This window comes from Metabacillus herbersteinensis (assembly GCF_042433335.1).
GTDB lineage: Bacteria > Bacillota > Bacilli > Bacillales > Bacillaceae > Metabacillus > Metabacillus herbersteinensis.
The window spans coordinates 1-174,381 of sequence record NZ_JBHLVO010000007.1 but is presented as its reverse complement, the minus strand read 5'-3'; the positions used below and the strand labels follow the sequence as shown (position 1 = coordinate 174,381).

Annotated in this window: 157 protein-coding genes, 1 tRNA gene, 1 rRNA gene, 3 pseudogenes, 3 riboswitches and 1 other annotated feature; of the genes and pseudogenes, 117 read left to right on the top strand and 45 right to left on the bottom strand. The window is 36.4% G+C overall.

Annotation, left to right across the window (positions count from 1 at the left end):
- Positions 1–126: 126 nt before the first annotated feature.
- Complete coding sequence (locus ACFFIX_RS11335; RefSeq protein ID WP_378933936.1) at positions 127–687, bottom strand: DUF2777 family protein; 561 nt, start codon at positions 685–687, stop codon at positions 127–129.
- A 307-nt stretch (positions 688–994) separates the two neighbouring features.
- On the opposite strand from ACFFIX_RS11335, the pseudogene asnB reads away from it, so the two are divergent.
- Positions 995–2,844 (top strand): annotated as a pseudogene (gene asnB / locus ACFFIX_RS11330) (asparagine synthase (glutamine-hydrolyzing)).
- Positions 2,845–3,018: 174 nt separating this feature from the next.
- Here asnB and ACFFIX_RS11325 read toward each other — a convergent pair.
- Positions 3,019–4,377 (bottom strand): MATE family efflux transporter, encoded by a 1,359-nt coding sequence (locus ACFFIX_RS11325; protein ID WP_378933934.1) that lies wholly within the window; start codon positions 4,375–4,377, stop codon positions 3,019–3,021.
- 144 nt (positions 4,378–4,521) lie between these two features.
- Here ACFFIX_RS11325 and ACFFIX_RS11320 point away from each other — a divergent pair, with 144 nt between their 5' ends.
- Positions 4,522–5,391 carry an AraC family transcriptional regulator gene (locus ACFFIX_RS11320; protein WP_378933932.1) on the top strand — a complete coding sequence of 290 codons (870 nt, stop codon included), beginning with the start codon at positions 4,522–4,524 and terminating at the stop codon, positions 5,389–5,391.
- Positions 5,392–5,411: 20 nt separating this feature from the next.
- Here the strand turns inward: ACFFIX_RS11320 and ACFFIX_RS11315 are convergent, their stop codons facing one another.
- A complete protein-coding gene (locus ACFFIX_RS11315) occupies positions 5,412–7,181 on the bottom strand; it encodes an alpha-glycosidase (protein ID WP_378933930.1) in 1,770 nt (589 codons plus the stop codon).
- Between the two features lie 299 nt (positions 7,182–7,480).
- On the opposite strand from ACFFIX_RS11315, the gene ACFFIX_RS11310 reads away from it, so the two are divergent.
- From ACFFIX_RS11310 to ACFFIX_RS11290, 5 genes are all read left to right on the top strand, one after another.
- On the top strand, positions 7,481–8,764 hold the full coding sequence (locus ACFFIX_RS11310) for an extracellular solute-binding protein (RefSeq protein WP_378933928.1): 1,284 nt from the start codon (positions 7,481–7,483) through the stop codon (positions 8,762–8,764).
- Positions 8,765–9,011: 247 nt separating this feature from the next.
- Positions 9,012–10,295 carry a carbohydrate ABC transporter permease gene (locus ACFFIX_RS11305; RefSeq protein WP_378933926.1) on the top strand — a complete coding sequence of 428 codons (1,284 nt, stop codon included), beginning with the start codon at positions 9,012–9,014 and terminating at the stop codon, positions 10,293–10,295.
- 1 nt (position 10,296) lies between these two features.
- Positions 10,297–11,139, top strand: a complete 843-nt coding sequence (locus ACFFIX_RS11300) for a sugar ABC transporter permease (RefSeq protein ID WP_378933924.1) — start codon at positions 10,297–10,299, stop codon at positions 11,137–11,139.
- A gap of 43 nt (positions 11,140–11,182) precedes the next feature.
- Positions 11,183–12,724 (top strand): alpha-amylase family glycosyl hydrolase, encoded by a 1,542-nt coding sequence (locus ACFFIX_RS11295; RefSeq protein ID WP_378933922.1) that lies wholly within the window; start codon positions 11,183–11,185, stop codon positions 12,722–12,724.
- 203 nt (positions 12,725–12,927) lie between these two features.
- Positions 12,928–13,968 carry a LacI family DNA-binding transcriptional regulator gene (locus tag ACFFIX_RS11290; protein WP_378933920.1) on the top strand — a complete coding sequence of 347 codons (1,041 nt, stop codon included), beginning with the start codon at positions 12,928–12,930 and terminating at the stop codon, positions 13,966–13,968.
- Between the two features lie 305 nt (positions 13,969–14,273).
- On the opposite strand, the gene ACFFIX_RS11285 is transcribed toward ACFFIX_RS11290, so the two are convergent.
- From ACFFIX_RS11285 to ACFFIX_RS11275, 3 genes are all read right to left on the bottom strand, one after another.
- Entirely contained in the window at positions 14,274–15,140 is an 867-nt protein-coding gene (locus ACFFIX_RS11285) for an SDR family oxidoreductase (RefSeq protein ID WP_378933918.1), read from the bottom strand.
- A gap of 223 nt (positions 15,141–15,363) precedes the next feature.
- Positions 15,364–18,789 (bottom strand): methionine synthase, encoded by a 3,426-nt coding sequence (metH, locus tag ACFFIX_RS11280; protein ID WP_378933916.1) that lies wholly within the window; start codon positions 18,787–18,789, stop codon positions 15,364–15,366.
- The gene (locus ACFFIX_RS11275) at positions 18,782–20,632 is read right to left on the bottom strand and encodes a bifunctional homocysteine S-methyltransferase/methylenetetrahydrofolate reductase (protein WP_378933914.1); all 1,851 of its coding nucleotides are present in this window, start codon (positions 20,630–20,632) and stop codon (positions 18,782–18,784) included. The genes metH and ACFFIX_RS11275 overlap by 8 nt, the downstream gene beginning before the upstream one ends.
- Before the next feature lie 103 nt (positions 20,633–20,735).
- Positions 20,736–20,875, bottom strand: a riboswitch (SAM riboswitch).
- A gap of 223 nt (positions 20,876–21,098) precedes the next feature.
- Between ACFFIX_RS11275 and ACFFIX_RS11270 the strand changes: the two genes are divergently transcribed.
- The gene (locus ACFFIX_RS11270) at positions 21,099–22,406 is read left to right on the top strand and encodes a uracil/xanthine transporter (RefSeq protein WP_378933912.1); all 1,308 of its coding nucleotides are present in this window, start codon (positions 21,099–21,101) and stop codon (positions 22,404–22,406) included.
- Between the two features lie 47 nt (positions 22,407–22,453).
- Here the strand turns inward: ACFFIX_RS11270 and ACFFIX_RS11265 are convergent.
- Positions 22,454–22,949, bottom strand: a pseudogene (locus ACFFIX_RS11265) (YajQ family cyclic di-GMP-binding protein).
- A gap of 95 nt (positions 22,950–23,044) precedes the next feature.
- On the opposite strand from ACFFIX_RS11265, the gene ACFFIX_RS11260 reads away from it, so the two are divergent.
- Positions 23,045–23,914: a CvfB family protein gene (locus tag ACFFIX_RS11260; RefSeq protein ID WP_378933909.1), complete on the top strand. Its 870-nt coding sequence runs from the start codon at positions 23,045–23,047 to the stop codon at positions 23,912–23,914.
- Between the two features lie 488 nt (positions 23,915–24,402).
- Here ACFFIX_RS11260 and ACFFIX_RS11255 read toward each other — a convergent pair whose 3' ends face one another.
- Together ACFFIX_RS11255 and ACFFIX_RS11250 are read right to left on the bottom strand one after the other, a co-directional pair.
- A complete protein-coding gene (locus ACFFIX_RS11255; protein WP_378933907.1) occupies positions 24,403–24,534 on the bottom strand; it encodes a DUF3941 domain-containing protein in 132 nt (43 codons plus the stop codon).
- 62 nt (positions 24,535–24,596) lie between these two features.
- A complete protein-coding gene (locus ACFFIX_RS11250) occupies positions 24,597–25,454 on the bottom strand; it encodes a DegV family protein (RefSeq protein WP_378933905.1) in 858 nt (285 codons plus the stop codon).
- A 191-nt stretch (positions 25,455–25,645) separates the two neighbouring features.
- Between ACFFIX_RS11250 and ACFFIX_RS11245 the strand changes: the two genes are divergently transcribed.
- Together ACFFIX_RS11245 and ACFFIX_RS11240 are read left to right on the top strand one after the other, a co-directional pair.
- Complete coding sequence (locus tag ACFFIX_RS11245; RefSeq protein ID WP_378933903.1) at positions 25,646–26,488, top strand: YitT family protein; 843 nt, start codon at positions 25,646–25,648, stop codon at positions 26,486–26,488.
- 12 nt (positions 26,489–26,500) lie between these two features.
- A complete protein-coding gene (locus ACFFIX_RS11240) occupies positions 26,501–27,247 on the top strand; it encodes a BsuPI-related putative proteinase inhibitor (RefSeq protein ID WP_378933901.1) in 747 nt (248 codons plus the stop codon).
- A 169-nt stretch (positions 27,248–27,416) separates the two neighbouring features.
- On the opposite strand, the gene ACFFIX_RS11235 is transcribed toward ACFFIX_RS11240, so the two are convergent.
- From ACFFIX_RS11235 to ACFFIX_RS11225, 3 genes are all read right to left on the bottom strand, one after another.
- A complete protein-coding gene (locus ACFFIX_RS11235; RefSeq protein WP_378933899.1) occupies positions 27,417–27,611 on the bottom strand; it encodes a DUF3813 domain-containing protein in 195 nt (64 codons plus the stop codon).
- On the bottom strand, positions 27,612–27,764 hold the full coding sequence (locus tag ACFFIX_RS11230; RefSeq protein WP_378933897.1) for a hypothetical protein: 153 nt from the start codon (positions 27,762–27,764) through the stop codon (positions 27,612–27,614).
- Positions 27,765–27,916: 152 nt separating this feature from the next.
- Positions 27,917–28,729 carry a Cof-type HAD-IIB family hydrolase gene (locus ACFFIX_RS11225; RefSeq protein WP_378933895.1) on the bottom strand — a complete coding sequence of 271 codons (813 nt, stop codon included), beginning with the start codon at positions 28,727–28,729 and terminating at the stop codon, positions 27,917–27,919.
- Between the two features lie 141 nt (positions 28,730–28,870).
- Here ACFFIX_RS11225 and ACFFIX_RS11220 point away from each other — a divergent pair, with 141 nt between their 5' ends.
- The 10 genes from ACFFIX_RS11220 (at position 28,871) to ACFFIX_RS11175 (ending at position 39,912) form a co-directional block, all read left to right on the top strand.
- Positions 28,871–29,632 carry an alpha/beta fold hydrolase gene (locus tag ACFFIX_RS11220; protein ID WP_378933893.1) on the top strand — a complete coding sequence of 254 codons (762 nt, stop codon included), beginning with the start codon at positions 28,871–28,873 and terminating at the stop codon, positions 29,630–29,632.
- 93 nt (positions 29,633–29,725) lie between these two features.
- Positions 29,726–30,034, top strand: a complete 309-nt coding sequence (locus tag ACFFIX_RS11215; RefSeq protein WP_378933891.1) for a metal-sulfur cluster assembly factor — start codon at positions 29,726–29,728, stop codon at positions 30,032–30,034.
- 164 nt (positions 30,035–30,198) lie between these two features.
- Positions 30,199–31,236: an N-acetyl-gamma-glutamyl-phosphate reductase gene (argC, locus tag ACFFIX_RS11210; RefSeq protein WP_378933889.1), complete on the top strand. Its 1,038-nt coding sequence runs from the start codon at positions 30,199–30,201 to the stop codon at positions 31,234–31,236.
- Positions 31,237–31,259: 23 nt separating this feature from the next.
- Positions 31,260–32,492 (top strand): bifunctional ornithine acetyltransferase/N-acetylglutamate synthase, encoded by a 1,233-nt coding sequence (gene argJ / locus ACFFIX_RS11205; protein WP_378933887.1) that lies wholly within the window; start codon positions 31,260–31,262, stop codon positions 32,490–32,492.
- Positions 32,493–32,502: 10 nt separating this feature from the next.
- A complete protein-coding gene (argB, locus tag ACFFIX_RS11200) occupies positions 32,503–33,285 on the top strand; it encodes an acetylglutamate kinase (RefSeq protein ID WP_378933885.1) in 783 nt (260 codons plus the stop codon).
- Complete coding sequence (gene argD, locus ACFFIX_RS11195; RefSeq protein ID WP_378933883.1) at positions 33,282–34,454, top strand: acetylornithine transaminase; 1,173 nt, start codon at positions 33,282–33,284, stop codon at positions 34,452–34,454. Before argB ends, argD begins: the two co-directional genes overlap by 4 nt.
- Before the next feature lie 67 nt (positions 34,455–34,521).
- Positions 34,522–35,586, top strand: a complete 1,065-nt coding sequence (locus tag ACFFIX_RS11190) for a carbamoyl phosphate synthase small subunit (protein ID WP_378933881.1) — start codon at positions 34,522–34,524, stop codon at positions 35,584–35,586.
- On the top strand, positions 35,579–38,644 hold the full coding sequence (gene carB / locus ACFFIX_RS11185) for a carbamoyl-phosphate synthase (glutamine-hydrolyzing) large subunit (protein ID WP_378933879.1): 3,066 nt from the start codon (positions 35,579–35,581) through the stop codon (positions 38,642–38,644). The genes ACFFIX_RS11190 and carB overlap by 8 nt, the downstream gene beginning before the upstream one ends.
- Positions 38,641–39,588: an ornithine carbamoyltransferase gene (gene argF / locus ACFFIX_RS11180; RefSeq protein WP_378933877.1), complete on the top strand. Its 948-nt coding sequence runs from the start codon at positions 38,641–38,643 to the stop codon at positions 39,586–39,588. The genes carB and argF overlap by 4 nt, the downstream gene beginning before the upstream one ends.
- Before the next feature lie 144 nt (positions 39,589–39,732).
- Positions 39,733–39,912 (top strand): YjzC family protein, encoded by a 180-nt coding sequence (locus ACFFIX_RS11175; protein WP_378933875.1) that lies wholly within the window; start codon positions 39,733–39,735, stop codon positions 39,910–39,912.
- 130 nt (positions 39,913–40,042) lie between these two features.
- On the opposite strand, the gene ACFFIX_RS11170 is transcribed toward ACFFIX_RS11175, so the two are convergent.
- A complete protein-coding gene (locus tag ACFFIX_RS11170) occupies positions 40,043–40,228 on the bottom strand; it encodes a YjzD family protein (RefSeq protein WP_378933873.1) in 186 nt (61 codons plus the stop codon).
- Positions 40,229–40,425: 197 nt separating this feature from the next.
- On the opposite strand from ACFFIX_RS11170, the gene ACFFIX_RS11165 reads away from it, so the two are divergent.
- From ACFFIX_RS11165 to ACFFIX_RS11150, 4 genes are all read left to right on the top strand, one after another.
- Complete coding sequence (locus ACFFIX_RS11165; protein WP_378933945.1) at positions 40,426–41,166, top strand: lipase family protein; 741 nt, start codon at positions 40,426–40,428, stop codon at positions 41,164–41,166.
- A gap of 171 nt (positions 41,167–41,337) precedes the next feature.
- On the top strand, positions 41,338–42,153 hold the full coding sequence (locus ACFFIX_RS11160) for an NAD-dependent epimerase/dehydratase family protein (RefSeq protein WP_378933871.1): 816 nt from the start codon (positions 41,338–41,340) through the stop codon (positions 42,151–42,153).
- A 200-nt stretch (positions 42,154–42,353) separates the two neighbouring features.
- Positions 42,354–43,304, top strand: a complete 951-nt coding sequence (locus ACFFIX_RS11155) for a BMP family ABC transporter substrate-binding protein (RefSeq protein WP_378933870.1) — start codon at positions 42,354–42,356, stop codon at positions 43,302–43,304.
- Positions 43,305–43,319: 15 nt separating this feature from the next.
- Positions 43,320–43,505, top strand: coding sequence for a ComZ family protein (locus ACFFIX_RS11150; RefSeq protein WP_378933868.1), 186 nt, complete (start codon positions 43,320–43,322; stop codon positions 43,503–43,505).
- Positions 43,506–43,794: 289 nt separating this feature from the next.
- Here the strand turns inward: ACFFIX_RS11150 and rsgA are convergent, their stop codons facing one another.
- Together rsgA and ACFFIX_RS11140 are read right to left on the bottom strand one after the other, a co-directional pair.
- Positions 43,795–44,802 (bottom strand): ribosome small subunit-dependent GTPase A, encoded by a 1,008-nt coding sequence (rsgA, locus tag ACFFIX_RS11145; protein WP_378933866.1) that lies wholly within the window; start codon positions 44,800–44,802, stop codon positions 43,795–43,797.
- Positions 44,803–45,050: 248 nt separating this feature from the next.
- A complete protein-coding gene (locus tag ACFFIX_RS11140; RefSeq protein ID WP_378933864.1) occupies positions 45,051–45,296 on the bottom strand; it encodes a hypothetical protein in 246 nt (81 codons plus the stop codon).
- Between the two features lie 182 nt (positions 45,297–45,478).
- Between ACFFIX_RS11140 and ACFFIX_RS11135 the strand changes: the two genes are divergently transcribed.
- From ACFFIX_RS11135 to ACFFIX_RS11095, 9 genes are all read left to right on the top strand, one after another.
- Positions 45,479–46,411: a beta-ketoacyl-ACP synthase III gene (locus ACFFIX_RS11135; RefSeq protein WP_378933862.1), complete on the top strand. Its 933-nt coding sequence runs from the start codon at positions 45,479–45,481 to the stop codon at positions 46,409–46,411.
- Between the two features lie 84 nt (positions 46,412–46,495).
- Positions 46,496–47,734: a beta-ketoacyl-ACP synthase II gene (gene fabF / locus ACFFIX_RS11130; RefSeq protein ID WP_378933860.1), complete on the top strand. Its 1,239-nt coding sequence runs from the start codon at positions 46,496–46,498 to the stop codon at positions 47,732–47,734.
- Between the two features lie 242 nt (positions 47,735–47,976).
- Positions 47,977–48,624 carry a DUF2268 domain-containing putative Zn-dependent protease gene (locus tag ACFFIX_RS11125; RefSeq protein ID WP_378933858.1) on the top strand — a complete coding sequence of 216 codons (648 nt, stop codon included), beginning with the start codon at positions 47,977–47,979 and terminating at the stop codon, positions 48,622–48,624.
- A 148-nt stretch (positions 48,625–48,772) separates the two neighbouring features.
- Positions 48,773–49,795 carry an ABC transporter ATP-binding protein gene (locus ACFFIX_RS11120; RefSeq protein ID WP_378933856.1) on the top strand — a complete coding sequence of 341 codons (1,023 nt, stop codon included), beginning with the start codon at positions 48,773–48,775 and terminating at the stop codon, positions 49,793–49,795.
- 5 nt (positions 49,796–49,800) lie between these two features.
- On the top strand, positions 49,801–50,796 hold the full coding sequence (locus tag ACFFIX_RS11115) for an ABC transporter ATP-binding protein (protein ID WP_378933854.1): 996 nt from the start codon (positions 49,801–49,803) through the stop codon (positions 50,794–50,796).
- 57 nt (positions 50,797–50,853) lie between these two features.
- A complete protein-coding gene (gene opp4A, locus ACFFIX_RS11110; RefSeq protein ID WP_378933852.1) occupies positions 50,854–52,587 on the top strand; it encodes an oligopeptide ABC transporter substrate-binding protein in 1,734 nt (577 codons plus the stop codon).
- A 43-nt stretch (positions 52,588–52,630) separates the two neighbouring features.
- A complete protein-coding gene (opp4B, locus tag ACFFIX_RS11105; protein ID WP_378933850.1) occupies positions 52,631–53,596 on the top strand; it encodes an oligopeptide ABC transporter permease in 966 nt (321 codons plus the stop codon).
- Positions 53,597–53,614: 18 nt separating this feature from the next.
- On the top strand, positions 53,615–54,520 hold the full coding sequence (gene opp4C, locus ACFFIX_RS11100) for an oligopeptide ABC transporter permease (protein WP_378933848.1): 906 nt from the start codon (positions 53,615–53,617) through the stop codon (positions 54,518–54,520).
- Between the two features lie 182 nt (positions 54,521–54,702).
- A complete protein-coding gene (locus ACFFIX_RS11095; RefSeq protein WP_378933847.1) occupies positions 54,703–55,455 on the top strand; it encodes a YjbA family protein in 753 nt (250 codons plus the stop codon).
- A 143-nt stretch (positions 55,456–55,598) separates the two neighbouring features.
- Here the strand turns inward: ACFFIX_RS11095 and ACFFIX_RS11090 are convergent, their stop codons facing one another.
- The 3 genes from ACFFIX_RS11090 to ACFFIX_RS11080 form a co-directional block, all read right to left on the bottom strand.
- Positions 55,599–55,889, bottom strand: coding sequence for a hypothetical protein (locus ACFFIX_RS11090; RefSeq protein WP_378933845.1), 291 nt, complete (start codon positions 55,887–55,889; stop codon positions 55,599–55,601).
- A gap of 148 nt (positions 55,890–56,037) precedes the next feature.
- The gene (gene trpS, locus ACFFIX_RS11085; protein WP_378933843.1) at positions 56,038–57,027 is read right to left on the bottom strand and encodes a tryptophan--tRNA ligase; all 990 of its coding nucleotides are present in this window, start codon (positions 57,025–57,027) and stop codon (positions 56,038–56,040) included.
- Positions 57,028–57,248: 221 nt separating this feature from the next.
- Positions 57,249–57,458: a binding site (T-box leader), on the bottom strand.
- A 47-nt stretch (positions 57,459–57,505) separates the two neighbouring features.
- The gene (locus ACFFIX_RS11080; protein ID WP_378933841.1) at positions 57,506–57,865 is read right to left on the bottom strand and encodes a DUF3899 domain-containing protein; all 360 of its coding nucleotides are present in this window, start codon (positions 57,863–57,865) and stop codon (positions 57,506–57,508) included.
- A 405-nt stretch (positions 57,866–58,270) separates the two neighbouring features.
- Between ACFFIX_RS11080 and ACFFIX_RS11075 the strand changes: the two genes are divergently transcribed.
- The 6 genes from ACFFIX_RS11075 to ACFFIX_RS11050 all read left to right on the top strand — a co-directional run bounded on the left by ACFFIX_RS11075 (position 58,271) and on the right by ACFFIX_RS11050 (position 65,508).
- Complete coding sequence (locus ACFFIX_RS11075) at positions 58,271–59,974, top strand: peptide ABC transporter substrate-binding protein (protein ID WP_378933839.1); 1,704 nt, start codon at positions 58,271–58,273, stop codon at positions 59,972–59,974.
- 142 nt (positions 59,975–60,116) lie between these two features.
- The gene (opp3b, locus tag ACFFIX_RS11070; protein ID WP_378933837.1) at positions 60,117–61,046 is read left to right on the top strand and encodes an oligopeptide ABC transporter permease; all 930 of its coding nucleotides are present in this window, start codon (positions 60,117–60,119) and stop codon (positions 61,044–61,046) included.
- The gene (gene opp3C, locus ACFFIX_RS11065) at positions 61,046–62,080 is read left to right on the top strand and encodes an oligopeptide ABC transporter permease (protein WP_378933835.1); all 1,035 of its coding nucleotides are present in this window, start codon (positions 61,046–61,048) and stop codon (positions 62,078–62,080) included. The genes opp3b and opp3C overlap by 1 nt, the downstream gene beginning before the upstream one ends.
- Positions 62,081–62,100: 20 nt before the next feature.
- Positions 62,101–63,144, top strand: coding sequence for an ABC transporter ATP-binding protein (locus ACFFIX_RS11060; protein WP_378933833.1), 1,044 nt, complete (start codon positions 62,101–62,103; stop codon positions 63,142–63,144).
- Positions 63,145–64,089 (top strand): oligopeptide ABC transporter ATP-binding protein OppF, encoded by a 945-nt coding sequence (locus tag ACFFIX_RS11055; protein ID WP_378933832.1) that lies wholly within the window; start codon positions 63,145–63,147, stop codon positions 64,087–64,089.
- 207 nt (positions 64,090–64,296) lie between these two features.
- On the top strand, positions 64,297–65,508 hold the full coding sequence (locus ACFFIX_RS11050; RefSeq protein ID WP_378933831.1) for a putative glycoside hydrolase: 1,212 nt from the start codon (positions 64,297–64,299) through the stop codon (positions 65,506–65,508).
- A 54-nt stretch (positions 65,509–65,562) separates the two neighbouring features.
- Here the strand turns inward: ACFFIX_RS11050 and ACFFIX_RS11045 are convergent, their stop codons facing one another.
- A complete protein-coding gene (locus ACFFIX_RS11045; protein ID WP_378933830.1) occupies positions 65,563–65,742 on the bottom strand; it encodes a hypothetical protein in 180 nt (59 codons plus the stop codon).
- 127 nt (positions 65,743–65,869) lie between these two features.
- Here ACFFIX_RS11045 and ACFFIX_RS11040 point away from each other — a divergent pair, with 127 nt between their 5' ends.
- Together ACFFIX_RS11040 and spxA are read left to right on the top strand one after the other, a co-directional pair.
- Positions 65,870–66,448: a GNAT family N-acetyltransferase gene (locus tag ACFFIX_RS11040; protein ID WP_378933829.1), complete on the top strand. Its 579-nt coding sequence runs from the start codon at positions 65,870–65,872 to the stop codon at positions 66,446–66,448.
- A 305-nt stretch (positions 66,449–66,753) separates the two neighbouring features.
- Positions 66,754–67,149 carry a transcriptional regulator SpxA gene (gene spxA / locus ACFFIX_RS11035; protein WP_378933828.1) on the top strand — a complete coding sequence of 132 codons (396 nt, stop codon included), beginning with the start codon at positions 66,754–66,756 and terminating at the stop codon, positions 67,147–67,149.
- Between the two features lie 125 nt (positions 67,150–67,274).
- Here the strand turns inward: spxA and ACFFIX_RS11030 are convergent, their stop codons facing one another.
- Positions 67,275–67,952, bottom strand: coding sequence for a TerC family protein (locus tag ACFFIX_RS11030; RefSeq protein ID WP_378933826.1), 678 nt, complete (start codon positions 67,950–67,952; stop codon positions 67,275–67,277).
- A gap of 448 nt (positions 67,953–68,400) precedes the next feature.
- Here ACFFIX_RS11030 and mecA point away from each other — a divergent pair, with 448 nt between their 5' ends.
- The 5 genes from mecA (at position 68,401) to pepF (ending at position 74,566) form a co-directional block, all read left to right on the top strand.
- Complete coding sequence (gene mecA, locus ACFFIX_RS11025) at positions 68,401–69,066, top strand: adaptor protein MecA (RefSeq protein WP_378933824.1); 666 nt, start codon at positions 68,401–68,403, stop codon at positions 69,064–69,066.
- Between the two features lie 426 nt (positions 69,067–69,492).
- Complete coding sequence (gene cls / locus ACFFIX_RS11020; protein WP_378933943.1) at positions 69,493–71,004, top strand: cardiolipin synthase; 1,512 nt, start codon at positions 69,493–69,495, stop codon at positions 71,002–71,004.
- A 128-nt stretch (positions 71,005–71,132) separates the two neighbouring features.
- Entirely contained in the window at positions 71,133–72,329 is a 1,197-nt protein-coding gene (locus ACFFIX_RS11015) for a competence protein CoiA (protein ID WP_378933822.1), read from the top strand.
- A 13-nt stretch (positions 72,330–72,342) separates the two neighbouring features.
- Positions 72,343–72,573, top strand: a complete 231-nt coding sequence (locus tag ACFFIX_RS11010) for a hypothetical protein (protein ID WP_378933820.1) — start codon at positions 72,343–72,345, stop codon at positions 72,571–72,573.
- 163 nt (positions 72,574–72,736) lie between these two features.
- Positions 72,737–74,566: an oligoendopeptidase F gene (pepF, locus tag ACFFIX_RS11005; RefSeq protein ID WP_378933818.1), complete on the top strand. Its 1,830-nt coding sequence runs from the start codon at positions 72,737–72,739 to the stop codon at positions 74,564–74,566.
- Positions 74,567–74,755: 189 nt separating this feature from the next.
- Here pepF and ACFFIX_RS11000 read toward each other — a convergent pair whose 3' ends face one another.
- Positions 74,756–74,929, bottom strand: coding sequence for a hypothetical protein (locus ACFFIX_RS11000; RefSeq protein WP_378933816.1), 174 nt, complete (start codon positions 74,927–74,929; stop codon positions 74,756–74,758).
- A 436-nt stretch (positions 74,930–75,365) separates the two neighbouring features.
- Between ACFFIX_RS11000 and ACFFIX_RS10995 the strand changes: the two genes are divergently transcribed.
- Entirely contained in the window at positions 75,366–75,923 is a 558-nt protein-coding gene (locus ACFFIX_RS10995) for a chromate transporter (protein ID WP_378933814.1), read from the top strand.
- Entirely contained in the window at positions 75,920–76,450 is a 531-nt protein-coding gene (locus ACFFIX_RS10990) for a chromate transporter (RefSeq protein ID WP_378933812.1), read from the top strand. Before ACFFIX_RS10995 ends, ACFFIX_RS10990 begins: the two co-directional genes overlap by 4 nt.
- A 70-nt stretch (positions 76,451–76,520) precedes the next feature.
- Here the strand turns inward: ACFFIX_RS10990 and ACFFIX_RS10985 are convergent, their stop codons facing one another.
- The 4 genes from ACFFIX_RS10985 to ACFFIX_RS10970 form a co-directional block, all read right to left on the bottom strand.
- Positions 76,521–77,405: a ClpXP adapter SpxH family protein gene (locus ACFFIX_RS10985; protein WP_378933810.1), complete on the bottom strand. Its 885-nt coding sequence runs from the start codon at positions 77,403–77,405 to the stop codon at positions 76,521–76,523.
- Positions 77,405–77,815, bottom strand: coding sequence for a globin domain-containing protein (locus ACFFIX_RS10980; protein WP_378933808.1), 411 nt, complete (start codon positions 77,813–77,815; stop codon positions 77,405–77,407). The genes ACFFIX_RS10985 and ACFFIX_RS10980 overlap by 1 nt, the downstream gene beginning before the upstream one ends.
- Before the next feature lie 282 nt (positions 77,816–78,097).
- Complete coding sequence (locus tag ACFFIX_RS10975; protein ID WP_378933806.1) at positions 78,098–78,727, bottom strand: lytic transglycosylase domain-containing protein; 630 nt, start codon at positions 78,725–78,727, stop codon at positions 78,098–78,100.
- 11 nt (positions 78,728–78,738) lie between these two features.
- Positions 78,739–79,326, bottom strand: coding sequence for a CYTH domain-containing protein (locus ACFFIX_RS10970; RefSeq protein WP_378933804.1), 588 nt, complete (start codon positions 79,324–79,326; stop codon positions 78,739–78,741).
- A 143-nt stretch (positions 79,327–79,469) separates the two neighbouring features.
- Here ACFFIX_RS10970 and ACFFIX_RS10965 point away from each other — a divergent pair, with 143 nt between their 5' ends.
- From ACFFIX_RS10965 to ACFFIX_RS10950, 4 genes are all read left to right on the top strand, one after another.
- Complete coding sequence (locus ACFFIX_RS10965; RefSeq protein WP_378933802.1) at positions 79,470–79,850, top strand: UPF0738 family protein; 381 nt, start codon at positions 79,470–79,472, stop codon at positions 79,848–79,850.
- A gap of 115 nt (positions 79,851–79,965) precedes the next feature.
- The gene (gene yjbM / locus ACFFIX_RS10960; RefSeq protein ID WP_378933800.1) at positions 79,966–80,607 is read left to right on the top strand and encodes a GTP diphosphokinase; all 642 of its coding nucleotides are present in this window, start codon (positions 79,966–79,968) and stop codon (positions 80,605–80,607) included.
- 107 nt (positions 80,608–80,714) lie between these two features.
- The gene (locus ACFFIX_RS10955; RefSeq protein ID WP_378933798.1) at positions 80,715–81,518 is read left to right on the top strand and encodes an NAD kinase; all 804 of its coding nucleotides are present in this window, start codon (positions 80,715–80,717) and stop codon (positions 81,516–81,518) included.
- 23 nt (positions 81,519–81,541) lie between these two features.
- A complete protein-coding gene (locus ACFFIX_RS10950) occupies positions 81,542–82,429 on the top strand; it encodes an RluA family pseudouridine synthase (protein ID WP_378933796.1) in 888 nt (295 codons plus the stop codon).
- Between the two features lie 203 nt (positions 82,430–82,632).
- On the opposite strand, the gene prpE is transcribed toward ACFFIX_RS10950, so the two are convergent.
- The 3 genes from prpE to ACFFIX_RS10935 all read right to left on the bottom strand — a co-directional run bounded on the left by prpE (position 82,633) and on the right by ACFFIX_RS10935 (position 85,042).
- On the bottom strand, positions 82,633–83,382 hold the full coding sequence (gene prpE / locus ACFFIX_RS10945) for a bis(5'-nucleosyl)-tetraphosphatase PrpE (RefSeq protein WP_378933941.1): 750 nt from the start codon (positions 83,380–83,382) through the stop codon (positions 82,633–82,635).
- A gap of 220 nt (positions 83,383–83,602) precedes the next feature.
- On the bottom strand, positions 83,603–83,743 hold the full coding sequence (locus ACFFIX_RS10940; protein WP_378933794.1) for a hypothetical protein: 141 nt from the start codon (positions 83,741–83,743) through the stop codon (positions 83,603–83,605).
- Between the two features lie 129 nt (positions 83,744–83,872).
- Positions 83,873–85,042 (bottom strand): FtsW/RodA/SpoVE family cell cycle protein, encoded by a 1,170-nt coding sequence (locus ACFFIX_RS10935; protein WP_378933792.1) that lies wholly within the window; start codon positions 85,040–85,042, stop codon positions 83,873–83,875.
- Between the two features lie 448 nt (positions 85,043–85,490).
- Between ACFFIX_RS10935 and mgtE the strand changes: the two genes are divergently transcribed.
- The 9 genes from mgtE to fabI all read left to right on the top strand — a co-directional run bounded on the left by mgtE (position 85,491) and on the right by fabI (position 94,301).
- The gene (mgtE, locus tag ACFFIX_RS10930; RefSeq protein ID WP_378933790.1) at positions 85,491–86,858 is read left to right on the top strand and encodes a magnesium transporter; all 1,368 of its coding nucleotides are present in this window, start codon (positions 85,491–85,493) and stop codon (positions 86,856–86,858) included.
- 21 nt (positions 86,859–86,879) lie between these two features.
- Positions 86,880–88,724: a monovalent cation:proton antiporter family protein gene (locus tag ACFFIX_RS10925; protein WP_378933788.1), complete on the top strand. Its 1,845-nt coding sequence runs from the start codon at positions 86,880–86,882 to the stop codon at positions 88,722–88,724.
- 93 nt (positions 88,725–88,817) lie between these two features.
- A riboswitch (TPP riboswitch) is annotated at positions 88,818–88,931 on the top strand.
- A gap of 88 nt (positions 88,932–89,019) precedes the next feature.
- Positions 89,020–89,706, top strand: coding sequence for a thiaminase II (tenA, locus tag ACFFIX_RS10920; protein ID WP_378933786.1), 687 nt, complete (start codon positions 89,020–89,022; stop codon positions 89,704–89,706).
- The gene (locus ACFFIX_RS10915) at positions 89,703–90,329 is read left to right on the top strand and encodes a thiamine phosphate synthase (RefSeq protein WP_378933783.1); all 627 of its coding nucleotides are present in this window, start codon (positions 89,703–89,705) and stop codon (positions 90,327–90,329) included. Before tenA ends, ACFFIX_RS10915 begins: the two co-directional genes overlap by 4 nt.
- Positions 90,313–91,428, top strand: a complete 1,116-nt coding sequence (thiO, locus tag ACFFIX_RS10910; RefSeq protein ID WP_378933781.1) for a glycine oxidase ThiO — start codon at positions 90,313–90,315, stop codon at positions 91,426–91,428. The genes ACFFIX_RS10915 and thiO overlap by 17 nt, the downstream gene beginning before the upstream one ends.
- On the top strand, positions 91,425–91,628 hold the full coding sequence (gene thiS / locus ACFFIX_RS10905; RefSeq protein WP_378933779.1) for a sulfur carrier protein ThiS: 204 nt from the start codon (positions 91,425–91,427) through the stop codon (positions 91,626–91,628). The genes thiO and thiS overlap by 4 nt, the downstream gene beginning before the upstream one ends.
- A complete protein-coding gene (locus tag ACFFIX_RS10900) occupies positions 91,628–92,401 on the top strand; it encodes a thiazole synthase (protein ID WP_378933777.1) in 774 nt (257 codons plus the stop codon). The genes thiS and ACFFIX_RS10900 overlap by 1 nt, the downstream gene beginning before the upstream one ends.
- Positions 92,401–93,417, top strand: a complete 1,017-nt coding sequence (locus ACFFIX_RS10895) for a thiazole biosynthesis adenylyltransferase ThiF (protein WP_378933775.1) — start codon at positions 92,401–92,403, stop codon at positions 93,415–93,417. The genes ACFFIX_RS10900 and ACFFIX_RS10895 overlap by 1 nt, the downstream gene beginning before the upstream one ends.
- Positions 93,418–93,527: 110 nt before the next feature.
- Positions 93,528–94,301: an enoyl-ACP reductase FabI gene (gene fabI / locus ACFFIX_RS10890; RefSeq protein ID WP_378933773.1), complete on the top strand. Its 774-nt coding sequence runs from the start codon at positions 93,528–93,530 to the stop codon at positions 94,299–94,301.
- Positions 94,302–94,424: 123 nt separating this feature from the next.
- On the opposite strand, the gene ACFFIX_RS10885 is transcribed toward fabI, so the two are convergent.
- On the bottom strand, positions 94,425–94,706 hold the full coding sequence (locus ACFFIX_RS10885) for an EAL domain-containing protein (RefSeq protein WP_378933771.1): 282 nt from the start codon (positions 94,704–94,706) through the stop codon (positions 94,425–94,427).
- A gap of 226 nt (positions 94,707–94,932) precedes the next feature.
- Between ACFFIX_RS10885 and ACFFIX_RS10880 the strand changes: the two genes are divergently transcribed.
- From ACFFIX_RS10880 to ACFFIX_RS10800, 17 genes are all read left to right on the top strand, one after another.
- The gene (locus ACFFIX_RS10880) at positions 94,933–95,484 is read left to right on the top strand and encodes a CotO family spore coat protein (protein ID WP_378933769.1); all 552 of its coding nucleotides are present in this window, start codon (positions 94,933–94,935) and stop codon (positions 95,482–95,484) included.
- Positions 95,485–96,216: 732 nt separating this feature from the next.
- Positions 96,217–96,954: a sugar phosphate nucleotidyltransferase gene (locus ACFFIX_RS10875; RefSeq protein WP_378933767.1), complete on the top strand. Its 738-nt coding sequence runs from the start codon at positions 96,217–96,219 to the stop codon at positions 96,952–96,954.
- Positions 96,947–97,933: a dTDP-glucose 4,6-dehydratase gene (gene rfbB, locus ACFFIX_RS10870; protein WP_378933765.1), complete on the top strand. Its 987-nt coding sequence runs from the start codon at positions 96,947–96,949 to the stop codon at positions 97,931–97,933. The genes ACFFIX_RS10875 and rfbB overlap by 8 nt, the downstream gene beginning before the upstream one ends.
- Positions 97,930–98,778, top strand: a complete 849-nt coding sequence (gene rfbD, locus ACFFIX_RS10865; RefSeq protein WP_378933763.1) for a dTDP-4-dehydrorhamnose reductase — start codon at positions 97,930–97,932, stop codon at positions 98,776–98,778. Before rfbB ends, rfbD begins: the two co-directional genes overlap by 4 nt.
- A 77-nt stretch (positions 98,779–98,855) precedes the next feature.
- Positions 98,856–100,055, top strand: coding sequence for a methionine adenosyltransferase (gene metK / locus ACFFIX_RS10860; protein ID WP_378933761.1), 1,200 nt, complete (start codon positions 98,856–98,858; stop codon positions 100,053–100,055).
- Positions 100,056–100,267: 212 nt separating this feature from the next.
- The gene (locus ACFFIX_RS10855) at positions 100,268–100,780 is read left to right on the top strand and encodes an adenine phosphoribosyltransferase (protein WP_378933759.1); all 513 of its coding nucleotides are present in this window, start codon (positions 100,268–100,270) and stop codon (positions 100,778–100,780) included.
- 470 nt (positions 100,781–101,250) lie between these two features.
- On the top strand, positions 101,251–102,219 hold the full coding sequence (locus ACFFIX_RS10850) for a dTDP-glucose 4,6-dehydratase (RefSeq protein ID WP_378933756.1): 969 nt from the start codon (positions 101,251–101,253) through the stop codon (positions 102,217–102,219).
- Positions 102,212–103,408, top strand: a complete 1,197-nt coding sequence (gene pseC / locus ACFFIX_RS10845) for a UDP-4-amino-4,6-dideoxy-N-acetyl-beta-L-altrosamine transaminase (protein WP_378933753.1) — start codon at positions 102,212–102,214, stop codon at positions 103,406–103,408. Before ACFFIX_RS10850 ends, pseC begins: the two co-directional genes overlap by 8 nt.
- Positions 103,409–103,877: 469 nt before the next feature.
- Positions 103,878–105,197 carry a UDP-glucose dehydrogenase family protein gene (locus ACFFIX_RS10840; protein WP_378933751.1) on the top strand — a complete coding sequence of 440 codons (1,320 nt, stop codon included), beginning with the start codon at positions 103,878–103,880 and terminating at the stop codon, positions 105,195–105,197.
- Positions 105,198–105,222: 25 nt separating this feature from the next.
- A complete protein-coding gene (locus ACFFIX_RS10835; RefSeq protein ID WP_378933748.1) occupies positions 105,223–106,011 on the top strand; it encodes a putative capsular polysaccharide synthesis family protein in 789 nt (262 codons plus the stop codon).
- A 47-nt stretch (positions 106,012–106,058) separates the two neighbouring features.
- Positions 106,059–106,895, top strand: coding sequence for a class I SAM-dependent methyltransferase (locus ACFFIX_RS10830; RefSeq protein WP_378933744.1), 837 nt, complete (start codon positions 106,059–106,061; stop codon positions 106,893–106,895).
- Between the two features lie 28 nt (positions 106,896–106,923).
- Entirely contained in the window at positions 106,924–108,411 is a 1,488-nt protein-coding gene (locus ACFFIX_RS10825; protein WP_378933741.1) for a class I SAM-dependent methyltransferase, read from the top strand.
- A gap of 223 nt (positions 108,412–108,634) precedes the next feature.
- Positions 108,635–110,107 (top strand): hypothetical protein, encoded by a 1,473-nt coding sequence (locus tag ACFFIX_RS10820; protein WP_378933739.1) that lies wholly within the window; start codon positions 108,635–108,637, stop codon positions 110,105–110,107.
- 524 nt (positions 110,108–110,631) lie between these two features.
- The gene (locus tag ACFFIX_RS10815; protein ID WP_378933736.1) at positions 110,632–111,207 is read left to right on the top strand and encodes a methyltransferase domain-containing protein; all 576 of its coding nucleotides are present in this window, start codon (positions 110,632–110,634) and stop codon (positions 111,205–111,207) included.
- A gap of 470 nt (positions 111,208–111,677) precedes the next feature.
- The gene (locus tag ACFFIX_RS10810; RefSeq protein WP_378933733.1) at positions 111,678–113,054 is read left to right on the top strand and encodes a sugar phosphate nucleotidyltransferase; all 1,377 of its coding nucleotides are present in this window, start codon (positions 111,678–111,680) and stop codon (positions 113,052–113,054) included.
- 20 nt (positions 113,055–113,074) lie between these two features.
- Positions 113,075–114,067: an NAD-dependent epimerase/dehydratase family protein gene (locus ACFFIX_RS10805; RefSeq protein ID WP_378933730.1), complete on the top strand. Its 993-nt coding sequence runs from the start codon at positions 113,075–113,077 to the stop codon at positions 114,065–114,067.
- Between the two features lie 3 nt (positions 114,068–114,070).
- Positions 114,071–115,186, top strand: coding sequence for a glycosyltransferase (locus ACFFIX_RS10800; RefSeq protein ID WP_378933727.1), 1,116 nt, complete (start codon positions 114,071–114,073; stop codon positions 115,184–115,186).
- A gap of 1,080 nt (positions 115,187–116,266) precedes the next feature.
- On the opposite strand, the gene ACFFIX_RS10795 is transcribed toward ACFFIX_RS10800, so the two are convergent.
- The gene (locus ACFFIX_RS10795) at positions 116,267–117,532 is read right to left on the bottom strand and encodes an FkbM family methyltransferase (protein WP_378933724.1); all 1,266 of its coding nucleotides are present in this window, start codon (positions 117,530–117,532) and stop codon (positions 116,267–116,269) included.
- Between the two features lie 367 nt (positions 117,533–117,899).
- Between ACFFIX_RS10795 and ACFFIX_RS10790 the strand changes: the two genes are divergently transcribed.
- The 7 genes from ACFFIX_RS10790 to ACFFIX_RS10760 all read left to right on the top strand — a co-directional run bounded on the left by ACFFIX_RS10790 (position 117,900) and on the right by ACFFIX_RS10760 (position 125,016).
- Positions 117,900–119,087, top strand: coding sequence for a glycosyltransferase family 2 protein (locus tag ACFFIX_RS10790; RefSeq protein WP_378933721.1), 1,188 nt, complete (start codon positions 117,900–117,902; stop codon positions 119,085–119,087).
- Between the two features lie 39 nt (positions 119,088–119,126).
- Entirely contained in the window at positions 119,127–119,786 is a 660-nt protein-coding gene (locus tag ACFFIX_RS10785) for an HAD family hydrolase (protein WP_378933718.1), read from the top strand.
- A 66-nt stretch (positions 119,787–119,852) separates the two neighbouring features.
- Positions 119,853–120,803 carry an ATP-grasp domain-containing protein gene (locus ACFFIX_RS10780; protein WP_378933715.1) on the top strand — a complete coding sequence of 317 codons (951 nt, stop codon included), beginning with the start codon at positions 119,853–119,855 and terminating at the stop codon, positions 120,801–120,803.
- Between the two features lie 18 nt (positions 120,804–120,821).
- Positions 120,822–121,547, top strand: a complete 726-nt coding sequence (locus ACFFIX_RS10775; RefSeq protein WP_378933939.1) for a cytidylyltransferase domain-containing protein — start codon at positions 120,822–120,824, stop codon at positions 121,545–121,547.
- Positions 121,548–121,622: 75 nt separating this feature from the next.
- Positions 121,623–122,684: a UDP-2,4-diacetamido-2,4,6-trideoxy-beta-L-altropyranose hydrolase gene (pseG, locus tag ACFFIX_RS10770; RefSeq protein ID WP_378933713.1), complete on the top strand. Its 1,062-nt coding sequence runs from the start codon at positions 121,623–121,625 to the stop codon at positions 122,682–122,684.
- Between the two features lie 12 nt (positions 122,685–122,696).
- Positions 122,697–123,746 carry a pseudaminic acid synthase gene (pseI, locus tag ACFFIX_RS10765; RefSeq protein ID WP_378933710.1) on the top strand — a complete coding sequence of 350 codons (1,050 nt, stop codon included), beginning with the start codon at positions 122,697–122,699 and terminating at the stop codon, positions 123,744–123,746.
- Positions 123,747–124,014: 268 nt separating this feature from the next.
- Complete coding sequence (locus ACFFIX_RS10760; protein WP_378933707.1) at positions 124,015–125,016, top strand: polysaccharide biosynthesis protein; 1,002 nt, start codon at positions 124,015–124,017, stop codon at positions 125,014–125,016.
- 324 nt (positions 125,017–125,340) lie between these two features.
- Here the strand turns inward: ACFFIX_RS10760 and ACFFIX_RS10755 are convergent, their stop codons facing one another.
- Positions 125,341–127,242 (bottom strand): LamG-like jellyroll fold domain-containing protein, encoded by a 1,902-nt coding sequence (locus ACFFIX_RS10755; RefSeq protein WP_378933704.1) that lies wholly within the window; start codon positions 127,240–127,242, stop codon positions 125,341–125,343.
- Positions 127,243–127,763: 521 nt separating this feature from the next.
- On the opposite strand from ACFFIX_RS10755, the pseudogene ACFFIX_RS10750 reads away from it, so the two are divergent.
- Positions 127,764–128,583, top strand: a pseudogene (locus ACFFIX_RS10750) (TylF/MycF family methyltransferase).
- 193 nt (positions 128,584–128,776) lie between these two features.
- On the opposite strand, the gene ACFFIX_RS10745 reads toward ACFFIX_RS10750, so the two are convergent.
- The gene (locus tag ACFFIX_RS10745; protein ID WP_378933701.1) at positions 128,777–129,490 is read right to left on the bottom strand and encodes a class I SAM-dependent methyltransferase; all 714 of its coding nucleotides are present in this window, start codon (positions 129,488–129,490) and stop codon (positions 128,777–128,779) included.
- A gap of 306 nt (positions 129,491–129,796) precedes the next feature.
- Here ACFFIX_RS10745 and ACFFIX_RS10740 point away from each other — a divergent pair, with 306 nt between their 5' ends.
- From ACFFIX_RS10740 to ACFFIX_RS10725, 4 genes are all read left to right on the top strand, one after another.
- Positions 129,797–130,252, top strand: a complete 456-nt coding sequence (locus ACFFIX_RS10740) for a dTDP-4-dehydrorhamnose 3,5-epimerase family protein (RefSeq protein WP_378933698.1) — start codon at positions 129,797–129,799, stop codon at positions 130,250–130,252.
- A 26-nt stretch (positions 130,253–130,278) separates the two neighbouring features.
- Complete coding sequence (locus tag ACFFIX_RS10735) at positions 130,279–131,694, top strand: glycosyltransferase family 2 protein (RefSeq protein WP_378933695.1); 1,416 nt, start codon at positions 130,279–130,281, stop codon at positions 131,692–131,694.
- Between the two features lie 45 nt (positions 131,695–131,739).
- Complete coding sequence (locus ACFFIX_RS10730; RefSeq protein ID WP_378933692.1) at positions 131,740–135,201, top strand: glycosyltransferase; 3,462 nt, start codon at positions 131,740–131,742, stop codon at positions 135,199–135,201.
- Positions 135,202–136,026: 825 nt separating this feature from the next.
- Entirely contained in the window at positions 136,027–137,292 is a 1,266-nt protein-coding gene (locus ACFFIX_RS10725) for a glycosyltransferase (RefSeq protein WP_378933690.1), read from the top strand.
- 136 nt (positions 137,293–137,428) lie between these two features.
- On the opposite strand, the gene ACFFIX_RS10720 is transcribed toward ACFFIX_RS10725, so the two are convergent.
- Positions 137,429–138,415 carry a CgeB family protein gene (locus tag ACFFIX_RS10720; RefSeq protein ID WP_378933687.1) on the bottom strand — a complete coding sequence of 329 codons (987 nt, stop codon included), beginning with the start codon at positions 138,413–138,415 and terminating at the stop codon, positions 137,429–137,431.
- A 676-nt stretch (positions 138,416–139,091) separates the two neighbouring features.
- On the opposite strand from ACFFIX_RS10720, the gene ACFFIX_RS10715 reads away from it, so the two are divergent.
- Positions 139,092–139,244, top strand: coding sequence for a hypothetical protein (locus ACFFIX_RS10715; RefSeq protein WP_378933684.1), 153 nt, complete (start codon positions 139,092–139,094; stop codon positions 139,242–139,244).
- 141 nt (positions 139,245–139,385) lie between these two features.
- Here ACFFIX_RS10715 and ACFFIX_RS10710 read toward each other — a convergent pair whose 3' ends face one another.
- Complete coding sequence (locus ACFFIX_RS10710) at positions 139,386–139,670, bottom strand: hypothetical protein (protein WP_378933683.1); 285 nt, start codon at positions 139,668–139,670, stop codon at positions 139,386–139,388.
- A gap of 1,073 nt (positions 139,671–140,743) precedes the next feature.
- On the opposite strand from ACFFIX_RS10710, the gene ACFFIX_RS10705 reads away from it, so the two are divergent.
- The gene (locus ACFFIX_RS10705) at positions 140,744–141,028 is read left to right on the top strand and encodes a hypothetical protein (RefSeq protein WP_378933681.1); all 285 of its coding nucleotides are present in this window, start codon (positions 140,744–140,746) and stop codon (positions 141,026–141,028) included.
- A 744-nt stretch (positions 141,029–141,772) separates the two neighbouring features.
- On the opposite strand, the gene ACFFIX_RS10700 is transcribed toward ACFFIX_RS10705, so the two are convergent.
- The 3 genes from ACFFIX_RS10700 to ACFFIX_RS10690 form a co-directional block, all read right to left on the bottom strand.
- Positions 141,773–142,219: a CotY/CotZ family spore coat protein gene (locus ACFFIX_RS10700; protein ID WP_378933678.1), complete on the bottom strand. Its 447-nt coding sequence runs from the start codon at positions 142,217–142,219 to the stop codon at positions 141,773–141,775.
- A gap of 136 nt (positions 142,220–142,355) precedes the next feature.
- Positions 142,356–142,841, bottom strand: a complete 486-nt coding sequence (locus ACFFIX_RS10695) for a CotY/CotZ family spore coat protein (RefSeq protein ID WP_378933675.1) — start codon at positions 142,839–142,841, stop codon at positions 142,356–142,358.
- Between the two features lie 436 nt (positions 142,842–143,277).
- Positions 143,278–143,769, bottom strand: a complete 492-nt coding sequence (locus tag ACFFIX_RS10690; protein ID WP_378933672.1) for a CotY/CotZ family spore coat protein — start codon at positions 143,767–143,769, stop codon at positions 143,278–143,280.
- 245 nt (positions 143,770–144,014) lie between these two features.
- Between ACFFIX_RS10690 and ACFFIX_RS10685 the strand changes: the two genes are divergently transcribed.
- The gene (locus ACFFIX_RS10685) at positions 144,015–144,365 is read left to right on the top strand and encodes a DUF1360 domain-containing protein (RefSeq protein WP_378933669.1); all 351 of its coding nucleotides are present in this window, start codon (positions 144,015–144,017) and stop codon (positions 144,363–144,365) included.
- Positions 144,366–144,497: 132 nt separating this feature from the next.
- Entirely contained in the window at positions 144,498–144,626 is a 129-nt protein-coding gene (locus tag ACFFIX_RS10680; RefSeq protein WP_378933666.1) for a hypothetical protein, read from the top strand.
- 312 nt (positions 144,627–144,938) lie between these two features.
- Here ACFFIX_RS10680 and ACFFIX_RS10675 read toward each other — a convergent pair whose 3' ends face one another.
- Positions 144,939–145,499 carry a protein kinase family protein gene (locus tag ACFFIX_RS10675; RefSeq protein WP_378933663.1) on the bottom strand — a complete coding sequence of 187 codons (561 nt, stop codon included), beginning with the start codon at positions 145,497–145,499 and terminating at the stop codon, positions 144,939–144,941.
- Between the two features lie 443 nt (positions 145,500–145,942).
- Here ACFFIX_RS10675 and ACFFIX_RS10670 point away from each other — a divergent pair, with 443 nt between their 5' ends.
- On the top strand, positions 145,943–147,286 hold the full coding sequence (locus ACFFIX_RS10670) for an N-acetylmuramoyl-L-alanine amidase (RefSeq protein ID WP_378933660.1): 1,344 nt from the start codon (positions 145,943–145,945) through the stop codon (positions 147,284–147,286).
- 110 nt (positions 147,287–147,396) lie between these two features.
- Here ACFFIX_RS10670 and ACFFIX_RS10665 read toward each other — a convergent pair whose 3' ends face one another.
- On the bottom strand, positions 147,397–147,945 hold the full coding sequence (locus ACFFIX_RS10665) for a DUF3231 family protein (protein ID WP_378933657.1): 549 nt from the start codon (positions 147,943–147,945) through the stop codon (positions 147,397–147,399).
- 342 nt (positions 147,946–148,287) lie between these two features.
- On the opposite strand from ACFFIX_RS10665, the gene ACFFIX_RS10660 reads away from it, so the two are divergent.
- From ACFFIX_RS10660 to spoVIF, 4 genes are all read left to right on the top strand, one after another.
- Positions 148,288–148,980 (top strand): DUF421 domain-containing protein, encoded by a 693-nt coding sequence (locus ACFFIX_RS10660; RefSeq protein ID WP_378933655.1) that lies wholly within the window; start codon positions 148,288–148,290, stop codon positions 148,978–148,980.
- A gap of 48 nt (positions 148,981–149,028) precedes the next feature.
- A complete protein-coding gene (yjzK, locus tag ACFFIX_RS10655; RefSeq protein ID WP_378933652.1) occupies positions 149,029–149,238 on the top strand; it encodes a protein YjzK in 210 nt (69 codons plus the stop codon).
- A gap of 151 nt (positions 149,239–149,389) precedes the next feature.
- Complete coding sequence (locus ACFFIX_RS10650; protein ID WP_378933648.1) at positions 149,390–149,512, top strand: YjcZ family sporulation protein; 123 nt, start codon at positions 149,390–149,392, stop codon at positions 149,510–149,512.
- Positions 149,513–149,652: 140 nt separating this feature from the next.
- On the top strand, positions 149,653–149,907 hold the full coding sequence (gene spoVIF / locus ACFFIX_RS10645) for a sporulation-specific transcription regulator SpoVIF (protein ID WP_378933645.1): 255 nt from the start codon (positions 149,653–149,655) through the stop codon (positions 149,905–149,907).
- Between the two features lie 30 nt (positions 149,908–149,937).
- Here spoVIF and ACFFIX_RS10640 read toward each other — a convergent pair whose 3' ends face one another.
- Positions 149,938–152,211, bottom strand: a complete 2,274-nt coding sequence (locus tag ACFFIX_RS10640; RefSeq protein ID WP_378933642.1) for an ATP-dependent helicase — start codon at positions 152,209–152,211, stop codon at positions 149,938–149,940.
- 273 nt (positions 152,212–152,484) lie between these two features.
- Here ACFFIX_RS10640 and ACFFIX_RS10635 point away from each other — a divergent pair, with 273 nt between their 5' ends.
- Entirely contained in the window at positions 152,485–152,742 is a 258-nt protein-coding gene (locus ACFFIX_RS10635; protein ID WP_378933639.1) for a hypothetical protein, read from the top strand.
- A gap of 165 nt (positions 152,743–152,907) precedes the next feature.
- Here ACFFIX_RS10635 and ACFFIX_RS10630 read toward each other — a convergent pair whose 3' ends face one another.
- From ACFFIX_RS10630 to ACFFIX_RS10615, 4 genes are all read right to left on the bottom strand, one after another.
- Positions 152,908–153,582, bottom strand: a complete 675-nt coding sequence (locus ACFFIX_RS10630; protein ID WP_378933636.1) for a DUF421 domain-containing protein — start codon at positions 153,580–153,582, stop codon at positions 152,908–152,910.
- Between the two features lie 128 nt (positions 153,583–153,710).
- Complete coding sequence (locus ACFFIX_RS10625) at positions 153,711–154,139, bottom strand: GNAT family N-acetyltransferase (RefSeq protein WP_378933633.1); 429 nt, start codon at positions 154,137–154,139, stop codon at positions 153,711–153,713.
- Positions 154,140–154,658 (bottom strand): YjcG family protein, encoded by a 519-nt coding sequence (locus tag ACFFIX_RS10620; protein ID WP_378933631.1) that lies wholly within the window; start codon positions 154,656–154,658, stop codon positions 154,140–154,142.
- A 190-nt stretch (positions 154,659–154,848) separates the two neighbouring features.
- The gene (locus ACFFIX_RS10615; RefSeq protein ID WP_378933628.1) at positions 154,849–155,574 is read right to left on the bottom strand and encodes an alpha/beta hydrolase; all 726 of its coding nucleotides are present in this window, start codon (positions 155,572–155,574) and stop codon (positions 154,849–154,851) included.
- A gap of 196 nt (positions 155,575–155,770) precedes the next feature.
- On the opposite strand from ACFFIX_RS10615, the gene ACFFIX_RS10610 reads away from it, so the two are divergent.
- The 15 genes from ACFFIX_RS10610 to ACFFIX_RS10540 all read left to right on the top strand — a co-directional run bounded on the left by ACFFIX_RS10610 (position 155,771) and on the right by ACFFIX_RS10540 (position 172,293).
- Positions 155,771–156,049 (top strand): YbyB family protein, encoded by a 279-nt coding sequence (locus ACFFIX_RS10610; protein WP_378933625.1) that lies wholly within the window; start codon positions 155,771–155,773, stop codon positions 156,047–156,049.
- A 474-nt stretch (positions 156,050–156,523) separates the two neighbouring features.
- Complete coding sequence (locus ACFFIX_RS10605; protein ID WP_378933622.1) at positions 156,524–157,309, top strand: ABC transporter ATP-binding protein; 786 nt, start codon at positions 156,524–156,526, stop codon at positions 157,307–157,309.
- Positions 157,293–158,048, top strand: coding sequence for an ABC transporter permease (locus ACFFIX_RS10600; protein WP_378933620.1), 756 nt, complete (start codon positions 157,293–157,295; stop codon positions 158,046–158,048). Before ACFFIX_RS10605 ends, ACFFIX_RS10600 begins: the two co-directional genes overlap by 17 nt.
- Positions 158,049–158,066: 18 nt before the next feature.
- Positions 158,067–159,065, top strand: a complete 999-nt coding sequence (locus tag ACFFIX_RS10595) for an ABC transporter substrate-binding protein (protein WP_378933617.1) — start codon at positions 158,067–158,069, stop codon at positions 159,063–159,065.
- 12 nt (positions 159,066–159,077) lie between these two features.
- Positions 159,078–159,650 carry an SCO family protein gene (locus ACFFIX_RS10590; protein ID WP_378933615.1) on the top strand — a complete coding sequence of 191 codons (573 nt, stop codon included), beginning with the start codon at positions 159,078–159,080 and terminating at the stop codon, positions 159,648–159,650.
- A gap of 77 nt (positions 159,651–159,727) precedes the next feature.
- Positions 159,728–159,871, top strand: a riboswitch (SAM riboswitch).
- Positions 159,872–160,215: 344 nt separating this feature from the next.
- The gene (locus ACFFIX_RS10585; protein ID WP_378933613.1) at positions 160,216–161,340 is read left to right on the top strand and encodes a methionine biosynthesis PLP-dependent protein; all 1,125 of its coding nucleotides are present in this window, start codon (positions 160,216–160,218) and stop codon (positions 161,338–161,340) included.
- Positions 161,327–162,517 (top strand): cystathionine beta-lyase, encoded by a 1,191-nt coding sequence (metC, locus tag ACFFIX_RS10580; protein WP_378933611.1) that lies wholly within the window; start codon positions 161,327–161,329, stop codon positions 162,515–162,517. Before ACFFIX_RS10585 ends, metC begins: the two co-directional genes overlap by 14 nt.
- Before the next feature lie 213 nt (positions 162,518–162,730).
- Entirely contained in the window at positions 162,731–163,729 is a 999-nt protein-coding gene (locus ACFFIX_RS10575; RefSeq protein WP_378933608.1) for a TAXI family TRAP transporter solute-binding subunit, read from the top strand.
- Between the two features lie 265 nt (positions 163,730–163,994).
- Positions 163,995–164,507 carry a DUF1850 domain-containing protein gene (locus ACFFIX_RS10570; RefSeq protein WP_378933605.1) on the top strand — a complete coding sequence of 171 codons (513 nt, stop codon included), beginning with the start codon at positions 163,995–163,997 and terminating at the stop codon, positions 164,505–164,507.
- Positions 164,500–166,476, top strand: coding sequence for a TRAP transporter permease (locus tag ACFFIX_RS10565; RefSeq protein ID WP_378933602.1), 1,977 nt, complete (start codon positions 164,500–164,502; stop codon positions 166,474–166,476). Before ACFFIX_RS10570 ends, ACFFIX_RS10565 begins: the two co-directional genes overlap by 8 nt.
- Before the next feature lie 211 nt (positions 166,477–166,687).
- A tRNA-Val gene (locus tag ACFFIX_RS10560) sits at positions 166,688–166,759 on the top strand.
- Between the two features lie 362 nt (positions 166,760–167,121).
- A complete protein-coding gene (locus ACFFIX_RS10555) occupies positions 167,122–167,325 on the top strand; it encodes a hypothetical protein (protein WP_378933600.1) in 204 nt (67 codons plus the stop codon).
- Positions 167,326–167,400: 75 nt separating this feature from the next.
- Complete coding sequence (locus ACFFIX_RS10550; protein ID WP_378933938.1) at positions 167,401–167,952, top strand: tyrosine-type recombinase/integrase; 552 nt, start codon at positions 167,401–167,403, stop codon at positions 167,950–167,952.
- Between the two features lie 697 nt (positions 167,953–168,649).
- Positions 168,650–169,405, top strand: coding sequence for a hypothetical protein (locus ACFFIX_RS10545; RefSeq protein ID WP_378933598.1), 756 nt, complete (start codon positions 168,650–168,652; stop codon positions 169,403–169,405).
- Between the two features lie 617 nt (positions 169,406–170,022).
- The gene (locus tag ACFFIX_RS10540) at positions 170,023–172,293 is read left to right on the top strand and encodes a CHAT domain-containing protein (RefSeq protein WP_378933595.1); all 2,271 of its coding nucleotides are present in this window, start codon (positions 170,023–170,025) and stop codon (positions 172,291–172,293) included.
- Positions 172,294–173,103: 810 nt separating this feature from the next.
- On the opposite strand, the gene ACFFIX_RS10535 is transcribed toward ACFFIX_RS10540, so the two are convergent.
- Complete coding sequence (locus ACFFIX_RS10535) at positions 173,104–173,805, bottom strand: MgtC/SapB family protein (protein WP_378933592.1); 702 nt, start codon at positions 173,803–173,805, stop codon at positions 173,104–173,106.
- 498 nt (positions 173,806–174,303) lie between these two features.
- Here ACFFIX_RS10535 and ACFFIX_RS10530 point away from each other — a divergent pair.
- Positions 174,304–174,381: ribosomal RNA gene (locus tag ACFFIX_RS10530) — 16S ribosomal RNA — on the top strand; the annotation flags it as partial.

Sequence of the window (174,381 nt, the reverse complement as noted above, 5' to 3'; positions counted from 1 at the left end):
ACTGGAAGAGACTAGGATTAAAATCTCTACTAAAAGTAATTTCATAAACTTTCGAACCGCCGTATACCGAACGGTACGTACGGTGGTGTGAGAGGTCAGCGCGGTAACGCGCCTCCTACTCGATTATTAATACATTCCACAAATCAACATTCTCTTTCCTAAACTTGTAGTGATTTCTAGTCTGTCGCTACTATGGATGCCGCGCCCAAAGTGGTGTTGGACGGCACAGAGGGAATCTTCGTTGTCGAATTGATAAAAGGAAACCCCCTTTTTATTAACACTGTTATCAAGGAAGATCAATGCATTATAGGAATAGATACAGTCAAATGGTGAAAAGGATAGTGCGTTTAACTGGGTAATAAAGCGGATAAAGGTTTCGTCCTGGAGCTCTTTTAGCATCTCATCTAAAGCAAATGGTAGTCTTCTTTTGACTCTTACCATGTCACCTGCATGGAGTTCAAGCAATCCATTTTCTGTTTCTAGTATCCCGAATCCCTGCCATTTACCTCGTTTCCAGTGCTTCTGAATATACACTTCTATATACCGTTCTTGCATTTCATCTAATAAGTGAACCTCGTCATTTAAATCATCATATAGTACATATTGATCATCATCCAAGGCGACACTTCCGCTTAAATACGAACGCTCCTGCTTTTTTAGAACATCTATTTTTTGATGTGGACTCAAGATCTTCAACCTCCGTTAATGAAACGATTTCTGTGCTGTTAATGTACGTTTTAGCCAAAAGAAGAGAAGTTTATGCAAAAACAACGTGACTCGGACAAATCAACAATTCATATGTATAGCATAGGATAGGTAATCTCAGAGGGAGAAATGGTCGATAGTAAAAAAAGCAACGTCAATCGCCATGACTGCACTAGCACGTCCTGTGCGTCGGAGCTGGACTTGCGAAACGCAGACTTAGTATCAAAATTTTTACTTTCTTATATTTGTACAAAGACTTCTTTTAAAGAAATAGGGAGAGGTGTTAACAATGTGTGGAATTACAGGGTGGGTTGATTTTAAAAAAAACCTGCAAAATGATCAGGATACGATGACAAAGATGGTCGAAACGCTAGCCAAAAGAGGACCGGATGATACAAACATTTGGGGCGAAGATCATGTTTTATTTGGACACAAACGACTGATTGTTGTTGATCCACTATGTGGGATACAACCGATGACAAGGGTAAAAGGAGAGTCTACTTACACGATTTGCTACAATGGGGAGCTTTATAACACGGAAGATTTGCGAAAGGAATTACTTAAAAGTGGTTATTCGTTTCAAGGGCATTCAGACACAGAAGTACTACTCAGCTCCTACATGGAGTGGGGAGAAGAATGCTTAGAGTATCTGAATGGTATTTTTGCATTTGCCATTTGGGATTCTGCGAAGACTAAGTTGTTTATGGCGAGAGACCGATTAGGGGTAAAACCACTGTTTTTTAAAGAACAAAATGGCTCACTCTTGTTTGGATCAGAGATTAAAGCAATTTTAGCACACCCATCTGTTTCAGCCGTTTTAGATTCAACTGGTTTAGCAGAGGTTTTTGGGTTAGGACCGTCAAGAACACCAGGAGTAGGCGTCTTTAAAGGAGTAGAAGAGCTGCGACCTGCACACGCATTACTTTTTTCAAAAGATGGTTTAAAAAAATGGCGTTATTGGAATGTTGAAAGCAAGCAACATGAAGATTCATTTGAAGATACAGTTGCAAATGTGCGCGACCTGTTCAAGGATTCTGTTATTCGACAACTCGTATCAGATGTTCCTGTTTGCACATTTTTATCTGGTGGAGTTGATTCGAGTGCAATTACAGCGATTGCCTCCGAACATTTCAACTCTATAGGAAAAGGTCCACTTCATACGTTCTCAGTAGATTATGAGGACAATGAAAAGTTTTTCAAAGCGAATGAATTTCAACCGAACTCAGATGGCCCTTGGATAAAAAAATGAGCGATACCTTTGAAACGATTCATCATCGCTGTGTGATTTCTCAACAAGATTTAGTCGATCATTTAATAGAAGCTGTCACTGTACGAGATTTGCCTGGAATGGCTGACGTGGATTCTTCGTTGCTGTGGTTTTGTAGGGAAGTCAAGCAAGATTTTGTTGTGGGTCTTTCCGGTGAATGTGCCGATGAAATCTTCGGTGGGTATCCATGGTTTCATCGTCCAGATGATCTTGCAAGTGATGCTTTCCCGTGGATGCGTTCTACTAGCGAACGAATGAATTTATTGAAGCCTGAGTGGCAGGGGAAATTAAATCTGCAAGAGTATGTAAAAGAACGTTATCAAGAAACATTAAGAGAAACTCCATTGCTTGAAGGAGAAACTGAAACAGAAAAGAAAAGACGTCAGTTATTTTATTTAAATCAAGTTTGGTTTATGTCAACCTTGCTTGATCGGAAAGACCGTATGAGTATGGGTGCAAGCTTAGAAGTTAGGGTTCCATTTGCAGATCACCGTTTAGTTGAGTATGTATGGAATATTCCTTGGGAGATGAAAATACACGGAAATAGAGAAAAAGGGATTCTTCGCAAGGCGTTGGAAGGAGTTTTACCTGAAGAAGTTTTGTACCGTAAGAAAAGTCCATATCCTAAAACCCATAATCCAGAGTATACAAGACTCGTAAAAAACTGGCTTCAATCACTGGTAGATCAAAAGGATTCAATTCTACACGTTTTCTTAAATAAAGAATCTCTAAAAGCGATTATTGATTCAGGAGGAGATGCTTTTCAAGTTCCATGGTTTGGCCAGCTGATGACAGGTCCACAGCTTCTAGCTCACCTTGCACAAATTCATATCTGGTTTGAGAACTATTCAATTAATATTGAAGAGCATTAACAGTTGGTCAATTCGACCAACTGTTTTTTTCTATTTAATTCCGTTACTAGCATACTAAAATAGTTGGGCGCACGAACCGGAGTTGGGCGGTTCGCTCGAAAAGTACGCCACCCCACCATCGCGCCCTGCTCCCACAAACAAAAAAACTCCACACAAAGTGAAGTTTTCATCGTCTCAAGAAGCGGCCTTTTCGCCAATAAACCCTTTCGTCATCCAAACTCTCGACTTCCAGCGCATCAGCATCAAGATGCCTCTAACCCATTCATCGACAATAAACGCAATCCAAATTCCTGCTAAACCAAATTCGAAGTGAACACCTAACACATAAGCAACCGGAATACTTATTGCAGCCATTGAGAGGATCCCCATATAAGTAGGAAACTTCACATCACCAGCTGCACGCAACGCACTGATAATAACAAGATTAAACGCACGACCTGGCTCCAAGATAATTGTAAGCAAGAGGAGAGTGCCGCCGACTTTAATAATCTCTTGATTATTGGTGAAAACGCCAAACAGTGAGTCAGAAAAAGTACTAAATAGAATGGCCATAGAGGTTGAGATAGTCATTGCAAGGTAGAAGCTTTTGAGACAACGCCTGTAAGCTCCTTCATAATCCCTCGCACCAATCATTCGACCAACTATTATTTGCGTCCCCTGGCTAAGAGCTATCGCAAATAAGAAAATAAGCATCATCAAGTTTTGTGCATAAACTTTGGTTGTTAACGCCTCAGCTCCGAGAATTGTTATGAAATAAGTAATGACCATTTGTGAGGTATTGTAAGCAAGATGCTCTCCAGCTGATGGTACACCAATTTTAAGTAAATTTTTAATATGATGTACGGGCAACTCGAAGACAGTTTTAAAATTGACACTAAACGAAACTCGCTTCATTAGTAAATATGTGATCACAAGCAGTCCGATAAATCTTGAGACAATAGTTGAGATTGCAACCCCTTCAACACCAAGAATCGGAATACCAAACGGTCCAAAAATAAATAAATAGTTTCCAACGATATTCAAGATATTCATAGCAATTGTGACGTACATTGTATCTTTTGTGTATCCATAGCTTCTAAGAACTGCTCCAATCGTCATGATGATTGCTTGAATAAAAGCAAATCCACCAACAAACTGTAAGTAAACAGCTGCGTCAGGTATAAGCTCTTGTGGCAGATCCATTATTCTTAAAAGCTGATCTGAAAAAATCACCACAACTACACTAATTAAAATACTAAAAATCAAATTAGCAACAAGTGAAACAGCCGCAACTTCGGATGCACTTTTATGTTGATTTGCTCCAAGCTGTTGGGCGATTAAAATCGTTGTACCTGTTGCGACAAATCCAAACATGACGATTAAAATATTGAGTATTTGATTGGAAACTCCAACAGCAGCAACAGAATTATCCGAATACTGACTAAGCATTAATGTATCTGCATTACCCATTAACATATGGAGAAAGAGTTCAATAAAAATAGGCCATGTGAGAGCAAATAATGTCAATTTTCGATCTCTTTTATCAAGCGACATTTTTCCAGCTCCTTTACAATGATGATACTCGTTAAATGATATACGGGAGGTTTTAACCTAACTAATTGTAACGACATTCGCTTATAATAAAAAGAGATGATACCGATACTTTTTGGAAAAATACGACCTGAAAGGAGGGGGAAGATGTCCTACATTGAATTTGAAATTGCGCCATTTCCAACCTTTATCAAAGCAGGACAGGGGGTTTTTGTGAAGGGAACAAAACATTTAAAACGTGTGTTTACAGTGTTTGATTTGCTATATGTAAAATCTGGAGAGCTTTTTATCACAGAAAATAACGAACCGTTCACAATAAAATCCGGTCAATATTTTATCTTGGTACCTGGGGTAGAACATTTCGGTCACAAGGGATGTTTTGAGAACACAGAGGTGTATTGGCTTCACTTTCTCTTGGAACAGGAGTATAGCATTGTTGAAAACGGGATGGGAAATTGGTCAGAGATTCAGCGTTCAGAGGGGGACTTCGTTCGTCCTGCAAAGTTTCTTTTTCGTATCCCCAATTACGGAAGTATCCAAAATGTTAACTTTGTTGAAAAGTTGCTCGAAAATGTCGTGAGCCTGAATCACCAAACACCGGATTTTCCGTTAAGACAGCAAATTTATTTTGAGGAATTTCTCCTTCAATTACAAAAGGAAGCATTGAATATCCCAACAGCAGCTGAAAAGGTTGTCGAGGAAACGTTGAAATATATACAAGAGAATTATAAAGAAGACATAAAAATGGAGAATCTTGCTAAGGTTTTGCACTTTCATCCAGATTACATCACGCGCTGTATGCAAAAAACACTGGGGATGACACCTAATCAATATTTGAATTATTACCGTATATCACAAGCAAAAAGACTACTTTCTTCAACTGAAAACAAAATGGCTGCAATTTCAAAAGAAGTTGGAATCCTAGACTCCACATACTTCTCAAAGCTTTTTAAAAAAATAGAGGGCCTAAGCCCTCTAGAATATCGTAATATTGTCAATCGTAGAAAGGGTGAGTGAAGCCTGAAGCCACTTTCACACTATGCTTTATTAACTAGTAAAAAAGCAAATCCATAGGCTTCTAGTGATACCGATAGATTGTTCGAATGTGCTGCAAATTCTTTCTCCGTCCATAAATCTACAACCTTTTGATCTTTTAACTCAAAAGGTAGAGAGAGGTCTTGTTTTTGATCTGAATTGTTCATGACAGCAATCAGCAGCCCTGCGCTGTTTTCTTTTGTATAGATAATATGATTTGTTTCATTGTTTGCTTCTATAAATGAAAACTTACCAAGACTTCCGAAAACAGGAACACTTTTTCTTAAAGAAATCAGCTTTTTCGTATGTTCTAGCATGTCGAGATCTTGTTCTTCTTTTTCCCAAACCATACACTTACGACAGCCTGGATCTTGTTCACCAGTCATACTAATTTCATCGCCATAATAAATACAAGGTGAACCGAGAAAGCTCAATTGAAAGGCAGTAAGCAGTTTGATTTTCTTCTTATTAAATCCGGCAGTATTTAAGATTCGCTTTGTATCATGACTGCCTAGCAAATTAAAGGCCACTTCATTGACATTTCTCGGATACATATGAAGGACATTCTCAATAATACCCCTGAATTGCTCAGCTGGTACTGTATTTTGTGCAAAGTAGTTGAGTGCACCATTTGTAAAAGGATAGTTCATGACAGCATCGAATTGATCGCCTTGTAACCAAGGCATGCTGTCATGCCAAATCTCCCCTAAGATATATACATCAGGGTTGATGGTTTTAATTGCGTGTCTAAAGTCGCGCCAAAATTGGTGATCAATTTCATTGGCAACGTCTAAACGCCAGCCATCAATATTAAATTCCTCTACCCAATACTTTCCGACCTTAAGAAGATAGTCTTTAACATCAGGATTTTCTGTATTAAGCTTAGGCATGCTTGCTACGAAAGCAAATGCATCATAATTTGGTCTTGGTTCTGTTTTTAGTGGGAATTCGTTAATATAAAACCAATTTTTATAAATTGAATTTTCTCCATTTTTAAGGACATCCTGGAATGGCTCGAAGAAATAGCCGCTATGATTAAAGACTGCGTCGAGCATGATTTTGATTCCATGTTCATGACACGTATCAACTAATTTTTTGAATGTTTCTTTATCTCCGAATTGAGGGTCAATTTCCATGTAATCGATTGTGTCGTATTTATGGTTCGAGTGTGCTTTGAAAATCGGTGTAAGATAGATTCCTGAGATACCGAGATTAACTAAGTAATCGATGTTTTGGATGATTCCCTGGAAATCACCACCGAAAAAGTTAGTAATGGAAGGCTCAGCACTTCCCCATTTTAATGCTCCTTTAGGATCAATGGAAGAGTCTCCATTTCCAAAACGTTCAGGGAAAATTTGATACCAAACTGTGTCCTTTACCCACGCAGGTGCTTTAAAGACATCGATCGCATTTAAAAAGGGAAAGCAGAAGTAGTATGCAACATCATCAAATGGCGCTTCATTGTAAAAACCTTTTTCAGTGTAAACCAAAGTTTCACTAGCACTCTCTAGCTGAAATCCATAGCGTAATCTTCTATAAGGTGGTTGGATGGCAACAAACCAGTAATCAAAAAGGTCATCACTTCCACTTTTCTCCATCGGTAGTTTAACAGCTTGCCATTGTGAATTTTCCCATTCATAGGGATCTCCATGAATTAGCTGTACAAAATCAACATCAGATTTTTTTGTTCTTAATTGAATATGTAATGTTTTTTCATCATAAGCATAGGCGTATTGATTTTTAGGACGATGGTATACGGCTTCTTTTAACACAGGGAGCACTCCTTTTATTAATAGTACGCAATCGATTGCGCTAAGAATTATTTAGTAGTTAAAGCGTATGTGAAGGCGTTGTTATTGTCAATTATAGTAGGTTAAAGTTTTAAAAAAAAGATAAGAAATAATGCTTGTCAAAATAAGAATAGGCGATATAATGAGAATAGGTTGTGCAATCGTTTTCACAAAAATGTACAGTATCAAAATGTAAGCGTTCAATTTTTTTTGGATGTTTGTGCAAACGTTTGTGCAAAACAATTTAAAAATAGTAGATTAAGAAATTAGGAGGGGTCATTGTGAAGAAATTCTTTTCAATTTTTATGATTATGCTACTACTTGTAGGTGTGTTGGCTGCTTGCGGTCCTGCTGAAGAAGAAGAAACAGAGGGTACTGGAGACGAAGGAACAGCAACTACTGAGGAATCTGAAAAACCAGAAAAATTAGTTGTCTGGGAAGATGATAAAAAAGGGATTGCATTAGAACCAGCAATTGAATCATTCGAGAAAGAACATGGAATTGAAATCGAATTTAAAGAAGTTGAAATGGCTACAAAAATGCGTGATCAACTTCGTCTAGATGGTCCTGCAGGAACTGGTCCTGATGTTTTAACATTACCACATGACCAAATCGGTCAAATTGTAACTGAAGGGTTAATCGCAGAACTTAAAGTAGACCAATCAGTTCTTGACACATTCACTGAAACGTCTGTACTAGCTCAAATGTACGACGGTAAATTATATGGTCTACCAAAAGCAACTGAAACACCAATTTTCCTTTACAACAAAGATTTAATGAAAAATGCTCCAGCTACAATGGATGAAGTTCATACATTTGCTAAAGATTTTACGAAAGACGGTAACTTTGGATTTTTAGCATTATGGGATAACTACTATTTCGCACATGGCGTAATTGGTGGTATGGGTGGTTATGTATTTAAAGAAAACAATGGTGCATTAGATCCTAAAGACGTTGGATTAGCGAACGAAGGTGCTATTAAAGGCGCTGAGTATATTCAATCATGGTACAAAGAGGGATTATTCCCTAAAGGAATCATCGGTGAAAACGGTGGATCTGCTATGGACGGTTTATTCAACGAAGGTAAAGTTGCTTCTACAATGAACGGACCTTGGGCAGTTCAAGCAATAAAAGATGCGGGCATCAACCTTGGTGCTGCACCAATGCCTACTTTACCAAACGGTGAGCCTGTAAAAACATTCATGGGTGTTAAAGGATGGCACGTGTCTGCATTCTCTAAAAACCAAGAATGGGCACAGAAGTTTGTTGAGCACATTACAAATGCAGAAAATGCAAAAATTCGTTTTGAGTTAACAAATGAAATTCCACCAGTAAATTCTTTAATTGAAGATCCAGTTATTAAAGAAAACGAAGTAGCATCTGCTGTTGCTGAGCAGTCTAAAAATGCAGTACCAATGCCAAACATTCCTGAAATGGGAGAAGTATGGCAACCAATGGCTGATAACCTACAAACACTTGTTACAAATAAAGCTGAACCAAAAGCAGCTTTAGAAAGTGCTGTTAAGTCCATTAACCAAAACATTGAAACAAACCATAAGAAATAATCAGTAACAATTTGGCGGGCGGTACCTCATTAACTGAGGTACTGCTATCTCTTTATTTGAAATGAAATTATCTAACATACCTTAAAAAGGTTGGTACACTGCTAATCTGTTGGTGAGATCTACCCATCATCAGAGATTTTATGAAGAAGTAAATGCAGTGAACCGCCAATACTTTACTACTTCATAAAAACTTTGCTCAGGAAGTAACCTCACAGATGAGCCTATAGAAAGGGGAACACGATACAACATGGAAGAACCAATAAATCGTTCTAATCACCGAAAAGTGGCTTCAGCACTTTCTATTATTCCAGGTTTAGGACAGCTCTATAATCGTCAATTTTTGAAGGGAGGTATTTTATTAGTATTAGCTGCATCCTTTTTGTATGTTTTTTGGGACTTGATTGATATAGGATTGTGGGGAATTGCTACATTAGGAACTAAGACACCACGTGATCACTCTATTTTTCTCTTAGTTTACGGAATTTTAGCCGTTATAATATTAATTTTCGGAATTGCATTTTATCTATTTAATATACGAGATGCCTATAAAAACGGACAAAAACGTGATTTAGGATTGTCGTTAAGTTCTGTTCGTGAGCAGTATAAAAACTTAATTGATAATGGCTTCCCTTATTTAATGATCTCACCAGGATTTCTATTACTCGTTTTCGTTGTGATTTTTCCAATTATATTCGTAGTGTTACTGGCATTTACAAATTATGATTTATATCATTCTCCGCCAGCAAAATTAGTTGACTGGGTTGGATTCCAAAACTTCCTTGATATTTTTGAAATTGATATATGGCGTGAAACGTTCTTTGCTGTTCTAGCATGGACACTAGTTTGGACATTTGGTTCAACGACTCTCCAAGTAGCATTAGGTATTTTCCTTGCAATTCTTGTTAATCAAAAGGACTTAAAAGGTAAAGCAATTATTCGTACCGTGTTTATTTTACCTTGGGCAATTCCTGCTTTTGTGTCGATCTTGGTCTTCGCAGGGATGTTTAATGAATCATTCGGAGCGATCAATAACGATATACTAGCAGCCTTTGGAATCGATCCCATACCTTGGATGACTGAGCCAATGTGGAGTCGTCTTGCGTTGATTCTGATTCAAGCATGGTTAGGGTTTCCCTTCATTTTTGCGATGACGACTGGTGTTCTTCAATCAATTCCTGATGAATTGTATGAAGCGGCGACCGTTGATGGTGCGTCCATGTGGGATAAATTCAAAAATATTACATTGCCTTTAGTTTTATTTGCAACCGCACCGATTATCATCACACAATATACATTTAACTTTAATAACTTCAACGTGATCTACTTATTTAACGGTGGTGGACCAGCGATTGCTGGACAGAATGCAGGTGGAACAGATATCTTGATCTCGTGGATCTACAGCTTAACTATGACATCTGCACAATATTCTAAAGCAGCCGCCATCACGTTGTTGCTTTCAATTATCGTAATTTCTGTTGCACTTTGGCAGTTCAAGAGAACGAAGTCATTCCAAGAAGAGGATATGATGTAATATGAATATAAAACAACAAAAATTCGTCCGTTTAACACTATCGTATCTTTTTATTTTGATCATGTTTGCAGTTATTCTTTACCCAGTACTCTGGATTGTTGGATCTTCCTTTAATCCAGGGCAAAGTCTTTCAGGTTCAAGTATCATTCCTCAAAATGCAACACTTAAGCATTATCAATATCTATTTGATCTTGAACAAAGTGATTATTTGCACTGGTATTGGAATTCTTTAAAGGTTAGTTTATCAACGATGCTTCTCACAGTAATACTTGTGAGTTTCACTGCCTATTCGTTTTCACGTTACCGCTTTGTAGGCAGGAAAAATGGGTTATTGACATTCTTAATTCTCCAAATGATTCCGAACTTTGCAGCGTTAATTGCAATCTTCGTTTTAGCGTTACTAACTGGCTTGTTAGATTCACACTTAGGATTAATTCTTGTCTATGTTGGTGGACAAATTCCAATGAACACGTGGCTAATGAAAGGGTACTTGGATACAATCCCTAAAGAACTAGATGAGTCAGCTAAAATTGACGGAGCTGGTCATATAAGGATTTTCGTTCAAATTGTCATGCCACTTGCAAAGCCAATCATCGCAGTAGTTGCATTGTTTTCATTCATTGCACCGTTTGCAGACTTTATTATCGCGAGTATTCTATTACGTTCAGAGGAAAATTACACGCTTGCAGTTGGACTATATGATATGGTTGCCAAACAGTTTGGAGCAGAATTTACTACGTTCGCTGCCGGTTCTGTATTAATTGCCATTCCAATTGCGATTTTATTCTTATCTTTCCAACGTTACTTTGTTTCTGGTTTGACGGCAGGCGGTACAAAAGGATAACCTAAAAGGCGGAGAACAAAATAATCTATTAGGAGGGACGGAGATGTGTAAACGAGTTGTAAAACTGTTACTAATCCCGTTTCTTCTTTTTTACGCCTTCCCTGTAAGCGCTGTTGAAAAAGAAGAAAGAACGTGGCAAGATGAAATGATTTACTTTTTGATGGTTGACCGTTTTCATAATGGAAATCCGAGCAATGATTTCGAAGATGTCAATACCAAGGATCCAAAGGCCTACCATGGTGGGGACCTTAAAGGTGTCATGGACAAGCTCGATTACATTGATGAAATGGGTTTTACTGCTATTTGGCTAACCCCGATTTTCGATAATGAAGAAGGCGGTTACCATGGCTATTGGATTAATGATTTTAAAAAGGTCGATGAACACTTTGGAACAATGGAAGAGTTTCAAAAGTTAGTTGATGAAGCACACAAGCGAGATATCAAGGTAATCTTAGATTTTGTCGTCAACCACACTGGCTATCAGCATCCATGGTTGAATGATCCTGAAAAAAAAGATTGGTTTCATGAACAAGTAGATATCGCAAATTGGGAAAATCAACAGGAAATTGAGAATGGTTGGTTATTTGGCCTCCCTGATCTAAATCAAGATAATCCAGAAACTAGAGAATACTTGTTGGATGTTGCAAAATGGTGGATTGAAGAAACCGATATTGATGGCTATCGTCTGGACACAGTACGTCACGTACCAAAAGACTTCTGGGAGGAATTTTCAAAGGAAGTTAAGTCGGTAAAAGAAGACTTTTTCTTAATTGGAGAAGTTTGGAACAATGATCCCGGGTATGTAGCTTCGTACGGTGAAGCAGGTATTGATTCTTTTGTTGATTATCCTTTTTACGAAGAAGCATCAGAAATTTTTTCTGAGCCAAATCGAGAGCTAGGCCCATTGCATGATGTGTGGAAGCGTAATCTAGATTACTATGAAAATCCATACTTACTTGGAACGTTTATTGATAATCATGATAATGTCAGATTCACAAGAAAAGCCGTTCAGAAAGATCAGCATCCTGGACCGAGAACAAAGATGGCCTTGTCGTATATGTATACCGCCCCGGGAATTCCAATTGTCTATTATGGGACAGAAATTGCCCTTGATGGTGGAGAAGATCCAGATAATCGCAGACTTATGAATTTTCAGACAGATGATGAGCTCGTGAAGCATATTGGAAAACTAGCTGAAATCCGTAAAACCCTTCCTGCTTTAACAAGGGGAGATTACGAGCTTTTGTATGACGAAAAGGGAATGAGTGTTTACAAGCGAACCTATAAGGATGAATCTGTCCTCGTTGCTTTGAATAACACAACTGAATCTCAAAATGTAAGTATCCCAGCTGAAGATTTAGCAGAAAATAAAGAACTCCGTGGACTTCTAATAGGTGATGTCTCAAAAGAGTCGGGCGGAGAATACGAGATCATTTTAGATCGAGAAATGACTGAAGTATACGAAATTAAAGAGAAAAGCGGATTGAACTACGGTTTTATTAGTATTTTTGTTTTGGTGCCTTTATTTTTTGGCTTATTTATATATTTTGCTAATAAAAAGGGAAAACGATTAAAAAACGAATGAGTATAGGAGTTAGTTCTGTTAAGTATTTGACAGAACTCACTTTTTGTCAAAGGTGAATTCGTTTACATTAGTATTTATGGAAATTAGTTAAAAAGTGGATTAAGGTTTTTTGTCCTAATCATAGTAAAATGTGTATACTAAGTAAACCTTTGTAGACGTGAGTTTTAGAAACGGCAATGTCAGTGGAGAGAGGAGTGAACACGATGGCAACAATTAAAGATGTGGCAAAGTTAGCGAACGTAGCACCTTCAACAGTGTCACGTGTAATTGCAAACAATCCGCGAATTAGTGATAAAACGAAAGTACGTGTTCGTGAAGCGATGGGTGAGCTCGGTTATCATCCGAATTTTATTGCGAGAAGCTTAGCAAATAAATCAACAGAGGCAATAGGCCTTGTAATTCCAAGTTCTGCAGATAAGGCGTTTCAAAATCCCTTTTTCCCTGAGATTATTCGTGGAATTAGCAAAGGCGTACACCAAAAACATTACTCTCTTCAAATGTCGACTGGTGAAACAGAGGATGAAATTTTTGAAGGTGTTATGCAAATGGTCGAGGGGAAGCGAGTGGATGGCATTATTCTTCTCTATTCCCGCGTTGATGATAAGTTAACTGGCTATTTAAAACGAAAGAAATTTCCATTTGTTATTGTTGGAAAGCCATTTAAAGACATTGAAGAAATTACCCATGTGGATAACGATAATTATCGGGCAGCAAAGGAAGTAACAGAGCATCTTATTTACTTGGGGCATGAGCAGATTGCGTTTGTCGGAGGTAACCTCAATTTTGTTGTAACAATTGATCGACTACTAGGATATGAAAAAGCAATTCGAAATGCAAATCTTGTCTATCGAGATGAATATATTGTTCACGAAGAGTTTCTTAAAGAGGGTGGGCAGGAAGCAGTTAAAGAACTGTTTTCATTAAAGGAACCTCCAACAGCACTTGTGGTCGCGGATGATTTAATGGCATTAGGGGTTCTAAATATGCTTGATACAATGGGTATTAATGTACCGAACGATGTATCTGTTGTTTCTTTTAACAATGTCATGTTGTCAGAAGTCTCAAGACCTCCTTTAACAACCGTTGACATAAACATTTTTCAACTCGGCTATGAAGCGGCTAAGAACATGATTCAGATAATTGAGGAACCATTAGAACCAATGAAAAGAATTATTGTTCCTTATCGAATTGTTGAAAGACAATCGTGTATTGAGTATGTGAAGGAACATTTACAGAGTGTGTAAGATGCAAAATGAATGCCACAGCTGAAATTGCTGTGGCATTTTTTTTCTATTTATGAAATTATAAAATTCTTGTACTGTGGATAACGTTTCTGCATCCAGCTCCAGCGCCTAGCCCTGACGCACAGGACGTGCTAATGCAGTTACAGCGACAGGACGTCGCGATTGTAACTGCCTCGAGGTCATAAGTCAATTATAAATTGAAGGCAAAGAACACCTTCTATTTATAATCGCCTTATGCTTGTCGGGGCTGTTCAAGGCGCTTGCGCTTTTGTTCCTGGAATAGTTGTTCATCAGTGTTACTAAATTTACCCGTTTACTATCTTCCCGCCATTCACATGAATCATCTGTCCGGTTATATAGGAAGAATCATCACTGGCTAAAAAAACATAGCTTGGTGCTAGTTCTTCGGGTTGTCCAGGTCGCTTCATTGGTGTATCTGCACCAAATTTTGCGACTTGATCACTAGGGAAAGTTGATGGAATAAGTGGTGTCCAAATTGGACCTGGTGCAACACCGTTTACACGGATACCCTTTCCAACGAGTGATTGTGATAAAGATCTTGTGAACGTAGTTATCGCGCCTTTTGTTGCTGAATAGTCAAGAAGTTGATCATGCCCAGCATAGGCTGTGATTGAGGAAGTGTTAATGATTGAGCTGCCTTGTTTTAAATGTGGCAACGCAGCTTTTGTTAAGTAAAAGAACGAGAAGATATTTGTTCTAAACGTTCGTTCCAGCTGCTCACTTGTAATATCCTCTATCCCTTTTTGAGGGTGCTGTTCTGCGGCATTGTTGACAAGGATATCTAATTTTCCGAATCGATTGACGGTGTCAGAAACAATCTTTTGACAAAACCCTTCGTCACCGATATCTCCTGGGATTAATAAGCATTGTCGACCTTCTTTTTCGATGTATTTTTGCGTTTTATTAGCGTCTTCGTGTTCATCAAGGTAGGAAATAACAACATCTGCGCCCTCTTTTGCAAAAAACACTGCGACTGCTCGTCCAATTCCACTGTCACCGCCTGTAATAATGGCGACTTTATCCTGTAATTTTCCACTACCTTTATAAGTAGAGTCTGTAAAATCGGGCTTCGGGTTCATTTCATCCTCATGACCTGGCTGTACATTTTGATGTTGTGCTGGCATCGTTTGTTTCTGTTGATCTTGACTCATTTTTTAAACCCTCCTCATTTTATTGACCATAGTAGTATGCAAAAATAGGTTGATAAGTATGTCTAGTTTGAATGTTCCCCGATTTAGCTAATCAAAACCACTGAATTCAGTAAATAGGACTATTTGATTAATAAAGATCGGCTAAATTACATCTCTTCTGCGTCTGGTTGATAATGTGCTCTCCTCGTCAAAACTCAAAGAAAAAAAGCTGAAACATGAAGTTTCAGCTGATTACATTAAAATATTTTGCATCTGGATGAGAAACGACGATCGCAGAAACTGATGCTTCAGGTTCCATCATGAAGCCCTCTGTTAGCTGAATTCCGATATCTTCAGGTTTCAACAAACGGAACAGTTTTTCTTGATCATCAAGATTCGGACAGGCAGGGTAGCCGAATGAATAGCGTTGACCTTGATATTTAGCTGAGAAACGATGATCCATTGTAAAGTCAGGAGCATCTGGAAAGCCCCAGCGATCACGCACTAATTGATGTGTTCGCTCGGCAAGTCCTTCTGCAAGTTCCAATGCAAGTGCTTGAACGGCGTGACTTTTTAAGTAATCGCCTCTTTCTTTATAGTGCATCGCTAGGTCGCGTACTTGACTACCAGCTGTAACGGTGAACATTGCCACATAATCATGTTTAGTGGGCTGTTTAGGTCGAACATAATCAGAGATACAACGGAATGGCAGCTTCGATTGTCTTGGAAACTCAAATGTTTCAATGATTTTGCTTGTATCGTTAGGGTCCAATATATACAGCTTTTCGTTTTCACTATAAGAAGGGAAAAATTGATAGGCTGCTGCAGGCTGGAACCAGTTGTTTTTTTGTCCTTCTTTAAGTAGTTCTTGGATTAGTTCCATGAGCTCGACGGCTTTTGGATCTTTATTTTTAATTAATTCCTTCACTTTTCCCTTTAAGCCCAAATGATGCCCGATCAACATTTGCATATTGATGTATGGGATGATTTGAGGGAGGTCAATATTTTTAATTAAGTGACGGATTGTATCAACTGGTTGAAAAATAGGTGCTTTAGTTAACTGGGCGCGCTTTTCTAAAAGTTGAACTACTCCTTGATCTTGTTTTCGGAATGATGGGTGGTCGTCAACCAGAACAGGTTCCCTTTTCACAAACTGTTCTGGTGAAGTTCGCAACTGGTTTGCTAGAGCGAGACCGTCCATAGCATCTTTTGCGTACACGACAGGTCCATCATAGTTAGGTGAAATTTTATTATTTGTAAATTTTCGAGAGAGAGCTGCTCCGCCGACTAAAATTGGCACGGAAACCCCTGCATCGTGTAAATCCTTTGCCGTGATGACCATTTGTTGAGCAGATTTAACAAGCAAGCCTGATAAGCCAATGATATCTGGTTTTTCTTTACGTACGGCTTCGATAAGAGTTTGAGGTGTGACTTTGATTCCAAGATCGACAACTTTATAGCCGTTGTTACTTAGGATAATATCAACTAAGTTTTTACCGATATCGTGTACATCACCCTTAACGGTTGCTAGAAGAATTTTACCTTTGCCGCTGTCATCTTTCTTTTCCATAAATTGTTCTAAATACGAGACAGAGGTTTTCATGACTTCGGCACTTTGCAAGACTTCAGCAACAATTAATTGATTGGTGTTGAACAACACGCCGACTTCTGCCATCCCTTTCATAAGTGGACCATTGATAATTGAAAGGGGATCAGGGTAAGCCTCCATCGCCTTTTCTAAGTCAGGAATCAGACCTTCTTTTGTACCTTCGACAATGTACAAAGCGAGACGTTCTTCAAGTGGTAGTGTCTGACCTGGCTTTTTCACTTCTTTTTTCTTACCTCGATAAGCGTTTGTAAACGTTGCGAGTGTCGTATTATCTGTTCTAAAAAGGAGATCCTCAGCCATTTGGATTTCTTCTTTGGGAATCGATGCAAAGCGTTCGAGTTTTTCCGTATTTACGATGGCGTAATCTAAACCAGCTTGTGTACAGTGGTATAGATAAACAGCATTTAAAACTTCTCTGCCAACAGGAGGGAGACCAAAGGAAACATTACTAACACCGAGAATAGTTAAGCATTCTGGAAGTTCCTTTTTGATGAGTTGAATGCCTTTAACAGTCTCTTCTGCTGAACCAATGTATTGTTCATCACCTGTGCCGACAGGGAAAACTAATGGATCAAAAATAAGGTCACTCGCTTTTAAACCGTGCTTATGAACAAGTAGGTCATGTGAGCGTTTTGCAATTTTTAGTTTATCTTCAGCGGTTAAAGCCATGCCCACTTCATCAATCGTTCCAACGACAACTGCTGCACCGTATTGTTTAATAAGTGGTACGATCGCGTCAAAGCGCTCTTCACCATCTTCAAGATTAATCGAGTTGATAATTGCTTTACCTTGTGAATATTTTAAGGCACGTTCGATTACTTTTTCATCAGTTGAATCAATGACAAGTGGAGCTTTTACTTTTTTTACGAGTTCTTTAATAAAAAGCTCCATGTCTTCTAGCTCTTCGCGGTCAGGATCGGCTAAACAGATGTCAATGACATGGGCACCATTTTTCACTTGAGCTCGTGCAACTTCAGATGCTTCTTCAAATTTTTGCTCAGCGATCAATCGTTTGAATTTTCTAGAGCCAATAACATTTGTTCGTTCTCCTACAAATAAAGGTCGCATTCCTTCTTCGTATATAAGTGGTTCAATCCCTGAAACGGTGTGGCCACTTGAGATCTCAGAAATAGGACGAGGTGTAAGACTTGAAACAGCCTCAGCTAATGCCTGAATATGTTCAGGTGTTGTTCCGCAACAGCCTCCGACAATATTGAGCCATCCTTGTTCTGCAAAGCCTGAGATTTTTTTTGCTAATGATTGTGGAGACTCGTGATAATTACCTTCTTCATCAGGCAGACCTGCATTTGGATAACAGCTTACAGCCGTATTAGCTAAGCCGGATAATGTCCTAATGTGATCCGTCATAAATTCAGGACCTGTTGCACAGTTTAGACCAACAGAAATCGGCTTCATATGCTCCAACGAAATGTAAAAAGCTTCAATATCCTGTCCAGCGAGTGTAGTTCCCATCGGCTCAATGGTTCCAGAAATCATTAGTGGAACTTCTTTACCGACTGTTTCAAATGCTTTCTTTATCCCTAAAAAACCAGCTTTCACATTTAACAAATCTTGACTTGTTTCAAGTAAAAGTAAGTCAACACCACCAAGTAGTAAGCCTCTCGCTTGCTCCTCGTATGTGTCAACAAGGGTGTCAAAGGAAGTTCCACCGGTAACGGACAGTGTTTTCGTGGTTGGTCCCATTGAACCTGCTACAAACCTTGGTTTAGAAGGGGTAGAAAATTGCTCTGCAGCGCGCTTGGCAATTTTGGCTGATTCAATATTAAGTTCGAGCGCTAAATGACCTAGTTCATATTCGTCTAAAACCAAACTTGTTGCGCCAAACGTATTTGTCTCGATAATATCAGCATTTGCTTCTAAATAGGCTTTGTGAATATTTTCAATGAGTGTGGGACTTGTTTTGGTTAAGTATTCATTACAGCCATCATACTCTTCACCACCGAAGTCAGCGGCAGTGGGATCGGCTTGTTGAATCATTGTTCCCATTGCTCCATCGAGAACGAGGATTCGTTTTTTTAGTTCTTCTTGTATGTTAGACATGGAAGATCTTCCTTTCAGTACGTTGTTTTTCTTTTTGATGAATATAGTGAGTGAGCTCTACTGTTAAGTCGTACTGCAAGAAAGGAGTGATCAGATAAATACCATTAAACAGTTCAAACGCAGTATCAATCAATGAACGTGCAATGGCTAATCCTTCTTGACGTGCTTTTTCTTTGTCATTCCCAGCCAAAGCCATTTTTTCACGGATGGAATCTGATAGCTTAATTCCTGGAATTTCGTTATGAATAAACTCGGCATTACGCGTGGACGTCAAAGGCATAATCCTGATATAAATTGGCGCTTTTAATTGTTTAGTAGCTAGATAAACGTCTTCAATTTGTTGAGTAGAATAAAGTGGCTGAGAGATGAAATAGTCAGCACCACAATGAATTTTTTTCTCGAGACGGACAACAGCTTTATCAAGATGTCTGACATTTGGGTTAAAGGCTGCCGCAACCGAGAAATTCGTTTTTTCACCTAGGGGTTTCCCTGAATAAGACAATCCTTCGTTGAACTGCTTGATTAAACTAATTAAATCGAACGATGATAAATCGTATACAGAGGTAGCACCTGGAAAGTCACCAATCTTTGACGGATCACCAGTTACAGCTAAAACATCTGATAAACCGAGAGTATGGAGCCCCATTAAGTGTGATTGCAAGCCAATTAAGTTTCTGTCACGGCATGTAAGGTGAATAAGTGTCCTGGAATTTGCTTTTTCCTTGGCGAGTAAACCAGCAGCAACATTGCTTACCCTCGGTGTTGCAAGGGAATTATCTGCAAGAGTTAGCGCGTCAATTCCAGCCTGTTGCAAAGCGAGTGCACCTTCTAAAAAAGTGTTCAATCCGAGCTTTTTTGGTGGATCGAGTTCAACTATCACAGAACGTCTTTCTTTGACAATGTCCTGAAGTGGTGGTTCAGGTGTTGGGTTATTTGAGGTCGTAATTACTTCCATTTTCGGAAGCTTCACCTTTTTTTCTGTAACTGGTTTCAAGTGTGAAACAGCGTTGGCCATTGCACGAATATGCTCTGGCGTCGTTCCACAGCAACCACCGATAAGACGGACACCTTGTTCTCTGAACTTCAAGGCACTTTCTTCAAAATAGCGTTCATCAGATCCGTAGACAAGTCGACCCTCTTCAAAGGTTGGTAAACTACTATTTGGATAAACAGAAAGAAAGGCGTGTTTTGGAATCGAAACTTCTTCAAGAGACTGAATCATGTGATAAGGTCCTAGTCGACAGTTCAAACCAACAACATTTGCTCCGAGTTCCTCTAATTGGCTTAGGCCGTCCTGTAATGAGGTTCCGTCTTGGAGGACACCTGCATCATGGAGAGAGACGTTTGTAATAATCGGCTTGTTTGTTTCTTTCCTAGCAATCTGAAGGACCGTCTTGAGTTCTTCAAAATCATAGTATGTTTCTAAAAGGAGGCCGTCGACATCCTCACTAAGTAAAAGAAATAACTGTTCACGGAAGTTTCGTTTCACTTCATCTAAGGAATGGGCACTCTTTTTAAATGCACGAACACCACCAATCGTACCAACAACATGTGTAGAGGGTGTCGCAGCCTGCTTTGCTATTTCCACGGCTCTTTTATTGATTTGCCGAATCTCATCTTCAAGTCCGTATCTTGAAAGTTTAATAAAGTTGGCGCCGTACGTGTTTGTCTGAATGATATCGGCTCCAGCTTGGATATAGGACTGATGCACGTGAAGTACATCCTCAGGTTTTGATAAATTTAATTCTTCAAAACATCGATCAACACCATGGGAATAGAGAAGCGTTCCCATCGCACCATCTGCTATTAAAATTGAATTCTGTAATTCTTTTAAAAAACTCATGATTAAAGCCTCCGTTTCTTAGGATGTATGGTTAAAAAAAGGGGGGCTTTATTATAAATAAAAAAGCCTTCTAAAGAAGAAGACTTTGATGAAACAATCCTTCCCCTTATCTGCCAAGCATCTGTTATATGCTTTGCTGGAGTTAGCACCTTGGTAAGCAGAAGATCATTTTACCTAGACCTTCTTGGGTTACCGGTTGCTGAAGCTTCAAAGGGCCAGTCCCTCAGCTTCTCTTGATAAGAATACCTATTTACTTTAATTGATTAAAAACTGTTACAACTAATTTATCTAATATTTAGAAAAATATCAACCTTAAATTGAAAAAGTGTGAAAAATGTTGTGTTTTTTTACTGGCAATTATAAGGATATAAGAAAAATCAACGGATGCTTTAATAGAGATTTAAATGTGGAATTATAGTAATATTATTTAGAATTGTATTTAATTTTGAAAAGAACAGGTGAGTGGATGAATAAACTTTCTTCAATGACAACTGCATTTGCATCATTACAATGGTTGTTTTTTATTTTTGCTAATATTGTGGTAGTACCGATTTCAGTAGGAATGGCTTTTGAGCTTTCATCATTTGAAGTGGCGTCTATCTTAAGAAGTTCATTAATCGTGACGGGAATTGCCTGCGTGCTGCAGGGACTGATCGGGCATCGCTATCCTATTTTGGAAGGACCTTCTGGTGTTATTTGGGGGTTGATACTTAATTTGAGTTTATCTGCATCAACTTTAGGGATGAGCTTTACCGAGATTGGTGGGGGAATTGCTACTGGCATGCTATTAGCCGGGGGTGTCACGCTCATATTAGCTGCATGTAACCTAACTTTTTTACTTAAAAAAATTTTCACTCCAATGGTGATGAGTGTTTATTTATTTTTATTAACGTTTCAGTTGATGATTATTTTCTTTGAAGGAATGCTGAAAATCGACAGCGATGGAAGAATTAATCTGCCGATAAGCCTGTTTTCGGTGGGGTTAGTGGTTTTGGTTAGCTTTTTGAAAATTAAAGGAAATCGACTCATCAGGAATTTTTCTATATTAATCGGAATGGTCTTAGGATGGATTCTATACACGCTTTTATTTTCAACTGAGCAATCAATGAGCGGTGAAGCGGCGCCAGCTTTTACGATTTTTCCTTTCGGGATGCCTAATCTAGAAATAGGGATTATTGCGATTACATTTTTAGGATGTCTTTTAAATTTGAGTAACACGATTGCCTCTGTTCAAGCGGCATCAATTCTTTACAAAGAAACACCAACAAAAAGTCAGTTTAAAAATTCTTATTTGTTGACGGGATGTTATTCGATTGTTGCCTCGCTTTTTGGGTTGGTTACGTATGCACCATTTGCTTCCTCAATCGGGTTTTTAGAGAGCACACAAATTTTTGATCGCAAACCATTTATTATTGGGGGGGCGTTGATATCAGTGCTGGGAATCATCCCGTCATTTGGATTACTGCTTTCAACTTTACCAATAACTGTAGGGAATGCCGTTTTATTCGTTGCCTATATGCAATTATTTGGAGTTTCATTGAAAAGTTTAAATGGATACAAATTTAATTCCATCACGATTTATCGCCTAGCAGCACCAGTGCTAATTGGAATCAGCATCATGACAATTGAGCCAAGTCTTTTTAATAACTTACCTATTTATATTCTTCCGATCGTGTCGAATGGGTTTATTGTAGGTGTGCTGTTATCGATTGTACTAGAGAAATTGGTTAAGTGGGATGATTATTCCCTTGAAGCGCAGAGACAAGGCGCCTGAAAAGCAAGAATACTTTTCAGGCCTCTTTTGTGGTACATATTAAGTGATCATCGATAATTAATAAATTGAACATCTACAGAAAGATCCAACGCGCGAACGGCTGCCATGATTTGTTGAAGATCATCTTTGCTTTTGGCAGTTACCCGTACTTGATCTTCTTGTACTTGAGACTTTACTTTTAAGCCACTGTTTTTGATCAGCGTGTTTATTTTTTTTTGCGTTGTCTTTATCGATTCCTGAAACAAGTGTTGCCTTTTGACGAACGGTTCCGCCTGTAGCGCCTTCAATTTTTCCATAATCAAGGTTTCTAACAGGCACGTTGCGTTTCATTAATTTAGAGAAAAGGACATCTTTTAGTTGCTCTAGCTTGTATTCATCATCTGATTGCAAGGTAATTACTTCTTTTTCAAGAGTAATATTACTTTTACTCCCTTTAAAATCATAACGGGTAGTAACTTCCTTTAAAGCGAGGGTTATAGCGTTTGTAACCTCAGGTAAATCAATTTTTGATACGATATCAAATGAGCTTTCTTTAACTGCCATATAATAAACCTCCATAACGTATATAATATCTATAGATTATAGTAAAATAAAACGATGATCACAACTATTAGAGTATTGAAAGGATTGAATTAGTAATGAAAGCAGGCACGTTTGAAACGTTACGCATAGATGAAAAAGTTGATTATGGCTATTATTTAACAAATGGAGAAGAGCGAGTGCTTTTGCATAAAACACAAATAACGGATGAAATTAAAGTAGGGGACGAGCTAGACGTGTTTTTGTTGTTGGACTCAGAAGACCGGCTTTCTGCAACGATGAAGAAGCCAAAAATAACCGAAGATACATATGAATGGGTTGAGGTTGTCGATGTACTTGAGCGGTCAGGTGCCTTCATAGATATTGGTTTAAGTAAGGATGCGCTTGTTGCCGACGACCATTTGCCATTTTTACGTGAAGTTTGGCCACAGGCTGGGGACATGTTGTATTGTACGTTAAAAGTGACGAATAACGGGAAGCTGTTTGCAAGGCTTGGAACGGAAGAAGTTTTTGAGTCGAAGTTCATAGAAGCAGATCGCGAGCTTTTTAACAAAGAGGTCTCTGGTGTTGTGTACCGCATGATTATTGCAGGGTCGTATATAATTACAGACGAAGGCTACAAAGGCTTCATCCATTCCTCACAAAGAACGCTCGAGCCACGCTTAGGTGAGCGCGTTACTGGCCGAGTAATTGATGTAAAAGAAGATGGCACAATGAATGTCTCACTTTTGCCACGTAAGCATGAAGCGATCGGTGTGGATGCTGAAAAAATTCTTGCCTATATGGAAGATCGTGGTGGAGCGATGCCATATTGGGACAAAAGTGACCCAGATGATATTAAAGAAACGTTTGACATGAGCAAAGGTGCATTCAAACGAGCGGTGGGTAATTTAATGAAGTACGGAGCGGTCTATCAAGAAGAAGGTTGGACCTTTAAGACGAGAGAGCAAGACATTAACCCTGAATAGTCGATCACTCATATCAAGCACTTAGATGTCATGTTGACGTTTGGGTGTTTTTTTGTATACTTTAGTTGCCTATCCATCTGAGGTCAAATGAAGGTATGACTCATTGACCTTAGGTTTTCTATTATAATTGAATGTCGAATTAGCTTATTTTTTGTCAAAACATCGATATATTGGAAATTTCGCAGATAAACACCACACTTTCGTAGATAAATTATTTGACACAACTGATATATCGCAACAAGTAGCCGAAAACAAATACAATTGAATCGAAATAGACACAATAGTTGTCATTTATGTCCAAAACTGTGGCTGAGATCGAATGCAAATAAAAAGCCATAAAAAAAACAGCGTAAAATCATAAGATTTACGCTGTTTTTCCAGTGGATAGCGTTCCTGCATCCAGCTCGAGCGCCTAGCCTTCTCAAACAGGACGTCGCGAATTAAGCCTATCTTTCACTGACCGATTAAGTGGCTTGGTTTTTTGTTTGTTATTTATGATCAGTTAGCTTAGAATTTTGTCTTTCGCCACGTTGGCGATTTTTTTCACGCATCATGTTTTTTTCATGGCGGAGAGCATTATTATCTTTGGCCTTTTTGTCGTTGTCACTTGTATGAGGCATGATAAAACTCCTTTCATGCAAAGTTAGTCATATCATGTCCTCAACTCGTCAAAAATATTTAGTTATTTTTCTTCATTTAAAAAGAAGATAGCAAGTGTGCCTGGGCCTGAATGGGCGCCTATTACTGACCCAACCATGTTGATGTACACTTCTCTTGGTGAAAAGGCTTCTTCAATCAAACTTTTCATTTCAAGCGCAGCTTCTTCGTCATCGCCATGGCTAATCGCGATCGTTTGGTGTTGAAGACCTTTTCCGCGTTCGTTCATCAATTCAATGATTCTTCGGAATACTTTTTTTCGGCCACGAATTTTTTCAAGAGGGACAAGCTTACCGTCTTCAACATGTAACAGTGGCTTTATATTTAAGAGTCCGCCCACAAATGCAGATGCTTTACTGATACGTCCACCTCGTGCTAAATACTCTAAATTATCGACCGTGAAAATATGTTCGATTTTTGTGCAATATTTCTTTACAGATGTTTCTAGCTCAGGTAGAGTGGTTCCGCTGCTAGCTAACTCAACAGCATATTTCACAGCAAGTCCAAAGCCTAGTGATGCACATTTCGTGTCAATGATTTTAAGTTCGAAGTCTGGAAATTCTTCTACAACTTCATTACGTATCATCATTGCTGTTTGATAGGTTCCAGAAAGCTCAGATGAGAATGCAACGTACAAACATGAAAGCTTTCTCTTTGCTAAATCTGTAAACAGTTCTTTTAAGTAAAGTGGTGATGCTTGGGAAGTTTTGACCACTTCGCCTTCTCGCATTGCATTGTAAACGTCCTTTGGGTGAACAGTTAGTAAATCTTGGTAGTCTTTTCCTTTTATATGAACACTTAAGGGAATGAAGGATACGGAATTCGTTTCAAAAAAATCAATCGGCAGATCAGAAGCGCTGTCTGCTAAGATATGTACCGTCATAGTTACACCTCTTTTTTAATTAAAAATAGTTTAAGAATCCTTCAATTATTATATCACTTCCTATTGGTAATATAGGAGATATATGGCTAGTGATATTAAAACATGTTTCTTTTTATTATTAACTATGTATTCATTTTCAACAAATTAGGGAAAACCAAGAATAGTTCGTCAGTAAGGAGGATTTATATAATATGGTTTATGAAGAAACAAAGAAAATAATTGTTGTGCTTCTAGGGGCACTCCTAGGTGCAATTGGTCTTAATTTGTTTTTAATACCCGCCAACGTTTATTCAAGTGGATTTACAGGGGTTGCACAGCTAATCTCTAGTGTTCTTGAAGAGTATACACCTTTTTACATTTCGACAGGAATCTTGCTTTTTCTGCTAAATATTCCGGTTGCTATTTTAGGTTGGAAGAAGGTTGGGAAATCTTTTACGTTTTATAGCTTTTTAAGTGTTGCGGCTATGACAGTTTTCCTAGGGATTATTCCCTTAAGAGCTCTATCAGAGGATATTTTATTAAATGCTGTATTTGGTGGAGTTATAGCAGCCGTTGGGGTCGGTATTACATTGAAGTTTGGTGCATCTACAGGTGGATTAGACATTGTTGCGATGGTTTTATCGAGAATGAAAGATAAGCCAGTAGGTACATATTTTTTTATGTTAAATTCAATTATCATTATTACAGCAGGAATTTTGTATGGTTCGGAGAAAGCTTTATATACACTGGTTACTCTTTATGTATCAACTCGAGTCATTGATGCCATTCATACTCGCCATGAAAAGCTGACCGCAATGATTGTTACAAAAAAGGGTGAAGCATTGAAAAGTGCGATTCATGGTAAAATGGTGAGAGGAATTACAACGATCCCCGCGAAGGGTGCTTTTACGAATGAGCAAAAAGATATGATGATTATTGTTATAACACGTTATGAATTGTATGACTTAGAAAAAATTATTAAAGATGTAGACCCAACTGCCTTTACTAACATTATTCAAACGACAGGTATTTTCGGTTTTTTTAGAAGAGAATAGCGAGGTGCTAGGATGAAAAAATTGGTGATCTTGTTTAGCTTCTTATTACTGTGTGGATGCGGTCAGTCAAGTGAAAAGGATCAAGCGGAAGAGGTGTCTGGAAACTTGGACAAAAAAGAAGTACATTTAACTGTTGACGCACGAGAAAACTCTGAAAACGTAGAATTTGTGATTTCGCTCTTGAATAACACAGAAGAGGAAAAGGATTTTGAATTTCGATCAGGGCAAAAATATGAAATTATTGTACGTGATACAACTGGCAAAGAGGTTTACCGCTACTCTAAAGATCGCATGTTTACACAAGCTCTTCAATACGTCAAGCTTGCACCTGGTGAAAGTCGAGAGTGGAAAGAAATCTGGAACTATCAATTAGACGGTAAACGGGTAGATGCTGGTGAATACAATGTAACAGTGACATTGAAGGGTCAGGCAGAAGGTGTTAAAACGTTATTTGCAAAGGAAACATTCCAAGTACCACAGGAGAATCAAACCTTCCGTGGTGTCAAATCAACGACCATAAATGGATTTATTGATGTGAGTGGAGAAGTCCTTACAAAAGAAGACAGCTTTTATTATTCTGTTGATGATGGACATCAGCTTTTAGTTGATAAGGAAGAAGTAGGTGTTGACGTAAAAAACAAGTGGACACCTTTTACTTTTTCTATCCAAAATGAGACACTAAAATCTTCTGACGGTATAAAGACTCTTCAGCTCTTTAAGAAGAAAGAGGCTGAAGAGTCATATGAAATGAAAATATAAGTAAAGCGTCAAACTCAGTTTGTAAAAAAAAGCTACGGATTTCCCGCAGCTTTTTAATTTCGATTAAGATAAAATTCAAGAACTGTGAATAGCGTTTCTGAACCAGCTCTAGCACAAGCCCCCGACGCATTGAACGTGCTAGCAGTCATGGCGCCTCGCGCTTTTTTAATTAAATCGAATCAATCGAATTCTGTAGTTCGCGTAACTGCAAACGCTCAGCATCTGTCGTTTGATTAAATGCAGATGATAAGGCATTTTTAGCTTTATGAATGGCTTCGTATTTATCACCATTCAATGTCCCATTTGCTACCTGTTCGGCATACGAGACGGCTTCTCTAGCTTCTTGAAACAATTGATTTCCCATTTATATCCCTCCGAGAGAGGATTCTTCAGCTTGTCTAGATTTTCGTTCTTCTGAATCAGACATTGTCATGTGATAAGGGATTCTTTCATCGTGTTTTGCAACAGTATCTTTACCTTGCTGAACAAAACGCTTTGACTTGTTACTTTTACCCATTTGTAACTCCCCCTTTATCATTAACGCAAACTACTTTGCGTCTACTCTATTTTCTGCTGTGAGGAAGGAAATTATAATGGGAAATTGATACAAAAAAAGACGCCCTAAGGCATCTTCTTTTTTAAATTTCGTTTGTAAACAATCTAAGAAAATTAAAGCGACAGGGCACTTTTTAAATAATAAGCGACACCATCTTCTTCATTTGTTTTCGTTTCGTGAGTCGCGATAGTCTTTAACTGCTCAATTGCGTTCCCCATTGCGACACCTTGACCTGCGAATTTTAACATTTCTAAATCATTGTCTTCGTCCCCAAATGCGATAATTCTTGCTGCTGGAATGTTGTAGTGATCAGCAATCCTTTTTAATCCAACTGCCTTGTTCATACCTGATTTAATAATCTCAATTACATGCCAAGGAGCTGCCCAGCGCCGGTGATCAACGACTTCAGCATGTACATCTGATAAGTACGTTCTGATATTTTCAACTTCATCTTCACTTGCATGAATAAGAATACTCGTAACATCCTCGCCAAGACTTTCACGTAAATCACCAATTTTTACATTGGGTGTTCCCATGCTAAAAATATCAAGTAGCTTTTCATCATGATAATGAAAGTAAACATCATCAATAACTTCGGCTAGCATATTGTGAATATTGTGTTTTTCAGCGACTTCAATAATTTCTTTTACAACCTTAAGTTCTAATGTTGTATGATATGTACCCCATGAATTATCCTTTGGGTGATGAACATATGCTCCATTGAAATTGACAATAGGCGTGTCAAGATTCAGTTCATCATAGTATAGCGAGCTTGAACGAAAGGGCCGCCCCGTTGCAATACAAACAACATGTCCTGCTTCCCTCGCCTTTATAATTATCTCCTTTGAATACTCTGATATTGTTTTGTTATCTGTTAATAACGTTCCGTCTAAATCTAAAGCAATTAAAAAGGGTGTAGTGGTCATAAAATCTCCTCTTTTTCAAGTTTAGTGTGACGATCGTATCTGTATTAATATGTCTACGTTTCTAAGTGTATCTTTTTACCAACTTATTTGTCTACATGTTAAACTTTAATTAAACGCAAAATAAGCAAGGAGGAAGACGAGTTGGTCATCATTGAAAAACATCAGATCCAGGACATAGTGTTATTACACGTAGTTAAAGACTCGTTAAAACATACGAAAACGCCTTTTGTTATCTTCATTCATGGCTTTACAAGTGCGAAGGAACATAACCTCCACTATGCTTATCTGTTAGCGGAAAAAGGGATTAGAGTTGTTTTACCGGATGCAGAATTTCACGGTGAAAGAGCAAAAGCATTATCTAGCTTAGATTTGAGCATGCAATTCTGGGATATTGTCATAAATGAGATACATGAACTCAATTTAATTAAAGAGCATTTTCAACATTTAATTGATCAAGATCGAATAGGAGTAGTAGGGACTTCGATGGGTGGCATCACGACACTAGGTGCGCTCACACAGTATCGCTGGATCAAAGTCGCAGTTAGCTTAATGGGCAGTCCATACTACACAATGTATTTAAAAGAGCAACTAAAACACCTTGCTCAAAATGGAGTCGATGTTAAGTTAACAGAGAATCAATTAGCAGAAAAATTAGACGCGCTAAGCAGGTACGACTTGTCACTACATAAAGAAACCCTCGCTGAACGCCCTTTACTATTTTGGCATGGTGAAAAAGATGAAGTCGTTCCATTCGCACCAACTTACCAATTTTATAAAGAGATTTTACCATTGTATGAGCAATCCCCAGAGAATATTCGCTTTATTGCAGATCCTGCGGCTGATCATAAAGTATCAAGAGAAGGCTTGCTTACAACTGCAGAGTGGTTTGAAAAGCATTTATAGGAGCAGATCATTTTAAATAAGTAATACTCTTCGATATAATTGCATGTGAACCTACCCGTGCGAAACAGCATTATTAAAAAGGAGGAATACTCAATGGATCAAGATTTAAAAGATAATCTATACGGTGCATTAGAGACGGTTGTCGACCCTGAACTAGGAGTAGACATTGTAAACCTTGGACTTGTCTACGATGTTGAAATGGATGAAAACGGGCAAACAGACGTTACGATGACATTAACATCAATGGGCTGCCCACTTGCTGGGACCATTGTTGATGAAGTAAAAAAAGCATTGTTTGATATTCCAGATGTCAAAAACGTCGAAGTGAATATTGTCTGGAATCCACCGTGGACGAAAGATAAAATGTCGAGGTACGCGAAGATAGCGTTGAATATCCAATAATCAAATAGGCATTAAAAGAGAGCTGACAATTTGTCAGCTCTCTTTTTTATTGTCAGAATGTTAAAATAATGTAAAAATATTATTTATACACTTGATTTTATTTTTATACATATCTATAATGAGTAATTATTTAGGAAAATGAATTTAAAAAAGCGGGTGATCTTTTGAAAGTTGGAATAATTGGTGCTTCCGGCTATAGTGGTGTTGAATTGTTTCGGATTTTAAATAATCATCCGAATATTGAAAAGTGCATGCTGTATTCATCATCGGAAGTTGATAATTCGTATTCACGTACATTTCCACATCTGAATTGTATAAGCGACCATTCATTAAAAAAAATTGAAATAAATGACTTAAGTGAATCTCTTGATGTTCTCTTTCTCGCTACACCACCAGGAGTTTCAGCATCACTAACGCCAGCACTTTTCCCCTCACGTTTAAAAATAATTGATTTATCTGGAGACTTGAGGCTTAAAAAAAACTCTGATTATGAACAGTGGTATAAACGGCAAACTGCTGATGAGGAAATTTTACAATCAGCCGTTTATGGCTTACCAGAACTTAACTATAAACAGATAGAACATGCAAAATTAATTGCAAACCCTGGCTGTTTTCCGACTGCTTCAATTCTTGGCTTAGCTCCAATCACAAAAGAATCGCTAATTGATGAACAGTCGATTATCGTCGATGCAAAATCGGGAGTTTCTGGAGCGGGACGGAAAGCCTCAGCGGTTACGAGTTACGCAGAAATCAATGAAAACCTCAAAATTTACAAAGTTAATGAGCATCAACATATACCTGAAATCGAGCAAGCACTACACAGCTTAAATGACCAAATTAATACCATCACATTTTCTACACACCTAATTCCTATGACGAGAGGAATTATGGCAACAATTTATGTGAAATTAGTACACGAAATTTCAACTGAGAGATTACTAGATTGCTACAGAACATTTTATGAGCATTCACCATTCGTGCGAATTCGAAATATGAATGAATTTCCATCAACAAAAGAAGTGTATGGTTCCAATTATTGTGATATCGGGTTAAAGGTAGATGAGCGCACGGGAAGAGTCACAATTGTTTCTGTCATTGACAACTTAATGAAAGGTGCTGCTGGGCAGGCAGTACAAAATTTTAATATTATGCATGGTTTAAATGAGACGACTAGTCTTCACACAGCACCCATTTTTCCATAGTAAGAATGTAAGGGGAGATTATCTTGTTAAAGACAAAGGATACGAGTGAACTACTAAAAATAAAAAACGGCACAGTTGTGAGCCCAAAAGGATTTTTAGCAGCAGGGGTTCATGCGGGTCTCCGATATTCTAAAAATGACTTAGGAATTATTTTGAGTGAAGTACCTGCAAATAGTGCAGCGGTTTATACACAAAGTCATTTTCAAGCCGCTCCTCTTAAGGTAACGCAAGAAAGCATCAATCAAGCAGGAATGCTTCAAGCTATTATCGTAAATAGTGCAGTAGCCAATGCGTGTACGGGTGAAAAAGGACTTCAAGATGCCTATGAAATGAGAGCACATTGTGCGAGAAAATTTCAATTAGCAGAACACCATGTTGCTGTTGCTTCGACGGGAGTAATCGGTGAATATCTTGAAATGGAAAAGATTCGAGATGGAATCGATCAGCTAAAGCCTTCTTCGCAAAATAATCAAGCTGAGAATTTTGGGCAAGCCATTTTAACAACAGATACAGTGATGAAAACATCCTGTTACGAGCTAAATATTGACGAAAAAAAGGTAATAATTGGGGGAGCTGCAAAAGGTTCGGGAATGATTCATCCAAACATGGGGACTATGCTTTCCTTCATCACAACCGATGCAAAAATAGATTCGGACTCACTTCACACCGTATTAAAAGACATTACAAACACAACATTTAACCAAATCACAGTCGACGGTGAAACATCAACAAACGACATGGTCATTGTAATGGCAAACGGTCTAGCAGAAAATCAAACTCTTAATGAAAATCACCCACAATGGAGCCAATTCAAACTAGGATTGCAAAAGGTAGCTGAGGAATTAGCAAAGCAAATTGCCAAAGACGGAGAAGGGGCAACAAAGCTTATCGAAGTAAAAGTAACAGGAGCAAAAACAGTGAATGAAGCAAACATTGTTGCCAAGAAAATTGTCGGATCAAACCTAGTGAAGACCGCTGTATATGGAGCTGACGCAAACTGGGGCAGAATCGTCGGGGTAATCGGACATAGCGATGTATCACTACAACCAGAGCTAGTTGAAATCTATTTAGAAGATACTTGTTTATTTAAAGAAAATAGTCCACAAGCATACTCAGAAGAAACAGCAACTGCCGCTTTAAAAAAAGAACAAGTAAACATCTTGGTTCATCTAAAAAATGGTGATGCTTCTGGTAAAGCTTGGGGTTGCGACTTAACCTATGATTATGTGAAAATTAATGCCAGTTATCGGACATAAGGAGTTGACCATGAATAAAACGATTGTCTTAAAATGTGGTGGCAGTATCATTCATCAATTATCGGATTCATTTTTTCATAGTCTTCAAAACTTAAAGCAAAGCAATTGGAAGATTGTTATTGTGCATGGTGGAGGACCTGATATTACAAAAATGCTATCTTCCCTCAAAATTAGTAGCCAATTTTATCATGGGCAACGAAAAACGACGAAGGAAGTATTAGAAATTGCTGAGATGGTCTTAGCTGGGAAAATCAATAAACAGTTAACGAACACACTTCAACAACACACCATCAAGGCAATCGGAATTTCAGGGAGTGATGGTGAGTTACTACAGGGAGAGTTTTTGAATAAAGAACAACTAGGATTAGTAGGGAAAGTAACAGATGTTAACACCAAGTTGATCTCGCTATTAACAGATAATGGATATATCCCAGTTATTGCTCCACTGGCACTTACAGCGACAGGGGAAACATTGAATGTAAATGCCGATTTAGCAGCAGCAGCCATTGCAAACAATTTAGAGGCTGAGAAGCTTTTATTTGTAACAGATGTGCCAGGGATACTCGATGAAAACGGTTATGTGATAAAGAAAATATCCCAAACAGAAATAAATGAACACATTTTAAATGGAGTCATAACAGGCGGGATGATTCCAAAGGTTGAATCTGCTATTTCCACTTTGTCTGAAAAACTGCAGGAAGTGATGATTGTAAGTGGTAAAGCTTCTTTACTAGAAGGTGAGGACTTTATTGGAACGAAAATCGTACGTGTCAAGGAGGCAATCATTTCGTGAGCAGCTTATTTCCGACTTATCAGCGCTTTGATTTAACTGTTAAAGAAGCAAAAGGCTCTTGGATCATTGATGAACATGATGAACGCTACTTAGATTTTGTATCAGGAATTGCCGTTTGCAACTTAGGTCATGGTGATGAAGATGTATTGCATGCTGTACAAACACAGCTTGAGAAAGTTTGGCATACATCAAATCTATACCATCTTCCATTACAAGAAGAGGTAGCAAAACTATTAGTTAAAAATAGTGATGGAGATGCCGTATTTTTTTGTAACAGCGGCGCAGAAGCAAACGAGGCAGCGATTAAACTAGCACGCAAGCATACTGGTAAATCGAAAATTATCACGTTTAAACAATCGTTCCATGGCCGGACATTTGCAACAATGTCTGCTACGGGTCAAGAAAAAATCCATAGTGGATTTGGTCCCCTTCTCCCAAGTTTTGATTATCTACCATATAACGATGTAAATAGTTTAGATAAGCTGGTTGATCACGATATCGCAGCGATTATGCTTGAGGTTGTTCAAGGTGAAGGTGGTGTCCTACCTGCAAGCCAAGAATTCATGCAAAAGGTGGAGGAAACATGCCAACGCACTGGTGCCTTACTGATCATTGATGAAGTTCAAACAGGAATCGGTCGAACAGGCAAGCCGTTTGCCTATCAACACTTCCCAGTTTCGCCAGATATTATCACGTCGGCAAAAGGTCTCGGAAATGGATTTCCAGTTGGCGCAATGATCGGAAAGAAGTCACTAATCGAATCCTTCCAACCTGGTAGCCACGGCTCAACCTTTGGTGGGAATCCACTCGCAATGTCAGCAGCAAAAGCGACTCTTGAAAAAATAATGAATGAAAAGTTTCTAGAAGTTGTCGAGAAGAAAGCGACGTATTTAGTGGAGCAGTTAAAAACCGAGCTAAACCAAAATTCTCTCATCAAAGAAATACGTGGAATTGGCCTTATGATTGGAATTGAATGTAGCGAGCCAGTAGCTCCAATAATTGATTTGTTAAGAAAAAACAAGCTACTAGTTTTATCAGCAGGTCCAAATGTTATTCGTTTACTGCCACCACTGAATGTATCAATTGAAGAGATTGAACAGTGTATAGCCATTATGAAACAAACTCTATTATCTAGCGAATACTCTGTTGTTGCTCCTATACAAGGTTGAAAAAAATTTAAAATTAAATGCATAAAAATACAATATTGATAATAATTATCCAAATGGGGTGTGTAAGGTGAAAGGCTATTTACATCTAGAAAATGGCTCAAGCTTTGAAGGTGAAATTGATTTAGGATCAGACTTTAAAGTAACTGGTGAAATTGTTTTTTTTACAGGAATGACAGGATATCAGGAGGTTTTAACAGATCCCTCCTACCAAAATCAAATTGTTGTATTCACCTTTCCGCTAATCGGTAACTATGGAATCAATGAAAGTGATAATGAGAGTATCAGGCCTCAGATAAAAGGTGCTGTATTTTATGAATGCTGTTCAGCTTACTCCCATTATGAAGCGAAAAGTAGTCTTAAAGAGTACTTAAAAAAGTGGGGAATTCCTTTTATTGAGCATGTTGACACAAGAGCAGTTGTGAAACAAATTCGTGAGTCGGGATCAATGAAAGCCGAGTTTTCTACTTCTAAAGAGAAAACAACCCAACATTTAATCCAAGAAGACATCTATCAAGTTTCTTCAGATGCTATTGAGACTTATGGACAGGGGAAAACACATCTTGTTCTAGTCGATTTTGGATACAAAAAGTCAATCGTCACCTGCTTAACAAAAAGAGGTTGTCGTGTCACAATCGTCCCAATTGATAACATTGATCGTATTGCTCAAATGCAACCTGACGGAATTATTTTATCTAATGGTCCAGGAAATCCAGAACGATACACGTACGCTTTAAGCAAAATCAACCGTGTGATCACAAAGTATCCAACACTCGGAATCTGCCTAGGTCACCAGCTTGTTGCCCTTTCATTTGGTGCTAAAACAAAAAAACTCCACTTTGGGCACAGAGGAGCAAATCATCCAGTAACCGATTTGAAAACGAATCAAGTTTTTATCACTTCACAAAATCATAGCTACGAAGTTATCGCTAATAGCTTAAAGCCAACCGATTTGATTGTTCGTTTTTCTCATATTAATGATGAGTCCGTAGAAGGTGTTTGTCATAAAACGTATCCAATTCTCACTACACAATTTCACCCTGAAGCACATCCAGGACCAACTGAAAGTGAATGGATTTTCGATGAATTTCTAAATCTTGTTGCCGTTTCAAAAGGAGATATGCTATATGCCTAAAAATAATTCCATCCAAAAAATTCTCGTGATTGGATCAGGACCGATTATTATCGGTCAGGCTGCTGAATTTGATTATGCGGGAACACAAGGGTGTTTAGCATTAAAAGAAGAAGGATACAAAGTCATTTTAGTTAATAACAATCCTGCGACAATTATGACGGATGAAGAGTTTTCAGATGAACTCTATTTTGAACCGTTAACGCTAGAGAGTTTAACAAAGATCATAAAAAAAGAACGACCACAGGGGCTGATTGCGTCACTAGGAGGACAAACTGCTTTAAATCTAGCAGTGGAGCTTCATGAATCAGGTGTTTTAGAAGAGTTCCAAGTGAGTATTTTAGGAACTTCTTACGAGTCGATTCAAAAAGGTGAAAACCGCGAGAAATTCCGCCAATTAATGGTCGAGCTAAATGAGCCGATTCCTGATAGCAGTATTGTCACGAGCTTAGATGAGGCGCTCTCATTTGCAGAGGAAATTGGCTTTCCAGTCATTGTCCGTCCCGCTTATACATTAGGTGGAAAGGGCGGAGGAATTGCCAAAAGTAAGCAACAGTTTGAAAAGCTTGTGCTAGGTGGATTACAAGCTAGTCCGATCCATCAATGTTTGATCGAAAAAAGTATTGCCGGGTTTAAAGAAATTGAATATGAAATGATTCGTGATTCGAACGGAACATGCATTGCGATATGCAACATGGAGAACATTGATCCAGTTGGTATTCATACGGGTGATTCAATTGTTGTCGCACCATCTCAAACCCTAACAGACCAAGAATATCAAATGCTTAGAAAGGCAGGATATCATATTGTTTCAGCTCTAGGAGTTGAAGGTGGGTGTAACATTCAATTTGCCCTAGACCCAAACAGCAAACAATATTATGTGATCGAAGTGAATCCAAGGGTTAGCCGTTCTTCCGCACTAGCATCAAAAGCAACGGGTTACCCGATCGCAAAAATTGCAACAAAAATTGCTGTGGGTTATACGTTACAGGAATTGAAAAATCCATTAACACTAAACACTTATGCAAGTTTTGAACCAAGTTTAGACTATGTTGTTGTCAAGTTCCCTCGTTGGCCTTTCGATAAATTTGCGGGTGCAGATCGAACTCTTGGAACAAAGATGAAGGCAACAGGTGAAGTGATGGCAATTGAAAGAAACTTAGAAGCTGCTTTACAAAAGGCTGTAAATTCACTTGAATTAAGCAATATTGGAACCTATTTACCTGAGCTAGATAATTTCTCTACTGAACAGTTATGGGATTTAGCGGTTGAGCCTGATGATCGTCGTTTTTTTGTAGTGATGGAACTATTAAGAAGAAACTGTACGGTGGAAGAAATTCATCAACAAACAAAAATTGATCGGTATTTTCTAGCTAGTTTTCAATCGATTTTAAGCTTGGAGAATCAAATAAAAGAGGGAGACCTTACCGACTGTTTATTAAAGAAACTAAAGGAAAAAGGCTTTTCAGACCAAACCATTGCCTATCATTTAAACATCCCGGAAAGGGAGATTCGGGAAAAACGCCAAACACTTGGAATTTATGCCCGATATAAAAATGTGGATACGTGTGCTGCTGAATTTGAAGCAAGTACAAATTATTTTTACTCCACTTACTTTGGTGAAAATGAGCAGTCTACAGCTAAAAAAGAGAGTAAACGACTATTAATTATTGGGTCAGGTCCAATTCGGATTGGCCAAGGAATCGAGTTTGACTATAGTGCCGTTCAGGCGATCAAAGCTGTTAAGAAGCTAGGTTATGAGGCAATCATGATTAATAGCAACCCAGAAACAGTCAGTACTGATTATGAAATAGCGGACCGCCTTTATTTTGAGCCAATTACGCTCGAACATGTCCTTAATATTGTTGAGTCTGAAAAAATTGATGCTGTGATCGTTCAATTTGGAGGACAAACCGCAATAAACTTAGCAAATGAACTTGAGCAAAGTGGTGTGAGCTTGCTCGGAACAGATAGCACCACACTAGACTTTTTAGAAGACCGCGATAAATTTTATACATTATTAGATGACCTTGACATCACTCATGCAAAAGGGATCACTGCTGCAACGAAAAAAGAAGCGATAACAGGAGCAAAAACAATTGGATATCCCATTTTGCTTCGTCCCTCCTATGTAATTGGTGGAAAAGGAATGGTAGTTGCAGAAAATGAGTCATCTCTAATTAACATCCTTTCAACAACAGATGAGTCTAACTTCCCACTATTAATTGATCAATTTATAGCTGGAAGTGAAGGAGAAATCGACTTAATTTCAGACGGCTTCGAAGTATTCATTCCAACATTTATCGAGCATGTTGAACCTTCGGGCGTTCATTCCGGGGACAGTTTAGCAATTATTCCGGCGATTAATCTACAAGATCACCACAAAACAATCGTAAAAAAATACGCCGAATTACTAGTTAAGAAACTGTCCTACAAAGGCATGATGAATATTCAATACCTTATCCATCAGGATCGTTTATATATTCTAGAAGTAAATCCACGTGCAAGTCGGACTGCCCCAATTGTAAGTAAGGTGACTGGGATCCAACTCATACAATATGCAACCTTCTTGCTTTGTGGTAAATCGTTAAAGGACTTCAACTTATCAGTAGAAGAAAGCAATTGGATAGCCGTAAAATACCCTGTTTTTTCAAGTCATGCCTTGCATGATGTGGACTTAACGTTAGGACCTGAAATGAAAGCCACTGGTGAAGGAATGTGTATAGGAACTACCTATGAAGAAGTACTTAAAAAGATTTATCATCTAGATTTTAAACAGAGTTTAACTGTTTTTTTTGATATAGAAGAAAAAGAAGCAACTCGTTTATCAAAAGAGTCCGGACTAAAGGTTGTAGAGTTGATGTCATCAAAACCTGACATTGTTGTTTCTGTTTTACCTGGTGATCAATTTAAAAAACTGCGTCAAAAAACGATCGAAAACGGTCAATTATTATTTACGAACCTTTCAACGTATTATGCCTTTTTAAAATCGATTCAACCAGTGGATGTTAAGGTAAACTCCATCCAACAATTACGTAAGAAGGAAGTGGTTCAAGGATGAGTCTTGTTAACATGATAAAAAAAGATGAAAAAGTAGCGAAAAAGGATTTTTTGACATTGCTTGATTATAGTAAGGAACAAATTGTTCATTTAATAGAAGAAGCGATTTTGTTAGAAAAAAAACCCCTTCAAACGATTTTACAAGGAAAGACGCTTGCGATGATTTTCGAAAAGTCATCAACAAGAACTAGAGTTTCTTTTGAAGCAGGAATGTTACAACTAGGTGGTCATGCGTTATTTTTAAGTAGCCAAGATCTTCAGCTTGGTCGAGGAGAATCCATAGCGGACACTGCAAAGGTTTTATCATCCTATGTGGATGCAATCATGATTCGTACTTTCGAACATGCAAAAGTAGAAGAACTTGCAAAATACGCAGATGTGCCAGTTATTAATGGCTTAACAGATTTATTCCATCCGTGCCAGGCACTAGCCGACTTGAAAACAATTTATCAATTGAAAGGGAAATTTGAAGATGTTAAAGTGACCTATTTAGGTGATGGAAACAATGTTGCTCACTCGTTAATGATTGCTTGTGCCAAAGTAGGCATTGACTTTGTGATTGGATGTCCTGTTGGATATGAACCAAACAGCGAAATCACACAAAGTGCAAAAGAAATTGCAAACAAGACAGGATCTTCAATTACAATCACAAATGACCCTAAAGAAGCATGCGAATATGCAGATATTATTTATACAGATGTATGGGCTAGCATGGGTCAAGAAAGTGAACAACAAGAAAGACTGAAAGCCTTCGAAGGTTTTCAAGTAAATGAACAATTAACGACATTTGCTAAAAAAGACTACAACTTCCTGCATTGCCTACCTGCTCATCGAGGAGAAGAAGTATCAGCAGAAGTCATTGACGGTCCACAATCAGCTGTGTTTATCCAAGCAGCCAATCGCCTTCATGTTCAAAAAGCGTTGTTAATTGAATTGCTAGCATAAAAAAGAGGATGACTCATTTTTGAGTCATCCTCTTCCTGAATTATGCGAGCAAGTTCATGTGAGAGTAAAGGGTAAATTTCTTCTCATGAATCCTCGCCTTAATGGAGATACTACAAGGGAAATACCTATAAGGAGAGGATTATCATGGGTCAACAACATCGTTTTAGACCAGGTCAAAAAGCACCGAATAATGGAACTTATATTGAAATTGGTGAATCAGGCTCTACCGTGAACAATCCCCAAAAATTGACGCTACAAGCAGGAGATCGTTTTCCTGAAACCGCTAACCATAATCGCCAATGGACGTATACACGGAAGCCGTAGGAACAAAAGCGGAAGCGCCTTGGTAGGATGCCAAGACGCAAACTTGTCTTCTATATTTTAAAAAAAGAACGAAAATAAAAAACCCTACCAAAAAGTAGGGTTTTTTGCCATTAAAGTCGAAATTCTTTTATTAGTGGTGATCGTGAGAAGGCTCGTTTGGGATAACCTCTGCGATAATGAAGATGACAACGGTTGCAATTACAGATAGAGTTGTCGCTGCCATAAAGTCATACGAACCACCTGTCATTGAAGAAACAACGTAAGCTGTCATTTGTAATAATAAAAATGTCCAAAAAAATGTCCAAAAGAAACGCACTGCATTCACCTCATTTTCCAGACGAATTCTTATTATATAGTATCACACATAGATTGAATATAAAACGAAACTTTTGTGTCAAAGGTTTGACAATAAGTAATTTTGCCAAACTTAGGTATTCTCCCATCCATTTTAGGAGAGAAAACATACATTATATAGAGTGTTAAAGTCTGAAATAGAAAGGTGGTGGGCAAGTGATGAAAATTTCAGAGCGTTTTTTTCAACTTGAAAACGAATGGAATGTTGTCCATTTACCAATTCGGCCAAATGGGTTTGGAATTTATATTTTAGGGGATCGGTCTCACTTTGTAGACGATGAAACGAGTTTTTGGCTTCAGCACCTTGGACGTAACCAGTTATTAAATACGTTAAGAAATGAAGGGTATACAATTTTCCACTCGAATTTATTCGGTAGGAATTGGGGCAGTTCTCATGCTGTTACACTGTCGAAACAGCTTTATCATTTAGTGCTGAAAAGAGAAATCCTAAACGAAAAAGTTCATATCCTCGCAGAAGGTATGGGTGGTTTAACAGCACTTCAACTCATGGAAACCATGACTGACAAAATTCGTTCTGTCGCAATGTTGAATCCTTGCCTTGACCTCCAAGCCCATTTAAATCAAGAAAAAGAAAACAAGTTTTTTTATAAGCGACTTTTAAAAGAGCTTTCATTTGCCTACGAGGCAGAGGAAAAACAAATTAAAGAAATGTCGTTTCCGAAACCAGAGGATTTCAATTCTAATCTACCTGTTCGAATTTGGCAACGAATGAATTCTACAACGTTTGACCATTCCTTTCATAGTAAAAAATATGAAGAACTAAGAAATAAAGATCAAAACCAAAACCCCATCGATCTCATCTACCACCTAGCCGACAATCCATATCGAATTAACCAATCAATCGTAAAATTTTTTAAAGAGCATGAAAAAAAACTATAAATTAAGCAAGTGGGTAACTTTATGTGGTGTACATTCCGCCTTGACTTATATTTAGCATCTTTTACTTTAAAGAAACTATATATGAGTTATGGAATGGACACTTAAGTTATCCTCTTGTTTGTTTTTGAATATGTTACTAACAGATAAGTTTTTGAAAGAGGAGGAAAGCTGATGAAGAAAGTGGCCGTTTTTGGTGTTCAAACTTTTTTGGGATTTGCCTTTTGTGAACATTTACTTTCACAAGGAATTGAAGTAGAAGGGGTTATAGTAGAGCCTATTGAGAGGGAACACAAGGCTCGATTTGAAGAGAGATTAATGAACATTGGCCGTAATTCCTTATTAAAGATTGATAACAGTGTACAAATAGATGAAAAGTTAAAGGAAATTGATATGATTGTCTATTGTTGTGATGACCTAGTTGAAGAAAACTGTTCAAATGCTGATCTGAAAAATCTTCAAAAGGCTACTACTTTATCCAAAGTTAATAAAATTCCCTTTGTGCTGCTATCGTCGCACCACGTATACGGTGAGAAACGAGAGTTATTAGAGGATGAGACAGCACCAAAGGCTACTTCGGTAAAAGGGAAACATCAGAAAACGTGTGAAAATCATCTCAAAAACGAAATTAACCATGATAGTTACGCAATTTTTCGGTTTCCAACTTTGTACGGTCCGTGGCAGCCTGTTAATGAGAGCATTCACCTCATGTTGATGAATAAGCACATAGACTTATTAAATCTACCACTTTCGATCGTAGAAGATTTAGTATATATAGATGATGCAGTTCAGACACTCTGGCACTTAGTAAACGAAAAATTAAACGGTCAGATTCTCCATATTTATGATAGTGACTCCATTGATAACGAACAAGAACCACCTAAATCACAGCTTTCAAATGAACGGAAGTATAAAATGAGAAAAAAGATTTCGCTACAAGAGGGGCTAAACCGTCAGTTAGATCACATTGTTCAATTTGAAGAAAAGTGAAGAGGTTGAGGTTGTGATTCTTTATACGAAATAGAAAGTAAAAATCAAGATTCTTTTGTTCTGAAAAAGAAACTTCCTGTACATTGAAGATTTTAAGGGCTAAAATATACTTGTGTGAATCGTTCACGAAATGGACATATCAATCAAAAGGGATAAAACTTTTATCTCCTTTTGATATATTATTAGGGAGTGCTTTGCCCATGTATAAAAAGCTTGTACTTATATTTATTTTATTATTATCAATTTCTGGCTGTGGACAACCTTCAATAGAGAAATTAAATAAAGTAGGTTTACTTGTACCTGAAACGGTCAATGATCAAGTTTGGGGTACGAAAGGTTATAAAGGCCTGCTTAAGATTCAGTCAGAACTTAATGTGGATGTCTTTTATAAAGAAGGAATGGACAACGAACAGGTTGTTCGAAATGCCATTCGTGATTTTCAAGAAAAAGGAGTTAATCTTGTTTTTGGACATGGTAGTGAATACGAAAGTTTTTTTGAAGAAATTAGTAAAGACTATCCTGACATTCATTTTGTTTTTACTAATGGAGTGGCAAAAGGAAAAAATGTGACTAGCTTAAATTTTGAAGCTCATGCAATGGGTTTCTTTGGTGGAATGGTTGCAGGTGAAATGTCAAAAACAAATAAGGTCGGTGTATTGGCAGCTTTTGAGTGGCAACCTGAGGTTAATGGTTTTTTTGAAGGTGCTTATTATCAAAACGAAGAGGTTGATGTTGATATTCAGTTTGTTCAAGACTGGGATAATGTACCATTGGCGATGGAATACTTAGACGTAATTATCGGAAATGGTGCGGATGTTGTGTATGTGGCTGGTGATGGATATAACGTACCTGTTATTGAAAGGCTGAAAGAAAAGGGCTTGTATGCAGTAGGATTTGTTTCGGATCAAGCAGATTTAGGCGAAGGGACCGTATTAACAAGCACCGTTCAACATGTCGATCGTTTGTATGAACTAGTAGCAAAGCGATATAATACAGGTGAGCTTGAAAGCGGGGACTTATATTTTGATTTTCAGGACGATGTAATTGATTTAGGGAAATTTAGTCCTCTTGTTGATGAGTCCTTTCAAGAAGATCTAGAAGATCACATCAAAAAATATCAAAAAACAGAAAAACTACCAAATCAATTTTAAAAGGAGTGCTTGAATATGGAACAACATCCAAAAACAATGGAATTCATGCAAATTGCAATGAAGTACTTACCAGAAGCTAAGCAAAAACTAGACGGAGCCGGAATTGAGCTTTCATTAGAATCAATGCAACCAATGATGGAGCTTTTTACAAAGGTAATGGGCGAAGCGTATGAACTTGGTAAGAAGGATGCACAAGAATAATTGTAATATGAGGGTAAAGGTTGTCTCAAATTGAGGCAATTTTTTTAAAATTTTTTATAATCCGGAAGTTAGGCGGTTCGACCTAAGTTAGGCAGTTTTAGTAAAAAGTTAGGCGGTTCTGGCCAAAAGTTGGGCGCTTTCAGCACAAAGTTGAGCGGTCCGATCCTGAAGTTGGGCGATCCGATCGAAGTTAGGCAGTTTCAGCACAAAGATAAGCGGTCATTCAGCAAAAAAAACGCACTGCAACAAAACACATTGCAGCGCACTCCTGATCATTATTATATAGCTACTATTTTTTCCCAGCCTTACGCTTTTCCTTCCTCTCATAAAAAGCTAACTCCCTCTGCAACTTCTTAAAACTTGCAAATCTCTCCGAAGCCAGCGCACCAGATTCAATTGCCGCTTTAATTGCACACTTTGGTTCAGTGTTATGGTTGCAATCGCGGTAGTAACAATTATTTGCGAGCATTTCAATATCTGAGAAACTTTGTTCTAGTGCGTGTTCTGTACCCCAAAGTTGTAATTCTCTCATTCCGGGCGTGTCGATTAAGATTCCGCCTTTTGGAATCGAGATCAGTTCGCGATAGGTGGTTGTGTGGCGACCTCGGTCATCATCGCTGCGAGAATCTTGTGTTTTTTGTTTTTCAACACCTAGCAACGAGTTGACTAAGGTCGATTTTCCAACACCTGACGAACCAACAATTGCGACACTTTTTCCTTCGATTAGATAAGGATCCAGCGTATCGAGACCAGTTTTCATAATCGAACTTATAACATGGACTGAAACACCAAGTGCGACCGATTCCACTTTCCTTACCTTTTTCTCGATATCCTCGCATAAGTCTGATTTCGTAAGTAACAATACAGGAGTGGCTCCACTTTCCCAAGCCATAACCAGATAGCGTTCCATTCGGCGAAGATTAAAATCTTGATTTAGCGCATTTACAATAAACAGTGTATCGATATTGGTCGCTATTAGTTGCTCTGTTCCTGAGTTACCCGCTGATTTTCTAGAAAGCTTACTAAACCTAGGTAGACAATTGTGAATCGTCCCTTTTTGCTCATCTTCTCTAATAGAAAGCACGACCCAATCACCGACCGAAGGGTGATCTGCTTCTGTTTGGACAGAAAAACGGAACTTTCCAGAAAGATTGGCTAAGACCTCGCCATGTTCTGTTAAAACTCGATATAAGTGTTTATGTTCTAATGAAATACGTCCAAACTGAAAATCTTTATATTGTTGTCCGAATTGTTCAAAATGAGAATTCCAACCTAATTTCGTTAGTGATAGATTCAATTTATTTTCCTCCAGATGTTGTTTTTTTGCAAAATAAAAACCATAAGCATCACAGCCCATGGTTGAATAAACAACAATCTGAAATCTGAATCAACTTAACGAGTCAGGTCCGACAAGCAAGGGCTGTATGAAGTTACATAGACAATTTTTTGTATACTTTTCATCATACATCCCTCGCTTTCCATTAATATAAAAATATCATATTCGATAAACTTCATTTTGTAAACGCCAAATCAAAAATATTCCATTTATTTTTTCTTTTTAAAAAAACTAACGACTGGGGAAAACTCTTTAATCATCGGTTTTAAATTTTCCCACGAACCCATGATATCATCAATTTGTGACATTAATTGAAAGTAATTAACCTCATCTGGACTCGACTGCTCTAAAGGTGCTGCTGCTTCCTCTGTGTTTTCCTTACCATCTTTTTTTCTTGGCGCAGAACCGAACATGAGCTCAGTGAATCGATCAATCTTTTCCTTTTCATCGCTCATCCTTTTCACCTTCTTAGGATTACTTTTTCCTTTTCTGTACTACTAGTCTATGTACGTTTATGTAGTTAGTGCTAGTCATTTGCGTAGAAACAATCATATTGAAAAGATGAAGAAAATAGGATAAAATTAGTACCAAGTCATAATATTTGATATTAATTATCTATATTAAAGGGGATGCGTATATGAACGCAGGTGTAATCGGGATAGGGCGCTATGTGCCCGAAAAAATTGTTACAAATGCTGATTTAGAAAAAATGGTAGACACATCAGATGAGTGGATTCGCACTAGAACGGGAATTGAAGAGCGAAGAATTGCTGATGATAATATAGATACTTCAGATATGGCATTCTTTGCAGCGAAAGAAGCATTAAAGAATGCCGAAATAGATGCCGAGGATTTGGACTTAATTTTAGTCGCGACGGTTACACCGGATCAGCCCTTTCCGTCTGTCGCTTGTATGATTCAGGAAAAATTAGGGGCAAAAAAAGCAGCGGCAATGGATCTAAGTGCAGCATGTGCAGGCTTTATGTACGGAATGGTTACTGCCAAGCAAATTATTGAAACGGGAACGTATAAGCATGTTTTAATTATCGGTGTTGAAAAGCTATCAAAAATCACTGATTGGGACGACCGGAATACAGCGGTTCTCTTTGGAGATGGTGCAGGAGCTTGTGTAATGGGACCAGTGAGTGATGGAAAAGGAGTTCTTTCCTTTGAGCTTGGTGCAGACGGTACAGGTGCTAAGCACTTATACCAAGATGAGTACATCATTATGAATGGTCGTGAAGTTTTTAAATTCGCGGTTAGGCAAATGGGGGAATCCAGTGTTAATGTGTTAGAAAAGGCGGGCTTAACCAAGGAAGATGTTGACATGCTGATTCCACATCAAGCAAACATTCGAATTATGGAAGCTGCTCGTCAACGCTTAGGAGTTCCTATTGAAAAAATGTCGAACACCGTTCATAAATATGGAAATACATCTGCAGCTTCAATTCCAATTGCGATTGTGGAAGAACTGCAGGCAGGCAAAATAAAAGATGGCGACTTACTGGTAATGGTCGGTTTTGGCGGTGGGCTAACTTGGGGTGCAATCGCATTAAGATGGGGTCGTTAACACCACGAACATAAGAAAATCATAGCTCGTAAAAGAAAATCGAACGATAACATAGGTAAACATTTTATAAGGTGAGGTGCAATTGTGAATAAAAAAAGAGTCGTCGTAACAGGATTAGGAGCATTAACCCCATTAGGAAACGATGTTGCAACAACTTGGGATAATGCGATAAAGGGAGTTTCAGGAATAGGTCCTTTAACTAGAATTGATTCAGAGGGTTATCCAGCAAAGGTTGCAGCAGAGCTAAAAGATTTTGACGTTGAGCAGTTTATGGATAAAAAAGAAGCACGTAGAATGGACCGCTTCACACAATATGCAGTAGCAGCATCCTTTATGGCTGTAAAAGATTCAAAGCTTGAAATCACAGATGAAAATGCACCACGAGTTGGTGTTTGGATTGGATCTGGAATTGGTGGAATGGAGACATTTGAAAATCAATTCGAGATTCTTCTTGAAAAAGGCCCTAGACGCGTTAGTCCATTTTTCGTACCAATGATGATTCCTGATATGGCTGCAGGTCAGGTCTCAATCGCGATCGGAGCAAAAGGCTTCAACTCATGTACGGTTACAGCATGTGCAACTGGAACGAACTCAATTGGAGACGCGTTTAAGGTAATTGAACGAGGCGACGCAGATGTTATGGTGACTGGAGGAACGGAAGCTCCAATTTCAAGAATGGCATTTGCAGGGTTTTGCTCGGCTAAAGCTTTATCAACAAACGAAGATCACACCAAAGCAAGTCGACCATTTGATTTAAATCGCGATGGGTTTGTTATGGGAGAAGGCGCTGGAATCTTAGTTTTAGAAGAATTAGAGCATGCGCTAGCTCGTGGTGCAGACATTTATGCTGAAATCGTTGGGTATGGTGCAACAGGTGATGCATATCACATTACATCACCTGCTCCTGGTGGGGAAGGTGGAGCAAGAGCGATGCTTCAAGCTATTAATGATAGTGGCTTACAACCATCAGATATTGATTATATTAATGCACATGGAACAAGCACTTCTTATAATGATAAGTTCGAAACATTGGCAATCAAAGAGGTCCTCGGTGAGCATGCATATAAAGTTGCGATAAGTTCAACTAAATCCATGACCGGACACCTTCTCGGAGCAGCGGGTGGAGTGGAAGCCATTTTCTCAATACTGGCAATTAAAGAAGGCGTCATTCCGCCAACAACAAACCTTGAAACGCCAGACCCAGAATGCGATTTAGATTACGTACCGAACGAAGCAAGAAAGCAGGATGTACGTGTAGCACTAAGCAATTCACTAGGCTTTGGTGGTCACAATGCAACAATTATCTTTAAAAGATACGAGTAAATAGGAGGGGTAGGACATAGCAAAATGTCCTACCCCTTTTTACATTTCTTAATAAGCTCACAAGATAGCATCTCACCTCCAGTTTACATACTATAAAACTGGAGGTGAGGCTGTTGAGCGTGATCCGTACAGATAAGTGGTTGGAGTCCGATTCTGAAACGAATAGTATATGTAAAAGGCTCAAGTCCTATTTTAATGGACTGAATGAGAAAGATATTTTGAATATGTTGCACTCTTATGGCATGTCTAAAAAAGTAGAAGCTTCTAGTGAAATGATAGAAAACTTTAATAAAGAAGAGTTTTGGAAGATCGTTCAAAAAGAGGAAAAAAAATTAAGAAAAGAATGGGCTGGACCAGATGTTCCGATCTTTATTCTACCGTGTGACGAAAGGAATACGAAAATTCAACGAGAGTATAAAGGAAGATCTGGCTTAGCTTTTAAAGATAAGCTTTTTTTATTCCTATCCCCGAACGTAAAGGCTATCGATATCCAATCATTGTTCACACACGAATATCATCATGTCTGCCGGCTTGCTAAAGTTCAGAAGGCAGAAAAGGAATTTACAATACTTGACACGATTATCATGGAAGGGCTCGCGGAAAATGCAGTACGAGAAAGGTTAGGTGAAGACCATGTGTCTTCGTGGACAGCAAAGCATACAGAAAAACAAGCACATCTTTTCCTAAAAACAATCATATACCCTAATAGGACAATGAAACGAAATGATTCTCAATTTACTCAATTGATGTATGGAACTGGATTCTATCCTTCAATGTTAGGTTATTTTGTCGGCTACCACATCGTAAAAAGTTATATTGATTCAACGCGTAAAAGGGCAAAAGAGTTAATTTCAACGGAATCCGAAGAATTTTTCAAAAGTTTCGATTAAAGAAATCCCATTAAACCGGGGTTTCTTTAATAAAATAAATTATTAGAAGATTTTAAATATAAAAAATATATTGCTAATGTAATAAAATTGTAATATTATTTTATTTAAATATAATAATTTACAATATTCAAATAATTAGAGGTGTGATATGAATCATTATGTTCATTCAGGAGCTAAGACACCGTTATTAGAGGTCAAAACGTTACAAACTAGTTTTAAGATAGATGGATCACAGTATCATGCTGTGAATGGTGTTTCTTTTTCAGTTGGACGAAAAAAGATAGTTGGGGTTGTTGGTGAATCAGGCTGCGGGAAAAGTGTGATGTCTCTGTCAATCATGAAGCTGTTACCAAAGGGAATTGGTGAGATTACGAATGGTGAAGTTAAGTTTGAAGGAAGAAATCTTGAGAACTTATCTGAAAAAGAAATGAACAAAATCCGTGGCAAAGAGATCAGTATGATTTTCCAAGAACCAATGACATCTTTGAACCCGGTTTTTACAATTGGGTTCCAAATTCAAGAAACGATGTTCAATCACATGAAAATCTCAAAAAAGGAAGCAAAATCCAAAAGTATTGCTTTATTAAAAAGCGTTGGTATTTCTAGGCCCGAAAAAATCATTGATGAATACCCTCATCAACTTTCAGGTGGTATGAGACAAAGGGTGATGATCGCCATCGCCATCGCTTGTCAGCCGAAGTTACTGATTGCCGATGAGCCGACGACAGCACTTGATGTAACCGTACAAGCCCAGATTCTAGAGCTTCTTAAAGAAATTCAAGAAACGAACGAAATGTCGATTATCTTAATTACACATGATTTGGGAGTTGTCGCTGAAACATGTGATGAAGTTATCGTAATGTACGCAGGGAATATCGTCGAACAAACCGATGTAGAAACTCTTTTCTATCACCCGAAGCATCCATATACTCAATTATTGCTCGGATCGATTCCTAAGCTGGATGAAAAAGAAGAACGCTTAGCAACAATCAAAGGAATTGTTCCTTCACTTAAAAATATGCCTGAGCATGGTTGTCGATTTGTAGACCGCTGTCCACAGGCAAAAGAAGAATGTAAACACATTACTCCGCAGCTAGGTTCTTTATCAGACGGACACGATGTTTCCTGCCTGTTATACGAACAAAGCTATCCTAAAGAGAGTGTGAGGTAACGAGAATGAGTGAAACTACAACCCTAGCAAAAAATCAATCACTACTATTAGAAGTGAATAACTTAAAAACGTACTATCCAATTAAAGGTGGTTTTTTACAAAGAACGATCGGTCAAGTCAAAGCGGTCGATGATCTATCATTTGAAATAAAATATGGTGAAACTCTTGGACTAGTTGGTGAATCAGGGTGTGGTAAGTCTACAACAGGTCGAACAATTATGAGGTTACTCGCACCGACGGATGGAAAGATCGTCTTTGACGGAAAAGATGTTACAAATGTTACTGGAAAATCTTTAAGAGACATCCGAAAGGACATGCAAATGGTTTTCCAAGATCCATATGCTTCCTTAAACCCAATGCAAATGGTTGGTGACATTGTATCAGAACCGATTCGAAATTACTTAAAAAAAACAAAAAAAGAGTTAAAAGCTGAGGTCCTAGATCTACTAGAAAAAGTAGGATTACCTGAAGATGCGTATTACAAATATGCGCACGAATTTTCAGGTGGACAGCGTCAAAGAATTGGAATTGCTCGTGCACTAGCACTCAGGCCAAAGCTAATTATTGCAGATGAACCAGTTTCTGCTCTTGACGTGTCTGTACAATCTCAAGTTCTTAATCTATTAAAAGATCTTCAAAAAGACTTTGATTTAACGTTTCTGTTCATTGCTCATGATTTGAGTGTTGTGAAGCATATGAGTGATCGAATTGGAGTAATGTACTTAGGAAATATGGTGGAAATTGCCGATAAAGAGAGTATTTATGCAGAGCCACTTCATCCGTACACACAAGCACTAATTTCGGCGATTCCTGAACCAGATCCGAAGAAGAGGAAGGATCGCATCGTCTTGCAAGGTGATGTGCCAAGCCCAGCAAATCCTCCGACAGGATGTCCTTTCCATCCAAGATGCTCACATGCAATGGATGAGTGTTCGAAAACAAAACCAATTTTAAAGGAGGTGAAAAAAGGGCATAGAGTCGCTTGCCATTTACATACCTAAAATGGCTGCCTTGTTAACATACTTAGTTTCATTAACTTAAAAAATGGGGGGAAAAAGATGAAAAAGTCGGTACTTTGGGCAGTAATGCTTATGCTAGTCATGTCAATGTTTCTAGCTGCATGTAGCGGTGGTAAAGAGACAGCCACAGAAGACGCGGGTACAAAAGATGATGAAACTCCAGCAACAGAAGAAACAGCCAAACCAGTTGAAGGTGGAACAGTAACATATGCAGTAGATACAGCACCAGAAGGAATCTTTGATCCAGCATTCTCTGGAAGTATAGTAGACAGTGATATCCAATCTTTTACTGCTGACAATATTTATACAGTTAATGATGACTTAGTATATGAGCCACATTTAGCTTCTTGGGAAATTAGTGAAGACAACTTAACTTACACGTTTACTCTTAAAGAAGGTGTTAAGTGGCATAACGGTGAGACTTTAACTGTAAACGACTGGGTGTTTGCACTTGAAACGTTAGCGCATCCTGACTATGCAGGTCCACGTTACAATTACGTTCAAGGCATCAAAGGTGCACAGGACGTTAAGGATGGTAAAGCTGAAAAAATTTCAGGTGTTGAAGTAATCGATGATTATAATGTGAAGATTACATTTGCAGAAAAGAAGATTAATAACTTAGAAAATTTATGGCCAACCCCAATGCCTCAGAAGGCTTATGAGGGAATTGCTGTTAAAGACTTAATGGAATCAGATCCTGTTAGAAAAAATCCAGTTGGCTTAGGACCTTTTAAATTTAAAAACCTAGTAGCTGGGGAATATGTTGAGCTTGAGCGTTTTGATGATTATTGGCAGGGTGCTCCGAAACTTGATGGAGTTGTTGTAAAGGTTATTGATCCATCTCTAACTGCAGGTGCATTTGAAAAAGGTGAAATTGACTTAATGTCTATTCGTCCAGCAGACTTGGAGCAAATTGGTGGATTAGAAAATGTTACAGTTGAAGAAACAAACGGTGTTGCGTATTCGTATATCGGACTTCGTTTTGGTAGCCGTGATAAAGAAGCAGGTAAAAGTGTAGCTGATAACGATAAATTCGAATCAAAAGAACTTCGTCAAGCACTTTTACACGCAATTGATCGTGAAGCTTTAATCAAAGCCTTCTTATCTGGAAAAGGATCAGTTGCAAATACTGTTATCCCAAGTACATTTTGGGCATCTGCTGATCCTTCTGAATTAAATGGATATGAATATAGCCCAGAAAAAGCGAAAGAACTATTAGCGACAGCTGGCTATGAAGACACAAATGGTGATGGATTTGTTGAAGATCCAGAAGGCAAAGAGTTCAAGATTTCTTTTGGACACTACGCTGGTCCAGCTACATTTGAAGGTCGTTCTAAAGCAATTATGCAAAATTGGAATGATATCGGTGTGAAAACAGAGCTTGCAACAGGTCAATTAATTGAATTTAACCTTTACAATGAAATGAAAGACAATGATGATAAAGCGCTTGAAGCATTCTTTGGTTCTTGGTCAACAGGTGCTGATCCAGATCCAGAAGCATTATGGGGATCTCACTTTGAATGGAACTATGGTCGTTACGTTGATGAAGAAGGCGACAAATTAATTGCAGACACGAAGAGTGATGCAGCATTTGATCAAGCATACCGTGAAAAAGCATTCGTTGATTGGCAAAAGCATTTCAACGAAAATTTACTAGCACTTCCTTTATGGGAGAACATGGATTTATATGCAGTGAACAAACGTCTTCAAGGTGTTCATGTGAATGCATTAACTTCATTAAACAATGTTCATGAGTGGACTGTAACAGAGTAAGTATCTTAAATTTTGCAATATCTACGGGTAAGGAGAGTGCTCTATGCTACAGTATTCACTTCGCAGACTATTAGGCATGATACCGATGTTACTCCTTATCTCTTTCGTAGTATTCGCCCTGGCTAAATTAATGCCAGGGGACCCCTTTGGGGGGGAGATCGATCCATCGAATACGAATCCTCAGTATATTGAGGAGATGAGAGAGAAGTTAGGATACAATGATCCAATTCATATTCAGTATTGGGAATGGATAACAGGCTTTGTTCAAGGTGATTTTGGAAAATCAACAACACACAAAATGCCAACCGCTGAACTAATTGTAGAAAGATTACCAAATACATTGTTTCTTGCAATTACATCTATTGTAATTACGTATTTACTAGCATTTTTTATGGGCATGTATTCGGGGAGAAGACCGTATACGCTCGGTGATAACCTTGTTGCAACTTATAACTATCTAGGCTTGGCAATTCCTTCGTTTGTAGCTGGTATTTTAGCAATCTATTTCTTTTCTTTTCAACTCGACTTATTTCCATTTAGTGGTTCTGTAGAGGTAGGCTTAGAAAAGGGAACATTTGAATATTACGTGAGCAGAGTCCATCATGTATTACTACCAGCACTTGTATTAGGATTACTCTCAACCGCACAGTATGCTCAATTTTTAAGAAATGATATTATCGAAAATTCACGCAAAGATTATGTTCGAACTGCCCGTGCAAAGGGAACGAAGGAATCTTTGATTTACAATAAACATATTTTACGAAACTCGATGATCCCAATTATTACGTATTTAGGGTTCGACTTAGTTACGTTAGTAAGTGGAGCTTTTATAACAGAAACGATCTTCACGTATCCTGGTATTGGACTCTTATTTTTACAATCTGTCGAGACAAGGGATTATTCAGTGATGATGTCACTAACAATGCTATTTTCAGTATTAACCTTGGTAGGAAACTTGGTTGCTGATCTTTTGTATGGAGTTGTTGATCCCCGTATCCGTATAGACTAAGAGAAAGGAGCAGGTATAATGGAAGTCGTTCGCAATAAGCAAGTACAAACAAATGTTAAAACAAAGAGTGCCTCTCCGTGGTCGATAGCTAAACGTAAATTTTTAAAAAATAAATTGGCAATGATCAGTCTGATTTTCCTACTTATCGTATCATTTGCAAGTATATTAGCTCCATATATTACGACACATGATATTACTAGGGTTGATTTTTTAAAAATTACGTTGGAACCTTCTAGTGAAAATTGGTTAGGAACAGATTCAAATGGTAGAGATGTATTTACGAGGTTATTACATGGTGGTAGGACTTCCTTATTGATCGGGATTTCATGTATGCTACTCATTACAATCATAGGAACGATTGTTGGAGCGATCGCGGGTTACTTCGGTGGCATCATCGATAATATGTTAATGAGATTTACTGACTTTGTTCTTCTTTTTCCTTTTATACCATTTGTTATTGTTATTAACACAATTTTAATAGGTAAAGTGTCCGGAGTATGGACATTAATTAGTGTGATTAGTTTTTTAAGCTGGGGTGGAGTTGCACGTATTGTAAGAAGTAAGATTTTGTCTGAAAAAGAAAATGAATACGTTCTTGCAGCGGTATCAAGTGGTTGTAGTCCATCAAAGGTGATCATAAAACATATTCTTCCAAATGTTAGCTCAACGATTATCGTACAAGCTACTCTCATTCTTGCGATTATGATTGTGATCGAGTCTGGATTAAGTTTTATAGGCTTTGGTGTAACGGCTGACATACCGACTTGGGGCAATATGCTATCTGAGGCAAGACAATCAGATGTATTAAGAGACAAGATTTGGATGTGGATGCCGCCTGCAGGTATGATCACGTTTACTATTTTGGCTATTAACTTTATAGGCGAAGGATTAAAGGATGCACTCAATCCAAAATCTTATCGATAAGAAAATCTGTCACGTCTGTGATGGGTTTTTTCTATTACTAGAATCTATTAGTAGCTGTAATAAGAAATGACGGTATGTCCAACTAATTTTATATTCATTCCAAAATCTGAATTTATTGGAATAAACTCTCTACCTTCTGCCTATACTGATTGACAAAAGGTCCTGAAGTGAGGGATGTAAAAATGTTATTTCTTCATGATGTTTGGGTAAATTGGTTTGAAGGCGAGGAAAATGGTTACAACGTATGTCATTTTCATGAATGGAGAAAAGACGATAGTGTCGAGCTCTTTGATCAAGTTCCATTGATTAAAGTAAACACTCTTTTATTTTCTTACATTGAAAATGATTTAGCTGAGTTGCCACCAAGTTTATTAAAAGATATTTTTCAGAAATCGTACATACGTAAAAACCACGAACGAATTCAGCTTGATTATTGTTTTGTTGTGACAGATGGACATGGAATCATAGCCGTCGATACAATTGGTTATACAATTCCAATCCGCAAAAGTCGAATTATTCCTCGTCAAGAACAGTTAGTTTTTGAGATGGTAAAGGACGTGGAACCTGAAGAGTATTCAGTCGAGTACTCGAGCAATGAATCAGAGAAAGATTATCATATCCTGTCTCTATCACCTGAACACGTTAGAGGGTTAACAAGAAAAGAACGTCAACTTAAACAGCTTTTATTTATGGCATTAGATCAGCTTCAATCAACAAAAAATGCAGCAGAAGTAAAGTACTGGTATACAGAATGGAATCCGATGATGTACGAACAAATTCAATCAAGAGAATTTGATGCTGTTTGGCAAAAGCTATATGAAGAAACTCTTCAAGGCTGGAGTCCAAAGCATTTGCAGCTCTGTGAACACCTAATTAAGGGACAACCCTTCTTCGAAAAGCTATGGGAAATGGAACACGAGTCGAAGGTTAATTAAAAAAGTGGACAAGTTAAGTACCAGGAAAAGCGACGTGATTTCACACTATCACGTCGCTTTTATATGCAATAAATCATTTCTGACATTGGTAGTATTTCATTGAAGATGCAGAAGGGACAGAGTTGTAGGTAGTAACTAGGAGGTTAACTTTGGACTTTTATTTGATGTATTTCACGTTTCAAGTCTTTTATATCTGAATCGTGATCAAAATATCTGTACGTGAGTTGTGCAATAATACGGTCTTGACGATCCTGTATTCCTTCTAAAGCTTCATTCTTAGCGTTACTTACATCTTGATTTTCTCTCACAGCATCAAGAATATACTTCATTTCTTGCTGTTTTTCCTTCAACCCTTCTAAATCTGCTTTCACTTCTGTCTGAGAATCTTTAATTATTTTCAGCTCATTTAAAATTAGATCTAATTTTTCCTCCATTGTTCTCCCTCCTTTTTCGTCATTAACTTACAAAATTAGTATATCACAATGTCCTATTTTTCAGCAGCAATACAAAAGAGTATCCTTTAAATGAAAATGCATTTTAAAGGATACTCTTAGTGGAGGTTAGAGTTAATATGAAGTTTTATTATCGCTTTTTCCTACCTAGCCCCATCGCATTCTCCATTTTCTTAACCATTTTATTGGCCGCTGCATTTGCTTTTTCAGCACCTCGGTCTAGAATTTGGTCGAGCTCTTCTGATTCCATCAGTTCCTTATAGCGTTCTTGGATAGGAGTTAATGTGTTAACAACAACATCTGCAAGATCTGCTTTAAAGTCTCCATAGCCTTTTCCTTCATACTTATTTTCAAGCTCTTCAATCGATTCGTTTGTAAAAATAGAGTAGATAGAAAGTAAATTTGAGACCCCAGGTTTATTTTCCTTATCAAACTTAACAATACCATCCGAATCGGTAACAGCACTCTTAATTTTCTTTTCTATTGTTTTTGGATCATCTAATAATGTAATAAAAGATTTAAGGTTAGGATCTGACTTACTCATTTTTTTTGTTGGTTCAGTTAAAGACATGATACGGGCGCCGACCTTCGGAATTCGGACTTCTGGGATTGTAAAGATGTCATTGAATTTTTTGTTAAACCTTTCGGCTATATCGCGGGTAAGTTCAATATGCTGTTTTTGATCCTCCCCAACTGGAACTAGATCTGTTCCATAAAGAAGTATATCTGCAGCCATTAAAGGAGGGTATGTGAGCAAACCGGCTGAAACGGCTTCCTTACCTGCTGACTTATCCTTATACTGTGTCATTCTCTCAAGCTCTCCAATATATGCAACACATTGTAACATCCAGCCTGCTTGAGCATGTGCTGGAACTTCAGATTGAATGAATAGTGTTGCTTTTTCAGGGTCTAATCCTACCGCTAGATAAAGAGCAGCTAGACTTCGGATGTTTTTGCGTAACTGTAAGCGATCCTGTGAAACTGTGATTGCATGTTGATCCACGATGCAAAAGTAGCAGTTGTAATCCTGCTGTAAGTCAATAAACTGTTTTAGTGCTCCAATGTAATTTCCTAATGTAACCGAACCACTAGGCTGAATGCCAGAAAAGATTGTTTTCACTGTTATTCACTCCAAATCGTATAAGAATTTAAAATATTTTTGAACTTTGGATAGCATTTCTGCATCCAGCTACAGCGCCTAGCCCCTCGAGGTCATAAGTCAATTCTAAATTGAAGGCAAAGAACGCCTTCAATTTAGAATCGCCTTATGCTATGCCTAAGGCTGACCAAGGCGCTTGCGCTTTTGTTTTTCCCACACAAAAAGGCCCACTCGTACCTATTGCTAGGGACGATGGACCGCGGTGCCACCCTAATTATTTCTAAAGAAAGAAATCACTTCATTATCCTATAACGTAGGAGCACGTCTGTACGTACTTAAGTTCAATACAGATTCTCAGAAGTCCATTCCACATAAGCTATTACCTGTTTCCACCATCCACAGGCTCTCTTAAAATAACGACTATGTGTACTATTCTTCGTCAACGAGTTATCATATGATTTTTTAATTATATGAAAGAAGCAGACAAAATGCAATCTGATTATACGTAATAGAAATAAAGTCCAATTAACATTACTAATCCCAACGCTAGACCTGTGAAAAGAAGGGGAGAGAAATCAAACGAAATAAGCTCTGATACGGGTTTCATCTCCTCAACCTCATCTTTAGATAATTCCGTACCCTTTGAGACAAACATTCTTCTAAATCCATAGGAAATCCCGTCAAAAAAACCTGCTTTAACCGTTAGCGTTAACAATGAAATAAACAGACAAGTGATCGTGATTAAAAATGAAATATTTATAAAATACAATAGTTTTAACTCTTGGTAAATAATAAATGATAGGAAGATTGTTGCAACAAGAGACATAATAAACCCTATAATCGAGTTTTTGGAAAGCAAAGTGATCACTCTTTTCTATATAATATCCTGTTCTCAATTATAGCAAATGTATTGTCTACCACAAATATAGAAGAGTTTTCAAAATATGTAATGTAAGAATGTTTCTTTTTGATGAAATATATAGAACATTCATATTAAGTGCATAAAGGGGAGGAAGAACAACATTACAGTAGCTTTAAAAATTTTACAAACTTTTTTATGATAGTAATTAATGCGTTAAAGGGGTGAAATATAACTGAAATATCCATTAAATTTTATAGGGCTATTTTACTATTTAACGACATAAATAGCCTGGTTTTATTACATTTGTGTAAACTTTCGTAAAAAAAGTGAATGCATAATAGTCCGAATACTTGTATAATAACCTATGTAAGAATTATTAAAAAATATAAGGGGGGTCTACTTGTGAAAAAGTCGAAATTTTTTCTACTTTTAGCACTTTCTCTAGTACTTAGTATGTTCTTAGCAGCATGCAATGGTGGCGGAGATACTTCAGAAGAAGAAGGTGGCGGTGATGATACTGCTACTGAAGAACAAGCATCAGTACCACAAGAATTGAAGGTTTTAGAAGCATCTGAAATTCCATCAATGGATAGCGTTATGGCACAAGATGCTGTAAGTTTCACAGCGTTAAACAACGCAATGGAAGGCTTATACCGTTTAGACCAGAACCAAGAAGCAATTCCTGGTATGGCTGAAGGTTCAGCTGAAGCTAACGAAGATGGAACCGTTTACACAATTAAATTAAGAGAAGCTAAATGGTCTAATGGTGACCCTGTAACAGCAAATGATTTCGTTTATGCATGGCAACGTGCAATCGATCCAGAAACTGCATCACCATATGGTCCTTACATGATGAATGGTAAAATTGCTGGTGCAACTGAAATTACAGAAGCAGCTGCAGCTAAAAAAGACTATGATCTAAACACTTTAGGAGTTAAAGCACTAGATGACAAAACTCTTGAAGTTACACTTGTAAAACCAATTCCATTCTTTGAATCATTAATGGCATTCGGTACATTCTATCCACAAAACCAAAAGTTTGTTGAAGAACAAGGTGAAAATTACGCAGCGACTCACGAGAACTTAGTATACAATGGTCCTTTCACATTAACTAATTGGGGCGGTACTACTGCTACTGAATGGACTTATGAGAAAAACGCTGACTATTGGGATGCTGAAACTGTAAAATTAGAAAAAATCCAATATAACGTTTTAAAAGATCCACAAGCATCTGCAAATGCTTTTGAAACTGGTGAAGCTGACATAACTGGAAAGCTTGCTTCTGATATTGTTCCACAATATGAAGGAGATCCAAACCTTTTAAATTACTTAGAACCAACTATTTTCTGGATCAAAATGAACCAACAAAACGAAGCACTTAAAAACGAAAACATCCGTCGTGCACTTGCGACTGGCTTTAACAAACAAGATTTAACAGACAGCATTTTAAACAACGGTTCACTTCCTGCTAATTATGCTGTACCTAAAGATTTCGTTTCTGGTCCAGACGGTAAGGATTTCCGTGAAGTTAATGGAGATTTCTTAGAGTTTAATGCTGAAGAAGCGAAGAAATTATGGGAGCAAGGCTTAAAAGAAATTGGCAAGGATTCAGTTGAACTAGTTTACTTAGGTGGAGATACTGAAACATCTAAGAAAACTGATGAGTACATCCGTAGCCAATTAGAAGCAAATCTACCAGGACTTACTATTAAAGTAGAAAGCGTTCCTTTCTCAGTACGTTTAGATAGAGACGTTAAAATGGATTACGATCTTCAATTCGCTGGTTGGGGTCCTGATTATCTAGATGCAATTTCTTTCTCTGATCTTTGGATCACAGATGGTGGTAATAACAAAATGGCTTATTCTAGCGAAACTTATGATAAGTTGCTTAAAGATTCACAATCTACTTTAGCTGATAAGCCTGAAGAACGTTTTGCAGCTCTACAGGAAGCTGAAAGAGTATTACTAGAAGACGATGCAGCGCTTGCGCCTGTGTACCAACGTTCTTCAAGTATCTTAATTAGCCCTAAAGTTAAAGGCTTCACTTACCACAACGTAGGTGCAGAATTTAGCTACAAGTGGATTGAAATTACAGACGCTGAGTAAGTATATTTACGAAGTGAGTCGAAATCGGTATAATAACCAAATAGGGAAGAGAGTATATTGTAGGAATATACTCTCTTTTTCCCTGTAGAATAATTGTCGAAATATGTTGAAAATTAAAAATAACATAGGAGGTGCAACTCATATGGTCAAATATTTATCAAAACGAATTTTTTACATGATCTTAACTCTAGCTTTAATTGCCACTTTTACTTTTTTCCTCATGAAGGTTATTCCCGGTACTCCTTTTTCAAATGCAGCTAAGTTGTCAGAAGCTCAGCTAACGATTATGAAAGATAAGTACGGTTTGGGTGAGCCAGTACCAGTACAATATATGAACTATATGGTTAACTTGATTAAAGGAGATCTAGGAATTTCATTTCAGTTTAATAACACACCAGTTACTGATATTATTGCAGATCGTATCGGTCCCTCGGCCATTCTAGGTTTTCAAGCAATGTTTTTTGGTACTATTATAGGAATTGTACTAGGAGTTGTTGCTGCGCTAAGACAAAACACGTGGGTAGACTATACATCCACTTTTATTGCAGTAATCGGTAAATCCATTCCATCCTTCGTTTTCGCAGGATTGCTACAATACTATATTGGAGTTAAATTAGGCTGGTTGCCAGTAGCATTCTGGAGAGGACCTGAGTATAGCATATTGCCGACAATTGCATTAGCTATGTTCCCAATCTCAATTGCTGCTCGTTTTGTAAGAACTGAATTAATTGAAGTACTTGGGTCTGATTACATCACACTAGCAAGAGCAAAAGGAGCTAGCTCCTTCGATGTAGCATTCAAACATGCATTACGTAATGCTTTAATTCCAGTTATTACTGTTTTAGGACCTTTAACCGTTAGTTTAATGACAGGTTCACTTGTCATTGAAAAAATCTTTGGTATACCTGGTTTGGGAGAGCAATTCGTTAAATCAATTAACGTAAATGACTATCCTGTTATTATGGGTGTAACACTTCTTTTTGCTTTTCTATTTGTTGCAATTGTTCTAGTCGTGGATATTCTCTATGGAATCATTGATCCGCGGATTCGTTTGGCGGGAGGGAAAGAATAATGACACAAAATAATGAAAGCGTCAATAAAGATATGTTTGTACCCGCAAAAATTGACTCAGATAAGAGTGAAGAAATTTCGAAACCCAGTCTTAGCTATTGGCAAGATGCCTGGCTACGTGTAAGAAAAAATAAGGCAGCAGTTGTCAGTCTTTATCTGTTAGTTTTTTTAACAATAATGGCTCTAGTAGGCCCGTATATGAGTGGGCACGACCCTAATTTAGGAATCGCTAAGTATTCAAATCTACCTCCTAAGGTTCAAGCTCTAGAAAACGTTAGTTGGCTCCCATTTGACGGTACTTTAGAAAACCGTAGTGGTAAAACGTACGATGTTTATGAAACAAAGAATGTTGAAGCTGGCACATACTATTGGTTTGGTACAGATTACTTAGGACGTGACTTGTTCTCTCGTGTATGGAAGGGCACACAAGTTTCCTTATATATTGCATTTTTAGCAGCCTTTATTGATATGGTGATTGGTGTTGCATACGGGGCAATTTCAGCATACTATGGTGGCCGTGTTGATAATGTGTTGCAGCGTATAATAGAAATATTAGTTGGTATTCCGAACTTGATAGTCGTTATTTTAATGATTATTATTTTGGATCCCGGAATTCTGTCGATAACGGTTGCCTTAACAATTACAGGTTGGGTTGGTATGGCAAGGGTTGTACGCGGACAAGTTCTTAAACTGAAAAGTCAAGAGTTTGTTTTAGCATCGAGGACTTTAGGTTCAACTGACCGGAGAATTATGTGGAAGCGCTTGATTCCAAATTTAGTTGGAGTAATTATCATTAACACGATGTTTACGATACCAAGTGCTATTTTCTTCGAAGCCTTCTTAAGCTTTATTGGACTAGGATTACAAGCACCACTGGCTTCATTAGGGACTTTAATCGATGATGGCTTTAAAACGCTGCGTTTATATCCATATCAAATGGTTTATCCAGCAATCGTTATTAGTTTAATTATGATTTGCTTTAATATGATTGCAGATGGACTTCGCGATGCATTAGATCCGAAAATGCGTGACTAGAAAAGGTAGGTGAATAGATAATGGAAAAAATATTAGAAGTGAAAGACTTACACATTTCTTTCCATACGTTTGCTGGGGAAGTACAAGCAATACGAGGGGTTAATTTTGATTTATACAAAGGTGAAACGTTAGCAATAGTTGGGGAATCAGGCTCTGGTAAATCAGTTACGACAAAATCTATTATGAAGCTGTTACCTGAATCTAACTCCGAGATTAAAGAAGGACAAATTCTTTTTGACGGAAAAGATATCGCAAAGCTTTCAAACAGTGCGATGCAAAAAATTCGTGGTAAAGATATCTCGATGATTTTTCAAGATCCAATGACATCGTTAAATCCAACTATGAAAATCGGAAAGCAAATCATGGAACCAATTATTAAGCACCAAAACTTGAGTAAGTCTGCTGCAAAAGAGCGTGCAATCGATTTATTAAGATTAGTAGGTATTCCACAACCTGAAGCTCGATTTAATCAATATCCGCATCAGTTTTCAGGTGGGATGAGACAAAGGGTTGTTATTGCAATTGCATTAGCATGCAACCCAAAAGTTTTGATCGCTGACGAACCAACAACTGCTTTGGATGTTACCATTCAAGCGCAAATCTTGGAACTGATGAAAGATCTGCAAAAGAAGATTGATACTTCGATTATCTTTATCACCCATGACCTTGGAGTTGTCGCAAATGTTGCTGACAGAGTTGCGGTTATGTATGGTGGGAAAATTGTAGAAACTGGAACAGTGGATGAAGTCTTTTATAACCCGCAACATCCATATACTTGGGGCCTAATAAGCTCAATGCCAAGTCTTGACTCAGAGGACTCTGAATTATATGCGATTCCTGGCACACCACCTGACCTTTTATACCCTCCTAAAGGTGATGCATTTGCACCTCGTAATGAGTATGCGATGCAAATTGACTTGGAGAAACAACCTCCAATGTTTAAAGTTTCTGACACGCACTATGCCGCAACCTGGTTACTACATCCAGATGCACCTAAAGTAGAGCCACCAGAGGCAGTTAAAAAACGCAGACGTAAATTCCCTGAAATAAAGGAGGGGAAATAGATGACACAAAGAGAAAAACTTTTAGAAATTAAAAATTTAAAGCAACATTTTAATATTGGGAAACCAAATGAAGTGAAAGCAGTTGATGATATTTCCTTTGATATTTATCGTGGTGAAACATTAGGATTAGTTGGAGAATCTGGTTGTGGAAAATCAACAACAGGACGTACAATTATTCGTCTTTACGATGCAACAGGTGGAGAAGTACTTTTTGATGGTGAGAACGTCCATGGGAAGAAATCACGTTCGGATTTGAAAAAATTCAATCGTAAAATGCAAATGATTTTCCAAGATCCATATGCTTCACTTAATCCAAGAATGAAAGTATCGGATCTGATCGCAGAAGGTATCGACATTCACGGTCTTGCTAAAAACAACAAAGAGAGAATGGATAGAGTGGTTGAACTGCTTGAAACAGTTGGTTTAAATCGTGAGCACGCGAATCGTTATCCACATGAATTTAGTGGTGGGCAACGTCAACGTATCGGAATTGCGCGTGCATTAGCTGTTGAGCCAAAGTTTATCATTGCCGATGAGCCAATTTCAGCTTTAGATGTATCTATTCAAGCACAGGTTGTTAACCTAATGAGAAAGCTGCAAAAAGAAAAAGGATTAACCTACCTGTTTATTGCCCATGATTTGTCTATGGTTAAATATATTAGTGATCGTATTGGCGTTATGTATTATGGAAAGCTAGTGGAACTGGCAAATGCTGATGAATTATACAGAAATCCAATTCATCCTTATACCCAATCATTGCTTTCAGCGATTCCTCTTCCAGACCCGGACTATGAGAGAACGCGTGTAAGAAAAACATATGACCCAGATCAGCACAATTACAAACCAGGTGAAGAGCCGCAGTTCCGTGAAGTAAAACCAGGTCACTTTGTTATGTGTTCTGAAACAGAATTTAAACAATATCAAAAACAACACGCAACTGTTTAATACTTTTAAAAAAACTCATCACTATGTGGTGGGTTTTTTTAAACTCTGCTAAAATCCCTACCTCTTACATATGATCTATGTACGGCAACTTCAGTTAACTGACAAATACTTTTTAATTTTACAACTACAAATGATTCAATTTTCACCTATAAAGGCTTCTGCATTTTCTATATACTAAGGGTAGACTTACAATGGGGGACTCCAGACATGCAATTTGTACAAAAATCGTTTATTCTCACACTACTTATCATCCTATTCTCAGGACTTCTCTTTTCAAATAAAGGATATGGAGAAGAGAATCTTGTATTCTCAACTCATAGTTCGAAGCAAACTGTTTTGAAAGAAAGAAAATTACCAGAAGATCCACCACGCTTTGTATTCGATTCAGGCTTTACTTTTCCATACCCAGATGCCATTAGAGGTGTTTATGTAACTGGGCATTCTGCGGGTGGAGAAAAGTTTAATAAACTTAGTACTTTAATGGAGCAAACTGACCTGAATGCAATGGTCATTGATGTTAAAGATGACTATGGAAATTTAACGTATCAGCCTGAACCAACCTCAGCATTTTTTGATATAAGTAAAAATTATATTAAGAATCCAACTGAAATGTTAGAAATTATGGAAGAAAAAGAAATATATCCTATTGCAAGAGTTGTAGTATTTAAAGACTCAGTACTAGCTAATAAAAAGCCGGAATGGTCCTTTAAGGAAGGAAATACAGTTTGGAAAAATGGTCGCGGGGAGTCGTTTGTAAATCCGTTTATGAAAGAAGTATGGGATTATAACGTAGATATCGCCATTGAAGCAGCCAAGCTCGGATTTCAAGAAATACAATTTGATTATGTTCGTTTTCCTGAAGGATTTGAAAAGCGGGATTCAACCTTGGTTTTTAATATGGGTCAATACGAAAATTCAGATCAAGATAATGTACAAAAACGTGTTTCTGCTATTACTGACTTTGTTGCTTATGCAAAGGAGAAGCTAAAACCATATGGTGTAAAGGTATCTGTTGATATTTTTGGTTATACAGCAACACTACCAGAGGCACCAGGTATCGGGCAGAACTTCTCGAAAATATCCGAAAATGTTGATGTTATTTCCTCTATGATTTATCCGAGCCACTGGACTGCCTATTTTGGCATCAACAAGCCAGACCTTGAACCATATAAGCTAATAACAGAGTACGCGAAGCTAGAAAACAAAAAGCTCGCTGAACTCAAAAATCGACCGATCTCTAGGCCTTGGATACAAGATTTCACCGCTTCCTACTTGGGCAAAGGCAATTACAAAAAGTATGGTAAACCAGAGGTAGAAGCGCAAATTAAAGCATTAAATGAGCAGGGAATCGATGAATTCTTATTATGGAATGCGGGGAATACCTACTCACCGGGAGTTGACTACACTCCACTGAAATAAGTGAAAAATAAAGACCGTTTTAAAGCTGATGCTTTTAAACGGTCTTTTACTATGCTAACTTCTCTTCACTTTTTTCCAACCTACTTGAGTTTTTTGGGATTGATCGACAAAAGCACTTTTCTTTTTTCCTCCAAAAACATTAATACCGATCGCATTTGCAAGAACACCCATAGTAGCAGTTAAACCAATGACCAAAACAGCTACCAGGACAAAGTCAACCAAATATTCAACCATATTTTTCATCCCCTAATAAAATATGTTAATTCTATTCTAATTCATGTTTAAGCTTATTAAAAGAGGGTATATATAAACGTAGTAGAATTAATAAAGGGTATAGAAAAAACAAAAGGGAGCAATGCAGGTGAATTGGTATGAAAAACTAAATCAGTATTTTCCAATTGAAGAAATGAAATCTAGGGAGCATATAGAAATGCTTCTTAAAGAAAAAGGAGATATTTATCATAAAGATGAAGGGCCACTCCATGTGTTGATGTATGCAGAACTTACTAATTTTATCTTTATTGATTATATCTTTGTTTCAAAAGATGCCCGTGGGCAAGGGTTGGGTCATAAGTTATTAGAGAAACTTAAAGTAAAAGGAAAAGCAATTATTCTCGAAGTTGAACCAGTTGACTACGAAGATAGTGATTCAGGAAAACGTCTAAAATTCTATCAGCGTGAAGGATTTGAACATGCGAGCTCGATTGGGTATAATCGTCGATCACTTGCTACAAATCAAATTAACAAGATGGAAATCCTCTACTGGTCTCCAACAAACGAATCCGAAGAATTAATTTATGAAGCCATGAAAAAAACCTACGAGATGATTCATACATACAAAGACAAAGAACTATATGGTCAGTCTTATCAAAATGTTGATGAAGTACTAACCCTTGAACAAGATGGTGAACAAAAAGATATTTTCGATCATTTAAGCTAATTGAGAATTAGTTTTTTAAAATAAATGATGAATTAAACCTCAGGACATAGATCATTTTTACTAAGCGACTCAGAATATGTGTTGATATCCTGCAGTGAAATTAGTTTTCTCCAGTATAAGTACTATATATAGGTAGTTAAGTCCACTGTACTTGTTTTGTCAAACTTTTAGTTAAAAAAATATATGCTAACTTACTTTTTTATAGTATAATCATTATAGACATTACTTATTTAAAGTAATTTCAATTTGCATATACATCTAAGTTGATTAGCTTACTCATTCTATAGTTGGAGGAGTGAAGGTTTATGGTAACATTATATACGTCACCAAGCTGTACTTCATGTCGAAAGGCAAAAGCGTGGTTAGAGGAACATGAGATTGCTTATACGGAACGCAATATTTTCTCTGAGTCGTTATCTGTTGAAGAAATTAAGGAAATCTTACGTATGACTGAAGATGGAACAGATGAAATCATTTCAACTCGTTCTAAGATCTTCCAAAAATTAAATATTAATTTGGAAGCTATGCCATTGCAGGATTTATATGACCTTATTCAACAAAACCCAGGTTTGCTTCGTCGCCCAATCATTATTGACGAAAAAAGACTACAGGTAGGTTACAACGAAGATGAGATTCGTCGTTTTCTTCCTCGAAGAGTTCGTACGTATCAGCTAAGAGAAGCACAGAGATTAGTGAACTAAATAGATAAAATGAAACCTTCCCTTTTAATACAGTGGGAAGGTTTCATTTTCTTTAACATATAAGAAAATTTGATAATAAGTCTGCATTTCGCAAATCCAGCTCCAGCGCTTTTGTTACGCTAGATTTATTTTTTCTCAGATTTCCAAATACCCATTTGTTGATAAAGCAATCCGCCAAGTAATATGAAGCTCGTTGTTAAAAAGGGAAGGCTTTGGCCGATTATCGGATGAGAGGATAGTAAGTGCTCAAGTTGATTTTCACCGCTAATCATTTTTCCCGCTGTAAAGGCTAATAAACCACCTCCCACATAAATAAGTATTGGAAACCGATCTAAAAGAACAAGAATAATTTTACTACCCCATATAATGATAGGGATTGAGATAAATAAGCCGATAACCACTAACAGGTTGCTTCCGTTTGCTGCACCAGCAATTGCGATGACATTATCAAGTCCCATTAATAAGTCTGCGATCACAATTGTTTGAACAGCCTTCCACAAGGACTGGTAGCTTTTAACCTTGCCGCTTTCATCGTCTTTGCCAACGATTAAGTGGAACGCGATATAAAGGAGGAAGACTCCACCTACTAGCTGAAGAAATGGAACCTTCAAAAGGTAGACAGCAATTATCGTGATGAAAATTCTAAAGAAAATGGCTAAAAAGGTTCCGAGAATAATTGCTTTATTTCGTTGTTTTGTAGGTAGATTTCGACAAGCCATCGCGATAACAATTGCATTATCGCCACCGAGTACTAAATCAATGCCAATAATCATAAGTAGTGATAAGATAAAATCCTGTTCCATTATGTGACCTTCTTTCAGGGCGAGGTTATAATTAGATGCTCGTACCATTTATATGAGGCTAAACCCAAATTATGATGAGTTATTGCGTAGTGGGTACTAGGTAAATAACTGTTTTTGTAAATTCAGAGGTTTTTTATTTCCTTAAACGAAGTTTTATCATAAAATAAGAGTACAAGATTATTTATGAAGAATTGATCTTGTTTGAGGGATGGGGTTCTTTTAGGGAGCTTCTAAAGGCTTTACACTCACGATTAAAGTTCACTCGTTTTGGGTAAAGTGAAGTAATGTACAACTTATATCGTCCGAGTTTAAGTAAGCGCATCATGAAGGCTTGAAGAGTCTCATTTCCTGAGATTCGTAGCTTTGATGATTGTGGGGGTCTTGAACAGTTTAAAGTGGGGGTTTCGTTGTCCCTTCAACATCTTAAAAAGAAGGGAAGGTAATCAGAATGGAAATAGAACGAATTAATGAACACACCGTTAAATTTTATATTTCGTATAGAGATATTGAAGATCGTGGCTTTGATCGTGATGAGATTTGGTATAATCGCGAACGAAGTGAAGAATTATTTTGGGAAATGATGGATGAAGTTCATGAAGAAGAAGAGTTCATGGTAGAAGGACCTCTTTGGATTCAAGTTCAAGCTTTAGATAAAGGACTAGAGGTTATTGTCACAAAGGCGCAGTTATCAAAAGATGGGCAAAAAATAGAACTAGCGCTATCAGATGATAAGCTAAAAGAATTACCTGTAGATGAAAACATTGAATCGTTGTTAGATCAACATTTTAATAAATCAGAATCAGATAAAGAGTCTGATGAAGAATATGAACAACAATTACAGTTTGTGGTTAAGTTTAATGATTTTGAACATGTGATTGCCTTAGCTAAATATCCTTTTTCAGAAATGAAGAATCACCTATATGCACTAGATAATTACTATTATCTCTATGTTGAGTTCGATGATGACGTCGATGATGAAGAGATTGAAAATAAATTAAGTATTGTTCTGGAGTATGGACAAGAATCGAGAGTTACGATTCATCGTCTTGAAGAATATGGAAAAGAGATTGCGAAAGATCGCGCTTTAAACGTGATTAAGAAACATTTTTCGTAATTAAAGAGCCGATTTCATTTAGTTGAAATCGGTTTTTGTATATTGTAAATGAAGTATATAATGTAAAGAATAAGTGTGCGCCTCCTTTGAACAAAGCGCTTGCGCTTTTGTACTACTACCTGAATTTATATAATTTTAAGACACAGTAAGCGTTTCGCAAGTCCAGCTCAGCGCCTAGCCCCGACGCACAGGACGTGCTAGTGCAGTCATGGCGATTGACGTCGCGTATTTGACTGCCTCGAGGTCATAAGCCAATTCTAAATTGAAGGCAAAGAACGCCTTCTATTTAGAATCGTCTTATGCTTGTCGGACTCCTTCAGGATGAAGGTGAGAAAGGCGTTGCAACAGGACGTTGCGAACTTAGCCTTTCTTCCTCTGAACAAGGCGCTTACGCTTTTTAACAAATCCTCTGAATTAGGTGAAAAAATGAAAAACACTGTACGTGTGTTACTTTTTGCGGCAGTAATTGTTTCAATATTATATATGACAAAAAGCTTTTGGGGAGACTGGATTGTAGCTGTAGTGACTATCCTCTTTACCTTTTCTATTGTTTTTATTGCGTTTGTGATTTTTTTGGAAAATCGCCATCCTTCACACACGATAACTTGGCTGGTCGTTCTTGGAGGATTTCCGTTAGTAGGTTTTTTCTTCTATATATTTTTTGGACGAAATGTTAAAAAAAGAAGATTGTTTAATAAAAAAGCATTAATTGATCAAAAAGTTTATTTAGAACTTGAAGGCAATCAATCTTCCTATCAAGATAAAATGATACATATGGGTGATCATCAGCAATTGCTTTTTAAGCTAGCACATAGATTGGGACATAGTCCAATTTCTTTTGCTACTCAAACAAAAGCGCTAACGAATGGAATTGAAACCTTTCAACACATTTTTGAAGAGATTCACAAAGCTGAAAATCATATCCACCTTGAGTATTACATTGTGAGACATGATGCAGTCGGTCAGCAACTAAAAAATGCACTAATAAAAAAAGCGAAAGAAGGAGTTGAAGTCCGCTTTCTTTATGATGCCGTTGGAAGCTGGAAACTTTCTAAGGAATACATAAAAGAATTAAAGCTCTCTGGGATTGAAATGATTCCTTTCTTGCCGGTTCGTTTGCCTTTTTTCAACAATAAAATTAACTTTAGAAACCATCGGAAAATAATTGTGATTGATGGAACGGTTGGGTTTGTTGGTGGCTTAAACGTGGGAGATGAATATCTGGGAAAAGATAAATACTTCGGATTTTGGCGTGACACACACTTACTCATTAGAGGGGAAGCAGTTCGGACTTTGCAGATGATTTTTCTTCAAGATTGGTATTATATGACAGATACGAAACTGCTTAGTGAGAAGTATTTATCACCACAACTAAAATTAGCAGAATCAGCTGGAGGAGTTCAGCTAATTGCGGGTGGCCCCGATAATAAATGGGAAATCATCAAACATCTCTTTTTTTCAATGATCATTTCTGCAAAAAAATCGATTTGGATCGCATCCCCTTACTTTGTACCTGATGAGGACATTCTCTCAGCCTTAAAGGTTGCTGCCTTGAGTGGAATAGATGTACGTTTACTCGTTCCAAATAGACCTGATAAAAAAATTGTTTACTATGCATCACGTTCTTATTTTCCAGAATTATTAGAAACAGGTGTAAAAGTTTATGAATACGAAAATGGATTTTTACACAGTAAAATCATTCTTGTAGATCACGAGCTAGCTTCTATCGGCACAGCTAACATGGACATGAGGAGCTTTCATTTGAACTTTGAAGTCAATGCCTTCTTGTACAGAACGAGCAGCACTCAAAAGCTCGTAGAGGAGTTTATTCTAGATATTGAACACTCACATGAAATTCTGCTGGAGGAATTCACGAAACGTCCATTTCATAAAAAATTATACGAGTCTACGGCAAGACTCATGTCACCGTTGCTATAGAGATTAGATCGTTTATCTCGTCTATTTTTTTGTTTTCCACAGACAAAATTGAATTTTGACTGTTTGCTTGAATTAAAAACTTAATAGATAATAACTTCATTCAGGTAAAGAAGGAAGGGGAGAGGCTGGTGTTGATTGCACTGAATGAGCGGAAGGAGTACGTGAATGTTGCAGAAAAAAAGTGGTCGAAAGACGAATTAAAAGTAATAAGGAAAGAAACAGTTTTTGAATGTCCTGTTTGCAAGAGAGGGGTGGAGTTGAAAATAGGCTCTATAAAAATCCCTCACTTTTCTCATAAAAAGAATGACTTATGTTTCATTAAAGGGGAACCAGAGAGTGAATACCATCTAAGTGGAAAGCTACAGTTATTCCAATGGATTCAAAAGCAACAAGTTGATTCCGTCTATCTAGAGTATTATTTGCCAGCTATCCAACAAAGGCCAGACATCTATTTTGAGCAAGCAGAAAAAAAGGTAGCCATCGAATATCAATGCTCAACGATTGATCAAAAAAGCTTGCTACAACGTTCAAGGAAACTACAACAATTATCTATCACTGTTCAATGGGTGCTAGGAGCTAAAAAGGTACAAAGAACAGGGACTAATACTTATAGAATGACCCCTTTCGTATGGCTTTTTACAATGATCTCCAAAACGTCTCAACCTCCAAAATTGATTGTATATTGTCCAGTTCAAAAATCTTTCATTATCCTTCATCACATCATTCCTTTTACTTCTCAAAATGTGTTAGCTATCTCAGAAATAGTCCATATAGATTCTACTAATTATCACAGCTTATTTAGGAAGGAAGTGAGCATGCAGGCTCTTTATGCAAACTGGTTTAAGAAAGTGTCCCGCTTTCGGCTACTACCTCCACCATTTGAATCCTCAGAAGTTCGATATTTTAATTCACTGCTTTATACAAAAAAACAGCTTCCAATTGCATATATCCCGACGCTTGCCTTGCTGCCAATTAAAACAGCCTATTTAATTCAGTCAAACAGTTATATATGGCAAACGTATATCTTACTTTATATTGATTCAAAAAGAGCTTCTTTTTCTTTTCGAGACATAACTCGTGAGATCACCCGTAAAATCAATGAACGTCGTGTTAAAATACGTTACTTGCCACACATAAAAAATATGCATTTTTCTTACACATTAAAAGAATATTTATCTTGTCTCTGTAGCCTTGGCTTAATTAGAAAAGGTAAGGATGGAGAGTTTATCAAAGTTAAAGATGTTGTATGGACAAATGATCCCCATCAATTAGTAGAATCAGATGAATGGACGAAACAAAAACTACTTCATTTATCAAAGTTTTAGTGCATGATTTTACATGTTTAGAACAACCTATGAAGGAAAAATAAAACATAGAGGTGAAGAAATGTTTAATAAAAAAAGAAAAAACAACAACCCATTTATCTTTACAATTTCTGCATTAGGAATAGGTGCAGCAGCATATTATTTGACAAAGGAAGCAAGGCAGAGTCAAGATTTAGATGAAGCGAACAATCCTGCTCCTGCTGACATTGCCAGCATCCTTCAAGCGGGTAATATTGATTTGTAAGAATTTATAGAATAGTATAGAAATAGCGGACAAAAGTCATATTAGAAGAAAAATGGGTTGAAGAATGAAACGATATGTAACAGCAATACTCTTGAGCGTGTACCTATTAAGCGCTGTTTCAACTTTTGCCACCGCTGAAAGCAATCAAAGAGGGGGATTTCTGATGTCAGAACAACAAACTGCAGTCAAGAAACTACCGATTCGAAGTGAAATTAAAGAGGCTGATACTTGGCGTTTAGAGGATGTTTTTCCAACAAATGAGGCCTGGGAAAAAGAGTTTAATGAAGTAAAAGAAGCATTGCCTAAAATTGCTGAATACAAAGGAAAGCTCGGGGAATCTGCCTCGGTTCTTTATGAAGCGTTATCCTATCAAGATGAAGTAATGGAACGCTTAGGTAAGCTCTATACATATGCACACATGCGCTACGACCAAGATACAACGAATTCTTCTTATCAAGCATTGAATGACAGAGCGACCACTCTTTATACACAGGCTTCGAGTGCAGCCGCTTATATGGTGCCAGAACTTCTTTCAGTTGACGAAAGTAAAATTAAAGACTTTTTAAATGAAAAAGAAGAGTTAAAACTTTATGAGCATGCATTAGATGAAATTAATCGTCAGCGTCCACATGTTTTAACTGCAGAGCAGGAAGGTCTTCTAGCTGAGGCATCAGAGGTATTAGGTTCATCAGGAAATACATTTGGAATGCTTAATAACGCAGATTTAACCTTTCCTACAATCAAAGACGAAAATGGGGAAGAAGTTGAAATTACCCACGGACGCTATATCCGTTTCCTAGAAAGTGAAGATCGACGAGTTCGAGAAGATGCATTTAAAGCTGTTTATGAGACCTATGGTAACTTTAAAAATACATTTGCTAGCACATTAAGCGGTACAGTGAAGAAGGATAATTTTAGTGCACGAGTAAGAAATTATGAGTCAGCAAGACATGCTGCATTAAGTAGTAACGACATCCCGGAGTCTGTATACGAAAACCTAGTAAGTACAGTGAATCAAAACCTACACTTATTACAAAGGTACGTAAAACTACGTAAAGAGGTTTTAGAGTTGGATGAGGTTCATATGTATGATCTCTACACACCTCTTATTAAAGATGTAAAAATGGAAGTGAAGTACGAGGAAGCACAAGATTATTTACTAAAAGGGTTAGCCCCTTTAGGTGAAGAATATATTAACGTTTTAAAAGATGGCTTCGAAAACCGCTGGGTCGATGTTCACGAAAACAAAGGGAAACGAAGTGGTGCCTACTCTTCAGGTACATATGGAACTAACCCATACATTCTCATGAATTGGCAAAATAACGTAAACAACTTGTTTACATTGGCACATGAATTTGGACATTCCGTTCATAGCTACTACACTCGTAAAGAACAGCCATATCCATATGGAAACTATTCAATTTTCGTGGCAGAAGTTGCTTCAACATGTAACGAAGCATTATTAAACGATTATCTACTAAAAACAATTGATGATGAAAAAGAGCGCTTGTACTTGCTCAACCACTTCTTGGAGGGATTCAGAGGCACTGTCTTCCGTCAAACGATGTTTGCAGAATTTGAGCATCTGATCCATAAAAAAGCACAAGATGGTGAGTCGTTAACACCAGAATTATTAACAAAAACATATTATGATCTTAATAAAAAATACTTTGGTGATGAAATCGTTGTGGACGAAGAGATTGGCTTAGAGTGGACTAGAATCCCTCATTTCTACTATAACTATTATGTTTATCAGTATGCTACAGGCTATAGCGCAGCAACTGCTTTAAGCAAACAAATCTTAGAAGAAGGTCAACCAGCTGTTGATCGCTACCTAGAATTCTTAAAAGCTGGAAGCTCAGATTATCCGATTGAGGTTCTTAAAAAAGCGGGTGTAGACATGACCTCTTCACAGCCGATTGAAGAAGCATGTAAAGTATTCGAAGAAAAGCTAAATGAAATGGAAGAATTATTGGCTAAGGTAAAGAAATAAGAGTTGAATTAGTAATGGAATCGCAGTCATCTATTGACTGCGATTTTTTTAGTTGAAAATGTGGTCGGTGTGATTACGACAAAGAGTGGCGCGATTAAGTCAGAGAAAAGAGCAATTATGACAGTTTTCAGTGCAATTTCATTCTCAGAACAGCTTGAGCTTAGCTTTTCTTACTCTAATCAAGAAACTTTAAAAACCTTTAAACGTTTTCCGATGATTAATCATGTAGAGTGTCACGAAGATTGCTCCAAACAACAATGGAGAGGTTATATAAATAGGTATAAGCTTCATGAGGCTTAGCACATTTAAAAAAAAGAAGAGTATAACACCTACAATACTAAAGACAATCCATTTAAACTTCATCTTAAACTTCCTCCTTGTCTATTGTTACTACTTTATATGAAGGAAACCTACTGTTTATGATGTTGTGACAACTTTGTGAAAAAAAGGTGAGACACTTGTCAAAACTCGACATAATTTGCTATAGTAAAGATGTGAAATTGATCACATAACCAAACATTTACCCCTTTGTTTGACCGTGAAAAATTTCTCCCATCCCCTTTGTTGTCGTTAAGACATAAAAAAGACTTCGTACCTTGTGTACGAAGTCTTTTTTATTACTTTCCTAAAATAGGTGCTTTCCAATCTAACATAAATAATTGAATTGTTAAAAAACTCAACATCCTTTGGTATAATATCAAATAGAGCTAATACTATAAAAAAGAGCTGATTTTTCAGGTGGAGGCTTTTAAAAATAGTAGTGGAGGCACCCAAACTGTAGAGAAGGTTGATACATCTTATGAAACAATTTCAATTATTTTTAGCTTTTTTTCGTGTCGGAATGCTGGGGTATGGTGGTGGACCTTCATCAATTCCTCTCGTTCATAAAGAAGTCGTTAATAAATATAAGTGGATGAATGATGATGAATTTGCAGATGTATTAGCTTTAGCCAACACATTGCCAGGGCCGATTGCGACAAAAATGTCAGGGTATATTGGCTATAGGGTTGCGGGTGTAGTAGGCATGATTAACGCCACTCTTGCAACAATTGTTCCAACTATTTTGTTGATGATCATTTTGCTAACTTCAATCGCATCTATAAAAGATCTTGCTTGGGTACAGGGGATGACAAAGGCAGTTGTTCCGGTAGTTGGTGTCATGCTAGCCGTTTTAACCTGGGATTTTATAAAAAAATCACAAACTTCTCTAGGTTGGGTAAAAGCAGTTTTATTGTTTGGGTTAAGTTATCTATTCATCGAACTGCTTGGATTGCATCCTGCATTTTTAATTGTAGGATTGTTAGTGGTGGCCATTTTACAAAAAGATAAAGTAGTAGAAGCGGAGGAATCATCGTGATTTATTGGGAGATATTCCTCGCCTTTTTTATTCCTGGAATTTTAGGGTACGGAGGAGGTCCTGCCTCCATTCCACTAGTTGAACATGAAGTTGTTGATACATATGGTTGGATGACAATTGCAGAATTTAGTGAAGTACTTGCACTTGGGAATGCGCTTCCTGGCCCAATTGCAACAAAGATGGCAGGCTACATTGGCTTTCAGCAAGGCGGGATTCTTGGAGCATTTGTGGGGATATTCGCAACAGTGGCGCCCTCACTCATTTTAATGGTGGTGCTTTTAGGATTTTTATACAAACATAAAAACTCACCTAAAGTAAAAAGAATGACAAATTTTATTCGACCAACAATTGCCGTATTACTTGGAGTAATGGCAGTAAGCTTTTTTACTTCTTCTTATCAAGATAATGGAGCTTTTCAAACCTTATTTTTATTGATTGCAAGCTACCTGTTATTAGAAAGGTGGAAAATCCACCCAGCTTATGTCATTGTTGGAGCGCTTGGATATGGGGCGTTGTTTTTAGCCTGAAAAAAAGGCAGTGAGATTAGCTTGATCTAATCACATTGCCTTTTTTTACAGTATGAACTAAAGAAACAAGTTAATCCTTCTCAATATACCTCCAAAACATACCATGTCTAACAGGAACACGTTCGATTTTTTGTGCTAAAACGAACTTCTTCATTTCTTTTTCAACTTCTTGGAGAGACATATTATAAACGACTGCGATTTCTGTTGAGGCGACAAAGCCGTAGTGCTTTAGGAAAATTTCCATTGGTGGTGTCTGGGAGCGAGTTGGGATATCACCGAGCATTTCAATCAATACTTCTACATACATATCGTATGAATAAAATCCTGTTATTTTCAAACCTTCTTCATCGACATCTTCGCTAAAAAAGGCCAGCGTTGGAATTTCTTGAACATCCATTTCTGCTGTAATTTTAAGATCACATTGCAAAGCCTTGGCTGCGCTTGGTGAATGTAGATCCTTTTTAAACTCTGAGACATCAAGACCAATTTGATGGGCAATTTCAACTAAAACATCTTTGTCTGACACGTTTTGTCTTTCAATGAAAAGGAGTTCTTGAAGCTTCCTTAGATAGCGGATGCCTGCTTTTTTCCCTTGTAATTCCGCAGTCTTTATTGCCAGAGATGCAGCATAAGGTGAGGAAATTGGATTATCAAACCATACTCTTCCATCACAAGACATTCCTGTTCTATTTCCTGTTTTTTCCCAAGCATTTGCTAAATTTTCCGGTTTCTTTCTTTTCGATAAATTTAACGTAGCAAGTCGTCCACTTATGATGTGCTTAAGGGTGAAGAAACGCCCATATTCAATCTGGAGTTTTTTTATTATTGGCTCTAACGCCCAACATTCAGGGCATAAAGGATCAACAAAAACATAGATTTCTAAAGGCTTGTCGTGGTGACCATGACAGTGAGCGAAGAAGTTTGCATGATCAATCGATTCACGATTGTTAACCATTACGTCCGAACCTTTTCATCTGATTTATCAGGTTCTGGCGTGTTCACCATATGCTGTGCAGTAAGATCAAGCCTTTGTAGTAAAAACTCTCGCAATGGACCTTCTACATTTACTTCATCCATCGCATTTTCCATACAAGAGATCCAGGCTTTAGCTCTTGAAGGTGTAATTGGAAATGGAAGATGTCTCGCTCGCAGCATGGGATGTCCGTGTTCTTCTGTATAAAATTGAGGCCCACCTAAATATTGAGTTAAAAACTGTTTTTGCTTTCTAGCAGTTTCTGTTAGATCATCAGGGAATATTGGTGATAACAAAGGATGCTTCTGCACTTTCTCATAAAAGGCATCAACAAGGTGCGAGAGTTTTTGTTCACCAATCGCATTATAAGGTGTGTTACTTTGTTCAGTCATGTTGGTCACTCCTTTAGCAGGGAAGGATAAATGAAGATGTATAACGACTCACATCAATTACAACCCCAATAATAAATAGATAGGTTATAGTAATAACAGGACTTATGTCTTGTATAAAAGGTCCTTATCATAAAGGAATGTATGTTTATTTTAACAAGGTCTTATTTTTAACTCAAATAAGACGCTCAGGATGAATTAAAGCATGTCTTAGTATATGTTATTGGGCTTGATGTATGAAGGCCTTTTATTCAAAACAAAAACCAAGCTCTTAGCCGGCTTGGTTTATCCAAAGTAGGAATTTGTTATTTTTTTTACGTAATTTTGAGTTTCTTTGAATGGCGGAATTCCACCGTATTTGTCAACGTTTCCTGGACCAGCATTGTACGATGCAAGTGCAAGGGAAACATCATTGTTATATTTAGTCATCATCTGTTTTAAATATTTCGTACCGCCTTCAACATTTTGAGCCGCGTCAAATGGGTTTGAAACACCTAGCGAACGAGCGGTAGCGGGCATTAATTGCATTAAACCCATTGCACCGGCATGACTTTTCGCAGTAGGGTTAAAATTCGACTCTTGCTGAATCACCGAACGAATGAGCTTTTCGTCAATTCTGTATTTACGAGCAGCCTCTGCGATGACGTCATCAATTTTTCCGCCTTTAATTGGAACAGCGTCAGGATTTGCCTTTGGGACTAGCGCAGTAGACATTGTACTTGGAAAAACAGGTAAGGAAGTTGGGTTAAAGGTCTTGTTAATAGAGCCTTTCTCAGATGGCTGAGCAAATGATGCTAGTAGCTCTTGGAAGTTTTCCATTAAATCTGTTGATGTTGAACTGCTTTGGTTGCCTTGTCCTGAAAAGTTTCGAAGGGCTTGTAGTTCTAACATAGCCTTAAATTGATCAATTTTCATAGATGATATATTCAGCTCTTTTCCGAGTGATATTTTTGATCGTAGAATCTGCGAATTTTATTTTTAGTCGGTCGAATAGGTATGCTCAACTCTTTCAAAATTTTTAGAAAGGCTTGCTTCCCTGCTTCTTCCTCTTTTACTTCAAACTCAACTTCATAGTCCTCTACTGATAAATATCGGCTATGATCGAGGACGATTAAGCCTTCTTCGACTTTCTTTTCTGCTCGATCTGTTACAAGAGATCCAAAATAGGTTAATTGGTCAGGTGCAATTCCGAGGCTAACGAGTTGGTCTTTAACGGGTCCATCTAGAATTAAGCCTGTTTTCATCATGTATTTAGCTTCTTCATTTGAAAGGAATTGGTGAGTCTCTAATAAGCCAATGTCTGCAGGTTCTTTTAAAGTTAGTACATAATTGTCTTGTTTTTGTCTAATTCGTAGAGCTGCACCATGATTTTTTAATGAGAAGAGTGGTGTATCAAAGTAATGATTTTCCTGTAATGAAAAGTCACTATTGTGTAAGGTAAAGTGTGTCTTTAATTGGATAAATTCCTCTTTTGTAAGGATATTTTTAAATTCAATTTCGATTTCCTGTGACATTTTTCGAATCCTTTCTAATCGCGAAACTTGCTTCTTACGTTTAAATCTATTATCTCTTGAATATCATGATATCGCAATGTTATCATGTAGTCTTTTTCTATGGTAAAATAATCTTTGAAATGTGAATTGGAAGGAGATTTAGGATGGTAAAGAGAATTGAAATAACAGAAGCAATGTTGAAAGAGCAAAAGTTAGTATTACATACGCAGGATTTCTTAGTTGATGAAAAGGAACTTCAAGCGCGAGGTCAAATGCTAGTGGATTCAAATTCTCTAGCATTTATATATATTTTAGAAAATAACGATGAGTTTGTGTATGTAAGCCTCCCTCATACCATTTGGCCTTCATTAAATGAAGCTAGAATAAGCAATTGTGAAATTGCGCTACTAGTAAATGAAAAGGAACTTATTTTAGTTGATTTACTAACAGAGCTTTCATACCTTCTTGAAAACATACAAGGAAATGCAAATTATGGCGAACAAATGGAAGAAAAGGTTGTTGAGTTGTTTCAATTAGATAAATAGAAAACCAGTGTTCGAAGTAGGTAGGAGTGTGCAGGACCACTAAGAAAGGTGAATGCTCGTACATCCCCAGGCTACGTGCAGTTTCATACAGTTGAAAAGGGGGATTTGGTAAGGCATGAACGACAGACAATGGGATCTATTTTTGGCTCCTTATATCCAAGCAATCGAAGAGTTAAAGGTAAAATTAAGAGGAATACGCTCACAATATGAACTTGAACATTCAAATTCCCCAATTGAATTTGTGACAGGTCGAGTGAAGCCGATCGCAAGCATTCTACATAAAGCTAAACGCAAGGATATACCGATGGGAGAACTAGAAGAAAAAATTCAAGACATCGCTGGGATTCGCATGATGTGTCAGTTTGTTGATGATATTCGAGTGGTCGCTCAAATGCTTCGAAACCGTCATGACTTGGAAATCGTTGAAGAAAGAGATTACATCACAAGTCAAAAAGAAAGTGGCTACCGCTCTTATCATATGGTTGCTGAATATCCAGTTCAAACCGTTTCAGGAAAAAAGAAAATCCTCGTTGAAATCCAGATTCGTACATTAGCAATGAACTTTTGGGCAACAATCGAGCATTCAATTAACTATAAATACAGTGGCAATATTCCTGAAAATATCAAAACTAGATTAAAGCGTGCAGCTGAAGCGGCTTATTCACTCGATGGGGAGATGTCCCTAATTCGCGAAGAAATACAAGAAGCGCAAGCGATTTTCTCAAGAAAAACAGACTCGAAGGAAGAATCTGATTAACAAAAGCGCAAGCGCCTTGTTCAGCCCCTCGAGCTGGATGTGGAAACGCACCCTTCGATAGAAAACAATAATATTTTTAAAACATTAATAAAAAGGGGAGTGGTGTTATGAAATTTGCAATTTCATCAAAAGGCGACCCAGTTTCAAATACACTTATGCAAAAAATGAAATCGTATTTGATTGATTTTCAGTTAGAATATAACGAGGATCAACCAGATATCGTGATATCTGTAGGTGGAGATGGGACACTATTATATGCTTTTCATCGATATCGGAGCAGATTAGATAAAACCGCTTTTATTGGGGTGCATACAGGGCATTTAGGATTTTATGCAGATTGGGTACCCGACGAAATCGAAAAACTCGTGATTGCCATCGCAAAAACACCTTACCAAGTGGTCGAATATCCAATTTTAGAGGTGATTATTCGACATAACGATGGTGGAAGAGAGGCTCGATATTTAGCTTTAAATGAATGTACCGTGAAAGCTATTGAGAACTCGCTCGTAATGGATGTGGAAATAAAAGGACAATCCTTCGAAACCTTCCGTGGAGATGGACTTTGCATTTCAACCCCATCTGGCAGTACAGCCTACAATAAAGCACTTGGGGGTGCCATTTTACATCCTTCTATACGAGCGGTCCAGCTTGCTGAAATGGCTTCAATTAACAATCGAGTGTTCAGAACGATAGGCTCACCACTCATTTTACCCGAACATCATACGTGTTTATTAAAGCCTGTTAACGACGTTGATTTTCAAATCACAATTGACCACCTGACATTACTGCATAAAGACGTGAAGTCGATTCAATGTCGTGTTGCCAAAGAAAATGTGCGTTTTGCAAGATTTAAGCCATTTCCGTTTTGGAAAAGAGTCCGTGACTCCTTTGTAGGAGATTCGAGTAGGTAGTTACGATAGAAGGGGTATAACACTTGAAAGCATTTCAACTTCAATGGAAGATTGCTGAGCAGGATGAAGGTAAGTTTTTACGTGATTATTTAAAAGAAAAGCAAATTTCAAAACGAGCGTTAACTGCTATTAAGTTTAGCGGTGGAGATTTATTTGTTAACAATCAGAGAGTGACAGTGCGCTATACGCTAAAAAAAGACGATGAGCTTACAGTGCTTTTCCCTATGGAAGAACGCGGGCGTGGGCTGACGGCAGAAGAGGTATTCTTTGAAATTGCTTATGAGGATGATCATTGTCTCGTAATTAATAAGCCAGCCTATTTACCGTCGATTCCTTCACGTGAGCATCAAACTGGAACCTTATCACATGGTCTTATTTTTCATTATGACAAAAAGAAAATTCCTTCAACGATTCATATTGTGAATCGTTTAGATAAAGACACATCTGGTTTGATGTTAGTCGCAAAACACCGATTTGCTCATAATTTGTTTTCACTACAGCAAAAAGAGAAGAAGATCAAACGAGTATATGAAGCGGTTGTTCATGGTGTACTTCCTTTAGAAAAAGGGGAAATCTCAGAACCAATTGGCAGAAAAGAAACAAGCATTATTGAGAGGGAAGTTCGCTCAGATGGCCAGCTTGCGATTACTCATTATCAGGTGTTAGATAATTTCGAGAAAAAAACACATGTACAACTCACCTTAGATACAGGAAGAACCCATCAAATACGCGTACATCTTTCACATATTGGACATCCTTTATGTGGCGATACTCTTTATGGTGGAACAAAAGAAGATATTAGCAGGCAAGCACTACATAGCAAAAGCTTAAGCTTTTATCATCCCTTCTTAGAAAGGGAAATGACGTTCAGTGCTAAACTTCCTGAGGATATGAGGGCTTTGTTAAAATGAAATAGATTTTGATGAAGTAGGTGACTCTAAAGTTTGAGTCACCTACTCTTTTATTTCTGTTAGGACATTACAAAATTCTTGTACTGTGGGTAGCGTTTCTGCATCCAGCTCCAGCGCCTAGCTCCTCGAGGTCATAAGTCAATTCTAAATTGAAGGCAAAGAACGCCTTCTATTTAGAATCGCCTTATGCTTGTCGGGGCTGTTCAAGGCGCTTGCGCTTTTGATTCTCTAAATCGTGTTTCTTCATAGGGCATGGTTGAAGCGACAGAAACCATTTCACCTTTTGGGTACCGATAAGCCGTAAGCTTACCACCAAAGACCGCTCCTGTATCAATGTTTACAGTATTCTTAACAATTCTGGGCTCTGTAACAGGTGTATGTCCATAAATAACGAGCGGCTTACCTTGATATTGTTTTGCCCAATCCAATCGCTCAGGAGTTCCATCTGGATTTGTTTTACCGGTAATATCTCCGTACAATACAAACTTTTTGACTCTTTTATGATTTTTGCCAATAAGATCCTCTCGAATGCCAGCATGTGCAACCACTAATCTTTTATTGTCGAGTACTTGATAGAGTGGTGCTTGTTCGTAAAGCCACCTAAACGACTCGCTAACTTTTTTCTGCTCAGAAGAAGAGAGTGCTTGATATTCCGCAACGGTTGTTTCAAGTCCATGTGAAACTTGAACTTTATTTCCTAAAAAGTACCGATACAATTTATTGCAGTGATTTCCAGGTGAGTAATAGCCTTTTTCTTCTTGGATGAGCTTGACAACAACCTTAATAACCTGAATAGATTGTGGTCCCCGATCCGTTAAATCCCCGACAAAAGATAGCTTGTGTCCATCAGGATGAACAGGTAAGCAAGTCTCCCATGAATACCCTAACTCACTAGTTAATCGATACAACTCATCATAGCATCCGTGAACATCTCCAATCACATCAACCTTCATAATTACCACGTGCCTTTGCTTGTTAATTTGTCTCCTCAAGTTGTTTACATAAATGTTTGAGCAAACTGGCGACTTTAATTGATAGACGGCGCTGATGAATGGTATCGGCGCCGCCATTGATTGTATATTGACCACAACGATTGATATATTTGCGACTTTGATCGATATATCGTCTACATTTCTGTTACCATTCTAATCATTAACCTAACTGGACAAAAAACTACTGATTTGTCGCACCTGGTTGGCTAGTTTGGCGAATGTGGTCTGTTTCATAGTTATTTGCACGAGCCTTTTCAACTTTATCATTAAGCAATGCCTTTTGGTCAACTTGTGGTGATGGTGTTTGGTCTTTTTTCGTCATGATTTAGTTCCTCCTTAGATAATAACATCTTTGTTAGTTTGCTTTAACAAGGATGTTTTTATTTGCGCTTAGAGATCACTTTATTTCGTATGCCTTTTCTAAACAAAAAAACGCCCGTAAACGGACGTCTTAATCAAACATATACTTCCTTGTTCTTGACCTAACATTCAGGACAATTCCTATTGCAACCATATAGGTAGCAAGTGAACTACCTCCATAGCTAACAAATGGAAGCGGCAGACCTGTAATAGGTAACAATCCGACTGTCATTCCAACATTCTGGAATACTTGAAAGGTAATCATTCCGATGACACCGGCACATAAGTAACTTCCGAAAGGATCATTGCTTTCTAAGGCAATGTGAATCATTCTGTAGATAAGTAAGAAAAATAAAGATATTACGATACTTCCGCCTAAAAAACCAAATTGCTCAGAAATAATCGCGAAGATAAAGTCAGTGTGGCCTTCAGGTAAATAGACTTCTAAGTTTTGGAAACCTTTTCCGAATAATTCGCCAGAGCCAATAGCTAGTAAGGATTTAATGAGCTGGAATCCTTGTTCACTAGAATACTCATAAGGATTAAGCCAGCCATAAAAACGATTAAGCTGATATTCTTGCAGAATGTGATCGTTAAAGAATTTAGGAAATCGGAAATAGATAAATACTAATGTAGTTACAGCCAGTAATGCTGTTAATACAAAGGTTAAAAGAATTTTCCATTTTACCCCTGAAACGAGGACTAAGGCTACGATAATTGAACAAAAAACCATTGTCATTCCCATATCTGGTTGAAGCGCTAATAACAAAATTGGTGGTGCAGATGTCGCAGCAATTTTCCCTAACAATAAGAAGTCATCTTGTACTGAATTATTTGGGTATTTCTCTCGGTGGTCTGTAATAATTTTACTTAGAACAATAATCATGAAAATTTTCATCAATTCTGAAGGTTGAAAACTAATTCCACCAGGAAGTGAGTACCAACTTTTTGCACCTTTTGTAATTGGAGCAATGGATTCCGGTGCAATTTTCACTCCAATTAATAGGAGCATGCCAAACCCGTATAAATACCAAGATAGCTGCTTAAAGCGATCAAAATCAATAACCATCGTACAGATCACGGCAATAATTCCAATCACATACCATTGAAGCTGCTGTGCAACAAAGTTTATACTTTGTAATTTTTCGGGTAGAGTAGCTTGTGCACTATATATGGCAATTGCACTTACAATCGCCATTAAAAACATGATAAAAATCAGTGTATAATCGAGTTGTTGTTGTGGGGATTTATCTGTAGTCATTGCGGATCCCTTTCTATCTTTAAACTTGAATAAACTAATATTCCATTTTTATTTATGAGATAATGGAATATGTTGAACTGGGATTCCGTTTCTGAATCCAGCTCCAGCGCCTAGACCCTCGAGGTCATAAGACGATTATAAATTGAAGGAAACAACGCCTTCTATTTATAATCGTCTTATGCTTGTCGGGTCTGAACAAGGCGCTTGCGCTTTTTTACTACCGTAAATAATCTTAGCGAATTTTTATGAATTTGCAAATGATCCATTTGGATTACTGTGTGACATGGTGAATTTTTTATGAATAAAACCATTTTGAGATGGTAAAATGTATACACTAACTAACGATTACACGAATAATAAAGTAAAGTTCTTCTAGCGAACATTTTACACTACATACCTTAAAGATGTAAGAGATAATTATTGTCACCTGAGAAGGGAGGATCCTAAAATGTCAGACGAAAGAGAAAAAGTGGAGCTTGAGGAAGAGGTATTAATTGCTGCGCTTATAAACAAAGATATCGATGCATTTCGTTCAATCTTTCTTGAGCAACATCCTTATGACCAGGCAAAGTTTTTTGTTAAGCTGGAACAGGATGCGAGAACGTCGATTTATCATTTTTTATCATCAGAAGAAATGGCAACGCTTTTTGAAAACATCGAGGACGAAGATGATCAGTATGTAACGTACATGTCTGAAATGGATCCTACATTTGCAGCAGATATGCTTGCCCACATGTATGCGGATGACGCGGTTGATGTTTTAAATGAGCTTGAAAAAGACCAAGTCGCAAGTTTCCTGACGATCATGGACGATGATGCTGCAGAGGAAATTCGCGAATTGCTTCATTATGAAGAATATACAGCTGGTAGTATTATGACCACTGAGTATATTTCGATCCATGCTCATCAAACCGTTCGTTCTGCGATGCAAATTTTGAAAAAAGAAGCACCTAATGCTGAAACCATTTACTATGTCTATGTAATAGATGAAAGCAAAAAGCTCGTTGGCGTTGTTTCGCTAAGAGATTTAATCATCTCTAACGATGACACGATGATCACTGAAATTATGAATGAGCGTGTTTATTCTGTTAGTGTCGCTGAGGATCAAGAAGAAGTGGCGCGGAAGATGAAGGATTATAACTTCCTAGCCGTTCCAGTTGTTGATTTTCAGGAACATTTACTTGGAATTATTACGGTGGATGATATTGTCGATGTTATTGATGAAGAAGCAAGTGATGATTATTCTAAATTTGCGGCTATTTCGGATGTTGATTCTAGTGACCGTGGCTCTTTTTCGGCAGCAAAGAAGAGACTTCCTTGGCTGATTATTTTATTATTTCTTGGTATGATGACCGCGAGTTTAATTGGTCGATTTGAGGAGACCCTCGATCAGGTGGCAATTTTAGCTGTGTTTATCCCGTTAATTGCCGGAATGGCAGGGAATACTGGAACACAGGCACTTGCTGTTGCGATCCGTCGTATTGCCATTGGAGACTCCGCAGATGAAAGTAAGTGGAAAATGATTGCGACAGAGGCGGGAACAGGCCTAATTACAGGGACAATTTGTGGCGTCGTAGTAACCTTTGTGGTGTTTTTTTGGCATAATAATTTCATTCTCGGTCTTTTAGTCGGAATATCTATTTTGGCAACATTAATTGTAGCAACAATTGCAGGTGCGTTTATTCCGCTTATTATGCATCGATTAAAAGTTGATCCAGCAGTGGCATCAGGACCTTTTATTACAACGATTAATGACATTTTAAGTATTTTAATTTATTTAGGAATGGCCACAATGTTTATGAAGTATTTGCTGTAGTTAAAAATAAGGAGGGTTTCCATGCACGGTGCATCTGTTACATCATTAGTAATCGTTATTCTTATCGCATTTATAACCCCTATTATTTTACATAGATTGAAACTAAACTTTATGCCGGTCGTTGTTGCTGAAATTATCATGGGAATTATAATTGGTCAAAGTGGTTTTAATCTAGTTGAGCAAGATATGTGGCTAGAAACGCTCTCAATGTTGGGCTTTATTTTTCTTATGTTTTTAAGTGGGCTTGAAATTGATTTCACAGTATTTGCAAGCGGGAAGAAAAAAGAAAAGCTACCGTCTGGAAAAGACGTTCCAAACACCTTTTTCGTTTCTTCCGTCATCTTTCTTGGGATTTTCATTCTTTCATTGGCATTGTCCTATCTATTTGTCTTACTTGGATTTATAGAAAACGCATTTTTAATGACCCTAATTATTTCGACCATTTCACTGGGAGTCGTCGTCCCAACTTTAAAAGATGCTCAAATTATGAAATCGAACATTGGGCAGATTATTTTACTAGTTGCAGTAATTGCTGATTTAGTGACGATGATTTTACTCGCTTTTTTTGCTTCGATTTATGGTGAAGGAACTAACATGTGGTTATTATTAATTCTGTTTGCAGCCGGAATCGTTTTATATTTCGTAGGTAAAGGCTTTAAAAATCGTTCGTTTATTGAAACGATGTCTAAAGGTACCGTTCAAATTGGAACGCGAGCTGTTTTTACGTTAATTATTTTATTAGTAGCAATTTCTGAAACAATTGGTGCAGAAAGCATTCTTGGTGCCTTTCTGGCAGGAGTATTGGTGTCACTGCTGTCACCAAATAAAGAGATGGTTCAAAAGCTTGATTCTTTTGGATATGGGTTTCTAATTCCGATTTTCTTTGTAATGGTTGGTGTTGAGTTAGACATATGGGCACTTTTTAAAGATCCACAAATCGTGATATTAATACCGTTATTGTTTATCGCATTGCTTATTTCCAAAATTGTTCCTATTCTTTTCTTAAAGCGTTATTACGATTTAAAAACAACACTCGCAGCAGGCTTTTTATTAACATCAACTTTATCGCTCGTCATTGCAGCGGCAACAATTGGAGAACGGATGGAAGTGATTACATCCGAAATGTCTGGAGCACTGATTCTCGTCGCAGTGATAACCAGTATTGTGACACCAATTTTCTTTAAAAAGCTTTTTCCAAAACAAGTGTCAACTCGACCTAAATTAAACGTAGCATTCATCGGTGCGAATCAAATAACACTGCCAGTTACACGTGAGTTAAGTGCCAAGCTGTATGATACCACTCTATTTCACACACAGCAGGACAAGATTGATAAGCAAATCGCAGAATCACTATTCAAAATCATTGAAATTGACAACTTCGATTTTGAAACGTTGAAGGAGCAGAATGTTTTCGATGTAGATATTCTTGTTGTAGCAACAGGTGATGAAGAGCGAAACGCTGAAATAGCTCTTTTTGCAAAGCAACTAGAGGTCGAGCGTGTGATTGCAACTGTATCCTCACCAGAGCTAGATGAAAAAATGAGGGAGCACGAAATTGATGTGTTCTCGGTTCTTCTTTCAACCAAAACGTTGCTTCGCGCATTAATTGAAGCACCAAGTGTGATGAGTATTCTCACCAATCAAGAAACTTCACTTTTTCAAATTAATATGAACACTACTAAATACGACGGCATTCATTTACGAAAGTTTCCGTTCACTGGAGATGTCATTTTTGTTCGTATTTTTAGAGGGAAAGATTCGATTGTGCCACATGGAGATACGGAGCTCCGAACTGGAGATCGGTTAATTGTTACAGGTTCAAAGGAATATGTAGATGAGTTAAAGCGCGAGTTAGAACTAAACTAAAAATTAAAAAATCTTTTTACTTGAAAGATAAACTACGTTTGGTATGATGGAGTATATAAAGTTCTTTTATTAAAAATTATCAACTAAAATATGCGATACTGCTAGGGGAGCCCTTATGAGAAGGGCTGAGATTAGAGTGTGCCCTCTAAAAACCCTTGGAACCTGATCTGGTTGAACGCCAGCGTAGGGAAGTGGGTACTTGAGTGCAAAAGTTAAATCTTCCTTGCATACAATACCACTTTCCTATCTCTGGAGAGTGGTTTTTTTGTATTTTTAAAACTAGGGAGGTAATTAAATGTCTTTTTCACAAGAATGTAGAATGTATTCAAACAAGTGGTGGGAAGCAAGCTTTAAACATCCGTTTGTAACAGGAATTGGTGATGGGAGCTTACCGACTGAAAACTTCCGCTATTATGTGTTACAGGATTCTTATTATTTAGCACAATTTGCAAAGGTTCAATCATTTGCAGCAGGCCTTTCAGAGGAATTACATACAACCTATCGAATGGCTGTTCATGCTCAAGGTACATATGAAGCAGAGCTTGGTCTCCACCAGAAGTTTTCAGAGATGCTGCAGATTACCGATGATGACCGGTTAACATTTAAGGCAGCACCAACAGCGTATGCCTATACATCACACTTATACCGAGCAGTTATGACCGGACAACTGGGAGATATCATCGCGGCCATCTTACCATGTTATTGGCTATATCTCGAAGTGGGAGAATTTTTAAAAGAATGTCAGCCAAAAGAGCCCGTTTATCAGCAATGGATTGCTGCATACAACGGAGAATGGTTTAAAGAGTTAGTAGATGAGCAGATTCGGAGATTAGATGAATTAGCAGAAAAAGCAACCCCTGAGCAGCGCGAACGAATGAAAGAGCAATTCTTGATTAGTAGCTATTATGAATACTATTTCTGGGAAATGGCCTATAGTCTCGAAGGATGGAATGAAAAACCTGCAGTTATTAGTAGTAGGTGAGTACAATAAATATTCATATTGTAACAGATGGAAAAAAAGACGTAAAACAACTGATACACATTCTAACCGCGATACACACTGAAGTAGAAACCATCCAAATTAGAGAAAAAACAAAAACAGCTGCTGAGCTAATCGGGCTTGTAAACGGTTTAGTTAAAGAAGGTGTCCCAAAGAATAAGCTAATCATTAACGACCGAGTCGATGTAGCTTTGTTGTGTGAGATACCAACTGTCCATTTACCAGGTCATAGCTTTGCGGTTGATCAGTTGAAAGCACACTTTCCGCATTTAAGAGTGGGTTGTTCGGTTCATACTTTAGTAGAAGCGAAAAAGGCAGAAGACCAAGGTGCAGATTACCTTATTTTTGGTCACGTATTCCAAACAACTTCTAAAGCAAACCTTCCGGCTAGGGGGATCGGGCAGCTTGATAAGATTTGTAGATCAACTGACATTCCGGTTATCGCAATCGGTGGGGTTAGCCCGTCTACAATTTCACATCTAAAAAAAGTCAAACCACATGGCTGTGCGGTTATGTCCTATGTTTTAGATCATCAGAATCCTCTCGAAGCTGTACGAGAAATAAAACGAAACATACAGGAGGGGTACGATGAAACGTCACTTTGATGTAGCAATTGTAGGAGGAGGTATTATTGGCTCCTCCATTGCCTATTATCTTGCAAAAGAAGGAATTTCGGTTCTTATGCTCGAACGTGACAAAGTAGCAAGTGGAGCAACAAGTGCGGCTGCTGGGATGCTAGGAGCACAAGCGGAGTTAGAAGAGAACGATGCTTTTTTTCGATTTGCAAAAGAAAGTCAAACACAATACGTTTCTTTGAATGAGGAATTACGCAAACACTCAGGCGTTGACATTCAGCTTGTGAACAATGGGATGTATAAAGTAGCCTTAACTGACAATGAAGCAGTTTCTTTAAAGCAAATGGCTGCTGCCTCTATAGAAATGGATTGGCATTCACGAGATGAAGTTAACTTTCTAGAACCTCATATCGCTAATAATATTAAAGGAGGCCTCCATATACCTAGTGATGGTCACGTCTCCCCAATTCATCTATGTACGGCTTTTTCAAAATCAGCTAGCTTACTTGGAGCAAGTTTATTAGAACATACATCGGTTCATGCTGTGGAAAGAAACAGTCCTAGTGATTACACAGTAAAAACATCTGCAGGAGATTTCCATTGTCAATCTGTGGTAATAACAAATGGGACGTGGAGTGGGTATTTTTTAAACCAATTGGGGCTAGACAATGACATCGTCCCAGTAAAAGGAGAATGTTTGTCGGTTACAAGCCGTGAAGTGTATTTAAGTTCGACGATCTTTCATAACCACTGCTATGTCGTTCCAAAAGGAGATGGACGATTTGTTGTTGGAGCGACGATGGTACCTGACGATTGGAGTATGCAACCAACAGTAGGTGGAATACATTCATTAATTGAGAAAATCAGACCTGTTTTCCCTAAAATTGATAGCTGTAATTTTCAAGAATCATGGGCAGGTTTAAGACCACAAACTCGTGATGGTCGGCCGTATATTGGTAGGCATCCGAGTGATGAAAACCTTTATTTTGCAACGGGACATTATCGAAATGGAATTTTGTTAGCTCCACAAACCGGGATTTTGATTCGCGATCTCATCATGAAAAAAAGGATAAAGTCTGAATACATAGAGGCATTCCGTGTAGATCGACTTCTTGAGGTGAAAGCATGAATATTAGAGTAAACGGGGAAAAAATTGAATTAAGTTCAACTGTAAAGGTAATCGAAGACTTGCTGGTATTTTTTGAACTACAAGAACGATTAGTCATTGTTGAACAAAACAGAGAAATTGTTACAAAAGAAGAATATCAATCGACGAAGCTTGGTGACGGTGATGAAATTGAGCTTGTTCATTTTGTTGGAGGAGGATAATGAGTATGTTAAAAATTGCAGACAAAACGTTTCAATCACGACTTTTATTAGGAACAGGTAAATACCCAACATTTGAAATTCAAAAAGAGGCTGTTAATCAATCTGAGTCAGAAATTTTAACATTTTCTGTCCGAAGAATGAATGTATTTGAGTCTTCACAGCCTAATTTTCTAGAGCAATTAGATCTTTCTAAGTATACTTTACTACCGAATACAGCGGGTGCAAGCACAGCAGAGGAAGCGGTTCGGGTTGCAAGGCTTGCCAAAGCATCAGGGTTGTGCGATATGATAAAGGTTGAAGTAATTGGGTGTAGTAAGACGTTATTACCTGATCCAGTTGAAACACTTAAAGCAAGTGAGATGTTGCTTGAGGAAGGATTCATCGTGTTACCTTATACGTCAGATGATGTTGTTCTGGCTCGTAAATTAGAGGAACTTGGAGTTCATGCCATTATGCCTGGTGCATCACCGATCGGCTCAGGTCAAGGAATTATCAATGAGACGAATCTGAGGTTTATTATTGAGCAAGCTAAAGTGCCCGTTATTGTCGATGCAGGAATTGGATCACCTGCTGATGCAGCATTTGCAATGGAATTAGGTGCTGATGGTGTCTTATTAAATACTGCGGTGGCATCTGCAAAAGATCCTGTGAAAATGGCTATTGCGATGAAACTTGCGATTCTATCGGGTAGACTAGGATATGAAGCGGGAAGAATTCCTAAAAAACAATATGCGACTGCGAGTAGTCCAATCGAGGGAATGATCACTAGTTAATGGAACGGTACTCACGACAAACGCTATTTTCGCCAATCGGAGAAACAGGTCAAGAAAAATTACGAAACAAACATGTATTTGTCTTAGGAGCTGGTGCACTTGGGACTGCGAATGCAGAAATGCTTGTAAGAGCAGGTGTAGGGGAGCTAACAATCGTCGATCGCGATTACGTTGAATGGAGTAATCTGCAAAGGCAGCAACTTTATATTGAACAGGATGCAAAGGATCGAATTCCAAAAGCAATTGCTGCAAAAAAACGTTTAACTGAAATTAATTCAGAAGTGAAAATAAATGCTTATATAGAGGATGTTACCGCAGCGAATATCGAGTCATGGCTTAAAGGTGTTTCTGTGCTAATTGATGCAACCGATAATTTTGAAACACGTCTGCTCATGAATGATGCAGCACTGAAGCACCGTATTCCTTGGATTTACGGAGGATGTGTTGGAAGCTATGGTCTATCTTTTACGATTATTCCAAACAAAACGCCATGCTTACACTGTCTACTTAAACATCTGCCATTTGATGGGATGACCTGTGATACTGTGGGAGTGATCTCACCAGCAATTACAATGGTCTCAGCACATCAAACAACAGAAGCACTCAAGTTGTTAGTTGAAGATGAGAAAAATGTCCGTAGCAAATTAGTTTCATTTGATTTATGGAAGAATCAGTATTCATCAATCAATATGGAACGTTTAAAAAATGACGAATGCCCATCCTGCGGCACATCTCCAATTTATCCATACTTAACGGCTGAAAAATCAACAAAAGCTGCTGTATTATGTGGAAGAGATACGGTTCAGCTTCGCCCTGCGGAAGGACAATCAATCACACTTAAACGAATTGCAGAACGGGTAAAACCACTTGCTGATTCATATCTAGAAAATCCATTTCTACTTTCGTTTACAGTGGGAAGTCATCGAATTGTTCTATTCCAAGACGGACGTGCCCTTATTCATGGAACAAAGGATATAAAAGAAGCAAAAACGATTTATCATCGATATATTGGATAGAATGTTGTAAAGGGTGGGAGTTTTATTGCCATCATATAGCACATTTAAAAAAAGGGTGCTATAATTATAACCAGGTACTAATAACATGTATTAACTTTAGGAGGATTTCCATGAATTTATCACTTGATGGTCGGAATATCGTGGTAATGGGTGTTGCGAACAAGCGAAGCATTGCTTGGGGAATTGCGCGTTCACTTCATGAAGCGGGTGCGCGTCTTATTTTTACATATGCAGGAGAACGTTTAGAAAAGTCAGTTCGTGATTTAGCTGAAAGCTTGGATCGCTCTGATTCACTTGTGTTACCGTGTGATGTGACAAATGATGCTGAAATCAAAGACTGCTTTGCGAAAATTAAAGATGAAGTGGGCGTTGTTCACGGTGTCGCACATTGTATCGCGTTTGCAAACAAGGAAGAGCTACAAGGTGATTACTTAAATACAACAAGAGAAGGATTTATGCTTGCGCATAACATCAGTTCTTACTCGTTAACAGCTGTTGCGAAAGAAGCTCGTGGATTGATGACTGAGGGTGGCAGTATTGTCACATTAACATATCTAGGTGGAGAGCGTGTCCTTACAAATTATAATGTAATGGGTGTTGCAAAAGCTTCATTAGATGCAAGCGTTCGCTATTTGGCAAGCGACCTTGGAAAAGATGGAATCCGAGTAAACTCCATTTCAGCTGGACCAATTCGTACTCTTTCTGCTAAGGGAATTAGTGACTTTAACTCGATTTTAAAGCAAATTGAAGAGCGTGCACCATTGCGCCGCGTGACTACTCCAGAAGAAGTTGGCGATACAGCCTTGTTCTTGTTCAGTGATCTTTCAAGAGGAATGACTGGTGAGAATTTACATGTGGATTCTGGTTATCATATTTTAGCTTAGTGATTTAGGATAAGCGTTTTGACTATCTATTGAAAGAGGGTGACTCAACTGAGCCACCCTCTTTCTTAGTCTTTAAATAGTTCTCTTGCCATTTTTCTTCTTATAACTGATCCGTTTTCAACTTCAACTAATTGTTTTACTTTCATCAAATGCACATTCTCTTGCCATTTTTTCAAGCGTATATAATAGTCCCTCATTTTCAGCAAAGGGGAACAAATGGGACGGAGAATGAAAATAACTATCGACTAAACCTCTTGATAAGGCCTCGTAACCAAAAATTCGAGCATTTTTAAAATGAACAATTGGTTGAAAATGGATCGTAAGTCTTTTATCTTTAAGGATTATATTAAATTCTTCCTTTAAAGAAGACAGATCATCGCGGTTAGTTGTTCTGACAATGTTCATAACTTTTTCTCCTTCTTTTTCAAACACAACCACCATAAATTCTTCATAATTCGACAATATCAAGAATTTATTAACCCCAGGTAAACTGTAAAGATTACTTCTCTTTTTTGTCCTTTTTCTTACTAAGTTGATGGGGACTGGCACCACACAGCAAATTATAGGCACATTACATAGTTAGCGTGCATAAAATGAGGTGAGGACATTATTTTCATACGGAGGTAAGCAAATGAGTATTAAGCAGAAGGTGAATTATAAGACCACCCCTCTTATGTATATTGTGCAGCCTGAATATCAAGATGTCCGTGTTCATATGCAGACATTGGTAGTAAAAAAAGCTAAACAGATAGAAAAAGAAAAAGTAGTGGAAGTAAGTCAAGTAAAGGTTGAGGAGGAAATTAAAAAAAAACAAATCCATTCTGAAAACTCCCAAGTAACAGAAAAAGAATCTTCTCAAGAACCACCTCAAGCAATGCAACAAGAGGTTGAACAAGCAGCAAATGAAGAAAAAGTTGAAGAAGCTTTAGAAAAGCAAAAACCACAGCGTAAAACGCGAAAGTCAATTTCACAAATGAGTATTCAGGAGAAGGTAGAATTCTTCACGACAGTACCGAAAAGTATGCCAAGAACGTTATGTCAAATAGAAACAAATAATGAAACATACAGAGGCGTTATTATGACGGAAGTAGATGGAATCGTGACAATCCGTACGCTAACAAACACACAACCAATAGACTTACCATTGGATGAAATTAAGGCAATTAATTTACTTGGATTTTAACTTATGCGAATCCATTTCGTTTTATTTAAACATGTAACAATGAAAAAGGAATGACCTATATATATGAACTGTATAAATACACCTGGCTCATTCTGATTTTAAAACTAGGTTAGGATCTTTTAATATTGTAGGTAAATGGATTAGGAGGCCTCTGGTTCAATAAATGATTACAATGAACCTAAACTTTAAGTCTTCGAACTGAATGCTTTACAATTGAAACTTGTCTTTGTTTACGGTCTTGGTGATCGATACCGAGACCAATACGGTCATTGACACGATTCTAGTAGGGGACAGTTCTTTGAGTGTAGCGATTGGCAAGGTTTGTCGAGAGTGAATGCTGCTAGTTGAATATAAGATCAAATAAAAATGAGAAAGATTGCTCCATGATGGATCAATCTTTTTTTGCTTCTCAAAGCAACGATTTTAAACAGCTGCTAATTTTCTTTTCTTATTGAACTGAAATGAACGAAACTTTCTACCCACCACCCAAATGTTTTTAATAGGTGTTTTTTTCAGCGACGAATAGTGTTATCCCGTGTCCAACTTATAAATCAGAAAATTTAAATTTTCCATAGCTTACTTACAATCTACTTAAGCAACATTTGATTTCTTTACTTATTTTAAACAGCTGATTAAAACATAACATCGTTGATAAGAGAATCGTAATGTGCCAAACCTGGTTCTTCTGCATAAGGATATAGGGTAGAAATTATTAAAGAGGAGTGTCTAATTTTGAAAGGAATCATCCTTGCAGGAGGAATGGGTACGAGGCTTAAACCGTTGACTACGATTATAAATAAACATCTGCTTCCAGTGGGTCCTTATCCGATGATTTACTGGCCAATTATAAAGTTAAAAGAAGCGGGTATTACTGATATATTGCTAGTGATAAATGGGGCTGATCAGGAAATGTTTGAAACGCTTCTTGGAGACGGTCAAAATTTTGGCGTTAACTTGTCCTTTATTCATCAAAAAGGACCTAATGGTATTGCGGACGGGATAAGCTTAGGGAAAAGTTTTGTTGGTGAGGAAAAGTTTATTGTTATTCTTGGAGACAATTTATTCGAAGATTCGTTAGCATCTTATATAGAGTCTTTTCGCCTGCAAGAAAAAGGGGCGAAGGTTTTACTTAAACAAGTAAATGATCCGAAACGATACGGAATCGCGGAACTGAATATAGAAAAGAAAATCATAACATCTATTGAGGAAAAGCCGATTCATCCTAAATCTAATTTATGTGTTGTCGGAATATATATGTTTGATTCATCGGTATTTGAATATATCGCTAGTATTGTACCATCGGATAGGGGAGAACTGGAAATTTCAAATGTGAATAATTTGTATATCGAAAATGATCAATTAAGCTATGACTTTTTAAATGGCTGGTGGATTGATGCTGGAACACATGAAGCTCTGCATATTGCTAATTGTTTTTATTACTCCAACAATAAGGAGGAGAATAATGAATAAAAAGGTACTAATAACCGGAGGAGCAGGCTTTATCGGTTCTAATTTTATCCGATACCTCCTGCAAACCAACAACTATGATATTACAAATATTGATGCAATGACATATGCGGGAAATGAGGAAAATGTAAAGATTTTCTCTAGTTATTCAAACTATCGATTTATCAAAGCAGATATCACAAATAATCTTGAATTAGAAAAAGTGTTTCATTGCCATTATGATATGATCATTAATTTTGCAGCAGAAACTCATGTTGACAGAAGCATTCAAAACGCCAGTTCTTTTATTCATACTAATGTAATTGGAACACACAATCTTCTTCAAAAAGTACTTGAAGAAAAATCAGGGAAAATGATCCAAATTTCAACAGATGAGGTTTATGGCTCCATAGGATTAAAGGAGAAATCATTTACTGAAACAACTCCTCTATCACCAAATAATCCTTATTCAGCAAGCAAAGCAAGTGCAGACCTTCTAGTGCGTTCCTTTTATCAAACCTATAAACTTCCTCTAATCATTACTCGCTGTTCCAATAATTACGGACCTTACCAACATCCGGAGAAATTAATCCCAAAAACGATTTATCATGCACTTAATAACCTTGAAATTCCTGTTTACGGCAATGGGTCAAATATAAGAGATTGGCTTTTTGTTGAAGACCATTGCCGAGCCATTCATACAGTCATGGAAAGAGGCATGTCTGGTGAGATTTATAACATTGGCAGCAATAATGAAAGAACGAATTTAGAGGTCGTACAGACCATCCTTAAAATACTCGGTAAAAATGAAAAATTGATTACATTTGTGGAAGACAGGAAAGGGCACGATTATCGATATGCAATAAACTGGAGTAAGCTGAATCATAAGCTGGGCTGGACTCCTTCGATAAGTTTTGAAGCTGGAATACAAAAAACAGTGGAGTGGTATATAGATCATTATCAGTGGGTGGAAAAATCGGTAAAAGCGGGAGATAAAAAATGAAGGTCCTGATTACTGGAGGAAACGGACAGCTTGGAAAAACATTTGAAGCGAATTGGAAGGATAAAGCAGAGGTGCTTGCACTTTCTAAAGAAGCATTAAACGTTACTACTGCTGAATCGGTTTATCAAAGTATTCGGAGTCATAAACCAGACATTGTTATCCATTGTGCTGCTTATACGGCTGTAGACGCCTGCGAAAAAAATGCGCTTACTGCTTTTAAAACCAATGCCCTTGGAGCATTTCATGTCGCTAAAGCCTGTGCAGAAAATCGGGCGGTGCTTGTATACATTAGCACAGATTATGTATTTGACGGAAAGAAGAGTTCGCCTTATGAAGTAACAGACGATACCCAACCGTTAAATATTTATGGTTTAAGCAAGTTGCTTGGAGAAAACCTTGTCCAAAAAACATGCTCAGAAAGCTATATCGTACGTACTTCCTGGCTTTATGGTCATGACGGGAAAAACTTTGTTAAAACAATAAGTAATAAAGCAAAACAAGGAGAGCAATGTAAAGTGATTCAAGACCAGGTTGGATCGCCTACCTACGCAGATGATCTCACTAATGCTGTTTTCCATTTGGTAGGAAAAACATATGGAATTTATCACTTTAGCAATGAAGGAATCTGCAGCTGGCATGAATTTGCAAAAGAAATTTATTTACAAGCGGGCGCAGATCCTGATTTCGTTTTACCAATTTCAACTCAAGAATATAGTGCACCCGCTCGACGACCTAACTATTCTGTTTTATCTACGACCAACTATAAATTTATTACGGGAGAATCGTCGAGGCATTGGAAAGAGGCCCTGAGTGATTTTTTTCGTAAGGAGGGAACCGATGATTAAAGGGGTTCGATTTATTTGTCTAGTTGAACTGGATAGAGTGACTTTCACTTTTAAATTTTTAGAGGGGTGAGAAGGTTTTGAATAAAAACAACTATTTATTTACCTCTGAATCGGTAACAGAGGGACATCCTGATAAAATATGCGATCAAATTTCAGATGCTGTTTTAGATGCGATTTTAGAGAAAGATCCTATGGCAAGAGTTGCTTGTGAAACAGCAGTGACTACAGGGCTCGTCCTGATTATAGGTGAAATCACGACTTCAGCTTTTGTCGATATTCCAAAAGTAGCACGAAATACTATTAAAGAAATCGGCTATAACCAGGGTGAGTATGGTTTTGATAGTCATACTTGTGCTGTTTTAACATCAATCAATGAGCAATCTCCCGATATTGCCATGGGGGTTAACAAAGCTTTGGAGGCTCGAGAAGGCCTAATGGAGGAAGATGATATCGAAGTCATTGGTGCGGGTGACCAAGGATTAATGTTTGGTTTTGCTTGTAATGAAACACCTGAATTAATGCCATTACCCATTTCATTATCCAATCGTTTAGCAAACCGTTTGGCTGAATTACGCAAAAACGGAACTTTGTCTTATCTACGTCCAGATGGAAAAACACAAGTAACCGTTGAATATAATGGACATCACCCTATTCGTGTCGACACAATTGTCATATCGACTCAGCACCATCCGGAAACCACGTTAAAACAAATTAAGGAGGATTTACTACAACATGTGATCACTCCCGTTGTTCCAGCTGGATTATTAGATGAAAATACGAAGTATTTTATTAATCCGACGGGGCGTTTTGTTATTGGAGGACCTCAAGGTGACGCTGGTTTAACAGGACGTAAAATAATTGTAGATACGTACGGGGGATATGCACGCCATGGTGGAGGCGCATTTTCTGGCAAGGATCCAACTAAAGTGGATCGTTCAGCTTCATATGCTGCACGTTATGTAGCAAAAAACATTGTCGCTGCAGGACTCGCAGATAAATGTGAAGTTCAATTGGCGTATGCTATCGGAGTTGCACACCCAGTATCAATAAGGGTGGATACTTTTACTACTGGAAAGGTTAATGAAGACATCTTGGTCCAATTGATCCGCAAACACTTTGATCTTCGACCAGCAGGAATTATAAAGATGTTGGATCTTCGCCGACCAATTTATCGTTCCACTGCTTCATACGGTCATTTTGGACGTAACGATTTAGATGTTACCTGGGAGAAAACAGATAAAGCGGAACTTTTAAGAACTGAAGCACAAGTGGACTAATTTTAAAAGTAGAAGGACAAAAGGAAGACTCTATTTATTAAGATAGGGTTTCCTTGATTGAAAAATGATGTACGCAATTTAAATAATGTCCTTATCGTCCGAAAAGAGAAACAAATTCAATAACTGAAAAGTTTTGTGTACACATAATATGAACAGATGATGTTTAATCAAGTTATCAGCAACTGTCGATTTGGTAAGGAGGCAACAAATTAATGGATTTTAAGCAATATATAACGATTGTACCTAATTGGCCAAATTCTGGAATTATATTTAAAGATATTACGACACTTATGGGTAATGGTGAGGCATATAAAGCAGCAACAGATGAAATCGTCAAATACGCAAAAAAAAAGAAAATTGATATTATTGTAGGTCCTGAAGCACGCGGCTTTATCATTGGCTGTCCGGTTGCTTATGCATTAGGTGTCGGTTTTGCACCTGTTCGTAAAGAAGGAAAACTTCCTCGAGAAGTGATTAAAGTAGACTACAGTTTAGAATATAGTAAAGACGTCTTAACCATGCATAAAGATGCGATTAAACCAGGTCAACGCGTGTTGATTACGGATGACCTTTTAGCAACTGGCGGTACCATTGAAGCAACAATTAAACTTGTGGAGCAGCTTGGCGGTATTGTAGTAAGTACGGCATTCTTAATCGAATTATCCGATTTAAATGGCCGTGAAAAATTAGAAGGCTATGATGTCTTTACATTAATGAAATACTAAAATGGGATATTGCCGATAAGAAAGTTATAAACGGACCGTTAAAGACTACCAATTATATGTTGTTATCCATTCAGCGGTCTTTCCTGCAGTTGATTTATGTGAAAAGGAGATGAGAAAGGTAAAATCAGCAATGATCATAAACTTTAATTGGGAATCATATAATTCGAAAGAACCTAAAATAGAAACATATTCCAAGGAATGCCCAAATGTATGGTTGTCTCGCTTATAAATTAATTGCCATGATTTCGTCCCCGAAGAATTGCTAGTGGTTTTCGGGGATGCGTATATTATACAACTATTTATCCTACATAAAATTTACGGAAAGCTAGAAACATCAAAAATTTTATACCTATATATAAGGCAATATAAAAAAATGAAAAATATCACGTGTTTCAGGAGTATGAGAATAAGCAAAGGATTGGTAAAGCCAAGATCAAACTATCTATTAATAAGGTAGGTGGATAAACAATATGAAAATATTGGTTACAGGTGGGGCAGGTTTTATTGGGAGATGGGTAGTTAAGCAGTTGTTAAACGATGATCACCAAGTATGGGTTTTAGATAATCTATCTAATGGTCTGAAAGAAAATCTTGAAAATCTAAAAAAACATTCTTGTTTTAAGGGATTTATAGAAGGGGATATAAAGGATCAAATATTGTTAGAAACTCTTTTTTTAAACAACTTTGATCTTTGTTACCATCTTGCGGCAAGCATCGATGTACAAGACAGTATTGAGAACCCAAAAGCAACCTTTGAAAATGATACAGTTGGTACGTTTCATATTTTGGAACAATGTAAAAAACACCAAGTTAAATTGGTATTCGTGAGCACGTGTATGGTATATGGACACGCATCATCACCCTATGGGATTAAAGAAATTGATCCTATAAAACCAGTCTCTCCATACGCTGCTGCAAAGATAGCCGCAGAAAATATGGTACTCTCCTATTATTATTCTTACAATCTTCCAACCGTTGTAATTAGACCTTTCAATACTTACGGACCTTATCAAAAGACTGGTGGAGAAGGAGGAGTAGTGTCAATTTTCATTAAAAAGAAATTAGATGGAAAACTGCTTTATGTTTATGGGAACGGTACACAGACCCGAGATTTATTGTATGTAGAAGACTGTGCCCGATTTGTGGTTCAGTCAGGTTACTCGAATAAAGTTAATGGAGAAATTATAAATGCAGGTCTCGGCCGTGACATAACTGTAAATGAATTAGCAGCATTAATTATAAAGGATGTATCAATGATAGAACATGTTCAGCATCCTCATCCTCAAAGTGAAATTCCCAAGCTGCTGTGCAACTATGACAAAGCAAAACGGTTATTGGGATGGGAGCCAAAGGTTAATATGGAAGAGGGAATAAAAAGGACAGAAAAGTGGATTAAGTCAAAGCATCTCCAAATAACAAGGGGGAGCACAGGTGGGTAAAGAAAACCTAGCTATTCATGGTGGTAAGCCAGTAAGGGATTCTTACCTGCCGTATGGTAAACAGTCAATAGATGAAGAAGATATTCAATCAGTTATATCAGTGTTAAAAAGCGACTATTTAACAACTGGGCCAAAAATAGTTGAATTCGAAAATGCAATAGCGAACTATGTAGATGCAAAATTTTCAGTCGCTTTTTCGAGTGGTACGGCAGCCTTGCATGCCGCCTGTTTTGCATGCGATATCGGAAAGAATGACGAAGTAATTACCACTCCAATGACCTTTGCGGCGAGTGCAAATTGTATTCTTTACCAAGGAGCAACACCGGTTTTTGCAGATATTGATCCGCAAACTTATAATATTTCACCGTTAGAAATACAAAAGGTAATATCAAATAAAACGAAAGCGATCATTCCAGTAGATTTTACTGGAAGTCCAGCAGCATTAAATGAAATTTTGGAGATTGCCAGAAATGAAAACCTTATTGTTATAGAAGATGCTGCACATGCATTTGGAGCTAGTTACAATGATCAAAAAATTGGAAGTATTAGTGATATGACAATGTTTAGCTTTCATCCATTAAAACATATTACAACTGGTGAAGGAGGCATCATTACTACCAATAGTAGGACACTTTACGAAAAGCTTGTTCTATTTAGAAATCATGGAATAACACGAAAAAAAGAAAAACTCATAGAAAATCATGACCCTTGGTACTATGAAATGCAAACACTTGGATATAATTATCGTATATCAGACATTCAATCAGCCCTAGGTATAAGCCAATTAAAAAAAATAGATCGCTTTGTAGAAATAAGAAGGCATTACACTGAAATGTATAATGAAGCATTTAAGGATATCAAACAATTGCAGGTTCCTTACCAAGATACAAGAGGATCAAGCAGTTGGCATCTATATATTATCCGCTTAAATACCAGCCAATTAACAGTGGGACGAAAGGGAATTTTTGAGGCATTAAAAGCTGAGAACATAGGAGTCAATGTACATTACATTCCAATTTATTATCATCCTTACTATCGGGAAATTGGTTATGAAAAGGGACTTTGTCCGATTGCTGAAAAATTATATGAAGAAATCCTTACGTTACCATTATTTCCATCAATGTCTGAATTAGATATTAAAGATGTAATACATGCGGTAAAGAAGGTTATTTTATGTTTTTCAAAATAGGTCCCGAAAAAGGATTGTAATATTTGAATAAAACTCAACAGTTTAACCTTGAGCTGCGTTGAACTTTTAATCCTATTAAGGAGACGAACTATTTACCTATCAAATTGTTAAAATAACTTTTTCACTGTGCACTTTCTGTTATTTTGTCCTTTTTCCTTCATTTTTCTAGTGATGAAGCCATCAAAAAGCCGATTATCCCCTTTAAACATTCCCTTCGAGGATAAATCTTAAATAACCTTTTGCTTAAGTTTAAAAATCCTTTTCTGTTTAAAAGAATATACGATACGTACATGTCATAATGTGAAATAACTAGGATGAAGCACATTTTCTTGATCGAAAACTTGGTGCATATATGAACCAAAAATAACAAATTAAAAAAGAGTGCGATTATTTGGAACAAAGATGGTTGGAAGACATTTCAATATAAGTCATAGAGGGACTTTAGAGGAAAAGCGAGGACGTGAAAGTAATGAATATATCGGTTATTGGATTAGGAAAATTAGGTCTAGCTACAGCAGCTTGCTTTGCGTCAAAAGGGCATAGTGTTATCGGCCTTGATAAAAATGACTTTATAATGAATGAATTGTTGCAAAAACGTTGTCCAATCGATGAGGCAGGTCTGCCAGAATTGCTTGAAAAATCATGGGAGTATTTAAAAATTACAAGAGACATGAAGGAAGCAGTAGATGGTTCTGACATCACACTAATCATCACACCTACTCCTAGTAACAAGGACCATCGATTTAATAATGAATATATAGAACAAGCATTGAAGGCTATAGCGCCTTACTTAAAAGACAAAGCAGAATATCATATTGTTGATGTTGTCTCCACAGTAATGCCTAGAAGTTCTGATCAAGTATTTAAACCCTTGCTCGAAAAATTGACGGGAAAAACATGTGGAAAAGATTTCAGCCTAGTTTATAATCCTGAATTTATTGCGCTGGGTTCAGTAATCAAAAACTTCTTATATCCTGATATGGTGTTAATTGGCGCTTCAGATCAATACGCAGCAGATCAATTGGAGAAATTATATGTTACAACATGCGAGAGCTCTCCATCTATCGCCAAAATGTCATTGATTAATGCTGAGATAACAAAACTCAGCTTGAATTGTTATGTAACGATGAAAATTAGTTTTGCTAATGAACTGGCCTCGATTTGTGAAAAAGTACCCGGTGCAGATATTGATATCATTACCGATGCAATCGGAGAGGATTCACGTGTGGGAAAAAAATACTTGAATGGTGGATTAGGCTTCGGAGGCCCATGTTTCCCACGGGATAATCTTGCATTTCAAGCATTTGCGGATGAATTTGGGGTAAAAGCCAGACTTGGAAAACAAGTGACCGAGATTAATCATAATGTTGTAGATCGGTTGAACAGAATCATTCAAGAAAATGTAAATAAGGGCGAGAAAGTTTCTTTATTAGGAATTTCTTATAAGCCAGGGACTCACATTATCGAAAACTCTCAACCTATTACATTCGCACAGCAATTGCAACGTGCAGGGTTTAAGGTTGCGTTACATGATCCCAAAGCTTTAGATAGTGCAAAAGAGCAACTGGGAAATGATATTGATTATTGTGAGGACATTTACCATTGTATCGCAGGAGCAAGTGCAATCGTCTTGTTAACAAATTGGGGGTATTACAAAGAAGTGGACTGGGATAAAGTAGGCAAAATTGCAAACGAAAATGTGCTTTTGTTAGATAGCTGGAGAAGTCTAAAAGAGCTTTCAAAAGTAAGCCGATTTAACTATGTGGCATTAGGAATAGGGAAAGAATAGGTTATTAAATTAAAGGAGAATATTGATGACAAATACGGTATTAAAAGATTCTACAATTATACTTGTTTATACAGCTGGAAAAGTAGGATCAAAAACAATAGTACACTCTTTGAATAACTCAATTAAAAATAAAATTTACGATGTACACCATCTAACTCAAAAAAGAATTAATCTTGAAATAGAGTTTTGCAGGCGTTTTAGTATACCTTTGTATCCAGGTATAAAAGATGCTCAGTATTTAACAAAATTATTATCCGATACGGATAAAGTTGAGTGGAAGGTGATTACTTTAGTAAGGGATCCCCTATCCCAAAGTGTGGCTGGTTTTTTTCAAAATATACATTATCATTTTGATGATTTTGTCAAACGATATAATGCTAGGTTAATAAATGATAAAACGATAAACCATTATTTACAAATATATGGTCATCCACCATTGGAGCATATTGCAAGTTGGCTTGACACAGAAATAAAAACAGTTTTTTGTATTGACGTTTTTCATGATGATTTTTGTAAAGAAAAAGGATATAAAATTTATAAAAATAATAATGTTGAATTACTTCTAATAAGGTTAGAGGACTTAAATAAATGCGCTGAGGACGCTTTTTATGATTTTTTAGGAATAGAAAATTTTAAGCTTCAAAATGAGAATATGGCTTCACAAAAGGATTATTATGATGCGTATGTAAAGTTCAAAACCCATAATATCTTTAAAAAAGATGACCTTGATAAAATTTACAACTCAAGGTATATCAAACATTTCTATAGTGAAGAGGAAATAAAACAGTTTCGAAAAAGGTGGAGGGAAGTATAAACCAAGTTTTCAACATAATGAATTTTCACCTTAGGAGTTGAATTTTTATGATTAGTAGTTCAAATTCTTTTTCAAATAAAAATATAGATGAAGTACGGTCCTATTGGAATGCACGTCCTTGTAACATTAGGCATTCAATTAAGGAGATAGGGACAAAAGATTATTTTAATGAAGTTGAAGCAAGAAAGTATTTTGTCGAACCACATATTCCTCTATTTGCAGAGTTTGACAAATGGAGAGGTAAAAAAGTACTTGAGATTGGGTGTGGTATCGGTACGGATACAATTAATTTTGCCCGTGCTGGCGCAAAGGTAACGGCTGTGGATTTATCTGAAAACTCACTGGAATTAGCTCGAAAACGTGCTGATGTTTTTGGTTATGATGTAAACTTTTATCATGCAAATGCAGAGGAACTTTCTAAATCTGTGCCGATCGAAGAGTATGATTTAGTTTATTCTTTTGGAGTTATTCATCATACCCCGCAGCCTGATAAAGCAATTGCAGAAATTCGTAAATATATGGGGAAAGATAGTCAGTTTAAAATAATGGTATATAACCGAAACTCCTGGAAAGTGTTATGGATACTACTTACTTATGGTAAGTTTCAATTTTCAAAATTAGATGAATGGGTTGCTAATTATTCAGAAGCACAGACAGGATGTCCTGTTACTTATAGTTATACGAAAAAATCGATTCAATCATTATTAAAAGGCTTTGACATTCAAGATTTAAGGGTTGATCATATATTTCCATATTCTATATCGGAATACAAGCAATATGAGTATAAAAAAATTTGGTATTTTCAATATTTGCCAAAATCATTATTTCGATTTTTAGAACGGAATTTTGGTTGGCATTTATGTGTTACATCAAAATTAAAATAGTTCAAAAAAGTTTTAGGAGGAAAGTTCAGTGCTCATTCACCTTTGTAAGGAACTTGAAAAGGATCCTCCGATAAGCAGTTATAAAATTTTTGAGGAATTCGAAATGTTAAGCGGACATCCCTGGGAGAAATTGTCGCAGTCAGCGATAACCAACTATTATTCATGCCTTTATGGCATTACGGAAAAATTAAAGCCGCTTAGAATTTTGGAAATTGGGACAGCATTTGGGATGAGTGCGGCTAGTTTTCTTAAAGCAACTATTAAATTGGATTTATTTGTTACATTAGATTTAGGTATCTATGGTGACCAATTAGGGAGCTCAAAAAATAATATTGAATATGCAAAAAAACAGATTCATAGTTGGTGTAAAAAAAATGATATTTCTTGTAGTAAAGTACGTTTTTTTAAGGCAAATACTCAACCAAATAGCAATGGAGATAATGAAAACAACGGACTTAATGTACCAAAATGGCACGAAATACCAGAGCTGGTAATGCTTCTGCAGCAAGAGAATTTTGATTTGGTGTTTGTCGATGGAAAACATACTGAAGAGGGTTTATTAAATGATTTAAAAACGTTTTGGAGGTTTTTAAAACCAGGGGGAGTCATTTTATGTGATGATTTGCACGATCCCAATGAATTTAATGGGCATTTCTCATGGTGTCCCGACACTTGGAAATCATACCATCAATTTTTAAACAGTGAATTTAAAAATGAAATTGGAGAATATTTTATCTGGAATTTTCCACGGGTTCCTCCAAAAGGAAAAAATGGATTGAGACCTTTGGGCCTTATAAGAAAAAAATGTAATAATGTAAAAACAAATCCGAATTTTTCTGTGTTTTATGAGCCAAATGCCAAAATGATTAACAAGGCTAGGTTAGTTCACCTTGCTTCCCTGGGATTAGACCTGGCGAATTCTAAAGTTTTGGAGGTTGGAACTGGTGTTGGAGAACATACAGCTTTTTTTGAAAAATTAAATTGTGATGTATTATCAACTGACGCCAGAGAAGAAAATGTTAAAGAACATTTAAGCAGATATCCCTCAAGAGCAGTGAAAATTGCAGATTTAATTGTTCCAGGTAGTCATGAAAAGTTCGGAAAGTTTGATATTGTATATTGTTATGGAACTCTCTATCATTTAAATGACCCTAGTCTTTGTATCAAAGAGTTATCAAAAGTTTGTGAAAAATACTTTTTAATTGAAACATGTGTTAATTTCGTGGATAACGAAAAAATTAATATAGTTGAAGAGAATAAGGATTACTTAAATCAAAGTTATCACGGAAAAGGGTGTAGACCAGGAAGGGATTGGATAATGAATGAATTGAAGAAATTTTTTCCTTATGTCTATTTGACAAAATCTCAACCTAATCATCCTGAATTTCCTGAAGAATGGCCAGTAGTTAATTGTGAACGTTTATCTAGGTCAGTATTTGTTGCTTCGAAAATTCCTCTTAATAAATCGTCTCTTTCAAGTGAATTATTATACAAGCAAAAACGTTTAGACTTTTAGGCGTAGCTTATGAATGCAATACAATGAATGGCACGGCATTTGAAATCTCCGCAAAATATTGTTACACAAATCATTTTCATGTCAAGTGTAAATTACAAATAATTCCAGTTCAGATTTGTTAATACTAAAAGTAACGAGTGAAATTTTTAATTCAGAAAGATGTTCCTAATGGCATAAGGGTGTGATCTATTTTTTTAAAATAAAAACGGAGGAGGGGGACTTATTGAATTCACCTGAGCTTAGTATAGTGGCGGTAACACGAAATGATAATCACGGTGGTGATATGACCTATAGGATGCAATTATTTATTGAAGGTATTTTTTTTCAATCCGAAAAATACAAATATCCAGTAGAACTTATCATAGTTGAGTGGAACCCCCCAAAAGATCGTCCACCATTAGCTGAATCGCTGTCATGGCCCCAAAATCATAAATACTGTTTCGTTCGCATTATTAAAGTTCCAGAAAAACTTCATCAAAATTATAAACATGCTAAAAATCTCCCATTATATCAAATGATCGGAAAAAATGTAGGGATACGCCGTGCAAAAGGGGATTTTATATTAGCCACGAATGTAGATGTTCTATTTTCAGATGAGTTATTTAAGGTTTTTGCCTCAGGCAAGTTAAAAAAAGGGAAAATGTATCGTGTAGACCGGTATGACGTCAAAAATGATATTCCAGTCTATTCATCTCATGATGAGAGATTAAAGTATTGTGAATCAAATGTACTTCGTATCAATCAACAATACGGAACTAAAGACATAAATAATAATAAAAAATACCCGATTTATCCTGAAAATGTTCATGAACTAAACAAAAAAGATTATTTTTCAGTTCCACTTCATACAAATGCATGTGGTGATTTCCAGCTAATGGCCTGGGAACATTGGAACGAATTACACGGTTATCCAGAGCTTGATTTATTTTCTATGTACATTGACGGAATATTTGAACATATGGCTTATCATCATGGAATAGAAGAAGAAGTGTTGCATGAGCCCATTTTTCATATTGATCATATTGCTGGATGGTCCTTGGAAGGCCAAAATGAATTATTAAAACGATTAACAGCAAAAGATATTCAGTCATTAGAATATGGTCAGTATTTAGACCTTACACTCAAAATGCATATTGAGAGAAAGCCTTTAATATTTAATGATCAAAACTGGGGTTTTCGGAAAAATATGTTGCAAGAATATGTGATTAATGAAAAAGGGATTAAACAGTCCCACTTTGACTCGGAAAAATTTGAGTTTTATGAATCATGTAACACTGGTGAATGGCTTAAAAGGATAAACCAGATTCATAAAGAAATTGAAAAAGAAACTCAAAAAAATAATCTTAAAGAAGGTGATAAAAACAAACAAAAAGAAATGGGGCTAAAATGGTTTGAAGAAAATGTAAATAATAAGAAGGTTGTGGTATTTGGTGCGGGGAGCGGGTACGATCTATTTACGAAATTAATTCTTGACGCTTATAATATCAGGCCAGAATATTTTGTGGATAATGATCATGAAAAAGTTGGTGAAATGAAAAATAACATTGAAATTTATTCTGTTGAAAAATTATTGGATGAAAATAAAGAAGAAATTTTAATTTTAGTGTCTTCACAATTTTATCAAGAAATAAAAGACCAACTGGTGAAATTAGGATATAAAGAACACCAAAATTTTTTTCCAGCATATCAATACTAATTAAAAACAGATTTTGAGCATCAAAGGATCTGGAAATAACAATAGTTTATTCATGTTAAAAATATGAGGTAAACAGGAGACTGAAAATACTCGGTTTTATACCATTTCCAACGACGGCTTCTTAAACTACCTCTAAGTATTTGGTATAACCTCTTAGAATTTCAAACTACCACTTTGACATTTTTTTAATTCGATTTTTTCAAAAAATGTTCTCATTTTCATAAAGTTATCATTGGATTTGCCTTCGATACCTAATAATTAAATAGGAATTTTTTGGAAATATCCATACACTTTATTATAAAAGATTCATAGTCTACAGTATATCGTTTGATTTAAAAATAAGAGACGTGGATTTGTTAAACATGGAAACCTTAGATTATATTTTTTTTTGTAAATTATTAGAAAAACATTGTATCTTTACATGGTTAGATTGTTCTTACTTATTACAGGGGAAAATGAATAATTTCATTTACTGTAGGCTTTTACAAATCGCCTAATTCTTTATTCAAAAATGGAGGCAGACTATGAGTGATTTTTTTGATTTTTTACCATTGGCAAATCAGATAGAAAAACCGAGAATTCTTGAAATAGGTACTAGAAGGGTTGGGCTAAACCCGTCAACAGTACGTAAGGATTTGTTTAATGATTACAAGGAATATGTAGGTTTAGATTATCAAGAAGGATTAGATGTGGATATTGTAGGAGATGTTCACGAGTTGTCGAAAGTAGTTGGAGAAGAGAGCTTTGACATCATTTTAACTTGTGCAACATTTGAACACATTAAATATCCTTTTCTTGCTGCACATGAAATCTTGAAAGCATTGAAGGTGAATGGGTTACTTGCTTTACAAGCGCCCCAAACATTTCCATTACATGGTTTTCCATATGATTATTGCAGATTTTCAACAGAAGCACTGAAAGCGTTAGTTGGTACTGAAATGGGATTTAACGTACTAAACAGCGGATATGATTGTCCAGCTTCCATAGTATCGGAAGATGACCCAAACTGTAGGCTCCATGAGGCTTATTTAAGTTGTTGGGTGTATGGCAGGAAAGTTTCAAAAACACCAAAAGAGTTTATTTATGAACATGATAATTAAGAATTTATTGAAGGTTGAAAATGCGATTGTTTATTAAGTAACCAAAAAGAAATTGATAAAACACTAACAGGTAACCTTATGGTACCTGTTGTTTTTTTTACATCCATGAGTAAATTCTTCACAACTTTCCATTCATGATATCAATAAGGATCAACCTTAGAGGGTTATTTAATGATAAAGATTATAAACAAAGAGTTGTGAAATTTATAAAAAACAGAAGGGCCAGCGATGACAGAGGGGGCAGCATAGTTTATAGAGTTATGAATCTACTGAACTACCAGTATGACAATTACACTTGAATTTTTCCCTCCTTATTTTTTATGTTAATAAGCATTTTCATCGAATCTAAAAAAGTTATTTATATCATAATGTTAAAAGTGTCATGTTGAAGCTTAATAAAGAATATTTCTAATAAAGAGCTATCGATTTGGAAAATGTTAAAAAACAAGGATGATGAAAGGGTTATAAACATGAAAATCATTTTATTATCGGGTGGTTCAGGAAAACGCTTATGGCCATTATCAAATGAGGCCCGTTCGAAGCAATTTTTAAAAGTTCTTAAAAATCTGAAAGGACAAAAAGAATCAATGTTTCAACGGGTTTGCCGGCAATTGGAACAAGTAGGATTAAAAGAAAAATTTATAATATCCGCAAGTTTAGCCCAGCAAGATATTATATTAAATCAACTCAGTTCTAGTGTACCGCTTATTCTTGAACCTGAAAGACGTGATACTTTTCCTGCAATTGCACTGGCTTCATCATATCTATATTCTTTTATGGATATGAGTTTGGATGATGTAGTGATTGTATTACCTGTGGATTCTTATGTAGAGGATCATTTTTTTTATAAAGTAAAGGAATTGGAGCAAGTATTTAAATATGCAGATATCGATTTATCTCTCGTTGGTGTTAAGCCAGCTTATCCTTCTGAAAAATATGGTTATATTATCCCTGAAAAGAAAGTTACACTTAATAATTATACTTTTTACCAAGTAAGTCATTTTAAGGAAAAACCGTCTGAAGAGCAAGCCAGTCTTTTAATTAAGCAAAATGCCTTTTGGAACTGTGGAATCTTTGCTTTTAAATTAGGTTTTATGATTTCTTTGTTACAAAATAAAAACTTGCCTTGTCACTATAAAGAATTATTGACTCAATATAATAATTTACCAAAGGTAAGTTTTGACTATGAAGTTGTTGAGAAATTAAAAAGGGTGGCAATGGTTCCTTATAATGGTTATTGGAAAGACCTAGGAACTTGGGATACATTAACCGAGAAAATGGAAACCCATGTTACAGGAAAAGGGAAAGTTTGTGAAAAGTCCTATAATACTCACGTAGTCAATGAGCTTGATATCCCTGTTCTTGTTTTTGGAATTTCAGATGCTGTAGTCGCAGCCAGCCCTGATGGAATTCTAGTGACAGGGAAATGGCCAAATACAAAGTTAAAGGAATATTTAGTTGAATTTGAACAAAGACCGATGTACGAGGAAAAAAGGTGGGGTTGGTATAAAGTACTTCATTATAAAAATTATGTAGATAATCAAAAAATATTAACCAAACATTTAGGTCTTTTTTCAGGAAGCAACTTTAGTTATCAAAAACATTTTAAAAGAATTAAAGTCTGGACAATTATTTCAGGTGAGGGAGAGAGTGTTATAGAAGGAGAACTGAAGTTTGTTAAACCTGGGGATGTTGTACAAATCCCGGTAAATGTAAAACATGCATTAAAAGCACATACGGATTTAGAACTTATCGAAGTACAGATTGGAAGCGAACTTATAGAAGAAGACATTGAGCTCATCACTACAGAATGGGAAGAAATTGTAAACATGCTTAAAGAAGAATGATCGAAAAAGGAGAGCAAAAAATGTCAATAAAAACAAAAGTATTGGTTACGGGAGCCGGTGGATTCATAGGACATCATTTAGTTTCTTTTTTAAAGAAAAGAGGTTATTGGGTAAGAGGAATAGATGTTAAATATCCTGAATTTTCGAAAAGCAAGGCAGATGAATTTGAAATTTTGGATTTAAGGCGATGGGATAATTGTCTTCAAGCTACAAGGGGAATTGATGAAGTTTATGCATTGGCTGCAGATATGGGAGGAATGGGATTTATTTCTGAACATCATTCACAAATATTATATAATAATGCCCTCATTAATTTTCATACAATAGAAGCGTCACGTTTAAATCATGTTAAAAGATATTTGTATACATCATCGGCATGCATTTATCCTGAGTATCTTCAAGAGGATACGAATGTTGAACCGTTAAAAGAAGTTGACGCTTACCCGGCTAAACCTCAGGATGCATATGGATGGGAAAAGTTGATTACAGAACGCTTGTGCCAGCATTATTATGAAGATTTTGGAATGGAAACACGTATAGTCCGCTTTCATAATATCTTTGGGCCTTTAGGGACCTGGGAAGGCGGACGGGAAAAAGCACCTGCCGCGATGTGCCGAAAAATTGCTTACGCCAAATTATTTAAGAATCCAGAGGTTGAAGTCTGGGGAGATGGAGCACAAACACGTTCTTTTTGTTATATTGATGATTGTATTGTTGGGTTATATAAAATTATGCAGTCGGAATACCGTGAACCAATCAATTTAGGTCAGGATCGTATGATTTCTATTAATGAATTGGTGGATATAGTCGCAAATATTGCCGGAGTTGAAGTTAAAAAGAAGCATGTTGATGGACCACAAGGTGTTAGAGGACGTAATTCAGATAATACGAAATTGGGAGAAGTTTTAGATTGGGAACCGAAAATATCATTAGAAGAGGGCTTAGTAAAAACATATTCCTGGATTGAAGAACAGGTTTGTGAAAAATTGTTGCTGAACAAAAAAAAGGTGTGAAAAATGCTTACTGGAAATAATCAAAAGATTTCAATTATTACTGCCTGTTATAATAGTGAGTCTTATATTGAAGAGACAATTTTGAGTGTAATAAACCAAACGTATTCAAACATCGAATATATTATTGTCGACGGAGCTTCTGCTGATGGCACAATGAAAATTGTTGAAAAATATAAAGAACATATTGATACCATTATTTCAGAACCTGATAATGGAAATTATGAAGCTTATAATAAAGGCATTCAAGCATCTACAGCTGATATTATCTATTTTTTGAACTCTGATGACTACTTGTATGATGAATTTGTGATAGAAAATGTCGCAAAGTACTTTATGGACAATCAACAGTTGTCCATTTTGTATGGCAATGTATTGATCAAAGATTCAAAAGACAATATGGAAATGTTATACGGAAGAAGGTTTGAATTAATTGATTTTAAATATGGTAATATGCCCCCACATCAAGCTTTTTTTGTAAAAAAATCATTGTTTGACCGATTTGGTCTTTTTGATTTGAACTATGAAATTGCAAGTGATTTTGATTTTGTAATCAAATGTTTCAAAGAAGAAATTGAGAATTCCTTTTATTTAAATAAAACCATTGCTGTTTTTCGAACAGGCGGCGGGTCTACTAACTATAAGACTAGAGTAATTGGTTTAAAAGCAAAGGAGCAAATTATACAAAAACATTTTAATGTTGAAGTTGATCTTTCATTAACTGAAATGAATAATAATGCTTTGTACCGGCTATGGCTAGAGAAACTGTTATTAGAGGACAGTGGGATTACAAAGTCATTAAAAAAATATAAAGTGCGGAATGTTGTCATTTTTGGCAGTATGAAAACTGCTATATATTTACTAAAAGATTTGCAAAAAGAGAAATTCCATGTGGTTGGCTTTATTGATAATAATGTACACATGCAAGGGAAATTTATTGAAAATGTGAAGGTTTTTAGTAGGGAATGGTTAACAGAAAATCAAAAAACAGTGGATGCGGTTATTATGTCAATTGAAAGTAAGCAAGGTGATAAGCTAATAAGCCAATTAGCAAAAGAGTTGGATCCCCATATAGTCATAATGTCGTGGAAGCAATTAGTTGAGCCCCCAGAAGCAAAATAACCCGTACAACTTGAAAAGTGGTTCCGGGTTATTTTTTATTCAGCTTTATTAAAGGATAAATTGTAATTAGAAAAACAGCCCTAATCCCCATCTTTTGTAAAAGTAGAATTTCTGTTCTCAAGTACTAAAAGTGATATTGTTCCAGTACCTTATTTTTTGACTTCTTCTTGTACTTCCACGCCCTGTTCCTTGCCATTTGCAAGGTTATATGCTCTAATATTAGGTTTTATAGATAATCTCCTTTGTTAATGCAATCTAAGCCCTTTATAAACCGTTCTCCTTATGCATCGTTTTATCCTTGGACAGCTACTTTCTTCTGGAACTTGATTCTGCTAAAAAAATGAACGAATTTGGACTTTGGTAAATTGGCATCTTCATTAAAATATTTATGTTAAACTAGGTCCAAACAAACATGAACCGAAAGTAGAGAATAAATACATGCATATTTTATAAAAGAAGGGGGTTGGGAATGAATTTTCCTTCAAACCATTCATGTATTTGTCAAACCTTTAAAAAACTCCGGCCAGGAGAGACTGTGAATCTTTTGTTCATTGGTTCTCTTACTCCCGTTAAATCACATTTATCACATTTGATCGAAACACAGAATGTGTAACGTCAGTGGGTCATAGTAGCAGTATAGCGTTTGTCTCTTTTTTCCATAGGAAAATCCCCTCCTAGGTAGACTATTAAGAACATCATATCAAATGTTCTCTTTTTTTACTGTCTACCTGTAGGGGGAAATACCAGATTGCTGTGAGGACAATCTTTTTTTATTTTCATTAACGACACTTTATGTTAACTAGAGTATATACCATCCTAAATCGAAAGCATAAAGTAGGCTACCCTACAAACTTTAAACATTCATGTATCTGTCAAATCTAATAAAACTTAAGCTAGAAGTTACCGTAAGTATATCGTATATAGGTTCTTCTCTAGCTATGGTGATCACCTCGGATAGAACCCCGCGAGTATAGTTACAAATCTAACTAATGAACACGTATTATGATCGACACAACTGTCTATTTGACGGGGTTTATGACCGGGAAAGCTTTTCACCTGGTTTTCCTTACATAATGTTTATTATAGGTTTCCTAAAATATCAGCTTTATTACTATTAACATATTGGTTAATAATATTGATATTTTCATTAATGAACAATGGTATAAGTAAACGTTGGTTTTCTTCTGACAATATCTTATGTTCGGAAGCAAGCTTAAGTAGAACTTCTGCAAACTCAAAATACCCATAAGCAATATAAACAAATATAGCACGAATAATTTTTTGTTGAGAAAAATTTTTGTTTATTAGCTTTTCTGGTGTTTTAAAGTATAATGCATCACCCCAAATAAGTTGCCCTTTTCCATTATATTTTCCCTTTTCGACAAGCTTTCTTTTCCAATAGCTTTTCCGTAAATCAATTAACTCGAGGTCGAATTTAGTAACAAAATTATGGACTTCAGGAAAAAGAGGTTGGTTCTCATAATATGGTGCAAACTCCACTTCTACCTCAATACCGATTGCCTCTTTAAGAGAATGTTCGGCTCCTTTTAATATGTCTAGTTCTGAACCTTGCGTATCAATTTTAATAAAATCTACTTCAGTAATAATGTTATTAACGGTTAGCAATTGATCTAATGAATCTGCTATTATTTTAATAGTTTTTTTAATTTCATGAGGATCTGTATTTTTTTGAGTTTCGGCATGATATCTTTCCAAAAAACTTGTATTTGGGTAATAAATCGAAGAACATGGTTGTTCTTCACATATATGAAAATCAATGATTTTGGAAGAATCTGATAATGCGCTATTAATAACGATGCAATTTTCATTCTTAGATAGATTCAACTTTTTGAATTCTTCAACATCGGGTTCAAATAATATCGCTTTATAATGATTAAGGGTAGATTGTTCCCACCTCTGATTCAAGCCGCCGCCTGCACCAATGTCAGCTACAACAATTGAATTATCCTCTAAAAGCTTCTTAACACTTGTATAATTTTTTAAGTTGCGGAATGGGTAATAATAATGGGGATAATAAAACTGCTTTAATCCATTTATATAATGAACATTTTCTTCAAACCCCATTTCAATCAATTGTTTGGAGATTTCTTCATAATACATACTGGCTACGATTACTACTAAATCATTTTTATTTTCTTTTAACAGAGTATCAGGAGGAAGAATAATATGTTCATTTAGTTTCTTATTCCACTTTGAACTATCATTATCAACAAAATAAGTAAATTCAAATGGTAAAATGTCCATTATTACTATTCCAGCATTTCCTGAGCCAAAAATTACATGTCTTTTCTTGTTCTCTAAGATGGAAAGGTTATGAAATGTCATTGAGAACTCTCCCTTAATTTTTCTAAATGAAGTATATGTTTTTTAAAAGTAAATATTACATCTAATAGCAAAATGACAATGTGCAAGCCTCTCAATTTTAACTTTTTAGTAAGGGATGTCTTGTAGACCCATTTTCTATGTTAAATACGATTAAGTGTGAGTGCTCGATGAGACGCAGAATGAAAGATTCAAGAACTTTGAGTTTTTGAGTTAATTAATTAATTTAAATCATATATTGGTTTTTGAGCGATTATTGAAAATCAGTTGCAAAAATTCATCTAAATTAAGATGCATATTTAGATGGAATTAATTGTAAGCAATTTAAATATTTCGATATTACTCTGTTAATAGATTGGGGAGATGAGTAATGGATGAAATTAAGGAATCTCTAAAAATATCGGCTGTTATTCCTGTATATAATTGTGAACAATACATAACTGATGTAATCAAAAGCCTGGAAAAGCAAACATATCCTCTATATGAAATCATTGTCATTGATGACAATAGTACGGATGCAACTCATTGTAAGGTTTTGAAATTGGCACATGAATCACGCTGCCATATAAAAGCATTTAGGCACCGTGAAAATAAAGGCGTTTCAGAAGCGAGAAACTTAGGGATAAGAAAAGCAAAAGGCAACTGGATTTTATTCATAGATGGTGATGATACCGCCGAACCAAGATTGCTTGAATTACAACTTAAAAGTCTGGAAGCTTGCAGGAAAGAAAAGCCGAATCAGTGGGTACTCGTTCATACGGCTCACAGGCAAATAACAGAAGAGGGTAAGTTTTTCGACGGTATTCATCGATTCAAACAAGTTGAACCAGAAGAAATACTAGGTTATCAGTTTGTACGGAATCATGTTTGTGTGTCAGGAACACTGGTAAACAAAAAGGAAATACAAAAATTAGGCGGATTTGATACGTCTCTTACTCATTCAGAGGATTGGGATATGTGGCTTCAGCTCGCACAAGTTGGGGGATTTGTTTATGTTGATCAACCTTTATTTAATGTAAGAAGACATAAAGAAAATGCTTCAAAAAGAATTAAGGATATGTTAAATGGTGAACAAAAAGTTTTTAAAAAATATGAATTATCATTTATTGAGTCATCCATTAATAAACGCAGTCTTTCTAGAACACAAAATGGTACCGACTATGTATCGATACTTTTTAAGATCGGTTTTTGGGAAGAAGGATATGAATATCTTAAAAAACAAGAAAAAACCACAGACTTTGCCCCTTTATCTTTTTTATTAGGCTTATATTATCTACACCATCAACATATAAATAATGCGAAAGCTTTATTTAATAACACACTAAAGCATAATCCTTGTCATGGAGCAGCTCTTAATAATTTAGGGGCTATTTCTATATTATTAGGACAATATGATGCTGCACAAACTTATCTTCATCGTGCTTTGTCATTGTTTCCGAATTACATTGATGCCAAGCATAATCACTACATACTTAAAACAATGAAATCCGCTAATTATAATGATTTGAAATTCACCTGGAGAGAATTGAGAAAACAATTAACTAGTTATGAAGAGTAAGGGATGGATATCCAGGAAGGAAACAAAAAGCGAATGGTAATGAGTTATAAAGGGTACATTTTTGATTTGGATGATACGTTATATTGTGAACATGATTATGTTCGTTCTGGCTTCCAGGCAGTTGCTGAAGTACTTGCAAAACATACAACTCAATCTATTAATGAGATACATCAATTATTGATTGAAGAATGGAAAAGAAATGGGAGAGGGAGAGTATTTGATGCAGTTTGCGGAAAATTAAAAATCAATAGTGATATTAGTACTCTTGTAAATGTTTACCGAAATCATAAGCCGCTTATCCGATTATATCAAGATGCAGAACGAATGATTCACCATTTAATAGATCAAAAGAAAAAGATTGCGATCATTACAGATGGCCATCCTATAATCCAATGGGCGAAAATTGATGCTCTTTTTCTTCAAAAGTGGTTTCAATGCATTGTAGTCACAGGTGATTTAGGAGAGGAACATTGGAAACCGAGTGCAACACCGTATCGTAAAATTGTTGATTGTTTAGGATTGGATATCAGTGATTGCGTTTATATCGGCGATAACCCTCATAAAGATTTTATAACTGCAAAGAAGCTTGGGATGGGAACGATTCGAATTGTTCGTCCTGTAGGCGACCATATGCAAGTAAAATTAACGAAAGAATTTGAAGCAGATCGAACCTTATCGTCTTTAGAAGAAATAATTTAGGAAATAAGAGCAAGTTCCAGTTACTAAATCGTTTTCATTTTATTTTTCCCTGAGAAGGTGTTTAGTTTGAAAGATGGAAATGTGCTGGTGACTAGTATTTCAAGTAAAGTCCCGCTGATAAAAGCGATAAAAAAAGCTGCACATAAAATAAATCCCTTAATTAAAGTAATTGGTGCAGATCTTCATTCAAATTGTATTGCACGATACTTTGTTGATAGGTTCTGGCAAATGCCAAGGCTTGATGACATAAAAATTGACCAATTGATTCAGTATTGTTTAAAAAACAAAATTATCCATATCATTCCTACAAGAGATGGAGAATTAAAATTTTTTGCAGAACATAAGAAAAAATTAAAAGAAGATGGGATTTATGTGATGGTTCCTAATAATAAATCGGTAGAGATGTGTAATGACAAATATCTTTTTTATAAAAAGCTTTCTGTATTGGCTAATCCTGTTATAACAACCAAAACTGCGATAGATCAAATCAAGAGTCTTAAGTTTGTAGTAAAAGAACGGTTTGGAGCTGGATCACAAAATATTGGGTTAGGGTTATCTAGTGAAGAGGCGTTTCATCATGCCAAAAAGTTGGAGTATCCGATCTTTCAACCATATATTGACGGCTTTGAAGTAAGTGTTGATTTTTATGTTACGAAAGAAGGAGAAGTTAAAGGCATTATTACCCGTAAGCGGGAAATGATAGTCAATGGTGAGTCACAGATTACGACTACCTTTCGTGATGATCATTTAGAAAGGCTTTGCGAAAAAGCAGCGAATGATTTACAACTCTATGGACACAATGTCATGCAGTGGATAATCGACCTTAACGGTGACTATCACATGATTGAATGCAATAGCCGATTTGGTGGGGCATCGACGTTAAGTGTCGCTGCCGGCTTAGACAGCTTGTACTGGTTTTTACTTGAAGCAAGAGGTAAAGATTTAAAAGACTATCCTTTTATTAGGGAAAAACATGAAATAAAGCTTGTCCGGTATGCCGAGGATTTAATTTTATGATCAATGGTGGTGACTATGTTGAAAACTTTAATCATCATCCAAGCCCGCATGGGTTCTACCCGATTGCCTGGAAAGGTGTTAAAACCACTCGGAGAAAGCGTTGTGTTAGATTATGTAATTTCAAGATGCAAGCAAGTTAGCCAAGTTGAAGAAGTGATTGTTGCAACCTCAACGTTAAAGCAAGATGATGTCATTATAAACTGGTGCAAAGAACATGATGTTACCTGTTTCCGTGGATCAGAAGATGATGTTTTGAAGCGTTACTACACCTGTGCAAAACCGCATAATCCGGATTATATTATCCGAGTCACGGCAGACTGCCCGTTTGTTGATTATCACCTAGCTAACCAGATTAATGATGCCATGAAAAAAAAACCGGCAGATTTTGTCATTGTCAATGGGAAATTGCCGCGTGGATTAGTTGTAGAAATGATTGCTTTTTCTGCACTTGAATATATGTATAAACATGGGCATAAATCAAGGTATCGTGAACATGTTACGTATTATGCGTATGAATTTCCAGAAAAGTTTAATCAAACTGAAGTGACCGCTCCTTGTTCACTTCAACATCCTGAACTTCGTATTACGTTAGATACAAAAGAAGATTATCAATTGTGTGTTGCCGTTGCTGATCATTTTTATGGAAACAAACTCATTTCTTCTCAAGATGTTGTTGATTACTTGCGGGCCTACCCTGAAATTGCAAATAAGAATTCACATATAAAGCAGAAGCCGGTAGAGTAGACAGCTTTTTTGAGTTTTCAGAGACTGCTGAACAAGTAAATTATGAAACTCTATAAAAAATGAGTGAGGGTTATAATGAATATCGTTTTCCGGGTTGATGCTTCTATAAGAATTGGAACAGGCCACGTTATGCGCTGTTTAACTTTAGCGGATCATTTGCAAAAAGAAGGAGCACAGATCACTTTTGTGTGTAGAGAATGGAAAGGGAACCTTAACAACTTTATTGAATCAAAAAAATTTCACGTCATACGTCTTTCAAACCAAATTGATCATTTTGATCAAGAAATCGACGCTAATGAAACGCTCCAAAACTTAAAAGAACTCAGAGAGCAGGTCGACTTGCTTATTATTGATCATTATCAAATTGACATCACATGGGAACAACAAGTAAAAAATGCAGTCCGAAAATTAATGGCTATCGATGACCTGGCAAATCGCCAGCATTATTGTGACTTATTGCTTGATCAAAATTATGACCATGATTATCGAACTCGCTATGATCAGTTTGTCCCAGTTCATTGCAGAAAGCTCCTCGGGCCCCAGTATTTAATTCTTCGTCCGGAATTTATAGAAGCAAGGAGGCATTTAAAGACAAGGGATGGGGTCGTAAGGCGAATGCTTGTTTTCTTTGGGGGGAGCGACCCAGAGAATATAACGGAAAAAGCATTAGCAGCTTTAAAGCACATCGGTTTTTCATCGATCCATTTAGATGTTGTTGTAGGAGAAACGAATCCGAATTGTGAAAAGATTAAACAGATGTGTAAGGAGATGAAATGTTATTTTCATTTTCAAATCGACTATCTTGCCAGATTACTTTCCAAAGCGGACCTTGTACTTGGTGCAGGAGGTATTATGATGTGGGAGCGTTGTTATCTCGGAGTTCCTTCCATTACGGTGATGGTTGCCACAAATCAAATAAAACCAGTTAAAGCCGCATCAAGTTATGGAGCTATATGGAATTTAGGATGGCATCAAGATGTAGAAGTATCCGATTTTATCGATAAAGTCAACGCAGCACTTTCATCAACTGATGAATTGAAACAAATGAATCAACGTGCAATGAAATTAATGAACAGTCAAATAATCAAACAAGAACAAAAAAATAAAGTCGTTGAAGCTATTTTAGATATGAAGTAAGGAGGTCAATTTATGCATGAATTCAAACTAGCTGATTGTTATATTGGGAAAAACTATAAACCTTTCATCATTGCAGAAATGTCGGGTAATCACAACCAGTCGCTTGATAAGGCTTTGCAAATCGTCGATGCTGCCGCACAAGCTGGGGTGGATGCATTGAAGCTTCAAACATATACTGCTGAAACAATGACGCTTGATATTGAGGATGGTGAATTTTTTATTAATGACCCAAATAACTTATGGAAAGGGAATTCCCTTTACAAGTTGTATGAAAAGGCATATACCCCGTGGGAGTGGCACGAAGCAATTTTTAACCGCTGTAAAGAACTCGGGCTTGTTGCATTTAGTTCACCTTTTGATGCGACAGCAGTAGATTTTTTAGAAAAATTGAATGTTCCTGCTTATAAAATAGCATCGTTTGAAAATGTCGATATTCCGTTGATACGTAAAGTTGCATCAACAGGAAAACCTTTGTTTATTTCTACTGGAATGGCAAGTGTATCAGAACTTGAAGAAGCTGTTAGGACTGCAACAGAAGTCGGTTGTAAAAGTTTGATTTTATTAAAATGTACGAGTAATTATCCCGCTGCTTCGGAAAATTCAAATATTGCGACCATCCCGCATATGAGGGAGCTTTTCAAATGTCAAGTTGGTTTATCTGATCATACGATGGGGATTGGTGTTGCAATAGCAAGTGTTGTATTAGGCGCAACCGTAATTGAAAAACATTTTACAATTTCAAGAGCAGATGGAGGAGTAGATGCAAAATTTTCTATGGAACCTCATGAAATGAAACAGCTTGTTATCGAAACGAAACGAGCATGGAAATCAATTGGAAAGATAAGCTATGGTGCAACCAAAGAGGAACAAGCATCACTTGTCCATAGACGTTCCTTATATATAACCCAGGACTTGAAAGCAGGTGATGTTATTACAAAAGAAAGTATGCGTGTAATACGTCCTGGATGTGGTCTTCCGCCAAAATATTATGACACAATATTAGGAAATAAGGTAAAAAAAGAAATAAAAAAAGGAACTCCTATATCATGGGAGATCTTTTAAGGAGGTTAGTTAATGCATTTAAGTTAATAAATAAATTATAGCTTTTCCTTTTAAATGATTTCATTTAGATTCCAGTAGATGTGAATTTTCATACAACACTTCCCCCATTCTTTACACATTTCATGACCCATCTATTGATTTTTGTAAAAACCAAAAAACATATATTAATTTTTGAAGGACAATATGTAAACATCATTTTTAATTATCACTCATACAATTTATAGATCGGACAAGGCTTACCATTTGCCGACTGAAAGGAAGGTCGCTAATGTATTTTAAAGAAAAGTCAATTTTAATAATTGGTGCAACGGGTACAATTGGGGAAAGTTTATTAAATGAAATACTTGTTCAACAACCGAAAATGGTTCGTTTGTTTAGTCGAGATGAATATAAGCAAATTAAATTGCGGGAACGGTTAGGAAACATTGAAAATATTCAATTTTTTATTGGTGATGTAAGGGATAATGACCGGCTTTTAAATGCAATGGTCGACATCGATTATGTATTTCATCTCGCTGCAATGAAACACGTGTCTACATGTGAATATAATCCTTATGAAGCAGTCCTTACTAATATTAATGGAACATATAACGTTATTAAATCTTCTCTTGAAAAAAATGTAAAAAAGGTAATTTATATAAGTACAGACAAAGCGATATTTCCCTCTAATACGTATGGTGCAACAAAGTTAACTGCTGAGAGATTAATAACTTCAGCTGAGTATAGTAAAGGTAACCGTTCCACTACTTTTGCAATTGTCAGGCTCGGAAATGTAATAAGTTCAAGAGGGTCTGTTGTACCTCTGTTTGTAAGGCAAATTTTAAACGATAGAAGGATAACCGTTACAAACTTAATGATGACACGTTTTATGATAACGCTGCAACAAGCAACAACGTTGACAATGAAAGCTCTTAAAGAATCAAAGGGTGGGGAAACCTTTGTATTAAAAATGCCTGTGGTTCGATTGAAAGATTTGGTTACAGTTGTTATCGAACAAACATGTGAAAAATATAATATTAACGCTGAGGATATCAAAATGGAAACAATCGGGATACGACCTGGTGAAAAAATGTATGAGGAATTAATGACACCTGAAGAATTGGAGGTTGCCATGGAACTGTCGGACATGTTTGTTATCCCCGCTTTTTTTAAGCAAACAAAAGGCTATGAACATTCGTTTAGAGCGGAATATGGATCATATAGTTCCAAAACGCAAAAACCGTTAACATTAATGCAGATTCGCGAACTATTAAAAAATAGTTTTGTTTAATCAATTGGAATAAAACAAAACAATAAAAGAAATGGATGTTTAATAATGATTCGCCCCTTTAGCTGGTTTGTTGCTCGTCACTTTAATTTTACTAAAGAAGGCTATTCTTTCTATATTTAAGGAAATTTTTTCAAGAGGGCTAATTTCACAAAAAGACACTTGAGTGAGCCCTTTTGTGCAGCCCCAGTTAACTTCGATTTTTAAGCTCCTTGGGCATTTTTTAATTCCTTTTGATAAGAACAAATTATCCCCTTTGAAACAACTATTCTATCATATGTTTCGCCAAGTCTTTTGTAAACTCTATATTTTATCATTCAAAATACATTATTTAAATGTAATTAAGTCAATAATAAAATCTGTAATTTTATCTGATGTTCCATCTATTAGGTTGAATAATTCTTTGATACTGTTTTTCTGGATTGAGGAAAATTTATTCATAAAGGCCGAATCAGTACGAAGATTATTTATCACCTCTATTAATTCTTTAGAGTTCTTCACGTGATTTAATACTACAAAAGGAGTGTCAGTATTTGAAGATGCTATTTGAATAACTGGTTTATTTAGAGCAGCCGCTTCAAAGATAGAAGTGGAAAAGTCCCCCACAATAATGTCTGAAATATTGATTGCGTTGTATACGTCTTCTCCCTTAAAAATCTCATCAGGATGTATTGCATTATTTTTCAAATAATTTGATAAGTGTGTAGAAGGAAAGCTTGGGTGCAATTTATATAAAACTTTGATATTGGATAATTTTTTAATGGCTTGAATGAAGATATTCAAGTTGCTCCGGCAGGATGGATCCTGTTCTGGAGAAGTTGAAAAGACATATAGAATTTTTGTAATATTTTTTTCTATTTGTATATTTTGTTTCGTGTTATATTTTTTAAATTTTAATTCAAGCTTAGGATTTCCAATGACAACTGAATTGGGTGAAATCGGGAGATTGTTCAATAATTTTTGGTGAAAATCCCCCCATAGTATAACAATATCTGCCCCTTTAAAATCATGTGGATGCAGCAGATTTCTCCCAAAAAAGCCGTGTTGAACTAAAATATTTTTAATGGGCGTACTCTCAGAAAAAAAGTTAATTGCATCAATGGAACCTGGGTTCATAAGAAAGTGAATTCCCAAAACACACCTGGGTTTTAGTAAATTAAGCAGTGTTTTAGATCTTATATTTTCTACTGCATATGATCTGTATATTCGTTCAAATAAAAGCCGTTTTTCCCCATTAATCTGAAAGTCTTTGCACCATTTATCTATTGAAGGCGCCAAGTTTGTTTTATATAAAGTATTTGCTTGCTTATTAATTCGGTATTGATCATCCAAATGTTCTTTATATATAATATTAACCTTATCAGATAATATGGTGGTGGGAGGGGAAGCGAACTTATAAATCAGTAAACTAACCGATTTGCCTTTTTTTATTAAACTGTTTGCTAATGGATATAGAAGTTCTTCATAATCCTTTCTATAGTAGCCAAAATCAATTAGAACATCTGTTTGATACCAATTTATATTTATCTTATTAGAATCGAAAGGTTCTTTTTTATTGCTTCTATAGAATGAACCATCTAAGCAATCACTATTTAGAATGCCAAATAGCTTTAATAAATCTAGATGATTTAGGATGTAGTCAGGGTATTTGTTATAAAGAGTACTTAGTGTAGTTACATTATTTTCATTATTTTTAAAGCTCCAATATCGATATAAACCATTTTCTTTTCCAGTCAATTTTCTATTCATATTTACCTTTATTTGATCTTCCGTTCTAGCATGATTCCAAATTCTAAGATCAGCTAATTGACCAATAAAATAACCATATGGTTCTAATGCTCCAAAATAGCCTGATGGGACAACATTTTCTATTGAGCTTGTTAACCCTTTTTTTATAAATTCACCATTGAGATAAAGAAAAGGCGTTTTTTCTTTATATACAATTGCAATATGATTCCAGTCCCGAACATTTCCTTCATATACTAAAGTTGCGGGCAAGTGACTTAAAGTATGTTCGTAAATGGATACACCGTTTATACCTATAGAGAGTCCTACACCTGCTTGGCTTCCATTTCCCCCATCACCAGGAGCGATTATATATCTTTGTCCCCTGATACCTGATGTACCAGTCCTCATTTCGTTATCTATATTATGGGAAGCTAGAGGTTTAACCCATAATTCATAAGTAAACGTATTTTTTATTTCAGAAAACAATTGCGATATTTTCATGACGTTCATTCCGGAAAAGTTGATATACCCAGAGGTATTCAAAGTTATCACCTTTACTTTCTACTAAGTATCTAACTTATTTTATGCAAAGTTTCATATAGTATGGTATGTCGATAGGAAGGGTAGCGCAATTAAATAAGGCGTGGAATTTGTTGTTTAATTTTGTAAAAAATAACGAAATACTATGATTACGTGTGAGGAAATCAAGCGTTTCTTTTTAAGTAGGATATCGCTGTAGAGTACGACGGGTTTTGTTATTTTGAATGGACTAGAAAAGTTAAATTATTGTCGGAATGATTACCTTTTATTTACATATGGTTAAATATGAGTGTTAAATTGGTAAAAGAGTACTTTATTAAGTAGTTAGGACCGAATAAAACACGCTTATAAAATAGTTTAATAATTATTTATTGTACTAGAGTATTATTCCGAAAAGCTGTTACTGCTGTTTTTTTACCGTTCATTTAACAACAGGACAGAATTGAATATTTAAATAATATTTAAATAAAAGGGGAGTTAATATGCTTAATCATTCATCTAAAGACCTCTATTTAGAATTGTTAAAAAAAACAATTTTGTATGAGATATGGCTTGATAGCGAAAGATATTTCCCTATGCCTCAAAATCAGGTTCCTGATTTTATAAAAAACTATTTAAAACAAAATGATTTAGAAATTGTTAAACAAGTATATCCAGATCCTCAAAAACGTCGAGAAGGTCTTGATTGGCCTCCATTTGCACATAGTATGATAGGAAGAATTCGCATTGGAAATTTGCAACAATGTATGACAACTGTGTTGGATGAGAACATTATAGGTGATTTTATAGAAACTGGCGTCTGGAGAGGTGGAGCGTGTATTTTTATGAGGGGCTTTCTCAAAGCTAATGGGATTAATAATAGGCGTGTATGGGTAGCGGACTCTTTTGAAGGGTTACCAGAACCAGATGAAACTAATTATCCTATGGACAAAGGTGCAATATACCATACATATGTTTGATTATTTAAGTGTCTCTTTGGATGAGGTAAAAGAAAATTTTAAAAGATATGGCTTATTAGATGAACTGGTTTGTTTTTTAAAAGGTTGGTTTAAAGATACATTACCAGTGGCTCCAATCGAAAAAATAGCGGTATTAAGACTTGATGGAGATATGTATTCTTCAACTATAGACAGTTTAACAAACCTTTATCCAAAAGTTTCTAAAGGTGGATTTATTATTATTGATGATTACGGAATACCACCTTGTGAAGCTGCTGTAAAAGATTTTAGAAGGGACTTTGGAATTGATGAACCTCTTATTAGAATAGATACCTTTGGTGCTTACTGGAGAAAAACAAAATAAAATTCAGTATGTTTTGTTCTGGCTTAGGAAATTAAATCCAATCTTCTTCTGCAGAAAGAAGATTGGATTTTTGTCCGCTAAACAATGGGTTAAAGCAGAGGAAGTTTGATACTTAAGTAGACTTTAAGAAATCTCATTGAATAAGAAAGTTACTTAACCATCCATATTATGTGACTCTCAATATTTTTGATTTTTATAAATTCGACATCTTAAGAATAGTATCTATTTTTTTGTCCTTAATATTGTCTTTAGGAGTCAAAATTCCCAGTCCATGATGAGATGCTACTTTATGGAGACTAAGGTTTAAAGTAGTAGTCTGTAAAAAGTCCTCCACAGCGGTTAAAACCCCGTTCTGGCTTCCTCCTTCATATAGTGCATTATTTATGCCTGAGTTTATTGCTTCAGGCTGATCACTTAATGGTGATTGCCCTTGCAGTATCCCTTTTTTAGCAAATTCTTTTCTGAACTCGGAAGGAATTGTATCAGGTAGGTAATACATGTCTCTTCTTCCATAGGGCCATTCTGTATCATGTAAAAATACTATTGGCATTTTCTTTGAATGAAGGGCATACTTTTCAATTTCGTTTAGCTCATTAAAAACGGTATACCAGTTATGGTCACCATCAATCAAAACACAGTCGTAATGTTTCAGATGTTGCAAGGAAATAAGACTTAAATCATTAATTACTTCAAGGTATTGGCCATATATTAATTTGAGAGCCTGCTTATCAAAACGAGGAGACGGATCAATACTTGTCAATGCCCCTTCTATTTGTGAACAATATTCAAGTATCTGCAGGGTGTTTTTCCCTTCATCTGCCCCGATTTCAACAATGCGCTTTATATTTTCAAGTTCAAATATTGGTTTGATAATGCTCTGAAAAAAACGATACATTTGATAATCCACCTTTACTATTAAACATTTTTTTCTGTTTACTTTGGATATGTGATAAAAAACCACTCGATAAATAATATATGCATTTAATCTTATTAGTTGTTTCCTTATGCATTTTAAATACGAATAGAAATCTCTTTAACTATGAAAAACCATTTCATTCAGCCTCAAAAAATCACTGGATCTCCATTCAAGTATTTTATGCTTCACATTTCATGAAAACTGAATATAAATATACAGAATGCCTAAAAAAGACAGCTAATTAAACTTTTACTTGAAAGAAACATTATGAAAATTATCATATAAGGAGGTTTAATTTTGATTGATGGAGTTAAAATCAAGCGTTTAACAAAACATTGTGATGATAGAGGGTATTTTACGGAATTGGTTAGAGATGATGACGGTTTGCTTTCTCGTTTTGGTCAGGCAGCTATGTCATTTAGCTACCCTGGTGTTATCAAAGCCTTTCATTACCATGAAAAGCAGGATGATCTCTGGTTTTTCCCCTCAGGTAATGCTCAGGTTGTGCTTTATGATCTAAGAGAAGACTCTCCAACCAAAAATCAAACAAATGTTTTTTATATGGGAGAGGAAAATCCTATTTTATTATTAATACCAAAAGGAGTAGCACATGGTTATAGGGTCCTTGGTGAAAAGCCTGCAACCATTATTTATTTCACATCTGAATCGTATAAAGCAAATGACCCCGATGAAAAAAGAATTCCTTGGGATGACGAGACAATCGGTTTTAATTGGAAAACAAAAAATCGTTAACATATATTCGCTAGGAGTTGGAGGGCGTGGATATAGATTATGAAAAATGGGTTCGGGATGAAGCTAAAAACAGAGTTAGTCGAGGTCAAGCAGAAGAAAATATCAAACAGTTCTCTGTGAAACCGATTTTTTCTGTTATTTTACCCGTATACAATGTCGAGGAAAAATGGTTAAGAAAATGTATAGATTCTGTTAGAGAACAATATTATCCATATTGGGAATTATGCATAGCAGATGATGCGTCTACTGTTCCCCATGTGAAAACAGTTCTTAATGAATATTCTGCAATAGATTCAAGAATTAAAGTAGTATACAGAAATGAAAACGGGCATATTTCATTGGCAACTAATTCAGCACTTCAACTAGCAACAGGAGACTATATTGCTTTCCTTGATCATGATGATGAGCTATCAGTTGATGCTTTATACGAAAATGCCGTTTTAATAAATAAATATGAGAATGTAGGTATGATATACAGTGATGAAGATAAAATTGATATCAATGGAAAACGATCTTTTCCTTTTTTTAAACCGGATTGGTCACCAGACACATTCTTATCCAATATGTATACATGTCATCTGGGTGTTTATAAGACAAAACTTGTCAGAGAAAGTGGGGGGATTAGAGAAGGGTTTGAAGGGTCGCAGGATTATGATTTTGTTCTAAGATTTACAGAAAGAACAACTAATATCTATCATATCCCAAAGATTTTGTATCATTGGAGAATGTTGCCTAACTCAACATCCATAAATCCAAATTCAAAAAAATACGCATTTGAAGCGGGAAGGAAAGCGATCCAAGAGGCTCTTGAACGAAGGGGAGAAGGCGGTCATGTTATCCAAAGTCCATTTTATTTAGGACAATACAGGGTTGTATATCCATGTTCGGAAAATCGGTTGATTTCTATAATTATTTATAAAGAAGAGATGTTGAAAAATTTAGGGGTTTATTTAGATATAATTTTCAAAAATACGGATTACCCAAACCTGGAAGTAATTTTGGTAGATAGTAATAAAATATTACTAGAGTTGTCCGATGTAGTGGATTTTTGGATAAAAAAAGAACCGGCAAGATTAAGAATTATACAATTAAATAGGGAGTTAAATGGATCTGAGTTTAAAAAAATGATTAACGAATGTGCAGAATTATTAGTGTTTCTTGAAAAAAGTTTTAAGTTAAATCATCAGGATTGGTTAAAAGACATGGCTGGATTTTGTTTAAGAAAAAGTATTGGGGCAGTATTTTTCAAGTCATTTCATCCACATTATTCATTTTTTCCTGAAATGGTATCCAATACTGTAAAAGAAGATATAGATGGTGTAATGGTAGAGAAATCAACATTCTTATCACTAGACATAAATAAAAAGAACGTTTGGCATAGCATACACAATGATCTAAAAACCAACGAAAAAGAACGCTATTGTGTTTTTATACCGATCTAGGTCATAGAAATTAAAATTTAAAAGAATCAAGGGTGGTGTGACCTTATGTCAAATAAATATGATAAATCGGTTTATAATGAAAATTATTATAAAACAAGTTTAGGAGGAGTTCCTTATAATAGGGATAGCTTTAATGGTCAGTGGATTAAGTTCTTTTCAAACATAGGTAAACGCATGTTAAAGGAGTATGATTTAAAACGTGTACTTGATGTAGGCTGTGCAAAAGGATTTCTGGTTGAGTGCTTAAGGGATATGAATGTTGAGGCTTATGGCTTTGATATATCTGAATATGCAATTTCAAACGTAAGAGAAGATATTGAGCCTTTCTGTAATGTTGGTTCCATTGACGATCCAGAACAATATAGGGGATTTTATGACTTTATTACTTGTATAGAAGTATTAGAACATGTGCCGGAAGATATGGCCATAAAGGCTATTGAACTTATGTGCAATAACTCCAACAGGATCATTTTTTCATCTTCACCGACTGATTTGGAAGAACCGACACATATCAATGTACAACCACCTGAATATTGGGATCTTTTGTTTGCTAAACAAGGGTTTTTTAAAGCAATGGATAATTGGGCAGCAGAAGTAGTTGCAGATCACGCAGTTATATACGAAAAATATAGTTGCAGTATAATTTCTGAAAAAGTAAATCTTTTAGCTGAAGAAAGCAACAGAATTAATACATTATACCCTAATACCGAAAACATATATGAATTAACTAGAACTATTTTCTCCTTAGTAGATGAATCTAAAAAAATACAAAGCAAGAAGGAGAAGCTGCTAAAAAAAATAAAAAATATTTCAGATGAAAAAAAAATAATAAATAATTTGTTACAAAAATTACTTTTACAGGAAAAATTTGAATTCCCCCAAATTGATATGGTTAATAACGTAGAAAATTCTATAAAGGAAAAAGAAACAATTCTTCAAAAACAAATCGTTGAACTTGATCAGTTATTGGAAATAATAAATGGTAAATTAAATTTATGTTCAAAAAAATATAAGGAAAATCAAAGTATATGGAATAAAGAGCAAAATTTATGGAATACAGGATATAACAAATGGCTTCAAAATACAGAGCCATTAAGTCAGGTTGAATTAGAAAAACAAGTTTATAATATATTTTTTTTAAAAGAAAAGCCATTAATAAGTATTTTAATGCCCGTTTATAAAATACCCCTACATTTACTAAAAGAAACGATAAACAGTGTATTAAATCAAACATACCCTTATTGGGAACTATGTATTGCATTTGCTGATAGTGACAATAAAGAAACATCTAACTACCTAAAAAAAATTTCACAGGAAAGGCCACAGATAAAGCTGGAATTTTTAAAGAAAAATGAAGGGATATCAAATAATACCAATCATTGTTTGAAAATGGCCGCCGGGGAATTTATTGCATTGCTTGATCATGATGATTTATTAACAGAAAATGCTTTATATGAAATGGTAAGGAATATCAATGAAAATCCAAAAGTTGATTTTTTATACTCGGATAAAGATCTGATTAATGATACTTCTTTAACGAGGTCGAGTCCACTCTTCAAACATAGATGGTCATGGGTAACCATGCTATCTGCTAATTTTCCAACTCATTTTACGCTTATAAGAAAATCACTCTTTTCAAAAATTGGCCAATTTGATTCTGAAGTTGATGGCGCTCAAGATTGGGATATTTTTCTGAAAGCTTCTGAGTTTGCAAGAGAAATAGTACATGTACCTCGTATTTTATATCATTGGAGAATAACTTCCAGTTCGACTGCTTCAGGAATTGAAGCTAAACCTTATGCTAAAGAATCGCAGATAAAAGTTCTAAAAAGATATATAAAAAAACGGGGCTTAAATGCTGATTTGATTAGCAAAAAAGATGGAACTTTTAAGTTGAATTGGGATTTAAACCATAAACGCAGCTTTAATGTTTTAATATATTTTGAAGGGGAGGAAGGTATAGGTAAATTAATAGATACCTTAAATTCTTTAAAGCAACAGTACAGTAAACCAAATAATGTGACAGTTATAGTCCCAGAAAAATTTTTTATGAATGATAATCTGATAGAAGAATATTATGGATATTTTAATATTGACATTTTGATTGAAGATAAAATTAATTTGTTAAACAATCTGTCTGGTTTAAATGACAACAATGCAGTAAACCTTTTGATCTTAAAAGTAGGAATATCATTTGAAAATAAGAAGTTAACCAACGATTTAAATGCATGGATTCAAGAAAGTGGTTATTATGCAGCTTCAGGAAAATTGATAAATGAACAAGGTTCGATAATCAATGCAGGCTATGTAGTTAACAATAATAAGGAATTAATAGAACCATATAAAAATATGGGGGATAATGCTCACACAACTTATGGAAGTGTAAATTGGTATCGTGAGTACACGGCAGTCTCAGAGTGTTGTCTGATGGTGAACCGAGAAATTTTTGAGAAAATATTATCATTCTATAAACTTAGAAAATTAGATAGAAGCACCATCATTAAAACTCAAATATTCCTAAGTCAAAGGTATAACTGTGGGATGTTATATGATCCATTCTTGGAAATAAAATCTACTTCATCCCTTCCAAGTATTGAATCAATCGAAACAAGTTTAAAAATAACAGATAAATATTTTCATTCATCCGTATGGGATTGGAATCCTGATTTCTTGGAGAAAAATCAAATGGACCGTAAGAGCAAGATATTAAATAAAATTGAAGTGAAAAACAGTGTTGGACTGGAGATTGGTCCGTTGGCAAATCCGATTGTCAGAAAGGAAGAAGGAAAGGTTTACTACGTAGATCATACAAGTACGGAAGAACTTATAAAAAAGTACAGGAACGACCCGAATGTCGATGTAGCAAAAATTGGGCATGTGGATTTTTTATGGGGAGAAAAAACGTTAAGAGAAGCGATTCCGTCTAGACTGTATTTTGATTATGTTGTCGCATCACATGTTATCGAACATGTTCCTGATGTTATCGGATGGTTGGCCGAATTGAATGAAATATTAAAGGTAGGAGGATCTGTTTGCCTTGCTATTCCAGACAAACGGTACACGTTTGATTACTTCCGCCAACTTACTACTGCAGCTGACATGATTGATGCCTACTTAAATAAATTTAGACGCCCGAGCCCAAAACAAATTTTTGATTTCCATTCAAATGCTGTAAAAATTGATGTTTTTGATGCATGGAATGACAATATTGATGTTGTCAACTGTCAACGTTTCTCTACTGACGAATCTGCTTTGAATCTTTGCTTGGAGAGTATTGAGAAAAAAACGTATATTGATGTTCATTGCACTGTATGTACTGCACATTCATTTTTGGAATTGTTAAAGGATCTATTCCCTTTGAACTTAATCAACTTTAAAGTTTCCAAATTTTATAAACCGGAGAAATATTCACTTGAATTTATTATGATTCTTGAAAAACTTCCTGAAATAGAAAATCCAGCAGAAAAGATACGCATTCAATTAGACTCTCTTCCGGTACTTGAGTAAATCATAAAAGGTTTGCCAGTGAGGCATTTTAGTGTATTTTTCACTCTCAGGGGAGGGGATGGGAATACATTTGTACTTTTATATTGTTTCATTTTAGTATGTTGCCACAAAAACATTTTTTTCACAAGGGTCGTGTTTTCATTTTTCTGTGCAGTAGTCATCTTTTTTCTCAAATCGTTTGAGATTTCTTTGACCGGGATTACAGCTAAATAGGTTAGCCAGATTTTCTGGTTGACCTATTTTTGTAGGGTTCATCCTATTTGTAGCCGCGGGTCAAAGGGTTATTTAGCAAGTTAAATTGAATTTGAAAATTGATTTATTAAAGTTTAAAAGAAAGACATTTTTAAATTATCAGCTGGGTTATTTCGGTAAATTCTATTTAGTAATTATACTTACCAATAATGTCATACGGATCTGCAAAAAAAAATTTCAGGTGTGTTTTCATTCACAAGATAATATTAACTTTGTTAAGTATTATAGCCTATTTAATAGGCATTCCAAACTTTATTGCCATGGTATATACAAGTTTAGTTGGTTCTAATGTGTTATGTAAGCTATACATTGTAATATGTAGGGAAATTCCAGAAATCAAAAAAGACATGAGTAGAAAAATTATTACGCTGATTTTTTCTTAATTATTATTATTATCATCTTGTTTAGTATCGGTATCACCTATCTTTGCATACAAAATAAAATAAGGGGAATATCAATCTAGTATGTTTTCTTTATTGAGGTAGTGAAAAAATAAAAGCAATGAATACCAGAGAAAAGAAAGAAATCAAAATAACAATAATTGGCTGAAAAAAAAGACAGTGAGGTGAATTTATGTCAAAAGTGTCTATAATTCTTACAAGTTACAATAAACCATTATCAGTTGGTCAGTCTATTGAAAGTGTACTCGATCAAACAGAAGAAGATTGGGAATTGTTTGTTATGGATGATAACTCAAATAAAGAAACGAGAGAAATTATTTATTCTTATTTAGGTGACCCTAGAATTTCTTATTTTAATAGTGAAATTAATGATAGTGAACGATATAAAACAACGAGGTATGCTGTTCTTATTAATGAAGCTATACCACGTACCTCAGGGCAGTTTCTTACCTATCTAACAGATGATACGTTTTATTTGCCAAATCGACTGGAAGCCATGACCGATTATTTCAGTAAAAACCCTTCGGTTGAAATTGTATATTCTAGCCAAAAAGTTGAGTACATGAACCATCAACAAAAAGTCATGTATGTCATGATGTTACCTGCTGATAAAATTTTAACACGAGCTGCACATTCAGTTGACCATTGCTCGGTTATGCATTCAAGAATAATTGCAGAAAAAATATATTTAAAGTATGAAAGCTATTGGAACATTGACCCAAAATACTGGTTTAATGCAGATGCCGAATTCTGGACACGGTTAAATGAACTTGAACCCTTTTATCCGATATCTGAAGTACTAGAAATAAGCCAAAAAACTCCACATAGTTTCCAAAATCTAAGCTCAATGTTACCTGAAACAATTCCAGATGGTACGATTGTTAAAGGATTAACCGAAGACTTATATCTAATAGATGGCCAAATTCGGCGCTTTCTTACTAAAGAAATGTTTATCCGATTAAAATTTAATAATATAGTCGAAATTCCTGATCCTATATTGTTTAAATATCCAGAAGGTAAAGCTGTAAGTGAAAAAACACTGCCGAATCAACTTCTTATAAAGTCCTGTGAAAATGAAGCAATTTATTACATTCAAAAGTGTAAAAAACGGCTTATTAAAAATTCGGAAGCCTTTTTGAAATACCATTTTGATGAACAAAAAATCATAGAATTGGATTCTAGTTACTTAAATCAGTTTTCTGATGGTCCGGACATAAGTGAAAGCATCAATCAAAAAACGGTTTTACCTGACGGGATCTTGTTTTCATTTGATCAAAAATATTATCTTAGTTTTGAAAATCGTCTTTGTTTCATACAAACTGATATTGGTAGTTTTAAGTTAAAACTACCTTTAAGTCGAGCTGTTCCACTTAGTAAAGATGAGTTTACGTATTTTTTGCAGGGGATTACCTATATTTGGGAACCGCCGTTAATATGACATGCAATGTGGCAGTCACTTTTAAGTTTACATTCTTAAAAAATGACTGCCACTTATTTAGTACCTACTATAAACTTAATATAAAAGCAAGACGATCTTCTCTTGCAAGTGTAGGTGAATATCTCTAATCAAATTTTCAGGCAAGAAAATCTATTCCTGATTCTTTAACTGTTGAGATAATTTCTTTAGTACGATGCAAAAAGGTGTGTTGGTTCAGTACTTTTTCTCTTGCACTTACAGCAATTTTTTTGCGTTCCTCTTTATGCTTCATAAAATGATCAATTTTGTTCAGCAGATCTTCTTCTTTTTGAAAAGAAACCATTTCTTCTTCTGTAAAATAATTACGTAAATCCGGTTTGTATGAAATAAGTTGAAACGCCCCTGATGCTGCCACATCAAAAGTTCTATTATTAATACTGCTATTAATAATTCCCATTGAATTTTGGTTTTCAGCTAAATCATGAGGACGGTGGGTATTAAGGATAATTTTTGCATTGTTATAATAGTAAGCGACTGTGTCAGGAGGACTCCAATCAATTATTTTTAATTGCTTGTTTTCACTCCATTGTAAAAGGTTATCTTTCCAATTTCCACCTACAACCTGGACGGTATAGGAAGTTTCTTTCAACAAAAGATTGATGATGTCAATACGTTCTGGATAAGGATATCCTACAAGACAGATGTCGTTTATTTGCTGTTCATCCACATTTGGTTTAGGTGAAAAAATATTTGGATCTGTTCCAAGCGGAAGAAGGTAAACATTGGGATGCCCTTTTTCACGATAGACTTCTAATGAGGAGCTGTCAATTGTAAAAACATAATCATAATGTGATGCAAGACCAATACTTGTATCCATATAATAGGGATCTTCCGTCATCCAGACAGCCAATTTAATATTCTTGCTTCGCAACCAATCTGTCATTTCTTTTGGCAGAATAAATCCGGTCAGTGTAAACACAAGATCTGGTTCAAATTTCAAAACAATTAACTTTAGGGAATCAATACCTTGAAAATGATTAAAACTTTTACAGATATGATCGTCATTATTCATTTCATTAACGATACAATTGTCAAAAAACTGATATATACCAGGAAAGCCTGAAGTGATATATAGTACCTTCATAATCTCTATTTATACTTAACCTCCGATCTATGATTTGTCTTAGAATAATACCAGTATATGGTTTAGATATTGTTTTGCTCTAAAAAAATAAGTTATATTTAATGGACTCGTCCCATCAAGTAAGCCGTATATATAATTAGACAGATCGAAATAAAAAACACCATTGGGTACCTTAGCTGACAATTTTATTTTTGTAATTTGTATATATTGTCAGAACTATTTTGGAGTAACTGATTGTTAAGTCAAAGTATTTTTGGATCTTTTTAGAATTAACTATATTGGTCACAATCTCATTGTAATATAAATATTTATAAAGTTGATTAAAAAGGCGTTTGTTATTGTAAAAATTAAGGGCATTATATCGGTACCTATTTTTGTTTTGGACTTGAGACTTTCTTTAACCAACTAAAAACATTCTATCATTTATATAATTGGTATATTGGTAGCACCTTCTCATTTCCTTGACTTAATTCAAAAATTAATAGAAAAAATTCTATTAATTTTCCCATAAAAAAATTCCTTTAAGTAAGACAGATTTTTCGCTGTCTACTTAAAGGAAATAATATCATATTGCTATTAATCAATATTTCCAACTTATTATTATGGAGTAAACGAAACAAATTTTATTTTTCTACAATCAGCAATAGTAACAGCACCGGAACTATTAACAAACGTAGTGCAGAAATTACTTTTGCAAAAATTTACAGTTGTCGCTGAAATTGGAACTCCATTAAAGCCTACGGTTATACTTCTTCCAGGAGTTGCCTTACGAAGAACACCGCAGGCGCATCCTTTAGATTTTTTGCACATGGTCATTCACCCCCTGTAAAACATGTCCAAACTTCTATTAAACTATTAACAGAAGATATATTTTATAATATGAAAAATTCTATAATAAGATTGGACAATTTTACATCGTAAAAAAATCAGGCTGTTATACAGCCTGACAACTAGAATTATAAATATATAGTTATGGCGATGGAGAGAATGTAACAGCATCAATTTGATTACAGTCGACAATAAATACAGCTCCTGAAGGGGTAATTCCCGCTCCTGTAATTAAAGTTACACAGCAATCATCTTCACAGAAACTCGCAAAAGTATAAGGTCCTGACGCTACTCCATCTATTGTTAGAAATACAGTTGTTCCTGGTGTTACATCACGTAACTGGTCACACGCACAGCCGGAACATTTGTCATGATGATCATTTTTGCAACCACAGTCATCGAAAGACTTTTTTTTCTTAAAGCCCATTTTTTTTCCTCCTTTATGAGAAATTCCTGAATATGTCAGGGTTAATATATTGTATTAAACAAGTCTTTATTTTGTATGGGTTTAAACCTATGATGGAATAAAATGGGTTTATTTTCCTGCTCTAACTATATCCGAATCAGTAACAATGCTCATTTAAGTTTGTGTAATAATTACCTAAATTATTTTCCAAAAAGTTTAATAGTTTAGCTAAAAGTTACCTGATAAACTTAACTATCTAAGTAATTTAGTAGTTCTAAATACCTGAAAATTTCTTATTTTTGGTTTAAAATGAATTAAATGGTAGTTAAAAGTCGAAACCATGGGCAATGTTTACCTAACTTGAAGTAAACACGTCGTCCATGAAAATCCGATTTTTGACGTGTAATAAGATTTTGTATGTAAGATAGAAATATTAGTTGAAAACTTTCCAGAAGGGAGCATTCTTTTATAAAGTTATTATCCCTTTAGGCATCTGAGTTATCAAATACAATGTATTTCCAATAAAAATCAGTAATCTCAGTCTTGCAGCTTAATAACATAATAATTGGAAAAGTATCTTTAACAGGATCAATGTTATTAATCATTAAGTTAAGTAGTTCGACTGTTATAAAGTCTATAAATATCGTATCCTTAAATGCAATTATTTTTGATTGTTTTATGGTGAAAGAACAGCAGAGTAGCTATAAAATATTTCATTTATATTGTTTAATTATATTGCTGCATTGAGTCATCTCTGCTGTATAAAGAATTTGCATTAAGATTAGGCTTCACCTTCGATTAATTTCATATGATTTCACTTAGCTGCATCTCTACAATCCATCAACGGATTAATACATTTCTCACGTAAGCAAGTTTCTAACAGGAAAACACTAAAAATAGTATAAAAAATAAAAGGTGTTGTAAATATCAAAAGAAATTCCTTTTATAAACACTACACTTATTATATTTAAATAAACAAACAAACAAACCCATTTTCCTCAACTATAGGTTTAAACCTATACAAAATAAAACTTGGTTAATACAATATAATAACCCTGACATATTCAGGTATTTCTCATAAAGGAGGAAAAAAAATGGGCTTTAAGAAAAAAAAGTCTTTCGATGACTGTGGTTGCAAAAATGATCATCATGACAAATGTTTCGGCTGTGCGTGTGATGAGTTACGAGATGTAACACCTGGAACAACTGTATTTCTAACAATAGATGGAGTAGCATCAGGACCTTATACTTTTGCGAGTTTCTGTGAAGATGATTGCTGTGTAACTTTAATTACAGGAGCTGGAATTACTCCTTCAGGAGCTGTATTTATTGTCGACTGTAATCAAATTGATGCTATTACATTCCCTCCATCACCATAACTTTAAATATTTAACATTATCAGGCTGCTGTATAACAGCATGATATTTGTGAGATGTCTAGTAGCAAAGGATGCCGGTGGCATCCTTTATTTCATTTTGGATCAGAGACGATTATTAAATGTAATTACCGGAAAGAGGAAAAAAATTCAAATGCCAATTAGTGATAGTCCATCTCAAAAGGGATTGCCTTAGCTCGAGAAGCCTAATCTAGTGCAACGATAGTATTCAACGAATAAAATCGTTAGAATTCTGCTTTTCTATTGCAAAAAGTATAGAAATATTTACTGATGAAATAATGAAAAGCAATAAAGGTTTTTAGTAATTTTATCTGATATAAGAATAAGGAAGAGTATGGAAAAATTTGTGACAGAAAGCCATGAGAAAACATTTTCGTATTATTATGATTATTTAAAAATTGATGTAATGACATAATTAATAAAAATCTAATGAAAAGTCATCCGTTCTTTGAATTAATGACCCTCCTAAGAATTGATTAGGCTTTGCAACCATTAATCACTAGTTCAAATCTTAGTACATTTTGAGTTGCTATAATTCTCCATGCGGTATATTGATCATTTCATATATTTAATCTACTCTTATTAATCTTTCTGCCATTATAGTTAACTTCTAATATTTTTATTTCAAGATGGCTAACACGTCATCCATCTCCCTAAATTAGATTTCTATTGCTACTTACACCTTGTTTAAATTTCATCTTACAAAAATAAAAGCCACTAACCCTTGTTAGTAGCATGTATATAATAAACTCATATTCGTACCTCTCAAAAGCCGTGGAGACAAACACTGAATCCCACAGAAACAAGAAAGATCAACTTCAATACAGTTGTTAGTTCTAATTAATTCATCGACTCTACATACGTCATCGTCGTCCTGAAATTGTACAAAATGTCCTATTTTATCAAGTGGAAGCAGTAAGCGGAGGGTCACACAGCAATCATGAATATGTTCGACTCTGAAGAAGAAGGTATGAAAACAATCATCACCAACGTTTCCAAATGCTTTAACTAAGCTGCCATCTTTTGTGAATAGAATAAATGGAATGGTGTCACCTAAGCTAGGTACTGTGAGGAGGTTGCTGTAACAACTAATTAGAGGTTTTTGAACTGCGTCTTGAAGATCATGAATATGCTCAATTGCTGTACAAACACAATTTTTATTAGGATTGTTCAACTGTTTTCCCTCCTGGATTTTACTATAGGATAGGCAAAAGATGGAGAAAGTGTGTTAGGTTATCGCCTAATTTCAGAAAAAAGGCTGGAATATATAAAAAAAGACTGCTGAATCAGCAGTCTTATAATATGATGATTTAGTCACGACATTTCTGATGTTTATCGATAGCGCGATTAACTAATGCTGGTGATAGGCATTGGATCGCACAGAAGCAATTAAGGTCAATTTCGATACAGAAGTCTGACTTTTCCAAACCGAAGAAGCCGTTTTCGCCATTATCATCACATGGGCAAGATACGCTTAGTGTTTCACCTTCTTCATCATATGGTCGTAATAATGATAATGTTGCACAGCAATCTTTTAAGTTTTCAACTCGGAAGAAAACTGTGGAGAAGCAGTCATCGTTAAAAAGTCCACCAACATTACCGAATGCCTTGAAAAGTTCACCTTTTTTAGTATATAGAATAAATGGAATTGTGGCGTGACCTGGTGATGTTATAGGATTTAGTAAATTACTATAGCAGCTTGTGGTACAGCTTTCTTCAATGGCTTCTTGTTCGGCTAGGATATGTTCTACTGCGTCACAAACACAGCTTTGATCGTGATGTTTTTTACAACCCATTCAATAACCTCTCCTTATTAATTATATATTTGACCTTAGTCTCTAATAGAGTATGCGCGGGTGTCATGAGGGTGTGGGTGTCTCTCCTTGTTATTTAACTAATATCTCTAATTAACTATCATTAAGTATATGAAAACGCCAATTAACACTGTGATTTATTTGACATTCCTCACAAAAGTTAGTTGAAACCAACCAGGAGCCTAAAGACATTAACTATTAATGACAATAAACTTACAAAATGTGCTTTTCCCCTCTATTAATTACCTATACCAAAAACTCAAATCAAAATAGTATATTAATAAGAGTCTCCCCCTGAACAAACAAGTATTTGTAACATCGCGGTGAGTTGATAGGCAAAAGAAGGGGAATATTCTGATTTTCAAAAAAATCTGAAGTAAATAAAAAAGGGCTGCTGAATCAGCAGCCTTTCAAAAAATTATTTGTCACCACGGTGACGGGGTTTATCAATAGCACGATTAACTAATGCTGGTGATAGGCATTGGATCGCACAGAAGCAATCAAGGTCAACTTCGATACAGAAGTCTGTCTTTTCCAAACCGAAGAAGCCATTTTCTCCATTATCATCACATGGGCAAGATACGCTTAGTGTTTCCCCTTCTTCATCAACTGGTCGTAATAATGATAATGTTGCACAGCAATCTTTTAAGTTTTCAACCCGGAAGAAAACTGTGAAGAAGCAGTCATCGTTGAAAAGTCCGCCAACATTACCGAATGCCTTGAAAAGTTCCCCTTTTTTAGTGTATAGCATAAATGGAATTGTGTCGCGGCCTGGTGCTATTGTTGGATTTAGTAAATTACTATAGCAGCTTGTGGAACAGTTTTCTTCAATGGCTTCTTGTTCTGCTAGTATATGTTCTACTGCGTCACAAACACAGCTTAAATCATCGTGATGTTTTTTAGAACTCATTCATTTTCCTCTCCTTCTAAATTAGATATTTGACTTTGGTCTTTAACAGAGTATGCGTAAATGTCATGTGGGTGTGGGCAAATGTCATGCTTTTTGTGGATACATATCTTTTTTTTATGTTGTGCCCTTTTTTTTTTCGATTTTTCTTAGCTTACTTATTTATCATTTAAAATAATGTTGTATTCATGACGGAGGAAATGCGCTCATAAAGTATATGAAAACACATAGTGAAGGTGTGACCCTAAATGTCAACTTGGTTACAATTAGTTATCTTTGCACTAGCCTCTTTCCGTTTAACTAGATTACTTGTCTTTGATAAAATCACCGAATTTATTCGCCGTCCTTTTCATCGTGAAGTGGAAGAAACGGATAAGAATGGCGATTTAGAAACTTACATTGAAATAAAAGGAAAAGGCTTTAGAGCATGGATCGGTGAGCTTTTAAGTTGCTATTGGTGTACAGGGGTGTGGTGTTCTGCCTTATTATATGGAATTTGGTTAATAAGGCCAGATGCTGCAGAGCCATTGCTTGTTATTTTAGCGATTGCAGGTTTTGCAGGGATTATTGAGACAATCATAACGAGGCTGGTAGATTAGGCTTTACGCTTAGAACAAGATGAAGAATTAAACATAAAATGTGTATAAGCAAATAAAATTGAACTGTTGGATTTATTCGTTTTTAAAGAATGTAACGTTTGTGAAAATGTATATAAGGAAGGTGGGGAACAAATGAATAGAAGTAACACGAATCCTACCGTAAAGTCATCTAATTCAAAACAGACAAAAAATGCTTCCGCTAATCAAAAGAAAGTTAAGAAAAGTGGCTGTGGCTGTGGAAAGAAAAAAAACCGTTCATAAGATAGATGTAAAAAACCGGCAAGTTAGTGAGAAGTCACTTAAAAAATTACGTTTTTCAATGGAATTAAATAGCTTTAGCTAAAAAGACGACTATAATTCACAAAGTGGATTTTAGAGTCGTCTTTTTCTTAATACACCAGAATTTATATAATTTTAGACTTAGTAAGCGTTTCTAAATCCAGCTCCATCGACTAGTGCTTTCCTCTCCTCCTTGCGATAAGCTTAGCATCGACGCTCGCACTCTTCGTGTTTCCTTTATCTCATACGGCTCAGTCCAGTCCATACGTCGCTAAACGGGCTCTGTCTATTTTTCTACCAAAAAAAATCATTCCTAATACTTCTGTTGAAATTTCCATAATCAATGAAAATGATATCTCCCTCATTGGACAACGCTAAATTGTCACTCTTTATATCCCTAGGTCTGATCCCACTTTCCCAAAATTTATCCGATAATTCCGAGATCTTTTTCCTTTGATTCCGGTCATTCATAGATACTTGTTGGGTCATTTTCTTCATGATAATCCAGCCATGACCATATTCTTTCACCAGACATAGGTGTTTCCGCAAATGTCGGGGACATTCTTTGTATATTTCAACTTCATTTTCATTGCATTTTTGGCCTTGCCTACTGATGGCTACTTTTAATACATACCCATTATTGAGATCAAAGACAATGCGAAAGACTCCATAACCAATCACGGGATATTTTAATCCCAGTATCTTTTTAGCTTTACGCACAATCCGATCTGTAGATTGATAGCTGTATTGTTCCATTTTGTCTAACCACAATCGGATCGCCTGCAATTCATCTTCAAGTAAAAACGATTTTTGATTTGAAGTAGGTATGTTAAGATTCCCCCTTCCTACTTTCATTAACTGACCTTAGTCAACTTTTAAGATATGTTATGCAGAAAGGTCCGAGCTTGTAGAATGAACTCGCTGAGTTTTTTGGTTTTTAGTAAAAATTTTAACGAGCTACCAAAGTAACAGATCATAAAGGGAGAAGGAGACCATAAGAAGTGTAAGTTGAAGGCAATATTGAAAACTGGGCTAAAACCGAAGGGCACTAAAAAGTCCGTTTAAAGAGAAAAAGAAGCTAACGACCTACTAAATATCCCTGACCTTCAGATACTCTGACATTTGTGTGACCTCATCTGTCAGTAGCTTACTAGCTTTATAAGCTTTATTAAGAGGAACTGATTGAAAACCACGACAAACACACTAAAATTTGAGAAAAGAACGTTTGTCCATTTCAAATCTCGCAATTCTCCATATTCTATAATAGTAGGAATAGATTAATATAAAGGAGAGATTTGATGAAACTTTATTTAGATCCGGGTCATGGCGGTTCTGATCCGGGTGCTCTGGGCAATGGCTTGAAAGAGAAAGACATTGTTTTAGATATTGCTCTTAAAATACGAACGATTATAACGAATAATTATGAAAATGTTGAAGTAAAGATGAGTCGTACAAGTGATACTAATAAAAGCTTGGAGCAACGAACAAATGAGGCTAATTCTTGGGATGCAGATTATTATTTATCAATCCATTGCAATGCATTTAACGGATCTGCACGAGGTTACGAAGACTTTATTCACAGTAGCCTTTCTGACTCTTCATTGTCGGGTAAATATCAAGATCTTTTACATGAAGAAATAACAAAAATAAATCAACTTACAGACCGTGGGCAGAAAAAAGCAAATTTTCACGTTTTACGTGAATCGGCTATGCCAGCAATCTTAACTGAAAATGGATTTATCGATAACGTGAACGATGCTACCCTAATGAAAGATTCTTCATGGCGCCAGAAAGTTGCACAAGGTCATGTAAATGGTTTAGCAAGAGCTTTTAATCTTCAACGTAAACCAGATGATACTGGTACGGTTTATAAAGTAATCGCTGGTTCTTTTAAGTCAAAAGTAAATGCGGAAGAGCGAGTATCTTACCTGCAATCAAAAGGTATCGAGTCTTTTGTCTATTCAATGAACGTTTCAGGTGAAACTTGGTATCGTGTTCAAGCTGGTGCCTTTTCAAGTCGAGAAAATGCTGAAAAACGTTTAGAGGAAATCAAAAATGCAGGAATTGGAGATGCTTTCATTATTACCGATGGCGCTGAATCTAATGAAAACGTCAAGCCGGGATATTCTATAGTAGGTCAAACCTTTCTGTCTCCAGAACAAATGAACCAGTATATAAAACAAATGAATCCAAATGCTCCAGAGTTGGCTAATTATTATTTAACTTTTGGAGAGTATTATGGGATTAGAGGAGACATTGCCTTTGTCCAAGCAATCCATGAAACAGATTTTTTTCGATTTACAGGAGTCGTAAAACCTAATCAAAACAACTATTGCGGATTGGGAGCAACAGGGTCAAATAATCCGGGCGCAAGTTTTAAGACACCAAGAGAAGGTGTACTTGCCCATATCCAACATTTATTTGCATATGCCTCTACCAAACCGTTACCAAATGAGTATCCATTAGTTGATCCCCGTTTTAATCTTGTAAAAAGAGGAGCTGCTACTTCTTGGATCACTTTAAACGGAAAATGGGCTGTTCCAGGAACTAATTATGGACAATCAATAGTAGCTCTGTATGAAACAACGATTAGATCGACTATACAAAAACTAGAGGATATCATTGAGGAGATAAAAGCCTAGTCAAATGTAGGTTGAATTAGTTACCAGAAATTTGTTAAAAGCGAAGCCTATGGGCTCCGCTTTTTCATTTTTTTATATAATTAGTTTAAATGTCCCCTGAATGAAAACATTTATACATGTGCAAGTTCTGGTGCTTGTACATTAAGTGGTGGAGGAATTAACCAACCTTTTTCCTTGTTTATACGTAATAATCGTACGCCATACTGTGCTTTTGTGGTATGGAATTGACCAAACATCATGCCGATGTCTTCTCTAATGGACTGACCAATAATTTGACTACATGTAACTAGTCCAGCCGCAATATCTTTAGAAACAGATGCAGCAATTTCAGGGTCACTAAATCTAGCGCCTACAGGAATACTTTCTAAAGAGGCTTTTGGTCTTTCAGGTGGAGAAGGTGGTAGACCAATACCATTAACTTTCAACAAATTTTCAACTTGTTCTATTTCCTGCTTCATAGATTGAATACAGTCTTCAAGGTACTTTTTAAGGTCAGTATCACCTGTATGGTTGATGAATGTTTGGTACCCAGCTACATACCCTTTTGTACCATTAAGATAACTCCAAACACCGAACACTTCACCATAATGCATTGGCTCATTTTGCGGATTATCGCTTAAGATTCCCATAATCGTCCTCCCTATTTGAAATACATTCATTTCTGGGCCTCCCTTTAAGTGGTTTGACCACCCTTTTATAATCCCTAAAAACAACTACGATATTCTTAATTAATATGGGTATTTAAGATAACCTTATCAAGAATAGATGATTCCCTATTTATAGGCTCTCGATAATAAATCAAAGGTTCACCACTATGATGTAGGTTCGATTATCAGTTCCAAAACATAAACAATTCCTACCGAAGTTTTTGAAGTCTAAGGAGCTCAGGCATTAATTGCGAAAAGATAAATAACTACATTTTTTTACATAAAGAAGATAAGGAAGCAAATGATAACAATGTATGTTAAATAAAACTTTAATAAAAACAAAGGTGGAGCAATATGCCAGGCTGGGTAGAAGTGATCATTCGTTCAGTTCTCATTATTATGGGGTTATTCTTTATAACAAAATTATTGGGGAAGAAGCAATTTTCAAAGTTGTCTTTTTTTGAATACATAGTAGGAATTACGGTGGGTGACATTGCTGGAACAATTTCCATGGACCTCGAATTAAATATTGTAAACGGGATCACTTCAATTTTAATTTGGTCTTTGTTCCCATTAATTGTTTCGTATTTCTCTTTAAAAAGTATCGTTTTTCGAAAAATAGTTGAGGGGACGGCAACACCATTTATCAGGGATGGAAAGGTCCTAGAAGAAAACTTAAGGCGTGAGAAGTATACGACAGATGAACTGATGGAGCAGTTAAGAAAAAAAGATGTTTTTCACCTTGACGATATTGAGGCTGCGACGCTTGAAACAAATGGAGAATTTAGCATCCTCCTAAAGAAAGAAAAGCAACCTGTTAAGTGGGGAGACCTTTTTGGGGTCGGTCCAAAGGTAAAACTACCCCAAACTATAATTAGTGATGGTAATTTTATAGAACAAGATATTTATGAGGCAGGATTTAGCTTAGAATGGGTAAAAACTCAACTGCAAAACCGACAATCAACTGTGGAGGAGATTTTTCTAGGCCAAGTCGATCATTTAGGAAACATCTACCTAGATTACTACAAGGACCGTTTAGAAGACTAAATCTCCCTAAATAAGGAAAGCTACGAAATTAAAAAGAGGGTAATACGATTGGGGAAACTAGAGTATGGGTTCGAAATTTTCTTAGATGGTCTATATAGACATCATGATCGAAACAAAAGAGATCATGATCAGCAAATGAAAAGGAAAGATTCAGAGCTAATAGAGCTAGAATCTGTTGCAGATACATTTGATCGAAAAATGGAAAGCTCTGCAGATGCCATGGAAAGATGGTTGATTGCGAGAAGAGATAAAAATTGAATGTAAATTAATTCTAAATTCACCAAACTAGAATCCTAGAAATTTTAAAAAGACTACTAAATTTCCGCACATGTCCCATGAAATGTCTATACCAAATGAGGTCCCCTGTCATATCTTGTAAAGACTCTAAGATAACAGGAGGTGCTTGCACATGAGTTATGGCTATGGTGGCGGTAACTATGGTAACCAAGGTGGTTACTATGGATCTACATTCGTATTAATCGTCGTATTGTTTATTTTATTAATTATTGTTGGTACTTCTTTCTACAACTAATAGTAAACCTCCTTAAAGGAAAAACAGAAAGTACGAGCAAACTGGCTCGTACTTTCCATGTTTTTCCGACCGTATTTAAAGCCAGGCACACATCGCCTAGTGCTTCATAATATATAAAATCAGTTAAGGAGGCTAAGGAAATGGATAATCAATTCTTCAAGAATATTGAAAAGAAAACAGGCGTTAAAATGAATGACGTGATCTCATTAGCCAATTCATTGCAAAATGCCAACTTCAAAGATGAAAACACAGTCCGGGGTGTCATTAGACGTGTCTCACAAATCGCAAATAAACCGGTTTCTAAACAAATGGAAGACAAAATTGTTAAATCAATAGTTAGTGGCGATGAAAAGTTAGACTTTAACACAATCTCTAAAATGATTAATAAGAAATAGAAGAATGCCTTCCAAAATTGGAGGGCATTTTTACATAAGTGCCTTTACAAACCTAGATGCTACTGCTTTTCTCCCTCTACGCTGATAAGGAATGGAGATGGATAACCCTTTCCTAGCTCGAGTCATTGCCACATAAAGCAGGCGCCTTTCTTCTTCGACAAATGCAGGATCTCCTTTTCTTAAGGAATCTAACGAGAATTCATGTGGGAGAGAACCATCCACAGCACCAATGATATACACATTGGTGAATTCAAGTCCTTTTGAGCGATGAATCGTCATAAGCTGAACAGCTTCAGTGCTCGTTTCACGTGACTTTCTCAATGCTGATTGTGTGGCAATCATATGATCGACATGTTGTAGAAATTCACGAACGCTAGTAAATTTATTTGCCATGACTTTTAAATCTTTAATGTCATCGGACCCTTTTTCAATCGTGTTTCCTTCGTTCCCTTGTTTTTTTAGATAATCAGAAAAACCAAGCTCTTTTTCAATGGTTGCAATGGCTAGAAGAGGTTGAAGAGTCTGCAACGTGTGGACTCTTGGAACAACCTTCTTTAATTTTGCTAATTGAAAATGCTGGAGGTTTTGAAGCTTTAAAAGTGCTTCTAATAAGGTACAATCATGTAATACCGAGAATGCCTTTAAATCATTTAGAACAGACTGTTTAAGAAAAAGAGCACGAATTAAGTCACCGATTGCTGACACATCGTCAGGATTTACACTGAGTCGCAAGTAGGCAAGTAAGCTTTTGACCATCTTTTTTTCATAAAAGGAAACCTGTCCTTGTTCGATCACAAAGGGAATACTAGATGAAACAAAGCGTTCTAACACAGCACGTCCTGCAGAGTGAGTCCGGTAAAGAATCGTAAAATCGCGAGGTGCCGCACCATCCCTTATTTTTTCCTGAATATCATTTAGAATTAACGTGGCTTCTTCTTCCTCATCAAAAGGAAAAAAGAACAGCGGAGCTAAATCGCTCCCATACTGAGCAGTCATTTTCTTAGAAAGTCGCTCCTTATTTTTGGAAATGACATGGTTAGCTGTCGAAACAATTGTGTGATCTGAGCGATAATTTTCACTTAGGGTCACAACTTTGGCAGTCGGATAATCTTTTTTGAAATTCAAAATAAAAGATGGCTCACTACCTCTAAATCCATAAATCGACTGATCATCATCGCCAACTACACAAAGGTTGTTGCTGTGAGAAGACAACAGACGAATAAGCTCGTACTGCACAGGGTTTATATCCTGAAATTCATCGATTAAAAAATAGTGAAATCTCCGTTGATACTGCTGAAGTAGGTTTTCATTTCCTTTAAGCATCTCATAGCATTGGACCAACATATCATCAAAATCAAATTGCTTATTTTGCTGTTTTTGTTGCTCATAACGCTTATAAAGAGTCAGTACCTGTTCTTCCCATTTGTCCGTGGTTTTAACGGAATCAGGCGTTTGTAATGTATTTTTCCATAATCCAATTTGTTGAATCGCTTGATCAAAAGCAAATTCCTTTTCATCAATTCCGAGCTCTCTGCAGCTAGATCTTAAATACTGCTCCTTTTGCCAATCCCACTTTAGTAGCTTGTCCCCTGAATACCTTTCACGATCGGCATGAATGAGGATTTTGTAAAAAATACTGTGAAATGTACCAGACACCAGGTTTGATACGGGTAGGTTTGCACTTTTTGCTTGCAGATGAATACGATCCTGCATTTCGCGGGCAGCTTTTGTTGTAAACGTGACGAGCATCATCGACTTTGGATCGATGTTTTTTTCTTGAATCATATAAAGTGCTCTTGTTGTTAGTACACGGGTTTTACCGCTACCTGCTCCTGCTAAGACAAGAAGGGGACCATCCGTTTCTTTAACTGCCATTTCTTGTTCAGCATCAAGAGGTAAACCGCCTACGAATGCAGAATGTTTATGATGAGGTGGTGAAAACGGTGTCAGGATTCTCGAAGGCATCGGTAAGCGCCAATTCGTTTCCGTTTCTATTTGATCAGAGTCAATTTTTCTAGACTTTGGAATTCGAAAGCCATTTTTTTCTTCATATATCGTTTCAGGCTCGCTACCTTTTTCTTTAGGAATAAGTTTTTCACAATAAGTCTCGCATTCTAAGTCACTATTTTGAATACTATGATAAAAATACGGCTTCGTACGCAAACCTAAATATAGTTTCACAGGTTCTTGACAGCAAGCACAAAGTACGTTGCCAGCAAGACTAGCTTCATAGATTCGCTGATAACTTTCACGAGGTAACGTGGATAAAAAGATGAGTTTTTCTAGGTGTTTTGCACAATTCACTATGTAACCTCCTCCCATAAATTGAATGGTAACGACGTATTATGTAGAACAAAAGCGCAAGCGCGACGACCATCGCCATGACTGCACTAGCACGTTAATCGCTCGGAGCTGGATGCAGAAACGCATACTTTTTAATAAATTTTATACTTTCTGAAACTAGAAACAAAAAGTCACAAACTCTATCATATCAGATCACAGCAGTCTCGAAAAGAGAGTGGGTACAGGTTTAAAAAAAGGGAAATTAAGGGAACGAAAAAATAAGAGGTGATCGTAATGGGCTATATACTGCCAATACAACTAGACACGTACACGCAATATGTAAACCGAACAATTCCAGCTAAAAACGACTATGCACAGGTGCCGGCTACAGCAACTATTTTATTGAATAATCAATACATTGAAGAAGAACGAAGACAGGATCAACAACGATTTTCACAAATTTTAGATACATATAAAAAAAGAGATGACGTAAGGAAGAACCCTTCTTCAAAATACACGGGAAAAGGGAAGTTGTTTAACGAATACGTTTAGCCGATCCAAAAATGCATAAAAATGGGACGTGAAGATCGTTAATGTCTCATCTTGGTTGCTTTTTTAGAACGGCTATTACTGTCTACATAACTAAATTGATTCGTAATGATTTAGCTGAGATATTTGTAGAAAATTATCTACTTTGGGTGAAAGGTAAGTAAGCGATTATTGTGCTTGAACATGTAAGCCTTGACCTTCGAGCCATTCAGCGTATAGTACGTCTTCAATTCGGTCGATATTTTTTTTATGTAATTCTTTTCTAAGCCACCCGTCATCAAAACCAGCTTGTTTCAAATTCGCACTTATGACAACTCCATCGCTGATAAACGTAATTGGAATGTGAACTTCAGTGGGTTGCAGATTTAAATCTTGATTTGTTGGTACATCGTAAGTCGATTTTCTTAATACACTAATGGTGCCATCTGTTTCAAGGACAGCATACTCAACCTCCCGCAAAGAAAAAACACCCTTTGAACGGACCAGATGTTGCAGTTGATTAATGTCTAATTTGTTTTTTTTCAACTGTTCTTTCGAAATTTTTCCGTGATGAATAATAATGGAAGGTCGTCCCTCTAAAAATCCTCTAGAAAGATTCCATTTTTGTGTAATCGTTTCAAGTAGATAAATCAAAGCTCCCCATATCGTGATGGCAAATAAAATTCTTGAAATGCCAACCTCATCGTCAAAAACAGCGTTTCCGACAAACTCACCTAAAACAAGTGCAGAAATAAAATCAAATGTGGTAATTTGAGTAATCTGTGTTTTTCCAAGAATTTTTGCGACAATGAACAATCCGATAAAGCCAATAATTAACTCCAATACCATTTGTGCATAATCCACTATGTATCACCTTCCACTAGGACTAACTTATCTGTGTTAGCTTTTGCAGAAGAGGTGGTTTTTATTTCAAATACAACCAGAAAAAAACCCGGTGATATCAGTCTAGAATATCGCCGGGTTACCTTTTATTAAATTTCTACACTCTTAATCATTGTCACATGTGGAATGCCTGCGTCCATGAATTCTCCTGACACAGTGTCATAACCAAAGTGCTTGTAGAAAGCTTCTGCATGTGTTTGAGCGTTAAGTTTTAGTTTTTGAATTCCTTTTGTTTGTGCGATTTCTTCGAGTTTGTTCATAAGCAATTTTCCTGCACCATTTCCTCGATAATCGGAAAGTACACAGATTCGTTCAAGCTTACCAATTCCGTCGACTACACGGAAACGTGCAGCACCAACGGGCTTTTTATCGTCATACAAAACAATGTGGTCAGCTTCTTGCTCGTATTGGTCAATTTCTTCTTCCTCTGGAACCTGTTGTTCGGCAACAAACACGAGCCGTCTTACTGTATATGCATCTTCAAGCTGTTCATCTGTCGTTACAATTAATACTTCCACTTAGTTGGATTCCTTTTCAAGTAAGAAGGTTTCATAAACAGTCCATGATCCATTTTCCAACTGATACAGAAGGTGGAAACGATCGATCGTTTCTTCGTGCTTTGTATCGAGCATTTTTAGGCTTCCGAGTACATCGGAATGTTCATCATCAGATAATTTTTGGCCAACTGTAATATGTGGAACAAATGAAAATTCAGGTTGACTTTCCAATGCGCCTTTATGAAGGATAGCATGTAGCTCACTCAGTTTATCTGTTGGTTCTACCTTTAAATATATCGTGTTATTTACAGGTGAAAAAGAGCTGAATTTTTGGATGCTAATCTTAATTCGTTCTGCATTCTTTGCAATCCTGCGAAGATCTTGGGCAATCTCTTTTACTTCGTCTTCTGTTGCTTCAAAAACAGTTTTGAGTGTAATATGTGGAGCAATTAACGCGTAATGTGGGTCATAACGTTTACGATAAGAGTTTACTAAATCCTGTAATTTTTTTGATGGAAAAAGGATAATTCCAAATTTCATGATATTCCCTCCAGACATTTTTGTTTTTAATAGGTAGGATAATATTCTTTTGTTACCAAGACTGCGTTTCGGCATCCAGATACAGTGCCTAGCCCCGTGCAGTCGTCTTATGCTTGTCGGCTGAACAAGGCACTTCCGCTTTTGTATGTCATTATATCAAAATTTCGTTGTGAAACATATTAACAGGCGTTTAACCGAACATTTCTTTTAGTAGTGGTGTTAAAAGTGGTTGCCAATATTTCCAAGTGTGGTCGCCTTTAAATTCTTCATAGTGATAGGGAAATCCTTTTTTTTCGAGCAATTTTTGCAATTCTCGATTTGGTGTAATGAAATCTTTTACTTGGCCATCCGTCGTTTTTACTTGCGTTTCCTCTGTTCCAATTTGATGGAAAATGGAAGGGAGAGAAGGTGAGGTAAAATCTTCAACTGCTTTTGTTACATCTTCATTTACAAAAGGTGATTGCAAGATTAATTTCCCAAATGTATGTGGGTAGGCAAGCCCTGTTAATAAAGAAACTGTCGCACCTAATGAGTCGCCAATCAGGGCTCGTCCGTGGCCGACTTGATAGGTAGGAAATTCTTGATCTAAAAAAGGGACCAGCTCATGCGCTAAAAAGCGAACATAGGCAGAAAACTTTTCTCCTTGAGGGTGGTATTTATCTTTTCGATCATTCACATCGTTATAGGGAATTCCTACAATGATTAAGTTTTCAATTTCATCTTCCTTTAACAATGCTTCAGCCTGCCTGGCGACACGACCAAGACGGAAATAGTCTTGTCCATCTTGTGCAATCAATAAACTATATTTATATAGTGGAGAGAAGTTTTCAGGTAAATAAATTAAAAGAGTTAACTCCTCTTGTAAAGCAGTTGAGTAAAACATTTCTTCTTTAATAATGCCGGTTTGTTTTGTCATGATAACCTCCAAAGCTGTCTTATGAATTGAAGCGCTTCCATCATCAGTGTAAGTCTTATGCTGCTTCAACTAAGTTTACCACGATTGCCTGAAAAGTTCACAGTGAATCGCTTATCAACAATCAGGGCAATGTTTAAAAAAGAATCAACGGGGAAAGTAACAGTAAAGCCTATTAAAAATTGAAAGGAGAATCACAATGATTAAAAAACAAAAAGTGATTTTATCCGGTATTGCATTATCAACAATAGGTGTTACTTCTCTTGTATTAAAGGACAAGTCCCGACGATACAAAATAGAAGATTCAATGAAAAAGGCGAAGCGAAAAATTATGAAGTTCATGTCAAAGGAAGTAAAATTAGACAACTTTCCTGTGAAAAAAGCAGGTCACCCCGATCCACATGATATCGACGACAACAAAATGGTATCTGAAGGTGCTATGTATGCAGTTCAGTACTATGATGAAAAAAAACAATAGATTGTAAAGATAGGTGCCCAAGTAGATTTGGGCATTTTTTTAACATATAAGAAAGTATAAAATTTGATACTAAGTCTGCGTTTCGCAAGTCCAGCTCCAGCGCCTAGCCCCGACGCACAGGACGTGCTAGTGCAGTCGAAGCGACAGGACGTCGCGTTCTCGACTGCCTCGAGGTCATAAGTCAATTCTAAATTGAAGGCAAAGAACGCCTTCTACCCTAGAATCGCCTTATGCTATGCCTAAGGCTGACCAAGGCGCTTGCGCTTTTTTTATCGAGAAATTTGATACATCCCCTAACTAAGATAATAGTTTCCCTCTATATAATTAACCCAGAACTCCCTTCCTAATTATACCGAAAATCCGATTCCTTTTTTAATTTTCAGGAAACGATTGACTTTACTTTCATATTCTATATAATGAAGCTAATTAATCCGATTAACCTGATGTGAATTATTCGTAAGGTGGGTGAGTAGAATGTTTTTAACAATAAAAAATGTTTCAAAGGAATTTCCAGGGCGTGATCGTTCTGAAATTGCTTTATCAAATATTGATTTAGATGTGAAGGAAGGGGAATTTGTCTCAATTTTGGGACCCTCTGGTTGTGGCAAATCAACATTGCTCTCAATTGTCGCAGGCCTAACTACTCCAACTTCGGGAGAACTTATCCTCCAAAATAATCCGATAAAAGGACCCGGAAAAGAACGTGGAATGGTTTTTCAACAGGCTGCCTTATTTCCTTGGTTATCTGTTGAAGAAAATGTCATGTTTCCGCTCCAAAAGGAATTATCCAAGAATGCTGCGCGTGAGCTCGCACATAAATACTTGTCGATGGTTCAATTGAGTAATTATACAACCCATTCACCACATGAATTGTCAGGTGGAATGCAGCAACGTGTTGCCATTGCAAGAGCACTTGCGATGGACCCTGCACTACTTTTAATGGATGAACCATTTGGAGCACTTGATGAGCAGACGCGCTCAAGGTTACATGAAGTGTTAGAAGAGATCTTTCTCGAAACAAAGAAAACGATTCTTTTTGTCACACATAGTATTCAAGAGTCTTTAAAGCTCTCAGACCGAATTGTTGTGATGGGTACTCAGCCAGGTCGAATTTTAGACGTGATTGAGCTAGACTTTCCACGTCCACGTGAACAAACCCGCGCGGAGCTATTACCTTATGAAGTAAAAATTAAAAGCTTGCTAAAAGCAGAGATTGATAAAGTCGTAGAAAAGGAGTTACAGCATGCAGCCAGCCGTTAAACGCATCCTCTTTTATGGCGGACTTTTTGCTCTATGGGAGCTTGCTGTTCACCTATTTGGAATTTCAGAAGTTTTACTACCTGCACCATCAGATGTTTTTACCTCATTATATAGAGGCTTTGCAGATATGACGCTTGTTTACGACGTAATGGCTAGCTTTAGACGACTAGCAATTGGGCTTGCCATCTCCTTAACACTCGGAATGTTGTTAGGGGTCCTATTAGCAAAATCAAAAACAGCGGACGAAACGCTTGGCTCACTGATTTTAGCCCTTCAAGCTGTACCAAGTATTGTCTGGCTTCCACTAGCCATTATGTGGTTTGGACTTAATGAAGCGGCAGTCACATTCATAGTCGTTCTTGGTGGAACTTTAGTTATGACAATTAATATGAGAACAGGAATTAAAAACGTCCCACCACTCTATATTAATGCAGCCAAAACAATGGATTACCGTGGCTTTAGTTTGTTTTGGAAAGTCATTTTCCCTGCATCCATTCCGTATGCAGTAACAGGCACTAGATTAGCATGGGCTTTTGCCTGGAGAGCATTGATGGCAGGAGAATTGTTGAGCACAGGTCCAGGTCTTGGTTACTCACTAAGATTCGCCTCAGACTTTGGAGATATGAGTCTAGTTATTGGAATTATGATGATCATTATGGTTATTGGAGTTGTTGTTGATCTTCTTTTCTTCCAGCGCGTAGAAAAGAATGTCATGAGAAAATGGGGATTAGAAACTTAAAATACGGGGGAAAGAATCATGAAAAAATCATTGTTTTTATCAATTATTGCTGCTTTAATGATCGGCCTGTTAGCGGCATGTGGATCAGCGAGTACTCCAAGTGGTAGCGGAGAAAAGAAAGAAATTGTCATTGGGTATTTTCCAAACATTGATCATGTACCAGCGATGATTGCGAGAGAAAAGAAGTACTTTGAAGACTCTGTTGGTGAAAATGTGAAAATCTCTTACAAAACATTTGCGGACGGCCCAGCATTTATGACAGCTTTAAAAACAGGTGATATTCACGCAGGATTAGTGGGTCCAGGACCTGTCATGAACAACTATGCAAATGGTGCAGATGTGAAAATTCTTGCAGGTGCATCTTCAGGTGGAACAGTTATCGTAGCAAGTGAAAAGAGTGGTATTAAAAGTATTGAAGAAATTGAAGGAAAAACATTCATTACACCAGGTGTAGGTTGCACACATGACGTACAAATGGAAACATTTTTACAAGACTTCGGAATTAGTTCAGCACGTATTGGTGGAACGTTAAAGCATGTAACAGGTAACCCAGCACAATACGGCGCAATGTTTGAATCAGGAAAAGTAGATTTAGCAGCAGTTCCTGAACCATGGGCATCTCAATTCGTTAAAGATGGAGCAACAATTCTAGTAGATTCAGACGAAATTTCATACGGAACGACATTACCAAATACCGTGTTAGTAACAAGCAATGAATTAATTGAGGAAGACGAAGAGCTTGTAAAAAACATCGTAAAAGCACATGAAAAAGGTGTAAGCTTTATTAACGAAAATAAAGACGAAGCACGTGAGATTGCAATTAAATCAATTAAAGAGGCAACAAACCAAGAATTAGATCCTTCAATCATAGACAGTGCATGGGAGCGCGTTCGTTACACAACTGAAGTAGATGCAGAAGTTGTTCAAGAATTTGCAAACTCTTCATTTGAACTAAAATTCTTAAAAGAAAAACCAGAATTTGATGAACTAATCGACACGTCATTTGCAAGCAAATAAGGGGATAGCATCGTGAAAAAACTCATACTTGCTTTGTTCCTCACCGTATTCTTGACAGCATGTGGACAGTCAGTAAACCTTGAAGAACACTTTAGCCTGAGTGGTCAAGTTGAACCACTACAGGCTGTTAATCAAGATGGTGAATCTGTAAAAACAGCAGACTACAAAGATTCAGTCTGGCTGGCAGCATTTATTTTCACAAATTGCGACACGGTATGTTCACCAATGACTGCCCACATGGCAAAATTACAGCAACAAATAAAAGACAAAAATCTAGATGTGAATATGGTGTCATTCTCAGTCGACCCTGACAATGATACAAAAGCGGTTGTAAAAACATTTGGTGAACAATTCGGAGCAGACTTTACCAACTGGGACTTCCTAACAGGCTATGATCAAGCAGAAATCGAAACCTTCTCAAACAAAGGCTTCATGGCCCCAGCAGCAAAAGTCGAAGGCTCCAGCCAATTCGTACACAGCACAAACATCTATCTCATCAAAGGAAACACGATCCTAGAACAATACGACGGAGTCTCAGACGTACCCTACGATAAAATAATTGAAGATATAAAGCTACTAAATTAACATAAGACTCTTGCAATTCGTACTGGAATAAGGTAAAGTAGTAAAAAACATAAACAATTCAAAAATTTCATAATACTTTCTTATCAAGAGAGGCAGAGGGACTGGCCCTATGAAGCCTCAGCAACCGGTCAATAACGAGTGAAGACTCTTGGATCGATTGATTTTTGCCAGGTTTAAACACAAAAACTATGTTGTTTTCTGATTTAGCCGTTTGATAATAAAAAATTGAAGCGAACAAAGCGCCCTTGTTTGTTCGAAGCAATTTTTTATTATCAAACGCAGTCACGCGTCAGCGTGACGTGCAAGCGAATGCTTGCAGCTAAACCAGAAAACCTCTAGGCTCTATGTTTAAACCTAACCAGCTAAAATCAATCTACCTTCCAAAAATCTTCCGAGTGCCAAGGTGCTAACTCCAGCAAGCAACACCTTTCGCTTGCAAGATAAGAAGAAGCCGACTATAACATACCAAGACTTCTTCTACATGAGGAAGTCTTTTTGTTTTTTTACAAGCTTCTTCACACATCCCAAATCAAAAGACTACATATTCCTAAGGATGGTGACAATCATGAATCAAAGAATTGAAACAAAGCTAGCGCAAATTGGCAATCGAAGTGAAAAAGTCACAGGAACCGTTAATCCACCCGTTTATTTTTCAACAGCCTATCGACATGCTGGAATCGGGGAATCGACTGGTTTTGATTACATTCGGACTGGTAATCCAACCCGTAGGCTTGTAGAAGACGCAATAGCAGATTTAGAGCATGGCACTGGAGGATTTGCTTTTAGTTCTGGAATGGCAGCCATTCAAACGATCATGGCCCTGTTTGAAAGTGGAGATGAGCTCATCGTGTCCTCAGATTTATACGGCGGAACGTACCGCTTGTTTGAAAAAGAATGGAGGAAATATGGACTACAATTTCAATACGATGACTTTACAGATTTAAATGCTACAGAACAGAGAATATCATCACAAACAAAAGCATTGTTCATTGAAACGCCAACAAACCCTTTAATGCAAGAAGCAAATATAAAGGAGCTGGCAAGCCTAGCTAAACGTCACAACATACTAGTAATCGTTGATAACACCTTTTACACACCTGTTATTCAAAAACCAATTCTTGATGGAGCCGACATTGTAATCCATAGCGCAACAAAGTACTTAGGTGGACACAATGATGTGCTCGCAGGTTTAGTAGTAACAAAAGGGGAGGAGCTTACTGTTGCGTTTGCTGAACATCAAAACGCAATCGGCGCTGTATTATCACCTTTTGATTCGTGGTTGTTAATACGAGGAATGAAAACTTTATCACTGAGAATGAAGCAGCATCAAAGTAACGCACAGGAATTGGTCGAATTTTTGGAGCAGCAGCCCGAAGTAACAGATGTTTTATACCCAGGAAAAGGCGGCATGATCTCGTTCCGACTACAAAGGGAAGAATGGATTAATCCGTTTTTAAAAAATCTAAATACGATCACGTTTGCGGAGAGCTTAGGCGGAGTGGAGAGCTTTATCACCTATCCTGCAACGCAAACACATATGGATATTCCAGAAGAAGTAAGAGCAGCTAATGGAGTGTGTAATCGTCTTTTACGATTTTCAGTAGGAATTGAACATGCGGAAGACATTAAGGCAGATTTGCAAAAAGCCTTTTCAACTATGAAGGGAGCTGAAGCTGTTGAGCAACTCTGAATGGACGTTTCAGACGAAACTGTTGCATAACGATTCAAAGGTCGACAAGGAAACAGGGGCAGTAAGTGTTCCGATTCATCACTCCTCCACTTTTCATCAAGTTGATATTGAAGAGTTTGGGAAATACGATTACAGTCGGTCTGGAAACCCGACCAGAGAAGCTCTGGAAAACGCGATCGCAGAGTTAGAGGATGGAACGAGAGGGTTCGCTTTTTCATCAGGGATGGCTGCGATCTCAACAGCTTTCCTGCTCCTTTCAAAAGGAGATCATGTTGTCATTTCAGAGGATGTTTACGGTGGAACGTTTCGGATGGTTACAGAGGTATTATCCCGTTTCGGAATTGATTACACGTTCGTCGACATGACTGATCTTCATGATGTAGCTTCAAAAATTAAACCAAATACAAAAGTAATTTATATGGAAACCCCTTCAAATCCATTGCTGAAAATTACAGATATTAGTGGCATCGTAAAGCTTGCCAAGGCAAATAATTGTCTAACATTTTTAGATAATACCTTTATGACACCAGCTCTTCAACGACCATTAAGTTTAGGAGTTGATGTTGTATTGCATAGTGCAACGAAATTTCTTGCCGGTCATAGTGATGTGTTGGCAGGATTGGCTGTAGTGAAGGACGCCGAACTTGGCCAGCAAATTTACAAGCTTCAAAACTCATTCGGAGCAGTACTTGGTGTACAGGATGCATGGCTCGTTCTGCGGGGTATGAAAACTTTACATGTGCGACTGCAGCAATCAACTGCTTCAGCTCGTAAAATCGCGGAAGCATTAAGTAAACAACCAAAGGTAGAGGAAGTGTATTACCCAGGTTTAACCTTCCATAAAGGCTATTCGATTCAACGCTACCAAGCAGATGGACCTGGTGCCGTTCTTTCTTTTAAACTACCAGATGCGGAGGCAGTGAAAACCTTTGTACAAAATGTAAAATTACCAGTGTTTGCAGTTAGCTTAGGAGCAGTAGAATCAATCCTCTCTTATCCTGCTAAAATGTCACATGCAGCAATGCCGAAAGAAGAACGAGAAGCAAGAGGAATTACCGATGGTTTACTGAGGTTAAGTGTGGGACTTGAAAATGCGGAAGATTTAATTAAAGATTTTGAAGGTGCATTTGCAAAGTTGCCATTGGTACAGAAGTTTCGGAATGTGAAAGTAAGGTAACCACTTCAGATTTTGAGGTGGTTTTTTTCTACCAAATTTCTGTTTAATAATAGAACTCCTATCTTCTTTGTTCTGTTTTAAATACGTCGCTCATAACCTATCATATAAAATACTATGAATTCAAAACAATTACAAAAGTTTGACAGTTTGAATGTTACATATGGTAAGATAAGATAGTAGTTTTTACACAATTTTTACAAAGGGGGATATATAATGAAGAAATTACGTAGTAGTTTTATGTTTGTAATGATATTGACTTTAATTATGATCATTGCAGCATGTGGGAACGAAGGGGCATCAGGTGGAACAGCTGATGAAGGCGGAGAAGATAAAGCTGAAAAGCAAGACCTTAGCCTTTTAACCGGTGGAACTGGTGGAACGTATTATCCACTTGGAGGACAAATGGGGAAAGTAATTACTGACAATACAAATGCACAAATTACACCGCAAACTTCTGGTGCTTCAGGAGAAAATATGGAAACGTTAAGAGTAGGAGATGCGGAACTTGCATTCTCACAAACTGACATTGCTGCATATGCTCTTGAAGGAAAAGAAATGTTTGACGGTAATCCTATTGATAATATCCAAGCAATTGGCTCTTTATATCCTGAAACTGTTCAACTTGTTACGACAGAGAAAAGTGGAATTAAATCAGTTGAGGATCTTAAAGGAAAAACTGTTTCAGTTGGTGCTCCTGGATCTGGTGCCTATATTAATGCCATGCAGATTCTAGAAATCTATGGTTTAACAGACAAAGATATTAAACCTCAGAATCTATCTTTTGATGAGTCTACTGATGGAATACAAGCGGGCAACATTGATGCAGCGTTCATTACTGCTGGTTCACCAACTGGCGCTGTCGAGGCGTTATCTGCTCAAAATGATGTTGTCATTGTGCCACTAGCTGATGATAAAATTAAAGCATTAGTTGAAAAATACCCATACTATTCAGAGGACGTTGTACCAAGTGGTACATACAAAATTGAATCAGATGCTAAAACAGTTGCTGTAAAAGCGATGTTAGTTGTTACATCAGATATTGAGGAAGATTTAGTCTATGAAATGACAAAAGCGTTGTTTGACAACACTGATAAAATCACTCATGCAAAAGGTGAACTCATTACACCGGAAACAGCTCTTGAGGGCTTAGGTGATATGGAACTTCATCCTGGTGCGGCTAAATACTTTGAAGAAAAAGGTGTAACGAAGTAAACACTTTTAAGGGAATCGGTAGGCCGCAAAAGTGGTCTATCGATTTCACATTTTATAGTAACTCCATAATTTATGTAATTTTAAATTCAGAAAGTGTTTCTGAATCCAGCTCCAGCGCCTAGCCCCTCGAGGTCATAAGTCAATTATAAATTGAAGGCAAAGAACGCCTTCAATTTATAATCGTCTTATGCTATGCCTAAGGCTGAACAAGGCGCTTGCGCTTTTTTTATAGAAATAAATTTATGTCAAAATAGGTAGGCCGTCTATGAAATTAAAGAGTTTCGTTGTTCTTTTAATACCCGTGTTACTGTTTATCGCATTTATGTTCTACTATCCTTACAAACAAGTAGTGGCTTTTACCGACCAGGATCAAGAAAAATTACTAGCGTATTTGTCGATAAAAAAGGATAATACCTTTCAAATAAAATATACACACTCCATCCACCTCTCTGATGTGATTGAATCCTTTCATTTATCAGACAAACACATTGTTCTAACTGAGCTTGCTTATAAAGATTTTGCTGTAGGAATGCCTTCCAATGCAGAAGGTGAGGAAATTTTTAAAGAAAAAAATGGTACATACTATATAAAAAATATGAATCGCTCTTTTAAATTTATTGACTTACGAATTGGACAAGTGAGAGCAAACCATCGTGTGATCTACCAGGATAAAACATATACCTTATCCGAGTATATGAAGCCAGGAGCATGGGTCCGAATTAAGCGCGAGAAAATTACGTTATGGCAACAATTGAGAGGAGTGAACATCAATGACTGATAAAGAAGAAGTGAAGTACTTAACTGAAGAAGAGCAACAAGCGCTCTTAGAAAAATATGATCCAGAGGCTGGGACCAGGAAGTTAACAGGTTATCTGGGATACATCGTGTTTTTTGGACTTCTTGCTTTCTCATTATTTCAACTATACACGGCAGTATTCGGTGTTTTTACAGCACAAATTCAACGAACGGTCCATTTAGGCTTTGCGCTCTCATTAATCTTTTTACTATTTCCAGCTAACAAAAAGAAGAAACAAAAAGGAAAGCTCCAAGTTGCTTGGTATGATGTACTTTTAGCGATTTTAAGTATTGGAGTCGGAGCTTATTGGCCGATATTCTTTCAGGATCTCGTAATGAGTGTTGGACGATTAGATACATTGGATTTTGTCGTTGGACTTCTTGCAATCATACTCGTATTGGAGGCAACAAGACGTACAGTGGGTTTACCGATTATGGTTATTGCTATCGTTTTCCTTCTTTATGGGATTTTTGGACAATACATGCCAGGATTCTTATCACATCGCGGGTTATCATTAGAACGAACGGTTCAGACAATGTTCTTTACAACAGAGGGGATTTTAGGTACACCTTTGGCCGTATCGTCTACATTTATTTTCCTGTTCTTATTATTTGGTTCCTTCCTGATTCGTACAGGAGTCGGTCAATACTTTAATGATCTTTCAATTGCGATCGCAGGTAGAAGCATTGGTGGTCCTGCTAAGGTTGCTATTTTCTCTAGTGCTCTTCAAGGAACAATTAGTGGTAGTTCCGTAGCCAATGTTGTAACATCAGGTGCATTTACGATTCCAATGATGAAAAATCTTGGTTACAACAAAAACTTTGCCGGAGCAGTAGAAGCTTCAGCATCAACAGGCGGACAACTAATGCCACCTATAATGGGAGCGGCTGCTTTCTTAATGGTCGAATTTATTGGAAATGGTATTACCTACTGGGATATAGCGAAAGCTGCTGTAATACCAGCTGTTCTCTACTTTGCCGGTATTTGGATTATGACTCATTTTGAAGCCAAGCGCCTTGGGTTGCGTGGACTAACTAAAGAAGAAATGCCAAGCCGCAGAGAAGTGTTTGGCAAGATTTATTTATTAATACCAATTATCGCAATTGTCGTTTTGCTCATGTCGAACATTACAGTTACACATGCAGCACTTTACTCAATCCTCATTTCAATCGTTGTAGGCTTTATTAACAAAGCTACACGGATGAAATGGATGGACATCATTTATGCGTTAGTCGATGGAGCACGGACAGCTTTAGGTGTTGCAGCAGCAACGGCAGCTGCAGGGATTATTGTTGGAATTGTAACAAAGACGGGATTAGGTTTAAAACTCGCTAACGGCTTAGTCGATTTAGCTGGTGGACTGTTAATTCCAACGCTTATGTTAACGATGCTAGCAGCACTCGTGCTAGGAATGGGTTCACCAACAACTGCCAACTATGTCATTACATCTACAATTGCAGCACCTGCCATGATTTTACTTGGTGTCGCAGATTTACCTGCTCATTTATTTGTTTTTTACTTCGGAATTATTGCAGACATTACACCACCTGTCGCACTAGCAGCATTTGCAGCAGCAGGAGTGTCTGGTGGAGAACCGATACGGACCGGAATTATCTCTTCAAAGCTCGCCATCGCAGCTTTTATCATTCCGTACATGTTTGTTCTCTCACCTGAACTACTAATGATCGATACAACCTGGACTGAAGTAATTTGGGTAGTCTTCACAGCCATGACTGGGATGATTGCCATTGGCGCAGGTGTTATAGGATTCTGGATGAGAAAAATGCACTGGTTAGAAAGAATAATCTCTGGAATTGTTGGGTTACTCCTCATCTATCCAGAACGTGTTTCTGACATAACTGGATTAATAATGTTTGTTGTTTTACTTGCTTTACAATATGTGTGGAAACGTGATAAAGACAGTACTCCAAAACTATCTGCACAAGCATAAAGAAAAGCCGCTTTCTCTAATGCTGAGAAAGCGGCTTTTTTTGGCATATTTTCTGGGAAATAAGTCGAAAGGTGTAGAAGTGATAGGGTAAAAAGTGTTTAGAAAAACGTATATCACTCAATCTTAAAAATCAAGTTGATTGAATATTTCTTGACTTTAACTGATCAACTTAATATAATAATAAATACGCGGTAACGATTATATCATATTTGACTTGTTAGCTCAGTGGGAGAGCACTTCCTTGACAGGGAAGGGGTCGTGGGTTCGAATCCCTCACAGGTCATCAAACAGTAGAAACCCCTGCTATGACTGGTTTTTAAGCATATGCACAACATTTAACAGTACAGCAATTTGACTGCTAGTGTGGTAGACCTCTCTTTCCAGTGTGGTAGTCAGGGAATATCAGTCAGAATCCAAAGTCCTTGGGAATGTGTAACAGCATTCTTAGGGGCTTTTATCTGTTTTCAGGAATAAACAAGAAGGAGAGTCAAAGTTATGGCAAGGACTGGAGCAAGAGGTAAAGCGAGGGTTAGTAGAACTAGGGATGTCTATAGCACTGATCAAACTTTTAAACAATTACATGATGCTTATCTGTTTGCAAAGTAGAGTGAGGGACTAACAGATGGAACCTTGAATAATAAAAGGGTGCCAGATGCTAAAGAAATGGATGTTTTGCCAAGAGACCTGACAGTTCAGGAGTGTAGGGAATTTCTTTATTATTGTCAAAATGAGATTGTAAGACATGAGAGGAACAACCATACACCTGCTAGTCAGAAGTGGAAGGGATCAACAGTCATTCAAACATTTAAGGGCATTCTTTCATTGGCTTGTGCAAGAGGGGTTGCTTGAAAGAAATCCTTGGGATGGTGTCAAATCTCTTAAGGAGGAAGTTGATACAGTAGATTCCCTTTCCCTAAGGAGGAAATAAAGAAGAGCAGAGGAGGATTTGAAAAAAGTACATTTGTAGGGTTTAGAGATTATTGTTTATTTACACTACTTTTAGATACAGGAATGAGGGTATCAGGAGCATTGTCATTGACATTGAGTGACATTGATTTTCAGACAAATATTACATTGGCAGCTAAAAATACAAAAAGCAGTAGAGGGAGATATGTACCATTCTCAGCAAATAGTAACAAGAATTTAAGGGAACTAATTTTAGAAGTCAATGAGATGGATGAAAGTAGACAAGGGTTGTTGTTTCTTACAGTCTATGGGAATCCATTACCAAAGAATGTTTTTAGAAAAAGAGTGAAAAAGGTTGCTCAGATGAATGGTATTAAAAAGAATGTAACTGTTTATATGATTAGGCATACTTTTGCAAAAATGTATTTGATGAATGGTGGAGATATGTTTTCTTTACAGAAGATTTTAGGACATTCTAAGATTGATATGGTCAGGAAGTATGTTCAATTTACAACTGAGGATATTTCCAATAATCATAGGATATTCAGTCCATTAGACTCTATTAGATAGTTTGAAAAAGTGGGGGAGTGGTTAATTTATTAACTTTGTAAGTTGTCACTCATTAACTTAGAGTTTCTCAGTCAACAATGGCATAGGAATTATCATGTAATTCTTGATAACATGAAGAATTCTGAAAGTTACAAGTACCTTGATAAAGAAAAGAGTAAATTTAGAAGAAGTACTTTGAATTTCTTCTCGCATCCTCTAACTATGTAATTTGCACAGTGATTTTAATTTTACTTGCTACCATAATTCTAAATGTTTATAGGTCCCCCTGCCTCATACCCCCTAGTCCCCCCATGCAGTCCCCCACCCCCAATTATCTTTAGAGCTTTTACAATCATCTAAAGTTATAGACAGCTTAGCTACTACATCAACAGCATTACATCAATTGCAACAGTCATAATATAAGCTATTGGCTCAACTTTCTCATTAGTCTAATTCTCTAATTATCTTTAGAAAAAGCTTGTATTACTCCATGCAGCAGGCTGAGCAGATTATTTATCAAAATGGTAGTGTACAATACACCCATTAATAGGTGACTATTTTAAAATGATATTTTAATTTAGTCAATAAGAAGGACTATAAATAAAAAAGGAGTTTTATATTTTTATATAAAATTGAGAAAATAAAAGAGTAAACGCTATCATGGTTGACCTTTTTTGTGATATGGTAGATTTTAGGTATTATATAAGGGGTGACAAAAGTGTTATTAAGTGATGTTGATATTCGTAGAGAGCTAGTAGATGGCGAAAATATAATGGTTTATCCATTAAAACTTGAGAATATTAAAGGCAGCTCTATAAATTTAACTGCGAGCAAATATGCTTGGAGAATTTCAGATGGTGATTCAGCAGTGGTGGGTAATAAGATAAGGATACCTGCACATGAAACTGTTTGTATTTATACAGAGGAATCCTTATGGGTCTCAAGAAGAATTGGTGGTACATATCATTCAAAAGTATCTCAAGTTTCCACAGGCTTAGGGCACATTTCAACTACACTAGACCCCCAATGGCTAGGATTGTCTTTAATTGCTGTCAGTAATCCCACCAAACAGCCTATTGAAATACTCATAGGATCTACTTTTGTTTCAGTCATGCTCAGTTACTTACAGACACCAGCTACAAAAGGGAAAAATGAGAATGCGGCTAGTCGACAAGACATTTCAAGTAGATTTCACCTGACCGATGAAGATAAAGAATTTTTAAGGAAAGAAATGTTTCGTTCTTATGACGGCTTAAAGGCGGCAATGCTAAGCTCACCTAATTATCAAATCATTACAAAAGAAAGAGATGAGGCACTCCAGGCTCAACAACTGGCTGAACAACAACAGGCAACTGCAAGGAAAGAGTTTAAACAGACTTTCTGGTATCCATTAAGTATTGGCTTAGTAGGGGCATTAGTTGGAGGTATACTTTCTATTATTGGTAATATTATAGTGGTAGTCTATTTTAAATAAAGTGGATTTACAGCTCCCTAAAAAGGTTTTTTTCATTACTATATTTTTAATAGGGTTGTCCCAGTGCCCTCTACCCCCTGCTCCCCCATGGGAGGGGGGGGCTTTTTGTCCATTTTAACCTTAATATTCTGGATGTTTTTCATGATTTATTATTAGACACTCTATTTAAGAAGGATGGAAACATAGGAGGCTATAACTTGGTCAAATTAGAAGTGTATTAAACCCCATTAATAAAAAATTCAAAACCAAGTATCCTAAGTTGTGGGACTTATGTAAAGAAGTTCACGATAAAAGGTTGGAGTGTGATATTTCACACCCTCTACACAGAAATACAGGAAATTATACTAAACCAATAGAATACAAATATATTTTCAGTCTAAGAAAAAAAATGTGGGAAGGATATCAAGAGTTGATAAAAGAATTCAAATGGTATAGCAAATTCTATTAATAAAGGTTTAACGTAAGGTTGTTTATATGATTTTAGCTTCTTCCAATTTTATTTCACTAGAAAAAAATAGAGTCTTTAGGAATAGTCAGAGATATTATTACTAAGATTTTATCAATTCATATAATTAATTTAATCGTATATTTGAGCAGTTTTCTGTGAGGGGATAATAATGATTAGGGAAAGTTTTTTAAAAGCCATAGACTCAATAGAACAGGCAAGAACTTTTAATCCCAACAAAGTTGATCAATTAATTTCGTTATGTAAGAGAGTTAGTGTAAATCACAGTCAAACAGACCTGCTTAAAATGTACAGACTTTGCTCAAACATTGTGCTTTCATTACCCGATTATGAATTTCCAATCTATAAAAATATTGTTTATGACTTTTCTAACGCTCTCATTGAGTTAGGTAAAAAACATAAGAGAGTTTCAAGATATTATGATGGCTTTACCTTCGATCAGTCAAAATTCCAATTTAAAAAATTTATGCAATTTGCAGATCCTCATATTTTTGCCATGGGCCTTTTTCTTAATCTTTCAAACCATCTAGAGCGATTAGGATTACCAGGTGAAGCATATAATGCTTTACTAAAATCTATGGATCCTTGGGTTAAGATTTACAATAAAGATACACGTGAAGGAGACATAAATCTTGAGAATTTTGATCTCTTTGAAAGTATATTGATTGGGAATGTTGCTGTTGGTATAGATGGTAATAGAAGAAATCTTATAGAACGTACATCAGTTAAATTTCGATTGCTTAAAATCTTAGGAAATATAGATGATAATGCAAATGCTATTTTTAAAGCATATAGGGGATTTACAAAAATAGGAAGAGATGCAATATACGCAGATATTTTATTTTACACTAATTATTTTGAGTTGCTTTCAGCAGAACATACTGTAAAGGAAAAATTTGATGAAGTTAAAAACATACTTATTGAACAGTTTTCATTGGAGATAAGTAAAGGAGACGCAGATACAAGCTTTATTATTGCCTCTAGTCTTGCTAAAGTATTAAATAGTAAAGAATGGGGAGAGAAGGCTATTAATTGCCAACCTTCTCCTGTCTATTGGGCTGAACTTCTTCAAATTGAAACATTAGTCAGTTGTTTATCAGAACCTTTTAACGATTCATTAACAATGGACCTTATAAACCGTTTTCTAATACAAGCTTCAAGCATACATTCTGATCGTATGATGTTTGAATTATGTAAACAAAAATACAGTGATATTATTAATTTGGCAGCTGTCACTTTTATTTCTAAAGAGAAATACCAATTAGCTGTAGAGCTTATTTATTCCTGGAATGTTTATAAACAAAGTAACAGCATGCTTCCGTCTCCCAAGGGAAGAAACCTGCTTGTTTTTATAGCTAATTTTAATCAAGGTGGAGGTCTTTTTCTTTTATATAATAAAGATGAAGTGATCATCATGGGTACAGGAAGTGACAAAAGGTTATCTGACGTAATTAAATTAAAGGATAAGATTGAGGCAAGCTGGACAGCAATTTTGGACGAAACAGATACTCTCATTCCAAACATGGGTACCCGTAATCATGTAGAGCTCTCTTTAGATTATATTGAGACTCTTTCTGATTTTATCGGTTTAAAAGAACTCTTAAATTTATTATCGGAATTTCCTCAAGGTACGAAATTTGAATACATTGAGTTATCTTGGACTAATACTCCGGTTGTACCTATACTAACTAATTCAGCAGAACATACTTGTACTATTTCTATAACTAATTCAGAGTTGTCTTTGCCGAATGAAATAAAGAAGGTTTTGATTTGGGCTAACCCAGATGGTTTTTTACATATGGCAAATTTTGAAATTGAAGCACTTACTCATATATTATCTGAGAATGATATTGAATGGGAACTATATCAAGGAAGTGAATGTACGAAACAGTTATTTATACACAAATATAGCGATCCCACATTTGATTTAATCTGGATTATCTCTCATGGAGAATTTAATTCGGATAACCCACCTTTTTCATTATTGCACGTCTCTGCAACAGAACCAATAACATCATGGGAATTGCAGAAATTGATTCCTTTTTGTAATCGCAGAAGATATGTTATTTTGAATGCATGTCAAAGTGGCAGTGCAGCTGTCAGATATAATAGTATGGGGTTTTTAGGAATTGGACCGTCTATCACTAATGAGTATCAGACAGTTTTAGGGCACCTATGGTTTGTTGATTCACTTGCTTCGGCAATTTTAGGAAGCCTTACTCTACATTCACTTCTTGAAGGGAACTTACTTCAAAATGCTTTAAAGTCAGCTTCTAAAACAATGACTAGAGGTAATCAAACGATAGCAGATAAACTTTCCGAGATAGGAGATAGCCTACAGCTAATAGATCGTGTAAGAAACGCTAGTTCAAAAGATTTAAGCTTACCTTATTATTCAATGTCTGCAGTATTGTTTGAATAAACAATAACAATTAAAAAATGACACTAATATAACTGATTAAATATGTGGAAGATAAGAAAAGATCTACATGATTCAAAGAGGATAAGGTGACCACTACTACATCTCGATTATATTTTAATGTCTACCATCACCACTCAACGCAAGTGGAAGCCAGTAGTCGAAGGCTCATAATAAGTGAGTAATCCATATAAATAGTGCCTTCTTTCAATTGTATTAAAAAAACATTGTTAGCTCTCATCAGATTGTGCCACTTCACTCGTCATAACGTTCGCCATTTCTCTTCCTGTGGTTGTTATAGTTTGGGAAGACAAAAAAGTATCTATGGCATCCGTTTGGCAACAAACTGAAGATAACTATCGAATACCGAATATTATTAAAAACGTCCAAAAATCCTTAACATATAAGGATTTTTGGACACTATCGGTAACAAGAGGTAACAGTAAATAACATATTAGTAGACCTTGACAGGGAAGGGGTCGTGGGTTCGAATCGCTCACAGGTCATCTAATTTTAAAGGCTGTAATCCTTGATATATCAGGGGTTACAGCCTTCTTTGTTTTTACTTAACAGTTTCTTTGATTATCGAGTAAAGCCTTTTTTTAAGTAAAGAAGTAGATAATTGAATTAGAAAAGGATTTGTCTATCTTTCCTAATTTTAGAGTTATACGGTATCCTTTCAAAGTATGTAGGTTAAACAACCCTTATTTCGAAAACAATTTCAAAATAACTTCCATTATTGCTACCTCATTAGTTTTTACACAAGCATTTTATCTTCTATTGTAATTAGTAACGTACCATTAAAAAATAGTGTTACTGTGAGTTTTCTACAGTTGCTTGAATAACACCAGATAATGATTTCATTTGGTAAAAGATCTCCGTAACATATACATCCTTATTTGTTGTCACTATGCAACTAAGAACAATATTATTGGATTCTTCTTTAACTTTAACTCGTTTTATTCCTAGTTTTTTACTCTTCATGTCCTTTAATAGACTTGTTAAATCTGTGTTTTTTTCGATATACAATCTCACGTTTATTTCTTTATCTTTTAAACTTTTTGGTCCTAGCCATTCAAATAAATCAGGGATAATTCTCACACCTAATATCATAAAAGTAATTCCTAAAAGCGCTTCAACATAAAAACCTACACCTATAGTTATTCCAATACCTGCCGAAGCTAAAACTAATGAAGCAGTAGTCAAACCCGATATTGCTTCATTACTTCTTCTTAAAATTACTCCAGCTCCCAGAAACCCAATCCCACTTATTACATATGAAGGTATTCGTCCAGGGTCCATTGGACGAGAATATTCTTTTGAATACAAAAATGCGGATTCATAGGATACAATTGTCAACAAGCAAGCAGTAACTGATACGATTAAACAAGTTTTCAATCCCAAAGGCTTTCCTTTTAATTCCCTTTCTAAACCTATTACTAATCCCGCTATAGCAGCGAAGCTCAGTTTTAATAGAGTGTCATTTCCTATTACATGTTCAAATATCTCATTCATAGTAACATTCCCCTCTTTAAAAAATGATGAAGTATATTAATATTTAGGATTCCTTAATTATATCTCAAAACATTAGATATTTCCTTTTCCCGTAGATGTTAAACATTACAAATAATAATGGTTTTTCTTTTAGGATTTGTTAAAGGTTGATTTAATAAATAATTAAATTCAAAGCTTGTTGAATGAAATGTATGGCTAGTTATCCTATATCTTAAATGCAAAGTGTTTTCTTTGAATATCATCTCCATATATTGTCACTATTATATAAGTTTAATAGATGTTATAATAATTTCTGTTGCGGAAACAAGCAATGTGCGATTTTGAATAGTAAAAAAAACCGTTGACATATGAGAGATTAATTGATATATTAGTATCTCGGCTATAAAATGATCTTTGAAAACTAAACAAAACCAAGCGTGCCAACGTTGATTTAATCAACAAAGGTAACAAAGTTTTTTTCGTACATTCGTGTACAAAAAAAGAGCTAGTCAAACAATCTTATTGGAGAGTTTGATCCTGGCTCAGGACGAACGCTGGCGGCGTGCCTAATACATGCAAGTCGAGCGGACATTTGAG

Excerpts from the sequence above, each read along its gene's own strand:
- ACFFIX_RS11325 (WP_378933934.1), bottom strand. The coding sequence starts at position 4,377 with ATGTCGCTTGATAAAAGAGATCGAAAATTGACATTATTTGCTCTCACA.
- ACFFIX_RS11320 (WP_378933932.1), top strand. The coding sequence starts at position 4,522 with ATGTCCTACATTGAATTTGAAATTGCGCCATTTCCAACCTTTATCAAA.
- ACFFIX_RS11305 (WP_378933926.1), top strand. The coding sequence starts at position 9,012 with ATGGAAGAACCAATAAATCGTTCTAATCACCGAAAAGTGGCTTCAGCA.
- ACFFIX_RS11300 (WP_378933924.1), top strand. The coding sequence starts at position 10,297 with ATGAATATAAAACAACAAAAATTCGTCCGTTTAACACTATCGTATCTT.
- ACFFIX_RS11295 (WP_378933922.1), top strand. The coding sequence starts at position 11,183 with ATGTGTAAACGAGTTGTAAAACTGTTACTAATCCCGTTTCTTCTTTTT.
- ACFFIX_RS11290 (WP_378933920.1), top strand. The coding sequence starts at position 12,928 with ATGGCAACAATTAAAGATGTGGCAAAGTTAGCGAACGTAGCACCTTCA.
- ACFFIX_RS11285 (WP_378933918.1), bottom strand. The coding sequence starts at position 15,140 with ATGAGTCAAGATCAACAGAAACAAACGATGCCAGCACAACATCAAAAT.
- metH (WP_378933916.1), bottom strand. The coding sequence starts at position 18,789 with ATGTCTAACATACAAGAAGAACTAAAAAAACGAATCCTCGTTCTCGAT.
- ACFFIX_RS11275 (WP_378933914.1), bottom strand. The coding sequence starts at position 20,632 with ATGAGTTTTTTAAAAGAATTACAGAATTCAATTTTAATAGCAGATGGT.
- ACFFIX_RS11270 (WP_378933912.1), top strand. The coding sequence starts at position 21,099 with ATGAATAAACTTTCTTCAATGACAACTGCATTTGCATCATTACAATGG.
- ACFFIX_RS11260 (WP_378933909.1), top strand. The coding sequence starts at position 23,045 with ATGAAAGCAGGCACGTTTGAAACGTTACGCATAGATGAAAAAGTTGAT.
- ACFFIX_RS11255 (WP_378933907.1), bottom strand. The coding sequence starts at position 24,534 with ATGCCTCATACAAGTGACAACGACAAAAAGGCCAAAGATAATAATGCT.
- ACFFIX_RS11250 (WP_378933905.1), bottom strand. The coding sequence starts at position 25,454 with ATGACGGTACATATCTTAGCAGACAGCGCTTCTGATCTGCCGATTGAT.
- ACFFIX_RS11245 (WP_378933903.1), top strand. The coding sequence starts at position 25,646 with ATGGTTTATGAAGAAACAAAGAAAATAATTGTTGTGCTTCTAGGGGCA.
- ACFFIX_RS11240 (WP_378933901.1), top strand. The coding sequence starts at position 26,501 with ATGAAAAAATTGGTGATCTTGTTTAGCTTCTTATTACTGTGTGGATGC.
- ACFFIX_RS11235 (WP_378933899.1), bottom strand. The coding sequence starts at position 27,611 with ATGGGAAATCAATTGTTTCAAGAAGCTAGAGAAGCCGTCTCGTATGCC.
- ACFFIX_RS11230 (WP_378933897.1), bottom strand. The coding sequence starts at position 27,764 with ATGGGTAAAAGTAACAAGTCAAAGCGTTTTGTTCAGCAAGGTAAAGAT.
- ACFFIX_RS11225 (WP_378933895.1), bottom strand. The coding sequence starts at position 28,729 with ATGACCACTACACCCTTTTTAATTGCTTTAGATTTAGACGGAACGTTA.
- ACFFIX_RS11215 (WP_378933891.1), top strand. The coding sequence starts at position 29,726 with ATGGATCAAGATTTAAAAGATAATCTATACGGTGCATTAGAGACGGTT.
- argB (WP_378933885.1), top strand. The coding sequence starts at position 32,503 with ATGAATAAAACGATTGTCTTAAAATGTGGTGGCAGTATCATTCATCAA.
- carB (WP_378933879.1), top strand. The coding sequence starts at position 35,579 with ATGCCTAAAAATAATTCCATCCAAAAAATTCTCGTGATTGGATCAGGA.
- argF (WP_378933877.1), top strand. The coding sequence starts at position 38,641 with ATGAGTCTTGTTAACATGATAAAAAAAGATGAAAAAGTAGCGAAAAAG.
- ACFFIX_RS11175 (WP_378933875.1), top strand. The coding sequence starts at position 39,733 with ATGGGTCAACAACATCGTTTTAGACCAGGTCAAAAAGCACCGAATAAT.
- ACFFIX_RS11165 (WP_378933945.1), top strand. The coding sequence starts at position 40,426 with ATGAAAATTTCAGAGCGTTTTTTTCAACTTGAAAACGAATGGAATGTT.
- ACFFIX_RS11160 (WP_378933871.1), top strand. The coding sequence starts at position 41,338 with ATGAAGAAAGTGGCCGTTTTTGGTGTTCAAACTTTTTTGGGATTTGCC.
- ACFFIX_RS11155 (WP_378933870.1), top strand. The coding sequence starts at position 42,354 with ATGTATAAAAAGCTTGTACTTATATTTATTTTATTATTATCAATTTCT.
- ACFFIX_RS11150 (WP_378933868.1), top strand. The coding sequence starts at position 43,320 with ATGGAACAACATCCAAAAACAATGGAATTCATGCAAATTGCAATGAAG.
- ACFFIX_RS11140 (WP_378933864.1), bottom strand. The coding sequence starts at position 45,296 with ATGAGCGATGAAAAGGAAAAGATTGATCGATTCACTGAGCTCATGTTC.
- ACFFIX_RS11135 (WP_378933862.1), top strand. The coding sequence starts at position 45,479 with ATGAACGCAGGTGTAATCGGGATAGGGCGCTATGTGCCCGAAAAAATT.
- ACFFIX_RS11125 (WP_378933858.1), top strand. The coding sequence starts at position 47,977 with ATGTCTAAAAAAGTAGAAGCTTCTAGTGAAATGATAGAAAACTTTAAT.
- ACFFIX_RS11120 (WP_378933856.1), top strand. The coding sequence starts at position 48,773 with ATGAATCATTATGTTCATTCAGGAGCTAAGACACCGTTATTAGAGGTC.
- ACFFIX_RS11115 (WP_378933854.1), top strand. The coding sequence starts at position 49,801 with ATGAGTGAAACTACAACCCTAGCAAAAAATCAATCACTACTATTAGAA.
- opp4A (WP_378933852.1), top strand. The coding sequence starts at position 50,854 with ATGAAAAAGTCGGTACTTTGGGCAGTAATGCTTATGCTAGTCATGTCA.
- opp4B (WP_378933850.1), top strand. The coding sequence starts at position 52,631 with ATGCTACAGTATTCACTTCGCAGACTATTAGGCATGATACCGATGTTA.
- opp4C (WP_378933848.1), top strand. The coding sequence starts at position 53,615 with ATGGAAGTCGTTCGCAATAAGCAAGTACAAACAAATGTTAAAACAAAG.
- ACFFIX_RS11095 (WP_378933847.1), top strand. The coding sequence starts at position 54,703 with ATGTTATTTCTTCATGATGTTTGGGTAAATTGGTTTGAAGGCGAGGAA.
- ACFFIX_RS11090 (WP_378933845.1), bottom strand. The coding sequence starts at position 55,889 with ATGGAGGAAAAATTAGATCTAATTTTAAATGAGCTGAAAATAATTAAA.
- opp3b (WP_378933837.1), top strand. The coding sequence starts at position 60,117 with ATGGTCAAATATTTATCAAAACGAATTTTTTACATGATCTTAACTCTA.
- opp3C (WP_378933835.1), top strand. The coding sequence starts at position 61,046 with ATGACACAAAATAATGAAAGCGTCAATAAAGATATGTTTGTACCCGCA.
- ACFFIX_RS11060 (WP_378933833.1), top strand. The coding sequence starts at position 62,101 with ATGGAAAAAATATTAGAAGTGAAAGACTTACACATTTCTTTCCATACG.
- ACFFIX_RS11055 (WP_378933832.1), top strand. The coding sequence starts at position 63,145 with ATGACACAAAGAGAAAAACTTTTAGAAATTAAAAATTTAAAGCAACAT.
- ACFFIX_RS11050 (WP_378933831.1), top strand. The coding sequence starts at position 64,297 with ATGCAATTTGTACAAAAATCGTTTATTCTCACACTACTTATCATCCTA.
- ACFFIX_RS11045 (WP_378933830.1), bottom strand. The coding sequence starts at position 65,742 with ATGGTTGAATATTTGGTTGACTTTGTCCTGGTAGCTGTTTTGGTCATT.
- spxA (WP_378933828.1), top strand. The coding sequence starts at position 66,754 with ATGGTAACATTATATACGTCACCAAGCTGTACTTCATGTCGAAAGGCA.
- ACFFIX_RS11030 (WP_378933826.1), bottom strand. The coding sequence starts at position 67,952 with ATGGAACAGGATTTTATCTTATCACTACTTATGATTATTGGCATTGAT.
- mecA (WP_378933824.1), top strand. The coding sequence starts at position 68,401 with ATGGAAATAGAACGAATTAATGAACACACCGTTAAATTTTATATTTCG.
- cls (WP_378933943.1), top strand. The coding sequence starts at position 69,493 with ATGAAAAACACTGTACGTGTGTTACTTTTTGCGGCAGTAATTGTTTCA.
- ACFFIX_RS11010 (WP_378933820.1), top strand. The coding sequence starts at position 72,343 with ATGTTTAGAACAACCTATGAAGGAAAAATAAAACATAGAGGTGAAGAA.
- pepF (WP_378933818.1), top strand. The coding sequence starts at position 72,737 with ATGTCAGAACAACAAACTGCAGTCAAGAAACTACCGATTCGAAGTGAA.
- ACFFIX_RS11000 (WP_378933816.1), bottom strand. The coding sequence starts at position 74,929 with ATGAAGTTTAAATGGATTGTCTTTAGTATTGTAGGTGTTATACTCTTC.
- ACFFIX_RS10995 (WP_378933814.1), top strand. The coding sequence starts at position 75,366 with ATGAAACAATTTCAATTATTTTTAGCTTTTTTTCGTGTCGGAATGCTG.
- ACFFIX_RS10985 (WP_378933810.1), bottom strand. The coding sequence starts at position 77,405 with ATGGTTAACAATCGTGAATCGATTGATCATGCAAACTTCTTCGCTCAC.
- ACFFIX_RS10980 (WP_378933808.1), bottom strand. The coding sequence starts at position 77,815 with ATGACTGAACAAAGTAACACACCTTATAATGCGATTGGTGAACAAAAA.
- ACFFIX_RS10975 (WP_378933806.1), bottom strand. The coding sequence starts at position 78,727 with ATGAAAATTGATCAATTTAAGGCTATGTTAGAACTACAAGCCCTTCGA.
- ACFFIX_RS10970 (WP_378933804.1), bottom strand. The coding sequence starts at position 79,326 with ATGTCACAGGAAATCGAAATTGAATTTAAAAATATCCTTACAAAAGAG.
- ACFFIX_RS10965 (WP_378933802.1), top strand. The coding sequence starts at position 79,470 with ATGGTAAAGAGAATTGAAATAACAGAAGCAATGTTGAAAGAGCAAAAG.
- yjbM (WP_378933800.1), top strand. The coding sequence starts at position 79,966 with ATGAACGACAGACAATGGGATCTATTTTTGGCTCCTTATATCCAAGCA.
- ACFFIX_RS10955 (WP_378933798.1), top strand. The coding sequence starts at position 80,715 with ATGAAATTTGCAATTTCATCAAAAGGCGACCCAGTTTCAAATACACTT.
- prpE (WP_378933941.1), bottom strand. The coding sequence starts at position 83,382 with ATGAAGGTTGATGTGATTGGAGATGTTCACGGATGCTATGATGAGTTG.
- ACFFIX_RS10940 (WP_378933794.1), bottom strand. The coding sequence starts at position 83,743 with ATGACGAAAAAAGACCAAACACCATCACCACAAGTTGACCAAAAGGCA.
- ACFFIX_RS10935 (WP_378933792.1), bottom strand. The coding sequence starts at position 85,042 with ATGACTACAGATAAATCCCCACAACAACAACTCGATTATACACTGATT.
- mgtE (WP_378933790.1), top strand. The coding sequence starts at position 85,491 with ATGTCAGACGAAAGAGAAAAAGTGGAGCTTGAGGAAGAGGTATTAATT.
- ACFFIX_RS10925 (WP_378933788.1), top strand. The coding sequence starts at position 86,880 with ATGCACGGTGCATCTGTTACATCATTAGTAATCGTTATTCTTATCGCA.
- tenA (WP_378933786.1), top strand. The coding sequence starts at position 89,020 with ATGTCTTTTTCACAAGAATGTAGAATGTATTCAAACAAGTGGTGGGAA.
- thiO (WP_378933781.1), top strand. The coding sequence starts at position 90,313 with ATGAAACGTCACTTTGATGTAGCAATTGTAGGAGGAGGTATTATTGGC.
- thiS (WP_378933779.1), top strand. The coding sequence starts at position 91,425 with ATGAATATTAGAGTAAACGGGGAAAAAATTGAATTAAGTTCAACTGTA.
- ACFFIX_RS10900 (WP_378933777.1), top strand. The coding sequence starts at position 91,628 with ATGAGTATGTTAAAAATTGCAGACAAAACGTTTCAATCACGACTTTTA.
- ACFFIX_RS10895 (WP_378933775.1), top strand. The coding sequence starts at position 92,401 with ATGGAACGGTACTCACGACAAACGCTATTTTCGCCAATCGGAGAAACA.
- fabI (WP_378933773.1), top strand. The coding sequence starts at position 93,528 with ATGAATTTATCACTTGATGGTCGGAATATCGTGGTAATGGGTGTTGCG.
- ACFFIX_RS10885 (WP_378933771.1), bottom strand. The coding sequence starts at position 94,706 with ATGAACATTGTCAGAACAACTAACCGCGATGATCTGTCTTCTTTAAAG.
- ACFFIX_RS10880 (WP_378933769.1), top strand. The coding sequence starts at position 94,933 with ATGAGTATTAAGCAGAAGGTGAATTATAAGACCACCCCTCTTATGTAT.
- rfbB (WP_378933765.1), top strand. The coding sequence starts at position 96,947 with ATGAATAAAAAGGTACTAATAACCGGAGGAGCAGGCTTTATCGGTTCT.
- rfbD (WP_378933763.1), top strand. The coding sequence starts at position 97,930 with ATGAAGGTCCTGATTACTGGAGGAAACGGACAGCTTGGAAAAACATTT.
- ACFFIX_RS10855 (WP_378933759.1), top strand. The coding sequence starts at position 100,268 with ATGGATTTTAAGCAATATATAACGATTGTACCTAATTGGCCAAATTCT.
- ACFFIX_RS10850 (WP_378933756.1), top strand. The coding sequence starts at position 101,251 with ATGAAAATATTGGTTACAGGTGGGGCAGGTTTTATTGGGAGATGGGTA.
- ACFFIX_RS10840 (WP_378933751.1), top strand. The coding sequence starts at position 103,878 with ATGAATATATCGGTTATTGGATTAGGAAAATTAGGTCTAGCTACAGCA.
- ACFFIX_RS10835 (WP_378933748.1), top strand. The coding sequence starts at position 105,223 with ATGACAAATACGGTATTAAAAGATTCTACAATTATACTTGTTTATACA.
- ACFFIX_RS10830 (WP_378933744.1), top strand. The coding sequence starts at position 106,059 with ATGATTAGTAGTTCAAATTCTTTTTCAAATAAAAATATAGATGAAGTA.
- ACFFIX_RS10815 (WP_378933736.1), top strand. The coding sequence starts at position 110,632 with ATGAGTGATTTTTTTGATTTTTTACCATTGGCAAATCAGATAGAAAAA.
- ACFFIX_RS10810 (WP_378933733.1), top strand. The coding sequence starts at position 111,678 with ATGAAAATCATTTTATTATCGGGTGGTTCAGGAAAACGCTTATGGCCA.
- ACFFIX_RS10805 (WP_378933730.1), top strand. The coding sequence starts at position 113,075 with ATGTCAATAAAAACAAAAGTATTGGTTACGGGAGCCGGTGGATTCATA.
- ACFFIX_RS10800 (WP_378933727.1), top strand. The coding sequence starts at position 114,071 with ATGCTTACTGGAAATAATCAAAAGATTTCAATTATTACTGCCTGTTAT.
- ACFFIX_RS10795 (WP_378933724.1), bottom strand. The coding sequence starts at position 117,532 with ATGACATTTCATAACCTTTCCATCTTAGAGAACAAGAAAAGACATGTA.
- ACFFIX_RS10790 (WP_378933721.1), top strand. The coding sequence starts at position 117,900 with ATGGATGAAATTAAGGAATCTCTAAAAATATCGGCTGTTATTCCTGTA.
- ACFFIX_RS10785 (WP_378933718.1), top strand. The coding sequence starts at position 119,127 with ATGAGTTATAAAGGGTACATTTTTGATTTGGATGATACGTTATATTGT.
- pseG (WP_378933713.1), top strand. The coding sequence starts at position 121,623 with ATGAATATCGTTTTCCGGGTTGATGCTTCTATAAGAATTGGAACAGGC.
- pseI (WP_378933710.1), top strand. The coding sequence starts at position 122,697 with ATGCATGAATTCAAACTAGCTGATTGTTATATTGGGAAAAACTATAAA.
- ACFFIX_RS10760 (WP_378933707.1), top strand. The coding sequence starts at position 124,015 with ATGTATTTTAAAGAAAAGTCAATTTTAATAATTGGTGCAACGGGTACA.
- ACFFIX_RS10755 (WP_378933704.1), bottom strand. The coding sequence starts at position 127,242 with ATGAAAATATCGCAATTGTTTTCTGAAATAAAAAATACGTTTACTTAT.
- ACFFIX_RS10730 (WP_378933692.1), top strand. The coding sequence starts at position 131,740 with ATGTCAAATAAATATGATAAATCGGTTTATAATGAAAATTATTATAAA.
- ACFFIX_RS10725 (WP_378933690.1), top strand. The coding sequence starts at position 136,027 with ATGTCAAAAGTGTCTATAATTCTTACAAGTTACAATAAACCATTATCA.
- ACFFIX_RS10720 (WP_378933687.1), bottom strand. The coding sequence starts at position 138,415 with ATGAAGGTACTATATATCACTTCAGGCTTTCCTGGTATATATCAGTTT.
- ACFFIX_RS10710 (WP_378933683.1), bottom strand. The coding sequence starts at position 139,670 with ATGGGCTTTAAGAAAAAAAAGTCTTTCGATGACTGTGGTTGCAAAAAT.
- ACFFIX_RS10705 (WP_378933681.1), top strand. The coding sequence starts at position 140,744 with ATGGGCTTTAAGAAAAAAAAGTCTTTCGATGACTGTGGTTGCAAAAAT.
- ACFFIX_RS10695 (WP_378933675.1), bottom strand. The coding sequence starts at position 142,841 with ATGGGTTGTAAAAAACATCACGATCAAAGCTGTGTTTGTGACGCAGTA.
- ACFFIX_RS10690 (WP_378933672.1), bottom strand. The coding sequence starts at position 143,769 with ATGAGTTCTAAAAAACATCACGATGATTTAAGCTGTGTTTGTGACGCA.
- ACFFIX_RS10685 (WP_378933669.1), top strand. The coding sequence starts at position 144,015 with ATGTCAACTTGGTTACAATTAGTTATCTTTGCACTAGCCTCTTTCCGT.
- ACFFIX_RS10680 (WP_378933666.1), top strand. The coding sequence starts at position 144,498 with ATGAATAGAAGTAACACGAATCCTACCGTAAAGTCATCTAATTCAAAA.
- ACFFIX_RS10675 (WP_378933663.1), bottom strand. The coding sequence starts at position 145,499 with ATGAAAGTAGGAAGGGGGAATCTTAACATACCTACTTCAAATCAAAAA.
- ACFFIX_RS10670 (WP_378933660.1), top strand. The coding sequence starts at position 145,943 with ATGAAACTTTATTTAGATCCGGGTCATGGCGGTTCTGATCCGGGTGCT.
- ACFFIX_RS10665 (WP_378933657.1), bottom strand. The coding sequence starts at position 147,945 with ATGAATGTATTTCAAATAGGGAGGACGATTATGGGAATCTTAAGCGAT.
- ACFFIX_RS10660 (WP_378933655.1), top strand. The coding sequence starts at position 148,288 with ATGCCAGGCTGGGTAGAAGTGATCATTCGTTCAGTTCTCATTATTATG.
- ACFFIX_RS10650 (WP_378933648.1), top strand. The coding sequence starts at position 149,390 with ATGAGTTATGGCTATGGTGGCGGTAACTATGGTAACCAAGGTGGTTAC.
- spoVIF (WP_378933645.1), top strand. The coding sequence starts at position 149,653 with ATGGATAATCAATTCTTCAAGAATATTGAAAAGAAAACAGGCGTTAAA.
- ACFFIX_RS10635 (WP_378933639.1), top strand. The coding sequence starts at position 152,485 with ATGGGCTATATACTGCCAATACAACTAGACACGTACACGCAATATGTA.
- ACFFIX_RS10620 (WP_378933631.1), bottom strand. The coding sequence starts at position 154,658 with ATGAAATTTGGAATTATCCTTTTTCCATCAAAAAAATTACAGGATTTA.
- ACFFIX_RS10615 (WP_378933628.1), bottom strand. The coding sequence starts at position 155,574 with ATGACAAAACAAACCGGCATTATTAAAGAAGAAATGTTTTACTCAACT.
- ACFFIX_RS10610 (WP_378933625.1), top strand. The coding sequence starts at position 155,771 with ATGATTAAAAAACAAAAAGTGATTTTATCCGGTATTGCATTATCAACA.
- ACFFIX_RS10605 (WP_378933622.1), top strand. The coding sequence starts at position 156,524 with ATGTTTTTAACAATAAAAAATGTTTCAAAGGAATTTCCAGGGCGTGAT.
- ACFFIX_RS10600 (WP_378933620.1), top strand. The coding sequence starts at position 157,293 with ATGCAGCCAGCCGTTAAACGCATCCTCTTTTATGGCGGACTTTTTGCT.
- ACFFIX_RS10595 (WP_378933617.1), top strand. The coding sequence starts at position 158,067 with ATGAAAAAATCATTGTTTTTATCAATTATTGCTGCTTTAATGATCGGC.
- ACFFIX_RS10585 (WP_378933613.1), top strand. The coding sequence starts at position 160,216 with ATGAATCAAAGAATTGAAACAAAGCTAGCGCAAATTGGCAATCGAAGT.
- ACFFIX_RS10575 (WP_378933608.1), top strand. The coding sequence starts at position 162,731 with ATGAAGAAATTACGTAGTAGTTTTATGTTTGTAATGATATTGACTTTA.
- ACFFIX_RS10570 (WP_378933605.1), top strand. The coding sequence starts at position 163,995 with ATGAAATTAAAGAGTTTCGTTGTTCTTTTAATACCCGTGTTACTGTTT.
- ACFFIX_RS10565 (WP_378933602.1), top strand. The coding sequence starts at position 164,500 with ATGACTGATAAAGAAGAAGTGAAGTACTTAACTGAAGAAGAGCAACAA.
- ACFFIX_RS10540 (WP_378933595.1), top strand. The coding sequence starts at position 170,023 with ATGATTAGGGAAAGTTTTTTAAAAGCCATAGACTCAATAGAACAGGCA.
- ACFFIX_RS10535 (WP_378933592.1), bottom strand. The coding sequence starts at position 173,805 with ATGAATGAGATATTTGAACATGTAATAGGAAATGACACTCTATTAAAA.